Origin of the sequence: Paenibacillus sp. FSL H8-0079, from assembly GCF_037991315.1 — a bacterium.
Taxonomy (GTDB): domain Bacteria; phylum Bacillota; class Bacilli; order Paenibacillales; family Paenibacillaceae; genus Paenibacillus.
Map to the genome: position 1 here is coordinate 4,900,829 of NZ_CP150300.1, position 230,686 is coordinate 5,131,514.

At 46.0% G+C, this 230,686-nt stretch carries 204 protein-coding genes, 3 pseudogenes and 1 riboswitch (2 of these 208 cut by a window edge); of the genes and pseudogenes, 48 read left to right on the forward strand and 159 right to left on the reverse strand.

Annotated elements, in window-relative coordinates; translation table 11 throughout:
• Window positions 1-240: the 5' portion of an ABC transporter ATP-binding protein gene (locus MHI06_RS21920; protein ID WP_340399098.1), read on the reverse strand. Its footprint begins 1,512 nt before the window's first position; only the first 240 of its 1,752 coding nucleotides appear in the window; the start codon lies at window positions 238-240; its stop codon lies off the left edge, out of view.
• A gap of 129 nt (window positions 241-369) precedes the next feature.
• Between MHI06_RS21920 and MHI06_RS21925 the strand changes: the two genes are divergently transcribed.
• The 3 genes from MHI06_RS21925 (at window position 370) to MHI06_RS21935 (ending at window position 5,247) form a co-directional block, all read left to right on the forward strand.
• The gene (locus tag MHI06_RS21925) at window positions 370-1,833 is read left to right on the forward strand and encodes an ABC transporter permease (RefSeq protein ID WP_340399099.1); all 1,464 of its coding nucleotides are present in this window, start codon (window positions 370-372) and stop codon (window positions 1,831-1,833) included.
• Window positions 1,834-1,845: 12 nt separating this feature from the next.
• Window positions 1,846-3,357, forward strand: a complete 1,512-nt coding sequence (locus MHI06_RS21930) for an ABC transporter permease (protein WP_340399100.1) — start codon at window positions 1,846-1,848, stop codon at window positions 3,355-3,357.
• Window positions 3,358-3,426: 69 nt separating this feature from the next.
• Window positions 3,427-5,247, forward strand: a complete 1,821-nt coding sequence (locus MHI06_RS21935) for an ABC transporter substrate-binding protein (RefSeq protein ID WP_340399101.1) — start codon at window positions 3,427-3,429, stop codon at window positions 5,245-5,247.
• Window positions 5,248-5,307: 60 nt separating this feature from the next.
• On the opposite strand, the gene MHI06_RS21940 is transcribed toward MHI06_RS21935, so the two are convergent.
• From MHI06_RS21940 to MHI06_RS21950, 3 genes are all read right to left on the reverse strand, one after another.
• Complete coding sequence (locus MHI06_RS21940) at window positions 5,308-5,952, reverse strand: sugar O-acetyltransferase (RefSeq protein WP_340399102.1); 645 nt, start codon at window positions 5,950-5,952, stop codon at window positions 5,308-5,310.
• 24 nt (window positions 5,953-5,976) lie between these two features.
• Complete coding sequence (locus MHI06_RS21945) at window positions 5,977-6,984, reverse strand: ROK family protein (protein ID WP_340399103.1); 1,008 nt, start codon at window positions 6,982-6,984, stop codon at window positions 5,977-5,979.
• A 528-nt stretch (window positions 6,985-7,512) separates the two neighbouring features.
• The gene (locus MHI06_RS21950) at window positions 7,513-7,980 is read right to left on the reverse strand and encodes a hypothetical protein (protein WP_340399104.1); all 468 of its coding nucleotides are present in this window, start codon (window positions 7,978-7,980) and stop codon (window positions 7,513-7,515) included.
• 207 nt (window positions 7,981-8,187) lie between these two features.
• Between MHI06_RS21950 and MHI06_RS21955 the strand changes: the two genes are divergently transcribed.
• Entirely contained in the window at window positions 8,188-8,388 is a 201-nt protein-coding gene (locus tag MHI06_RS21955; RefSeq protein WP_264928397.1) for a hypothetical protein, read from the forward strand.
• 267 nt (window positions 8,389-8,655) lie between these two features.
• On the opposite strand, the gene MHI06_RS21960 is transcribed toward MHI06_RS21955, so the two are convergent.
• From MHI06_RS21960 to MHI06_RS21970, 3 genes and pseudogenes are all read right to left on the reverse strand, one after another.
• Window positions 8,656-9,114, reverse strand: a complete 459-nt coding sequence (locus MHI06_RS21960; protein ID WP_047843914.1) for a GNAT family N-acetyltransferase — start codon at window positions 9,112-9,114, stop codon at window positions 8,656-8,658.
• Between the two features lie 64 nt (window positions 9,115-9,178).
• Window positions 9,179-9,393 (reverse strand): annotated as a pseudogene (locus MHI06_RS21965) (hypothetical protein).
• A gap of 248 nt (window positions 9,394-9,641) precedes the next feature.
• Window positions 9,642-10,379, reverse strand: a complete 738-nt coding sequence (locus tag MHI06_RS21970; RefSeq protein WP_340399105.1) for a cyclase family protein — start codon at window positions 10,377-10,379, stop codon at window positions 9,642-9,644.
• 234 nt (window positions 10,380-10,613) lie between these two features.
• On the opposite strand from MHI06_RS21970, the gene MHI06_RS21975 reads away from it, so the two are divergent.
• On the forward strand, window positions 10,614-11,249 hold the full coding sequence (locus MHI06_RS21975; RefSeq protein ID WP_340402165.1) for a type 1 glutamine amidotransferase family protein: 636 nt from the start codon (window positions 10,614-10,616) through the stop codon (window positions 11,247-11,249).
• On the opposite strand, the gene MHI06_RS21980 is transcribed toward MHI06_RS21975, so the two are convergent.
• Window positions 11,233-12,159: an NADP-dependent oxidoreductase gene (locus tag MHI06_RS21980; protein WP_340399106.1), complete on the reverse strand. Its 927-nt coding sequence runs from the start codon at window positions 12,157-12,159 to the stop codon at window positions 11,233-11,235. The two genes, MHI06_RS21975 and MHI06_RS21980, sit on opposite strands and share 17 nt — an antisense overlap.
• A 195-nt stretch (window positions 12,160-12,354) precedes the next feature.
• On the opposite strand from MHI06_RS21980, the gene MHI06_RS21985 reads away from it, so the two are divergent.
• The gene (locus tag MHI06_RS21985) at window positions 12,355-13,233 is read left to right on the forward strand and encodes a PhzF family phenazine biosynthesis protein (protein ID WP_340399107.1); all 879 of its coding nucleotides are present in this window, start codon (window positions 12,355-12,357) and stop codon (window positions 13,231-13,233) included.
• Window positions 13,234-13,295: 62 nt separating this feature from the next.
• Here MHI06_RS21985 and MHI06_RS21990 read toward each other — a convergent pair whose 3' ends face one another.
• The 5 genes from MHI06_RS21990 to MHI06_RS22010 form a co-directional block, all read right to left on the reverse strand.
• Entirely contained in the window at window positions 13,296-14,246 is a 951-nt protein-coding gene (locus tag MHI06_RS21990; protein ID WP_340399108.1) for an alpha/beta hydrolase, read from the reverse strand.
• A gap of 108 nt (window positions 14,247-14,354) precedes the next feature.
• A complete protein-coding gene (locus tag MHI06_RS21995; protein ID WP_340399109.1) occupies window positions 14,355-15,071 on the reverse strand; it encodes an expansin EXLX1 family cellulose-binding protein in 717 nt (238 codons plus the stop codon).
• Window positions 15,072-15,406: 335 nt separating this feature from the next.
• Window positions 15,407-16,612: a cation:proton antiporter gene (locus tag MHI06_RS22000; RefSeq protein WP_145323658.1), complete on the reverse strand. Its 1,206-nt coding sequence runs from the start codon at window positions 16,610-16,612 to the stop codon at window positions 15,407-15,409.
• A 3-nt stretch (window positions 16,613-16,615) separates the two neighbouring features.
• Window positions 16,616-17,125: a cation:proton antiporter regulatory subunit gene (locus MHI06_RS22005; protein ID WP_340402166.1), complete on the reverse strand. Its 510-nt coding sequence runs from the start codon at window positions 17,123-17,125 to the stop codon at window positions 16,616-16,618.
• The gene (locus MHI06_RS22010; RefSeq protein WP_340399110.1) at window positions 17,112-17,585 is read right to left on the reverse strand and encodes a GreA/GreB family elongation factor; all 474 of its coding nucleotides are present in this window, start codon (window positions 17,583-17,585) and stop codon (window positions 17,112-17,114) included. The genes MHI06_RS22005 and MHI06_RS22010 overlap by 14 nt, the downstream gene beginning before the upstream one ends.
• 397 nt (window positions 17,586-17,982) lie before the next feature.
• Here MHI06_RS22010 and gdhA point away from each other — a divergent pair, with 397 nt between their 5' ends.
• Both gdhA and MHI06_RS22020 read left to right on the forward strand, forming a co-directional pair.
• Window positions 17,983-19,359: an NADP-specific glutamate dehydrogenase gene (gene gdhA / locus MHI06_RS22015; protein WP_340402167.1), complete on the forward strand. Its 1,377-nt coding sequence runs from the start codon at window positions 17,983-17,985 to the stop codon at window positions 19,357-19,359.
• 185 nt (window positions 19,360-19,544) lie between these two features.
• Window positions 19,545-20,399: a pentapeptide repeat-containing protein gene (locus MHI06_RS22020; protein WP_100529198.1), complete on the forward strand. Its 855-nt coding sequence runs from the start codon at window positions 19,545-19,547 to the stop codon at window positions 20,397-20,399.
• A 155-nt stretch (window positions 20,400-20,554) separates the two neighbouring features.
• On the opposite strand, the gene MHI06_RS22025 is transcribed toward MHI06_RS22020, so the two are convergent.
• The 6 genes from MHI06_RS22025 to MHI06_RS22050 all read right to left on the reverse strand — a co-directional run bounded on the left by MHI06_RS22025 (window position 20,555) and on the right by MHI06_RS22050 (window position 25,149).
• Complete coding sequence (locus MHI06_RS22025) at window positions 20,555-21,538, reverse strand: diaminopimelate dehydrogenase (RefSeq protein WP_076318750.1); 984 nt, start codon at window positions 21,536-21,538, stop codon at window positions 20,555-20,557.
• A 206-nt stretch (window positions 21,539-21,744) separates the two neighbouring features.
• Window positions 21,745-22,326 (reverse strand): hypothetical protein, encoded by a 582-nt coding sequence (locus MHI06_RS22030; protein WP_340399111.1) that lies wholly within the window; start codon window positions 22,324-22,326, stop codon window positions 21,745-21,747.
• A gap of 32 nt (window positions 22,327-22,358) precedes the next feature.
• Window positions 22,359-22,505 carry a hypothetical protein gene (locus MHI06_RS22035; protein ID WP_169481334.1) on the reverse strand — a complete coding sequence of 49 codons (147 nt, stop codon included), beginning with the start codon at window positions 22,503-22,505 and terminating at the stop codon, window positions 22,359-22,361.
• A gap of 50 nt (window positions 22,506-22,555) precedes the next feature.
• A complete protein-coding gene (locus tag MHI06_RS22040) occupies window positions 22,556-23,539 on the reverse strand; it encodes an alpha/beta hydrolase (protein WP_340399112.1) in 984 nt (327 codons plus the stop codon).
• 187 nt (window positions 23,540-23,726) lie between these two features.
• Window positions 23,727-24,482 (reverse strand): exodeoxyribonuclease III, encoded by a 756-nt coding sequence (locus MHI06_RS22045; RefSeq protein WP_340399113.1) that lies wholly within the window; start codon window positions 24,480-24,482, stop codon window positions 23,727-23,729.
• Window positions 24,483-24,591: 109 nt separating this feature from the next.
• Complete coding sequence (locus MHI06_RS22050) at window positions 24,592-25,149, reverse strand: GNAT family protein (protein ID WP_340399114.1); 558 nt, start codon at window positions 25,147-25,149, stop codon at window positions 24,592-24,594.
• 163 nt (window positions 25,150-25,312) lie between these two features.
• Here MHI06_RS22050 and solA point away from each other — a divergent pair, with 163 nt between their 5' ends.
• Window positions 25,313-26,449, forward strand: coding sequence for an N-methyl-L-tryptophan oxidase (gene solA, locus MHI06_RS22055; protein WP_340399115.1), 1,137 nt, complete (start codon window positions 25,313-25,315; stop codon window positions 26,447-26,449).
• Window positions 26,450-26,578: 129 nt separating this feature from the next.
• On the opposite strand, the gene MHI06_RS22060 is transcribed toward solA, so the two are convergent.
• The 8 genes from MHI06_RS22060 to MHI06_RS22095 all read right to left on the reverse strand — a co-directional run bounded on the left by MHI06_RS22060 (window position 26,579) and on the right by MHI06_RS22095 (window position 39,658).
• Window positions 26,579-28,423: an RICIN domain-containing protein gene (locus tag MHI06_RS22060; RefSeq protein ID WP_340399116.1), complete on the reverse strand. Its 1,845-nt coding sequence runs from the start codon at window positions 28,421-28,423 to the stop codon at window positions 26,579-26,581.
• A 206-nt stretch (window positions 28,424-28,629) separates the two neighbouring features.
• Window positions 28,630-29,964 carry a glycoside hydrolase family 43 protein gene (locus MHI06_RS22065; protein WP_340399117.1) on the reverse strand — a complete coding sequence of 445 codons (1,335 nt, stop codon included), beginning with the start codon at window positions 29,962-29,964 and terminating at the stop codon, window positions 28,630-28,632.
• A gap of 389 nt (window positions 29,965-30,353) precedes the next feature.
• Window positions 30,354-33,488, reverse strand: coding sequence for a beta-galactosidase (locus MHI06_RS22070; RefSeq protein ID WP_340399118.1), 3,135 nt, complete (start codon window positions 33,486-33,488; stop codon window positions 30,354-30,356).
• 273 nt (window positions 33,489-33,761) lie between these two features.
• On the reverse strand, window positions 33,762-35,258 hold the full coding sequence (locus MHI06_RS22075) for a glycoside hydrolase (RefSeq protein WP_340399119.1): 1,497 nt from the start codon (window positions 35,256-35,258) through the stop codon (window positions 33,762-33,764).
• A 90-nt stretch (window positions 35,259-35,348) separates the two neighbouring features.
• Window positions 35,349-36,194, reverse strand: a complete 846-nt coding sequence (locus MHI06_RS22080; RefSeq protein WP_169483178.1) for a carbohydrate ABC transporter permease — start codon at window positions 36,192-36,194, stop codon at window positions 35,349-35,351.
• Entirely contained in the window at window positions 36,187-37,074 is an 888-nt protein-coding gene (locus MHI06_RS22085) for a sugar ABC transporter permease (protein WP_091013489.1), read from the reverse strand. Before MHI06_RS22085 ends, MHI06_RS22080 begins: the two co-directional genes overlap by 8 nt.
• A gap of 102 nt (window positions 37,075-37,176) precedes the next feature.
• Entirely contained in the window at window positions 37,177-38,448 is a 1,272-nt protein-coding gene (locus MHI06_RS22090) for a sugar ABC transporter substrate-binding protein (protein ID WP_340399120.1), read from the reverse strand.
• Between the two features lie 181 nt (window positions 38,449-38,629).
• Entirely contained in the window at window positions 38,630-39,658 is a 1,029-nt protein-coding gene (locus MHI06_RS22095; protein WP_062835738.1) for a LacI family DNA-binding transcriptional regulator, read from the reverse strand.
• A 277-nt stretch (window positions 39,659-39,935) separates the two neighbouring features.
• Between MHI06_RS22095 and MHI06_RS22100 the strand changes: the two genes are divergently transcribed.
• Window positions 39,936-40,310: an iron-sulfur cluster biosynthesis family protein gene (locus MHI06_RS22100; protein WP_237177085.1), complete on the forward strand. Its 375-nt coding sequence runs from the start codon at window positions 39,936-39,938 to the stop codon at window positions 40,308-40,310.
• 150 nt (window positions 40,311-40,460) lie between these two features.
• Here MHI06_RS22100 and MHI06_RS22105 read toward each other — a convergent pair whose 3' ends face one another.
• The 4 genes from MHI06_RS22105 to MHI06_RS22120 form a co-directional block, all read right to left on the reverse strand.
• Window positions 40,461-40,892, reverse strand: a complete 432-nt coding sequence (locus tag MHI06_RS22105; RefSeq protein WP_340399121.1) for a hypothetical protein — start codon at window positions 40,890-40,892, stop codon at window positions 40,461-40,463.
• Window positions 40,893-41,025: 133 nt separating this feature from the next.
• Window positions 41,026-41,211: a hypothetical protein gene (locus tag MHI06_RS22110; RefSeq protein WP_169483173.1), complete on the reverse strand. Its 186-nt coding sequence runs from the start codon at window positions 41,209-41,211 to the stop codon at window positions 41,026-41,028.
• Between the two features lie 186 nt (window positions 41,212-41,397).
• Complete coding sequence (locus MHI06_RS22115; protein WP_340399122.1) at window positions 41,398-42,063, reverse strand: cyanophycinase; 666 nt, start codon at window positions 42,061-42,063, stop codon at window positions 41,398-41,400.
• Window positions 42,064-42,373: 310 nt separating this feature from the next.
• Window positions 42,374-42,532 (reverse strand): hypothetical protein, encoded by a 159-nt coding sequence (locus tag MHI06_RS22120; protein WP_340399123.1) that lies wholly within the window; start codon window positions 42,530-42,532, stop codon window positions 42,374-42,376.
• 137 nt (window positions 42,533-42,669) lie between these two features.
• Here MHI06_RS22120 and MHI06_RS22125 point away from each other — a divergent pair, with 137 nt between their 5' ends.
• The 6 genes from MHI06_RS22125 (at window position 42,670) to MHI06_RS22150 (ending at window position 49,259) form a co-directional block, all read left to right on the forward strand.
• On the forward strand, window positions 42,670-44,349 hold the full coding sequence (locus MHI06_RS22125; protein ID WP_340399124.1) for a PucR family transcriptional regulator ligand-binding domain-containing protein: 1,680 nt from the start codon (window positions 42,670-42,672) through the stop codon (window positions 44,347-44,349).
• A gap of 228 nt (window positions 44,350-44,577) precedes the next feature.
• Entirely contained in the window at window positions 44,578-45,354 is a 777-nt protein-coding gene (locus MHI06_RS22130) for an ABC transporter ATP-binding protein (RefSeq protein ID WP_036617567.1), read from the forward strand.
• Complete coding sequence (locus tag MHI06_RS22135) at window positions 45,354-46,220, forward strand: ABC transporter permease (RefSeq protein WP_264928459.1); 867 nt, start codon at window positions 45,354-45,356, stop codon at window positions 46,218-46,220. The genes MHI06_RS22130 and MHI06_RS22135 overlap by 1 nt, the downstream gene beginning before the upstream one ends.
• A gap of 34 nt (window positions 46,221-46,254) precedes the next feature.
• Window positions 46,255-47,283 carry an ABC transporter substrate-binding protein gene (locus MHI06_RS22140; protein WP_340399125.1) on the forward strand — a complete coding sequence of 343 codons (1,029 nt, stop codon included), beginning with the start codon at window positions 46,255-46,257 and terminating at the stop codon, window positions 47,281-47,283.
• Between the two features lie 193 nt (window positions 47,284-47,476).
• On the forward strand, window positions 47,477-48,853 hold the full coding sequence (locus MHI06_RS22145; RefSeq protein WP_340399126.1) for an amidase: 1,377 nt from the start codon (window positions 47,477-47,479) through the stop codon (window positions 48,851-48,853).
• Window positions 48,854-48,872: 19 nt separating this feature from the next.
• A complete protein-coding gene (locus MHI06_RS22150; protein WP_340399127.1) occupies window positions 48,873-49,259 on the forward strand; it encodes a Rid family hydrolase in 387 nt (128 codons plus the stop codon).
• Between the two features lie 99 nt (window positions 49,260-49,358).
• Here MHI06_RS22150 and MHI06_RS22155 read toward each other — a convergent pair whose 3' ends face one another.
• Window positions 49,359-51,419, reverse strand: a complete 2,061-nt coding sequence (locus tag MHI06_RS22155) for a methyl-accepting chemotaxis protein (RefSeq protein WP_340399128.1) — start codon at window positions 51,417-51,419, stop codon at window positions 49,359-49,361.
• A gap of 310 nt (window positions 51,420-51,729) precedes the next feature.
• Between MHI06_RS22155 and MHI06_RS22160 the strand changes: the two genes are divergently transcribed.
• Window positions 51,730-52,149 (forward strand): hypothetical protein, encoded by a 420-nt coding sequence (locus MHI06_RS22160; RefSeq protein ID WP_169483165.1) that lies wholly within the window; start codon window positions 51,730-51,732, stop codon window positions 52,147-52,149.
• A gap of 242 nt (window positions 52,150-52,391) precedes the next feature.
• On the opposite strand, the gene MHI06_RS22165 is transcribed toward MHI06_RS22160, so the two are convergent.
• On the reverse strand, window positions 52,392-53,270 hold the full coding sequence (locus tag MHI06_RS22165) for a TatD family hydrolase (RefSeq protein WP_340399129.1): 879 nt from the start codon (window positions 53,268-53,270) through the stop codon (window positions 52,392-52,394).
• On the reverse strand, window positions 53,257-56,424 hold the full coding sequence (locus MHI06_RS22170) for a GNAT family N-acetyltransferase (protein ID WP_340399130.1): 3,168 nt from the start codon (window positions 56,422-56,424) through the stop codon (window positions 53,257-53,259). The genes MHI06_RS22165 and MHI06_RS22170 overlap by 14 nt, the downstream gene beginning before the upstream one ends.
• Before the next feature lie 289 nt (window positions 56,425-56,713).
• On the opposite strand from MHI06_RS22170, the gene MHI06_RS22175 reads away from it, so the two are divergent.
• Window positions 56,714-57,319 carry a DedA family protein gene (locus MHI06_RS22175; RefSeq protein ID WP_100529177.1) on the forward strand — a complete coding sequence of 202 codons (606 nt, stop codon included), beginning with the start codon at window positions 56,714-56,716 and terminating at the stop codon, window positions 57,317-57,319.
• A 197-nt stretch (window positions 57,320-57,516) separates the two neighbouring features.
• Here the strand turns inward: MHI06_RS22175 and MHI06_RS22180 are convergent, their stop codons facing one another.
• The 3 genes from MHI06_RS22180 to MHI06_RS22190 all read right to left on the reverse strand — a co-directional run bounded on the left by MHI06_RS22180 (window position 57,517) and on the right by MHI06_RS22190 (window position 60,578).
• Entirely contained in the window at window positions 57,517-58,716 is a 1,200-nt protein-coding gene (locus MHI06_RS22180) for an MFS transporter (protein WP_340402168.1), read from the reverse strand.
• Window positions 58,717-59,072: 356 nt separating this feature from the next.
• Window positions 59,073-60,110: an ROK family protein gene (locus tag MHI06_RS22185; RefSeq protein WP_340399131.1), complete on the reverse strand. Its 1,038-nt coding sequence runs from the start codon at window positions 60,108-60,110 to the stop codon at window positions 59,073-59,075.
• Window positions 60,111-60,308: 198 nt separating this feature from the next.
• Window positions 60,309-60,578, reverse strand: coding sequence for a hypothetical protein (locus tag MHI06_RS22190; RefSeq protein WP_340399132.1), 270 nt, complete (start codon window positions 60,576-60,578; stop codon window positions 60,309-60,311).
• A gap of 109 nt (window positions 60,579-60,687) precedes the next feature.
• On the opposite strand from MHI06_RS22190, the gene MHI06_RS22195 reads away from it, so the two are divergent.
• On the forward strand, window positions 60,688-60,903 hold the full coding sequence (locus MHI06_RS22195; protein WP_340399133.1) for a helix-turn-helix transcriptional regulator: 216 nt from the start codon (window positions 60,688-60,690) through the stop codon (window positions 60,901-60,903).
• A 47-nt stretch (window positions 60,904-60,950) separates the two neighbouring features.
• On the opposite strand, the gene MHI06_RS22200 is transcribed toward MHI06_RS22195, so the two are convergent.
• The 3 genes from MHI06_RS22200 to MHI06_RS22210 form a co-directional block, all read right to left on the reverse strand.
• A complete protein-coding gene (locus MHI06_RS22200) occupies window positions 60,951-62,231 on the reverse strand; it encodes a DNA cytosine methyltransferase (protein ID WP_340399134.1) in 1,281 nt (426 codons plus the stop codon).
• A gap of 87 nt (window positions 62,232-62,318) precedes the next feature.
• The gene (locus tag MHI06_RS22205; protein ID WP_340399135.1) at window positions 62,319-63,842 is read right to left on the reverse strand and encodes a hypothetical protein; all 1,524 of its coding nucleotides are present in this window, start codon (window positions 63,840-63,842) and stop codon (window positions 62,319-62,321) included.
• 2 nt (window positions 63,843-63,844) lie between these two features.
• Window positions 63,845-65,929, reverse strand: a complete 2,085-nt coding sequence (locus tag MHI06_RS22210; RefSeq protein ID WP_340399136.1) for an ATP-binding protein — start codon at window positions 65,927-65,929, stop codon at window positions 63,845-63,847.
• 494 nt (window positions 65,930-66,423) lie between these two features.
• On the opposite strand from MHI06_RS22210, the pseudogene MHI06_RS22215 reads away from it, so the two are divergent.
• Window positions 66,424-67,363 (forward strand): annotated as a pseudogene (locus MHI06_RS22215) (IS3 family transposase); the annotation flags it as partial.
• Between the two features lie 230 nt (window positions 67,364-67,593).
• Here MHI06_RS22215 and MHI06_RS22220 read toward each other — a convergent pair.
• Window positions 67,594-68,394 carry a helix-turn-helix transcriptional regulator gene (locus tag MHI06_RS22220; protein ID WP_340399137.1) on the reverse strand — a complete coding sequence of 267 codons (801 nt, stop codon included), beginning with the start codon at window positions 68,392-68,394 and terminating at the stop codon, window positions 67,594-67,596.
• 439 nt (window positions 68,395-68,833) lie between these two features.
• Between MHI06_RS22220 and MHI06_RS22225 the strand changes: the two genes are divergently transcribed.
• Window positions 68,834-69,445, forward strand: a complete 612-nt coding sequence (locus tag MHI06_RS22225; RefSeq protein WP_090809647.1) for a TetR/AcrR family transcriptional regulator — start codon at window positions 68,834-68,836, stop codon at window positions 69,443-69,445.
• A 198-nt stretch (window positions 69,446-69,643) separates the two neighbouring features.
• On the forward strand, window positions 69,644-70,966 hold the full coding sequence (locus MHI06_RS22230; RefSeq protein WP_340399138.1) for an amidohydrolase family protein: 1,323 nt from the start codon (window positions 69,644-69,646) through the stop codon (window positions 70,964-70,966).
• Between the two features lie 26 nt (window positions 70,967-70,992).
• Here MHI06_RS22230 and MHI06_RS22235 read toward each other — a convergent pair whose 3' ends face one another.
• Window positions 70,993-71,250: a type II toxin-antitoxin system HicB family antitoxin gene (locus tag MHI06_RS22235; RefSeq protein WP_340399139.1), complete on the reverse strand. Its 258-nt coding sequence runs from the start codon at window positions 71,248-71,250 to the stop codon at window positions 70,993-70,995.
• 22 nt (window positions 71,251-71,272) lie between these two features.
• On the reverse strand, window positions 71,273-71,866 hold the full coding sequence (locus MHI06_RS22240) for a YdeI family protein (RefSeq protein WP_340399141.1): 594 nt from the start codon (window positions 71,864-71,866) through the stop codon (window positions 71,273-71,275).
• A gap of 261 nt (window positions 71,867-72,127) precedes the next feature.
• Between MHI06_RS22240 and MHI06_RS22245 the strand changes: the two genes are divergently transcribed.
• Together MHI06_RS22245 and yidD are read left to right on the forward strand one after the other, a co-directional pair.
• On the forward strand, window positions 72,128-72,349 hold the full coding sequence (locus MHI06_RS22245) for a hypothetical protein (RefSeq protein WP_100529170.1): 222 nt from the start codon (window positions 72,128-72,130) through the stop codon (window positions 72,347-72,349).
• 55 nt (window positions 72,350-72,404) lie between these two features.
• Window positions 72,405-72,872, forward strand: a complete 468-nt coding sequence (yidD, locus tag MHI06_RS22250; RefSeq protein ID WP_340399142.1) for a membrane protein insertion efficiency factor YidD — start codon at window positions 72,405-72,407, stop codon at window positions 72,870-72,872.
• Between the two features lie 42 nt (window positions 72,873-72,914).
• On the opposite strand, the gene MHI06_RS22255 is transcribed toward yidD, so the two are convergent.
• The 19 genes from MHI06_RS22255 to MHI06_RS22345 form a co-directional block, all read right to left on the reverse strand.
• Window positions 72,915-73,391 (reverse strand): EVE domain-containing protein, encoded by a 477-nt coding sequence (locus MHI06_RS22255; RefSeq protein WP_340399143.1) that lies wholly within the window; start codon window positions 73,389-73,391, stop codon window positions 72,915-72,917.
• 26 nt (window positions 73,392-73,417) lie between these two features.
• Window positions 73,418-73,954, reverse strand: coding sequence for a DinB family protein (locus tag MHI06_RS22260; protein WP_340399144.1), 537 nt, complete (start codon window positions 73,952-73,954; stop codon window positions 73,418-73,420).
• A 66-nt stretch (window positions 73,955-74,020) separates the two neighbouring features.
• Window positions 74,021-74,968 (reverse strand): YafY family protein, encoded by a 948-nt coding sequence (locus tag MHI06_RS22265; protein ID WP_340399145.1) that lies wholly within the window; start codon window positions 74,966-74,968, stop codon window positions 74,021-74,023.
• Window positions 74,969-75,154: 186 nt separating this feature from the next.
• Window positions 75,155-76,485 (reverse strand): IS3 family transposase gene (locus tag MHI06_RS22270; RefSeq protein ID WP_340402059.1). Its coding sequence is split into 2 segments (ribosomal slippage): window positions 75,155-76,104 and window positions 76,104-76,485, totalling 1,332 coding nucleotides; the frame shifts between segments, so codons are not numbered across the junction.
• Window positions 76,486-76,772: 287 nt separating this feature from the next.
• Window positions 76,773-77,201, reverse strand: a complete 429-nt coding sequence (locus MHI06_RS22275; RefSeq protein ID WP_169481931.1) for a hypothetical protein — start codon at window positions 77,199-77,201, stop codon at window positions 76,773-76,775.
• A gap of 212 nt (window positions 77,202-77,413) precedes the next feature.
• Window positions 77,414-78,169 (reverse strand): phosphate ABC transporter ATP-binding protein PstB, encoded by a 756-nt coding sequence (pstB, locus tag MHI06_RS22280; RefSeq protein ID WP_169481930.1) that lies wholly within the window; start codon window positions 78,167-78,169, stop codon window positions 77,414-77,416.
• A gap of 98 nt (window positions 78,170-78,267) precedes the next feature.
• The gene (gene pstA / locus MHI06_RS22285) at window positions 78,268-79,179 is read right to left on the reverse strand and encodes a phosphate ABC transporter permease PstA (protein WP_169481929.1); all 912 of its coding nucleotides are present in this window, start codon (window positions 79,177-79,179) and stop codon (window positions 78,268-78,270) included.
• The gene (gene pstC / locus MHI06_RS22290) at window positions 79,176-80,144 is read right to left on the reverse strand and encodes a phosphate ABC transporter permease subunit PstC (RefSeq protein WP_169481928.1); all 969 of its coding nucleotides are present in this window, start codon (window positions 80,142-80,144) and stop codon (window positions 79,176-79,178) included. The genes pstA and pstC overlap by 4 nt, the downstream gene beginning before the upstream one ends.
• A gap of 105 nt (window positions 80,145-80,249) precedes the next feature.
• Window positions 80,250-81,113 (reverse strand): phosphate ABC transporter substrate-binding protein, encoded by an 864-nt coding sequence (locus tag MHI06_RS22295; RefSeq protein ID WP_169481927.1) that lies wholly within the window; start codon window positions 81,111-81,113, stop codon window positions 80,250-80,252.
• Window positions 81,114-81,185: 72 nt separating this feature from the next.
• Window positions 81,186-82,586 carry a stalk domain-containing protein gene (locus MHI06_RS22300; RefSeq protein ID WP_248278219.1) on the reverse strand — a complete coding sequence of 467 codons (1,401 nt, stop codon included), beginning with the start codon at window positions 82,584-82,586 and terminating at the stop codon, window positions 81,186-81,188.
• Window positions 82,587-82,888: 302 nt separating this feature from the next.
• On the reverse strand, window positions 82,889-83,716 hold the full coding sequence (locus MHI06_RS22305; protein WP_169481926.1) for a sugar phosphate isomerase/epimerase: 828 nt from the start codon (window positions 83,714-83,716) through the stop codon (window positions 82,889-82,891).
• Window positions 83,717-83,862: 146 nt separating this feature from the next.
• Window positions 83,863-85,185, reverse strand: a complete 1,323-nt coding sequence (locus tag MHI06_RS22310) for an LLM class flavin-dependent oxidoreductase (RefSeq protein WP_340399146.1) — start codon at window positions 85,183-85,185, stop codon at window positions 83,863-83,865.
• Window positions 85,186-85,256: 71 nt separating this feature from the next.
• The gene (locus tag MHI06_RS22315; protein ID WP_169481924.1) at window positions 85,257-86,489 is read right to left on the reverse strand and encodes an MFS transporter; all 1,233 of its coding nucleotides are present in this window, start codon (window positions 86,487-86,489) and stop codon (window positions 85,257-85,259) included.
• 146 nt (window positions 86,490-86,635) lie between these two features.
• On the reverse strand, window positions 86,636-87,079 hold the full coding sequence (locus tag MHI06_RS22320) for a GNAT family N-acetyltransferase (protein ID WP_340399147.1): 444 nt from the start codon (window positions 87,077-87,079) through the stop codon (window positions 86,636-86,638).
• A gap of 248 nt (window positions 87,080-87,327) precedes the next feature.
• Complete coding sequence (locus MHI06_RS22325) at window positions 87,328-88,227, reverse strand: ROK family protein (protein WP_340399148.1); 900 nt, start codon at window positions 88,225-88,227, stop codon at window positions 87,328-87,330.
• Between the two features lie 22 nt (window positions 88,228-88,249).
• Window positions 88,250-89,728 (reverse strand): glycoside hydrolase family 32 protein, encoded by a 1,479-nt coding sequence (locus MHI06_RS22330; RefSeq protein WP_340399150.1) that lies wholly within the window; start codon window positions 89,726-89,728, stop codon window positions 88,250-88,252.
• A gap of 22 nt (window positions 89,729-89,750) precedes the next feature.
• Window positions 89,751-91,364 carry an ABC transporter substrate-binding protein gene (locus tag MHI06_RS22335; protein ID WP_340399151.1) on the reverse strand — a complete coding sequence of 538 codons (1,614 nt, stop codon included), beginning with the start codon at window positions 91,362-91,364 and terminating at the stop codon, window positions 89,751-89,753.
• Between the two features lie 50 nt (window positions 91,365-91,414).
• The gene (locus tag MHI06_RS22340; RefSeq protein WP_091027870.1) at window positions 91,415-92,296 is read right to left on the reverse strand and encodes a carbohydrate ABC transporter permease; all 882 of its coding nucleotides are present in this window, start codon (window positions 92,294-92,296) and stop codon (window positions 91,415-91,417) included.
• A 16-nt stretch (window positions 92,297-92,312) separates the two neighbouring features.
• Window positions 92,313-93,173, reverse strand: coding sequence for an ABC transporter permease subunit (locus MHI06_RS22345; protein WP_248278224.1), 861 nt, complete (start codon window positions 93,171-93,173; stop codon window positions 92,313-92,315).
• Between the two features lie 539 nt (window positions 93,174-93,712).
• On the opposite strand from MHI06_RS22345, the gene MHI06_RS22350 reads away from it, so the two are divergent.
• The gene (locus MHI06_RS22350; protein ID WP_340399152.1) at window positions 93,713-94,786 is read left to right on the forward strand and encodes a LacI family DNA-binding transcriptional regulator; all 1,074 of its coding nucleotides are present in this window, start codon (window positions 93,713-93,715) and stop codon (window positions 94,784-94,786) included.
• 82 nt (window positions 94,787-94,868) lie between these two features.
• Here the strand turns inward: MHI06_RS22350 and MHI06_RS22355 are convergent, their stop codons facing one another.
• The 12 genes from MHI06_RS22355 to MHI06_RS22410 all read right to left on the reverse strand — a co-directional run bounded on the left by MHI06_RS22355 (window position 94,869) and on the right by MHI06_RS22410 (window position 104,942).
• Window positions 94,869-95,792: a hypothetical protein gene (locus MHI06_RS22355; protein WP_340399153.1), complete on the reverse strand. Its 924-nt coding sequence runs from the start codon at window positions 95,790-95,792 to the stop codon at window positions 94,869-94,871.
• A 212-nt stretch (window positions 95,793-96,004) separates the two neighbouring features.
• A complete protein-coding gene (locus tag MHI06_RS22360) occupies window positions 96,005-96,823 on the reverse strand; it encodes a purine-nucleoside phosphorylase (RefSeq protein ID WP_169481916.1) in 819 nt (272 codons plus the stop codon).
• A gap of 439 nt (window positions 96,824-97,262) precedes the next feature.
• Entirely contained in the window at window positions 97,263-98,264 is a 1,002-nt protein-coding gene (locus MHI06_RS22365) for an endo-1,4-beta-xylanase (RefSeq protein WP_340399154.1), read from the reverse strand.
• 238 nt (window positions 98,265-98,502) lie between these two features.
• Window positions 98,503-98,850, reverse strand: coding sequence for a hypothetical protein (locus tag MHI06_RS22370; protein ID WP_081746078.1), 348 nt, complete (start codon window positions 98,848-98,850; stop codon window positions 98,503-98,505).
• 129 nt (window positions 98,851-98,979) lie between these two features.
• On the reverse strand, window positions 98,980-99,861 hold the full coding sequence (locus MHI06_RS22375) for an aminoglycoside phosphotransferase family protein (protein ID WP_340399155.1): 882 nt from the start codon (window positions 99,859-99,861) through the stop codon (window positions 98,980-98,982).
• A gap of 34 nt (window positions 99,862-99,895) precedes the next feature.
• The gene (locus MHI06_RS22380; protein ID WP_340399156.1) at window positions 99,896-100,147 is read right to left on the reverse strand and encodes a GNAT family N-acetyltransferase; all 252 of its coding nucleotides are present in this window, start codon (window positions 100,145-100,147) and stop codon (window positions 99,896-99,898) included.
• Window positions 100,122-100,325, reverse strand: a complete 204-nt coding sequence (locus tag MHI06_RS22385) for a hypothetical protein (protein WP_340399157.1) — start codon at window positions 100,323-100,325, stop codon at window positions 100,122-100,124. Before MHI06_RS22385 ends, MHI06_RS22380 begins: the two co-directional genes overlap by 26 nt.
• Before the next feature lie 42 nt (window positions 100,326-100,367).
• The gene (locus MHI06_RS22390) at window positions 100,368-100,847 is read right to left on the reverse strand and encodes a DinB family protein (protein ID WP_340399158.1); all 480 of its coding nucleotides are present in this window, start codon (window positions 100,845-100,847) and stop codon (window positions 100,368-100,370) included.
• 831 nt (window positions 100,848-101,678) lie between these two features.
• Window positions 101,679-102,200, reverse strand: a complete 522-nt coding sequence (locus MHI06_RS22395) for a cysteine hydrolase family protein (RefSeq protein ID WP_340399159.1) — start codon at window positions 102,198-102,200, stop codon at window positions 101,679-101,681.
• Window positions 102,201-102,230: 30 nt separating this feature from the next.
• Window positions 102,231-102,653 carry a hypothetical protein gene (locus tag MHI06_RS22400; protein WP_340399160.1) on the reverse strand — a complete coding sequence of 141 codons (423 nt, stop codon included), beginning with the start codon at window positions 102,651-102,653 and terminating at the stop codon, window positions 102,231-102,233.
• A 40-nt stretch (window positions 102,654-102,693) separates the two neighbouring features.
• Entirely contained in the window at window positions 102,694-103,239 is a 546-nt protein-coding gene (locus MHI06_RS22405) for a GrpB family protein (protein WP_340399161.1), read from the reverse strand.
• A 212-nt stretch (window positions 103,240-103,451) separates the two neighbouring features.
• A complete protein-coding gene (locus MHI06_RS22410) occupies window positions 103,452-104,942 on the reverse strand; it encodes a glycoside hydrolase family 43 protein (protein WP_340399162.1) in 1,491 nt (496 codons plus the stop codon).
• Window positions 104,943-105,119: 177 nt separating this feature from the next.
• On the opposite strand from MHI06_RS22410, the gene MHI06_RS22415 reads away from it, so the two are divergent.
• Window positions 105,120-106,022, forward strand: a complete 903-nt coding sequence (locus MHI06_RS22415; protein ID WP_340399163.1) for an ArsR family transcriptional regulator — start codon at window positions 105,120-105,122, stop codon at window positions 106,020-106,022.
• A 247-nt stretch (window positions 106,023-106,269) separates the two neighbouring features.
• Here MHI06_RS22415 and MHI06_RS22420 read toward each other — a convergent pair whose 3' ends face one another.
• The 10 genes from MHI06_RS22420 to MHI06_RS22465 all read right to left on the reverse strand — a co-directional run bounded on the left by MHI06_RS22420 (window position 106,270) and on the right by MHI06_RS22465 (window position 113,521).
• Window positions 106,270-106,857: a metallophosphoesterase family protein gene (locus tag MHI06_RS22420; RefSeq protein WP_169481907.1), complete on the reverse strand. Its 588-nt coding sequence runs from the start codon at window positions 106,855-106,857 to the stop codon at window positions 106,270-106,272.
• Between the two features lie 85 nt (window positions 106,858-106,942).
• Window positions 106,943-107,884, reverse strand: a complete 942-nt coding sequence (locus MHI06_RS22425) for a GNAT family N-acetyltransferase (RefSeq protein ID WP_169481906.1) — start codon at window positions 107,882-107,884, stop codon at window positions 106,943-106,945.
• 38 nt (window positions 107,885-107,922) lie between these two features.
• Window positions 107,923-108,384, reverse strand: a complete 462-nt coding sequence (locus MHI06_RS22430) for a hypothetical protein (RefSeq protein WP_169481905.1) — start codon at window positions 108,382-108,384, stop codon at window positions 107,923-107,925.
• Window positions 108,381-109,010: a hypothetical protein gene (locus MHI06_RS22435; RefSeq protein ID WP_169481904.1), complete on the reverse strand. Its 630-nt coding sequence runs from the start codon at window positions 109,008-109,010 to the stop codon at window positions 108,381-108,383. The genes MHI06_RS22430 and MHI06_RS22435 overlap by 4 nt, the downstream gene beginning before the upstream one ends.
• A 39-nt stretch (window positions 109,011-109,049) precedes the next feature.
• Window positions 109,050-109,751: a DUF1361 domain-containing protein gene (locus MHI06_RS22440; protein WP_169481903.1), complete on the reverse strand. Its 702-nt coding sequence runs from the start codon at window positions 109,749-109,751 to the stop codon at window positions 109,050-109,052.
• A 41-nt stretch (window positions 109,752-109,792) separates the two neighbouring features.
• Window positions 109,793-110,221, reverse strand: coding sequence for a GNAT family N-acetyltransferase (locus MHI06_RS22445; RefSeq protein ID WP_211175722.1), 429 nt, complete (start codon window positions 110,219-110,221; stop codon window positions 109,793-109,795).
• 26 nt (window positions 110,222-110,247) lie between these two features.
• A complete protein-coding gene (locus MHI06_RS22450) occupies window positions 110,248-110,652 on the reverse strand; it encodes a GNAT family N-acetyltransferase (protein WP_169481901.1) in 405 nt (134 codons plus the stop codon).
• A 128-nt stretch (window positions 110,653-110,780) separates the two neighbouring features.
• A complete protein-coding gene (locus tag MHI06_RS22455; RefSeq protein WP_169481952.1) occupies window positions 110,781-112,007 on the reverse strand; it encodes an amidohydrolase in 1,227 nt (408 codons plus the stop codon).
• 218 nt (window positions 112,008-112,225) lie between these two features.
• Window positions 112,226-112,780 (reverse strand): methylated-DNA--[protein]-cysteine S-methyltransferase, encoded by a 555-nt coding sequence (locus tag MHI06_RS22460; RefSeq protein WP_169481900.1) that lies wholly within the window; start codon window positions 112,778-112,780, stop codon window positions 112,226-112,228.
• Window positions 112,781-112,816: 36 nt separating this feature from the next.
• A complete protein-coding gene (locus MHI06_RS22465; protein WP_169481899.1) occupies window positions 112,817-113,521 on the reverse strand; it encodes a DNA alkylation repair protein in 705 nt (234 codons plus the stop codon).
• Between the two features lie 189 nt (window positions 113,522-113,710).
• Here MHI06_RS22465 and mgtE point away from each other — a divergent pair, with 189 nt between their 5' ends.
• From mgtE to MHI06_RS22480, 3 genes are all read left to right on the forward strand, one after another.
• A complete protein-coding gene (gene mgtE / locus MHI06_RS22470) occupies window positions 113,711-115,081 on the forward strand; it encodes a magnesium transporter (RefSeq protein WP_169481898.1) in 1,371 nt (456 codons plus the stop codon).
• A gap of 154 nt (window positions 115,082-115,235) precedes the next feature.
• The gene (locus tag MHI06_RS22475) at window positions 115,236-115,817 is read left to right on the forward strand and encodes a LysE family transporter (protein ID WP_169481897.1); all 582 of its coding nucleotides are present in this window, start codon (window positions 115,236-115,238) and stop codon (window positions 115,815-115,817) included.
• Between the two features lie 19 nt (window positions 115,818-115,836).
• The gene (locus MHI06_RS22480) at window positions 115,837-116,613 is read left to right on the forward strand and encodes an AraC family transcriptional regulator (protein ID WP_340399164.1); all 777 of its coding nucleotides are present in this window, start codon (window positions 115,837-115,839) and stop codon (window positions 116,611-116,613) included.
• Between the two features lie 174 nt (window positions 116,614-116,787).
• Here the strand turns inward: MHI06_RS22480 and MHI06_RS22485 are convergent, their stop codons facing one another.
• Entirely contained in the window at window positions 116,788-117,357 is a 570-nt protein-coding gene (locus MHI06_RS22485; protein WP_340399165.1) for a hypothetical protein, read from the reverse strand.
• Between the two features lie 172 nt (window positions 117,358-117,529).
• Here MHI06_RS22485 and MHI06_RS22490 point away from each other — a divergent pair, with 172 nt between their 5' ends.
• Window positions 117,530-118,195 carry a phosphatase PAP2 family protein gene (locus MHI06_RS22490; protein WP_340402169.1) on the forward strand — a complete coding sequence of 222 codons (666 nt, stop codon included), beginning with the start codon at window positions 117,530-117,532 and terminating at the stop codon, window positions 118,193-118,195.
• 166 nt (window positions 118,196-118,361) lie between these two features.
• Here the strand turns inward: MHI06_RS22490 and MHI06_RS22495 are convergent, their stop codons facing one another.
• Window positions 118,362-119,795, reverse strand: a complete 1,434-nt coding sequence (locus MHI06_RS22495) for a glycoside hydrolase family 1 protein (protein WP_145150089.1) — start codon at window positions 119,793-119,795, stop codon at window positions 118,362-118,364.
• Window positions 119,796-120,141: 346 nt separating this feature from the next.
• Here MHI06_RS22495 and MHI06_RS22500 point away from each other — a divergent pair, with 346 nt between their 5' ends.
• Together MHI06_RS22500 and MHI06_RS22505 are read left to right on the forward strand one after the other, a co-directional pair.
• Window positions 120,142-121,083 (forward strand): YafY family protein, encoded by a 942-nt coding sequence (locus MHI06_RS22500; protein ID WP_340399166.1) that lies wholly within the window; start codon window positions 120,142-120,144, stop codon window positions 121,081-121,083.
• A 73-nt stretch (window positions 121,084-121,156) separates the two neighbouring features.
• Window positions 121,157-121,972: a class I SAM-dependent methyltransferase gene (locus MHI06_RS22505; protein WP_340399167.1), complete on the forward strand. Its 816-nt coding sequence runs from the start codon at window positions 121,157-121,159 to the stop codon at window positions 121,970-121,972.
• 99 nt (window positions 121,973-122,071) lie between these two features.
• On the opposite strand, the gene MHI06_RS22510 is transcribed toward MHI06_RS22505, so the two are convergent.
• The 5 genes from MHI06_RS22510 to MHI06_RS22530 all read right to left on the reverse strand — a co-directional run bounded on the left by MHI06_RS22510 (window position 122,072) and on the right by MHI06_RS22530 (window position 126,291).
• Window positions 122,072-122,866, reverse strand: coding sequence for a hypothetical protein (locus MHI06_RS22510; protein ID WP_340402170.1), 795 nt, complete (start codon window positions 122,864-122,866; stop codon window positions 122,072-122,074).
• 99 nt (window positions 122,867-122,965) lie between these two features.
• The gene (locus MHI06_RS22515; protein WP_340399168.1) at window positions 122,966-123,382 is read right to left on the reverse strand and encodes a hypothetical protein; all 417 of its coding nucleotides are present in this window, start codon (window positions 123,380-123,382) and stop codon (window positions 122,966-122,968) included.
• 398 nt (window positions 123,383-123,780) lie between these two features.
• The gene (locus MHI06_RS22520) at window positions 123,781-124,146 is read right to left on the reverse strand and encodes a hypothetical protein (RefSeq protein ID WP_340399169.1); all 366 of its coding nucleotides are present in this window, start codon (window positions 124,144-124,146) and stop codon (window positions 123,781-123,783) included.
• A 232-nt stretch (window positions 124,147-124,378) separates the two neighbouring features.
• Window positions 124,379-124,783 (reverse strand): NUDIX domain-containing protein, encoded by a 405-nt coding sequence (locus MHI06_RS22525; protein ID WP_340399170.1) that lies wholly within the window; start codon window positions 124,781-124,783, stop codon window positions 124,379-124,381.
• Window positions 124,784-125,010: 227 nt separating this feature from the next.
• A complete protein-coding gene (locus MHI06_RS22530; protein WP_340399171.1) occupies window positions 125,011-126,291 on the reverse strand; it encodes an XRE family transcriptional regulator in 1,281 nt (426 codons plus the stop codon).
• A 203-nt stretch (window positions 126,292-126,494) separates the two neighbouring features.
• On the opposite strand from MHI06_RS22530, the gene fabV reads away from it, so the two are divergent.
• On the forward strand, window positions 126,495-127,688 hold the full coding sequence (gene fabV / locus MHI06_RS22535) for an enoyl-ACP reductase FabV (RefSeq protein ID WP_340399172.1): 1,194 nt from the start codon (window positions 126,495-126,497) through the stop codon (window positions 127,686-127,688).
• Window positions 127,689-127,799: 111 nt separating this feature from the next.
• Here the strand turns inward: fabV and MHI06_RS22540 are convergent, their stop codons facing one another.
• From MHI06_RS22540 to MHI06_RS22550, 3 genes are all read right to left on the reverse strand, one after another.
• Window positions 127,800-129,047: a crosslink repair DNA glycosylase YcaQ family protein gene (locus MHI06_RS22540; protein WP_340399173.1), complete on the reverse strand. Its 1,248-nt coding sequence runs from the start codon at window positions 129,045-129,047 to the stop codon at window positions 127,800-127,802.
• Between the two features lie 78 nt (window positions 129,048-129,125).
• Complete coding sequence (locus MHI06_RS22545; protein WP_340399174.1) at window positions 129,126-129,353, reverse strand: hypothetical protein; 228 nt, start codon at window positions 129,351-129,353, stop codon at window positions 129,126-129,128.
• Between the two features lie 119 nt (window positions 129,354-129,472).
• Window positions 129,473-130,069, reverse strand: a complete 597-nt coding sequence (locus MHI06_RS22550; protein ID WP_062835820.1) for a restriction endonuclease — start codon at window positions 130,067-130,069, stop codon at window positions 129,473-129,475.
• Window positions 130,070-130,329: 260 nt separating this feature from the next.
• On the opposite strand from MHI06_RS22550, the gene MHI06_RS22555 reads away from it, so the two are divergent.
• A complete protein-coding gene (locus MHI06_RS22555; protein ID WP_340399175.1) occupies window positions 130,330-131,601 on the forward strand; it encodes a hypothetical protein in 1,272 nt (423 codons plus the stop codon).
• Window positions 131,602-131,679: 78 nt separating this feature from the next.
• On the opposite strand, the gene msrA is transcribed toward MHI06_RS22555, so the two are convergent.
• The 6 genes from msrA to MHI06_RS22585 all read right to left on the reverse strand — a co-directional run bounded on the left by msrA (window position 131,680) and on the right by MHI06_RS22585 (window position 137,776).
• Entirely contained in the window at window positions 131,680-132,195 is a 516-nt protein-coding gene (gene msrA / locus MHI06_RS22560) for a peptide-methionine (S)-S-oxide reductase MsrA (protein ID WP_340399176.1), read from the reverse strand.
• A gap of 337 nt (window positions 132,196-132,532) precedes the next feature.
• Window positions 132,533-132,790, reverse strand: a complete 258-nt coding sequence (locus MHI06_RS22565) for a GlsB/YeaQ/YmgE family stress response membrane protein (RefSeq protein WP_062835823.1) — start codon at window positions 132,788-132,790, stop codon at window positions 132,533-132,535.
• Window positions 132,791-133,100: 310 nt separating this feature from the next.
• Window positions 133,101-134,405 carry an AAA family ATPase gene (locus tag MHI06_RS22570; protein ID WP_340399177.1) on the reverse strand — a complete coding sequence of 435 codons (1,305 nt, stop codon included), beginning with the start codon at window positions 134,403-134,405 and terminating at the stop codon, window positions 133,101-133,103.
• The gene (locus MHI06_RS22575; protein WP_340399178.1) at window positions 134,405-135,868 is read right to left on the reverse strand and encodes an RtcB family protein; all 1,464 of its coding nucleotides are present in this window, start codon (window positions 135,866-135,868) and stop codon (window positions 134,405-134,407) included. The genes MHI06_RS22570 and MHI06_RS22575 overlap by 1 nt, the downstream gene beginning before the upstream one ends.
• 499 nt (window positions 135,869-136,367) lie before the next feature.
• A complete protein-coding gene (locus MHI06_RS22580) occupies window positions 136,368-137,186 on the reverse strand; it encodes a TerC family protein (RefSeq protein ID WP_340402171.1) in 819 nt (272 codons plus the stop codon).
• 278 nt (window positions 137,187-137,464) lie between these two features.
• Window positions 137,465-137,776 carry a DUF3817 domain-containing protein gene (locus MHI06_RS22585; protein ID WP_340399179.1) on the reverse strand — a complete coding sequence of 104 codons (312 nt, stop codon included), beginning with the start codon at window positions 137,774-137,776 and terminating at the stop codon, window positions 137,465-137,467.
• Window positions 137,777-137,992: 216 nt separating this feature from the next.
• Between MHI06_RS22585 and MHI06_RS22590 the strand changes: the two genes are divergently transcribed.
• Window positions 137,993-139,096: a glycosyltransferase family 4 protein gene (locus MHI06_RS22590; protein ID WP_340399180.1), complete on the forward strand. Its 1,104-nt coding sequence runs from the start codon at window positions 137,993-137,995 to the stop codon at window positions 139,094-139,096.
• Window positions 139,097-139,153: 57 nt separating this feature from the next.
• Here the strand turns inward: MHI06_RS22590 and MHI06_RS22595 are convergent, their stop codons facing one another.
• The 14 genes from MHI06_RS22595 to MHI06_RS22660 form a co-directional block, all read right to left on the reverse strand.
• Complete coding sequence (locus MHI06_RS22595) at window positions 139,154-139,516, reverse strand: HIRAN domain-containing protein (RefSeq protein WP_169481880.1); 363 nt, start codon at window positions 139,514-139,516, stop codon at window positions 139,154-139,156.
• Between the two features lie 40 nt (window positions 139,517-139,556).
• Window positions 139,557-140,528 (reverse strand): WYL domain-containing protein, encoded by a 972-nt coding sequence (locus tag MHI06_RS22600; protein WP_169481879.1) that lies wholly within the window; start codon window positions 140,526-140,528, stop codon window positions 139,557-139,559.
• A 271-nt stretch (window positions 140,529-140,799) separates the two neighbouring features.
• Window positions 140,800-141,321: a hypothetical protein gene (locus MHI06_RS22605; protein ID WP_340399181.1), complete on the reverse strand. Its 522-nt coding sequence runs from the start codon at window positions 141,319-141,321 to the stop codon at window positions 140,800-140,802.
• A gap of 168 nt (window positions 141,322-141,489) precedes the next feature.
• Window positions 141,490-142,119: a 50S ribosomal protein L25 gene (locus MHI06_RS22610; protein ID WP_340399182.1), complete on the reverse strand. Its 630-nt coding sequence runs from the start codon at window positions 142,117-142,119 to the stop codon at window positions 141,490-141,492.
• Between the two features lie 282 nt (window positions 142,120-142,401).
• Window positions 142,402-145,278: a type I pullulanase gene (gene pulA / locus MHI06_RS22615; protein ID WP_340399183.1), complete on the reverse strand. Its 2,877-nt coding sequence runs from the start codon at window positions 145,276-145,278 to the stop codon at window positions 142,402-142,404.
• A 478-nt stretch (window positions 145,279-145,756) separates the two neighbouring features.
• Window positions 145,757-147,805, reverse strand: coding sequence for a type I pullulanase (gene pulA, locus MHI06_RS22620; protein WP_340399184.1), 2,049 nt, complete (start codon window positions 147,803-147,805; stop codon window positions 145,757-145,759).
• 168 nt (window positions 147,806-147,973) lie between these two features.
• Window positions 147,974-151,441 (reverse strand): DUF5704 domain-containing protein, encoded by a 3,468-nt coding sequence (locus MHI06_RS22625; RefSeq protein WP_340399185.1) that lies wholly within the window; start codon window positions 151,439-151,441, stop codon window positions 147,974-147,976.
• A 231-nt stretch (window positions 151,442-151,672) separates the two neighbouring features.
• The gene (locus MHI06_RS22630; RefSeq protein ID WP_340399186.1) at window positions 151,673-152,932 is read right to left on the reverse strand and encodes an S-layer homology domain-containing protein; all 1,260 of its coding nucleotides are present in this window, start codon (window positions 152,930-152,932) and stop codon (window positions 151,673-151,675) included.
• A gap of 346 nt (window positions 152,933-153,278) precedes the next feature.
• On the reverse strand, window positions 153,279-154,790 hold the full coding sequence (locus MHI06_RS22635) for an extracellular solute-binding protein (RefSeq protein WP_340399187.1): 1,512 nt from the start codon (window positions 154,788-154,790) through the stop codon (window positions 153,279-153,281).
• A gap of 179 nt (window positions 154,791-154,969) precedes the next feature.
• On the reverse strand, window positions 154,970-156,082 hold the full coding sequence (locus MHI06_RS22640; protein WP_340399188.1) for a glycoside hydrolase family 88 protein: 1,113 nt from the start codon (window positions 156,080-156,082) through the stop codon (window positions 154,970-154,972).
• Between the two features lie 24 nt (window positions 156,083-156,106).
• Window positions 156,107-157,606, reverse strand: coding sequence for an extracellular solute-binding protein (locus MHI06_RS22645; RefSeq protein WP_340399189.1), 1,500 nt, complete (start codon window positions 157,604-157,606; stop codon window positions 156,107-156,109).
• A 62-nt stretch (window positions 157,607-157,668) separates the two neighbouring features.
• Window positions 157,669-158,541 carry a carbohydrate ABC transporter permease gene (locus MHI06_RS22650; protein WP_169481870.1) on the reverse strand — a complete coding sequence of 291 codons (873 nt, stop codon included), beginning with the start codon at window positions 158,539-158,541 and terminating at the stop codon, window positions 157,669-157,671.
• Window positions 158,542-158,586: 45 nt separating this feature from the next.
• The gene (locus tag MHI06_RS22655) at window positions 158,587-159,540 is read right to left on the reverse strand and encodes a sugar ABC transporter permease (RefSeq protein ID WP_340399190.1); all 954 of its coding nucleotides are present in this window, start codon (window positions 159,538-159,540) and stop codon (window positions 158,587-158,589) included.
• Window positions 159,541-159,822: 282 nt separating this feature from the next.
• Window positions 159,823-162,159, reverse strand: a complete 2,337-nt coding sequence (locus tag MHI06_RS22660; RefSeq protein ID WP_169481869.1) for an AraC family transcriptional regulator — start codon at window positions 162,157-162,159, stop codon at window positions 159,823-159,825.
• A 512-nt stretch (window positions 162,160-162,671) separates the two neighbouring features.
• On the opposite strand from MHI06_RS22660, the gene MHI06_RS22665 reads away from it, so the two are divergent.
• Together MHI06_RS22665 and MHI06_RS22670 are read left to right on the forward strand one after the other, a co-directional pair.
• The gene (locus MHI06_RS22665) at window positions 162,672-164,675 is read left to right on the forward strand and encodes a DNA mismatch repair protein MutS (RefSeq protein WP_340399191.1); all 2,004 of its coding nucleotides are present in this window, start codon (window positions 162,672-162,674) and stop codon (window positions 164,673-164,675) included.
• Between the two features lie 139 nt (window positions 164,676-164,814).
• The gene (locus MHI06_RS22670) at window positions 164,815-165,066 is read left to right on the forward strand and encodes a cysteine-rich CWC family protein (protein ID WP_169481867.1); all 252 of its coding nucleotides are present in this window, start codon (window positions 164,815-164,817) and stop codon (window positions 165,064-165,066) included.
• Between the two features lie 57 nt (window positions 165,067-165,123).
• Here MHI06_RS22670 and MHI06_RS22675 read toward each other — a convergent pair whose 3' ends face one another.
• From MHI06_RS22675 to gcvH, 5 genes are all read right to left on the reverse strand, one after another.
• Window positions 165,124-166,269, reverse strand: a complete 1,146-nt coding sequence (locus MHI06_RS22675) for a mannitol-1-phosphate 5-dehydrogenase (RefSeq protein ID WP_340399192.1) — start codon at window positions 166,267-166,269, stop codon at window positions 165,124-165,126.
• On the reverse strand, window positions 166,266-166,700 hold the full coding sequence (locus MHI06_RS22680; RefSeq protein ID WP_017686856.1) for a PTS sugar transporter subunit IIA: 435 nt from the start codon (window positions 166,698-166,700) through the stop codon (window positions 166,266-166,268). The genes MHI06_RS22675 and MHI06_RS22680 overlap by 4 nt, the downstream gene beginning before the upstream one ends.
• Window positions 166,697-168,799 (reverse strand): BglG family transcription antiterminator, encoded by a 2,103-nt coding sequence (locus tag MHI06_RS22685; protein ID WP_340399193.1) that lies wholly within the window; start codon window positions 168,797-168,799, stop codon window positions 166,697-166,699. The genes MHI06_RS22680 and MHI06_RS22685 overlap by 4 nt, the downstream gene beginning before the upstream one ends.
• A 38-nt stretch (window positions 168,800-168,837) precedes the next feature.
• Window positions 168,838-170,292 (reverse strand): PTS mannitol transporter subunit IICB, encoded by a 1,455-nt coding sequence (locus tag MHI06_RS22690; RefSeq protein ID WP_340399194.1) that lies wholly within the window; start codon window positions 170,290-170,292, stop codon window positions 168,838-168,840.
• A gap of 420 nt (window positions 170,293-170,712) precedes the next feature.
• Complete coding sequence (gene gcvH, locus MHI06_RS22695) at window positions 170,713-171,105, reverse strand: glycine cleavage system protein GcvH (RefSeq protein WP_169481862.1); 393 nt, start codon at window positions 171,103-171,105, stop codon at window positions 170,713-170,715.
• 343 nt (window positions 171,106-171,448) lie between these two features.
• Window positions 171,449-171,571, forward strand: a riboswitch (glycine riboswitch).
• Between the two features lie 322 nt (window positions 171,572-171,893).
• On the opposite strand from gcvH, the gene gcvT reads away from it, so the two are divergent.
• From gcvT to gcvPB, 3 genes are all read left to right on the forward strand, one after another.
• Window positions 171,894-173,030 (forward strand): glycine cleavage system aminomethyltransferase GcvT, encoded by a 1,137-nt coding sequence (gene gcvT / locus MHI06_RS22700; RefSeq protein WP_340399195.1) that lies wholly within the window; start codon window positions 171,894-171,896, stop codon window positions 173,028-173,030.
• Entirely contained in the window at window positions 173,027-174,382 is a 1,356-nt protein-coding gene (gene gcvPA, locus MHI06_RS22705) for an aminomethyl-transferring glycine dehydrogenase subunit GcvPA (protein ID WP_340399196.1), read from the forward strand. Before gcvT ends, gcvPA begins: the two co-directional genes overlap by 4 nt.
• A 113-nt stretch (window positions 174,383-174,495) precedes the next feature.
• Window positions 174,496-175,959 carry an aminomethyl-transferring glycine dehydrogenase subunit GcvPB gene (gcvPB, locus tag MHI06_RS22710; protein ID WP_340402172.1) on the forward strand — a complete coding sequence of 488 codons (1,464 nt, stop codon included), beginning with the start codon at window positions 174,496-174,498 and terminating at the stop codon, window positions 175,957-175,959.
• Between the two features lie 236 nt (window positions 175,960-176,195).
• Here gcvPB and ptsP read toward each other — a convergent pair whose 3' ends face one another.
• The 8 genes from ptsP to MHI06_RS22750 all read right to left on the reverse strand — a co-directional run bounded on the left by ptsP (window position 176,196) and on the right by MHI06_RS22750 (window position 185,819).
• Window positions 176,196-177,908, reverse strand: a complete 1,713-nt coding sequence (gene ptsP / locus MHI06_RS22715; RefSeq protein ID WP_169481859.1) for a phosphoenolpyruvate--protein phosphotransferase — start codon at window positions 177,906-177,908, stop codon at window positions 176,196-176,198.
• Window positions 177,901-178,176, reverse strand: a complete 276-nt coding sequence (locus MHI06_RS22720; RefSeq protein ID WP_017686848.1) for an HPr family phosphocarrier protein — start codon at window positions 178,174-178,176, stop codon at window positions 177,901-177,903. The genes ptsP and MHI06_RS22720 overlap by 8 nt, the downstream gene beginning before the upstream one ends.
• 77 nt (window positions 178,177-178,253) lie before the next feature.
• Window positions 178,254-180,305 (reverse strand): glucose-specific PTS transporter subunit IIBC, encoded by a 2,052-nt coding sequence (gene ptsG / locus MHI06_RS22725; protein WP_169481858.1) that lies wholly within the window; start codon window positions 180,303-180,305, stop codon window positions 178,254-178,256.
• Window positions 180,306-180,592: 287 nt separating this feature from the next.
• Window positions 180,593-181,447, reverse strand: coding sequence for a PRD domain-containing protein (locus MHI06_RS22730; RefSeq protein WP_169481857.1), 855 nt, complete (start codon window positions 181,445-181,447; stop codon window positions 180,593-180,595).
• Between the two features lie 165 nt (window positions 181,448-181,612).
• Entirely contained in the window at window positions 181,613-183,160 is a 1,548-nt protein-coding gene (locus MHI06_RS22735) for a flotillin family protein (protein ID WP_340399197.1), read from the reverse strand.
• Window positions 183,161-183,220: 60 nt separating this feature from the next.
• The gene (locus tag MHI06_RS22740; protein ID WP_340399198.1) at window positions 183,221-183,757 is read right to left on the reverse strand and encodes a protease; all 537 of its coding nucleotides are present in this window, start codon (window positions 183,755-183,757) and stop codon (window positions 183,221-183,223) included.
• A gap of 218 nt (window positions 183,758-183,975) precedes the next feature.
• Window positions 183,976-185,139, reverse strand: coding sequence for an iron-containing alcohol dehydrogenase (locus MHI06_RS22745; protein WP_340399199.1), 1,164 nt, complete (start codon window positions 185,137-185,139; stop codon window positions 183,976-183,978).
• 92 nt (window positions 185,140-185,231) lie between these two features.
• Window positions 185,232-185,819: an MSMEG_1061 family FMN-dependent PPOX-type flavoprotein gene (locus MHI06_RS22750; RefSeq protein ID WP_248278215.1), complete on the reverse strand. Its 588-nt coding sequence runs from the start codon at window positions 185,817-185,819 to the stop codon at window positions 185,232-185,234.
• Window positions 185,820-186,054: 235 nt separating this feature from the next.
• Between MHI06_RS22750 and MHI06_RS22755 the strand changes: the two genes are divergently transcribed.
• A complete protein-coding gene (locus tag MHI06_RS22755; protein WP_340399200.1) occupies window positions 186,055-188,064 on the forward strand; it encodes a leucine-rich repeat protein in 2,010 nt (669 codons plus the stop codon).
• Window positions 188,065-188,145: 81 nt separating this feature from the next.
• Here the strand turns inward: MHI06_RS22755 and MHI06_RS22760 are convergent, their stop codons facing one another.
• The 3 genes from MHI06_RS22760 to MHI06_RS22770 are packed head-to-tail and all read right to left on the reverse strand — an operon-like array spanning window position 188,146 to window position 191,931.
• On the reverse strand, window positions 188,146-189,744 hold the full coding sequence (locus tag MHI06_RS22760) for a UDP-glucose--hexose-1-phosphate uridylyltransferase (RefSeq protein WP_340399201.1): 1,599 nt from the start codon (window positions 189,742-189,744) through the stop codon (window positions 188,146-188,148).
• Between the two features lie 14 nt (window positions 189,745-189,758).
• Window positions 189,759-190,748, reverse strand: a complete 990-nt coding sequence (galE, locus tag MHI06_RS22765) for a UDP-glucose 4-epimerase GalE (protein ID WP_017686840.1) — start codon at window positions 190,746-190,748, stop codon at window positions 189,759-189,761.
• A gap of 1 nt (window position 190,749) precedes the next feature.
• The gene (locus MHI06_RS22770; protein ID WP_340399202.1) at window positions 190,750-191,931 is read right to left on the reverse strand and encodes a galactokinase; all 1,182 of its coding nucleotides are present in this window, start codon (window positions 191,929-191,931) and stop codon (window positions 190,750-190,752) included.
• Between the two features lie 153 nt (window positions 191,932-192,084).
• Here MHI06_RS22770 and MHI06_RS22775 point away from each other — a divergent pair, with 153 nt between their 5' ends.
• The gene (locus MHI06_RS22775; protein WP_340399203.1) at window positions 192,085-193,059 is read left to right on the forward strand and encodes an AraC family transcriptional regulator; all 975 of its coding nucleotides are present in this window, start codon (window positions 192,085-192,087) and stop codon (window positions 193,057-193,059) included.
• A gap of 76 nt (window positions 193,060-193,135) precedes the next feature.
• On the opposite strand, the gene mgrA is transcribed toward MHI06_RS22775, so the two are convergent.
• The 6 genes from mgrA to MHI06_RS22805 all read right to left on the reverse strand — a co-directional run bounded on the left by mgrA (window position 193,136) and on the right by MHI06_RS22805 (window position 198,611).
• Complete coding sequence (gene mgrA / locus MHI06_RS22780) at window positions 193,136-194,143, reverse strand: L-glyceraldehyde 3-phosphate reductase (RefSeq protein WP_340399204.1); 1,008 nt, start codon at window positions 194,141-194,143, stop codon at window positions 193,136-193,138.
• Between the two features lie 78 nt (window positions 194,144-194,221).
• On the reverse strand, window positions 194,222-194,962 hold the full coding sequence (locus MHI06_RS22785) for an NAD-dependent protein deacylase (RefSeq protein ID WP_340399205.1): 741 nt from the start codon (window positions 194,960-194,962) through the stop codon (window positions 194,222-194,224).
• A 271-nt stretch (window positions 194,963-195,233) separates the two neighbouring features.
• On the reverse strand, window positions 195,234-196,001 hold the full coding sequence (locus MHI06_RS22790; RefSeq protein WP_340399206.1) for an HAD family hydrolase: 768 nt from the start codon (window positions 195,999-196,001) through the stop codon (window positions 195,234-195,236).
• Window positions 196,002-196,034: 33 nt separating this feature from the next.
• Entirely contained in the window at window positions 196,035-196,799 is a 765-nt protein-coding gene (locus MHI06_RS22795; protein ID WP_340402173.1) for an alpha/beta fold hydrolase, read from the reverse strand.
• A gap of 92 nt (window positions 196,800-196,891) precedes the next feature.
• Window positions 196,892-197,557, reverse strand: a complete 666-nt coding sequence (locus MHI06_RS22800) for a bifunctional 2-keto-4-hydroxyglutarate aldolase/2-keto-3-deoxy-6-phosphogluconate aldolase (protein WP_169481846.1) — start codon at window positions 197,555-197,557, stop codon at window positions 196,892-196,894.
• Window positions 197,558-197,645: 88 nt separating this feature from the next.
• Entirely contained in the window at window positions 197,646-198,611 is a 966-nt protein-coding gene (locus MHI06_RS22805) for a sugar kinase (protein WP_340399207.1), read from the reverse strand.
• Window positions 198,612-198,832: 221 nt separating this feature from the next.
• On the opposite strand from MHI06_RS22805, the gene MHI06_RS22810 reads away from it, so the two are divergent.
• From MHI06_RS22810 to ilvD, 3 genes and pseudogenes are all read left to right on the forward strand, one after another.
• On the forward strand, window positions 198,833-199,873 hold the full coding sequence (locus tag MHI06_RS22810) for a fucose 4-O-acetylase (protein WP_169481844.1): 1,041 nt from the start codon (window positions 198,833-198,835) through the stop codon (window positions 199,871-199,873).
• Between the two features lie 123 nt (window positions 199,874-199,996).
• A pseudogene (locus MHI06_RS22815) lies at window positions 199,997-200,239 on the forward strand (general stress protein); the annotation flags it as partial.
• A 318-nt stretch (window positions 200,240-200,557) separates the two neighbouring features.
• Window positions 200,558-202,243 carry a dihydroxy-acid dehydratase gene (gene ilvD / locus MHI06_RS22820; RefSeq protein WP_036616973.1) on the forward strand — a complete coding sequence of 562 codons (1,686 nt, stop codon included), beginning with the start codon at window positions 200,558-200,560 and terminating at the stop codon, window positions 202,241-202,243.
• A gap of 229 nt (window positions 202,244-202,472) precedes the next feature.
• Here ilvD and MHI06_RS22825 read toward each other — a convergent pair whose 3' ends face one another.
• On the reverse strand, window positions 202,473-203,876 hold the full coding sequence (locus MHI06_RS22825; protein WP_340399208.1) for a polysaccharide deacetylase family protein: 1,404 nt from the start codon (window positions 203,874-203,876) through the stop codon (window positions 202,473-202,475).
• 174 nt (window positions 203,877-204,050) lie between these two features.
• On the opposite strand from MHI06_RS22825, the gene MHI06_RS22830 reads away from it, so the two are divergent.
• Window positions 204,051-205,247, forward strand: a complete 1,197-nt coding sequence (locus tag MHI06_RS22830) for an AI-2E family transporter (protein ID WP_340399209.1) — start codon at window positions 204,051-204,053, stop codon at window positions 205,245-205,247.
• Here MHI06_RS22830 and MHI06_RS22835 read toward each other — a convergent pair.
• The 15 genes from MHI06_RS22835 to MHI06_RS22905 form a co-directional block, all read right to left on the reverse strand.
• Complete coding sequence (locus MHI06_RS22835) at window positions 205,226-206,923, reverse strand: penicillin-binding transpeptidase domain-containing protein (RefSeq protein ID WP_340399210.1); 1,698 nt, start codon at window positions 206,921-206,923, stop codon at window positions 205,226-205,228. The two genes, MHI06_RS22830 and MHI06_RS22835, sit on opposite strands and share 22 nt — an antisense overlap.
• Before the next feature lie 236 nt (window positions 206,924-207,159).
• Complete coding sequence (locus MHI06_RS22840) at window positions 207,160-209,442, reverse strand: methyl-accepting chemotaxis protein (protein ID WP_340399211.1); 2,283 nt, start codon at window positions 209,440-209,442, stop codon at window positions 207,160-207,162.
• A 241-nt stretch (window positions 209,443-209,683) separates the two neighbouring features.
• Window positions 209,684-211,012: a U32 family peptidase gene (locus tag MHI06_RS22845; protein ID WP_340399212.1), complete on the reverse strand. Its 1,329-nt coding sequence runs from the start codon at window positions 211,010-211,012 to the stop codon at window positions 209,684-209,686.
• Between the two features lie 17 nt (window positions 211,013-211,029).
• Entirely contained in the window at window positions 211,030-211,959 is a 930-nt protein-coding gene (locus MHI06_RS22850; RefSeq protein ID WP_340399213.1) for a peptidase U32 family protein, read from the reverse strand.
• Between the two features lie 14 nt (window positions 211,960-211,973).
• Window positions 211,974-213,014 carry an endolytic transglycosylase MltG gene (gene mltG / locus MHI06_RS22855; RefSeq protein WP_340399214.1) on the reverse strand — a complete coding sequence of 347 codons (1,041 nt, stop codon included), beginning with the start codon at window positions 213,012-213,014 and terminating at the stop codon, window positions 211,974-211,976.
• A 75-nt stretch (window positions 213,015-213,089) separates the two neighbouring features.
• A complete protein-coding gene (locus tag MHI06_RS22860; RefSeq protein WP_169481836.1) occupies window positions 213,090-213,404 on the reverse strand; it encodes a DUF1292 domain-containing protein in 315 nt (104 codons plus the stop codon).
• Window positions 213,405-213,704, reverse strand: a complete 300-nt coding sequence (locus MHI06_RS22865) for a DUF1292 domain-containing protein (protein ID WP_017686820.1) — start codon at window positions 213,702-213,704, stop codon at window positions 213,405-213,407.
• 12 nt (window positions 213,705-213,716) lie between these two features.
• Complete coding sequence (gene ruvX, locus MHI06_RS22870) at window positions 213,717-214,133, reverse strand: Holliday junction resolvase RuvX (RefSeq protein WP_340399215.1); 417 nt, start codon at window positions 214,131-214,133, stop codon at window positions 213,717-213,719.
• 128 nt (window positions 214,134-214,261) lie between these two features.
• On the reverse strand, window positions 214,262-214,522 hold the full coding sequence (locus tag MHI06_RS22875; protein ID WP_017686818.1) for an IreB family regulatory phosphoprotein: 261 nt from the start codon (window positions 214,520-214,522) through the stop codon (window positions 214,262-214,264).
• Between the two features lie 242 nt (window positions 214,523-214,764).
• Window positions 214,765-217,395, reverse strand: coding sequence for an alanine--tRNA ligase (gene alaS, locus MHI06_RS22880; protein ID WP_340399216.1), 2,631 nt, complete (start codon window positions 217,393-217,395; stop codon window positions 214,765-214,767).
• Between the two features lie 435 nt (window positions 217,396-217,830).
• Window positions 217,831-218,898 carry an AI-2E family transporter gene (locus MHI06_RS22885; RefSeq protein ID WP_340399217.1) on the reverse strand — a complete coding sequence of 356 codons (1,068 nt, stop codon included), beginning with the start codon at window positions 218,896-218,898 and terminating at the stop codon, window positions 217,831-217,833.
• 295 nt (window positions 218,899-219,193) lie between these two features.
• A complete protein-coding gene (locus tag MHI06_RS22890; RefSeq protein WP_017686815.1) occupies window positions 219,194-219,403 on the reverse strand; it encodes a hypothetical protein in 210 nt (69 codons plus the stop codon).
• A 10-nt stretch (window positions 219,404-219,413) separates the two neighbouring features.
• Entirely contained in the window at window positions 219,414-219,935 is a 522-nt protein-coding gene (locus MHI06_RS22895; protein ID WP_169481832.1) for a PRC-barrel domain-containing protein, read from the reverse strand.
• Window positions 219,936-220,099: 164 nt separating this feature from the next.
• A complete protein-coding gene (locus MHI06_RS22900) occupies window positions 220,100-221,251 on the reverse strand; it encodes a cysteine desulfurase family protein (RefSeq protein ID WP_340399218.1) in 1,152 nt (383 codons plus the stop codon).
• A gap of 112 nt (window positions 221,252-221,363) precedes the next feature.
• Window positions 221,364-221,783 carry an Rrf2 family transcriptional regulator gene (locus tag MHI06_RS22905; RefSeq protein WP_062835876.1) on the reverse strand — a complete coding sequence of 140 codons (420 nt, stop codon included), beginning with the start codon at window positions 221,781-221,783 and terminating at the stop codon, window positions 221,364-221,366.
• 321 nt (window positions 221,784-222,104) lie between these two features.
• On the opposite strand from MHI06_RS22905, the gene mnmA reads away from it, so the two are divergent.
• The gene (gene mnmA, locus MHI06_RS22910; RefSeq protein ID WP_340399219.1) at window positions 222,105-223,229 is read left to right on the forward strand and encodes a tRNA 2-thiouridine(34) synthase MnmA; all 1,125 of its coding nucleotides are present in this window, start codon (window positions 222,105-222,107) and stop codon (window positions 223,227-223,229) included.
• Between the two features lie 131 nt (window positions 223,230-223,360).
• On the opposite strand, the gene crcB (MHI06_RS22915) is transcribed toward mnmA, so the two are convergent.
• From crcB (MHI06_RS22915) to MHI06_RS22930, 4 genes are read right to left on the reverse strand one after another with little or no spacing between them, the layout of a single operon-like run.
• Window positions 223,361-223,720, reverse strand: a complete 360-nt coding sequence (gene crcB, locus MHI06_RS22915; protein WP_340399220.1) for a fluoride efflux transporter CrcB — start codon at window positions 223,718-223,720, stop codon at window positions 223,361-223,363.
• Window positions 223,717-224,118, reverse strand: a complete 402-nt coding sequence (gene crcB / locus MHI06_RS22920; protein ID WP_340399221.1) for a fluoride efflux transporter CrcB — start codon at window positions 224,116-224,118, stop codon at window positions 223,717-223,719. Before crcB (MHI06_RS22920) ends, crcB (MHI06_RS22915) begins: the two co-directional genes overlap by 4 nt.
• Before the next feature lie 33 nt (window positions 224,119-224,151).
• Window positions 224,152-225,459 carry a replication-associated recombination protein A gene (locus tag MHI06_RS22925; RefSeq protein WP_036616934.1) on the reverse strand — a complete coding sequence of 436 codons (1,308 nt, stop codon included), beginning with the start codon at window positions 225,457-225,459 and terminating at the stop codon, window positions 224,152-224,154.
• A 42-nt stretch (window positions 225,460-225,501) separates the two neighbouring features.
• The gene (locus MHI06_RS22930) at window positions 225,502-226,389 is read right to left on the reverse strand and encodes a LysR family transcriptional regulator (RefSeq protein WP_340399222.1); all 888 of its coding nucleotides are present in this window, start codon (window positions 226,387-226,389) and stop codon (window positions 225,502-225,504) included.
• Window positions 226,390-226,525: 136 nt separating this feature from the next.
• On the opposite strand from MHI06_RS22930, the gene MHI06_RS22935 reads away from it, so the two are divergent.
• Complete coding sequence (locus MHI06_RS22935; protein WP_340399223.1) at window positions 226,526-227,443, forward strand: EamA family transporter; 918 nt, start codon at window positions 226,526-226,528, stop codon at window positions 227,441-227,443.
• A 125-nt stretch (window positions 227,444-227,568) separates the two neighbouring features.
• Here MHI06_RS22935 and MHI06_RS22940 read toward each other — a convergent pair whose 3' ends face one another.
• The 3 genes from MHI06_RS22940 to MHI06_RS22950 form a co-directional block, all read right to left on the reverse strand.
• Window positions 227,569-229,749, reverse strand: a complete 2,181-nt coding sequence (locus MHI06_RS22940) for a UvrD-helicase domain-containing protein (protein ID WP_340399224.1) — start codon at window positions 229,747-229,749, stop codon at window positions 227,569-227,571.
• A 136-nt stretch (window positions 229,750-229,885) separates the two neighbouring features.
• The gene (locus MHI06_RS22945; RefSeq protein ID WP_167544426.1) at window positions 229,886-230,056 is read right to left on the reverse strand and encodes a hypothetical protein; all 171 of its coding nucleotides are present in this window, start codon (window positions 230,054-230,056) and stop codon (window positions 229,886-229,888) included.
• Window positions 230,057-230,097: 41 nt separating this feature from the next.
• Window positions 230,098-230,686, reverse strand: the 3' portion of a protein-coding gene (locus tag MHI06_RS22950) for a DUF4097 family beta strand repeat-containing protein (RefSeq protein ID WP_340399225.1). It continues 203 nt past the right edge of the window; 589 of the gene's 792 nt are visible here — the last part of the coding sequence; the start codon falls outside the window, past its right edge; it ends in the stop codon at window positions 230,098-230,100.

The following is a 230,686-nucleotide window of genomic DNA, read 5'->3' on the forward strand; positions in this document are numbered from 1 at the left end:
TTTATTGGCCAGGTCGACCCCTTTAAATAGAATCTCTCCATTTTTCATCTGCGAAGGCGGCGATGCAAGCAGCCTCATAATGGAGCGTGCTGTTACACTTTTTCCGCTGCCCGATTCTCCTACAATGCCCAGCGTCTCGCCTTTTCGTACTTCAAAACTCACTTCTCGCACTGCCTGAAACTCACTCTCTCCAGAGTGAAAAGAGACAGATAAATCATTAACTTTCAGTAAAGGTTCCATGCCATCACCAGCTCTCATCCATATTTCACATTTACTCATCTCATATGTATACCATTTAATTCCTTGACAATTGTTTAGACCCTAAATAATATATACTATATCAATCGGAATAATGCAATTTAAACCTGAATGAAAGGAGGCACGCTTGGTTTGAATCTTGCAAAAAGCAGCAGACTCTCGCGGTTGGTACACAATTCAAGTTTTATTTATGGCAAAATGCTGCTTCATCCTTCCTACCGATATGTTCTGTTCATTCTTGGATTACCGATCAATTTGGTCGTATTTCTAATTTGGCGTTCGAATCGAAAAAATGACGGCTGGGTAGCTGCCAGGCAGGCGGCTGAGCAAGAACTGCTCGCTTCTTCCTACAGGAACAAGCTTAAGTTGGAAGTGGAAGATCAGCTGCGTCGCAAACATCGTTTTTTCCAGCAGCAGGTCAGTGAGGTAGAATTCACACGTCAGACCGAGGAATGGTTGGAAGAAAGTGTTCAGACAGAGTTGAAGGAGCGGACGTCCCGCATACTTCTGGAACAAGGACATCAACGACTTACACTGGCCGATACGTTCCACACCCTTATCGACAAACCGTGGTTTTTCGCGATATCCATTATTCCAGGCTGTCTGATGTATAGCATTCTGTTTTTGTATGGCAATCCTTATCTAAAGTACATATTTGAAAGAATACTGATGACGGTATTCGTCATTCTGGGCGTAGCAACACTCGTATTTACGATTTTGTATCTGTCTCCGTTTAACCCGGCAGCTAACATTCTCGGAGAGACCGCAACGCAGGAACAGATTGCAGCATTCAATCAGGTGTATGGCTTGGATCAACCTTATCTTACACAGCTCTGGAACAATATTAAGGGAGTTGCTCTCTTCGATCTTGGCAAGTCTTTTGCGGGAAATGAAGATGTCACGGCTACGATCGCAAGGAAGTTTCCAATTACATTGACGCTGGCGGTCATCTCCCTGCTACTGGCACTTGTCATTGCATTGCCCATCGGTATCATCTCAGCGATTAAGCCTAATTCATGGTTCGATTATACGTTTATGTTTATCGCTCTGATTGGATTATCGATCCCGAATTTCTGGCAAGGACTTATTTTTATTCTGAACTTTTCGATCAAATTGCAGTGGCTTCCCGCCACCTTCAACCCGCAAAATTGGCTATCGATCATTATGCCAACCATTGTGCTGGGCACGGGACTCACGGCTGCGGTGGCTCGGATGACTCGATCTTCCACACTGGAAGTCATTCATGAAGATTATGTGATGACCGCCCGCGCCAAGGGGTTAAGCGAACGTCAGGTCATGCTGAAACACGCTGTACGCAATGCATTGATTCCAATCGTAACTGTGGTTGGACTTCAATTCGGTGCCATGCTGGGCGGGGCAGCAGTGACGGAGAAAGTGTTTAATATCAGCGGTCTCGGCAGCTATATTGTGGATAAGCAATTTATCCCCGATATTCCGAGTATCATGGGCGGAGTAATCTACACAGCAATTACGATCTCCATTATCAATGTAGCGGTTGATCTGCTGTACGCTTTTATTGATCCAAGAGTGCGTTCCAAGATGAAACAATATTAAAGCAGGTGTACTATGACGACAAAATCCTTAACACAAGAAATGCGTTTCCGGCTTAAGTCTTCTCGAGAATACAGTCAGGCAAGCTTTGCCTGGATCACGTCCCTTCTCTTGACTGCATTATTGCTGTTCAACAGTTATGACTGGAGCGGGCAGACGTTCAAACCATTTCTGCTAACGATACTTGGGATCTATGTATTCTTCACACTGGTCCAAAGTGTTATCACCTTTCGGATTCGAAAAGACTTGATCCGAACCGGTACGGTTTCTGCTTTGACTCTCAGGTTAGCCTGGGTTCAGCTACTTGCTATCATTTCAGGCAATATATTTATCGTAACGGCAGCCTTTCATCTGATTCGAAAATCCAGGAACGTGGAGTATACCTTTGCGGTGTACATGCTGTTAACCCAGCTGTTCGTGATCGGTGTATCCGCGTTAAATATCTTCAAACCTTATGTGGCTGACAACTTTCTGCCAGCCATGGCGGTGCTGATATTCATTCTGGTCATCGACCTGGTCGTACTGCTTATCGTATCCCGATACAATGCGACCTCTATCCTCCCTCGCTGGATGATCGGTGTCAGTGTAGTACTAATTCTTACCTCGATCACAGGTAATGTATTTGCGCTATTGCTCGGCATTTCCATTATCGGACGAATTCGCAGACAGGGGAAACAAAAATCAAACTTCTGGAACGATCTGTGGGAGCGCCTTGCTCCGAATATGACTGCCATGTCCGGTTTGTTTTTTATCATTTTTCTGTTCTCGATATCGATCTGCAGTTTCTTCACCTTTGACTACAGTATGGCTGTGGAAAATAACTACTCGGCTCTGCTTCAACCGCCTTCCCTTGCGTATCCATTGGGAACGGATGACTTCGGACGATGTTTATTTTCCCGGATTGTATTCGGTGCCCGGATCTCCTTGATCGTAGGTTGCATGTCGACCATCATTCCTGTGTTGATCGGCGGAGTCCTCGGAGCATTCTCCGGCTTCTACGGAAGGCATACGGATAACATCATCATGCGGCTGCTCGATATTCTCTATGCAATTCCGGGTATTCTGCTCGCCATTGCCATTATTGCGGCGTTCGGAGCCAATACGGTCAATCTCATTCTGGCGCTGAGTCTGGGTTCGATTCCAACGTATGCCCGTACCATGAGAGCCAGTGTACTCTATGTATCTACATTTGAATTTGTGGAAGCTGCACGTGCACTGGGGTACAACAATCGTACGATTATTTTCAAACACATTATTCCTAACTCGCTTGCGCCCATGATTATCAAATCCACACTCACGATCGGTGGAGCGGTTATCGCTACCAGCAGCTTGAGTTATCTGGGACTCGGTGTAGAGCCGCATATTCCGGAATGGGGTAACATTCTGAAGCTCGGCAGTACATACCTGGAGACCCACTCTTATCTGGCGATTTATCCAGGCTTGGCTATTATTCTACTGGTTCTTTCGTTTAACTTTCTCGGTGACGGCCTGCGTGATGCGCTTGATCCCAAGCTGGAGAAAGCATAAACGATTCGTTGAACGGATACAGAAAAAAGAATTCAAACATCACACATTCAAGATATGGAGGGTAATCCCATGAAAAAACGTACACTAATCTCATTGCTATTAATTCTCGTCATTGTGATTTCCGGCTGCAGTGTAAAAACGAAAACCGAATCCCAGGCGGAGACCGCACCAGCGGACACAACAGAAACTGCACAAAAACCGGCAGACATTGAACTGCTCGCCATGAGTTCTTCCGAAAATGATGTAAACATTGTCCGCGACCAGCTGACTAAAAATGGATTCAATGTAAAGCTGAACTTGCAGCCGGATTACGGTAGCTTCAAATCCCAGCAGGATGCAGGGAATTATGATATTGCCTTGTCCAGCTGGACAACGGTAACGGGAAATCCCGATTATGCGGTACGTTCCCTTTTCAAAACAGGTGGAGATTACAGTATCCTCGCCGATGGGGAACTTGATAAACTCATCGATCAGGCCGCTACTCAAACTCCAGATGAGTACAAAGACACGTACAAACAATTGGAAGATCGCTTGGTAACGGATCAGGCGTATATCGCACCTTTGTACATTTCCCTGAAAAGTCAGGCTGTGAACAAAGACATTCTGAATGTCGACACCGTTCGTCTCTCCAAATCCCGCGCCATGGCTTGGGAACCGATTGAGTTCAAGGACAGCTCCAAAAATGCCACAGACCCGTTGATTCTGACGCAAAGTGCATCCGTACTGACTTCCCTTGATCCCATCAAAGGAAACGACGGCTCCATCAACCAGTTGAACACCAATATGTATGTACGTCTCGTTAACTTGACAGATGACGATCAGCTGACAGCAGATGGATCACTGTCTCATAACTTCAGTATTGCTGAAGGAAATTCGGACTACTACTTCATCCTCAGAGACGATATCAACTTTGCTAAGATTGATAACAAAAAAGCTGTAGATACAGGAGAACGTGTCGGTGCAGATGATGTCATCTTCTCCCTGGATCGTGCTAAAAACAAAGATTCCGTTCCGGATCACCGGACGTACAGTTTGCATGAACACATCAAAGAAGCTGAGGTTGTAACGGATCTGAGTGCATTGCAATCTGTTAAACAATCCAGCGGTAATGGAACCATCCTGGAAGAATTGGAACAAGGCTTGGGCAGCAAAATTACAGAACTCGTGACTGACAAAACCAAAGCAGATAATAGTGCAGGGAAATATCAGGTCGTTAAACTAACAACAACTGAACCTTTCCCGCAAGTACTGAACTACCTGGCTCACCAATCTGCTGGGATCGTGTCCAAAAAACAGGTGGAGAGCATCAACACATATGATGTGGCTTCCTTTGACGTCAACAAAGATATTCCTTACGGTGACCAGAACACGGTGACTGAAGGCGCAGCATACAATAACACCCTTTACACGAGTGGCCCTTATATTTTGTCTTATAAAAATGATTATGAAGGTGTATTCTTGAAAAACCCGGCCTACCGTAAGGGTACGGAAGATGAGCCAAAAATCGCTCAGGTTAACGTCCGATTCATCTCGGATGCAGATAGCGCCCTCTCTGCTCTTCGCAGCAGCGAGATTCACTTATACTACGGTGTACCTGAAACCAAGTATGACATCATTGAAAATGACAGCAAGCTGAAACTGCAAAGTCTGCCAAGTAACGCTGTCTCCTATCTGTTGTTCAACACGGCCAATCGTGAAGTTGCCAAGAGCAGTGACTTGAGAAAAGCCGTGCTGTACTCCATCAATCAAGATGAGATTTTGAGTTTCTACAAGAACAACAAACTCAAAGCATACTCTACAGTAAGCCCGCTCGTTCAGACCGGGAATGAATTGAAAGCTGATCCTGCAAAAGTAAAAGAATTCTTGAGCAACTACAACGCTTCCAAGTAAACGTATAACAAAAAACGGCTGTCACCAGGATCATGTATTTGATCCTGATGGCAGCCGTTTTTATTCTTCCAGCACACGGCAATCGGCCAGAACATCGGGGTAATTTCGCATGCTGTCCGCTTCAGTAATTTTGCGAATAACTCTGCACGGTACGCCTGCCGCAAAAGAATGCGGTGGAATATCACGAGTCACCACACTACCTGCTCCGATCACACAGCCGTCTCCAATCGTTGCGCCTCCGCACACTGTGACGTTTGCCGAGATCCATACATCATTACCAATCGTGACAGGTTTGGCATAACATAGTGACTTCACATCACCGTTCTGGTCCACCATCTGTCTCCGCTCGCTGGCAATCATGGGATGAATGGGGGTAACAATCGTAACGTTGGGTCCAAAACTGGTATAGTCCCCGATCGTCACTTGAGCGTCATCTTGTATCGTCAGATTGTAATTACCGAAGAAGTGATGACCTATCCGGGTATGCACACCATAATGAAAGAAGATGGGGCCTTGCATGAATCCGCCTTCTCCAATCCCTCCCAGTAACTGTTGCAATATCTGATTCCTCTCCTCAGTCTGTTCTTCAAAGGTCTGGCTGTAACGCTGACTGAGATTATGTGCTCGCCTTTTGATGGCCTTTAATTCCGGATCACTTGGACTGAACAACACGCCCTTCATGATTCTCTCTTCTTCACGCATCATGAATCCTCCTCTACAAGGGTTAGCTTATAAGGCTTCTGATAGAATGCCTGACTTCAACGCCTGAAGCACCATTCCTCGTAACCCAGCATCGAAATCATGTTGGAACGAGTCCTGATGTACAATCTCGGGCAACGACGGCATGGGGTGATCCTTCCCGTACTGTTTCCACGCCAAATCCAGCTCTTCTCTCTCCACCCGTTCCTGATAAATGACAATCTGGTGCGGGGCAACGACGGCATTAATCGTTTGCAAGATGTGACATACGTTCACTACAAAATCATCTTTGCTCATGTCACGGTGCCAATCAGGTGAATAAGGAAGATACTTGATCTCACCAAACATCCCGTTTTTCCCACGGATCATCTGTCCATTCAACATCATGCCCATACCCGGCGGGTATCGGTTCGGAAAATAAATTCCTGCTACACTCTGTTGCTTCATATCCGCATGCTGTGCACAGTATCCGCTAATTGCTGCATTCACATCATTCTCCACGAGAACCTTCAGTTGGAACTCGCTCTCGATCTCCCGTATCAGATGTGAATGGATAAGCTCTTCATGACTGCTCACCGTGATGTCCCCATCCACGGCTTGCCCCGGAATACCGATACCGATCATATCAATGGAGGGATACTCCTTAATGAAACGTGCGATAAGTTGCAGCATATGCTGTTTATCAAAAGCAGGCAAGATGCTCTCTTCCTTCAACACAACCTTATTCTCCAGATTCATGACCGTTGCCGAAATCAACTCATGGCCTTTCATCTCTTTGATGTAAAGAACCAAAGCAAGCTTGAAGTTATAATTATATCGATATGCCTGAGCAGGACGACCGCCGTTAGAGGGAACCACTTTATCCTGGAACAACTCTCCGCCATCACATAATTCCTGAATCAGCGCATTAATGGTAACAACACTAAGATTGGTTAGTGAAGCTAATTGCGGTTTGGTCGCCGTTTCCATCTGCTGCATGACTTCACGCACATTATTCAAATTGATGTATTTCATCATTGTAGCGTTGGCTTTTTTCATAACCCTCTCGTTTCTACTCTGGTTCATTTGAGCCAAAGCAATGGTATGCATGTAATTTTACTCCATATCATAACATACTCCCTTACTCGAACACATGAGTTCCATCGTGCTGGCAAAGGATCGAAATCGGCAGAGCTGCCTTGTTCACTCAAACAAATCATCCATCGACTTCACAGGTTTCACTTCCATCGGTTGCTTTGACAAGGCCATACTTGCATAAGTACCTGCCCATATTATAACTGCCATAATAACGTAGACCATCCATGCTCACCTCCCTGTTTCATGCGGATTATGATTTTGCGATACTTATCACATGTGACTATTCTTATAGTTAATAAATATACTTTATAAAGTGTATTACGTAAGTATGCGAGCATGGTCCTTTTTTGTCAATATGATTTGTCAGAATCCTTTTCAGTTCAAGAAACTAGTGGGAAGTACGAAAACATGCATTATTTCGGTGCCAATAGTAAATAGCTGCTATCAGGATCATGTAGTTGATCCTGATAGCAGCCGTTTTGTATATCATTATAGAGCTGTTGTTTTCGAGTATTTCTGCTGTATGCCAGGCAATAAGGTCACAACCTGAATACCCACTCCCCATGCAAAATAGACCAAGTGAATGAGAGAGACATCCTGAATCCAGTACACCTGTGCCATAATCCAGATGATGAGAGCAAACCCCGTATACAAGGAAAAGGCCCAAGCCCAATAGCGGTCAGAATAGAGATTCAGTCTCTCACCCAGCCCCCAATGAATGTAGCGGAAGAGCGAGATAGCAATCATTATGGGCATCACGCCAAGTACCAGCAATAGGATGATCCCCGGGAACAAAAAACTGGCAAACGGGGAATTCCCCAACAAAGATGCGGGCAAATTCACCATACTTCCGGATGGGTCTATGATTAAAATGACGCCTCCAACAATCGCCCCAATCCCCAGCATTCCATGCATCAACATGAGTAACCACGATCTGCCTATACGCTGCTTCATCATGAATGGCTCCTTCCGTTCTCTCGTTTCTCAACCTCATATATGGAGGATTATGCTCAAACCCTCTAGTACCATTCTCACACATGCCGCGTATTGTTCCTGTGCTTCTTTTCACTAAATTGATCTCGAAAATCATTCGTAATGGAAAAACTTGATAAAAGAACGTACGTTCGGTATAATGAGATTATCCTGAATAAGCGAGAGGCAGATATGGACGACAAATTTATTAAGGAATTACGCGAGATTAGTCGGGATGACAGACGAAGATCGGAATTCATGATTCAAGGCTTGAAGGAAACACTGCAAGAACGCAAAGAAGAAGGCATGCTCAAGCGCTGGATACGGCGTAAGAAAACAGAGAAGAAAATCTCTCAAAGATTTAATCAAGATCCCTACTCGGATCAAAAGTAACAACATAAAAAGGAGGCGGAATACGCCTCCCTTGCTATTTACATATTTGAATTATTTAGACTTTGTTAGTTTTGTGACTTAACCAATAATTTTGCCAAAATACACATTAATGCTTCCCATAGGTCTAATCCTAGCTGGACTTGGTTCCTGATAAGCTAACTTACCTGTTGCCAGTTAGCTATATGATAAAAAGAGCAGCCTGCCAACCTGCAGTCTGCCCCGTGCTTTATGAACTAACGTTTCTCGTTAACTTATAAGTAAGGGTCTCTATAGCTCTTTTACCATCTTCACAACTTCAATTTCATAATTTAAATGCTTATAGAAATTTACGGCACGAAGGTTATTGTTAAAGACATTCAGTATAAGCTGTCGATAGCCTTTTTGCCTTGACCACTCTTCTGCTTTGGTCATGAGTCCCTTGCCGACCCCTTTTCCTTCTCCTTGTGGAGAAACCGCAATCGCCACAATATAGCCTTGTTCTATATCGTTCAATTTATCTTTATGCGGCTGTACTTCAAGGAAACCCAGTAGCTCTCCTGTTTCATCTTCCGCCACAAAAATCTCCGTACCAGGAGAAAGATTGTCTACTGATTCTTGGGCTAGGCTGAGCTGTGATTCTTCCATTTTGTCTGGATCACGCCAGCTCATCAGCTCAAAGTCCATAAATCGTAAAGCCAGACTTACAATGAAATCTTTATCGGACTCTTGAAAAGCTCTAATCTGCATACACTTACCCCTTATATATAATATAAATTATGGAATACCTGTTCTAATCTTAAAATTAATGCCGTTATTTCTCCCAAAGCTCGACCAGTCGACCTTCAGAAACTTCATTCAAAATAAACTTTCCAAATTCACTAATCTCTTTTTTCTTTGCAAGAAGTACACTAATCTGTTCAAGATGCTTCATAGTCTGGTTTAGATTATGTACTTGGAAATTTAACATCACTTGTTGTTCTGTTGGAAAATAACTGTCATTCTCGATAAAGACTGTACCTTTTTTATAACTTCAAGATTCTTAGTTCTCCAAAATACTCCTCCGAAACCTTATATCATCGTATCTAAGTCCTGTTTATCATCAAATTTTTAGCTATCCGATTACATTAAATATTCGAGGTTTAAATTAAAATACCTTTTTCAACTATTCTGCCCGTTAGTTGAAAGACAGCCGACTATTTAGCCGGCTGTCTGCTTGAGTATCATTCTGAGTTCTGTGCCGGATTTATCTATTTCAGCTTTTGATCTAGCTAGTTTTACGGCAAAATGGCAAAAGACCGGACTGGAAAACCAGAAGCTTTTTCCGCTTTGGGTACAATATTGAAAATAACAGCGCCCTTGGCCGGCACCTGATCCAGGTTTGTTAACAGCTCGACCTGGTATGTATCCTGAGCAAGTACATAATATTCTGCCAGAAGTGCTCCATTCTTCTGATAATCTACCGCTGAATCCGTGTCAAAGGTTTCGTGACCAATGGCTTGTACCTTTCTTTCCTCAAATAAAAACATGAGCGCACTAACCGACCATCCAGGTGCATGACTGTTGCCCTTATCATCCTTGTTATCAAATGCTTCATGGCTGGGCCAACGTTTGCTCCAGTCGGTATGTAAGGCTACGAAGCTTCCAGCCTCAATCACACCATGCTCTCTTTCAAATTCAAGAATGTGCTCCACATCCAGTGTGAAATCCGGATTGTTCTGCACTTCAGCGGACTGGTCAATGACCACAAGTGGCAATACAAGCTCCTTCAAACCTAATTCATCCAGATACCTGGTATTCCGAACGAAGTGAATCGGCGCATCGAGATGTGTCCCGTATTGACCCGGGAACTTGAAGCTCTGGGCAAAGAAACCTTGATTGTGATCAAACAATGTATCGAATTGTGCTGCTTCAAATGCTGAAAAATGTGGAGAGTCTGGTCCAAATGTATGGGTCAGATCCACCCACTTCTTTTCTTTTAACAACTGAATGGCTTGAATGAGTTCGTTGGACATCCTAATCACCTCATGCACAGAATGGAATAAATTTCTCCTATTATATCTTATTCCACTACAATTGGGGAGAAGTCCCTATATTGGTTGGCAGGGTTATGTCCCAATCTCACTTTTTCTATTGGCATATCTGTTAATTATCAAATTTATAAACTTCACTGACCGTAGTTGTCAGTGAAGTTAATTTATAATACAAGAGTAATCCATTCAATCATGAAAACAAAAGGAGCATGTATGATGCAAACGAAGAACGTATATCTATATGTATTTGATACGATGGCAGACTGGGAGGTAGGTTATTTAACTGCTGAACTTAACTCGGGAAGGTATTTCAGGAAAGGTATTGAGCCTTTACAGGTCATAACCGTAGGTGTAGATAAACATCCGGTAACTTCCATGGGGGGATTGAACATCCTTCCTCATATTTCTATTGATGAATGTACATTGAAAGGTGACGACGTCATCATTCTTCCAGGAGGAAACACCTGGATGGACACCATCCATGATCCCCTATTGAAAAAAGTTGCTACCTCTATAGAAGAGGGTACGGTTATTGCGGCGATTTGCGGTGCCACCGTTGGACTTGCAAAAATGGGGTTACTGGACTCCAGACAGCATACAAGCAATGATTTAGAATACCTGAAGATGATATGTCCTAACTATACTGGAGAAACATATTATGAAACGGAGCCTGCAGTAACCGATGGAAATCTAGTTACTGCATCTGGAATAGCTCCGTTAGAATTTACAATGCATGTGTTGAAGCTGTTGAATGTCTTTGCACCAGAAACATTACAGGCCTGGTACAATCTATATCAGACTCATCAGCCAACATACTTCTACGAGTTAATGAATTCTATTGCACCTGAATAACAAGTTTCCCTCGGGTATGATGGGTTTCACTCTTCTCATGTGCTTCCCTTACTCCCTGTTGAGTTAGCGGATACGTTCCATCAATAATCGATTTGAGCTTGCCTTCCGCAGCCAGTTCAGCCAACTGATCCAGTTGATCCCCTTTGGGCTCCATCATGAAGACGTTGGCCGTTACCCCGGCCTCTTTGGCAAGCTTCTCATCCGGTTGTTCCACCAAGGATACCAGATGGCCACCAGACTTCAACACCTTGAAGCTGTCGCGCTGAATATCGCCGCCCATCGTATCAAGGACAACATCATAACCGGAGAGAATCTCCGAGAAATCTTCTTTTTTATAATTGATAAAATGATCCACACCCAACGAACGAAGCAACGCTTCGTTTGATTCACTCGCCGTGGAAGCCACTTCAGCGCCGAGGGACTTGGCAATCTGAATGGCATACGTTCCCACACCACCTGCACCAGCATGAATGAGTACCTTCTGCCCTTTGCCTAAACGTCCGTGATCCACGAGGGCCTGCCATGCCGTCATCGCCGCCAGCGGGATCGCTGCTGCTTCCTCGAAACTCAGTTTCTCCGGTATACGGGCAATAATATCCGCATCGACAGCAACATATTCTGCATAGGTTCCGAATTGACGAGGACGCGCAAACACCCGATCACCTTCTCTGAACCTGATGACATTCGAGCCAACTTCAGCCACCGTGCCAGCAACATCGCCGCCCAAAATCAACGGAAAATTCTCCGCTGCCTCTTTCATATCGCCTTGTCTGATTTTGAAGTCCACCGGGTTTACCGACGTGGCATGCGTTCGAATTAGCACCTGATTCACTCCACACGCCGGCTTGGCTACTTCCTGTTCCTTCAATTGTTCCGCTCCACCAAATTCCTCAATCACAATTGCTTTCATTAGAGATCCCAGCCTTTCCATTGGATTATCGTTATGCTCTCTCCCTTCATTACCCTTTCCCGGCGATCACTTGACCTATTCATTCAAGAATTCAAAGAAGGTGGTGCTCACATTTCAGTTCAAGAACCATGATATAATGTCGATTATCGATTAGGTTTAACCTTTACCCAATAACTAAACAAGCGAGGTAACACGATGGAAGTAGAAGTCAGTACATTACATTCATTTTCGGACAAGGTTCTTGGCGGAAACCCCGCAGGCGTTGTTCTACAAGCAGCGCATTTATCTGATTCCCAGATGCAGGAGATTGCCAGACAAGTCGGTTTTTCAGAGACAGCATTTGTTATGCCGTCGGATCAGGCTGACTTCAAAGTACGTTACTTCACCCCAAGTGATGAAGTGGATCTATGTGGACATGCAACAATTGCTTTATTTTATCTAATGAAGACACAACAGCTCGTTGATGTTGGTACATACACATTGGAGACACTGGCGGGAATTCTTGAGGTTGTTATCGAAGTCAATGGAGAAGTCTATCTGTCTCAGACGCTGCCGGAGTTTGGGAAGATCGTGGATCGACAGCAGATTGCCGATTCGTTACGTATTTCTATGGCGGATCTGAATGCCGAACTACCTGTACAGATCGTATCTACCGGACTACCCGATATCCTGATAGCCGTTAAAGATACTGATGTTCTGACCAAAATCGACCCTGACTTCCAGCGTATCACTGAAATATGTAAGGCTCATCATGCCGTAGGTTATCATGTGTTTACACTCGAATCAGATGCTGAGGACGTTCTGGCAGAATGCCGTAATTTTGCACCGCTTTATGATATACCGGAAGAGAGCGCGACGGGCACATCCAATGGTGCAATGCTCTGTTATTTATCCCAGTACAACCAGCTTACAGATCCTCATCTTCACACGTACACGATCAGACAAGGGTATACCATGAACCGCCCCTCTGAGATCCGAGCCAGATTAACTTTGGACAATTCCAATGAAATCACACAGATTCAGGTTGGAGGTAGCGCAGTTCATATCAAAAATATCCTAATTCACCTCCCTTAGTGGGAGGTGTTTTCCATACTCACCATATAAAAACTATCTATACGAAGGAATTTCAAGGCTGGTCATCCTTGAATCTGTTGTAAAAATCGTAATACCGCCGCCTCCAATTGCTTCAGCCCTGGTTGCTCTATCGGGAAATGGCCTGAACCCTCCAAGATCACACATTCCTTGTCCACCACCAGACGATCAAAAAAAGATTGGCTGAACCGGATCGGTGTCATGGGGTCCAGTTCAGGGTGAACCAACAGGACCGGACACTGGCTGAACTGTTCCGGGCTTACCTCCGGTTTTTTATTAAGGAATGTCCTTAATAGTTCCAACGGAATACGTGTGGCTGCCGCTTGTGGATCATTCATAATAAGCCGGGTTAAGTCCTGGTTATTGGTAATCAGTTGCATCCGGGATACCTGCTTGACCGAAATACGTACATGATCTAGTAGAGCAGGAAACAGATCCATTATACGTTTTCCCACACGGCTCACCAGACGATTCGGCGCGAGCTGATCGCGCATTTCCGGATTACTGGTGTCTACAAATGTAGTTGCGATCAAACCCTTAACGCGCTTGCTGCGAGCACTCGTGTGATAGGCAAGCATGCCTCCGATGCTGCTTCCCAATACGACGATTGACTTGCCGTCTTTCTTATATTCCCTTTCAATGAGTGAAACAAGCAGCTCTATCCATAGTTCGTAGTTGATACGTGTACCAGACATTGCATAACTTAACCCATACGGCGGAAGATCTGGCGATACCACCTCGTATCCATGTCGCTGCAACATGCGGGCATACGGAGCGAGCAACCTGCCATTGCCTCCCGCACCGTGTATAAACAAAATTTTGATCGAAGACTCAGGCGCAGGTAATCGATCAATATGTAGATGAACCCCATTTGATTCCCACCATTCTTCTTCAGGAGCTGTATATTCATCCAGTCGGACTTCTTCCGGGAAAAAATCCTGATACTGCTTCCAATAGGGATGTGTTGTCCGATAGGAAGGCAAACTTTTCTTCATGCGGTATATTCTCCTCTTTTCGTATACCAAAAAAGCCGTACAATGTACGACTTTTCGTTATAAACCGTCTATGACCATACTTCTTTTTATAACACCTTCGTATATCTGTCAATCGGGAAACTGTACATTGCCCGGTACGATATACGCACTACCCGATCCATCATTAGGTAGAGCCGGGATCGTGTCATTTAATACCTGACCGCGAATATCGGTAATACGAACGTTCAGTTTTTCTTTGCCCAGTCCAGTTCCGAGGAAATGATTATAGTCTTGCTTTTCAAGATTGAGCCACGTACCATCCTTTTGTTTCACTTCAAACTTCAGCACCGGATACTTATGATTGCGGACCTGAATGGCTGCCCACCACTGACTGCTGCCTTCCTTGATCCGATAGGAGACGTTGCCTTGAATTGGAGCTTTGACCACTTTCCAGCTGATATTGATTTTGCCTGCCTTGGGGTCACCGATCAGGTTAAAAGCATTCGGCGAGAGATCCAGCGCTCCACTAGCACCCTCTGGATAGAGGTCTGTTACATAGACGGTTGTTTTGCCTTTAGGTCCCTGTACTTCAAGATAGGCCCCCGCCAATGCAGCTTTGACGCCATTATAATTGAGCTGGAACGGATTGAGTGCGGTAATCTTCATGTCCGCCGGGATGGGATCAAGCAACACCGCACCTCCCGAGTAGCCTGAGCCCGTATACGTCGCGTAACCCTGATATGTATCATTCCATGCAGCAGATGCAGGTAAAGCAAATAATACGAGACTGAGCAATAACCCTGTACCGGCCCATTTTAACCGTTGAAATCTACTTTTCTTGTTCATCAACTATTCCTCCTCGTCCATTCTCGTGTAAATAGTTAGTTCAACTACTAGATTTGAATATAGCATTATTTTACATAATAACTGTTTATTTTCAATCCATTTCTACCAAATCACATCCAAAGTCCTGCCTCAGGAATTGAACATTCACGACCACGCACAAGATATGGATACATACCATAAATTGGTGGAATGAGTATTATAACAAGGTTGTAATGGGTCGATTCCCAATAAAAAAACGCCACACCGTGGAGTGATTTCTCTCTCCAAAAGGTGTGACGCCCTATTAAACACTACGGTCAGAATTCCCGATCTGTCTAAGGACAGCCAGTGTTTGACTAACCCGTTTCCCTTCGTTTCATCCGCTTCCTTAGACGCTCATACTGAGCATAGATCCGCGGAGATTCTTTCGTCAGGATAGGTCCCAGCACAGCCAGAATTAACACATATAATACGGCAAACGATTGGATGGACGCCATCAGTCCTCCGGCCTTGCCGATGTTCGCCATGATAATGGAGAATTCGCCCCGGGAGACCAAGGTAAAGCCCACATTCAATGAGGCCTTTGGACTCATTCCAGCCAATCTGCCAGCAATCATGCCTGCACCATAGTTACTGGCGATCGTCAGAATAACAGCAATAATCGTCATGCCCACAGCTCCGCCAAGTGATGACGGCTCAATGGTCAGGCCAAAGCTGAAGAAGAAAATCGCACCAAAAAAATCTTTGAAAGGCATGATCTGATGCTCAATTCGACTGACGTGTCTTGATTCGCCCAGCACCAGTCCCATCATCAAAGCCCCGATTGCTTCGGCTACATGAAGTGTCTCCGAGAAACCTGCCACCAGGAAGAGCAGTGTCATGACAGTTAACAGAAACAACTCTGAAGACTTAATGTTCAGTGCCTTATCAATATATTTGATGCTTTTCCTGCCGATGATCAGGAAGAGCACGATGAACAGCAACGCAGACAGGGATACCAGCAGAACGCTCAAGAATGAAGTTGCCCCGCTGAGCACAAGTCCGGTCAGAATCGAGATATGAATCGCGATGAACAAATCATCAAACATGATCATACCCATGATAATCTCTGTCTCCGGGTTCGCTGTGCGTTTCAGATCTACGAGCACTTTAGCCACGATGGCTGTAGAAGAACTGGTCATAATCCCACAGACAACGAGTGTCTCCTGGAGCGGCAGATTCATGAACCAGCCCAGCAACAGTCCTGAGACAAAATTAAGGCCTACATAGAACATGCCCCCGGTCAGAATGGCTTTGCCAGACTTTAATAAACGGGAGACGGAGAATTCCAGACCCAGATAAAATAACAAAAACAAAATGCCAAGTCTGCCCATAAATTCAATAAAGGTCGAACTTTCGATAAAACGTAAATCCACAATCCCGATCTGTGGTGCATGTGGTCCTACAGCCATACCAATCAGTATATAGAAAGGAATGACCGAAAAACGTAATCGTGAAGATATCAGCCCCGTAAGTGTAATCAGCGCAACGGCAATTCCCACTTCGAATATGAGCATATCCATAGGCTAAGTCCGTCCATCAGTCAACAATTGTTTGAGCTGTTTGATCTGATTCCGTTCACCGGCGACCACAACTGTAGCTCCAGCGGTAAAAATGTAATCCGGACCGGGATTAAATTGCTTTTCCCTGTCCTTCGTCACAACAGCCAGAATAACGGCCCCCGTAGCCTGCCGAATATCCAGTTCCCCAATCGTCATGCCTATGCTTACCGCGTGAGGCTCAATTCGGAGCCATTCAATTAAAAGCCCTTCAAGCATCACTTCACGTTCATTCTGAAACTGAGGTTTGTAGGTCATACCACCAACGATAGCGGCAACCGCACGGGCTTCATCATCGTCCAAGGTAACCAGAGATACCATATCACCCAGCTCTTCAGGCGTATCCCCTGACTCCATATGGAACAGGTCACGTCGCTCGTCGTTATGAATCACAATGACCAGGTGCTCACCACTGCGGGTATGCAGCCAGTATTTACGTCCAATCCCGGGTAAATCCGTCTCTTTAAAGTGCATGATCTGCACCCCCTAAGGCCAACCCGTTCAGGGTTTCGCTCTTCAGCTCAATTCCCGTGATGCGTATCCTCATCGAGCCTGATGGCGTATGAACGGACCGTACTTCGCCCTTACTGCCAAGCAGTAATTGACTCCCTACCGGGGAGAGGAAGGAAATACGACCCTCATCCGGGTCCGTATCATCTGGCATGACAATCATGAACGAATCGGACGTATGAAAATCGATGTATTCAAAATCAATATGGCTACCGATCAATACAGCCGAGTCCAGATCTTCATCAGGACCGAGGAGCAGTTTTTCCACATAGTGCGTATACGCCAGCAGCTGTTTTTCCAACTGTATTCGCTCCGGATCACGCGCGTCGAAATAGGCGTCGAGAAATGTTCTTTTCTCTTCACCCAATGTAAATAGCTGGCTTACCAGCTTCTCTCTGCAATTTTGGCGGGAAGTCCTATGGTTCATAATAGATTTCACCCCCTATACAAGCCTTGTTCTCCATGTTGATTGGCATGTTTCTCTTCATCATCTTGTTTTCCTCCTTTGTATTGTTAAAAGCCCCCTGAATACGAGACCTTCTTACCATCTTACCAAAACTAATATATTAATCCAGTATATTCGGCTAACTTGCTGTTTTATTCTTATTAGTGGTCATATCTTCCATTTGATAACTTCATTCTTCACATCAGATGGTAGATCCATAGAACATTTTAATTACTGCATAAAAAACATTTTATGGATTTCCATCTCGTATTTTTATTTGCTTTCCTGTATATTTAACTACAAACTTTTATGCAATTTATGCAAATAAGCATCTACAGACTTTAACACAATAAAGGAGTGCATTGAAAAAGTGTCCACGATAACAAAAGAAACTACAGAGTCAGCTCAAGTTACTGCCGCAGAATATGTTCATTCCGTCTATGAGTCGGTTGTCGCGAGAAATCCGCACGAAGACGAGTTCCATCAGGCTGTCAAAGAAATCCTGGATTCCCTTATTCCTGTCATTGAAGCACATCCCAAATATAAGAACCATAGTCTGCTGGAACAGCTTGTCGAACCCGAACGTGTAATCACATTCCGTGTCCCATGGGTAGATGATCAGGGCAAAGTTCAGGTTAACCGTGGATTCCGGGTACAGTTCAACAGTGCCATTGGTCCGTACAAAGGCGGACTTCGCTTCCACCCTTCCGTATACTCGGGCATCATCAAGTTCCTCGGCTTCGAACAGATTTTCAAAAATGCGTTGACCGGACTGCCTATTGGTGGTGGTAAAGGTGGTTCTGACTTCGATCCCAAAGGAAAATCAGATCTGGAAGTGATGCGTTTCACGCAAAGCTTCATGACAGAGCTGTACAAATATATTGGTTCCGATACCGATGTACCCGCAGGTGACATTGGTGTAGGCGCAAGGGAAATCGGTTACATGTTCGGCCAATACAAACGTATCCATGGCGGGCATGAGGCAGGCGTTTTGACAGGTAAAGGTCTGCTGTACGGAGGAAGCTTGGCACGTAAAGAAGCGACTGGCTTCGGCTGTGTGTACTTCGTGAAGGAGATGCTGCAATCCAAAGGGCTCAGCTTCAAGGACAGCACAGTCGTTGTCTCTGGCTCAGGTAATGTATCCATCTATGCCATACAGAAGGCACAGGAGCTTGGAGCTACAGTCGTGGCGTGTAGTGACTCAGGTGGCTACATACACGATCCACAAGGCATCAACCTGGATACCGTGAAACGTCTGAAAGAGGTTGATCGTCTGCGCATCAGCGAATACGTTAAAGAACATCCGCATGCTACATTTACCGAAGGCTGTGAAGGCATCTGGTCTATTCCTTGTGATATTGCTCTTCCGTGTGCGACACAAAACGAGATCGATGAAGAAGCTGCGGCCCTTCTGGTCAAAGGTGGCGTAAAAGCCATTGGCGAAGGTGCGAATATGCCTTCCACCCTGGCTGCCATTGACGTCTTCCACGGTGCAGGCGTACTGTTCGGTCCAGCCAAAGCGGCGAATGCCGGCGGTGTAGCCGTGTCTGCTCTTGAAATGTCACAGAACAGCATGCGGTTGTCCTGGTCATTTGAAGAAGTAGACGCGAAGCTGCATGACATCATGAAGAACATCTACACCAGCTGTGTAGAAGCTGCTGAAGAATATGGCTGTGAAGGCAACCTCGTAGCCGGAGCGAACATCGCCGGTTTCCTTAAGGTAGCCGATTCCATGATTGCTCAAGGTGTAGTTTAATTTAAATACAGAATAGTATGGAGAAATTCCTGATAAAGAAAGGATTCTCCACGATAAAAGGGCGTTCCCATGTAATTTGGGAAACGTCCTTTTTCCTTATCATCAATTGATCTAATCCCAGGGCAATGGTAAAGTGGTACTGACGTAATTTCATCTATGTGTACTATTATAAGGAAGTGTTTACATTGTCTAACCAACCATTTGCCAGCACGGCGAGTCCGCATCTGAGCGCAGACTGCGAGCAATGTTTTGGCCTGTGCTGTGTTGCCTTGCCCTATGGCAAGTCATCGGACTTTGCTTTTGACAAGGCCAGCGGCACCCCCTGTCCCAATCTGCGCACGGACAATCGCTGCGGTATCCATACCCAGCTTCGGCAGAAAGGGTTCAAAGGTTGCACGGTATACGACTGTTTCGGAGCTGGACAGAAGCTGTCCCAAGTGACCTACGCGGGCAAAGATTGGCGTGATCATCCAGAGTCTGCAAACGAGATGTTCGATTGTCTGCCTGCCTTGCGACAACTTCACGAGTTGCTCAGTTATATGAAGGAAATGATGATGAGACCGGAAACGTCATCCCTTCACTCGGCATTTGGTGAGTTATATGAGGAGATTGAGCGCTTGAGCAATCTGGAGCCTGCGGCACTCCTCCGTCTGGACATCGCCAATTATCGGTCCAGTGTGAATCAACTCTTGGTCCAGGCAAGTGAGATGGTACGTGCGAATGTGCCACCCACCGCTCATGGACAAGGTAAGTCGAAGAAGAGTAAAAAACGTACCGGAAGTGACTTTTTTGGTGCCAATTTAAAAGGGGCTGACCTGCGGGGCGCAAGCTTCCGGGGGGCTTTAATGATCGCGGCCGACCTCCGAAATGCAGATACACGAAATGCGGATTGGATTGGCGCAGACTTGCGGGATACGGATCTGGGCGATGCAGACCTGAGAGGTGGCATCTTCCTGACGCAATCGCAGATTAATGCAGCCAAAGGTAATGTGAATACCAAGTTGCCGGATCATCTTAACATTCCCTCACACTGGGTGTAGGGTGCCATTTCCGCAAGAGCATGAGCAGGAATATAACCAGCAATGTACCTTGCTAATTCATACGAATGTATGAAACGTATACAGAAAAAAAACAGCTCGTCCTATATATCCAAGGACGAGCTGTTTGTTATACAAATCACAGGAATGAATCAGAATTATAACAAGTCGCGGCGAAGATCTTCAGCCGATTTCGGAGACAAGTGACCGAGCGGAATATCAAATACCGTTTTCGCTCCCTTATGTCCTTCCACGCTCAAGCGTTGCGCTGCTCTCGCATACGCCACAAGTACGCTTGCTGTAAATTCAGGATTGCTGTCGAGTTTCAGACCGAATTCAATAATTTGCTTTTGACCGGCACCTGTAACCCCACTGCGAATCACAAATCCACCATGCGGCATACCTTCATGCTCGGATTTCAATTCTTCTTCGCTAATGAACGTTACTGTTGTATCGTAATCTGCAAAATAGTTAGGCATCGACACAATCGTCTCACGGATCTCATCTTGATTAGCACCATCTTCTGCTACCACATAACATTGACGCAGATGCTTCTCACGTGTAGACAGCTCTGGTGTCTCCCCTGCACGAATGCGATTGATCACCTCTTCAACAGGTACAGTATACTGTACGCCCGCCTTAACGCCTGGAACACGACGAATAGCATCCGAGTGACCTTGGCTCACACCTTTGCCCCAGAACGTGTACTCTTTTCCTTCTGGCAGGATAGACTGTGCAAGCAGACGGTTCATGGAGAACAAACCTGGGTCCCAACCTGTGGAAATGACACTTACGTGACCGCCTTGCTCTGCCGCAGCATTAACTTCCTTGTAGAATTCAGGAATCTTAGCATGTGTATCGAAGCTATCTACCGTATTGAACAACTTGGCGATGGCTGGTGTCTGCTCTGGAAGGTCGGTTGCAGAACCACCACAGAGGATCATAACATCAACCTTGCCTATGTATTGCTCCGCTGCAGAGATATGCTCAAAACGTACTTCTGTGCTTTCAGCGACCATCTGCTCCGGATTACGACGTGTAAACACAGCAATCAGTTCCAGATCCTCGTTCTGGGAAATGGCTTTCTCTACACCTTTACCCAAGTTACCGTAACCAACAATACCCACTCTAATCATGTTCAATCCTCTCCTGTCTTCTTCTATAGTTGTCTATTACTTCTTGTATAATGATATAACATACCATGTAACTTGTCAGGTTTCCAGTTCGAATAAAAAATACCTTACAGCGGTGCAGCAATAATGCGGCTCCGTATGCAAGGTATTATGGCGTTCATTCGTTATTATTGGTAGATAGAAAGTGGGTAAGAACAATGCACCTATTCTTCTGCTTAAGATTCTGTCCAGGTCAACGTCAGTTCAATGACGCCTTCCTGCCCCGCCAATGTTCCACCAATTAGGGACCAGACATCCTGCGTCTCCGGGTCGGTTCCCTGAATAATAATATTTTTGTCATCGATCGTCTGACCTGCATCCGTTAACTTTTTGGCGTTAAAGTAATCTTTATACAGTTGGGATACGGTTTTCATATCTTGTTCAGTGGAGAAAATCACCATGGCTGATTGCTTGCCTTCATTCTCACCGGAGTTAGCTAAACGAATCGTTGCATCTTCCGGTAGGGGGAAGTCACTTGGCAAGTTCTCTGGTAACTCACTGTTTCCAGCAGCGGCTTGCTCACTGCTATCTGAATCTGAGTCGGCTGGCGCAGTCGTACCCTCCGTCTCGGTCACTCCACTTGTTGTTGCTTCGCTCGTTCCTTCATTCGTGGCTTGTTCACCAGTTCCGGAGGAAACTTCGGTATCCACCTTCTCAGTATCACCTGTCGGTTCGTCAGCCGCGCTACTGCAAGCACTTAAGGCCACTACCATCGCCAATGCCGCACAAGCCATTAAAACCTTCTTTTTCTTCATCATCAATAATCACTCCTTCTTCTTAGTTTAATATGCTACTCACGTTCGTACGTCTGGATAACGGGCACCGCATCGACGTTATTCTTGACCCATATGACAGATACAGATAATACACTCAATGACAATAGACAACTGGCTACGAGTATGGACAGGAATCGGGTGACAACTCTAATCTTTTTCATCCATCCCTCCTCCTCATCCTGTTCATCATGTGTTTGCGGAATCATGTTACTCATAGGTCACTGGACGGTGTCACTAATTTCATGATCTCGGCGACGACAATATCCGGCTGACTTTTGTGGATACTGTGTTTCGCGTGTGGAACCGTCAGCTGTGTTCCGTGTCTTGACCATGAAGCAAAATCCGTTTGATCGGTCTGCCATGCCTGACTGTCCTCATCCGACTCCTCCGAACCGGCTGTCAGGATTGTCAAGGGGAAGTCGAACTTCGTTTTGTTCTCAAGCACACACGCTGCATTCGTTCTGGAATTCCGAACCTCATCCATGACATTGTCATTGTACGCATGTCTCAGCGTGGATATCGTGATGGCCTTTTTCATCGTTTCCGTTACCAGTTTCGGGTCAATGACCAGAGATGCCATCATGCGATCCGAGTGCAGCAACGTTCGTGCGATGCCTGTTTTCACCAGAAAACGGGACCAATCCATCATCCATTCTGGTGTATCCAGGTCCGTACGACTGTAATACTCTGGGCTGCCACCATCGATCATGACCATGCCTGCCACCTCATCAGGATACCTTTGTGCAAACCGCAGTGTCTCCAGCGCACCCATGGAGTGACCGACCATGATGTAAGGTGGACGTTGACCGGATGTTCGCAGCAATTGGTGAATCTCTTCCGAGATGGTGTCGACATCACGAGGTTCATCCGTATAATCGCTGTATCCATACCCGAACCGATCATATACCGCAATTTTCACCTGTGATTTCAACTTGTCATATAGCGGACTGAAATCCACATACGGATTGGGCGTACCCCAGCCTGAGGCAAATACCACCGTTACCTCTCCTTTGCCAGCAGTGTAGAGATGCATGTTGCGACCACTCACTTCATAATACTTGCCTGGCGGGGGATAGGACTTCATATCCTGCGTGGATTGATAAGCCTCATACGCCGTTCCCGTCAGCAGCAAAAGCCCTGCGGCGAGCATTATGCCTCCCAGCACTTTCAACCCTTTCCGTAACCCCTTCTTCATCTTCTCTACCCCTTACCCCAAAGGTTCATCTATATATGTATGCTTCAATCGTACCCAAGAAATAGCCGAATTGAAACAATCCCGAGTCCAGTCCTTTCCCCAACCAAAGTCCAGTCTCCCTCCCCTACCTGTGACGTAAAAAAACTGCAAATCTCCGATTAAGGAAACTTGCAGTTCATCTATGCCTTTACAGTTCCAATGTGAGACCCACCGGGCAATGATCACTGCCCATCACATGGCAGTCGATATGCGCATCTGCCACCTTAGGTGCCAATTGATTGGATACGAGAAAATAATCAATGCGCCAGCCCACGTTCCGTTCTCGAACCTTCGGCATATAAGACCACCAGCTGTATACATCCGTACGATCCGGATATAGATGACGGAAGCTGTCCACATAACCAGAAGCAAGCAAATCGGTCATCTTGCCACGCTCTTCAAGCGTAAATCCGGAATTGCCCAGATTGGGCTTCGGATTCTTCAGATCAATCTCCTGATGAGCCACATTCAGGTCACCACAGACGATAACCGGCTTAGTCTGCTCCAATTGCAGGACATATCCCCGGAATCGGTCCTCCCATTCCAGACGATAAGGAAGCCGGGTCAGATCGCGCTTCGCGTTAGGTGTATAGACGTTCACCAGATAAAAATCATCATACTCCAGTGTAATCATCCGACCTTCCGGTTCACTGTCTTCCTCCATCCCGTAACGAACGGACAACGGCTTGATGCGGCTAAATATAGCCGTGCCGGAATAACCTTTTTTGATCGCATAATTCCAATATTGATAAACATCTTCCCCCAGGTCCATCTCAATCTGTCCGGCTTGCAATTTGGTCTCCTGAAGGCAGAAAATGTCCGCCTGACTCTCTTGATAATAATCCATGAATCCTTTGGTCACACATGCCCTTAAGCCATTCACATTCCAGGACACCAGCTTCATATCCTCATCTCCTCACATCTCTCCAATATAGCACGGGCTCATTCAGAGGGACAAGCCTTACGGCTCTGGAATGAGATGGAGTCATTGGAATCCTTGTGGGCTAGCTTGCCTATATTTCACTTCGTAACTTGGAGAACACCGCAAGGTCAATATATCTGCCTTTCTCAAACTCATGCTGCCTCAGTACACCCTCTTGTTGAAAACCAAGCTTGTGCAGCAGGCGGATTGACGACTCGTTCTCCGGTTCAACCTTCGCTTCGATCTTGTTGAGTTGCATGCTCGTGAATCCAAAATGCAGCACAGCATCGGCCACTTCCGTCATAACACCGCGGCCCCAGAAAGAGGAACACAAGTCGTATCCAATCTCTGCACGGTTATGTACATCTTCGTAGTTCAAGAACCCACAGGTTCCGATCACTTTACGAGTTTCACGGTCTTCAATCATCCAGCGTAAACCCGTATGTTCCTTGAAAATCTTCGCATACCAATTCATCTCACCCTGTGCATCCTCAAGGGATTCAAAGGGAGTGAATGGCATATATTGGACCACAGCTTCATCCGAATATAACGCCAACAGATCTTGGCTGTCCCTAGCCTCTGCCGACCGGAGGATGAATCGTTCGGTCTCGATTAGGGGAAACAGGTCAAACGTAAATTGCTCACTCATACGAGGTCTCCTTTGCAGCATTCATAGTAGAAATCATTTTACTATTAATATGTTCTATTAACATCTCTCTCTTCTCTATAAGCTGTTCTATTGACTATTAAAAGTGGGGAGACTACATTATGCTTTAGAGATTAACATTGGAAATAGACTAGGAGGCGGAACCATGACCACAAAATCATATGACGTTATTATCGTTGGAGCCGGCTCCATGGGCATGAGTGCGGGTTATTATCTAGCGCGCAGTGGATGTAAAACTTTACTAATAGATGCCTTTGATCCTCCGCACACGGAAGGAAGCCATCACGGAGATACAAGACTAATGCGCCATGTGTACAGTGGTGGGCCTGACTATATTGCCATGGCAATGCTTGCACAGGAGTTATGGCACGAACTAGAGGAAACAACTGGCGACCAACTGTTTGTTCCTTCTGGTGTATTGAATGTGGTTGATCCGGAGATTCATTCCTTCCACAACCGATTGAGCCATGCAGATGATGCAGGCATTCGGTATGAAACGTTACATGCAGCCGAGGTGATGAAACGCTGGCCAGGTATTACAGTACCTGAACATTACGAGGGTATGTATGAGCCTGATGCGGGTTATTTGTATAGTGAACGCTGCATACGTGCCTTTCGCAAGGCAGGTGAGGATCAAGGTGCCACCTTGTTAACTCACACTCGTGTGGAGCATATCGAATACGAACCACATTCCGTGACAGTTCAGACTTCAAGTGGCGAGACATACCACGCGAATCAAATCATCCTGAGCGCTGGCGCCTGGTTTCAGACATTGAAACCTTTCGTGGATCTCCCCATTCAGGCAGTGCGTAAAACGGTTGGATGGTTTAATGCACCAGAAGCCTTATACGGCGAGGCATACTTCCCCGGTTTTACACTGGCAGGAAAAGAAGGTACATATTATGGATTTCCAAGCATTGGCGGAACAGGACTGAAGATGGGTCGTCATGATACGGGCCAGGTGTGGACACCAGGAAGTACAATGGCTCCTTTTGGTACGGAAGAAACGGACGAGGGGGATCTGCGCAGGCTGCTCGAACTTCATATGCCCCAGGCAGCTGGAGCATTGAAACGTGGTAGTGTGTGCAAGTATGAATTCACTTCGGATGAAGACTTTATTATCGACCGGCACCCTGCCCATGAACGTGTGTGGCTCGCAGGTGGTTTCTCCGGTCACGGCTTCAAGTTCGCAAGTGCCATTGGGCAAATTCTAGCCGACTTGGTGCAAACAGGACATACGGATCAGGATATTGGAAGGTTTGCATTATCACGTTTTCGTTAAGTACCAGCCCTTTGAATGAACCTATGTACGTATAAAATAGCTACTTTCTTAGAGGGTGCAGTGTTGCTTAGAGCACTGCACCTCCAAGAAAGAAGGACACGTAAGAATGTTAATTAAGAATCACTCACACTAATTAACTTTGACAAGGCTCCATTGCTGATTGGCTCCGCCATTGTCGGCCCATTGAATGGTGGAGGCACCGGCGGTCAGAGACCCTTGATTGATATCAACCGTCAGGCCACTGTTTCGATTCGCAAGTACCACATATCCTCCCACATCAATCGGTAGCCATTGCTGATTGTTGCCCCCGTTATCCTGCCACTGGATCAAAGAGGCTCCGCCTTGTGTAGAACTCGAATTCACATCCAGCAAAAGGCCACTGCCCACATTGCGGATTTTGTAATATCCGTTGCCTGTAGATTCCAGCTTCCATTGCTGGTTGGCTGCTCCATTATCATTCCACTGAATGATCGTTGCTCCACCTGTAGTAGAAGCAGCGTTCACATCGAGTGCAAGTCCACTGTTACGGTTGATTAATTTGTAGATGGCCCCGGCTTCATATCCTGTGCTGCCATTATAAGATGCACCGGAAATGACATAGGTTGTGACCGAGTTGGCCTTGGCTGTAGCGGTAAAGGTTTTATTTTGTACCGAAATATTGGTCAGTTGCTGCAACTTCTCTGTTGAAGAGGTCCGATATACTTGAGCAGACGTGCCTGTGTTATTAAAACGACTGAGATCATACGTTACCGCTGTATCCGTCGACTCCGAATTGGTTGTGACCAGCACGACTTTGCCGGAAGCTGTATCATAGGCCGCAAGGGTATTGGCATCACTCATGCCGATAATCTTGTATCCGGGACGAATAAATTTGCTGTAATTGCCCATGACATAATATTTTTGGTTCACGGTGTAGCTGGTCGTTTGCGTATTGTTCAGCACATTCTTGAAGAAGCCCCATCCTTCTGCACTATCCACGGCTTGCCAATACACCCACGCACTCGCGCCCATATTACGAATATCCTTGAGGATGGTACGTGACATCGTAAGTCCACTTGCATCCCCGTCCCCATATTCAGAGGTCCACAGATGTTTGCCCGCAGACGTCGCGGTGTTGCGCAAAGCAGTTCGATTACTTCCGCCATACGTGTGTGTGTTGATCTGACTGATTGCTGATTTCACCGCGGTGCTGTAGCTGTTGAATGATACATTGGTATCATCGATACTATATTCTTCCGGTGCGCTCAACTTTGTGGACAGGCCCTTTGCATTCAACGAAGCTTGTAATTGACTCAGAATCGTGTTCTGCTCCGCCCGGTCAAAGTGCATGCCCTCCTGGTCATTTCCCTGCTTCCACCACGTCGAGATCGGTTCATTCAGTGGAGTTACGCTATCGAATGTGATCCCCCAGTTATCCCGAAAATGCTTCACAACCTCGGTTAGGTAATCCGCAAAATCATCATAATAATCGGGTTTAAGGTTGTTCCCTCCATTGGCCGCACCGGACACACCACCACTGATCGTCATCCAGTAAGGTGCGGAATTCGCAAAGGCTTCGATGACATTCACGCCTTGAGCTTTGGCAGCTTGCAGCATATAACGCTGGTTCGCATCTGCATTCCAGTCATACACGCTGGGAGAAGACTGATAGCCAGGAACGGCTTTGCGATATTCAAGGATATTGGATGATGGATTATCCCCGCCTCCAATGTTGTACCTCAGGATGTTCAGACCAAGTCCGGTATTTGCGTTGAACATTTTCTCCACATACTCATCACGATTGGAATATTCTCCAACCACCTTGCCCCACCATGCGAGAGATGTTCCCCAGCCTTCCATCGTCTGATATTGCTTCGATGGATCGGCAACAGCCGTGTAGGCTCCTGCGGCAGATACCTCTGTGCCCAAATTCAAACTCCCTGTTAGCAGACTTCCTGCCAGCAGCAACGAGCTCATTCGTTTTAACCACTTCATCCGCTTCACTCCTTATGAATTTACACTTGCACTCCGATGTCAGAATAACTTTCCGATCGCTGTTATCCCCAGATTTTTTTATTATTCTTTAAAAGGGAAAATCCGGGGATAAAGGCGCACGCTTCGCTTCTTCAAGTTATTTCTGACCTCTCCGTTATCGTGTAAATAGTTTAACTTATTTATATCTTCTTAAACACGAACACCAATTATTGTGCAACCTCTCGGAAGGTCGCGTCTGACTTATCGAGTGCAGTAACGACAGCTTCCAATTTCAGCACATTATTATAATGTCTCAGGTACAGGTTTGGATTACTAAACGAGGCATACGATGTCCAACTGGCGTTAGCAAGTCCATTTACACGCTTGAACGTGGCATCATTTCGAAACGTAGCGCTGCCGTCATTTTTCACCAGTGTAATGTTGCCATTATTATTGCGCAGGAAATAACCGGGATAATTCATAGACTCAAATGAAATGCCTGTTGCATTCGCCAGACCCGGAACGATGCGGAACTGTGCATCCTCCACAGGACTAACACTCGTATCAATTCTTGCCTGATAGTTGTAATGACGAATGAAGCTGCCCGGCACATTGAATGATTCCAACTTGCGGATATCACCCGGCTGTCCGGACTCTTTCAATACGGTCATATGCCGGACGAGTCCGGTAAGACCCGCAATCTCCTGCTTGGCACCCCAGGTCTGGAAACCGTCAGCAGAGTCGCTGTAATAATATTTTTGTGTCGCATAGCCATCAAAGTAGATTCGCCATGAACCATTATCCAACTGAACAAGCGCCGGACCTTCAACCCAAGAGCCCCAACCTGCCCAGTCCCCTGTGCCTTTAAAGGTATAAGGACCGCTCAGCGAGGTAGATGTCGCATATTCAATGTATTTAGTGGTCTCGTTCTTGGTAAAAGCATGGTAGGTTGATCCTGTCTTCACGATAAAGGTATCGATATAATTGGGAGCAATGCCTGCCAGTTCAGTAGGCGCGGACCATGAGGTAGACGTCAGATTGCTGCCTGAAGCGGTGATGACATAAGGTTTGAAATTCTCATAGTTGCCTGGGGAAAGGGACACGATAATGTTCAGACTGCCGTTGCTGTCTTTGAACCATTCTGGTGCCCAGGTGTGTGCGATTGTGGTAGGTGTGGATAATGTAATGTTACGGACAAACGTCCAGTTCACTTTATCCGGGCTAGAGGCGATACCGACCGTGTTACCTGACCAGTTCGTGGTGTAGACGACGTAATATAGACCATCTGTGTGCTTCATGATGCTGGGATCGCGGATCAGATCGGCCGGAGGTGTATAGGCTGGCCCTTTTAGCAAACCATAGTGTGTCGCATTATAGGATTCGTAGATATACATATTGGACTCACTTGTGTTCGTAAAGGCGGATATCGTATAGACACTTGTCGCTGCTCTGGCTGTATTCGGGAATACCATGGTCAATAGAAGCAATGTTCCGAGCAGAAAAGTCATTATGGCTTTGAAACCGCTGAATCCTCTTGCTCTGTCTTTCCTCTTCGTTAACATCAGGTCAGCTCCTTATGCATGAGTGATGAACATGCCAAAACCTTGTATCTTATTGTCAAAATAAAACAACTTGGGATTCCCCCTGTGAGCAACACCTCTCGGCTGCCTGTTCGAATTCCAATTACATGAAGCATCACTCCCTTCACAGATCATGGATGAACACTTTTATATATGTAAACGGTTACAAATTATTGGGCTATAAGTGTACCTTTGCCCATTGTTCCGACCTAATCACCACAGTTCCCCCATTCCCTTAGCCTAATTCACGAACCCGGGTTATTTCGACTAAGAAAATGAGGTAGTATGACTGTAGTAAAAGGTGAACTTTTCGTTATGTGATGCTATTTTCGAGCCCAATTCATTTCTAGTTGATTATCTCTGCCATGCTTCTACTCCACCGCAACCCACGGATAACGAGATAACGCATCCAATAGGAATCGTACCCGTTCTGGCGTTCTGCCTTCTTCATCGAACAAAAGTAGTTCATTCTCTTCCAGTAGCCAGGCTACTGGAATTTTGTAATCCTCTTGCGGACCAATCTGCCAGTATCGGCCCAGATGATGTCCGTTCAAGTGAATAGTTCCTTTGCTCATTCCCGTCAGGCGAAGCATCAGATTGATCTTATGTTGCTCCGAAACCGTAGGCTTCGCGAAACGCCAGCGGTACCAGACGGGCTGACCGTACGATCCTCTGACTTGAGTATGATTAGATACAGGGTGAGACTTCTCGTTCAATGTAGCACTATGAACCGATCCAGCCGAGGTATTGGCCACTAGATTGGCACTTGAATTGCCACCTTCGGCGATACCATGCTGTGCTACATGCTGGATTGACCCCTGTGCTCCAGGAAGGATCGATTCCTGTCCTACCTCGTATCTCTCCCATTGTTGCGGAAGCAATGCATCTGTCCCTGCCATACGCCAATCCTTCAGTTCTCCCTGACTCGAATATGTGATCAGTTCCAGTCGATTCAATGGTGAACGGCTATACGGCATTTCAAGTGTATTCGTCTCTCCTGGCTTGATGTAGAGGGATATGTCCAGCGTCTGAAAGGCAAACCAGTCCTGATATCCTTCCATCGGAACTTCGATGCCGTTGATACGAAGACCTTTGCTCAAGGCACCCACGAGAGTCGCCCGATCCATGCTATCCAGCGTAAAACTTCTGCTTAGAAGTGTAGCCCCTTGGAGAGAATTCACTTCATCAAGATGAACACTTCCACTCTCCGTACGCCAATCCCGACGAATATCCTGAACTTTACCTCCCAGATAAACAGCACCAGCCAGACCTTTGCTTTCACCCAAATATGGAGAGAAGTTCAATCTGCCCATATGCTGCACCAAAATCTGAAGTGTGTTCTGCCCTTGACATACATGTAACTGTACTCCTGCGGAACCTACCTGACGCACTAATGCCTGCTGAACACCATTAACGATGATTCTGGCAGTATCCTGAATATCCGGCAAAATGAGGTTAGTGATTCCTTCAGTTGGACTTTCGAAGTCGCATTCATACAACAGGTACCCAAAATCTTGTCCATACCGGGAAAAGTCCTCCGGTTGTGCACTCGCCGAGCGCTGCTTCGCAGTTAACGTAATACGTGACAGCTCCGGAGAAGCAGATAACGTTGGCGCAATCGGCGATAGCAATGGAAGCTGCCGCTGTTGTATTCTTGGAACGGACTCCTGACTAGGTTCACTCGGTACAGCTTGTGGAGTGGATGGCGTTGGTGTATTTCGTCCCTCTGGATTCAGCACATCGTACTGTACACCTTTTTCCTCGCCAGCGAGAAACTCATGACCTGTGAACCTCCGTTCTCCATCGGCCCAGTCACCAAGCAGCGTAATTGTGCGATCTGTGTCAGTGATCATGCCCTTGACATGACCAGATGGCAATACATCTACGTCATCGAAGCCGATCGCATAACGAAGTCCTTTCTGGTCTGTTGCTTCCAATCGCCATGTTCGATTCATCGTTTCTTGATCCAGAATGATGAATCGGATCGGTGTGCCGTTTGCTTCCAGTTGGATTATTCCCGGCTCTTGGAAATGGAACAGATCGAAGCGGTATACGTTCCTGGCTGAATCATGTTCGACCAGCACTTGCACTGTGCTACCCGTGACGTTCAATGCCCCTGCTTCCAGTTCAACAACAGAACGCTGCCCCGCAGCGGCCACGATGAACAGGTTCAATTCTCCATTTATCATTTCATTGCCCGTAATCATCGTACCCGCAGTCAGGTAAACATCTTCAGCAATCGGCACGCGATCCAGCAACGGAACAATCTGACCCGGATTCAGCGATACGGGAATAGTACGGCCTTCTTCGAGCGTAATGTGCATCGTCTCGCGTTCATCCTTGTGACTCTCCAGGAACCAAATCTTCTGGTTGTCAGCCTGTCTGCCTCGCACAGACACCCCTTCAGGATGACGTACAACGATCTGTTCTGTGGGAATTTCCTCAGTTTCCATGAGAAATGGCCCAAATGCATGGACGAAATAGGACAAATTCTTGGTTACTGCATATTTCGGTGTCACCCGTCCATATTCGTTCAGCGGTGCATCATAGTCATAGGACGTAATCATAAAGATATCACTGCTACCCATCGTTCTGCCGCCATACCCACCAAAATTCGTGCCTCCATAGAACATGTAGTGACTTATTCCGGTATATCCGGCACGCAGGATTTCCATGATTCGTCTCTCCAGCAAAGGCGCCGTCTTCTGAATGGCCGAAGGCCCTCCCCAGTTCTCGAACCATCCTGTCCAGAATTCCGTGACCATTTTTGGGGTGTCCGGCTGTTTAGCACGAAGTTTCTCATAATGCCCGTCAGCACCCGACCAGAAATTAGCCCCTTCAATCGTGCCTTCCGCCCCGCCAACGCAAGTGATCAGCGTAGCGTCAATGCCACGTTGCAACAATCCATCCCTCAGTGTATTCATATGGTCACTTGCAGCAGCGTCATCCATCAGATACCCGTATTCATTCTCCACCTGCACGAGAATAACCGTACCCCCAGCGGATAGCTGGCGGTCCCGAATAATCGGTACAATCCGGTCAAAATACAAATTCACATAATGCAGATACGTCTCATTATTTTCCCGGAATTTCACGTCGTCCTTCGTACCAAGCCAGTATGGAAAACCGCCAAAATCCCATTCTGCACAGATAAACGGACCCGGACGCGCGATGACCCACATGCCCAGTTCTGCGCACAAATCCAGAAACGCGCCGCAATCGTCGTCCCCTTCAAAGGACCACTGTCCTTCTTCCGGTTCATGCACATTCCACGCAAAGTAAGTATCGATGCAGTTCATGCCTGCCAGCTTCGCCTTCAGCAGAACCTCACGCCATTCCTCCTTCGGCATACGGAAATAATGGATCGTGGCACTATTCAGAAACACACGCTCTCCGTTCAGAAAAAAACTGCGTGCATCGTATGTTAATTCAGATTGAACACCGTTCTCAGCCCTGGCGATGTTCTTCTCCTGTTCCTGGAGCAAAAGGGATGCTTTCTCTGTCAAAGATATCCCCTCCTTCTCTTTATTGATATAAATTGAACTAAAGATTATTTACACTGCACACTTCGATGACAGAACAACCTTCCAATCGCTGTTATCCCCAGATTTTTTGATTCCCTTTTCTCAAAGGGGAAATCCGGGGATAAAGGCGAACGCTCCGCTTCTTCAAGTTATTTCTGTCCTCTTCGTTTCTCTGTGTAAATGATTAGTTCAAAATGATAATGTTCATATTCACGCCAGCACTCAGATGACCGAACAACCATTCAATCGCTGTTATCAGTTCGCCTGCAACGTCACGCCTTCCAGTACAACCGTTGTGATGGAGTTGTCTGCGGTAGGCACTTCAAGTCCGTTGGCATACACCGGAATGTCTTCAAGCTGTTCCATGTTCCGATCCGGTGAAGTCTGATACACCTGAGCGGTGGATGTTTTTCCGTACGCATACCCTTCCGGTTCAAACGCCGTTGTACCCGCTGACAATTCGTTACGAATCACCAGCACCAGTCTCTGACGTTCCGCGTCATAGGCAGCCAGCGTGCGTCCACCATCCGTTGGAATAATCGTCGCGCCTGGACGAATGAACTTTGTAAACTGGGCCATGCCATAGTACTGTTTGGTCATCTCATACTGCTCTTCTCCGTTAAAGTTGGCATGAATGAATCCCCAGTTATTATTGGCGCCTTCATCTTCAACGGCCTGCCAGTATACCCAGGCGGATGGCTGCATGATTTTCAGATCGAACATGACCCGCTCTGCCAGCTCCTGCACCGAGGTCATATCCTCATGACTGTGCGGCTCGCTACCGCCTGTTCCGTATTCGGACATCCACAGCTTCTTGCCCTGGCGTTCTGCCAGCGTGCGCAACTCTTCCATTTTGCTACCATTATAGGAATGGGTATTGATCTGCTGGATCACGTCCAGCGTATCCTGATCATAGAGGTTGAAATTGAACACCGTCTCATCAATGCTGTTATCGTCCGCGGCACTGATGACGGTTCCGTCCAGTCCTTTACTTTGAAGAGAAGCAGCGACTTTCTTGATAATCTCGGCTTGTTTTTCATTGGTAAAATGACTGCCTTCCTGCATATTGCCCTTCTTCCACCAGTCGGAGGAAGGTTCATTAAGCGGATTCAGTGTGCGGAAAGTGATCCCCCACTCGTCCCGATAATGCTTCACGACTTCGGTCAGATAATCGGCAAACGCATCATACTGATCGTCACGCAGATTATTGCTGCCATCCACTGCTCCGGTAACTGATCCACTGATCGTCATCCAGTAAGGTGGTGAATTGGAGAATGCTTCGGCAATGTTCACACCGCGCTCCATCGAACCCTGTAATACAGCACGCTGACCTGCATCAGCCTCCCAGTCCCACTCTCCAGGTTCAGGCTGGAAGCCAGGTACATCCCCACCGGGACGAAGAGCTTTCATCTCCGGATTTTCCTCGCCGCCAATATTGTAACGAACGATGTTCAGACCTAATCCTTTCTCCGGGTCAAAGACCAGATCCATCACTTCACTAACCTTCGCCTGATCCTTCCATCCACCAAGATCGTTGGCCCACCAGGCAAGTGACGTACCCCAGCCTTCAAAATGATTATAGGACTGATCCAGCTTCAGACGTACCGGTTCCCCTTGGAACTCAAGTGTTTTGGATGATTCATTGGCAAAATGATTGATAACAATTCCTCCTCCTGCCAGCAGGGCAATCAGGGCGACACCCATGAGGATATAACTCCGTTTGCCTCTGCTGCGTTGTTCTTTATGCGCCATGGGCTAAACAATCCTTTCTCCATGTACGTTGATTATTCCGTTGATCTTGAACATCAGGTTCAGCACATACAATCACCACAGACACTTCGGTTACTTGATTCCACTGCTTCCGCCGCTAATGTTGGCCTCATAGACATAACGCTGTCCAAACAGATAGACCAGCACCATCGGAATGGTGAGGAAGAGGGATGCGATCATCACAAGGTTCCATGGCGGCATCTGACCACCACCTACCGTAGTCAACAGCTGTACTCCGAGTGCCAGCGGCATTTTCTCCGGGTCATTGATATAGATGAGTGGCCCCATGAAGTTACCCCAGTTGTAGGAGAACGAGAAGATCGCAATGGCAGCCAGAATTGGATACGTCAGTGGCAGTATGATCCTCCAATAGATTCCCGGGTGGCCCATTCCGTCGATCATGGCGGCTTCATCCAGTGATTTCGGAATACTCATGACGAACTGTCGAATCAGGAATACGTTGAATGCCCCAGCGAAGAAGCTCGGCACGATCAGCGGGTAGAATGTATTAATCCAGTCCAGGTGACGGAAGATGATGAACTGCGGTACCATCGTCACCTCACCCGGAATCATCATCGTACTGAGCAAGACAATAAACAGGAAACGGCTTCCTTTCGCTTTAATCCGGGCGAAGCCGTAGGATACGACCGAAGCCGATAATACCGATCCGACAATCGTAAAGACGGTAATGATAACCGAGTTTTTGAGATACGTACCAAGATTGTTATTTGTGAAGATCGTATAGAAGTTCGACCATTGGAACTCCATCGGTACGAAGGTAAAGGCTGACTTGACGGTTGTTGCGTCACTGGCCAGTGCAATGGAGATCATGTACAGGAAAGGTGAAGCAAGCAGCACCCCGACCAGAATCAGAAAAATGTAGGATATCGTCTTCTCCACAGTCGATGGATTACTCATTGGCTTTTCCCTCCTCGTAATGCACCCATAGCGCCGATGAACGGAATACAACCAGTGTCAACGCCATGATGATAATGAATAATACCCACGCAATCGCCGATGCATATCCCATTTTGTAGAATTGGAACGCATTCTGGAACAAGTAGGGAACGACCATCTGGCTTGAATTGTCTGGTCCTCCTGCAGTGACGATGAATACCTGCGCGAAGGTCTGGAGCGCTCCGATCATGCCAGTCACGAGATTGAAGAAAATGACGGGAGTCAGCATGGGGAATGTAATATGGAAGAACGATTGGGTACTTTTCGCTCCATCGATGGCAGCGGCCTCGTAAAATTCCTGCGGTATTCCTTTCATACCTGCAAGCAGTAATACCACACCACCACCCACACCCCATAAGGACATGAGAATCAATGCAGGCTTAACCCAGTTCGGATCAAGAAGCCAGGCAGGACCCTGAATACCAAAGATCGCAAGTGCCTGATTGATCAATCCTTCTGTCGGAGCAAGCAAGTGGATGAAGAGCAATGAACTCGCAACCACCGGAACGACGGAAGGCAGGTAGAACAGAATCCGGAAGAAAGTAATACCTTTGATCTTCTTGTTCAGATAATATGCGATCCAGAGCGAGATGGACATGCCCAGCGGGATCGATATCAGGGCGTAGAAGAACGTATTTCCCACCGCTTTCCAGAAGATCGGGTCATCAGTCAACAGTGTTTTGTAGTTGTCTATACCGATAAATTCAGGGGACTGGAACAGATCCCAGTTCGTGAAGCTCATATAGATGGAAAATAGGATTGGTCCCAGGGTCAGCCCTAGGAATCCGAGCAGCCAAGGCGAGATGAAGATATAGAACCATTTCCCGTCCTTTTTTTTCACATTAAGCCCTCCCATGACGCAGAGAGCAGATGGAATCCGTATTCACGCCGAATTCCACCTGTCCTCCTGTCGATGCTATTTGTACATGTGCAAAAACTCTCTCTATTTGTAGAGTCTTTCCAGCCCACTCTGAATTTCAGTTACCGTATCATCAAGCGAGGCTTTGTTGTTGAAATATACACCCAGCTTATCGTTAATGAGCTTCATCATTTCGTTCCATTGCGGGTTGAACGGTTCTGCATAGATCGTTGATTCACTGAACGCAGCCATGTTGATTTTCTTGCCGCCATATTCGGCATTCAGGAACTCATCACTGGATAGTCCCGCTTTGGTTGCAGGAGCATCTTGACCGGCTTTGACCATTGGCATCTGTGCTTCAGGTGTGGTCAGTCCTTCAATCACTTTGAATGCTTCTTCCTTGTGTTTGGAAGCGTTGGTAATCGTTAACCCGTTAAAGAATGCGTTTGTTTCGCCCCATACCGGAGAGATATCCCAGTTGATGCCTTCCACCTTGGCAAGTGAACCGATGTTCCAGAACCCTGTCGTTTCCATGGCGATCTTGCCTTGTGCGAACAGCGGATCAGCTCCGATATTCCCCATGTCGGCAATTTCGGTTGGCGTTGGTCCCGCACCATGTGTGAAGGTAAGGTCGTTCATGAATTGCAGTGCTTTACGCACAGGCTCTGTATTAAATGTCGGTTTACCGCTCTCATCGAATATCGATCCACCGTTCTGGTAGATCAGTTGCATCCACTGCGGCCACCAGCTGCCTGGGTAGTAACCCCATTGAGTGGTCTTGCCATTCTCCTTGACTGTCAGCTTCTGAGCTGCCGCCATCAGGTCGTCTTGCGTCCAATCTTTGGTTGGGTATTCCACCCCAGCCTTGTCGAACAGATCTTTGTTATAAAAGAGGACCATCGCGCCTGCCCGATCTGGCAAACCGAATTGTTTGCCATCGTATTTCATCAGGTTTGCAATATCATCGGAATAACGCTCGGACATGTTCACATTGTTCGCCTGAATCATGTCATCCAGCGGTATAATCTGATTCTTGGAGGCGTAAGCCTGATAGTTCTCGGCAATCATCATGATGTCCGGCGCTGTTCCCCCGGCGATCATGGTCTGTACTTTCTGGTCATAATCCCCTGCAACCACGTTCAGCTTCACGTTAATATCGGGATACGTCTGTTTCACAATGTCGAGTCGTTCCTGATAAATCTTCTTCTCATCCTCCGAGCCCCAGATCGTCATGCTCAAATCAACCTTGCCACCGGACTCGCCGGAAGAACCGTTGTTACTCCCGCTGCTACAGGCTGTCAGACCCATTACCATGACCAGCATCAATAACGAAATGACCTTAAGACTTCTTCTCATACGTTACGCCCCCTTGATATAATGAATGGATGACTACACTGAAACCCGTTTCATGAAATGGGTTTCATTAAGCTGAAACATAAAACCCGTTCCACTTTATGAAAGGGGTTTCATTCACGCACTCATTATATTTCACCCTTCAAGGAAATGTCAACGCTTTCTTTTCCAATTACAGGGCCCCTTATCTTGCAGCAGGTCCTGTACTTTGACGCACAATTAGCTCCGGTTGCAGAATGATCTGCTTCTTCGGTTTGCCTTGGTTAATCAGCTCATGCAGCACGTCCACAGCCTGTTTGCCAAGCTGATACGTGTTCTGGGATACGGTTGTCAGTTCCGGTATAACGGCACTGGCGAGCGGCGTGTCATCGAAACCCACAATGGATATATCCTTCGGAATCGAGAGCCCATGCTCAATCGTCGACTTGATGGCACCAATCGCCGTGTTGTCATTCACACAGATGACTGCGGTTGGAGGATTGTCACGATCCAGCAGTTTGGACATCTCACGTTTGCCATCGTCGATGGAGAAACTGCCGAGCAGCTGCCGTTCTTTCGGGATTTCGAGCCCATGTTCGCGAAGTTTCTTTTGCACAGCTCTGACCTTGACCATGGTGGTGGATAGCTCTTTCAGACCGCCGACAAAGGCGATATCGCGATGCCCCAGTTCAAGCAAATGCTCAGCTACAAGGGCTGCCCCTGCCCCTTCATCCGTGTATACCCGGTGGAACCCACCTTTGGCAATATTGCCATTGACCAGCACGATCGGCATACGTTTGCCCATATCAATCAATTCCTGAGCCATGTCATCCGGACAGACCTGCATGTTGATTCGCCCGCCGAGAAAAATAATCCCGTCTACCCGCTTCTCTCGCAGGATGGACAAATATTCAGATTCCCTGTTGTAGTCGCCTGCGGTATTACACAGAAAGAAGGTATACCCCAATCCGCGAGCCTCATTCTCCGCACCCCAGAACACTTCCGGGAAAAACGGGTTTGTAATGTCCGGCAGGATGATGGCAATGGTGCCCGTCTCTTTCTTGATCAGACTGCGCGCCTGCGCATTGGGCTGAAACTGGTGTTTTTCAATGATGGACATAATCTTCTCTCGGGTGCTTGCACGCACAGGTGCCGTATCATTCAGTACCCGGGAGACCGTCGCTACAGATACATTTGCTTCTTTGGCGATGTCGTATATGGTGATCGGTGTCATAACGGAACCTTCCTTTTTCTCTAATTTTCCCTATTTTCCCTGCTTATCATACCAGATAAGGAATGCCGATGAAATGGGTTTCATTGAAGGGCGAATGATTCCACACTGAACCCATAGAAATTCCGGGTATAACATTCATACGTGAATTGTTCGTTGCATTACGCATTAGCGTCAATATTTTTACAGGACATGTTTGCTTTTCTTTATTTCACCTTCTAATCTGCGTTTATGGTCCATATATTAAATTGTAAGCGAATTCATTGGAGATTAGAGGAGTGTGAACAACGTCATGATCATTCAAGTCAGTCCGCTGGCAGAAGCAAGACTTACTGAAAAGCTGGGAGATCGACCAGGCTATTTCAAATTGTTTTATGATACCGATGGATGCGGTTGTGACGGAATTGCGGTACTTCTGATCTTGAACGAACCGGATAGCGATGATGTTACCGTAGAAGCGGGGTCGCTTCCCTTTGTAATCAACAAACAGCAGCAGATTTACTTTGAACCCTCTCTACGTCTGCAATCCGAGCACAGTTTCCCTTCATTCCGACTGAGTAGCGATTCCATGATCTATGGCAGTAATGTCAAAGTCCATGATTTACGAGATACCGCAGACGTAGCCCCACAGCCTACCGGATGGTTTGTACGATAAACGTTGAATTTGTACTATAATCAAAACCTCCCAAGCCCAGATGTCATGCGGGACGGGAGGTTTTTTAAGATTTTAATGAGTTCATTAAGTATTATTTTCGTAAATATTTCATGTGAGCTAACGTTTGCTGTCCGTTCAATATTACTAAGATTACTTCACAAGAATTTCAATTGGGTTCATGGTCATAGAGATATCCGCGGTCATATCCACAATGAGATTTTGTTTCCCTTTTTTGGTTACTATAAACTCATCTTCAACCTCAACCACTTGACCTGACTTAAGCTCAGTTACATATCCCACATCCGCATAATTACGCTCCTCGTCACTACCGGAGAAGGAAAAACGAATGATTGGTTCTCCATGAGATACTTCAACGGGTTTAATACCTGTATATTTTAAATTTCCTTTTACTTTCAGTGCCTCACCAGTACCTAAAACAGTTGGTGTTGTTACTTCGAGAACAAAATCAGATGCTACTACACGTTCAATAACATTATCCTCATTTTTTTCTTTTTCTTTTGATGAGCACCCAGCTACTATCATGGATACCACTAGTACCAACATTAAGATGTTATTACTCATTTTATGAATTTCATATCACCTCTCTCATACTGAAGATGTTAATGGAATTATCCGTACGCTAAGAAAAGCGAGTCACACCATTTGAGAGCAGCAGCCATAATTTCAAGTTTCCGCTTGCACTGAAACTACCTTACTAATCTCCCCACCAGATGATTTTAGCCTTCGAGTTTCCTCCCTCATGAAGCTTTAATTCATTCTCTATGGGGATATTTGAATGCTCAATAACTATGGGTACAGGAAAGCCTATGATCCGAACCCCTAATAATAAAACAAAGCTGATGACAAGAATTCCAAAAAGGACAATAATATTACGTTTCAATTACTCTTCTCCTTCAAAAAAAAGGTAGAAAACTGTTCCTCGATTCCCCCGAACATCGTTTCCCGTTAGTTCAATCAAAATGAGCGGTTAGCATCCGCTAAGCATAGAGAGGAGACCTGAAATGATTCGCTGTAAGCCTTGATTTTAAAGGAATTAATTCTGTTAGGTCACAGCCACTCACTCTAATTAGAGCGTCTCAACCAATTTCTGAATCTTTGAGTGGGAAATTAAATATATAGGACCCATTATTTCTATTTTGCCATCCTTTACACGTATAGCGCTCTCCTGTTCTGACGCATAAACATCAATCTCTTCTGACAAGGGGAATAGGTAGCCTTGAACAAACGTGGCGTAGTCGCGTTGAGAATGGGATTCGTAGGCAAAATGATCAAAACCTATACCATCATAAATAGTACTTGTTTCAACTTCATCAGTGTTATTCAAGCTTAACCATTTTGCAGACATGTTTAATGCACCTGCGCTAGCACCCATGATAACGGCATTGCTGTTCTTAATCGCATCCGATAATTCATAATCCGCCATAAAATCGTTCTGCAGAGCAGGATATCCACCACATAAAAAAATTACAGAAGCGTTCTGAATGGATCGCTGGGCATCTTCCTTCTGCGTGCGGTAATCAATGAAATGATATTCATCAAAAATAATGTTAGCCTGATTCAACCATGTCCATTCAGAAATATCATCAAAGTTAATTTGCTCATCTGTATAACCAGACGGGTCAGCGCTAATCATAACAAGCGATTTTCTGTCTTGTATATCCTCATGCAACAATTTGACCAGCTTCTCAGGAAAAAAATTATTAAACCAACTGAAGTAGTAGTGAGTACTCAAACTTAATTACCTCCATATGTATTATTTACAGGCATCCATTCTTAACGTTAAAACATAATCACATGGATCAGCTGCTTCTTTGGTTTTCCGTGAATTAAATAAAACAAAGATCTATCAATAATCTAAAGCAGCCTTTAAAGATGTTACCATAATATAATAGAGTGCCTGGGTTTCATCATCGACAATAAAGGTGTTTCGGTTACGACTCTTTCCGCATTAGATCTATTTAGTATAACGCATTGAATTATTAGAAAGTTTTTATATTTATGAGAAATTTGTTTGATTTGAATCTTGATAACTTTTCTGCAAGCTACTTGTTCTCCCGTAATATTCTCCATGTTTGCGTAGATCTCTTCGCCTGAAGCAGACGGTCTTCCATCGACAGCAGTCGCTGATCACCTAAACCAGGTAGCTGTTGATCATTCCATAACATGTGTAACTTTACTTTACTCAAATTAATAAAAAACATCTTCTCACCTCAACATTTTTGTACAATACGCTTAAAAATCCCATTACTTTTAGCCTCTTTATCCAAACTCTTCTTTACGCCCACCTCACTTAATGTTAGATTTTATAACATATCATTATGAAAGCGGTGGGTTGAAGATGGATCTGCAACAGTTATTGACTATCCCCATTCTATCCAAAGCAAAAGTTATTGCCGGACATCGTGGACTAGATCGTTTGGTGCAATCGATCAACATTATGGATGCACCAGATATTGTACAATTCCTGAAGCCGGGAGATATGCTGCTGACGAACGGCTATATCCTGAAAGACCGCCCCGATGCTCATCTTGGATTTATTACAGACATGCATGCAATTGGTTGCGCAGCGCTTGCTGTGAAGACTCAGCGTTTCTCTCTTGAATTAGCTCCGCAACTGCTTGAGACAGCCAACAGACTGGGCTTCCCGATCATCGAACTGTCCGAGATAGACAATACACTCGGTGAAATATTTCAACATTCGATCAGTGCCATCCTACAGAACAAAACCCATGAACTGCACTACGCCTTATCTATTCACAAGCAATTTTCCACGATGGTTATGCAGGGAAAAGGCATACCATCCATCGTAGATACACTGTCTCAGCTGCTATCCTCACCTGTACTTCTGCTTGGCTCGAAGAAACAGATTACGGCAAGCTCCCATTATGCACAACAGATGGATGACCAGTCTCTCGCCGCGCCCTTACTGACATTTATAGATGAGCACCCTTCCTTCCATACTGCAATCTCGATCTGCCTACTTACTGCTGATAAATATCGACATGCTGAGCTTCATCCCATCTTCACCGATCGGCACGAGGGCTATTTGATCGCACTATACGACAGTTCCACAACCTCTAAGCTCTCCACTCTGGCACTGGAGCAAGCGGTCAATGTGATCGGTCTGGAGTTAACCAAGAAACAAGCGGTCAAGGAGCGCTCCCGCCGTTACAAAAATGAATATTTCTCCGATCTCATTCAAGGATTCATTCGTTCTGAACAAGAAGCGCTACATCGCGGCAAGAAATATGGGCTGCAAGCAAAAGGGAGCTCGGTTCTCATCATCGCCAAGATGGATGAGCCCTTAACGAACAAACCTAAACACATCCTCACTCCCCCTGGGGAAGAGCGATTCATCTCAGAACGAGACGCTTATTACGAGCTGATTAAGCAGGAGTTCGCCAGACTCGATCTCTCCTTCGTCATGTTCACGAAGAACGATCAGTTCGGCATACTCGTCTTTTTGGCCGAATCGTCTTGGGACGAACACACCGTTGTCCAGCAGCTTGAGCGGATCGCCAGCAATCTGTATACAGAGTCGCAGCTCAGCCTGTCCTTCGGAATAGGTAATCCCTACACCAATGTATTGGATATCGGACTCTCCTATAAGGAAGCAGTCAAGGCGCTCCAATCCGGCTATCAGATGCGAAAGACCCGCTTCGCTCATTCCTATCAAACCATGGATATAAGCCGTCTGCTACGCATGATTCCCCACGATGAGATGCTGCAGTTCCATCAAGAAACCTTTAAGCCCTTTAACGACCGAGATCCAAATGAGCGTAGCGAACTGATGAAAACCTTGTCCTCTTTCTATGAGAATCATTGCCAGATCGTCGATACAGCCAAAGAGCTGTTCGTACATCGCAATACAGTGATCTATAGGCTGGAGAAATGTGAGAAACTGACCGGCAGGAACATCAAAGACCCGATGGAGAGCCTGCGCTTCCGACTCGCCTTCGCACTTGAGTCCCTTCTGAATGTTAATCCAGCCCCTAGCGAAGCTAATCATACGTCTTAAACCAAGAACGTGTCATGTATAATGACACGTTCTTTTATTTTCTTTTCCCAACCCAACCTCATTTGTACACTTTAACTGATTTAATTCTATTTTTATGTTCATAGTAACTAATGACAATTGTGCAAACAGTCTATATGATTAGGGATATATTCATTAATGTCATATTAATTAACATCAATTCACATCAAGAAATAAACACATCAGGCTGTAGGAAAGGGGCTACCTATCATGGCTATACAAATACAAGGCGTATCCAAATCATTTGTCAGTGCAACCGGAGAAGATATTCAGGTTCTCGCTGAGGTTTCGATGCAAATCAAGAAGCAGGAGTTCTTCAGTATTGTGGGACCGAGCGGCTGTGGCAAGAGTACGATCTTCAATATTATCGCGGGTCTGCTCAAGCCAACGAATGGCAAGGTTATCGTCTGTGGCGAAGAGATCGATCAGACAACCGGGCATGTCGGCTATATGATGCAGAAGGATCTGCTGCTTCCTTGGAGAAGCATCCTGGACAATGTCACGCTAGGCTTGGAAGTGAAGGGCATGTCCAAAAAGGATCGTGGCGATATTGCCATGGATTATCTGGATCGTTATGGCCTGGCCTCATTCGCAGAAGCCTATCCCTCCACCCTATCAGGCGGTATGCGCCAACGTGTAGCCCTCATACGTACCCTCGTTACCCAGCCCGATATTATATTACTGGACGAACCCTTCTCAGCACTTGATTATCAGACCAGACTCATTCTGGAAGATGAAATCTTGTCTATCCTGAAATCCGAGGGCAAGACAGGTGTGCTTATCACGCATGACATCGAGGAAGCCATCGCCATCTCCGACCGCATTGCCGTTATGAGCAAAAGGCCAACGACCGTGAAACAGGTATACGATATTGGTCTCGCTTCGCAGTATGGCTCAGCACTGAAAGCCCGCTCCGACCAGAAGTTTAAGCAGTATTTTGAATCGATCTGGTCAGAGCTTGATATCCAAATGGGGAGGATCAGCTAATGAAGAGCACATCACCTGAAATTACCCTTGCCGGAAAGCCTGCTGGAGTTGCGAAGAGCAAACGCAGACAATCTACCTTCTCCAAAGAATGGCTGATGACGATGCTGTGGCGGTTCATTATTGTAGCGGTCATTCTGGTGATCTGGGAATCCGCCGTTCGCTTGAAACTGGTTAACGGATTCCTAATGGGATCGCCAAGCGCCATTCTCGATGCCGCCATCACCATGGCCAGCTCAGGACAACTGCTTACAGACGCGTTCGCAACGGTAAATGCCACCGTTATCGGCTTCGTAGCCGGAAGCTTAATTGGCTCATTGGCAGGACTGCTTATGTGGTATTCCAAGTCCGTTGCCCGTGTGCTCGATCCATTCATTGTAGCGATGAACGGCATCCCGAAGATTGCCCTCGCTCCTATGATTATCATCTGGTTCGGTTCAGGCATCTTCTCCAAGATTGCTCTCGCCTCTGTAGCAACGTTTATCGTAGCGCTGTTATCCGCCTACCAAGCGACGCATCAAATCGATGAATCCCAGATTAATCTGATGAAATCCTTCGGTGCGAAGAAATCACAAATTTTCCGCAAAATTATCGTTCCTTCCTCCCTGCCATGGATCATCTCCGCCTTCCGGATCAATATCGGTTTGGCATTGGTCTCTGTCGTAGGTGGAGAATTCATCTCTTCTGACAAAGGACTCGGACACATGGTATTCGTCGAAGGAAACCTGTTCAACCTTCCGGCCGTATGGGTCGGCGTGTTCATGCTTATGCTGGTCGCCATGCTCCTCTACACTTGTGTCGGTTATATCGAATCCCGTCTCCTTCCATGGAATGACAACAAGACCAGCAGCAAATCCACATCTGTATAGCTGACCTACAACGATTAAAGGGGACTGATGACTAATGCGTACATTCAAAAAGATAGCTTTTCTAGCAACGATGACGGTTATTTTGACCACACTGCTCAGTGCATGCGGAAGCAACACCACAACACCTGCGAGTGGCGCAGGTGCATCTGATAGCGGGGGGACAGCAAATACGCAGGTGGATAAAATTATGGTGTCCGAGGTGTATCACAACCTGCTCTACCTTCCGCTGTATGTAGCGAATAACCAAGGATTCCTAGAGGAGAATCGCATTGAGCTAACCTCCATCCGCGCTGCCGGAAGCGGTCCAACAGCATTGTCTTCGGTGATCTCAGGCGAGTCTGCGTTCTCCTTCCACGGTCCTGAGCATGTCGCATTTGCTAATGCAAAGGGCGGAGATGCTCGCTCACTGGTCCTTCTATCCGGCAGTGCCCCAGTCTGGGCAGTTGCGCGAGAAGGAGTAACCGTGAACTCGACAGCGGATTTCAAAGGTAAAACCATCGTGGTGGGTTTGGCACCTACAAGTTCGAACAGCTTACTGCGGAAGCTGTTCGCTGACAATAACATCGATATCGACAAGGATGTGACGATCACCGAGGTTCAGAATGGCTCCGAGCTTGGTGCTGTATTAGCTGGCAAAGCCGATATTGCTATCGTTTACGAACCGCAGCTGGATCAAGGCATTGCAGAAGGACTGCATATTGTCCATGATTTCACAAAGGATTACCCTGACTTTGCCTTTGCAACGATGAATACAACCGCAAGTTTCATTGAAAAGAATCCTGATCTCACCCAGCGCTTCGTCACCTCTATTGAGCAAGCCCTGGACTACATTCAATCCAATCCTGAAGGCGCCAAAGCAGTCGCAGTTAAGGAATTCCCGAATCTGGACAAGAAAGTTGTGGAGCAAGCTGTACAACGCATGATCGACAGCAAGGTATATCCTGCTGATGGGCTCATCAATGAATCGGCCTTCGAGACCGCAATTGATATGCAACGCTTCATCGGCAATCTGAAGGAAGACCTCGCTTACGAGGACATTATCAATTCAAGCTTCACCAAATAGAGAGAGAAAGGGTGATTACTCTGAACCAGGACGACTATCTCACACACCGCCGTACAGAAAGCGCCAAATATGCGGACGGAGTTATTACGAGCGAGGAGCTTGCCCTATTTACAGCAGACTTGGAGCTGATTCGAGGCTTCAAGTTGCCAGAAGAAGTAGGACCCAATTCTCCGCATAGGAGAGTGCCTCTACGATGATTACCAAACCACTTAACGAGCTGACGATTGCTGAGGCCGCAAAACTGATTAAAAATAAGTTGATATCTCCTGTCGAGCTTACGAAATCCTATTTGAATCGCATTGAGAAAGTAGAGCCTGCTGTGCAAGCGTTCGTTACAGTTACCACTGAGCAAGCCTTGCAGGCCGCAAGGGAGTCTGAGCGCAAGCTGATGAATGGCGAATATCTCGGTCCTCTGCATGGCATTCCATATGGAGCCAAAGACATTATCCATACCGCTGGCATACGCACCTCGGCAGGGTCAAGCACCTATCCTGACTTCGTACCCGGAACAAATGCTACTGTGATTGATAAGCTTCAGTCTGCAGGTGCTATCCTGCTCGGCAAGACAACAACGACGGAATATGCCTTCCAGGGAGGAGAACCACCAACCCGCAACCCGTGGAATCTAGAGCATACACCGGGCGGTTCTAGCTCCGGCTCCGCTGCTGCAGTAGCAGCTGGCATGGCTTCCTTCACACTTGGAACACAGACTTTCGGATCTCTGCTTAGACCCGCAGCCTACAACGGATTAACCTGTATGAAACCCACTTACGGCAGGGTTAGCCGTAATGGTGTCATCACAGCCAGCTGGAGCCTGGATCACCTTGGTGCCTTCACTCGATCGGCCCAAGATAACGCAATCGTTCTTGAAGCGATGGCCGGGCAAGATGAGCTGGACCCCTTCACACTTCCTCACGGCAAGCCAGACTTAACGAGCGCTCTTGAACATCCTATATCAGGAATGGTGATCGGCCTACCGAGCAGCTTCTTCCAAACTGATGAACCGGCGATCTTGTTAGCAGTAGAGTCGGCAATCGCTGTACTTGAGAAGCTGGGTATGCAATGGAAGAAAGTTGACCTGCCTTCTTATATGGAAGAGACCGTTGCTGCTCATCGTACGGTTATGCGGGCGGAAGCTGCCGCCTTCCATCAGGAACGCTTCGCGGAAGCCTCTGATCGTTACGGCCACACGATGCGGGAGCAGCTTGAACTCGGTTACCAGACGAGTGCCGTTGATTATTTGCAGGCACAACGCATTCGAACGATATTCCGGAGCGAGATGATGATGCTTTTCGATGAAGTGGATGTGTTATTAACTCCATCAACACCGTATGTGGCCCCATACGGCTACAAGACGGGAAACCCGATTTTCAATGGACCGTTCACCAATACGGGTCTACCATCCATCACCGTACCCATCGGGTTCGATACCACCTCAGGGAAGCAATTACCTATCGGTATGCAGCTTGCCGGTCCACTCATGAGAGAAGACCGCCTGTTGTCCATCGCTCATCATTATCAGCAGGCTACGAACTGGCATCAGTTAACAGCTAATATACACACTCATTAGGAAAGGAATGACAGCTACGATGTCTACCATCATACAGGCAAGTGCAGCACCCAAGTTCCCGCTTCCTTTCTCCCATGCTGTCCGCGCAGGAGATTTGGTCTACGTCGCAGGTCAAGTAGGTGTCGATCCACAGACGCTTGAGCCCATCGGCGGCATTAAGGAGCAGACTGAGCAGTGCATTCGTAATATTGAGGTGATCCTGCAAGAAGCCGGACTTACACTCGATCATATCGTGAAGGCAACCACCCATCTGGCCCGTGTGGAGGATCAGTCCGAATACAACGAAGTGTATGCGCGAATGATTAAACAGCCATATCCCGCCCGTATTACTGTATTCAGCGGGTTAGGCCCTTATTTAATTGAAATGGAAGTGTTGGCATATGCACCATCCGTTCGGGGAGAGTAGCACATCACAAAAGAGCACCTGTAACCCTTAGATGGGTACAGGTGCTCACTTTGTCGAGGAACCCGGTTCTCTTTTGAGAGACGGGTTTCTTTGGTGTTACTATTTAGTTTTGAAGCGGGATGATTCTTCTGCAAGTTGTTTGGTCAGTCCATTAATGGTCTGCACCAACTCTGCCAGATGTCCAGTCATACCCGATTGTTCCTGCATTGTTGCCGTCACTTCCTCAATGGATGCCGAGACCTCTTCTCCTGAAGCCGACAGATTCTGTGCAGCTCCAAGCACATCATCCTTATCGCGCTCAATGGACTCAATCTCGGATGCGATCGCCTGTACCTGATTCATCATGTCCTGCATATTTTGGGTGACAAAATTAAAGGTTTCCTTGGTCTGGCTCACACTGTTCTTATGCTGCTCCGCAATTGCCTCAATGGCATGTACGCTACGGTTATTCTGCTCCACATGTGCTATGGTCTGCATCACAATACGATTGATGTCCTCTGATTGCGCCGTTGTCTGCTCAGCCAGTTTGCGAATCTCGGAAGCAACGACTGCGAAGCCACGCCCCTGATCGCCAGCTCTCGCCGCCTCGATGGAAGCATTCAGTGCCAGCAACTTGGTCTGATTCGCAATCTCGGCAATCGTGCCCGTAATCTGATGAATACCGGAGGAACTCTCGGCGAGTTGAACCGTAATCTGTGAAATGTTGTTCACTTCCGCCTCATTCTGCCCGTTCACCGCAATAAGGGCGTCAATGACCTCATGATTATTTTTAAATGCGTCTGTGATCTCATCCGCCTTAAGCATAACGGACTGTGACATCTCATTCACGTTCTCAATCTTGTTCCCCACATTCATGAATTTATCCACGATGGATTCGGTGTCGTTCGCCTGTGATTCCATCGCCCGTGAAATCTCAAGGGCTGTCGCTGTTGTATCGGTTATAGAAGCTGACGTCTGCTGTGCAGATTGATCCAGTTCCGTAGTGCTTGTATTCAGGACCCCGATGGAACGGTTCATGCTGGAGATCAGTTGTTTGTTCCCCTCGGCCATCGTGTTGAAGCTGTCTGCCAGTTCTTTGAATTCCCCGGTATACTTGCCTTCTGCCTGCACAGTCAGATCTCCTCCGGCCAACTGTTTGAACAACAGCGTTATTCGGCTAATCGGTCTGGTTACCAGCTGCGAGATCAGGATACCTGCGATGATAGACACGGCAATGGCACTCAACAAAACGATATACATTTGCTTCGCCATACCTACCAGCGGCTTCCGTACATCCGTATATGTATCCTCGACAATAACCGTCCAATCGGAACGTGGAATCTTCGAGTAGAATACCACTTTCTCGTCCGTACTTGCTTCGCCCTGTTGCAATGTATCACTTGGAGCCAGATCGATTAGAGACTGGTACTCCCCTGATTCCAGCGGTTTTCCTGCCAGACCCTCATCTGCCGAATGATACATGACCGTTCCGATTCGGTCCAAAATAATGACTTTACCCTCTTCGTTAATCTTGACGTTCTGCAACTGGTTCACGAAGAATGATGTAGAGGCGGTTGAGACAAGTACCCCTTCCACTTGCTTGTTCTCATTGTAGATCGGGGATGCAAATACCGTACCCAATGTACCCAGCGTCTTGGAAATGATGCCTTCGCTAATGACGTTACGTCCCTTAATGGCTTCCTGGAAATAGGCACGGTCTGCCCGTTCACCTCCAAGTGACTCCGGGTCGTTCGCCGCAACCACGGTTCCATTGCGATCCACCAGAATCAGAACACTGTTGCCCTCCATACCCGCTAAGCTATCTGCCAATATCCCATTGGCTTTATTAACAAGTTCACTGTTTTCCTCGAAAAATGCTTCGTTATCTTCGCCTTCTGCTGCATTCCGAATCTCCAGTAAATCTTGGAATGTCCGATGTGTTGTGATTAGAAACGTAGACTGCTCTTCCAGACTTAGTGAGGTAAATAATCCTGCACCAATCCGATCAGAAGTCGACTGAATCTCATCTCTGCTTTTGTCCAATGTAATGTCCTCTGCCACTTTGTAACATAGCACTGCGGTCACAGCTAGTACGACGCACACCAGTTGACCGATCATCAGTGGCAATTTGAAGCGAAAAGACATGTTCGTCAAGCGTTGCCTCGCCTTTGTAAATAACATAAATACATTCACCATCCATCCTCATTCTTGTTGGGTCCAATATAATATGGGTTAACTTTATATCGGTCGTTATTAAATAATCATCCAGTACTAAAACGCTTACAAAAATATTTTTCTTATCCTTTGGAAGTTGACAATTGTAGGTCCAAGGCCGCTGTTGACGATTGGAAAATGTAGACTTTGGGTTAATACAAAATATGATATCAACGTCGTATAATATATGAAATACATATCGTGCAGGAAGACTCTCAGGAAGAATTCAACCAGAAGAATCTGCGGTTATAAGTTCGAAGAGAATAGGAGAATTGATATGGTAAAAACAGCATTACCCACGCTATTAAATGTTGTGCGCATTTTGTTGAGTGTAAAACTGATCTACGTGATTGTGTCCTTTATTGCGTTCCTCATTGACTTCAACCAGAACATGGAGGCCTATCTCGCCTTCTCATACAAAGGAAATGATCTGGCTTACGCCTCTGGCGTAATTATAGCCAGGATGTTGTTTATCATCGGTCCCAGCCTGCTCGCTGTTATCTTCATCACCAAGAGAAAGTTCAAGCTCACCGTAACGTTTCTGAGTCTGGCACTATTCGTTGCCATTCCGAATGAAAGTAACCCGTTCATCCTGATTCATCTCTTTACCCTGCTCGTCGTGCTCTTGCACCGTCCAAGCAAGTTGTATCTGAAACGAAAGGATACGCATGTCAATGAAGTAGAAATGAAGGATTAATCAAAAAGGGCCTGACAATGTTGTCAGGCTCTTTCTGATATTGAGTATATACCGTATAAGCTGAATCGCATTATTATACGTTCACATACTGTACTTCATTTCGTTATACTCGTTGTAAGATACCTCGAACATGCATGCAAAAAACACCCTACAGAGAGACTAATAAGTGTCTCCTCCATAGGGTACATTTGTGATAAAAGATTATATAACCGCGAATTCCGTGTTGAAATCAAATTCCCCGCTTAACCCAGATCGGCAATCCGCTGTTCAATACGCGGAAACAGCCCGAAGGCATTCTCGTAGAACACTTTATCATGATGCTGCTCCGGTACAAGTCGGCGGACAAATTCGGCATACAGATCGATAGGAGCAAGCGGCCAGTCGGTACCGAACAGCATTTTCTCGTAATGATCCGAATAGACCAAGGCCCGGCGGAAATGATCCATGAATAAAGGTTCATTCATGAACCGTTCAAAATGAGGCCGATCCCCCACCACAAGACCAGACAAATCCGCATACACGTTAGGATTCTTCGCCACCACTTCAGCTGCATCCATCACCCAGGGATCACCCAGATGACAGATCATGAAGTTCACACCGCGCTGCTGCAAGGCTAATTCATCCACCGTCAACGGATGCGAATATTTGAGCAATCCATTCATGGAGTACGTGTCACCCGTATGAATCACGACAGGCAGGTTGTACTTGGCTGCGAGTTCATAGACCGGAGTATAGATTTTGTCATACACATAGTGATGATAGTATCCGGCATAGAGTTTGATTCCGGCTACGTCAGGGGATTGCAGTCTTGCTTCAATCCGGTCAAGCTCGTCCTGAGCGTGTTTACCATCTAGCGCATTGGGATTGATCCCCACGCATTCCATGAGGAATGATGGGACCTTCTCTTCCAGATCAAGCCCCATCGGGTTAGGGGAACTGGAATCCGGGAACGCTCCCTTCGTCTGCTCCGTAACCCCCATTCCGATGCCCAGAATGACGTCGTTCTTATCAAACTCCGCTTTAAGACCAGCGGCAGAGTAATCCACTTTCGATAGATCGATCGCTGTTCGGTGAAAGCTATCGATGTCCGACAGATGAATGTGAATATCAATGATCGGCATGTGAAGCCTCCTTTTCATCGGTAGAAGTTGCAAAATTCAGTTTGAGAAGGTCATGCACATCCGGTGAACTCAGTGGAATCTGTCCCAGAACCAAATATGTCGGCTCCGTCCAGACTGTTTCCCCGTGCTGGATTGTCAGATGATGATTCACGTTCAGACCCGCCACCTGATTATTGGCAAAACCCCATGCACTCTGATTCGGGTAACGATGGACCGCATGCAGCATGTTCTCACGCGAAACCGATCCTACTCGCAAAAGGTCTTCAAGTGGCAAGCCCACATCCACCTTGCCTAGCGGGAATCGATCTTGACCCGGTTGCTCTATCCAACCTTCCGCAAATACAGATGAAGGCTGGAGGAAACGTTCCTCCGCAAGCGAGTAATCCGTCAGCGTCAGGCCGCTTTCGTTCGTCACGGCAAGTAGCGTGCATAGCACAGGAACACCCGGCAGCATCAGATAATGCTGGTTAATCGTGATTCCCCGATTCGCTTCATGCTTCTCAATTTGGGTGGTCAGCTTTATGCCTTTCCAAACGTTACCGTATTGGTCCTTGCGCTCTGTCCAGGAAGCCGCTCTCTGTTCCAACTGGCGGCTGAAACCATTCATGCCCGGAACCCCTACACCCAACCCGCCGTACCACGGATTCCACCACGAGCGTGGGGCCGGTTCAGGGTACGAGCTATCCAGCCATTCTTCTCCTGAATATTTCAGGGAGTGTACTACACTCCCGAATTCAGGAGCAACGGCGATCGACAATACTCCATTATCTACGGTGTACACAGGTCCAGATGGACTTTCTTCAATCATCTGCTCCACCTCTGTTCGGCTCTGCGGGAACCAAAGGGCAGTTCGCTCCTGAATCCGATCTTCGCCCCGATATAGCCCACGAACTTTCCAACCACTCACGTGTTGGTCTCGGTCCGTTTCGTCTGGTGAAAATGTCAGCTTGGCGGAGTTTAGATTCTGCTCCGGATTGAATTGCTTCGCATTTGCCATAACCTCCGGTTTGCCACCCTGCTGCACATACAGCTCCAGCTTGCCCGCAAGCGGAACCAGTTTGTGTTCAGTCAACGTTGCTTGCAGCACGTCCGGGGCAAATGGATTCCCCTCACTCAGTGTCAGATCCAGATGACTGTCCAGCAACGGAATGACCGGGTTACGCTGCTTCCGCGCAAACGCACGGAAATCCTGCCACTTGGCAAACGTGTTCAAAGCATATACAGTTTCTTTCGTCCGTACTACGGCTCCTGCGGGAATACGACCAAGCTCATGCTGAAATCCTAGCGTGTATTCCGGGCGAAGCAGCTTCAGAGAAGGGTCCCAATAGATACCGCTGGCACCATGCGCCTCCTTACAGAACAACCAATTCTCCGTGATTTGAGAGCTGTTCCAATGGCTCGGATCGCCAGCGTAAGAATCCCCCATATCCACAAAACGATCTTGGTAAGGGAGGATTAACCGGTTTCCGTAGAAACCGAAGTTGTTCATTAGAAACAGGTCTTCTTCCCAAGCGGTATCTCGTGTATTTTCGACTTCGTGGTGGAATTCGGCGACTCCATTCGCAGACAACTTAACCACAGACTTGATCTGTAATCCAGGGAAATCCTCCGAGTCATACCGTGCTTCAAGTACCTGACGTTCCCCTTCGGGATAGATATTCACTTCTTTTGCTTGTTTCTTGGATAACTCTTCGGCAAACGGCTTACCCAGCTTCGGATAAGTCCACCAGAAGGAATGAATGGAGCCAGGGTATTCAATCCACATCATATTATCTTGCTTGCTCATATGAATGGAGAATGCGCCATTGACAGCCACCCATTGATCCTCAATCTGCCCACCATATTTCCCTTCGATTCCCTTCATCAGTACAGAAAGTTTACTTGTGAAAGAGATCGCCGGGTTCCCCGCTGGGACTGCCGTCACTTCTACTTCTTGGGAATAGAGACCATACGAACGCAAGGTGAAAGGTACTGGCACAGACACTTTGCCTTTGGCAGGCACTGTAAAGCGCACCGCACGCTCCGCCCATTCAAGGAATTCATCCTCAGGCAGGTTCAAGCTGAACTCCGTTTCTGCATCCACATTATTTTCCACGTTCAGAACCAACTCCGCCGGGATACCTGGATAGAGCTCCTTCACAGGCAAAACGGTCTTGATCTTGGCCGGGAATTTCGGGGCGATACCCAACCTGAACTCCGCTTTCTTACCGCCGATCAACCATGTGCTGGCAACAACGGGATGCGTCTTATTGTTATTCTGTTCCTCTGTAATTGGATCAAGGTGAAACTCACCTTCCACGATGATGGTTTCTCCCGGAGCCACTGCTCGTGCAACGTCCAGCGCAAATCGAATGTTTTTGTTATCCTCACCCTTGATCTCGACCGCCAATTCGGATGCAGAATTGTTCTTAATGCGATAGCGAACCTTATAGCTGGAACCGAATACTAGATCATGATCATCGACTTCTGTAAAGATTTCGTAATCCGGTGTTTCGAGGGCAGTCAGCCCGCGACCCGACTTTTCAAATTCAGCCCGGAGGGAGACATCTCCCTTTTTCCACGTATAGTCAAAGAAATCAAAACCACGCTCCCGTCGGCCATCCGGCTCGACCACGAGTTCACGCGTGCTGTCTGCATACCAATCCAACTCCTCGAAATAAGGAGCAAGTGCTTCGGTCTGCAAGATGGTGGGGATGAAATTCATCAGATGCACATTATCATCTTTTTTCTCCCAGAAGAATCCGCATTTCTTGTACATCGGTACAGCCTTCGTATTCCCTGCCCACGTGAATAGATCCAGGCGGGGCCATCCGGCCTCAACGGTCTTGCGCACAGCATTCAGGATCAGGTTCCGTCCGACCTTATACCCGTGATAATCGGGGCGTACGTTAAGCAGCGGTACATATAGTGCTCTCTCGTCATAGCGGTAATGAGCAAAACTGCAGAAGCCAACAACCTCTTTCTCATGAACAGCTAGAAACGCATAAAGATTGGACGAACTCTCCATCTCCCGGCGAACCGTTTCCTCTGTTCTAAGGTTGGTGCCACCTCCCCAGCTTTCATTACTACGGTTCCACATATCCGCGAGTGCGGCAGCGTAAGAGGGATTGTATTCAATAATATGGATTTGGTCGATAATCGAAGTTACGGTCATGTTCTGATCTCCTTCTCTTTATGTACAGGATGGTGAAGAAGCTAGTGATAGTCTTATCATACTATAATTGGAAGCATTTTCAGAGAATAATATATCATTGCTTCAGTACGAAGTTCTGTACTAGTTGTTCACGAATCCATGTCAACCTTATGTACGGGTAAACATATTGCTGAAGTACGTACTGAAAAGGCCTTTCATGTGAACTTTGACAAGCTCTATTCGCTATTGTTACTCTTTGTATAGGAGTGTTTCTTTTATATAAAAAAAGATAGATTCATGGAGGGAAAGCATGACAGAATGGATCACGCAATTTATACTCTTCTTTAAAGATTTGTCATACGCAGGTCTCGTTATTGCCTTGTCGTTTGAATTCGTACCCGCTGAACTTGTACTGCCCATGGCAGGATATTGGGTGTATCTTGGGGATATGAAGCTTTGGCTGGCTATACTCGCTGGTACCGTAGGCGGAACGTTTGGCCCTCTGACGTTATATGCCCTGGGACGATACGGCGGCAGACCGATGGTCGAAAAATTCGGCAAGTATTTCTTGATTCGCCCCCACCATCTGGACGCTTCCGATAAGTTCTTCGAGAAATATGGCAGCGGGGTAGCATTCTATGGACGTTTTGTACCCGGCATTCGGACAGTGATCTCCATCCCTTGCGGTATGGCGAAGATGAATGTGTTTAAATTCAGTATCTTTACATTCTTGGCCATGCTTCCGATCACCTCATTGTACATTTACTTAGGCTTCAAATTAGGCTCTCAATGGGAGCATGTGGACGAGATTGTTAAACCTTATATCGTTCCCGCAGCGGTGGTTTTCTTAGGTGCTTTTGGATTTTACGTGCTTTTGAAACGTTGGAAAAGAAGAACGGCTTTGAACAAGTCATAGGCTTGCCTGAGGAAATGCGGGCTGTATAGTAGAGTGTCTGGTATGTGTTGAAAAAAATCCTTACTCTACATGGCCTGTGGTTATGATTTGTTAAGATACTAGTGATATATGATATACCGTACTAATCTACTCGTATATTCATATGCAAAGCCCCACCGATCATGGCGATCAGTGGGGCTTTATCAGTTTAATTGATACTAAATCAATTCCTGCCTTCTTTTCAAATACACATACAACACTACGCCAGATGCCGCACAGATCACAGCACATAAACCGATGAATCCATATCCCGCCTGAAGTCCGCGCAGCAGCCCTAACTGAGTCGTTGGACCGTACATATTCTTCACGCCTTCAATGACCCAGCCAATCACATAGTTACCGATGACACTACCAACACCCATTAGAGTAACCGTGAACGTAATCGCAGTGTCACTGCCGTTCGGATATCTGCGTGCGATAAACGCCATCACCGTAGGATAGATCATCGCAATACCTGCCCCTGATACAGCAAAGAAGAACGCGAGTTCCTCCCCGCCCCCAATCGCCAGGAATGTACATACCGCCGAGAATGCGGAGAACAGAATAAGCGATAACACGAATCCGATTCGGTCCGTCAATGGACCAAGCAGCAGACGTCCCAGCGAGAAGCTGAGGAAGAACGCAGACAGCAGCCCAGATGCTTTGACCGTGTCCCACGTATAGGCTTTCTCCAGAAAGTTAACGAGCCAACCTCCAACTGCCAGTTCCGATACCACGCCAAAAGAAAGAATGAGCACCATCAGCCAGATGGCTGGATCACGTGTTAACATCTTCAGTGAAGTCCGATCTTCATGAGGAAGATCATCCCCCGGAAATTTGCTGCGCAGCGCCGCTATGATCGGCAGCAGACAGAGTGACAACATCACCAGATACATCCCGCGCCAGTCCAGTTCGTGTCCAAACACGCGCAAAGACATAACACCTGTCGCCAATAAAGGCGCCACTGTAGAACTTAACCCATAGAAGAAATGAGAAAGGTTCATCATCGTACCTGTGTTTTTCACAAAGATCCGCGCACCCAGAATCGCCAAAGCAATCTCCAGCATGCCGTTACCGATGTACATGAAGAAGTACGATGAAGCAAAGAGTGGATAGGTATGAGACACATAAATGAACACACCCGAAAGGATCATCGATGCAAACGATATGATGCTAACCGCCTTGATACCCCATTTGCGGACTAGAATAGCGGTGAAGGAGCAGGCGATCAGATACCCGAGTGCATTCAGGGACAATAACGTCCCGAGCTGTTTCTCATCCAGATTGAAGTCGAATTGAATGCGCGGAATGGCTGGCCCCTTAATATTTTCCGATATGCCAAATACGATAAATCCCAGAAAGATCGTTGCCAGTTGCATGGCGTACAGCTTGTTGAACTTTCGTTTGTTGCCTTGTGTACCTGCTTGCTGATTCAAAATAAGTTCCTCCATTGTGTCTAGAAAAATGAATTTAATTCATGACTATAAGTTCAACCTGAGATGATATACAGAGACACTACGCTGACAGAATAACCTTCCGATCGCTGTTATCCCCAGATTTTTTTTATCCCTTTTCTTAAGGGGAAAATCCGGTGATAAAGGCGAACGCTTCGCTTCTTCAAGTTCTTTCTGTCCTCTCCGTTACGGTATATAAGTAATTAGTTGAATCAATATAGAAAGAATTGAAATGGATTATTGCTCAAATAAACAAATCTCTCTTTAAGTTCACTGTTCTTTTACCACTGCTTCTCAACTACCTGGATCCGGTAGGTCAGGCTCTCCAGTGTCACGGCTACAAGTCCAGTAACATACTCGCGCCGAGTATCTCGACGGATTATCAGCTCAGGCATATGCTCCTGCGGAATGTGATGATTCAGACAGCCTTGTACCAGGCCATCCCGCATAGCCGAGTCCATCGTATCACCTGTAACCACAATCGTGGCCGGGTTAATGATCGCGATGATGGATACAAGCGTTTGTACGACGAGTTCCTGCAAACCCTCTGTCGTTTTCAACATTCGCAACTGCTCTTCCCGCGACACCCCAAAAGGTAAGAAGGACACCTCGCCCCCAAATTGCGTATTCCCGGTCAGCGGACGACCATCAATGATAAATCCTGCACCCGGAAAATGGTTCTCTGGGAAAGTCACCACCGCAAAGTTCTTCTCTTCCTCAAACTGTTGCTGGTTATACAATCCGTAGACCGTCAGGTTCATGTCGTTACCAATGACCACTTCCACTTCTTCATATTGTTCCTTGAGCCTTGGCCCTAGTGGCTGATACATCAGCTCCGGTACGTCGCAAATGCCAATCACACCGTTGTGTGCCACCCCAGGTATGCCGATACCAATCGCCTGCACATTGTGGTGTTGCTCAATCAGGTTCGCAATTAGATCCTCTACCACCGTTACATTAATCTCATCCAAAAAGAGTGTCTGTTCCTCCGCCATCTCTCCGTTCAGATTGGCATATGTATGTGTGATCGAGTGAACGCCGCCCTCTGTTCGAATAATCAGGCACAGTACGCTGGCGTAGTCCGCATTGAATTGATACCGACTGGCAGGTCTTCCCCCACTCGACTCATCTGGACCCAGATCGATAATCTCACCTGTTTGGAGTAATTCGTTAAGGATAGTGCCGCATGTCGCTACGCTGAGTTTGGTCAGGTTCGCAATGGAAGCTTTTGTGCCTACGCCCATGGATCGGAGCGTGTTCTTCACCAATTCAACGTTAATGCGCTTCACCTGTTGGGTGTTGTGTGATGTGGGTAACATGGTTAGTTGTATGCCTCCTTTCGTTCATTTCGAACCATTCAATGAATGTTTTTAAAAGTATTTTAATAATTGAAGTTTAGGGGGATTTGTAGGGAAAGTCAATGCTTAATTGGAAGCGAAAAACGTTTGGATGGAACGACAACAAGACAGTGCAAGATCATCTTATATGACCCTGCACTGTCCTTAGTTAAGGTAACTTTATGTAGACTGGCTCATTTGATTTGCCAAGATGCTCTTCTCCAGCCGTACTTCAAATAACTTTCGGTTTAGATCCTGTTCCATGGCATGTAGATGATATGCAGCTTGTTTCACCGTGTCCATATGCAGCACCCCTGCCCGCTTGGCGATGATTTCCATGGCGTCAAGGATGAGTTTATTGCATGTGACGAGTTGATCAACGTAATCGTCTTCTTGTTGGACGAGTTGTGCGTACTGCGAAGCGAGGTCTTCGCTGTTGGTACTTGTCATGTCACCACCCCTAAAATTGGTACGCATAAGAGTACCAGATATACAAAAAGTATATGGTACGCTCATGCGTAACGTCAAGACCATATGGAAATTTTAGGAGTGATTTAACATGGCAAAGAAAGTCGTCGTCAATATTCATAAGCTCACGGAAAAACATAATATCTCGCTACGCGAACTGGCAAGATTGTCTGATATCCGACACGCTGCGTTGAGTGAGTTGCAGTCTGGGAAGCGAGAGAATATTAACTTTGCTCACATTGAACGGATCGCAGAAGCTTTGGATATTGATGATATAAAGGAAATTATTGAAATTAAAGATATTTAGTTGAAAAATACTGTGACTATTTTTAATGTAATCTCAAAAAACTCTGTTTATTTCACCTTATCGGCAGTATTATATTCCAATCTAATTTTAAACCAATCTGCTAGTCTCTCAGCCATCAAAGGAGGAACTGCATTGCCGATTTGCACAAAATTAGAAGTCCTCGGCCCTTCAAAAAAATAATCATCTGGAAATGATTGGATTCTAGCTACTTCTCTAACAGTAAGAGAACGATTTTGCGTTATATCTGGGTGAATATAATGATGACCATCTTTTGATATATGAGCGACTACGGTATGAGAGTACTGTTCATCCCCAGCAACCACCTTAAATCTATCAAGAAATGAAGTAAGATTCTTGTGTGTAATCAAATGCTCTGGTAGATCAGGGTATTTTAAACGACTCTTTTCTTTGTTCCACTTCTCTACTACAATATTATAAATATCTAAATCTCTTTGTACATTTGATCTAGCCTCATGATGTGTAAGAATATCTCTTGGACCTCTAATTTTCATTTCTTCCAACAAGTTATTAGGAGGAGATTTATAACAACTGTCTACAGTTGATTGTCCAGAAAAAAGTCTAGGAAGATCATTTATTAAGTCATTGACAATATGATTTTGAATTTGATTCTCGATTATTGGAAATTGATATTCAATATCCTTTCTCCAACCAACAATAATAATTCTCTTTCTATCTTGAAGTACTCCAAAGTATTTCGCATTTAATTTCCGCGCTTCAATATTATAACCCACTCTTTTCATATAGGATTGTAAGTTCTTAAACAACGTTCCTTTAAACGCAGTCAAAATACCTGGGACATTTTCAAAGACAAACGCTTTAGGTTGATATCTTGTTAAGAATCTTACATATAACTTATACAAGTAATTCCTAGGATCATCTTCCATGCTTTTCTCGTCTCTTGCTCTACCAACTAGTGAATAAGCTTGACAAGGAGGCCCACCAATAATTAGGTCTACACTATTCTGTTTCATATGAGCTAGTCTGTTATCAATCTTTTGAAATATTAATGGTAAAGTAGCTTCAGAAATTTCAAGATTCATTACAGGCTCCAACTCATCCTCAGGAACTAGAGATAAAAGTTTGCGCCTTTTTTCTTCCCTCTCACCACTAGTACTATAATAACTTTCTTGGTATTCTCTGTATAATTTCAAATTATTAGTTTTCTTCATATAATAGTATACTGACCTAGTCTCTAATGTTTTACACGCATAAGCATCTCGCTCAATATGTGCAATTGGTTCAAAACCTGTTCTTAAAAAACCTTCAGAAAGTCCTCCAGCACCTGAAAATATATCTAAAAAATTCATTACAACGCCCCTTAGCTAACTCAATCTAAATATAAAAATCATACTAGGTTAGCAATGTATTGTAAACTATAAGACGAATGAATAAATTCAATCCAACCTTATAATACCTACCCTAGAGATAAAGGTTGATAAGTAGTGTTTGATATCACTTAGAAATAATTCTCTAAATTCCAATAGAGGTTGAAGCGTAAACTCTCTATTTTGATCATTACTTATATGATGAAAACTAAAAACGATAATACAAAGTTCATCATTTATTAATAACTCTGGTGTCGAATACAACGATTCCGGTAAACTTTTGGTACGTTTATTAAACTGATCTACTGGTACTTTGATCCCAAATAAAATGCGCTTCCTTTTCAATTTATTTTGGGCGTAGTCGCACGAGGATGAGATATCCAATTTCACCAATCTAATTTGATCATCATTTATATCAACTTTATCAAAAGTATGTAATACTATTTCTTCCTTAATCTCTTTATCATCCACTAAAAATAACTTACCTGGTTTCTTATTGTCATTTAGCAGTATTTTTTGGCAAAGTAGTTTAGAGTTAGAGAATCCTTGTGTACGCAAATATTTATTATGCATCTCCTCTATAATCTCTTTATCTTCATGTATCACAACGTTCTTATCAATGATTTTTGAGTATGAAATAAAATCACGACCATTTTTTTTCAATACAAATTTACCTATCTTAGAAATTGAATATTCATTTTGATTGATTAGACAGGTAATACTAGAGCTAGTCATATGTTGGAATTCTTCATCATCAAAATGTATTAAGTGCATTTGATTCCATAACTCATCTGGAAGCATTTGATTTAAAGAAGCAAACGCATTTGATATGTATTCAGCATTAGTAGTACTGGTCCCCAATATTTTTCCTGCATTAGCAATTGCCAATCGCTGAATTATATTCTGTACATTTTTATTCCAATTATCTCCTTTGTCCGATAACATCGCTACACTATTGAGCAACATATTAGCGGCTTTCGAAACTGTATTTTCCCATACTAACAAAGAAGATAAAGCATTCATTTCTTTTAGTTTTCCGTTCAGTTCAGTTAACAAATTATCGATAGGTACTTCTTCATGTTCACTAAAAGAAGGAACCATATTGAATATATCCATTATTTTTTCTTCAATAGTAGTATCATTTATACTTGATATAGTTGCTGCTAATTGATCACGAGCCTCATTATGACTATCTCTAATTAAACTTATAAAATCTTTTTTTTCTAAACTTGTTATTAAATACGGTTGTGGCACTTGCGGATATTCTTTTAGTTCCTCTTTAAATGATGCTAGATATTCATTATTATGTTTACTCCACATACACAATATATATGGGCCATTTTCTAAGCTTATTGCACGTTTAAGTAAACTAAATAATGAACGGTTTATTATATGAGAATCAGTTACAGTGGAGAATCTCATGTCCAAAATAACAAGTCGCACACCATTCAGGGGTTCCTCTGGTTTATTTTTCAATTGTCCATCCCAAAATAAAGAATAAATTCCTTTAGTAGACAAAGCCTTCATTATAGGGAGTGCTTCTTCTATTTGATCGTCAATGATAATGACTTTATTAATAGCATTTAATTCCAATTTTATTCTTCCTCCTTGAATGCTAATGCAATAATTGCACCATGCTTATACTCTAATGGTAATTCTAAATCATAATAATCTGGAAATATAATTTGACCACTATGTTGCTTCATAATTTCGCTAGCTAAGTGAAGTCCTAAACCCATTCCACCTGTTTTGTCAGTAATAAAAGGTTTGGTAATCATTTCTGTTGGTATGGTAAACCCTTTACCATTATCCGCTATAATAATACTTAGATAACCTGATATTTCTCTTGTTATATCAAAATAGATCTTTTTATTAGGGACTTCAACATAACTCAGCCACCAAATTGCGTTATCAATGATATTTATTATATTACTTGTAATTAAATTTTCATTACCTTTTACGATAAAATCATCAGTTTTATTAAGATAATTCTCAACAACTTGAATTTCATGTGCTGCCAATCTGAAATCCACCAAAAATAATGCTTGACTAATTACATCTTTAAAATTGAATTTTTTCAAACGACCAGATTTAACAACTGAAGCATATCCATCTGTAAGACTCCCAAGTCTTTCCACTAATTTCCTGACATGCTGAGAAGTTTGATTTTCATCAATTACGCGCTCTAGTTCAGAAATAACTTTATCTATTTCATGTAAAACAACGCTCATGCTTAAGCCTATGCTTGAACTTTTTTGGTAAACACCTGTAATATGTTGATAATCACGTTCAATGTTATCAAGGCATCCGAATATTTCATTTTTTAATGAATTGTCTGACACTTTCATTTCGATCTTTTCCCTTAACGAAGCAACCTCTGCAATTAATGGTTCAGATTTAGAGGTGGCACCATAATATTTTCTTATAAGATACTTATCTAATGCGCGGTCATGTTCAAATTTTTCAACAGCGAAAAGTACAGCATCTCTAAATTTTTCATATGCCAAATCCTCTATAAATCCTTCACGGTTAGTCTTCTCTTGTAAACCTAAACTTTGGCTACGCTCAATCTTTACACTTCCAAGTACTAGATTGGTACTAATTTTATCAGCTGGACTATTAACTCTTTTGGCGTTTAATCCCAACCAATCACTCTCTTCTGAAGAGTAAATTCTAATTTTATCTCGATATACAAAAATACCACCGTTTGTTTTCAAATATTTCTTTAACCCTGAAGTGTCAGAAACTTCTCCAAATTTAAGTAAACTGGAGTCCAAATCAAACCCCAATAATTCAATCTCAATTGAACCAATATCATATTCAGATAAATCAATAGGAACAAACATTTTTTTAGTTTTTTTTCTATCATCTTTTAAGTTATCTAATTTTTTCATTTCAATCTCATCAATATGATTGTTTCTATAATCCAATTTATCTAAGTTGTTCCAAGGTTTGAACTCATATTCATAGTTAAGAATTTTGTTTTTATCCAACGTCATCTTTACCTTAAATAATGCATAATCCTTAATATCATCATAACTTATTAAACCCTTTAACCATTCAGGATTGCTCACTTTCAAGTTCACTTTAAACGCATCTAATGCTTCAAATGGGGAGTTTAGTGAGGTTATTGCACGTTGTAAATCTCTCACTTTTCCTCTCGTCCACGGAGTTTTTAAATTTTCTATAATTATACGAGTGCCTTTGGGACTACCATTAGTAAACAACTGAGTTGGGGGACGCTCAATGATATCAATAGACACATCTGATAAGTATTTATTAGAATCGAATATCGACCAATCAATACTTAAAAAAACCTCTTGTTCATTTTCGGAACGAGTTATCAATGTAACCTTATGTCCTAATTTATGAACCCCAAAACGTCCAATTCCCTTTTCACCCATAGGCAATCTGTTAAGTGAACTTTTTATGTTTTCTTGTATCATTTTCTTTAATTTTTTCTCTTTATTATCTGTACCGGGTTCCATCCAGTAGTTTTTAACAATGTCGAGCGTCATTCCATCTCCATCATCTTCGATAATTATCGTAGCAGATTGTAGATCGTCTGTATCTCTCATTATTACTTCAACATTTCTTGCATCAGCATCATAAGCGTTTTTAATAAGTTCTAAGACTGCAATTGTCTCATCTTTAATTAACTGTTCACCTAATTGAGACATTAATCTTGCTCTAGGCCTAAATACAGCTTGATTAGTCAGGTTAATGCACCCCTCTCATTTTTATTAAGTATCAAAGATCTCAAATTTAAATATATTAATCGCCGATGTTCATCCAATCCTCTTTCCTCTCATAAACCGTTTTGTTATATCTTATGGCGCTAGGTATATTCTACCATACAAAATAAATTCGCTGCATTTTTTCTAAGTGAAAATAGATATTTATGTTTGCCTGATTTACGAGCAAATAGTATCACTAAAAAAATAGTAAATTGGATACTGAGAAGGGCCACAATTTATCTAGAAAGCATGTATCAATTATTAGAAATATATTTCTAGGGTTTTATTAAAAAGAACAGCTACTTGGTATTATCCTCTTTTAATAGACAAGAAAAAAAAAGACATCTGTTAAGATGGACTTAATCTTGCCTACTGGAGGGGATTTTTTTATGGCTAAAAAAGGACAAGCTTTCTGACGGTACTCCTCAGAATTAAAATTGGAGGCGGCCGGCTGGTCAACGAAGAGCATATGAGCATACGTGAAGTCGCGAAACGTTTGGGTATTCAAAATAAATCTCAGGTAAAGTATGGGCTGCGAAAATGAAACACGGAGTGAGTTTTGAACCTGCCACATCTAAACGAGGACGTTCTAAAACGAAGTTTTCCAGTATGGAAGAAGAAATGGCTTACTTGCGAGCGGAGATTGAATATTTAAAAAAGCATTATCCAAATCTACACAAGGAGTGACGAGTAAAGCTGCCAGATTTCAGATTGTAGAGGACTTGCGAGTACGTCATGATTGGCTTGGCTCGAAGTTTGCTGCGGTTTCCCGTTCGGGCTATTATAAGTGGAGAAAAAGTAGACAGGCGAAAAGTGAACGTAGACAAAAAGAACATGAATTGGAATCGCATCTGCTTGCCATTCATCGAGTTTATCCCTACTTTGGTTATCTTCAAATGACAGTGGCTTTACATAGAGAAGAGTTAGGAGTTAATCACACAAAGGTGTATCGAGTAATGAAACAATTAAGGTTTTGTTCTGTTATTCGAAGAAAGCGTCGATTCTTTGGGAAACAAGCTTCTGTAGTGAATCCAAATCGACTGGAACGCCAGTTTCAAGCAAGTTCACCACGAACTAAACTGGTTACAGACATCACCTATATCCGCGCTGGAGAACAGTTTGTGTACCTATCTGTCATTCAGGATTTATATAATAATGAAATTTTGGATGGCCATCTTTCCGAACGAAATGATCTTGCTTTAGTTCATGAAACGCTGGATAGATTCTGTCAGCACACGGATCTGAGTGGCGTACTCCTGCACTCCAGTCAAGGATTTCAATAAACCTCTAAACCAGTCAACCGTAAACTGAAACAACTCAGTATGCTAGGAAGTCACTCCAGGCGGGAATTGCCTAGACAATGCCTGTATCAAATCTTTCTTCTCTCAATTAAAGACCGAAAAAATATACTTGAATGAGGCAGCAAACAAAGAGGAGGTTGAGCAGAAAGTGAGCGAATATATTCTATTCGATACCCACAACCGATACCAAAAAAGACTAAACGACCGTTCCCCGGTGGAATACCGGGAAAAGACCGCGGCTTAAAATCGTCTTTTTTTACTGTCTACTTGACAGGGTTATGACCAACTAGAGCTGTTTTTTTAATATTAGTTCGATTTTACATCTTTAACATTATAATTAAGGTAAAACCGCCACGTTTCACTATCCATATATATCCAAGTTTTCATTCTGCCATTTAGTTCATCACCACAATCAGAAAACTTTATATCCTTAATTTTCTGAAAAGTTATAGGCCACTCTTCCCCGTTCCTTTCCAAATTTAATGAGAAATATTTGTATGCATTTGAAATATCGTAATCAACTAAGCGGTATATATCTCTACCAGTTTCCTTTCCTACACGTCCATTTGTGATACCTATTTGAATGCTTCCTTTTTTTGTCGCATCCAGAAGTCGATCTAGAAAATTATAGTAATCTTCAAGAGCCTCCTCCTGTTCCAATTTTCTCAATTCCCTCTGGTGCTCTTCTTCTAATTTATGATAGTGATTAGATACCAGCCGATTCAATATAAACCTAACTCTACTAGAATCATATCCCGCTTCCTCAAAAAGTTTCTCATACAAAGGTAGTTTTATTTTCACAGAACGATCTCGCTCATTCCAATTCTTTTTAAAATCGTTAATAACTTCGGCAAGTGGTCCTGACTTTATTGCTTCATCATTCTCTATATCAAATTCGGAATCTCTTCCATATAGGTAATCCAATGAGACACGATAAAATGTCGCTAGCTTACTAAGCATTTCAGCAGATGGTTCCCTATTTCCTGCTTCCCAATTGGAGTAAGTGCTATAATTAATATTAAGTTTTTCTACTACCTCTGCTTTTTCAATTTTTTTATTTTCTCTAATTTCCTTAAGACGCATTCCAATAATAGATTTTTGATCCATTTAAGAACCCCCATTCATTCATAATGAATAAAAATTAAACAAATTATATTTTTTTCCCCAAAATGAATTATAAATGATTCATATTGAGTTTTCAATCATAAAACCCAAAAAAGCATTTTTCTCTTTATTTCTGCTAAACAACTGAAGTTATTGCATTTATTTCAGGTCAAAAAACCTTGCTATATATTGTTGAATCATCTAACTCATAAGAAACAGTAGAACTAGCTTAATACATATTTTCTCTATCTAGCTTCTTCAGTTCATCCTTTTAGTACCACAAAAAGAATATGTGAATAAAGATAATTCACTATCTTTTCAAAAAAATTCCAACATCATAATGAGCTCAGTGATATTCCCCTATCCCCTTTACATTGACAAACTCAAAAAAAACTCTAACCTAATAACGAATCATCCATTCACTAATAAGGAGTCGTTCACGATGGTGCAAGCCAAGAAAGACGAAGTCAGAAAAGAGATTGAATATGCGGCGCTCAAGGTCTTTTTTGAAAAAGGCTATGTGGATGCCAAGATGAGCGATATCGCGGATGAGATCAATATTTCTGTGGGCAATATCTATACTTATTTTAAGAACAAGAAAGAACTATTCTACGCCGTCGTGCCGCCGGATCTGGTGGATTATCTGAAAAATGTGCTAGTGGAGACGATTCACTTTGATAACCAGACCTTGTTCGAGGAAACGGATAGCGAGCGAAAGTCGGCGCTGTTGCAGGAACAGGTAGACGTATTACGGAAATATCGGAATCAGATTGTAATTATCTTCGAAAAGAATAAAGGCACCATCTACACCAACGCCAAGAATGAACTTGTTGAGCTGATGATCGAAACCAAGAAGGCCTATCTGAAGAACCAATATAAACGGTATGAGATTGGTACCGAGGAGAACTTGATTTTGCTGAACATCCTCGCACACAATGTGATCGACATGAATCTGGATCTATTGAAGCGAGATATGAGTGAGGACAGCCGGAAGCAAATATTCGAAGCGTTGTATGTATACAGACTGTACGGTATGAAGAGTCTCAACGAATAACGCTCCATCTCATCACTTATGCCGGGCAGACAAAGCGTGCAGATCAGATCAACTTCACTTGGTTTGCACGCGAAAAAAACTTCATCATAGATCTGCCTATTTTTTTAACCTAAAAATGAATTTTATATTCATTATTGAAACAGTTATCTTCTTTACCTTAACTACTCGCTTCACCTATATCCAAAGGAGGAACACAACATGAACACCGATTACGCATTGAAAAACGTCAATCTGATCCACAGCGACTCAAGCCGCAATCTGCAAAAAAACCTGACGCTTCTCGTCAATGAACAAGGACTTATTCAGAATATTGGACGAGATCATGATCTGAATATTCCAAGTCACTACACAACCATCGACCTCTCAGGAAAATACATTATGCCTGGACTGATCAATGCCCACGTACACCTCTTTGCAGATGGAAAACCGTTCAGTCTCTCGGTCAGTGAAGGCATGTTGCAGTTTGCCTATGATCGGATATTGAACACCAAGTTTGGCAGAAACGTTTTGAAAAAACGTATGAAACGCAATGCGCTGACCGCACTCCATGCGGGTGTGACAACGATGCGCAGTGTGGGGGAATTCTTTTACACGGACGTCCAGCTGCGGGATGAGATTAATAACGGCGACTTTGTCGGCCCTAATCTGCTTGTCTCCGGGTTTTTCCTAAGTGTCACGGGCGGACATGGTGCTCCATTCCTCGCTCTGGTTGGTGACTCTCCGTGGGAAGGCAGAAAGAATGTGCGTATCAATGTGAAACACGGTGTCGATCTGATCAAAATCTGTGTTACGGGTGGCGTGACGGATGCGAAAATGGTGGGCGAAGCTGGCCGTTTACAGATGACGGTGGACGAAGTTGCGGCGATCTGCGATGAAGCGCATAAGATTGGCCTGCGGGTGGCAGCTCATGTGGAGAGCACGGAAGGCGTACGAGTGGCGTTACAAGGTGGCGTTGATACCATTGAGCACGGTTCGGAGATGGACGACGACATCATTCATTTGTACAAAAATAATCCCAATGCCCTGAATGGCTACACCGCACTCATCCCCACCCTGCAAGCTGCCTATCCATCCGCTTCACTGAATACCAGCGTAACGAAGGTAAGTGCAACGGTAAAAGAGAATTCCAGACTCGTCTACGATTCCATGCTCAAAGGCGTCAAGCAAGCGATCGAAAACGACATCACCATCGGTATAGGTACTGATGCCGCTATGCCTTACGTAACTCACTATGATATGTGGAGAGAGATGGACCACTACATGAGACAGGCCAACCTGAACAACAAACAGGTCATCGACATGGTGACCCGAACCAATGCGAAGATCCTCGGTGTTGACGATGTTACAGGAACGGTGGATATCGGAAAACATGCCGATCTGATTATCATGGAGCAAAATCCACTGGAACATATCGAGGCCTTGTCAGACATCTCTATGGTCATGGTCAAGGGAAATCTAATTCAAACACCATCTGTCACAAGAATCAAAGAAGTTGACGATGTTCTAAACTCAGTTTGGTGAATTCAGATATGTAAACATAGAATTCATCAATAATACGTAATACTTGCTTCAATTAAATACGCTTTATCTTTAGGGTTCAATAATTGAGGCATTATTCTTTGAGAAGGCGGAATATCTTCAACAGGTTCTCCATCCAAAAATAATTCTAGTGCTTCTTTCGTCATCAATAATGCTTCTTCAACTGAATCCCCACAGGTGATACATCCAGGCAGATCAGGAAATGTAACATTAATTCCATCCTCAGCAAAATTAAAAATTGCGTAGTATTGGTAAGTTCGAATCATATGGGACACTCTCCTGTTAAGACTAATCATTCAATCCTTTGCCCTCCAGGATCGGCTGCATGTACTTCTCGATTCGTGACACTTTTGTTTTGGATTGCTTTGGTTGTGAAAAATAATAGAGATATGCCCGCTGCCGTCCGGGTGAGAGTGCTTCAAATGCATCTCGGAAAGCAGGATTCTCATCGAACTGCTGTTGAAGTTCCTCGGGAACGCTATATTCGGCAGTCTTTTTCATCTCCACTTGCAATCCGGCTTGTTCCACTTCAATCGCTTGCTGGATATAGGCTTTGATCATAGCCTCCTGCTCCACAATCTGCTCCAGACTGGTGAAGCGAAGCTGGCGTTCTGCCTGTACATTCTCCGTTTGCTGGATTAAGAGGCCGTGTGTATCCTTAAGCAGAGCACCTTTGAAAAATAGAATGGCTACGTACTCTTTGAATCCATGGATTAAAACGATGTTTTTCCCATCCAGCATGTAACAAGGATGCATCCACTTCATATCCTCTGTCAGTTCAAAATCCCGAATAATCTCTCTCAGCTTCGTGGACTCTTCCTTCCACGTTTTGAGTTTCTTCAAATAACCGTCAACTTTGCGATTCCCACTTGTATCCGTCATGGAGAACTACCTCTCTTTATCTCATGGTTTTATAGGTTCAATTGTACTGGTTTTCAGTGGATTGTACAGCGTTGCTTACAGAGCTTTTATTGACTTTTCCAAGTGAATTTAAACCTTAATAACAACAAAGACCATCCTGTTAGATGGCCTATAATTTAGTCCCATCTCATCTAATAAGTTTCAATCGACAGTTCACCATACCCATAGTAAAATAATGGAATGTCTATTGCTATAATTCCAACATACGAAAGGAAGATTTAAATGAGAGAGTACACAGTCGTTCCAGGTCCGAAAAATGTTCAAGTAAACCGAGGTGATACTCAGGCTGCTGTTAATTTATTTGCTGATATCATCAATCACAAAGCACAATCTGGATGGATCTATCAATCCATGGAGTCGCTAGCCGTCACCGAGAAGCCCGGTTGTCTCCAGCAACCTGTTACAACGCATCATTATATGCTGATTTTCTACAGAGAGATTTAATAATAGTACAACAATCATGAGAAACTCAGAATCTGAGGAACTGATATATAATAACATGCCATCCGAAGAAGAACTTATTAGACTCTTACATACACATCATGAAGAAAACGACCCTCGAAGCAGTTTCTATATAAGAACTCATGTTATTCCAGAAATCGATTGGTTGAAGTCTTTGCTTAACGTTACACTTGCATTATTCGCAGGGCTAATCATCTCTATGATCTGTTTTTATCTCTTGAATCCATTCATTCCAGTATATGCTTTGCTGAGCGCCCAGATTGTTTTCATAGCAAGTATGTTTTTCATCGTTCTACGACGTGTTAGAGCAATCCTGATATGGAGTATTAGAATTTATCAACGTTTTGCCCCCATTGAAGTGAGGAACAAATGTCGTTTTGAACCAAGCTGTTCTGTGTATATGATTCAAGCTATTGAGAAATACGGGGCGATTAAAGGTATTTCCTTGGGCATCCAGCGTCTTCGCAAATGTAATATCAACGGTGGAGGATATGATTATCCATAAATCCAAAAGGTCCATAGTCTGTCTATGGGCCTTTTGGTTTGGTTAACATTTCTGGCTTAAGCTAATATCCAGTAGTGACTGTGTCTCATCTTCCAACATCGCGGAAGCGATCATCATAAAGTCTTCAGCCCCAATTTCAAAGTGGCCTTTACGAAATGGAAACCCCCAATTACGATTCCCGCGTGTAAAAGTGAGCTGGTCTAACAACGTAGCGATCTTTACTTCTCGACACGGAAGATAACGGAGATCTCGGCGAAAGGGTACAAAGGATTCCGACATCTGATATTGGTATATCCTGTCGTCGTTAATTTGACCAATAGCGGTAAAAGCCTGAAGTGGCTTCCCTGTTGATATGTCTGTACGTGGGGAATAGTATATCAGCCAGTCACCCGCGGACATCTGTCGCAACAGTGCTGACTTGCCATGGCACAACTGCGCAAACCCTCCCTCTACGGCTACATTTACATGAGAAGCAGATACAACACCAATCCAATATCTGCTGTCCTGATTTGGTTTCATGGATACATCTCATTCCCTTCTCTCGTTTACATTTCCAGATTCGATATCAATCGATCCAATTGTAAAAAATGATGTCTGTAGTGCATCTCTATCAACAAAAACCACTCCTGAGCGTTTAGAGCGCCAAGCCTTGGATGACGTATTTTGTTGTTTACCGATGCTTGGTATAAAAGGGGTTCTGTACTTCTCATCCGTTCCACGACCATGTAAAGCCCGTCGATCAAGGACTCCATGCTCTCAGGTGGTTGCGGGGTGTACTGCGGGGAAGCGGGTACTTTAACGGGAACGGGAGGGAATTGTCCTAATTCAAACACTTGCCTACCCAGTTCAGTTTTTTCCTCACCCGAGTTTAACGTCGAATCCTCGCTGCTCAAACACTGCTCAATATTATGCAGATGCAAGAAAAGCGCTGATTGAATCAAATGTACATACATCTGTCCAATGGACCATTCCTCTTCACTTTGTTTTTTAAGTAAGCTACCCATATCCAATTTGTTCAGTTCTGCCAAATATCGTTCTACTGCCGTTTCCAATGATTTCAATACTTCCGTTGTACTTCTCATCCTTCAATCAACTCCATTTATCTGTGATATATCAAAGTATAAAAAAACACTACTGACAGGTGTATGTCAGTAGTGTTTTAAGATGTTTTTGGCTACTTCCTTCATTCGGAAGCGTAAAGACTCCGGCTCCAAGACCTCGATATCTCCACCCCAGCCAAGTAAATAATGCAAGATTTCCTCCGGATAGCGCACACGAAAATGAAAAATCACAAATTCCTCTTGCTCCTCAAATGCATCCATATAAAAATGAAGGGCCTCCATAATTTTGTCAGCAATTTCAGGTTTAGCCCTGATTAATACTTGTTCGTTACGGTCGTCAGGAGGTCGATAACTGTTTAGATCAAAATCCGGTGGCATAAGGTACTGATCCTCCAGCACGGAAAGTTCAGTCATGCGTGACAAACGAAAATGACGAATGTCTTGTCGCATATCACAACGTGCAATTAACACCCAATTCTCCTGAACCAGTGAGAGTCCATAGGGTGAAACTTCACGCATGTTATACCGATTGCCATCCGTTCCTGGCATTTTTTTCAGGTACATAAAGCTGATTTTACGTTGATCCAAAATGGCGTTACGAATCTGGTTAAGGTATGTTTTCACCCGCGCTCGGGTTAAAGGTTCAACCGTATGAAGCAGTCGCATCGTTTCCCGAACACGTATGGATTCGTTACGAACAGAATCAGGTAAAATCGCTTCAATTTTGCGTTGAGCCGACTTAGCCTCCATCGCGTATTCTGTATCCAATCTCTGTTCGATAAAATCAGCTCCCATGAGCAGGGATACGGCTTCTTCTGCGGTGAAGCTTACCGGGGGCAGAAAATATCCTTCCATGAGGGAATACCCATGACCCGGAGCTCCCATGATTGGAACGCCAGCTTCGCTTAATGCCTGAATATCTCGATATATCGTACGTACACTTGTCTCCAATTGAGCAGCTAAATCTTCTGCTCGTAGCATCTTTCTTCGCTGCAATTCAAGCGTAATCGCAAGCTGCCGCTCCGTTTTGTTCATTTTCTAATCCCCCACTGTTTCATCACTCAAACCTAACTCATTCTATCACAGTAACTTGCCCTTTCGTTTCGTGAATAGAGCAAGGGAACGTCTTACATATCACCCAAGATGAGATAGTCTTAATTCCAAAAAAACTGATACCCCAAAATAAAGTGTACCCTTTGTAAAGGACATTTTGAAAAAAAACTAGGCAACTTGTTGAAGCTGCTGTCTGTATTTTACAGGCGGCAGCTTTTTCAAATTCCATTGCCCTCGATAATGATTATAGTACGTCATATAACTCTTAATTTCTCGTTTTACTTCTTCTAATGTTTCGCATTCTTTGATATTCGTTTCATCCTTAAAATGCCCAAAGAATGATTCTTGGGGAGCGTTATCCCAACAGTTTCCTCGTCGTGACATGGATTGAGTTAACCCCATTTTTTTCACTACGGATTGGAATTGTGGGTTCGTATAATGAAAGCCTTGATCGGAATGGATTAACGCATCTTTTGTGATATGTCGGTGTTTCTTCAATTGATGAAGCGTGTTCAGCGCAATGTCTATGCGTAACGAAGAAGACACTTCATACGCTAAAATCTCATTCGTCTGTGCGTCTTTCATGGTTGATAAATAAGCTCGCTGGTTGCCTTTGTACGTTAAATAGGTGATGTCGGTTAATAACACCTTTCCCGCCTCGCCTGGCTTAAAATTGCGCTGTAATTCGTTTGGACATGTGCGATGTTCTTTCGTTGCTTTTGCCATTCTACGGGCTGGATTAGCCTTTCGAATGGGACAGATGATTTCAAATTTCTTCATGATCCGACGAATCCGCTTCAAGTTGTACGTCATCTTGTACTGATTTTCTAATGTCATTTTAATTTGGCGTGCTCCTTTTTTACGTCCACGGAATCGATAGGCCTTTAAAATCATTTCCTTTACCATCTCATCTGCTTCGGCTTCAGCTATACGCTTTTGCGCTGATTTTTCAGTGAAGTAATTGTAATAACCCGAACGTGATACTTCCATAATATCGCATAGATAGCTGACCAACCGCTTCAATTTATACGTTCTGATCGTCCGATAAATGAGTTCAAACTTCAGCTCTACAGCCACTTTTATTTCTTTTTCAACATCTGCCTTTCGAGTAGATCGAGCTTTTTTAGCAGTTCATTTTCCGCTCGTAACAATTGATTTTTTGCTTCTAATCGTTCAATCTTTTGTTCTAATGTTAATTCACGTTCCGAAGGGCGACCTGAATTCGTTTTACGTGTATCCTGTAAGCCTTCTACACCCGCTTCACGATACGAAGCACGCCAACGTTTTCCAGAAGAACGGACACGCTCTAAACCAATACATTCAACATCTAAGCCCGCTTCTTCAAAAATGTCTCGTGGCAGTTTACCCTGTTCATTTTGTGCAATGAAATGGCGCTTAAATTCATCGGTATACGTAATCGCCTTTTCACTAACAGCGATCACATTTGGATTCCGTTTTAGTTGTTCTTGTTCTTTCTTCGTCAGTAATCTTTTCGTCATAACATTTCCGCTCCAACATCGTTTTTTTTCATTATAAACAAAGTACCCTATAAGATGGGCTTTTTTCAAAGTGTCCATCTTATAGGGTACATTTTAAAAGGATATCAGTTTTTTATTTGCATAATAGTAGATTGCAGGTTGGGGCCTGTTAATCAAATAAACGTATGTACAATAAACACATACATAGATTACTGAAATTTATAATTTATAAAATATTATCCTGACTTCAATTCTATATCAATATTATTTCCAGAATATGGATGAGACATAACTTAGTTAATTTTTTCTTAACTACGACTAATGAGCCCTCGTACACATACATCCTTAAGAACATACCACAAAAACGTAACAAGAAGTTCATTTTCTTCTGACGCATACTCATGGTAATGATCGAAACTCACAATCCACTTAGCTCCAGCAGTCCGGAGATTAAACTCATTATCAAGTGATAACATACTAATTAAAGAACCAACTGAAAATAAAGGAAATATATCCTTTATTGCTACTCTTCTTCCTCCATTATAAATTATAGTCCAACTATCATATTGTTCTTCGATTGCCTCTACGACATACGTTTCATCATTATAAGGGGTAATGATGAAAAAATTATCTCCTACTCTGATTGAATATTCAACAGCATTTAGTACACTCCGAACCTCATCACTCTCATATTCAAACACTTCTTCTATTGTTAGTATATCGGAATCATATTGCATGTGTTAATCACTCCTTTGATGTAGTACTACTTCATTCGACATCTGGTGTAATTTACCTTCTTAATATCATAACAACTAAGCTTTAATACATTACATGATAAAGTCTCTTTCGCTACAAGCGCTCGTAGCTTCCCTGGAAACTGTAACATCATAAAAGCCTTTCAGATCATCTCTGAAAGGCTCGCATGGTTCCAGGATCAACTCACTTTTTCTTAACCAAATCTACCACTAATATAATCCTGCGTACGCACATCAACAGGCTCGGCGAACATGCTCTGGGTAGCGGAATATTCCACGACTTCGCCGTTCAGGAAAAACACCGTCTGCTGAGATACGCGAGCGGCTTGCTGCATGTTATGCGTGACCATCACAATGGTATAACGTTCCTTCAATTCGTGCGTCAGCTCCTCAATCTTGAAGGTGGAGACGGGATCAAGCGAGGCAGTCGCCTCATCCATCAACAGAATATCCGGCTCCACTGCCAGCGCACGTGCGATACAGAGGCGTTGTTGCTGACCTCCAGACAGGCTTAACGCGGAGCGCTTCAGATTGTCTTTTACCTCATCCCACAAGACTGCAGAACGCAGACTCTGCTCCACAATCTCATCCAACTTCTTCTTACCATGGATACCGTGCTGTTTGGGGCCGAAGGCTACATTGTCATAGATGGATTTTGGAAAAGGATTCGGTTGCTGAAAGACCATGCCGATCTTCTTGCGAAGGGTTTCCACATGAACTTCACCACTGTAAATGTCGGTTCCCCCTACGGCCACTTTACCTTCAATCCGTGTGCCGGGAATCCGGTCATTCATCCGGTTCAGCGTACGCAGCAGGGTCGATTTACCACAACCCGATGGTCCGATAAACGCAGTGATTGCCCGCTCCGGAATTTCAATGGAAACATCCTTCAGCGCTTGAAACGGACCATAATACAAATTCAATTTGTTGATCTCAATAATAGGTTGCACAAGGTGCCCTCCCGGGTTGAAATGGAATGATTTGCGGATTCAGCTTAAACAGTTAGCGTTATTCCTAGACGATACAGAGTTAAGGTATCCTCTCTTCATCACGCTTGATTTTTACGTGCATTCAGCCACAGGGGTACACGGAACAAAACATTAATGAGCAACGCCACAAAGATCAGCACAGCTGTGGTTTTCTGCGCAATTTCCTCGGCATCCGGCACAATCGCTTCCGATTGAATGTACCAGAGATGTACAGCAAGGGTTCCTCCCGGCGATAGCAAATTAAAGTCCCACATCTCCCCGGATGTAGACACCCCAGCGGTTAGAATAATGACAGCACTCTCACCGAATGCCCGGCCTGCCGTCAGGCAAATGCCTGTCATGATCCCGTTGATAGCCACCGGCAACAACACTTGGCGGATCGTCTGGAGATGCGTTGAGCCCAGCGCGAATGATCCATTGCGAAGCTCCACCGGAACCGCCCTGACGGATTCCTCTGTTACTCTGGTAAGCACAGGCAGGTTCAGGAAAGCAAGACTGACGGCTGCTCCCAGAATGGTAAGACCTATTTCGAAAAACTCCACAAACAGGGCAATTCCGAACAATCCGAAGATGATGGATGGCACAGAGGACAATCCCTCCACGCAAATACGAACGGTCTCGATCAGCTTATTGTTTGGTGCAAACTCTGCGAGATATATGCCTGCCGCCATACCAATAGGGATGGAGATGAGCAGGGACAGAATCAACACATAGAACGAGTTGAACAGCGCCGGGCCGATCCCTCCCCCTTCTTCAATCTCACTAGGAACACCATAGAGAAAATCCCAGCTTAGCAGAGGCAATCCTTTGTTCAGTAGCAAAAATAACAGTCCAACGATAAATAAAATGACGACAATACCGACACCCCATACCATGCCTGTAAAGAGTCGATCCATCACCATCGAGGAACTTCTCCGTTTGCCAAAAGAATAAGACGGGACGGCAGCGTTCGCCTGCTTCTTCACACTCATACGTTTCGGTCCCCTCTCTTCTGAAGCAGTCTTACAATAACGATCATCAGGATCGAAATCGCGAGCAGGATAAAGCCCATCATGTACAGAGCATGATTCCAGGTGGAGTCGAATTCGACGCTAGAGATCTGCATAACGATATTACTGGTCAGCACGGCTGTTGGGGTGAACAGACTATTCGCGAGCTGCGCGGTATTACCGATGACCATCACCACCGCCATCGTCTCACCGATCGCACGAGTCATTCCAAGAATGACCGCGTACATGATTCCGCCTTTTGCAGCAGGTAAGACGACACGAGTCACGGTCTGGAATCGGTTCGTACCGAGCGCATAGGCAGCATCACGGTATTTGTTCGGCACAGCAGATATGGCATCATCACTGATCCGGCTAATCGTGGGAAGTACCATAATGGTCAATACAATCGACGCAGCGAGTAACCCATCAGCCAGATCACGTCCGCTAATATCCCTTAGCCAGGGGATGAGGATCGTCAGTCCCAGGAAACCGTACACTACAGAGGGAATACCCACCAGCAGATCCAATACGGGCCGCAGAATATGGCGAAGCCACTTGGGCGTCATTTCAGCCAGAAATACAGCAATGATGACAGAGAGTGGAATGGCAAACAACATGGTGAGACCTGTAAGAGCCAGTGTTCCGAGGATAAAGGTCAGTGCACCATAGTGTTCATTTTCCGGGTCCCAGTTGGTGGAGAAAAAGAATTCACGCAGCGACACATCTGCAAAAGTAAGAACGCCCGTACGAAGCATGAGAATTAAGATACATAAGAGAACCAAACATACAAAGATCGTACTGCCGATGCACACCATACGAAACAGGTTATTGGACCACCTTAGACGCGCCTTACGGTTAAACCGCGTGCCCGAATCAGCGGCCTTACCAAGGCTCGTGCCAAGTTCACTGGGGGTGGGGCTGTTCGGGGATGGATTCAAATCGATCATGAAGTGCTCTTCCTTTCACATAGAGAAGCCAGCTTGCGACCATGCGCAGAAGCTGGCTATCCCTTTTCTTATGAAATGTGAGAATGACGAACGTTTGATGCTCCGTTATTTTACAGCCGCAAGCGGAATGAATTTCAGCTTTTTCAGGGAACCGTTCTGGAACTTGCTGCTTTGGATGTACTCAATGAACGCTTTGGTTGCACCGGTAGGTTGACCTTTAGTCATGTAATATCCGATACCCCAGACTTTGTACGTTTTGTTCAGAACGTTTTTCTCTGTAGGTGCCACGCCATTGATGGATACTGCCTTCATTTTGTTAGTTACATAAGGAAGGTCAATATAACCGATCGCATTCGGTGTCGTTTCGATGGTAGTTTTCATATCACCGCTGGAGCCAACTTCTTTGTAGTTATCACCTTTGCTCATGAAATCCTTACCGTCGAGCGCTTTTTGCTGGAAGTTGACCCGTGTACCGGAACCGAACTTACGGTTAACAACAACGATGTTGGCATTAGCACCGCCGACGTCTTTCCAGTTGGTCACTTTACCAGAGAAGATGTCCTGCAATTGTTTCGTGGTCAGACTGCTTACACCCACATTTGTGTTAACAACAGCCGTGAATACTGTCACTGCTACTGGATTAGCAACCATTCCATCGAATTTCTTGAAGCCAGGTACATCCTTGGATGCGTCCCAGTCCACAGCACCGATGTCGGCAATGCCTTTACGTACGGATTGAGGACCTGTGATTGAACCTGCGGCGGAAGCCGAGATTTTGACTTTTGGATTATCTTTCTTGAATTCACTTGCAGCCTGAAGAGTCAGTGGAAGCAATGCCGAGGAACCGTTGATGACAATCTTACCTTTCTCTGTGCTCTTGGCAGCGGATACCGTCGTTGCTCCTCCAAGTCCACCAATTAGGGATACAGCCATAAGCATTGCCGTGAAGGGTTTGATCCATTTTTTCATTTTTATAAACTCCTCTCGAATTATAAAATAGTTAATTATGATTACGTGCTTATCACTCTTGGATCAAAAAAATCACTTCGTAACGGCTCTCCAGCTGCCACCCGCTTGTACCAGAACTTGGCCATTCTCAATTACAGCCAATTGTGATCCGGCAACGGTAATGGAGGATACATCGGAAGATACGGTATACAGTTTGGTTTGTTTTCCTGTCACCGTGTCAACGGAAATAATGACGCTATTGCTGTCATCTTGCGCAGCCAGTACGTACAAGACGCCACCCGACAGAATCGCTTGCTCTACATCGTGAACGCCATACACCGTTGTTGCCTCCTGGGATGAATCCACAGATTGCAGCGAAGCATTGCCGTCCTCGGACGGTACACTTACGTAGTAGGCTTTCTGCCCGTCAACGGACCATACAAACACTTTGTCATCAGTTGAAGTCGTTAACTGCGTCGCTTCAGGTTTTGATATTCCGTTGTTATACGAAAATAATTGCTGTTGATTGGCTGAAAAGTCGATAGACACGTTGTCTTCATCTACATTGGTTGCATCAGAGGTAACCTTACCCAGTGTCGTTACCGTGTAGATGAATCTTTTGCCGTCCGCAGACACATTCAGGTTTTCTTTGTAATCCACCTTATCTTCAACCAGTTTCTTAATTGTTCCATCTGCCAGATTCAGACTCGCAATGACCGACCCTTTATCTCCTTGCAGGAAATAAATCGCGCTTCCGTCCGCAGACCATACCAGTTCCGGTTTGATGCTTGTGTCACTGGTAATCAATTTCGAAGCCTTTGTCTTCAGATCAATAACGTAGACGGCTCCATCCGCATTCGTATACGCCGCTTGATTGCCACTCGGGGAAACGATAAGATCCGATCCGCCATCTGTCGTTAACAACAGATCGTATTTACCACTCGTGGTATTCACGAGATAATCGGTTCGGCCACTGTCATCACTTTTGGAAACGATCAGCTTGTCTGTTCCGGCAAAACGGGGATTTTCCGCACCTTCGAACAATGCTACCGTGCTAACCTCCAGCGCTCCGCTTCTCTTGACGATTGTGCCGCCAACACTGGATACCAATGGTCGGAGCGCAACGTAGCTTGTACCTCCAATGATCGTAACCGGTTGATTCAAATTCACTTTGTTGCCATCCACCAGAAGTTGTTTCGCATTGTTCTGGAGTGTCACCGTGTGACCATTTAACTTAATCACCGTCGTTCCACGTTGTACTTCCGCTTGCGCGCCAATAGCCTTGATCACATCACGGAGCGACACAAGGGTCTCACCATTCTTCACGATGGAACGAACGACGACGCTGTTTCCGTTTATTGTAAGCGTGGAGTTTTGCACCTGAGCTGTACTAGCTGCAGGTTTCACTGCAGGAGCAGCTGATACTGCACTGACCACAGAAGTTGTTAACACTGTGGCTACCATGGACACTACTAACACCTTTTTCATTGACATTGGCTTTGGTCACCCTTCTTTTCTCCATATAATTTGCCTTGTATGCCGTGCCCTGTTGTCTGGTATTTTGCATGTATCATCAATATGAGAGCTTGTCCGCCTCATCCCCCTTAGCTTCCACGTTCATAGTAAAAATGACCTATCACGTTTGTAATTATAGGAGCGAATTGTAAACGGGAAATCTTGGATTTGTTAACGAATTGTCAATGTTTTCATATCAACACATTCATATGATTAAACACAACAAAATGACCCATACACAATGTATGGGCCTTTGCGGTCATTATATGTTTTCTCACACATTATACTGTGGCAAACACCTGATCAAACCCAGCCTTCGACTTGGAAAATAGTTCATTCGTACCAAGATTAGATGCCGGGGCCAGTACTTCCTGAGCCACCACACCATTGTAGCCAATCGCCTGCAGATTTCTCAGAAATCCACCCAGATCAATAACCCCTTCGCCGGGATACAAACGCTCATAATCCAATAATTCTTCCACCGGCAGGTCATAGGCATCATTGATATGAACATGAACAATCTGCTCTTTCTTCAGCTTCAACAGATCCTCCATCGGTAGACCATTCGTATGCCAGTGATAGGAATCTACGAGCAGGCCAACATTGGGCGCATGGATCGTTTCTATCCAGTCCAGGGTATCCTCCACACGCCAGATAAACGGATTCTTCCATTGCGTCCGCAAGTGATGGCAGCCAACAAACTCCAGCCCTAGCTTAATTCCGTAAGCGTCCAAGATATCTGCGCAGAGTCTCAAGCGTTTCGTAGCCGCTGCCATAAATTGCGCTGCCTGTTGATCCGTTGAGGGTAAAATATACGTGCAGCAGCTGTAACAGTCCAGCGAAGCAGAAGCTTCTGCCATAGCGACCAACGATTGCAATCCCTCACGAAATTGTTCATCTGTCGTCCGCCACTCCACCGTCAGACCCGATGAACCGATGATCACCTGATTACTCTCTAGCAGATGTTGTGCCTGTTCCTTGCCATACGTTTGAATCAATGAGAGCGGATTCAAATCTACAGATCCGAATCCGTGCTTGGCCGCATCTGTGATATATTGTGCATCTGACTCGATGTTTCCCAATCCCGCATTTGTTAACCCTCTAATCATCCCAATCTCCTCCTGTGACTCGTCTGGAATTGCAGATTGTTTATCGTATTCTTTATCATTTTATAATAACAGTACTCTCCGAAAAAGAAACCATAAAAAAAGAGTGGCAACAACGTTAATTTAACGTCATTACCACTCTAACTTCTCTATCTCACACGCTCTAACGTATATTGATTACGCGGAATCTCAAGACCCAGATTCTCCCTTAGCGTCTCATGTTCATACTCCGTACGGAACAGCCCTCGTTCTTGCAGAACTGGAACAACTAGCTCCACGAAATCTTCCAAGCCATTGGGCACCACGGTACGAACATTGAATCCGTCTGCCGCTTCGCCTTCAAACCATTCCTGAATCTGATCTGCGATCTGATCCGGTGTACCAATGAACGATGTGCGTGGGGTAGATGCCAGCAATGCCACTTGGCGCAGGGTCAGCCCCTGTTCTCGTGCCTGCTGCTTGATCTTGTCTGTTGTACTACGGAAGCTGTTGCTGCCGATCTCCCCAATCTCGGGGAAAGGTTCGTCCAGCGGGAACTGGGAGAAGTCGTAATGGTCGAAGTAACGTCCCAGATAATTCAGTGCGTGATCAATACTCACCAGTTCGGCAATTTCCTGATATTTCTGCTCAGCCTCTTCCGCTGTTCTACCCACAATGGGACCGATGCCAGGGAAGATCAGGATATCCGCTGCCTGACGTCCATACGCCACCGCTCTTGTCTTCACATCCCGGTAGAACTCCCTTGCTTCCTCCAGCGTCTCATGTCCTGTGTATACGGCATCCGCCGATCGGGCAGCCAGATCTTTCCCAGATTCGGATGAGCCCGCCTGGAAAATCACCGGATGACCCTGCTTCGAACGCCCCACATTAAGTGGACCCTGTACCGAGAAGTGCGTTCCCTTGTGATTCAGCGTATGTAGCTTGGCAGGATCGAAGAATACGCCCTGCTCCTTGTCTCCGACAAAGGCATCGTCCTCCCAGGAATCCCACAGGCCTTTGACCACATTCAGATGTTCTTCCGCAATTTCGTAGCGCAGCGCATGGTTGGGATGTTCGCCTTTGCCAAAGTTCAGTGCCGATCCTTCCAGAGGTGAAGTGACCACATTCCATCCGGCTCTCCCATCGCTTAATTGATCCAGTGAGGCAAACTGCCGCGCAACCGTGAAGGGTTCACTATAGGAAGTAGACAATGTAGCAACCAACCCAATGTGGGAAGTTGCCCCAGCGAGTGCGGATAGAAGCGTCAGAGGTTCGAAACGATTGAGAAAATGAGGATTGGACTTCTCGTTGATAAAGAGACCATCTGCAATAAAGAGCAGATCGAATTTCCCTTTTTCCGCGATACGTACCTGCTTCTTGTAGAATTCCAGACTAACGCTCGCGTTAATGGGAATATCCGGGTGACGCCAAAAGGAAATGCTGTTCCCCACTCCGTTCAGATTAGCTCCCAATTTCAATTGTCGTTGCGACATATATATTCCTCCCTATGTTGTGATAATGACCATTCAATTCGAGTATCCTTTTATCTCTGAGAGTCGTTCCATCATTTCTTTATGCTGTTTCCGCCAGCTTCTGCTGCTGCCATGCCTAATCCAGGTTTACCCGCCTGTTTCACATCACTAACCCTGACTGCCCAAGCCGCTCCAAGCAATACAATCCCTGTAAATAGAAAAATAAAGGGAATGCCGATCCATCCACCGAGAAAACCACCGATTAACGGCCCAAGCACGATACCGAACTGACTCGCCGTCTGACTCAGACTGACAGCCCTCCCCCGAAAGTCGTGATCAGCATATTTGATGATGAGCGCATTAAGCGCCGGATAGACCGCGGCAAAGAACAGACCATAGACAAATCGCAGGCTACCAAAATAAATCAGATTATTTGCTGTCATTTGCAGCAGACTACCAATTCCGCCGCCGAGAAGACCGATAAACAATGTTTTCTCGTACCCGATCCTCCCACCAATCTTGCCCCAGCGCGGCCCCATAATGACGGTTGCCACACCAATCGCCGAGAAGACAATACCTGCACTAAGTGTTGCACTGCCGATATCTCCGCCAATCTGGACCACATAGAGCGTCAGCACCGGCTCGATGATAAGTACGGAGGTCGAGACTAGCAGAATCAAACCGTAGATTCGCAACAAGCCGGGCGTGGAAGCCGCTCTTTTCAAATCCCCTATGATCTTCGTTGGAACGATCGTACGAGCTTGTCGTGACTCCTTAACACCGAGGACCATCAGAGCCGCGAGTAATGTAATCACAGCCGATGCAATGAAACATCCCCGCAGTCCGATCCAGTGACTCAGCACACCACCGGCAAGAGGGCCAAGAATCCCACCCGCAGCGCTGGCCGTGGAGATCACGCCAAGTGCATAACCCACATGTTTCTCCGGTGTATTGGTGCCAATCAGTGTAATTGAGGCGGGATGAAAACCAGCCATGAGTCCCTGAAAGACCCTCACCGCGATAAACGTATACGGATCGTAAACAAAGAAGTTAGCCAGATGTGCAATGCCTAGCCCAACTCCTGAACGGACCAACATCAGTTTACTGCCATATTTATCAGCCAGTGATCCCCAGAAGGGTGCACATAATCCACTGATCAGAAAGCTAATCGAGATCGAAATCCCGGACCAAGCTTCCAGGCCACTCTGGATACCGAGATCATTTTGCAGGAATATAGGAAAGAACGGAACGGACAGCGAGTACGCCATATGATTGAAAAACAGACCGAACCACAGAATATACAGATTTCGTTTCCATTGTGGCATCTTGGCATTCTCCATACTATATAATTCCTATATAAAAAGTAGGTTATTATCCATATTAGGGTACGACCAACGGAAAGTATAATAGAAAAGTTCAATAGACCCATTCAAGAATTAAATGAATGGGTCTACTACGTATGGTAATCATACTATTCCGGCACTTGGACCGACATAAACACATCGACCTCGTCTTCACTATCCAACACAAATCCAAATCGTTCATACAATCGCCGAGCGGGACTTCCCTGCAAAACATTTAAAATAACCTGTTTCCCCTGAACTTCATCCTGTTCCAGCAGCATGTTCAGTACCTGAGTTCCTATTCTCTGGCCCTGATAATCGGGATGTATGTAGAAATGTTCCAATAGATATGCCTCAGACTTGGGCTTCAACGCTACACAACCTACCATTGAACCCTCCACTTCAATAATACGTGTGTGAGCAGGATCGAATGTATTGCGGAAACGTTCACGCACTTTCACATCATCGTACCTTCCCAGCCTGGTTAAATCATCGTATAGTACCAACGCTCGCAAATCAGCCAGTTGCTCTTGGTCTGCCTGTACAGCTTGACGCATTGTTATTGGGTTCATTCGTTGAATTCCTTTCCATTGGAGACACGTTAAATTTTGAATTCCTTATCGCACGGTAGGGATAGACACTAAAAATCATACCTTTGGCAGCTCACTTGAGCAACATCGGATTTTAGAACGCACTATATTTTTCAAACATAATTAACTCCTCAAAGAAATAAAAAATCCCAAAAAGGACAGTACAGTCAAGCTTAACTAAATAAGCGAACCGCAACCGTCCCTTCTGGGATTTAGATTATTTCAGACAACTACGAAGCATGTGAAGCTTGTGCAGCATGCTGCAATGCTTCCAGACCCAATGCTAGCGCACCACACAAGCCTGCATGCTGGCCCAATCCGGGCTTCACAATGTACTGGTCGATATGTTGCGTGATCGGAGCTGCATTCACATAACCATTGAGATTCCGCACTACCTGCTTCCGGATCATAGGAAACAGATGATCTTGCTGCATCACACCACCGCCCAAGATGATCTTCTGTGGCGAATGAAGCAAGATAGTAGTTGTAATTGACTCCGCAATGTAAAAGGATTCGATCTCCCACGCAGGATGATCTGCCGGCAGTTCACTGCCAGGGATTTGCCAACGTGCTTCAACAGCTGGTCCTGCAGCCATCCCCTCCAGGCAATCGCCATGATACGGACATAACCCGGCAAAGTGGTCGTCTGGATGGCGTCTTGTGCGAATATGTCCACCCTCGGGATGTAACAAGCCGTGTACTCTTTGGCCCCCTGCCACGAGTCCAACACCAACGCCTGTGCCAATCGTGTAATATACACAGTTCTCCAGTCCTTGCGCCGCTCCCCACGTCACTTCACCGAGCGCGGCAGCATTCACATCCGTATCCCATCCAATAGGAACCGGAAATTCATGCTTCAAAGTTCCAACCACATCACAGTTTCCCCACCCAGGCTTAGGTGTGGTTGTAATATAGCCATAGGTGGGACTATCCGGTTGCAGATCAATCGGACCAAAGGAGCCGATACCCATCGCTTCCACATCTTTATCCCTGAAATAGTCGATCACCTTGGCAAGCGTTGTCTCCGGATGTTCTGTTGAAAAGCTGATCCGATCTTCAATCTGTCCATGCTCATTCCCTACACCACATACAAACTTCGTTCCGCCTGCTTCTATGGCTCCAATACGCATCGTTCTGCACTCCTTCCCTTCATTACAATTGACCTGTAGCTTTGGTCGGCGATATCTCATAGATATGAAGTGAAGAGAATGAAAGATCGCTATTTTCAGCATGAACAGAGATGCCTATGGAATCCACATCCGGATAGATCAGATCCGTAATAACGGCCTGACCATCATTTGCAAATACCTCCACAGATGAATGATCTACAAAGATACGCAAACTTTGATTTCCATTCACCTCTTTTAACTCAGCTGTATGGCGGCCCAGGAAATGTTCATGAAAATCGATGATGCCCGATCTACTACGATCGATATACACTTCTCCTCGGTTGGCGTCTACGCCAACGACCGTTTCCTGATCTGCACCGCTTCTTAGTGCAAAATGGAACGACTGATTCGGAGTCCACTCTGCATGGATCTCATAGTTCACTAGTTGCAAAGCGTTCAACTGCTCGCTCACTTGCTGAATCGATGCATCCTGTAGGGACAATATCGGCGTACGGCCTTGCTCAAGTTCACGCGCAGGACGTTGAATCAGTACAACTTCTCCGGCTCTTGTCTCCAGTGTTAACTCTCGTGCAATGGTCATTGCTCCACGGTAATTATTGGTTGGCGTCTGGTTGGCATACATCCAGTTGCTCATCCAGCCGATAATGAGGCGTCTTCCATCTTCCTCAGGAACGTCAGACCAACTAACGCCCGCATAGTTATCCCGACCATAATCAATCCAGCGAACCGTATGGGATGCCTCGTCTGGGACAAATGTAGTTCCATCAAAATCTCCGGTAAAATATTGTGTTCTGGAGCCTTCAATAAAAGCAGGATCTGCACCGATGCTAACGAGCATCACCCATTTCTCCTGCCCTGAATCTCCATCCACTGCAAGTGGGAACAGGTCGGGGCATTCCCACACGCCATCGTGTGAACCAATCCCGGCGCCGAATTCACTACCTAGCGTCCAATCCTTCAGATTGGGAGAATGATACAGACATACCGTTTGACCACAAGCGATAACCATAACCCATTCCTTGGTCTGCTCATGCCAGAACACTTTCGGATCACGGAAATCGACAAAGGAATCATGCTTTAATACCGGATTACCCTCGTATTTAGTCCAAGTTCTGCCGTTGTCTTTGCTATACGCGAGACTCTGGGTTTGTATGGCATCCTGGTCTTTAACTTCAAGATGGTGGGTGAAAATAGCAACCAATCCTGGCTCATCCTCAAAGAATCCGGTCGTATTATTCCAATCCACTATGGCGCTTCCGGAGAATATAGTGCCATTCTCATCGGGGAGTAAAGCTATCGGAAGCTCCTCCCAGGAGATCAGGTCCCTGCTCACTGCATGGCCCCAATGCATAGGCCCCCATGTGGTTCCATGTGGGTGATGCTGATAGAACAAGTGATACTCACCTTTGAAAAATACCATGCCATTTGGATCGTTGATCCAATTTTCTTTTGGTGTAAAATGATAGACGCCTCTGTGATCCTGATTAAGTATGGTTGACATGATGTTCTCTCCCTCATTTATCTTATTTAGTATTACGGTCATATCCCGCTTGTTTAATCTGAAGCCATTCTTGCAACCCAAGACGATCCAGCTCTTTCAGATAAGCATCCCATTCCTGATCGACTTTCCCGTTCTGATACCATTCCGTACGCAGACGCAGCACGTAGGCGAATAGATCCGTCTCAATCGTGGACAATCGATCCAGTTCATCAATAGAGAAGAACACACTTGGATACACGTTCTTCGCTTTCATATGCGGAACCATAACCTTATCAAGAAGTTCCATGCGCCAAGCTGCATCTTCCGGTTTGGTTGTGTATTTATCATAGTAACTGTCGAGAATGGCCAGCGGTCCCGCGATACTGGTCTTTTGTCTAAGTTCCACAGGTGCAGAGCCTTCCAGTGGAAGATGCTTCAGCATCCCTTTGGCTTCATCGAATTCAAAAATATTTTGCTGACTCTCATCTCCATAGGTACCCCAGTTGTTCTGTACAGATTGGAGTGGATCGTACAATTGGTCAACCCACTTCGCTGTGGATTCCAGGTTTTTATTGCTGCTGGTAATGACCATGCGACCACGATCAAGACCGATGCCATTCGTTCTTGTGACATTGACCTCTCCGCTAGGTCCAGCAACCGGAGGAAGAACATCATACGTATCATTCATGCCTGTAATGTTGGCCTTATCCCAAGTGAAGTACATGCCGTACTTGTTATCCTTGCCTTTCGCAAGATACGTGTTCCAATCCTGTTGATACGATTCCACATCCACGAGACCTTCCTGAACCAGTTCATGAATGTATTTAACCGCTTCCTTGTAACCCGTATCGGCTGCTGTAAAGACCACTTTTCCTTCATCCGTTACCACGGTATGATCCCAGTTCTCCCCGAGTCCAAATGCCGCAAAGAGAAATGTCAGATCTTCTCCGCCCGGTTTGTTAATGAAAGAAAGCGGAATTTCGTCGGCCTTGCCATTACCGTTCGGGTCTTGGGTTTTGAACGCGATCAGCACTTCTTTTAATTCCTCGGTTGTCTTCGGCATCTCCAGTCCGAGCTTGTTCAGCCATTCCACATTAATCCAGGGCAAGTTATCCACCGACTGAATGCGTTGTTTGCCACTGCCGAGTTCTTCAATCCACGGGAAGGAATAGATATGTCCGTCTGGAGCCGTGATCATACTCTTGTATTCGGGAGCCTCCTCCAGCACCTTTTGCAGATTGGGCATGTACTGTTCAATCATGTCTTCGAGTGGAATGATCGCCCCATCCTTCGCCAGTTTCAGGAGATCATAATCCCCATAACCTGAATCAAAAATGGCATCCGGCAAATCACCGCTGGCTACCGCCAGATTTCTTTTTTCCGCAAACACATCACTCGTATAGTTCTTCCAGTTGATATGCACATTGGTTTTCTCTTCGAGTCGCTTGTTAATGAGCTTGTCGTTCGGATCAGCGGGAGCCAGCGGAGAGCTCTGTGTTATAAAATTCAATGTCACTTTGCCATCTGGTGATTGCGCCTCACTTGCTGCGCCGCCTCCACCCCCGCCGCAGGCGGTTAGAAAGAGCATCGCAGATAACATGGAAATGGACGCCGTTGTAACGGCTTTTCTGGACTTCTTCACTTTTTTCATAATCATGACCTCCATGAGTTGGATTGGAACGAACTTACTGTATTGCAGGCTGTTCACTATTTGAGGGAACCAACCATGACACCTTTTTCGAAATACTTCTGGAAGAACGGGTACATAATGATGAGTGGCAGACTCGAAATGACAATCGCTGAGTATTTAATCATCTCGGAGAGCCGTTTCAGTTCTGCCATGGCAAGCTGATCACTGATCATGCCCGGAGCAGCCTGATTCTGAATCAAAATCGAACGCAGAACGAGCTGTAACGGATGTAGTTTCGGATTATCCAGATAGATCATTGCATCAAAATAGGAATTCCATTGCCCAACGAACGCATACAGGGCGAGTACAAAAATAATGGGCTTCGACAACGGAATGACAATCTGGAAGAAAATCTTCATCTCGGAGGCGCCATCCACATTCGCGGCTTCTTTCAGTTCCCGAGGGACTCCTTTGAAAAAGGTTCTGGAAAGAATAATGTTCCAGACGTTGACGGCTCCAGGAATGATGATCGCCCACACCGTATCGAGCATGCCGAGATTACGTATGAGTAGATACGTAGGGATTAATCCCCCGCCGAAGAACATCGTAATGATAAAGATAATCATGAAAAATCCGCGCCCCGCAAGCCTATCATCTGACAATGCATAGCCTGCAAATATGGAAACGGTCACAGTAATCAGTGCAAAGGAAACCGAGTACAATACCGCATTCGCAAACCCTCGGATCATGGCTGGATTGGATAATATCATCTGATAACCATCTAGACTCCAGTCGGATACATTGAAGGATAGTCCACGGTTCAATAGCACTGTGGGGTCCATGAATGAAGCGATAACAATGTAAATCAAGGGAACAACGACAACCAGTACAGCACAGGTGAGAAAGATGGCATTGAGTGTGAGAATCAATCGATCCATTCCCGTATGTTTAACAACCATGGATACTACTCCTTTCCTAGTAGAGGCCTTCGCCTTCATTCAATTTCTTCACGATCAGATTCACCGTCACCAGCAGAATCACATTGATAACCGAGTTGAACAATCCCACAGCCGCTGAATAAGCGTAATCTCCCGATTGCAGTCCCACCTTGTAGACATACGTGGCAATGATCTCAGAGGAAGGCAGGTTCATGGACGTCTGCATCAGATAGGCCTTCTCAAATCCAATGGACATAATGCCACCAGCTGCCAAGATAAAGACGATAGCCATAATCGGTCGAATGGTTGGAAGGTCGATGTGCCGAATACGTTGAAGGAGGTTGGCTCCATCCAGATTGGCCGCATTGTGAAGCTCTGGATCAACATTGGCCAACGCCGCGACGTATATGATGGAAGCCCAGCCCGCTCCGGTCCAGATATCAGACAAAATGTAGATCCAGCGGAAATATTCAGGTTCAGACATGAACATAATTGGCTGACCTGTAATCCAAGTGGCTAATTGATTAATTGGCCCTGTCGGTGAGAGAAAGATAAACAGCATTCCCACAACGACAACAACGGATATGAAATTGGGTGCGTACAGGAACAATTGAATATTTTTCTTCACGCCAGCTTTGCGTACCTGATTCAGCATGAGTGCCAGCAAAATGGGCACCGGGAAACTGAATATCAATCCCCAAAAGCTGAGTTTAAGCGTATTCATTAAAATGATATCGAAATTGGGTGAAGCTATAAATTTCTCGAAATGCTTCAGTCCTACCCAATCACTGCCCATGATGCCTTTGATCGGACTGAAATCCTTAAACGCAATGATGGCTCCGTACATTGGGATGTACTTGAAGATCAGAGTCAAGATTAAGGCTGGTGCAAGCAACATATATAAAAAGTAATTTTTTTTGAGTTGCTGCAACTTATGACCGCTGGTCGTCCTCACTTTTAGTACCCTTCCTCTGCCCTTTTTGCTGTCTGCTATGTTATCCAACATGCTACCCCCGTTTCATTCTTGAAGTTGACAATTGTTTTCAGTAAGGGCTTTCAATATTTACAATTGCCTATTTAATAATTTACAATTTATCAGGTTTCAACAGATTTAGTCAATACATTTTGTAAAAAAAATTTTGTGCATTTGATCATTTTATCTTTGCATTAACGTAACTAAAGAGGATTAAATTTGCATATATACAGCACTGAATCGTTAATACTCGTATAGATATTCTATATCATTACTGTAATAGATATCATTGTTACACTAATTAACAAAACTTCTGGAACAATTATGAAAATAGAATTCGACTATCTAAATGTAAATGTAATTGTTCATTTGTAAAACAGAGATTGCTATTTGTCCCGTTCTATTATACATTTGACTTAGAGAAGAATATGGATAACTATTGATGATTAGAGGTGAAGCATTAGATGGCAAAGGAAAAAGTCACGATACAAGACATCGCTGATGCTTTGGGGATCTCCAGGAATACGGCTTCCAAAGCATTGAACGATAGTGGAAATATCCCGGATGAGACCCGAAATCGTGTAATTAAAAAAGCAATTGAACTTAAATATAAACAGTTTGCCTATATGGAAAATGAGCATGTTCTAACCAAAACCCCAGGCAATATCGCCCTGTTAACTGAAAACCTGCCTAATACATCTCACTTTGGTTCGTTGTTAATCAGCGGATTGGAGAAAAGAATTAGTGCGGAGGGATACAATCTCTCGATTCACATCGTGCGTGAAGACGATCAAGATGCGCTTACACTTCCCAACAATTTTGATATTGCCAAGGTAGACGGAATCATTTGCATTGAATTATTTGATCTGGAATACACACAGCTGATTACCGATCTGGGCATCCCCACGATCTTTATCGATTGCGCTTCCAACATATGTTATCCCGAATTCCAAGCAGATTTGCTCCTTATGGAGAATGAACATAGCATCTATCAGATAACCAAAAAATTAATTGGGAGCGGCTACACAAGTATCGGATTCGTCGGAGATTACAATCACTGCAAGAGTTTTAATGAACGATGGACTGGATATCACCGTGCTATGCTGGAAGCGGGCTTGCAGATCGACCTCTCCCATTGCATCCTAGATAATGATCGCCTGTGTTTTTCCAAGCCAGGATGGTTGAACCAACGAGTGGCAGAGCTGGCATCTATACCTTCCGCTTACGTATGTGCCAATGATTTTATTGCGGTCGATCTGATGCGGGCTTTAAAAGCCAGAAATGTCGCTGTTCCACAGGATGTAGCCATATGCGGATTCGATAACGCACCCCAATCCCGAATTATTGAACCTCCGCTAACGACGGTTCATATTTACAGCAACGAAATGGGCATTAAGGCTGCAGAGATGCTATTATCTCGAATTAAAAACCCGACACAACCGTATCAGGTCTCGCATATTGTGACCAAACCCATCATCAGGGAGTCCACGCCAGCAATCATGGATGATCATTCTCAGATGGTTCATTTAGTTCCGTAAAATAAAACAACCGTATGTCTCACGAGTAACAGCTCGTGAAGCATACGGTTATTTCAGGTTTCGACTCGATTGCATGGAAATTCTATACTTCTCGTTTCTCCTCAGGAGCATATAGGATTCGTTGATAATCCGCATCTTTGGTGTCCATGTCACCCAGATACATACGTTGGTGTTCAGGCACGCTTTCGTAAGTTTCCTTCAGTCTCGCTCGATTGAACTCACTCGGGTCCTCCAGATACATATGATAGGCATGTCGGCATTCCTCTGAAGTAGATCGTTCTCCCTTAAGTTTCCTGTGCAGATCCAGTAGCTCCAAATACTTATCTTCGGCCTTTTCCGCGTAGATTTCTTCCGAGAACGTAACTTCCCCCAAATCAAGTATCGAGATCACGGTTGGCTGCTCTATGGTTGTGAACAAGATTCCTTCCCTGAACCAAATTACAAGTTCATCCATTGAGGCCTCTACGAGACTCGGCAAATTATAGATGGCTACCCTGCCATCCTCATATACAACCATGTTAACCAGATAATTCCGCCCTTCGTATTTCATGAAAATGGAGAATCCGTCTCCTGTAATCGTTTGATAAAACAATTCTTGTACGACTGCAAAATCAGTCGCTTTGGGCGAGTGTGACACTCTTCTTGCATCCATCAGTTGCTGCTGACGTGGTGTGATTTCATATATATTATGAAATTCCGGATTGAGCACCCTGATCTTATGCTGAATATTTCCATAATAGCTGTTATTGTTATATGTCCAGTTCGCCTGCTCCACTCGGTAGGCACCCAGTCCATGAATGGAAAGATTCTCGCCGTTTGGTACATCAGGGCCTAGCCACTGATCCTCAATCTTCTGCTTCAATCCCTTCAGATCCACCAGCTCCCAGCAATTGACCATCCCGTCTTCATAGATCTGTACCGAAATGAGAAAATGCTGTCCGCCGTTATGTATAATGCCAGGGGTAGTCGTGCCCTCAATTTCTCTCGTTCTTCTAATCTTTTGCATCCATAACACCTCACTTTTTTCCCATCATTCATACGTTTATACATTTATGCACTCATACGATCATGTCTCTCAACTGTACGATATCAGAGATAGGAAATACAAGGGAGCGCATAACTATCTTATCTTGTTAAGTCCATCATTTTGCCAAAACAAAAAGCACTGCCGAACGGATGAACTCCGCATAGACAGTGCCCCTTGCAATAATCTCGTGATTAGATCTCTTTCAAGATACCTTTCACAAGTCCGATAAAGGTTGTTTTCACTTGCGCAGCCACTTCAATGACTTCGTCATGACTTAACGGCTGATCGAGAATACCACAGGCCATGTTGGTCAAACAGGAGATGCCCAGTACCTTCATACCGCCATGGATGGCAACAATGGCTTCAGGTACCGTGGACATACCCACTGCATCCGCACCCATCGTACGAATCATGCGAATCTCGGCTGGTGTCTCATATGCCGGACCACTCCACCATGCATAGACACCTTGCTGCAGGCCAACATTCTGCTCTTCTGCAACCTTCAGGGCAATGCTGCGCAGTTCGCGATTGTATACCTGTGATACGTCTGGAAAACGCACACCCAGTTCGGCGTTATTCGGTCCCATTAACGGGTTATTACCAACCAGGTTAATATGATCTGTAATGAGCATCAGTTGGCCCGGCTCAAAGCTTGTGTTGATCGCTCCGCAGGCATTGGTGATTAGTAATTGTTCAACACCCAGTGCCTTCATCATACGAACCGGGAAAGTCACTTCATCCAGTGTGAAACCTTCATAATAGTGAAGGCGTCCCTTCATGGCTACAACCGTCTTGCCCATCAGTTCACCAATAACCAGTTCATTAGCATGGCCAATGGCCTCCGATTGGGCGAAATGTGGAATATCTGTATACGGAATAACGGTCGCATTTTCAATCTCATCCGCGAGCGCTCCCAGTCCCGAACCCAGAATCATGCCTACAGCAGGCTTGGTCTTGATTCGGTTTAATATGTAATCTCTTGCTTCCTGAATATGTGCGGATTGATGCATAATGATATCCTCCTGAAAATCTGAATTGAGTTAACGAGTTACTACTAATCCAGTGTAATGAACAATGGTCATGATGTAAATGGAAGCTGTTCTATATACAATAAAAAAACGACCCTGTGCTCCAGAATCGCTATAAACCATGGACATACCCTATTCCAATGTATATTTGTTTCTACTTTTCATGTAATCAATTGTCATGATCAGTAACAGCATGAATGTAGCAAACATCAGCGGTTTGGCAAAAGTACCCTCTTCAAAGATATAATAGGCAGCGACCAAGTTTCCTGCAAATATCAACAGGTAATTGCGGGTGCGATCCATCTTACCTACAATGTGTTTCAACCAGGCACAAGATAGCCGTACTGTAGAAATTAATATGAGTACAATAACAGCAAAAAATCGGCCACATTGTGACCGATGCTCTTTCCTTACCTAATGTTCAGGACATAGGGTTAAATATGCGCCAAAATGATTCCTTTGGCTGCAACTGCTGATCAAAAACAAAGGGCCAATTTTTGCGCCCACGAACCGGGAAATGGTCCAGCCAAGTATAATTGTCAGCTACTCCCCAGAATGTCACAGAGGTAAGGGATGCTTTGTATTCACGGAACAAATTGAAGATTTCTTCATATCGACGCTCCTGTAGCTCAGCCATCTCCGAAGTGGGCGCGGTGAGATCCGTTCGACGATCCTCATAACGAAACACGGACATATCCAGTTCCGTAACATGCAACTGCACATCCAGTGAAGCATAACGCTCAATAGCCATTCGGATATCCTCAATCGAAGGACCATGAATATTCCAATGCCCCTGCAACCCAATCCCGTGTACAGGCGCTCCTTTGTCCAGCAAAGACCGAACCAGATTGTAGATCTTCTCCCGTTTGACCGGATCCGTCTCATTGTAGTCATTATAGAAAAGAAGTGCATTTGGATCAGCTTCATGAGCCATACTGAACGCTTGCAGCAAATAATCTTCCCCCACCAGCTCTAACCACTTCGTGTCCCTCATGAACAGGTCAGTCTTATCTTCAATAGCTTCATTGACGACATCCCACGCATATATTTGCCCCTTATACCGACCTACTACCGTATCAATATGTTGCTTCAATCGAGATAATAACAGCTCTCTGGAAGCGGGAGCACCTGAGGTATCCTCAAAGACCCATTTCGATGTTTGATTATGCCAGACCAAAGTATGTCCGCGAACCCCAATCCCTTGGGCAACAGCAAAATCAACAATTTGATCCGCTGCCTCAAATGTATACCGATCCTCTTCCGGGTGAATCTCTTCGAATTTCATCTGATTTTCAGCCGTGATACTATTGAAGTGTTTGGCGATGAAATCCCCTTCGGACTGAAACATTCTGGTATGTACAGCAGCACCTATTTTGAACGTGTTGGCGTAAGCAGCATGTAGTGATGGAATTTCCGTTGACATATACAATTCCTCCCTGCCGGTTTTTATCCATCATATCGCTTGTTGAATGCGCTTACCATGAACAAATTATACTTCTTTCCCCTCATATTTAACTATTTTTGATCCTTAACCTGTTTACAAACCAAAAACACCTCCACGTTCGTTCCAATGCTTATGGCAACAGAACATTTCTCGCAAGGTGTTTTGTGATCGTGATGTTCATTTAAATACAACTCATGTAAAAAGAGGGTATGAATCGTTACAGCTTGTCTACCTGTAACAAGGTCACCTGTTTCACTGTGCATGCCGGGTTAATCTGCTCCTCGGACAGAATGTTCAGCTTGATGAGGCTTTTCAGCTTATGGCTGTCTACCTTGGACAACAATCGCCAGATGTCCGGGTCTGGAAGAGAAGCATACAGCTTCTGATCATCGTATTCCTTCCGGTTCTGAAGCACTGTTTTTACGGTGTAACCACCAACCTGCGTCTCATAGACCCCTTGTTCTGCACAATACGCCACAATTTCATCTCGTAGTACAGACAACTGCTGCTCAATATCTTTTTGCTGCTGCTTCAGTTCAAAGTAAGTTTGCACTTTCTGCTCCATATCGATCACGCTCCTCTATTATCATAGGTATGCGAGGATCGCTAGTTTAGGACTGGCTGTTTATTTTATTTGAAACATGTGGTCTTTCTATTACTTAATCGTATACTGTCGTCATTGTGTATCCCCGTATTACGATTTCAGCAGATTTTCATTCAAATATGGATTGTGGACAGCCATGCTGTGAACCCTTTCCATTACATCTGGCCCCATGGGTACATCCCCAACACGCCTTAACAGAATCCAGCGCAGACAAGCTATTGCTCCAAAAATCTGTTCCTCTTCCAGCGTGTACGCATAACTTGCAGAACGTGCAAATTGAGCGTAATAAATCTCACCGTAACTTTCCCCATTATAGATGGTGATCAGAAACACAGACCATGCCATATCGTACCTTGGATCACCATACTGCCCATTAGTCCAATCGATGATGGTGTAATGGTCATGCATCTCAAGAATGTTTCCCAGATTATAATCGCCATGAATCAAACAGTCCTGTCTGATCTGGACCTGCTGGATCAAGTTTGCCAGAAGATCATTTATATCGTCATGTAACTCAATTTGAGGAAAAAAGTATTGAACAAAATCGTACCTGAATATGTATTCTTCATCTTCTTCTCTAGTACCCACTTCATTCACCGGATAACGATGGACCTCCATTAACCGTTCAGCCAAATATGTCAGTTTGGTTTGTGTCAATTGGGTAACCGGTTCACCATCATATCTTGTTAACAGCACTTGATTCTGTTGGTCGTCTAATCCCCAACCGTAGGGCTTAGAAACACGAATTCCACTTTGATGAAGCTTAGACAATAATCGATATTGTTTGGCGATATCCGGTTTTGAATCCTTGTCCCAGACCTTCAATACGTACCGCTGATCACCCATTTCGATTCTCATCACAGTCGCTTCCAGTCCAGGTGACAAGGGAATGATCTGATGCTCCTGTTCAATCACCTGTTGGACACGTTCATCCAGTTGTATCCAATCTATCTGGCTAAGTTGAATCGTCATCGTTCTCCTCCTTCCATGATACACAAGATTAGATTTATAGTCGTTTATCAAATACCTTCTGCCATTTCTTCTCTTCATATCCGATAGCAATATAAAACCGATGTGCAGATTCCCTTTTTCCGTTACAACGTACCCGAATGTTATCAAATCCGTTAACCCGAGCCCATTCCTCGCATTCGCTCATGATTGTCTTACCAATCCCCATCCCTTGATGATTCCCATCCACAACTAGTCCACCAATCTCGGCAAAAGATGGACTCTCAATGGAATGTCTTCCCCTGTACATGGCCCCAGCCTACGACCCTCGAATCAATCTCAGCCACACATACATAATGGTCTGGTAAGGAAGAAAGACGAGTTAGTCTCTCCTTGATTTCTTCAGTTGTGCTGACATAACCCAGTTGATGGGATAATTGGTTCATCACTTCGCCATCCTGAATCGTAGCTCTCCTGCAATGAATCATTAGTTCTCCTCCGTTCATTCATGTCACGCCGCTCTCTCCCTGTTAGTCAGATATAATCAGGCCTTTGCCAATGACATTGGCGGATACTGGCTGTTTGCCCAATTCTCTGGCCCATACCGAGAGCTGTCCCATATGGTGAATCTCATGGGCGATCACATGTCGCATAACTTCTCCCCATGAATCTGTACTGGCCTTGCCAGCTGAGCGATGATCGATATAAGCTCTTTTTTCCATACGCGAATCCCATGCTGTAACAAATGCCTCCACATCAGGACGTAACTTGCGATCGAATCGCCTTACCGCCTCAAGGTTCGAGTAGTTTGCAAAATCTTCCGCATCATCCGGTTTGCCCTGAAGCAACTGAAGCCAGCTCCACTCTACATCAATGATATGAAACAACGTTTGTAATATGTTGCCTACTCCGCCCGTACGAGGCCGAAGCAACTCTTCAAGCGGCACATCTTCACACCACGCATACCATTGCTCACGTACCATCCAGTTATAACGAAAGAAGGTTTCCATTGGTATATTCCCCTTTATCGACTATGTTTTCCAGAGAGATTTGATCAATTCTGTATTGGCAAAAGTATCATCCGAATGTTTACACTGGCCACTACGATGACAGAACAACCTTCCGATCGCTGTTATCCCCAGATTTTTTTGATTCATTTTATAATGGGAAACTCCGGGGATAAGCCTATGCTTCCGATGCAGCTTTCTTTCAGAAAGCTTTTAGGCGAACACTTCGCTTCTTCAGTTTTTTTCTGTCCTCTCCGTTTCGTGTAAATTTTCAGTTCAATTTATTTAGTTAATCTCTTTTTTATATATAAGATTACATGAATACCTGCATAAATAAACAGGACATTGAACAAATATAGAAGTACGTTTAAATGGATGCCAGATATAAACCAGATTGTTCCCTCAGAATTAGCATAATGATAATCCGTAAAGAATCGGAGCGGGAAACCATACTCTGTTCGGAGCGGTCCATCTTCAGTATGTAAAGTTCCAGGAATACAGATGATGGCTAATACCACAAGCCAGGCTGATAGATTCATTATTCTTTTGTTAATCGTCAATACATCTCCCCCTTATTCAACACTAACGGTATCTTCACCAAAATACGTCCCTTCCAACTTTTGATCCATAAAGTCTCTTAAGTCCTTTTGATCAACTATATATCTCGAACTTCTATTAAATCTGCTTTTTCTAGTTACAATAATCTGTTTCCGATTGTATTGAATCGTAACTTTAGCGCTATGCTTTAATTTCAAAGCAATTCCTGCACTAATGCTTCCTGTGATATGATTGCCGCACCTACGAAAAGCAAGAATCGCCTACGTTTTCCTAGCATTACAGCGCATTCTCCGTATCCACCACATTGGCGAATAGCCTCAGTACCGTATTGTGATGTTCTATAATCTGATCCGCTTGAAGCGTCTTTGAGTTCCATGTGCTGTGCGCATCTTGAACCAGATTGACTGTGTATCCCAGGCTGTACGCTCTGCGGCAAGTCGTGTCTACACATAACTCGGTCTGCATACCTGTAAGAATCAACTCCGTCACGCCATCTTCTTGCAATTTCAGATGCAGATTGGTTTCGTGAAACGAATCCGGTGTCTCTTTTTCAATAACGAGGTCACCAGCAATCGGTGTGATGGACGGATGAATGGCCCACCCCGGAGTTCCTCGTTCCAGTGGACTGCCTGCCCCTTCGCTGTGCTGGATATATATGATGGAATGCCCTGCTTCACGGGCCTTGTCCATTAGCATCTGGATCTTCTGAAGCAACTGTTCCCCCTGATATACAGGATCTGCTTCATCAAACATTGCTACCTGTACGTCAATAATTAGAAGTGCACAATGATTTTTCATCTTGCTTTCCTCCTGACAAATCAATTTAATTCAACTCTTTTTTCTTTGCTTTTTTAACAAAACTTCCAATCCCATATCAATCAATACAAATAGAATAGCAGCAAGAACGCCAAATAAGGTCAGAACTAACGTCTCTTTGAAATCCAAGATTGCTTCTCCTGCGCCCATGACCACATAATAAATATACATACCTAAAATTCCAGCACATGCATAGCTCAGTATCCTCGTACTTAGATAAAACACATGAGTGACGAATTGAATTCGGCTGAGCAGATAGTCCAGCAATATCGATAAAGGCAGCCCGATCAATAGGATCAGGGGAGTGGCGTACACCAGATAAATAACAATGTAAAAATCAAAACTGTAGGATTCATTCATCGATATGAGACTTGCAGCCAAAGTAAAACAAATGATGGTTAGAACGGTTGTCATCAGCTTTCTTCCCATGTTCATCTCATCACTCCAATACAGTTATCTCTATCATTGGATGTGCTCATGCGTCCGATTTTGCCGGTTGCCATCCGATTTCTTGAGACCAACTATGTGCTCTCTGTAATATGCTCCACACCATTGGCCCTTTTCCTTCAACATATTTGGAACGCTGATCCTTATACAATGACATGAGTCTGTGCTTTTCTTCTGCATATCTCATACAGTCTTCTGGATGTCCTCTCAAATAGTCTCTGAACAGCAAGGTCATCTGCTCGGAGAAACTGCCTACCTGTCTAACGTGTATATGTATCCTTCTGCTTCCGGGTTCTTCACGAAAGTAACGTTTAGTCTTATCTGGATTTTCTGCTCTGAATACAAATCCGACTGTTTCGATCTCACGTTTGTAGTCCAACAAATTTTCATACTGGGAAACAGATATTTGTATATCTATGATGGGTTTGGCATCTATTCCAACAATTGAAGTGGACCCAACATGGTCAATCCGCACGGCCTTTTTTCCTAACGCTTCTCTTAATTTCGAACCCGTTTCGAGAAACAAATCACGCCATGCCGGATCATACTTTGCAATTCTCCATTGATCCTCCATACAACTCCTCCTTGGTTATTCAATGAAGCTATATACTTAATAACAAGTTCATTTAACCTTTTGTTACATTTAGATTATTTAATGACCCAATAAAAATAACAGGAGCTTCTTCCAAGTTTAAATGCCTCTCTTCTATTAGCATGTATTAATATATCTATATTTTTAACAAATTCAAAAAAAGAGAAGGACCCTTAGGCCCTCCACTTCACTTCTTAATGATATTCACATTTGAAATTTGTATACTCAGCTACAGCATCTTCACCCGTCGCGTATAGACCAATGAGTACGCCTGTAAAACCTCCAGCCACTTCCGATGACAGGTATCTCGTCTGTGCAGAGCCTAGCAAAATCTCTTCACCATCTGCTTGAAGCAAGAAGCTGTAACGTTCCTGACTTGAGCGGATGACCAGCGTTGCATGCTGTTGATTTCCCAGATCCACTTCTTGTTCAATCGATTTGATATCACCGATATTCAGGCGCTCGATCACCTTATAGCCGTCCTGCTCCCGACGAATTGCCACTTCATAATGATGATTCTCATCCATATAGATCGTGACACCAGCTTCTCCGTTCGTTAGACTGACATCGACAGAGATCGTAGCATTAAAGTCTTTTTGACGTAACCCAATGAACGTCGGGGATGCTGGAACGTCCAGCGTTACATCGGTGCCTGTTAGCGTAAGCTTGTCTAATTCAAGCTGATAATGCTCTGTATTGGGATGACGAAGATAACACCAGTCGAGGTTCCAGTCTGTATTTTCAAACGTATAATGCTTCTTGTCCTTCTGGATCACCGTGTCCGGGATACGATTAGTCTCAAAACTCGTCAGCGTTGTGCCTTCATGCCCGGCTGTAAACCATCCGTCTTCACCAAACGTAATCGGAGTCAGGAACACTTCCCGGCCCAGATGATGGAACGTAGCCCATCTACCAATCTGTCGGAATCCCAGGTGAAAGAGCCACCAGTTTCCCAGATCATCCTCAACCAGGTCACCGTGACCCACACCCTGCAACTCATAACCTCCCAGATTACGATTGGTCAGAACTGGATTGTGCGCATAGGCTTCGAACGGTCCTGAAGAAGAAGTTCCCCGAGCATACGTAACCATGTGACCATACTCCGTGCCGCCCTCAGCTGCAAGCAGGTAGTAGTATCCGTTTATTTTATACAGATGCGGGCTTTCCAGATATCTTCCGCCAGTACCATTCCATATCGAACGACTCGGGGTAAGTTTGCGACCAGTTTCAATATCAATCTCACACTGGACAATTCCGCCAACGCCTTCATCATCTACCCCATTACTCATAAACAAGGTCTTGCCATCTTCAAAATACAAATCCGGATCAATCCCGCCTTGATCCACGTAGATAGGCTCAGACCATTCTCCGTAGATATCGTCCGTCCATACATAGAAATTCTGATGTGTCGTATCATTCGTTGTCACCATGTAGAAACGCCCGTTATTGTGTCTGATCGTCGGGGCAAATACGCCCCCGGAACTGCTCACGGTCTCCAGCTGAATCTGACTTTTACGAGTGAGGCAGTGACCAATCTGCTTCCAATTCACCAGATCCTTGCTTTCAAAGAGCGGTACGCCCGGAAAGTATTGAAAAGAACTGCACACCATATAGTACGTATCGTTGACTTTGATCACACTTGGGTCTGGATAGAAACCTTTAACGACAGGATTATTGTATTTCACTATACTCCACCTCTTATGCTAAAATTCATAGATATAAGAATCCAACTTCGTAGCAACTAAAAAAATTAAACACCATTGGCTATCAACTTGCAATGAATCTGGATTGTATCTTGGAACAAATTTTATTGAATTAATATATATGTGATTTTAGAAGATTGAGGGTAAGGAGTTGTGCAGATGATCAAAGCAAATGGGGAGTCCCAGTTCCTTCCTTTATATGAGGCGCTGGCAAGCGAGGTCAGATGGAGAATCATGGACATGATTGCAGATCGCGAAAAAAATGTGAAGGATATTGCGGCAGCATTAGAGCTCAGCCCCTCCATTGTCACGATGCATATTCGCAAACTAGAGGATGCGGGTTTAATCGGGAGTAAAAGAGTTCGGATTAACGGAGGAACACACAAATTATGTTACCTCAAGCAAAATCAGATTGAGATCGAGCTGCCGTCCGCAAGCCGAACTTTACGAACCAAAGAGCAGAGGATATCCGTCGGGCACTACACTGCTTTTGATATCCACCCTACCTGTGGGCTAGGAACACTTGAGAAAGAAATCGGCGTATGGGACGATCCGCGTTACTTCCTTGATCCTGAGCGAGTACACGCTGCTATCCTGTGGTTTGGGAAAGGCTATGTTGAATATAAAACACCTAACTTTGTACTTCCCGATCAGACAACTGATGCTATTGAGATTTCGATGGAACTGGCTTCTGAAGCTCCGGGATTGCGGGATCATTGGCCTTCGGATATTCGCTTCACTTTCAATGGTGTTTCTCTCGGAACATGGACAAGCCCTGCCGACTTTGGCAGAGCAGCGCGTGGCAAATATACACCAGAATGGTGGCATCGCAATGTGAATCAGTATGGTTTATTGAAGACCATCCGCATTGATGCCTCTGGTACCTATATGGATGGTGAGTGGATGTCGGACATCACACTCGCGGATATCAAGCTTAGCGAACCCTTCTGGACGCTTCGCTTCACGGTTGACGAGGAAAGCCCCAATGTTGGCGGTTTAACGATCTATGGTGCCGGTTTCGGTAACCATGATCAGGATATTGTTATTCGTGTACTAGGGTAATTTGGCTCGCTGTACAGGAATCCTCCCTTTCCTGACATAAAGGAGAGGGATTCATCGGAAAATGCTGCTCCTCAGCTACTTTTTTGAAGCACATACCTAATCAATCTTCATCTTTGCTCTTTCAATAGCTCCTTAATTTCCCTTAACTCTGATAATATTTCATTGGTGTGAGGAACAGATACACCACCAACATAATGATCATTCCCGTGTACATCTCTCCTTTACCAAGAAACGTTGCTACGAACGTTTACTCCTCCCCGTACTCTCTCTCCAACTGATTCCCATGGAATGCCTTCAAAATAAAAGTCCGATCCGGAACGTTCAACCGTTCATACGATTGCAGATACTCCCTGTTGTCATATGGAACGCCAATGAATTTCACATCAATGTTCCCCTCTTGGAGATCCACGATCCCATATCTGGCAATGGCAAGATCGTTACAGCCTAGAGCGCCCGGATTCATATATACTCTTTGATCTGTCTTATAATAATAAAGAATGTGATGATGACCAAAACAAACCAAATCATGGGCCGTCCCCTGATACTTCGCGTCCAATTTGGTCCCGGATGATTCTTTATCGATAACATCCAGCTTGTCGTTGTTCATATGATAGTGAGTCAAAAGGAACCGACGTCCTTCTACCTCTTTTTCAACGAATTTCGGTAGAGCTTGTATTCTCTTGATCGACTCTGCACTCAAATGTTGACCAATCCATTCATGATGCTCGGCCATGCCTTTATGCCCTTCTAATGGTCTCTTATTTTGGAGCAAACTCAATACGGCCTCTTCGTGATTGCCTGAAGTCGCTATCATATTTTTACGACTGTACAACATCTCAATCACTTCATTGGAGTACAGGCCAATACCGCTTGAAGAGCAGGGAAATTCCCATGAATATCGGTTAAGATGGCAACTTTCATTATGATTCCTCCTCAGGAATATACATCGTCTGAATCTCCTGCACACCCGGAATAAAGCCCAGATTCAGATACACGGACTCCGCATCATTTCCTTGCATCACATACAATCGTAGAACGGGATACTTACCCTTAAGTTCATTTAATGCTCTCTGTAACATCAGTGTAGCCAGACCTCTGCCTCTATAGGCGGGGAGCACTCCGATACTGTATACAGCCGCCTGATTATCTTGCAAGCATAAGCGACAATTGGCAACAAGCTGTCCCGTTTCCTTGTCATATACAAGCGTGGACGCTTGGGTCAGAATTTCATTGGTATAATTAGGGTCATCACTTGGTATAAAATCTGCAAGAGTGGTATGTTTTCTTCGTGTAGCTTCAAGACTTCCCGCAAAGCTCTCCAGGTCACATTGAGCAATTTCATCTTCATTCACATATTTTTTGGTGCCGGTTTCACTTTCAATAATCTCTGGACTCTTCACGGTTACCCTGCTGTCCCACTCGATCTCAAAATGATCTGTAGGCCGCTGCATCCAGCGACATCTGAACTCCACTGGCCAGAATCCAGCTCTTGCGTATAGATCGACTTGGTCTGGAAGAATCTCAAAGGTCAGAATACGTTTGGTGCGATCCGACCACTGTAATAATTTATACTTCAGAAGCTTCAATACCTCAAAGTACTGCTGGAATGGCGGGATAAAAAACAAATGATACATCTGGTTAGGCTCCATTCTCACGCCACCTATTTTGCTTTCCCCCTTGTAAATCCAGTAGGCACTGATCTTGGAAGAACTAAACTCTTCTTCTCTGAAAAATCCGACATAACGCATATCATAATAAACCGTGCAATATAATCCCCATTCGGCAAAATCAGCTTTGCGAATCGAATATTCATCCGACAGATCATATTGAAGAATATCTGTAGACCATTCCGTTAAACTCATACGTCATTCCTCCTCAATTCCAATTAAATGTACAGCAATTAAAGAAGCTTTCTATATTCCACCCCGTGAACATGAATTAACACATGCTGTGCCTCCATACGTTCGAAGAAATCCAACATGTCCTTAAACGGATTCTCGAAATACGAAGTCAGATATGCAAGCTCTGGCGTTGTTTTTATAAAATTGTAAAAAAAGTAGGGGTCCATGTTGCCCACATCCTTTGGACTACCGAGGGAAACCTCTAATGTCTGCCCTGTTTCTGTATTCTGAAACAAACAGTGCTCGCCATGAACATCAAAAAACCAGTTTTCCGTTAATTCTTCTTCTCCATTGATTACATCCGCATTGGACAGCAAATGGTACGCACCTTCGAGAATTTCCGCCCGATCAGGCTGATCCGTTTCCATTATCAATTTCTCGATCAATTGTTGTGCAATTCTTTGGTACATATCCATTACAGCCAACAATTCTTCCGTAATTCCCTGCGTTATCGCCTTCATACATTCAGATCCTTATCCGGGTATCCAATTTCTGCAATTTCACCTTCGATATCACTTAATTTCAGTTCATCATTTAATTGCTGTAGTAAGTCCTCATTGATCGGCTTCATATCAAATACCTGTTCAACCAGTTTGATATCCAACGCTATCTCGTAGTAATCCTGTGCCCAAGCATGATAATATTTCGCGCCGCCTACCAAAATCTCTAACAGTTCGTATTCATGATCCCCAAGCACCGTGCCCGCAGACCACCCTTCCTGATCCGCCACACTCCAGATACAGAACGTCGTCTGATCCATTACAAATGCCGGTTCTGCCAAAAATGTATTAAATGCTTCTGGAACACGCTTTACCACATCACTCCGGTCAACCTTATGCTGAAGTTCATACTCTTTATCAAAGCCTTTAATAATCAGCCCATTCGGACTGAATATTGCAAAATAATGATCTCCTTGCCCATCTCTCATGGATGCCATTTGCTCATTCGTGTCCCACTGGGAATTATACGAGTAATACCTGTACTCCCATTCCGGCATCAAAATGGCATCCAGCATAGCTGCTGCCTTTAGAATCTGTTTGCATTCACTAATGTGAGGAAGTTTATCGATAAAATTAAGATTACCCATCGTGTGATATTGCCTCCTTTACCCTTTCAAATGGAATAATTAGTTGCCCGACTTTGCGGTTAGCAAAGATAAAATAACATAGCCAAAAAGTTGAACCGTAAATACAATGGCGACAAACTCAACCATCATGCTGTTCGCTGCATTGAAATCGTTCACAAGATCCACGAAGATCTTCCCAGGCCTCGACAACACATCCCACGAATTCCACCGATTAAATCTACCAATGTAGACCCCTATACTGCTCAATAGCAAAATAACACCGACAACCATCATACTAATGTACTTATTGACTAATTTGTTTAACATGCCATGGATTTGAATGATCGAACAAGTCGAGAGCAGCAATCCGATAATCGCTACGGCAAACGTCAGGGTGAGACTATACCAAAAATCAATATTAACCCAAAATCTAACTTCCCCTTGAGCATCAAAATATCTGAATGAGTGCAGGATCTCTGTAAAAAGATAGGCCGAATTCGGCAAAAAAAAGAGCCAAATAGCACACATTAGCCCCATACATATCATGCTCGTTGTGGTTAATTTCTTATTGAATATGTATCCAATGCCGGATGAGATGATGAAGGGTACCCATGCCAAGAACATATCCCAGCTCAAAAAGCGATACATGTTCGTATCTGTTTGAGCACGTAAATACATCACAACACCTAGACAACAAAGAGTAGCCACGAGCAATGTACCAATAAGTCGGAGATCTTGAACCGGATGTTTGTTATCTTTCATATCTTTGCTTCTACTTCCTTTTCCTTGATGAATGTTATAAGTTATAAATACTTTTTAAATGCCTTGCTGGATTCTCCGTTGTACCCCAATTTCCTATAAAAGTGATGTGCTTCGTTTCTGGATGATCCGCTCGTAAGAAACACCTTCACACAATTTTTCTGCTCACATACATGCTCTATATGTTTCATCAATTCAGATCCATATCCCTTGCTCTGCACATGTTCCGTAATGATAACCCGCTCAACTACGCCAAAGGGTCTATTCTCTACCAAAGCATCCAGACAAATATGTAAATGAGCAGTTCCGATCACCTGATCACCCATTTCATACACAAACAAGAAACTGTTTGGATTATTCCGAACTTCTTCAATACGCTCTGCAAGCACCTTCGTGTTTAAGTTGTTCGGCAATAATTCTGTATACAGCCTTTCAATCCCTGCTGCATCTCTAGATTCCGCCTCTCTTATCATCAAGCTCCCCCCTTGCAGCTTATTCACTAGATTTTCTTGATCAAAATAATCTCCAAAGGCTGCACATCCAGCAACAGAGCCCCTGCATCAACATAACCCAGCTTTCGATAGAAATGTTGGGCATGTTCGTCTGATTGCGTTGAAGTCATCACCGTATCGAAGCCTTGTTGCTTCATTAGACTTTCCCAGTGATGCACGACTTTTTTGCCAAATCCGCCGTTTCGATAGGGTTCATCAATCCAGATCATATTCATAAAGGGAATGTTGTCCCAAAAGTACCCGTATCTCATCCATCCAATTCTTGATCCCTCGTCCCATAGGATGAATACTTCTTTCTCACTAATCTTTGTTTTCACAAGTGGCTGATGGATATGCCGATCTCTCTCCATGATATATTCGTAGTCGTCTTCCGTTGCATATTCAATCCTCATTCGTCTGGCTCCCTCCATTAACTACGTCCATCATAACCCAAAATGTGGTAGTTGCGAACAGTTCCTTCCTCTTTTTCTCCCATGCTAAAAAGCCATGGTTTCCCATGGCTCTAGACGCTCTATTTTCCTCAATCCGATGTCGATCCGCTCACCAATTTCCCATTGTACCATACCGACTGCCGCGCAGATCGCCGAGCAACGGCTTCCGCCGAACAACTCGCATGGACTAGTACAAAACTCGCTGCATCTCCCACCTTCGGCCATACCTGTTCCCCTTGTGAATCCAGCGGTGTGATACCTCCTGTTACGAATGCCAAAGATTGAGACAAGGATAACTCATCGCTATATCCGTACAGTTCTGCGAAGCGTCCCGCTTTCGCAAGCAGATCCCCATTGCCAAAAGGAGACCAATGATCCGTCAGGCTATCTGTTGCCAGCTTCACGTTCACGCCCATACGGTGGAGCATGGGAAGAGGCATCATCGTTCTGCCAATGGGCACCGTGGAAGCAATGCTCATCCCAAGCGAAGCCATTCGCTGCGCCATATCTTCTGCTTCCTGTTGTTCTGCGTGGGCGAACCAGAACGCATGACTCACGGTAACTTTGCCCTGAAGCCCTGCTGCTTCGGTCAGATTCGCGAGTTCCAGCAGCGTTTGTTTGCCAGCCTGCCCGCTATCATGCAGATGTATGTCTATGCCCACATGGTGCTGAACAGCCAGTTCAACCATGGCGTTCAGTGATCTCTCGATCTGTTCATCCACCGTATGAGGATCAAGACCGCCCACATGCGTTGCACCTTCCTTCATCGCTTGGCCCATAAGCTCCACTGAATTGGAGCGAAGTAGCCCATGCTGTGGAAAAGCTACGATCTCTGAAGAGATTTTGCCCGAAAATGATTCCAGAGCCTGCCGCGTCGCTTCCAGTCTTTTCAAGCCACTGACGGGTTCAATATTGCAATGACTACGCACATGAGTGGAGCCATACCCCTGGATCAAGGTCAGAATACTCTCCGCTTGACGCTTCGCATCTGGTAACAGCTTGGGCAAAAGAACCTTCTCTTCTTCAATACGATCAAAAATGCTGGAGATACGCTTAACCGCTTTCCATGGCCCGTCGTAGTACGTTTTGTCCAGATGAATATGTGCCTCCTCGAACGAAGGCAGCAGTAAAAGTCCCTTGCCATCTACTTGAGGTAGATCGCTAGACAGCGGGCCGTTTCCTTCCACAATCTCCGCGATCACTCCATCTTCAATCCGCAGATGAGCGGGGCTTGTCCGTGTCCCCGTCACCTGTTCTTCTTCTCGAACATAACTCTGCTCCAAAGTCACATTGGTTAACCAGTAGGCCTGCTTCATCATGTCATCCCTCTTTTCTCACCCGGCATTACGTCCCCAGATACCGATTGTTCTATGATCCATGGTACCATACGGTTTCACCGGGCAAAAATATGTAAAACGTTGGTTTTCCATACGCGGAACGTTTGCATGCCTTCCTTAATACATGCAAAAAAACAGGCACAATAACGTGCCTGCCCTGTCCATATCACCTTAATCTGCTTGATTCCGCTCTTCCATTAAAAATGAAACCGCGCATGTCCTCCATCGGTCACGCCTTCAATCTGTTCGATATCCAGCAGTCTGCGCTTCATCTCCAGGCCTCCACGGAATCCGGTCAGCTTGCGATTGGCCCCGATAATACGGTGGCAGGGTAACAGAACCGGAATTGGGTTAGCTCCATTCGCAGCCCCAACCGCTCTCACAGCCGAAGGTCTTCCAATCGCAGTGGCGATGTCACCATAGGTCCGAATTTCACCATAAGGCACACGCCCTAGCTCTCTCCATACCTCCTGTTGAAAGTTAGTTCCGATCAAGTCTAGTGGGATTGCATCCGTATAAGCCATGGGCTCCCCTGCAAAATAGGACTGCAGCCAGTCCATCATACCTGTTTGTTTCAGCGCATGCTCGTTCTCTTCCAGTTTTACGCCTGGTGCAACTTTCTGTATCCAGCCCTTCCAGTCCTCCAGTGTTTCATTAGGCATGACCACTCGGCACAACCCTTGTTCCGTAGCGAGCAGCACCCATGGACGACCGTCCAACTGCATCGTGGCGTACATCAACTTTTTTCTCATCCGTTTATCACCCTCTCCCCGGTGGAATGCTTAATGCTAGGACGTAGCCTGCTTCTTCACCTTACGTTTCATACTGCGGATCATCTGCTTGGTCTCCGGATCAACGCGATAAGATTCCGTGATTTTCTGAAGTGCCTTATTATACGTAAAATCGTCCAGGGTATTATGCTTCAGATAACGCATAGTCACTTCAGGTTGTTTCACATAGGCCATCGAGATGGCCCAGGCGACTGCCATTTTCACATAATACGCCTCGTGCCTGATCTGATCCAATGCGTTTAGAACCTGATCAATATATCTCTCATCCAGATAAAAATTCAACAGCATCACCACGCCAAACCGAATTTCATATTCCTGCTCTGATCTCAGATAGGGCTGCAAGAATGTCCACATTGGCTCCGAATGCACTTTCGTATATTTCAGTCCCGCACAGAAGCTGTCGCACACTGACCAGTTGTCGATCTTTGGTACAAATGCTTCAATGGCCTTCAGCAGCTCGTCCAGATCAGCCTGTACATGTCCAATCACCATCGCTTGCAGCATCACTTCTTCAAAGTATTCATCGTCTGCCGTCTGCAGATACGTGCGCCAGTCCCCGACAGCAATCTGTTTGGCAATCTTTCGTAAGACTGGCAATCTCACACCTAGTACATTGGTGATGTTAGGAATGAGCGCAGCTGAGAATTTCTGATACTCCGGCTCAGCCAGGCTGAGCAATTGTGTTCTGATATCTGCTTCCACTCGCACATGTCCTCCTCGTTTGTTGCTGTACAACAAGTATATCCTTGCAGCGACTTTTTGTAAGCCCATATCGAATGTTTGAGCAAGATTACAATATCGTTTTGGGTACTCTCTTTTTCTCCATTTGTTTAACCTCCAACCCATTTCGTTTAAAAATATGAAGCTGATCGTTTAGAAAGGAGTGTCGATATGAAAGAATCTAATTCCAAGAAAGATTTCTCTGTTGAAGAAATCACCGAACAACTCGTGCAACATGTGCAATCGCGGAACCTGTCCGATTTCTATAAATTGGTGAAAGAACTGCATCCCTACGACCTCTCACTCGTATACAAAAAGTTCCCTGAAGAAGAAACCAATCGGTTTCTGCTCCTCTTCAAACCCGATGCCCTAGCCGATCTCGCCGAGACCCTGAAGCTGCACGAACAGATTCAGCTGTTTGAACGACTCGGCCCGGAACGAACGCTTGAAGTCATGCAGCAGATGGACAAAAGTGATCTGATCCGGTTCATGCACGATTTGCCTGCCAAACGCAGAGAAGAATTGCTGTCCAACATGAACCTGGACCACTCGGCCATTATCCGGTCCGTGCTTAATTATCCGCCGGAGACGGCAGGACGCATCATGACGGATCAATATCGGACTCTGCTCGCCCATGAGACAGCCAAGGAAGCCTTACGACAATCGCAAGGTACCATGCATATCTCCGCCTCCAGTTATCTCTATGTGACCGATAATGAAGGCAAACTGGTCGGTGTCGTGAGTTATCGATCCCTCGCCTTGTCTGACGACAAGACCCCAGTCGAAGAACTGATGACCCGGCGAGTAATTCATGCAACGGTGGATATGGACCAGGAAGAAGCCGCACAGCTTTTGCAGCGTTATGAGTTTATGGCGCTTCCGGTGGTAGATGAGAATCACAGGCTATGCGGTGTCATCCAGATGGATGATGTCATTGATATTATTATGGATGAAGCAAGTGAAGATTTGGCCAAGATGGGTGGTGGCAGCAAGGATATCGATTTTGATACCAAACCGCTGGTCGCCGTCAGACGCAGGCTTCCCTGGCTCATATTGCTTCTGTTGATTGGATTGATCTCGGGAAGTATCGTGGATTTCTTCGAGGATACACTGAATCAGGTTGTCGCACTGGCGTTCTTCATGCCAATGATCGCGGGTATGACAGGTAATACAGGAACGCAATCTCTGGCTGTTGTGGTACGCGGATTGATCGGACGCAAACTCGACAAAGCCACCGTACTGGCACTGATTGGTCGGGAGATCAAAGTTGGCACGATGATAGGCTTGGTATGTGGCTTACTGATCACCGTCATTGCTTATTTCTGGCAAGGGGATTGGCTGTTAGGCGCCATTATTGGGGTGTCTTTGTTCCTCACTCTCGTCATTGGCACACTGACCGGTACCTGTATCCCGCTTCTACTTAGTCGTTTTAAAGTCGACCCTGCTGTCGCTTCTGGCCCATTAATCACCACATTGAATGATATCTTGTCCCTGTTTATCTATTTTGGAATCGCTACACGTTTTCTCGATGCCTTGATGTAGCAGCGTGATCAGGCCGCCTTCTATGAAGCGGTTGGGTTACGCTGTTTTCCTTTTCTACATATGCAGAGTCGCATGCTGCAATAATGTACTATATAGTTTTCCCCTCTGGACGTATGATCATGGAACTAGACTACAACCAGAGGAGAGCATCATCATGAATCTTGCATCTTTTTTAATCTACTGCATCGTCGTTACGTTCACCCCAGGTCCCAGTAATATCGTGATTCTTTCTTCCGTGCAACAGGTTGGGGCGCGTCAAACGATGCGATATGTGTGGGGAGCTACGCTGGCATTTGGTCTGTTGCTTACCGCTTCAGCTTTTCTGAATCATCTTCTTGCGGGAGTCTTACCCGGAATTCTGAAGGTGATGCAGATTGTCGGCGGCCTGTATATGGTGTATCTGGCTTACCAGATCTACAAGATGGGTACCACCGAGGATGCACCGAAACAAGTTACCGGATTCTGGAACGGTTTCATCATGCAATTTGTGAATCCAAAGGTGGTCTTGTTTACCTTCACTGTCATTCCAAGTTATGTATTGCCCTTCTATCAAAGTTCTTTCTCATCGTTTTTGTTCGTGATGCTTATTACCTTTATAGGTTTTCTCGCCTATTCCAGTTGGGTTGTGTTCGGTAAGGTTTTCAAGACGTTACTGAATCGCCACCAAAAATTACTTAGTATTCTCATGGCCCTTTTTTTGTTATACTCAGCCATTATAGTATCCGGATTGATTTAAAGTTTGGGAGGTGTGCTGCATGGAACGCTTTAACTATAAAAAGTCGCAAGACGTGCTGGCACTATCCGCCAGCTTTACTGATTTCACCTATAAAAAGCATTGCCACGAAGAGTACGCGGTTGGCGTAACGCTGCGTGGCATTCAACAATACAACCTGGACGGACAATATCAAGCTTCTCACCAAAATGGTGTCATGCTGTTCAACCGTGAACAGTCCCATGATGGAAGCTCCTATGATAAAGCTGGCATTGACTATGTGATGCTGTATTTAAAGCCGGATTTGGTAGAGGAGATTATAGGTAAAAAGGAATTGCGTTTCGCAACTCCCATCGTCTATGAACCCGAACTTGCACGTAGCATTCTGATGCTGAACGATGCCGTTCAACTCAGACAGGACGAAGCCGAGTGCAGCGAACGGGTCTTCGATCTGGTTCATCTTCTGGCACAGAAGGAAATGGACACCAAGCTCTGGTTACCTCAGGACAACCTGGTCCGCAAAGCCAAGGAAATCATGTTTTGCAGTACCGAAGATGTGCTCAAGCTGGACAACCTAAGCTCCGAATTTGGCATGTCCAAGTTTCAGTTTATCCGTGAATTCAAATCACATGCTGGCATCTCACCCTACCAGTTTTTCTTGAATTGCAAGGTTGAGCGTGCCCGTCAGTCCATCGAAACACACAAGGACATCTATGCTGCTGTTGCCGATTGTGGATTCGTCGATCTGACCCATCTGAACCGACATTTCAAACGGGTATTTGGTGTCACCGCTTATGAATACATGTTGCAGTTAAACTAGTTCCATCGGATCGGTAATCTCGACTCCAAATGGATAGTATTTTGACGCCACTCCTGAAAATCCCCATATAGAACGTCAATGTTTCTTAACGCTCTGTACGGGGATCAGTTTCTTTTTCCGTCATACAAACCTTATGTTATACAATCCAGCTTTCAATTTTCATCAGACCTGCAATCAAATTCTTTTCTTTCGTTTCCATATCCACACGATTGCCAACGCTGCCAATAAAATGACTCCACCGTATAAGATAAGTAGGTAATATTCACTTCGTCCATTATTGGTTTCTCCAAAATCTTCTTTATTTACAATCTTGCCCGCGCCCAGCAATTTCAGATCATCTCCGGCTTGTTCAATAGGAACATTGCCACTGCAAAGATTCGTATGCAGCTTATGATCCAATACATTTTGATAAGCAAAGATCAGATAGGACTGATTCTTCTCAAATTGAATGCCACAGGAAGCAGACCCTCCGTCACTCCCCATGATCTTTATTTTTTTGGCACTGACTCCCTTCCATGCAGAATCTACATCAAAGGTATACTCTCTCACTCCATTATACCGGTATATCTGCGATCCGCCCTTCCTCACCACTTCTCCCGTAAATACCGTTGTATAGGTCTTCAATCTCTCTTGGGCATCACTACCGGCACAACTGCAAGCATACACTTTCTCTCCGGGAAATAGAGCTAACCCAGACGTAACCAACAGTAAGACCAACATGCACATCACCAACCGTCGTTTCATTCCGCCCCTCCCCCTCCTAGATTCTCTGCTTGAATAACCGTTGTTAAGGTTACATATTTTTATTGCTGCTATATTTATTGTAAAATTATAGCACAATACGAATATCGTTATGTCCGACATACGCAAGGACACAACATACGAAATCAAACATCACGGAGGAACTCAACATTTGATGCACAACTGGAAAAGGAACATCTCATTCCCGCTGCTCGTTGCAGCGTTATGCATGATCGCTTTTGTAAGCATCGCCCTGTCCATCAGCGACAACCAGATTCATCGATTTGATGATACGCTAATTGGCTGGATTCAGGGATTGGAATCCCCCGGCATGACGCAATTCATGCAGCTGTTCACCTGGATTGGTGGCGAAATGCCTGTGGTCATCATTACAATCATTTCAATGATTGTGTTATACGTTTGCCTGCGCCACAAACGCGAACTACTCTTCCTGGCTTGTGTGCTTGCAGGTTCAACCCTGTTAAATGCTCTACTTAAGCTGGTATTCCAGCGTGCCAGGCCTACCATTAATCGAATTATTGAAGTAAGTGGTTACAGCTTCCCTAGCGGCCATTCCATGGCTGCATTTAGTCTGTATGGCGGACTGGCCTTTCTGATCTGGAAACATGTGCCTACCACCACCGGACGTGTTTTCATGATTATTGCCAGCGCTGTCTTTATACTGACTATTGGCATAAGTCGTATCTACTTAGGTGTACATTATCCAAGTGATATCGTTGGCGGATACTTTTTAAGTGGATGTTGGCTCTCCACCTGCATATGGTTTTACCGGCGTCATTTGGAGCGCATGTCTCAACTGCAGTCCAGAAGACTGGCATAGCCACCAGCGCGTGTACATAGAAATACCCGGCTTTCCTTAACTGAAGGATCGCCGGGTATTTTTTATATTCATATATAGTAGTCCTGAACTCTTCATCTTCAGGACCATATGAACCCGCCTGTCCCATTTAAGGGAACAGGCGGATCTGGTTTTTTTTCACGCCAAATTATAGCTCTTCACCATTGGATTCAATAACTTTTTTGTACCAGTGGAAACTCTTCTTCGGTGTTCTGCTCAAGTCTCCGTTACCATCATTGTCCTTGTTAACATGAATGAAGCCATAACGCTTCTTCATCTCTCCAGTGGATGCGCTAACCAGGTCGATACATCCCCACATCGTGTAGGCAATGAGATCTACGCCGTCAGCTACCGCTTCTTTCATTTGTTCAATGTGACCTTTCAGATAATCAATGCGATAGTCATCCTGAATGGAGCCGTCTTCCTCGACCACATCGACAGCGCCCAGGCCGTTCTCAACCACCATCAATGGAATCTGATAACGATCATACAGATGATTCAAAGTGTAACGCAATCCTTTCGGATCGATCTGCCAGCCCCAGTCGGAAGCTTCGAGATATGGATTTTTGATACCGCCAAGCAGATTGCCTTCTGCTCTTTCCAGCGTCTGATCCGCACTTTCAACCAGAGACATGTAATAACTGAAGGAATAAAAGTCTACGCAGCCTTCACGCAGGGTCTGCTCGTCTCCCGGTTGCATCTCGATCTGGATACCTTCTTCAGCGAAGAAACGTTTGGCGAATCCAGGATACGCTCCACGAACCTGTACGTCACCACAGATCATGTTCGACAGCTGGTCTTTCTTCTGTGCAAGCAGCATGTCGTCCGGGTTACATGTATTTGGATACGTTGTCATAAACGCAACCATACAGCCAATTTTGAACTCAGGATTGATCTCATGTCCCAGTTTTACCGCTTTAGCACTTGCGACAAATTGGTGATGCAGTGCCTGGAAACGAGTCTGTGGATTATCGATTCCATCCGTCAATGCCTCTTTGCCTTCCAACAAGATACCGGCACCCATATAAGCACCCATTGGCATTGTCAAAATGTTGATTTCGTTGAACGTCAGCCAGTATTTCACTTGATCCTTGTAACGGTTAAAGAGGGTTGTACAATAACGGATATAACAATCGATAACTTCACGGGAAGCCCAACCGTTATACTTCTGTGTCAGACCGAATGGCGTTTCATAATGGGAGATCGTTACGAGCGGCTCAATATTGTATTTTTTCAACTCGGCAAAGACATTATCGTAGAACTGCAATCCCTCTTCGTTTGGCTCCAGATCGTAACCGTTCGGATAGATCCGGGACCAGTTGATGGACATGCGGAACATTTTGAAGCCCATCTCTGCCATCATCGCAATATCTTCTTTGTAATGTCCGTAAAAATCAACCGCTTCATGGCTCGGATAATACGTACCCTCTTCCAATACAGGCGTAATCCGGCGTGGAATCGTGTGGGTTCCCCCTGTCATCATGTCAGACGTGCTTGGTCCCTTACCACCTTGGTTCCATCCACCTTCGAATTGATTGGCAGCCGTTGCGCCACCCCAGTAGAATCCTTCTTTCATTGTCATGATCAGTTCCTCCTTCATAATTAACTCATTTCAATATAAAGTGCTTGATATTATGCGAGTAGCCGTTCCGGTCACGAATCGTTCTTCTGATCGCTGTTATCCTCGGATTTCTTTTATTCCCATTTTTAAATGGAAAAATCCGATGATAGCGTTTGCTTCCGAAGTAGCTTTCTTACAGAAAGCTTTTAGCGAACACTTCGTTTCTTCAGAATCGATATCGTCCCCTTCACTACCCCGCAATAAATGAAGAACAAATTATAAGACTGAGTCAAAATGTCTTTGGTAAGACTTTTACACAAGTGTACCACCCATACCCTGACACCTATTGTCATGGTATAATTAAGGCATGGAAAATAACCGACTATTTCGAATGTTGCTTTTGTTATTGGAGAAAAAGAAAGCCACTGCACCCGAACTCGCCCGTTTGTTCGAGATTTCTGTACGCACGGTGTACCGTGATATCGATCGGCTGAGCGCTGCCGGCATTCCCGTCTATACGACGACCGGCAAGCATGGCGGCATTCATCTCATGGACAACTATGTCATGGACAAGTCGCTGCTGTCAGAAGAAGACCAGAACGAAATTTTGATGGGACTCTATAGTGTCAGTGCGATCCCCCATCTTAACAGTGCCCATATGCTGCAACGGTTAACCGCCCTGTTTGATCACAAACTGGATTGGATTGAATTCAATTTCTCACCATGGGGCAGCATCCCTCTGCAGGAGAGAGAACTGTTCAATCAGGTGAAGCAGGCTATATTAACGAATCAACTAATTACGTTTCACTACATTAATTCGGATGGTGAGAAGAGTATTCCGACCGTGGAGCCACAGAAACTTATATTCAAAAACAGTACGTGGTACTTCAAAGGATATATCCATAATGACCCTGATCGGAGAGAATTCGAGACATTCAAGATGAAACGGATCACCCAGTTGACTTTTCTGACTAGAAAACACGATCACTCTGTTACTGCCGGATCAAACGACCCTGAATTAGAGTCAGCCATCACCTTGACCTCTCTGACACTTTTGTTCTCCAGCACCATTGCATACCGTGTACATGATTTTTTCGAACCGTCCCTCATTAAAAAAGAGTCTGATGGCAGACTCCGTGTGTCTCTGGAACTGAATGTAGGGGAATGGCTCTACTCCTTCCTGCTGTCGTTTGGTTCCGAGCTGACCGTCATCGAGCCTGCTCATGTTGGACAGGAATTGCTCAGGCGTCATATCAAAGCTGTTGAACATTTGCAGAACGTCATGAACAAACAACCCGACAATGAATGATATAATATAGGCCTATACAACTTTTGAGTACAGCTGACTCTCTGTCATCCATCTGACCGAAGGAGGTTTATCCATGCAAGACATTAGACGCAACAATGTGGAACGTTTCAAAGGTTTCGGTACGTTATACGATGAGAATCGACCAGCTGCTCCCACTGAAGTGGTGGATATTCTAACGACATATCTTGGCAGCACACCGCGTATGGTCGCAGATGTTGGCTGTGGCACCGGTTTATCCTCGTGGATCTGGCTTAATGAGGCAGAACGCATCATTGGCTTTGAACCCAGCGATGACATGAGGTCTGTCGCGGAATCCAAGTGGGAATCTGCCGGGAAACCGGATAACCTCCGGTTCGTGTCCGGCTTGTCTCATGACCTCGGGCTCCCGGATGGTAGTGTGGATGTGTTGACCTGTTCACAATCATTTCACTGGATGGAGCCGCAACCCACGCTGCGCGAGTTTGCACGTGTACTTCGTACAGGAGGCATATTTGCTGCCTACGACTGCGACTGGCCGCCAATGCTGGACTGGCAGTTGGAACAGGCCTATCTGCAGCTGAATACGGAGGCAGATCATCGAGCAGACAGTCTGGCTCCCCAGGATAGTCAGGCACACAAATGGAGCAAGGATGGGCATTTGCAGCAGATTCAGCAGTCCGGGCTATTCCGATACGTTCGGGAAATTGTGTTTCATCACCACGAGACCTTTGATGCAGACCGATACGTGAACCTGGCCCTGAGTCAAGGCGGCTTGCAAACGGCGTTGAAGCTTGGAGCGGATGATCTATTAACAGCTGCTGACGAGTTCAGAGCGCTGGCTAATCGTGTATTTGACGGAGAATCAAGAAAAGTACTATTCTCGTATCGCATGCGCCTTGGTATTGTCTGAAAGTAGTACGTTACTTGCACCTTTTGTACATACCAAATGAAATAAGGAGGTCCTACACGTCATAAACTTGACCTTTAGGATCTCCTTTTGTCTACATCATCAGGAGGAGAACAAGTCACTTAATTGTCCTTCCTGTACATTCAATGCAAGTACCAACTTTGTTGGGTCGTGCCTTGAATAAATAACGTTAATGATATGACCTTGCTGCACCTGCGGCAGCGCAGACGATAAAATCTCTTTTTGCGTCGTCACATTAAAGGTTTCGCCATTCGTCTTCGTTATGCTGAGTTTAAGCTGAAGCTTGATCTTGTTGCTACCTTCACTCCCCAGTGGAGTGACATCAAGAATTTTGGCCATCGCTTTTTCACCTATTCTCGCAATATCCATCATTTCAGGTGATACCCCTTGCTGTACCATCTTTTCATCCAACAATTGCTGCATATCCTCCTGTGATAATTGCCCCTTCAGATCAAGCCCTACCTTGCGCTCATCCTTTACAGAAACGACTAACGGAATGAAACTGCCCGGTTGGAACTGTGCCAGGGAGATCAATGGAATGACTGTTTTCATCTCCGTATCGTATTTCTCTCGCCCCTTACGCGACACCGTCAGACCCAATCGAACCTCCGGCTGTTCATTAATATACGTCCCCGTCTGTTGTATAGTCTTAATGACCCCAACTGCTGGTAAACCTGTCTTCACTCGACCTACGCCAAATATATTGCTCAAAATCGCAGGAACAAAAATCAGTGCGAACCCGGCAAAGATCGCCGGAGTGTACCACCATGCCTGCATAATCATAAACGGATCATTCCACAACTGCTGTGCCAGAAATGGGGAGAACCCCACTCCAAACACCGTTAATACGCCAATGAATCTCAGGAAACCAACCATATGATCCACCCTCTCTTCATCCTTCTTTTAACATCTCTTTTTATCGTTGTTATACGCATTATATAAATAAAATATCACTGTCTTATAACCAAATACCTTCTAGATAGACAATAGCCCCATGTAAATCAACTCAGACGGATTTGCTGGATTCTGGCCCAATCCCACCCGATCATCAACTCGCGGAATCTTCATCTTCAATACCAGTGTCTCCAATGTACGCTGATACTGGTTACCATTCGTTTCTGTCACATCCAATACAAGCACAACAATCGGATCAAAGTTGATCAGTTTGCCTGTATCGGTGATCGTCACCACCGTAGCTGTTGCAGTTAATGGAAGCGAACCACTCGCCGCTAATTGTGCCTGCTTCGCCGAATCCAGACTCTGATTGATGGCCTCTCGATGTTCCTTGGATACAAAGCCTTTCATCATCATGCCAGTGAGTCCTTTATTCATCAATTTATCCGCTTTAGCAATCGAATCTTCCTGCTTGTTCTTTTTACCGAACCATCCCATATTAAGCACCTCATTTGTTTTATTTTATTTTTGATTATAGTTAAATTATAAACACCGTGACTTGTCCTTGAATACCCTTCTGGTGGCATACAAAAAAAACGAAAAATCCGGCAATTGAATTACGGGATAATCGTTTCTTTGGTAAAGAATGATGCTAATTTGGCAAAAAAAGATCTGTTAATTCGATCTTCATTTCACAATTGGCAGACATATTTTGTGGCAAGTAGGTTGGTAATGCACAAAATCATGCCAACAACAGTGTTATTTAACCCATTTTATATTCTAATTTTTTTACTAATTCATATTCTCCTTCAAAATATTGAGTTTTACTTATGTAAGCTAACGTTCCCCGTTAGCGAAATCCCGAAATAACCATTGACTTCTTCTATGCCTTAGATTTACTTGAGGAAAGGATTGTCTTGTGACGGAGTTATTCCGACAAACTCCTCATTATCTACAGGTTTTAAACTAATTAGCTCTTCTCCAAATTGCTTGTTAAGCTCTTCGACTTCACTGTTCGTTAGTTCTGACTGAACAACAATTTTTCCAATGTCAGATTCGTAATAAATTCTTTGTTTTTTCCCTGACACATTGTAAGTAACATGATCTGCCATTGATTTCACTAATGCCTGCAGCTCACTTGAAGTATATTCTGTTATTTTGGGTTCTTTTACTGAGGTATTTCCGCTTAGAAAACTACACCACGTAACCAAAGAAGCACACATAAAACCTAAACACAAAACGAAAAAATATTTACGCATCATAGCCCCCAATCACTAATCATAATATCATCTAACAATTATAAAAATTTTAAAAAAGCGGCGATAAAGTTCTCTCTGTCGCTCTTCGCGCAGTTACGCATAAATTTGTATAGTTGGCTGTTTCATACCCAGTATGCCTTGGAAATTAAATCTAGAGGTTTTAGACTAGGTCTATTCAACTAGAGTTTCCCGTTAGATCAATGATGAAACAAATTCAGAAAATTTACATTTCTTATTATGATTCTCGAAATTCTACGAGAAAGGGATGAGTTTGATTATTAAGTGCCATATCTATTCTTTCTATGAAATTGCCCCAAATTATCATTTTCCTTGCCTCTTCCAAAGAAAAGTAACCTACCTCATCACTCTCTATACTTGTTTTTAATGTACCACCCACTGGCTTGCCTGTAAAAATGTTGTTACATACACCACGAGTTATATTCTGATACAACCCACAGAAACTAATTAGTTCTACTTCAATTCCTGTTTCCTCTTTCACTTCTCGGATAGCGGCCTCCCGAATAGTTTCCCCTTCTTCTAAACATCCTTGAGGCATCTCCCAACCACGACGATCTCGCATTAACAGAATTTCATTTTTTTCATTGAGCACAATCACACTAGCTGAAACGATGAATTTCATTAGTTTCCACCTCTCTAATGATATTTGTCGCTTTAACGCTTAGATGCTTTTATGCATTGAAGTATATCAATATAGATTATGTTTGTAAACACAGAAAGAAAGCCGACTTATTAGCCGGCTGTATACTTGAATTATCGTTCTGGGATCTATAGGTGACTCACAACACACTTATGGGTAAAATAATTGAACCCTCTATCGGTTAAGGCTCTTCCAAGCCGATTCTCGCTCTATTTTTTGCGTAACAGATAGACCAGCTTCCGATAATACATCGCAGCTTCCTTGTATTTCCGCTGATCCTCAGACACCACAGCCATTCCTTCATATAACGGTTCAAGCCGCATGACATGCTGCGCGGATTCAAAATAAGGCAGACACGCAAGTGCCCGCTCCATGAAAACCTCGCGATCTCCATGTGCAAGAGCCAGATGGCTCTGGTAAAAGGTTGCGCTCATCTGCTGATCCTGTGTTGTTGCACATTTCAAAAGTTGATCTACACTCTGCGCAAGCACGCCCCAGTTCTTGCGTGCCAGAGCTACTTCGCATCGATACACACCGATGAGCGGCTGCATGGCCTGCTGTGTTTCTTCCGGTTCCTGCTGCAACATCGACTCGAATCGTTCAATCTCAGCCTGTGCCTGATCCAGTTCACCTGTCATCGTCAGCATGACAATCCGATTGTTGGCAATCGCCGTCACCAGATCACCCTGGTTACCAGCATACACGAGGTTCGCTTCCGCCATTGTTAATGCCGAGAGTGCCTCCTGAACCAACCCCATCGCGAAGCAATAGCCACTATATGCCACATATAACCCGGACAACCGATGGAACATCCGCTGATCATAGACATGACGCATTGTAAGCTCAAATACCTGTTTTGCCTCTTCATACTGTTTGACCTGGATATAAGCCTCCATCTTGATGTTTTGCACAGACAGCCAAAATTCACTGCCAGGAAGCGCCAGCTCACTGAGCCTGGTTGCATGAGTTAACACATCCACAAATGCCATTTTGGAGCGATAATATTGTATTTTATAGAACAAGAGTGCCTTGACTAACGGACGCGGCAGATCAATATCGTCTGGACGACCGTATTTCTCCAGGTAAAAATTGAGGTAAGACGTATGTATATACTCATGAGCCGTTGCTTCGTTTAATTGCTGATAATAGACCGCCTTCATCAAGGCCGTTGTCAGCTCTACGGTCAGCGTGTCATCCCGATCTGCCAGCGCATGCACCGTATCTTCTGATATCGCCGACGCTGGAACTGACATTTGTTCGAAAATAACCTCTGCCCGTTCGAGTGTTTCCTCGTCCTTAGCCGCTGCCGCTGTAATATAGGAAGGAGTTACCCCAAGACGCCCAGCGATGGCTTCTGCCAAGTCCTCAGGGAGCGGATAACGATCCGCCAGGATATTTGCAAAATGAGCCTGCGTGACCAGACCTTCCACAAGGTCTTTACGGGAGATCTGTTTTCTTTTGCTAAGCAGTTCAATGCGTTCTTTCAGCATGCTATCCCTGTCCTTTCTATCCTAACGAGCGAGTACATTCTATGCACATCATCGCAAAATTAGAGATATAACGCTACCCTTCCGATGAAATCAAACGAAACGGTTTCCGTTTCCGAGGTAATTGTTTTACAATAAGGAGGTATGTATACGAGCATTTTATCGAAATGCTGAAACATGAGCTGAATATGAAAGGATGCAAATAAATGATTATTAAACCAAGAACACGTGGTTTTATTTGTACCACTTCCCATCCTGTAGGTTGCGCTGCGCAAGTGCAGGAACAGATTGATTATGTGAAATCCCAGCCGGAGCTGAAAGGCCCTCGTAATGTGCTCGTCATCGGTGCTTCCACCGGATACGGACTGGCGTCACGCGTTGTCTCTGCTTTTGGAGCGGGAGCGAATACGGTCGGCATTTATCGTCCAAGTAGTTCTACAGAGAAACGTACAGCTTCTGCAGGATGGTACAACTCCGCTGCATTCGAAAAAGCCGCTGAGGAAGCATGCCTGAAATCGTACAGCGTTACAGGTGATGCATTTGCAAACGAAACACGAGAAAAAGCCGTTGAACTGATTCGCAGTGAACTCGGTCAAGTGGATTTGGTTGTATACAGCGTAGCCTCAGCACGTCGTACCGAGCCGAACACCGGTGAAGTATTCAACTCTGTGTTGAAGCCTATCGGACAATCCTACACGAACAAAACGGTAAACTTCCACACAGGCGAAATCAGCTCCGTTACCCTTGAACCGGCAAACGAAGAGGAAATTCGTCAGACGGTAACCGTTATGGGTGGAGACGATTGGGAACTGTGGATGGATGCCCTGCAACAAGGCGGCGTGCTTGCCGATGATGCAACAACGATCGCTTTCTCCTACATCGGTCCTGAACTTACGCATGCCATTTATCGTGATGGTTCCATCGGTCAGGCCAAGAATCACCTGGAAGCGACTGCACACAAGCTGAATGATCGTCTAAGTGCAAAAGGTGGACGTGCGTACTTAACTGTAGCCAAGGCGCTGGTGACTCAATCCAGTTCTGCGATTCCAGTCGTGCCGCTGTACATCTCAGCATTGTACAAAGTCATGAAAGAAAAAGGCTTGCATGAAGGATGTATCGAGCAATTGCAACGTCTGTTCGCTGATCGCTTGTATACGGGAGGAGAAGTTCCAACCGATGCCGAAGGCCGTATTCGCATTGACGATTGGGAGATGAGAGCTGACGTTCAGGAAGAAGTGGCGAAGCTCTGGAATGAGTTGACCACAGAGAACATCTACGATCTGTCCGATCTGGAAGGTTACCGTCGCGAATTCTTCCAGCTGTTTGGTTTTGAAACCGATGGTGTGGATTATGAAGCAGATGTTGATCCGAACGTTGAAATGCCTCATCTGGTGATATGATTTTAAAATCAATGAAGGGGGAGCCGTCTGGCTCCCCCTGTTTTTTCCTTTTTAGATTTGTTCATGAAATCCAATTTCCCGTGTCCATACATTCTTTCGTGTATCCCCTAATCAAATCGACTTAAGCAGCTTTTTCAGCTTTTTCGGTACCGTCTTCTCAATAGAGATAGAACGCGCTCCATGCATGGACGCAAAGAATTGAAGCCCCTCCCGAAAATCTGTGATCCATTCCTCCACAGGTAGAGCTGTCTCTTCCATCGATAACAAACGAACGTTGAGTACTCCTTTTTTACGATCAAGTCGTGGGTCCATACGTCCAATCAACCGATCACCGTGAAGAATAGGCATGGCATAATAACCGTAGGTTCTTTTCACCTCTGGCGTGTAAATCTCCCATTTATAATAAAAATCAAATAAATCGACAATACGTTCTCTTCTCCATAACAGGTTATCCAGCGGCGGCAAGAAACGCACAGGACCTGACGCATCATAGTGCGGCTCTTCCTTTTCCATATGCAGTAGCAAATCCTCATCTTCAGCACGAATATAATAAGGCGTTGCCACATCCTCCACCTTAAGTGGGATCATTCGCCCATCTGACACACGTGCAGCAATATCGGCGCGACGTTCTGCCGCTGTAGATTTCAGCCAACCCAGACGGGGATCACGGGCATCTACAACCCGATATGCATGAATGTATTTATCCAGCAGAGCCTGTCTCTGGGCAAATACATCCATGTCTTCTTTCATCGGAAGCCCCTGTAGCTGCAATTCGGATTCGGTAATATGAAAATAACGTTCATTTCCCTGCCTCGCCACCACACGAATCACAGCGGAGTCCAACAGTAAATTCAGAGCAAGTGTTGTATCCTTGGTCTTCGGTACATCCGCACTGTCCCAATAACCACTTACCCGTTCAACAGCACGGAAAGCTCTTGAAGGTAAGGGTCCTTCCTCCTTCAGTCGCTGTAACACATGCTGCACTGTTTTCTCCAGACCTTGCAAAGACGGAGCCAGACGCTCCCTTAACCGAGCACGCACAGGTTCAAAGAGAGTATAATCTTCGATTGGAATCACACATGCCGCATTGGCAAAATACTCAAATACCTTGTGATCGCTCAGCAGCGTATTTAAGCTATCAGCAGTATATCCCGGATCACGGGCACCCAGCACCAAATGCTGATTTCCGGCTACCGCAGATACCGGATCGATCTGCACACAGCCAAGCGAGCGGATCAGCTCCATGACCTGATCCGGCCCGGAGTGTCTCGCTTCCGCTGGCCAACGTGCCAGTAAACCTTGCGTGTGCAGCAAAAGACGTCGAACAGCTGCTTTATTTATACGTAGAAGTGTTGTCATCGAAATGGCTCGTCCCTTCTAACTTATATTCATGATCAACCAGAAGCTTCCCCAACCAAAGGAAGGTTTATAGGAACATTATGCACTTTTTCGCACACATTGGACAAAATAAAAAGAAGCACCACCATCCTGGATGATTTGCTTCTTGTGTTTGACCTTTTGCAATTTTTCCTGCTTCGTAGGCATGAGCCGTACATGCTGGGATAACGCGCTATAATCCCCGTTAACTCTTCGGCTCTGTTCCGAGCACCATTGACCTGACCGCTCTGCTTTGCGTAATGCTTTTTGTGTTTGTGTACGTGCCATAATGGATCACACACTCCTTTGGTTGATATGCACTCAATATATCATGTGCAGCTACGCAAGTGAAGGTGCTTCCTACTGGAATGAGATGTACATCATTAAAAAGGCTTCCACCTAAGTACTTAGCGGGATTGCCGCTTTCGCCGGGACTGCCACGTCTCGATTGGTTCGTGGTCATCTTCTTCGATCAGTTCCAATGCTTCTTCCACTCTTCTCGCTTTGAATAACAGGATTAACTCCATCAGATCTTCCCGGTCCAGCAGCTTCACTCCATTAACCGCTGCAAGCGTCCGACAGGCTTCGGTGTAACGAGCGGACGTTAATACAATGGACCGGTCGGCTTCATAATAACGCATCGATGTATATATCTCCTGCACTGCACTCAACCCTACGGGATGGTTCGCACCATATCGCTTCGCTTGTATCACACTTCGTCTGCCGAGTCTATCAACAAACACCAGATCTGCCCCAAAGTCCCGGCTGCTTGTTGTCTTATGCACCTCATCGTACCCGAGCTCTTCGAATAGATGATAGAGATACAATTCAAACTCCGAACCATCCTCCATCTTGTCGATATCCTTTATCGTAATCTTCCGAGGATTGGCCTCACTTCGGATCCGTTGCCCGCGCCCGATAACACGCCGAATAATCCAGGCCAGCAGCAACAATACGATGATACATCCAATGACCCATAGGGTCATATTTTCACTCCAATTCATAGCTCTTCTCCTTGTTCATTCCTATGTTGTATCTAACGTCTTATACAGATATGGCTTATCACCGCACTAAATATATCAGACTTCCACCTTCATCGAAAGAAGATGAAATCCCTGTAACCGTTATAATTCATCAAACAAAGATAATTTGATATATGAATGATAAAAGGTTACAGTGCGTTCGGTTGAATTCAATATGACATCAATGGTAAAATTCAACAATCGGTTCTATTTTGAACCGAAGAAGAAAGGTGGTTTATCACTTGCATACATCGACCAAACACAAGTCCAAAACATGGGCTGCCCTCATTCTTAGCGGCATGCTCCTCTTCACCATGAATACAACGAGTTACGCTGCTGCCTCACCCGAATCCATGCCCAAACCCGCGTGGACGTCATCTTCCCTGATGCTGTCTGAAGCCAATACAGAGAAAGATGTCCTGATCAAGGAAATCCATGTTGTGCCTTCGAAAAATCTCGTATATGTGCATGCTGCCCAGTCTGTGACCAAAACAAGCAGCAAAACGACACTGGACTGGCAACTGGACTCTCTTCAGGCATTCGATGCGACAACTGGACAATTGAAGTGGAATACGATATTCCATGAGAAAAGTGGTCCTTACACCACCTACTCCGATTCGGTATATGCCAGCAACGGTACTGCCTATGTATATATGGAATACTCAGACAAAACCAAGAAAGTGTACTCATTTAATACATCCGGTAAAACCAACTGGGTCAAAACGGTGAATTCACCTGCAAGCATATCCCTATTGGATAACGATACGTTGTTGATCGCTTCAAGTCAGGGTGTGCAGTCGAATGGTTCCGTTCGCTCCGCCATCTCGTTATATGACAAGAAGGGAAAGCTGATTACCGAAAAAACCATCAACGGTAACGTGCTTAAGGCTGATCATGGTCGAATTGTAGTGGATGCCAGTAAACAAACCAAGGTAGGCAACTTCTGGCAGCAAGCTGCGAATCCCAAAGTGGAGATCTATGATCGTACGCTGAATCGTCTGTCCTTCTATCAATTCCCGGCTAATGCGAATACCCAAGGAGATGGCGGCGGTGAATCCCTGGCTATTCTTGATGATGGTTCCATCATTATGCGCGCCAATTTCGAGAGCACGGGTAACCGACTGATGGGCTTTGGCACCGATGGCAAGCTCGCTTGGGGACGTGCCATTGCTGGTGATGCCTACATCCAGACGGCTGGCAACGGCTATACGGTCCTTACAGGGCAGAAGCTTGAACTGTATACGATGAAAGGCAAAGTGACTGAGCGTACGTTCAAGGACGCACAACCTGCATTGATACATGTCGACCAGACGCAGGAAGGTCAGTACCAGATTGATTTTGCCAAAACGGGATATATTCTTGATCCACTCACGCTGGAAGACGTGCATGTCTACACGACCAGTGCCTCCGTTCCTTCATTAGAAGGTGTCTCTACTTATGTGGATGATGTCATCTATTCCATGAACGATGAGACATTGTCCAAATATGTACTGAAGTCCAATCCTGCAAAATAAATACTTGATTTAATAATAAGCCGGGAGAGTTCCATAAGGAGCTCTCCCGGCTTATTGCATGGGCAGGATAGAATTATCCTATTTCCAATTCTCGTCTATAAATTCGTCCCGTCCGGATAACGCACGGTCTTCCTTATAATGTTTCTCGTTTTTCTTGTGGTAATCCTGATGATAGTCTTCAGCCGGATAGAATACGACGGCATCCCGAATTTCCGTAACAATCGGCTGATTGAATCGTCCGCTAGCTGCCAGTTCCTGCTTGGACTGTTCGGCAAGCTCACGCTGACGTTCATTATGCACAAAGATCACTGTACGATACTGTGTCCCCCGATCCTGGAACTGTCCTCCGTCATCCGTCGGATCAATCTGTGGCCAGTACAGCTCCAGCAATCGTTCATAAGGGAATATATCTGGATCAAATGTAATCTCAACCACTTCGACATGACCGCTCTCCCCGGTTTTGACCTGCTCATATGTTGGATTCTCGACGTGACCACCAGCATAACCCGATACAATACCATGAATGCCCAGTTGTTCTTCAAACGGTGTAACCATACACCAGAAACATCCGCCGGCGAATGTAGCTTTTTCCATTCCGTTCATCCCCTCTTATCGAAACTACCTTTTACACTTACCACTCCGATGACAGAACAACCTTCTGATCGCTGTTATTCCCATATTTTTTATATTTGGCTTTACAAGGAGAAAATCTGGTGATAAAGGCGAACGCTCCGCTTCTTCAGGTTATTTCTGTCCTCTACGTTCTCGTGTAAATGTTTAGTCCAATTTATATAGATAGCTATTACGCATATCTTTATATATTTTAAAACAACAAGAGGTTGATTGAAAGCCATGGTTATGGCTCTCAATCAACCTCTTCATTAGTAATGCATTTGGCTGACAACTTATTTAAGAAATTATCTTAAGTAAGTTACCCGCGACTACGACCCATTGAACGGAAGATCAAGCTTACGATCGCTACAAGAACAATCGCACCAATCAATGCAGGTACAATGTGGAATCCGCCCATCTCAGGACCCATATCGCCCAAGATTACTCCACCTAACCATCCACCGATGAAACCAGCAATGATGTTACCAATAACACCACCTGGAATGTCACGACCAACGATCAAACCTGCCAACCAACCAATGATACCACCGATAATTAATGACCATAACCAACCCATATCATTCACCTCTAATTAAAGTTTTTGTTGTTGTCTGTCTACTATTAACCGCTACAGAAGCATTTAAACAATTGGCATGAAAATTATTGCATATTACCGTTTGTTTACGATGCACCCTGCTCTGCAAAACAGGCCTTAGCCCAGTATGGAAACAGATCGCGTTACTTTCCGGCATCTCACCAGCTCAGGGCTGCGTTATGTACCTCCCGAAAGTCATTGTATGTTACAGCAGACAAGGTTAGTATCACCAATTGAGGTAGGATTATTTATAAAATTGCGTCTTATTATCGATTGGATTGGTTAGGTCTGATCAATAAAATCCTGCACGTCCCTTACCCGGCTGCGCCAGCCAAGTATGTTTGTGACTCTTGTCCAGCTCGCCACGCATCGACTGAATGACTTTCACAATGTCTGTCTGTCCATTCTGATGCCATTCCAGCGCAGCGCTGACATACAACTCACCCAGCTGCGCTAGAGAGAACGTGTCGGTCAGGCGAGCTGCCTCTACCGTGCCTTCTTCACCAGCAAATACGGTGAAGCCCCGTTGCCGCAAATATTGCAGGCGCAGCGCTTCATCTGGCAGCGGAATTTCGTAAGCCCGGTCGAACCGTCCAGCACGGTTCATGAGGCCCGGATCTATTTTCTCCGGATAATTCGTTGTCCCGATCAGGAAAATGCCTTCTTTCGACGTAGCTCCATCCAGTGTATTCAGGAAAAAGGAACGGACTTCATCCGGCATCGAATCGATGTCCTCAATGATCAACACCATCGGTGCCAGCCGTTTGGCAGCTTCGAACACTTCACGCACCGATTCACTGTTGGTATACTCCGTAATCTGCCAATACGCAGCCGGTCCCGGGATACTTCCAGCAATGGATTTCACCAATGTGGTCTTGCCGTTTCCGGGGTGTCCATACAATAGAATTCCCCGTTTGTACGGGATATCATAATCTCTGTAGAATGAACGATCCGCTTCGAAGAACTGATCCAGCGAACGGAAGATATCCTGCTTGATCTCCGCCGAGAGAACAACATCCTCTCTTCCCACGGAACGAGTAATGGATTCGACATGACGATCGCTTCCATTCCGGGCATCGGTGTATACCGTCACCTTTTTCATATTTTGCTGACGTTCCCGTTCGCGGACACTTCCCAGAAACTGCTTCATCTCCTCATCACCGATGGCAAAGACAAAGTCTTCACTGTAGATCCCATTCTCCCGGAAAAATGGAACCCGTACGAGCGAAACGCCCCATTTCGGATAGGCAAATACGTTGTTGCGAATGGAGTAATGCACACCATAAGTCGGCACATCTCCATCATCGTTGTAATGCAAGGTCTGAAGCTCCAGATCTTCGAATATGCGGGCTACCAATTCCACTTCGTCACTGCCATTTTGCAAGTCTTCCCGGAGTAACTCCCAATATTCATTGTTCGGATCCGAACTGGCATAGAGCTTGTATTCAACCCCATAGCGCTGATGAAGCGCCTCACTGATTCCACGGATCAGCCTTGAATAGATGGCGTATCCTTCCACTCGAATTCGGGTATCATGTTGTTCGTCATAAGTATAGATTGCCTGGGTTGGATCTGTTTGTTTTTCGTTTATTGTCATTATTTCGCTCCCTTTACCGCTACAAGCGGTTTGCATTTGGCTACAACCTGAGCCAGGCCTGCGCCGGTAACACTGTCTATAATTTCATCTACATTTTTATAAGCCTGAGGTGATTCATCAATAATGGATTCAAGTGAACGCTGGTTTACCACAATCTCATCTTCTGTCCCCACGCCCAGTGCCGATGCAAAATCTTCCACCGAAACCAGTCGTTTCGTTGCTGTCCGTGAACGGATCCGACCCGCACCGTGACATATTGAATAATAATTATCAGCACCCTGTGGCTGACCCACCATGATATACGAAGCAGTTCCCATGGAACCGGGAATAAGGGCAGGATGTCCTGTTGCCAGATAAGGCTTTGGATTGTCCGGGTGCCCTGCCGGCAACGCACGTGTCGCTCCTTTGCGATGCACAAAAACGGAACCTTGGTCTGCATGAGATTCCTCCCAGGCATAGTTGTGCATCAAGTCGTATAACGTACGGAATTCACATTTGGAACCAAACACATCCCGGAATGCTTCGCGAATAGCATACGCAATCAAGTGACGATTGACAACAGCGTAATTCAACGCAGAATACATCATGTTCACATAATGACGACCTTCCGCATGCTCAAGTGGAGCAAATACCAGTCTGGGATCGGATGTACCCAGGTTAAGCCGCTGCATGACTTTGGCGATCGCTGACGAACTCGTCTGACTGACATAACCACCCCATGCACGAGAGCCGGAATGAATCATGACCACAACCTGTCCATCGTACAATCCCCAAGCTTCGGCGATTTCGCGATTCTCTTCAGCAATCTCAATCGCCTGGATCTCAGCAAAATGATTCCCTCCACCCAGTGTACCGAGCTGACGATGCGAACGATGCCACGTCATATCAGGAACGTGGTTTAACACATCCTCATCGTAACTGAACTTGCTGCTTTCCACATGCGTCATCGAGGTTGATTTTTTCGGGGTATAGCTGTCGGGAATATACTTTTTAGGTAACCCATGCAACCCTTTACGAACAATATGTTCCAGTCTGATATCTGAATAATGACCTCGCTGGTTTGCCTCCATCGGCAATACTTTCTCAATGGTCTTGACGAGTTTGCGGCGGAGCTTGATGTCTTTCAACTCGTCCTTGTGCAAGTTCGTCATATGCACTCTCATGCCACAGCCAATGTCACTGCCCACGATAGAGGGAGATACATATCCACTCTGCGCATCCCACACGGCTGTTGTTCCGATGCAGGTACCTACACCGACATGCACGTCTGGCGTGTAACTCATATAAGAAATTCCCGGAATCTGCAGATTATTGTTCGCCATCTCGAACACCTTGTAATCGAGCGAGGAGAAGAGCTGTTGCGCCGCATATACGGTTAGATCGCCTGCAGGCAATTTTACTTCATGCCGGTAGGCACCTGTTAATTCGTTTGGATTGGTAAATAAATTAAATTCTGTATTCATAAAAGTGTGTTATTCCTTTCTCTACGTTCAGCAAATTCGGTTTGCTGATTCATCTGTAAAATAAAACTAAAAAAAGCCATAGGCTAGTCGCCCATGACTTCTACTAATGACAATAACGGAGAACAGAACAGCATGAACATGCTGTGTGTCTGTCATCCATCGCTATAATATAAGCGAAGAACGCATATCGATTATAAGCTGCTAAACGATATGCCTATCCCCTATGTCGACCGTATGAGGCCAATGAGACGATGAGCCGGATATGCAGTTGTGTCTACGTTGCGCCCTGTTTGATTCAAATCATAACCAAGCATCATGTCTTTCGGCCTCCTTTCGTTAATGTTAGTCTTATATTAAGGGGACTCGATTTCATGTGTCAACCCTTTTCTTGGAAATTGGACCATGGTGCAGATTACATATGTAAACAAAAACAGGAGACTGTCCTAGGACAGCCTCCTGTTTTTCTAATAATAATGATGTTGTTAGCGTAACATGATTATTACAGTCCTGCTTGTTTTTCCAACTCTTCAACCGGATTTTCGTCTTCTTTTTCAGGAACTTTGGAAGACAGGAACCAACCACATACCGCAATGGTGATCAGTACAATATAGAATCCGAATTTCCAAATTTTATTTTCCGGGAAATGCTCATCCAGAACACCCAATGAAGGGTGTGCCAGTGTAATAACTGCCAGCTTAACCCCTACCCAACCTACGATCACAAAAGCAGCAACTTCAAGCCCTGGACGGGAATGAAGCAATTTCACAAAGTATGTGGCTGCAAAACGCATGATCACAAGTCCGATGAATCCACCGAGGAAGATAACGATAAACTGTCCACCGTCAAGTCCGCCAATTGGAGGCAATCCACTTGGTGGCAACGCCACGGCCAAAGCAACAGCAGCCAGAATGGAATCGACTGCAAATGCGATATCCGCTATTTCAACCTTGAAAACAGTCATCCAGAAACCGGATTGTTTTTTAGGTTTCTTCGGCGTTGAATCAGCTGCTTCATCTGTTTTATTTCGACTACCCAGTATCTTTTTAACGATGTGGTTAATCGAAATGTACAGGAGATACAGGGCACCGATCGCTTGTACTTGCCATACATCGACGAGGAAAGAGATCAGGAACAACGAACCTAAACGGAAAACAAATGCACCCATCAGACCATAGAACAACGCTTTTTTGCGCTTATCTTCAGGTAAGTGTTTAACCATAATTGCGAGTACCAATGCATTATCTGCTGCAAGTAGTCCTTCAAGAACTACTAAGACGGCCAGCACCCACCCATATTCCAATAATAATGAAACTTCCAACATTGACTCCTCCTTAATATCCTTATGATGTACAAAAAAAAGGACCTTTACCATCACTGGTAAGGTCCTTTTATATCCACAAAAAGAGACCTTTACCGAGCATGAAAACTTGGTAAAGGTCTCGCTAACAACAAAATTGCTGCCAATAAAGCCGGGGATATGAATCCCGAATTGACGACTTTACTGTAAAAGCTACTCCCCTTTAACAGGAATATGTAGTTTTAGTTGGAACGGGTTGTTTAACCTGTACTCATCATATTTCATAACGTTAAATAAAGTCAAGCTTTATTTAATTGACGGTACAGCTTACGGAATACGACAACATCATAGATCATGTTCCCCAGCGGAATAAAGGAAACAAAGAATAGAGCAATTGGACGGCGCAGACGCCACTTCTGTGAAGTGTACAAACTCACCATAAATAATAAGTACATTAAAAACAAAAATCCGTATAAATTTCCAAACCATGTGACAGCCTGCGGTATAATCCCCGCATCTCTTAATGGAAAAGCAACAAACAGCAGCAATACGTACGAAATGCCCTGCAACCACAACAGCAGCCGGAAACGCCCCAGCGTAGAATGTAACATCATTTTCCTCCTGCTTCTATACATGTAACGAATTCAATAGTTCCCGTACAGTATATCACAAAAGACGAATATTTCTGCTTCAACCCAAATAGCAGATTATTCCTGCACGCTCATATGGGTGGTTCACCGGCCTGTTCGCAGGAGCCAAATGCTTCCGCTTCTCATAGGATATATGACGAAGATTGTTATCGATGTCGGACAAGGAGGAGCCTGTTAATGAAAATAGCTATGGTTGCACCCGAAAAATTGCCTTTGCCCGGAAACGGTTCAGTGGAAATCTGCATTCTGGGAATCGCTCGCGAACTTGCACACCGTCATCAGGTGACCATCATAAGTCGTCAAATGGCAGGTCTCGCCAACATGGAGCTAATGGACGGTATCACCATTCAACGTGTCTCTGCATCTAGTCCTGTTGGGTACACCAAAGCAGTATTACGTTTGTTATCCAAACAACTTTATGATGTGATTCAAGTGGATAACAGGCCCCGCAGCATGGCTGCCATCAAACGCGCTTTCCCCCGCACACCGGTTGTACTCTACCTTCACTCGTTAACGTTCGCTCAGCCTGGACCTGCAAGACTCGCATTGATGAAAAAAGCCGATTGGATTGCCGTCAACAGTCAATCCCTGAGACAAAGGCTAGGTCGCCGATTTCCGCTCGTAAAACGCCGGATGAGTGTTGTTCCACTAGGTGCAGATTTAAGCCGCTTCAGACCTGCTGAGTCCAGTGAAGAACAGCTTCGCCTGCGTACACAATTTGCAATAACTAAACCATTCTCTATTCTGTATGTCGGTCGGCTCATCCCTGGCAAAGGTGTAGACGTATTAATACGTGCCACTGCCCTTCTTCAGCAAGAGACGCCTGTTCAACTGGTTATTGCAGGCAAAGGGCCGCCATATTATGTGCGGAGACTTCGCGAGCTTGCTCGAAAACAAAAAGTCCATATATCCTTCCGCGGTCAGATAAACCATGAATATATCGACCAGTTGTATCGGGCAGTCGACTGTCTGGTCTGCCCGTCTCAAGAACATGAAGCCTTTGGCCTGGTTAATGTTGAGGCGATGGCTTCGGGATTACCCGTCATTGCTTCAGATAACGGAGGTATTCGTGAAATTATTGAATCAGGTATCAATGGATACCTTGTCACCTCTTTTGAACGACCCCAACGTTTTGCTTCTTGCCTGAACAAACTTGCAAGCAATCCAGCTTCTGCCGAAATGTTAGGCAAGGCTGGCCGAGACAGCGCGATGGCACATTTCAGTTGGGCGAGAACAGCCATGCATCTGGAAGCGACCTATACCAGGCTCATCCGTGAATGAGCCTCCTTCTGTTTTGATAATCATCCTGCCCCATAAGAAAGACGCTCTTTAGGATGATCAAGCTTTTTCACGAGATTGCCATCCGGTGATAAAAGAATCCATTTGCGGAATGGGAATTTGGCTCATCTCAATTAACTCCATAATGACCAGATCTCTCATCATGAAGCGTACTTTGGCACACGTTAGTTGATGAAAAACATCATAGAATGCCGTCCCGGTCCAACATCCATGCGGTACGACAAGCGGATCATTAACGATATAACCTACGGCTCCAATCGGGGGAATAACAACCTTAATCGCTTGATGGTCCAAACGATTATCTGGATCTTTGACGAGATACACGGTGTCCCCCACATGTAAAGCTTGCACTCCATGGAAATGCTCCATCCCATACATAGCTGCGAATAATTTGGTGCTCATATCACCTGCTCCTTTTCCTGTATTCTCCATTTTGAAAATTTCACAAATATACTTCGTTATCATAATGCTCCAACCACTCCACGAGTTGCCTGCGTATCTCTTTACGAAACTCACGAGGTTCAAGTACCTCTGCCTCGGGTCCGAATTGATACAACCATTTCAAAAACTCTCGGCTGCTATTCAGTGTCACTTCAAATAACAATCCCCCATCCGACATATCCGTCATTCGCGGGCGAACAAACATCTCTTCTTCTTTTATGTAGGGGGCCACTCTCTCAGAGAATCTTACCTTGAAATGGATATGTTCGTCGCCACGGTCAATGGACCATGTGTTCTTCATGTACTGCGTTATGTTGAAATCACCCTTGTCGAATTCGACATGTGTTCTCTCCACATCCAGAAAGCGGCTAATTCGAAACAATCGGACTTTTTGTAGCAAATGACAGTATCCAATCAGATAAAAACGTTGATCCCGCGGAATAAGATAATAAGGATCGATATCCCGGACCGTGATCTCATTTCTAGTCAGCGTATGATATTGAGTGCGAATCGTTTGCCGACTTAGAATCGCTTCGATGATGGGAATCAGCAAATTAGGGTCTTTTCCTTCCTCACGATAAGCTGGCGTGCCCATCCGAATAATTCCCGCAATATTCTCTACAATGTCACTGTTTCTTGATTTTAATTTGGTATGAGCTGACATGACCTTGTCAAAAGCTGAATCAAATTCAGCAGGTAACTTGGAGGTATCAACTACGGACGGAAGCATGGAGAAAACCATCGCTTCCTGTTCAGTAAAGTCTAACGGATACATCGCAAACTCACCAATAAATCGGTAACCCTTGCCGTATCCTTCATTCATAATCGGGGCGACCCTGTCCAAAATCCGGAGATCACGATATATCGTGCGTACAGTTGTACCGCATTTCAGCGCCAACTCCTTGGCGGAAATTCCGGGATTTGCTTGTATAGCCTGAAGTATACGCAGCAGACGAATTAATTTCTCTGTCATGTAGTTTCTCCCCTTCGATATTTTATCGGCAAGGAAAACTAGTTCCTTTAGTACAGAACTAAATCTTTAGTCCCAATATTATTTTCGCAATTTCACCGTTTGTATATAGTTCAATTGCACTCTTACCCCCTTTTAATATACATTCTCTTACTTGCTTGCGTAAAATATTAACCCAAAAGGCCTTATACCTAAGCCTGAAAGCCTATACAATTTTCTAAAAATAATACAAAAAAGCCCTGATCTCTACAAAGAGACAAGGCTTTATTCAGAATTACTGGTTATACAACGGTAAAAATTGATTCATCACATTCGCCATATGCTCACAGAGTTCAGGAATATCTCCCATCTGGTCTTCATTCACACTGCGGTCAAAATATACGTGAGCCGTGACATTATACGTGCTTGGCTGTTCATCAAAGATATATCGGATATTCTGGCATATCCTCTGCTCAGGCCAGCTCATCTGCAATATCGAACGAATAGCTGGGCACAACGTCTCTGGCTCCTTCACAACCATGCCAAACCGAAGTTCCAGACGGCATCCCGGATGTGTATCAGGCGTCTCCAAAATCTCGGCTGCAAGCTCCTCAAGGGAACTGCTAAGCACGACTTCGCCTGTTACTTCAGGACGATTCCTGAGACAGAATTGTAACATGAACTCTCTGGACATTACCGCCATCTCCAGCCGATCTTTACGCCCCTTAATCTGAATACGCTCATCCAGGTTATCCATATCATAGAGATGATTCTCAAACCCGACTTTCAGATTGTCATACACCGTTGGATCAAACATTGAAATAAACCCACTTTCTTATCCTTTAACCTGTATTGTAGTACATTCTCATTTTTCATGCGAACGATGTGCCTATTGAACTCTCTTGCTCGGCAAACAAAAAAAAGCCCAGTCACTAGGACTGGGCTTTGGTTATGCATGAGATCTGGCAAGATCCCGTAGCTTGGCTTATTCTTCTTCAGCTTTTTCTTCAGCTGCCGGTTCAGCTTCCTCAGCAGATGCTGTTGGCTCTTCCTCAACCGCTTGTGGCGGCATAACGGAAGCGATAATGGATTCAGGTGATGTTACGAGTGTCAAACCTTTATTCAGTTTGATATCCGCAGCAGTCAAGCGATCACCAATGTCCAATCCGCTCACATCAACCTCAATAGAAGTTGGCAGATCTGCTGGCAAACCTTCTACTTCCAATTGTGTTTCCTGTGTCTGGAATACACCGCCAGCTTTCGAACCGGCTGCTGTACCCTGGAAGTCGATCGATACACTTACGCTGATCGGCTTGTTCTTGGAAATTTGCAGGAAGTCTACATGGAGCAAACGTCCGTTACGCTCTTGCTGATCCTTGATCAGCACTGGAATCGTTTTACCGCCCTCAACATTCAGGTTGAACATCTCGGAGCGGCCTGTGCGTGCCACTTTCAGCACTTCTTTTTCATCTACATGTATGGAGGAACCTTCTTGTCCCGGGCCGTATACGACAGCGGGAACTCGTCCACCTTGTCTTAACAGGCGCAATGCTGCACCTTTCTTTTCCGTTCTTGGCGTTGCTGTAAGTTGAGCCATTTTTCCGTTGGATTTCATGATTGAACATCCTCCTTCAAGGGATCACTACATTATATTTGTTGGAAAGCGCTAAGGCTTCTCTCGTAGACCATAATGGTCTTTTTTTCTTTGGCCGAATCGTGGGCCATATCTATATTTACCCCAATGATAGAGGATCTCAAACACGGAACAGGATAATTCTTTATTTTTTGACATGCCAGACTTCTTATAATCAGACCAAAAAAGCAGTCGGAATCTCTTCCAACTGCTGGTTTATCAAGGGTTTTGACGAACTACCTTATGATGTTATTAAAAAGAACATTATGCACTATTACGCCCCTCTGAATTATCCCTTTCGCGAATGACCTGCATCTCGTCTGAACCACTGCGGACCGTAATGTGTACATCTCCATCTTCAGGTACGATATCCACATAACGATCTCCGCATGTATCTTTGGCCTCCCACTCGTTCAGTCGAATGATGAGTCCCAAGTGGTGCAAACCTGGAGCTACGCGGAAACGGGCTTCAGCGTAATTTCCAACTTGTTCCAGTCGTACCGCTCCGTCTTCCATACCTGTGCCCCATACCCAGACATCCCAACCTTCATAATGCTGGTCTTCCCGTTCGTATCGGAGCGTGACCGTTCGCGAAATCTGTTTATGAATGCTTACGCCAAGCGTTGCCCGGATCCCTCCAGATTCAGCAATAATATGGGTTGCTCCAGGTGTCATCGCACGTACGATCCCCGCTGCACTCACTGCTGCCAGTTCCGGATGAGAGGAGCTCCAACGTATGTTTGAATCCTGAAGCGGCTGACCGAATTGATCAAGCACTAATGCACGAAAGCGACTGATTCGAGTCATGTACATGACAGGTTCGCCCACAATTTCGATTCGCTCCGCATGACGATGATCCACCTGTAACATACAGGTTGCCGTTATCTCCCCACAGTGGACTGTAATCGAAGCTTCCCCACATTCCAGCGCTTGGATTGTTCCATCAGGTTGTATCCGAATAATATCTGGCTCAGAAGAAGTCCAGGTAACCGGGGCATTCTCTACCACATTGCCGATGCTGTCCCTTACAATGGCTCGCAGTTTAGTGGTCTCCTTCGGACTGTATACCTGACGTGGAAAACTAATCTCCAGGGTAGCCGGTTCAGCGCCTCCAGGATGCTCTGTGTCATACAAAACCATCAATGACCACCGTTCTACCTGAACAGTGCCACGAACGGTCTCGATCAGATCTGTACCTGCCTGATGATCGTTGACCACGATATGCCAGTCACCTTCCCCCAGGTCCACATGCTGCTGATGTTCCGTTCCGTTATAAATGACCATAATCTGATTCCAGGTATCCTGATTCGCTCCATCCTGAAGTATAAAAGCAACCACATTGCCGTCGCCACGGATCACACGAAGGTGATTACGTACCTGTTCGGCATCAATCATACGAAAGGCGGGATGAGTACGTCGCAGATGAATAAGACCACGGTAGTAGTCAAACACCGGTCTGAACCGCGATTTATTGGCCCATGTGATGGTGTTCACCGCATCCCCGCTCCGATAACTGTTATGATCACCGGCTTTGGATCGGAGCATCTCATCCCCTGCATGCAGAAACGGAATGCCCTGAGAGGTAAGTAGAATACCGGAAGACAGCAACGAACGACGAACCATCTCATGATCCATTACATCATCTGCATCGACATACCGATAAGGATCGGCTGCTTTTACAGCCGACTCCGCACTTCCGCCTCCAACGGGCTGTCCGTCCTTCCATACGGGAAAACCTAATTCATGTCTGAGGTTCATCGTGGTCGCAACTTTATCCCACAGATTGAGATTGTCATGGGCAGTCACATAATTGACGGTTTCCACAGGTGAAGATGTAAAATCATCCAATGCTCCTGCTAATCCCCTAATAATCTCATATTCCTGTCCTCCGGCACCCGTGACAAACCCTCTGCCACTGCCATCACTATCACCCTTGATTGCACTGCGAAAATGATCATTAAATACAGCAAATCCCTGACCTCGCTGGGTTCCTTTTAACGTTTTGCGGTCCAAAGGTGAATCTCCGCCCGTCCAGGGTTCCCCATAGATCAGAAACGCCGGATCGATCTGTTCCCGCAATTCGCGCGTTAATTCATTCATCGTTTCCGTATCAATCAGGGCCATGAGGTCAAATCGAAATCCGTCCACATGATATTCTTCTGCCCAATATCGGAGAGAATCCAAAATATATTTTCGCACCATTGGACGTTCGGTCGCCAATTCATTGCCTACACCAGAACCATTACTGAGGGTGCCATCCTCCCGATAACGGTAATAATAGCCTGGTACAATCCGTTCAAAAGGTCCCTCTTCCACGCTATACGTATGGTTATAGACAACATCAAGTACAACGCGAATGCCTTGTCTGTGCAGTGATTGAACGAGGGATTTGAACTCTCGGATGCGAACTGCCGGATCACGTGGATCTGTCGCATACGAACCTTCGGGAACGTTATAATGCTGGGGATCATATCCCCAGTTGTATGGTGCTCTGACATTAGAACCCACATCCGCCGCAGCGAGTTCATTCACCGTCTGATAATCCGCTACAGGCATAAGATGCACATGAGTGACGCCCAGTTCGGCAAGATGGTCTATCCCAATGCTATTGCCCGCTCTGTCGGTGAGTCCGGATGCCGTGAATGCCAAATATTTTCCCTTATACGGAATATCTGCATGGGGGTCCGAGGAGAAATCACGGACATGCAGCTCATATAGAACGGCATCCACCGGACGCAGAAAAGCAGGTTTGACATCCAGGTCCCAATCGACCGGATTGGTGGTCTCAGGATCGATAATGGCTGTTCGTTGCCCATTAGCTGTTACCGCTCTGGCATACGGATCTGCAACTACTTCAATCCGCTGATCATCATGGGTGATTCGGTACATATAAAAATGTCCTGCCCAATCGCCGTTAAGCTCCCGACTCCATATTCCATCCGCATCGCGCGTCAGAGCATGTTCCTGCCCACCTTCATGATCTTGTACTTTGCCACTATCGTTGTAATGACCTTCATCTACAAAAACCAATATATAAACCTGTTGTGCCGTAGGTGCCCACAATTTAAAAGTACTTGCAGCACGAGTATATGTTAAGCCAAGATCGTTGCCTTCGTAACGAAAAGAAGTCCATTCCGGCATCGTTCCCACCGCCTTTATATCCATTGATTTCGTGTTGTCCCGATGTTACGGAGTGGGACGTGATTTGTCAACCCGGGGTTGTCTGTACTCATCATATCGGTTCCATTCAAGTATTCAATTAGCAATCGCTTTCAAATTATAGATATGTAAACAAGCGCCATAGATTGACAGCATTTGTACCTGTCCCGACAAAAAAAGTTTGAAATATATAAGAATATTTGCAGAACGAACGTGGTATGAAGGAAAACTATACTAAACTACGCACTAAAATGGCGGACGTTTAATAAAGATCGAGCAGGACAAAGTCCTCCTACGACTGAGGCACTTCTCTTTAACTCGACACAAAATCCCCTTTCCAATTGGAAGGGGATTCGTTTTTTTTATTTTGCACCCAATTTATGGGGACATCTTGGACGTGTCCTTGTGAGCACTCTTCCTATTGCGGGCACACCTCATTTCTTGGCAACCATTGTGGCGATCAGGAATTCGAATACATCACCGTTATAGATAAAGCATTCACAGTCACCTGTCCGTCCTGCACGATACGTATCGCATCGACATCGGCTTTCCCTTCCTCTACGACCACATTCCATGTCCCTGTGGGAACAGAGACGGTACGGGTTTCTTTTGCAGCATTATAGATGACGACAATGCGTTCCCATGAATCGCTGACGGCCGCACCTTCCAATTCATAGGCTAGTACACCATTACCTTTTTCAAGAAGACGAACATGCTTCTCGATCTCTTCCCGTGTACGAAGTCGAAAAGCTGGATGCTCTCGCCGAAGACGGATCAGCCCACGATAATAGTCAAACACCGGCTTGAACTGTCGCTTTTGCTCCCAATGAATGGCATTGACTACGTCCCCACTCTGATGGCTGTTGGCATCCCCATATTTGCTGCGAAGCAGCTCATCTCCAGCCGCGATCAGAGGGACACCCTGGGAGGTTAGCACGATACCATTGGCAAGCAGACAACGCCTAACCGTCTCATTCTCCAGAATGTGTTCTGGATCGATCTGCAGGTAAGGCTTCGCCTTCTCTACAGCCTCTTCCACACTTTTGCATCCGCGGATACTTCCATCCTCGTTATAGGTGAGGAAATTCAGCGTATCGTGTAGTCCTTGTGTATGTGCGACTTTGTCCCACAGGTTGAGATTATCATGCACCGTTACATAATTAATGGTTTCGGATGGGCCATCCGCAAAATCATCGATGGCTCCCCGTACGCCTGTCCACAATTCGCCTTCTTTCCCGTCCGCGCCCGTCGCAAATCCCGTCCCGGTTCCATCGCTGTCTCCCTTGATCACTCCGCGGAAATTGTCGTTAAACACGGCGAAACCAGCACCGCGCTGCACTCCTTTAAGAGTCATATCATCTCCAAGCGGTGAATCCAGTGCCCCCCATGGTTCACCATACAGCAATACGGATGGGGATACTTCGGCGTGTAACTCCGCTGCAAGCTGTTTCATCGTAGTGGTGTCCATCAGGCCCATCAGGTCAAATCGAAAACCATCCACATGATACTCCTCTGCCCAGTAACGCACCGAATCGATAATGAACTTGCGAACCATGGCACGTTCAGTAGCCACCTCGTTGCCCGTACCTGAACCATTGCTATATGTCCCATCGGCATTTTGGCGATAGTAGTAACCTGGTACCAGTTTTTCAAACGAGCTGCCTGCCGTATCAAACGTATGATTATATACGACATCCATAATGACACCTATTCCCTTGTTATGAAGGGCTTGTACCATTGACTTGAACTCACGAATTCGTATCTCCGGATCATCCGCGCGTGAGGCATAGGAACCTTCCGGGACATTGTAATGAAGTGGATCATATCCCCAGTTATAGTTGGAGGCATCAGACGTATCACCATCCACCCTTGATTCATCCACCGTCGCAAAATCAAATACAGGCAGCAGATGCACATGAGTAATCCCCAGTTCAACCAAATGATCAATCCCCAACGTATTGCCATCTGAATCGTGCAGACCCGTCTCGGTAAAAGCCATGTATTTGCCTTTATTCGTTATGCCAGATGATGAGTGAATGGAAAAATCACGCACATGCAACTCGTATAAGACTGCATCTACAGGACTAATCAATTCAGGGCGAACATCCTCACTCCATCCAAGCGGATCTGTCTGCTCCAGTCTTACAATTACACCCATTTCTCCGTTCATGGTCACCGCTCGTGCGTATGGATCTACAGCAGTAGTTGAATGTCCATCTTCAAAAGTAGGCTTGTACATGTAACGGTAGCTACTTAAATCGCCCTCCAGTTTGAGAACCCAGACGCCTTGTTCTTTTTTTCGCATGGGTAACGTCTGCTGTTTCAGTCGATTGGGCTCTTCCTCCGGGCTTCCGCCTGTCAAAGGTGGGTACAAAAGAAGTTCCATCTGAACAGCTAACGGTGACCAGACTTTGAAAAGACAGCCATGTGCTTCTAATGTGACACCCAGATCTCTTCCTTCGTATGTATCTTCTGAAAACAATAGTTCCTGCTTATCCTCTTCAATCATGTGTGTTGTTCCCCTCTCGTTGAAAAAATTAATGAATGGATGGAACGAGTGCCTCTTACCTTTATACCCGTTCTGCTGACCAACCATAATCCAAATCACGCAAAAGAAGACAAACGTCATGTGGATTCACATCACGTCTGCCTTCATTAGGGGTAAGACGATGTCTCTCTAATGCGGTACCTGGGATTGGAAATCATTGCGGCTGGATTGATGGGCGTGGTACAAAACCACATCCCCATCTTGCATCGGCCAGCTTCTACCCTGACCATCTACGGGGCTGTTATCGAAACCCTCCATCTGCCATTGATTCATCAACGGGGCATGAATATATTGCAGGTGCGGTGCATTCGTATTGCCGCTGCGCAATGTTTCGATATTGAAGTTAACCACGATGTAACCGTCCCTCAGAAATACCTTTTCCTTCTCATCCAACTGATTTTGTCTGGCGAGCAGTTCTAGATTGGTTCCTTTGGGGACAGCATATACATCCGCTGGCAAGCTATATTCGCCATACCAGCGCTGAATCGCTGCATTCGCCCGATCTACATTAACCCCAAATGGAATATCTGTTTTTGGACCAATGAGTGTACGGATCTGTGAAGGAAGAATCATCCAGTCATAACGGCCTACCCACGTTTTATGATGAGAGGTCTGATCCACGAAACGCACCATATGTTCCGCCATTGTACCCTGATTGCGTTCCTCCTCCGACAGTTCATAGGTATACTGATAACGTGCTGTATCACCTAACTCCATACCGGGTACATTCCGCAACCGTGAGTTCAGGACAACAAAGCGTTTTTCTAAATCTTGTGCCGATCCGATACGAATGAGTCGTTCCTGTCCTCGATGGTAGTATAAATCCACTCCTTGCCGGGTGGTGCCATCTTTGCTCACAAAAGAGAACGTCGGCGTGATTCGGATACCATCCTGTTTCCCAAACATATTACCCTTGGTCTTCAGGTCAAACTTGAAATGGTAACCGGTCTTCAACGCTGCATTTCGAAAACCCTGTACCGGATGACTGCCAGGACGAATGGGAAGTACATAGGGAGCCAAGTTACCTCGGGGATCTCCGTCAATACTATTACCTCCGGTCCAGTAGCTCACACCTGTTGGTTCCGGGCTGCCCATCCGCTTGCGGAACACATTCTCCCAGTTGTAGTCTGAAATATCGGTGATATGAAAATCATACAATCGTCCGATGACTTCCACAGCAACGGTATCTGCTGCGACATGATGGGTCAGATTCGTGTTCGCATCCTGTTGTTCCGTAAAGTTTGCAGGTGCATTTTCGGCGATATTACGGAACTCGATCTGGTAATTCCCCTCATCTATCCATACCGGGAGATAAAAAGGGGTGTCCAACTGATTTACCGGAATATCCACCCATGTCATGGCCGGAATAAACTGACTTCTGGCACCGTTATAGACATCGAATGGGAAACGAACCTGTTTGATCCGAAAATATTTTGCATAATCACGGTTTCCATAACCAGGGTAACTCGCTGCATCCAAATGTTGACCTGAGGTAGGTATCCGCACTAGGAATGGGCGCTCTAGAATAAGTGCAGCCCTGGTCGGATCAGGCGTGGTCTTCTGGTTATGCGGCTGATCATCTGACACCCAGGCATAGTTCACAACCGGAGTATGTACCGTCACCGAGTTGATACCCAGAATGGGAAACTTCTGATCCTGCCCTCCGTTAATATTGCCAGGCTGCAGTCCATATGTAATCTCACCCGTGGTCGGCTGGTTAGCTTTGTTTATCAATGTGTTCTTGATCGTCAGCCGGTTCTGGTACAGAACATCGTCTTCAATCATGCCAGGCAGCGGGATCGTGCCAGGTCTTGGAGCTGTTTTCTCCACTGGAGCAGGGTCCATAATCGTCGCTCCATTGAAGGTTACCTTATCGTTATTAACGGTGTTCTCTCTAACTTCCGCTTCAGCTTCAGATTGAAACAATGACGTTTCATCTGGCGTAGGCGGTTCAGTCGAACCACCCGGAACCCCTTGGATGCCAAGATCAATTTCTCGACATGGAGCAGGTTTCACATGATTGGTAACCGCAGGATCCATAGCCGATTGCAAAGCCGGTGGAGTATATGCATTGGGCGTCAGGGTCACGGTATCACCATATCCACCTAGCGCATAGTTAGATACCTTGGCTTCATTTAACTTGTATACCTCCAGGTTATCGATCTGCCAATAGCTATATGTCCGTGTTACTCGCATAGCCTTGTCACCAGGAACATCAAGTTCTCTGGGCTCAGGAGGTGTTCCTGGATCACCCTCACCACGGGAAGGTCTTCCGGGGATCGTCCAGGTTTTATGATAAACCTTCTTCACATTCACGGTATAAGTCACCGTTCCTGTCATGTTAACCCAACGATGCTGGAACAGATATCCCTTAGCCAACACATTGGCATAGAGATCTTCGGAAGTTGGAATACCACGAGTGACATCAAACTTCTCAGCTCCCCGATCGTCTGCCTTCAGCACGCCTTGAACAGATGGGTCCATGACTGATGCTTCAATCACCGTACCTCTACTAGGTGGACTGATGGTCACAGGGCATGCGTTCGCAGGGTCTCCACCCGGATCACCACCATTACCGCCTCCTCCATTATCCGTGCAGTCCTTTACTTCAAGCACTTGAGTACCCTCTTCATCCAGTTGCTGGGCAGGATCAAGAAAATGAGCCTTGATAGTTGTGCTACCCACGATCCCTTTCGTCGTGATTTTACCATCTGCGCCGATCGTTGCCACAGCCGTATTCGAGCTCTGCCACGTCAATTTGGGATGAGCCGTCAGTTTATGAACAGAGCGATCCGGTTTGGTTAAAACCGCTTCCGCCTGTAGGGGTGTGGTATTGGCTTTGCAAGCGTTCGGCAAATTCACCACGAGTCCTGGCTCAGACGTAACGGTTATGGTGGCTGTATCCGAGATAAGGTATGTACCATTGTTCCAGATGGCACGCACAGTGACCGTGCCCGGACTTTCGGCTTTTAACATGCCTGTTTTGAGCTCTATACTCGCAATCGTCTCGTCAGAGGAAAACCATTTGATCTCCGTTTCCCTGCGGGATACGTCGATGCCCTCATTAAAGTCTGTTTCGCCATAGTTTTTGGTTTTCACCAGGGCTTCCATCTGCTGAGTTTGACCTGTGGTAAGAGTAGTATCTGGCGTTACATCGATTTCTTTTTCTTCAACCAGATCGCCTTCCCAAATGATATCCGTAGGCGTGAAATAAGAAACATTGTATTTAGGACAGCCCGCTGTTGTTTGTCCACCATTTGCGAATGGACTCTTGTCAGTTGGTATGTGGTACCCTCCAGTAATCGTTCTTATTGCAACAATTGTTGAAGGAAAAGGTGGGGTAGGGTCTCCCACACCAGTATATGAATCTTGATCTGCTCTTCCCTGATAATTAACATCATGGATTCGGACATTAAGTATGCTTGAGACTTCGACTCGTCTGGAATTATAATCAGGCCAGTTTTCTGCAGGCCATCTACTGAAATCTACACTATCCGGAACTTCTGCAGCAGCAGGAAATGGACTGGAGCAACTCCCTGCATTATTCGCATAAGTTGGTCCTCCCGCATGGTCAGCTCTAAATTGTCCGCTATCCACTTGATACCAATAAACCCCTGGCCTCCCTACAGTAGGAGTGGCCAGTATTGTGACCTTCCGAGGGTTTTTCATAGATTTAGGTCCATACTCATCTGTAGCAGCCTGAACAACGTTCAGAGGTAGGTACAATACTAACATTAATAAAATTTGTAAAATAAATATACTCACTAAAGTAATAGCAGAAAAATAATTAAGCTTTTTCATTACAACTTGCTCACCATCCTGATAAGGCTACCTTTGAATTTTAAATTCGCCTTCTGTATCTGATTTCAAAAAATAAGACCAAGATTTATTTCTTAAAGTTGATGTAGTCCAAAATCTTTTCTGTAATCCTTTTTTTATAAGCTCACCTGAGTCCATAGGTATTGTCACATTACTTTGTTTCTTAGCCAAGTCTAAATCAAGACGATTGAATTGTATTAACGAATCCGAAAGCCCCTGGTTAAATGTAATTAAATTCGAGTTTTCTAAGTTAGATGTAAATGACACATCTGCAAAAGTTCTATAGGAACCACTTGCGTATTTTTCCGGAAGAAAGAGCTTCGCGTAAATACCCTTCGGCTTATTTTGAGTAGCGTCTACAACGATAAAACGATGAATTTTTAATAACCCCGATTTATTGCTTAAATTGATATTCCCTTTCGATAAATCAGATATCATGACTGAACCTGAACTATATTTATAATTACTAATCGTCGTTAAATTCGTCCCCGTCGTGCCAACCTCTCTCATCTCATTCAGGTCACTGTACTTCCCGGCATCCGTGCCCTCCACGTCCATATAACGCAGTAAAATGGCCGATACTTCTGCACGAGTAGTGGAATCCGCTGGTTTTAATGTCCCATCCTGAAATCCACCCACAATGCCTGTCCCACGAACAAGGGCAAGATACGGAATCTGCTCCGCACGAATGGTGCCGTGGTTCACTTCCGGTGTAGGAAGCAGCGTATTTTTTGTATCGTTAAAAGCATCCTGGAAGCTGCTCCCGGACTTGATCAGTCCATTGGCAATCCACTTCATCATCTCGTAACGTGTCAGCTCCGCATTCGGATTGAACCCTTTGGCGTAATCACCCGCGTTAATGAATCCTTGTCCGACAAGCTGGCTAACCGCCGCTTCAGACCAATGTCCCTTGAGATCGGAGAATGGATTTTGCCCCTCTACCGTTTCCAATCCAGTCGCACGGGCAAGTATGGTCGCATATTCCCCACGCGTGATTTTGCCATTGGGACGAAATGTTCCGTCTTGATAGCCAGAGATCAGATTTTTTTCATAAGCTTTGGTAATCGTCGCTTGAGCCCAGTGGCCTTTAATATCCTTGAACTTGCTAAGGGCAGTGTCACTCGTCCCCGATGCAGCTGTTACTGTTGATGTCAAATATCCAGGTCCAACAGGAAATATTGTGCCTGCCAATACAGCTGTCGTTAACAACCCGACGATCCAACCGTTCCGTTTTTTCTTCTTCTCGTATCCTTCAATCTGCTTCTTCAATCTACTCACGCTCCTATGTACCTTAGTATGGGGGTGCTTTGCTTAGTCAGCCTAGTTACTTCTCTCCACAACAAAAACCTAAATTTGCCATAATAATCAATATTCTACCATGTCGAACTAGGCTATTGGTATCATTTTTCGTCCGTCCCCATCACTTCAAGGCGTGCATCGCTCCTTCCATAGGCCCACTTCATTCGCTTAAAACACAAAAAAAGGCCATGAATCCGCAGATTCATAGCCTTATGCTTTAAGGGTGTGGTCTTTCTTATGATATTGGAAAATGAACTCACTCATAGAATAAACTATATCATTCCATTTGATCAACCCTTTTTTATTCCAATCAGTTTTATTTTCCGTTTAATTCCTTGTAGGATGCTTCCAATTCCGTGATCAATTGATCACCACCGGCTTTTCTCCAGCCTGCGATTTCCTGCTCCCAACCTGCATCATCGATTTTGCCCATAATGTACTTGGTCTGCGCATCCCAGATCATCTGATCCAGCTCCTGGCCACGCTCAGTATAGATCGCCGAAGACAATGTGAGTGCAGGATTGGCAATGGCGTACTGCTCATTCTCACGTGCCATCTTCGTCCCCTTCATGCCAATCGGGACATCGACCAGTTCAGGTACGTTGTACCCTTCAATGCTTAACAGATTATCCCGGTATGGCTTCACTTCACGCTGATAAGCGTCAAAATCCTTAAGTTCGGTTTTCCCATCCGCAGTCTTGGTGTAGTGCACATCGAGCAATCCACGGAGCTGCAACGCGCTCAATTCCTCATCCATCAACTGATCCAGGAACGTGAGAACCTGCTTCAATTGCTCCTCATCCGTAACGGACGCCTTCGGGATGACCAGCATTCCATAGTTTCCTGGCTCCCCGGCGATTCGGATACCATCGGTTCCCTGGAATGGAGCCACATCAATCTCTCCATCCGGAGCATTAGGCGTAAGCCGTTGCTGAGAGGACTTTCCGTTCTGGGCCACACCATTCAGCTTCATGCCAATCAGGCCCGAATCCATTTTTTTGTCCGCATCAGAAGGATCCAGGGCAGGGAAGTCACTATTAATTAATCCCTCGCTGAACAGTTGCTTGAAGAGTTTCATTGTGTCCACATATTCGGTGGTCAAGAACTCCGGGGTCAGTTTTCCAGCATCATCCACACCCCATTTGTTAACGCCGCCAATACTTACAGCGATCCGCGTCAGTGGGGAAGAGACACCCTCATTATACTTTTTGAATAGCAGTGCACCATACGTATCCTCTTTACCATTCCCGTCCGGGTCATCCTTACGAATGGAGCGCATCACTTCATACCAGTCATCCAGCGTTTTGGGTATATCCAGCTTCAACGTATCAAACCAGTCCTTGCGATATACGATAGCAGTCCGTCCAATATCCCGGAAGTTCGGAATACCGTAGACCTTGCCTTCAATTTTGATATTGTTAAAATAAGCCTCGGATTGGGCAGACAGATTCTTATAATCCTTCAGGTAAGGCCCCAGTTCCCAGAACAGTCCCGTTTTGGCGGCATTAAATGTTGTCGGCACATAATTCACTCGCATAATGGTCGGCATCTCGCCTGAAGCAACCATAACGTTCACTTTATCATCAAAAGCAGACTGCGGAATCCACTGTACATTGACATCCGTATTCGTATATTCCTCAATCTTCTGTTCAATTCCGTTCTCCTTGGCCGGTATATCACCAACCTGCATTAAAGAGATGGAAATGGGAAGTTTACCTTCCCCTGCAGCAGGCCCTTTTTCTCCCCCGCAACCTGCAAGCAGCCCAGCGGACATTGCACCAATTACAACGATTCCGCCTAAACGGGACATTGGACCTTTTGGACTCATGAACCATCTCTCCTTTTGGATAAGGTTATGTACATAGACCACTCCGATGACAGAACAACCTTCAGATCGCTGTTATCTCCAGATTTTTTGATTCCCTTTTAAAAGGGGAAAATCCGGGGATAAAGGCGAACGCTTCGCTTCCTCAGATTATTTCTGCCCTCTCCGTTCTCATGTACATGTTAGTTGGACTTGTAAAGTTCAATCTCCACCCCTGCCAAAATGAACGGAGCGACCGACTTCGGATCATTGATTCGAATGGACTCGGTCACATAATACTCGTATGACCCATCACGATAGGGGCTCCCTCCGAGACCTGCTCCGCCGTTACACTGCGTCAGGGACAGCACACCTTCACGGTCCGTTTGTAACAAATGCTGCAGCAGACCCTGATACCCTTTTTCAGCAACTGCTTTGAACTTGCCACTTAGATATCCTTTACGTACACCCTTTGCCAAGGCATAGACAAACATCGAGGTACCGGAAGCCTCCAGATAATTCCGCTCACGTCCCGGCTGATCCAGCAGATGTGGCCATAGTCCAGTCTGTTGATCCTGCACATGTACAAGCGCATTCGCCACCCGTTCGAAGATGCCTACAATCTGTCCGCGCTGCGGATGATCTACCGGCAGGTGATCCAATGTGTCCACAACCGCCATCACATACCACCCCATCGCCCGACTCCAGACATGTGGAGACCATCCCGTCTCCCCCGAACTCCAGCGCTGCTCTTTGCTCTCATCCCAGGCATGGTACAAGAGACCGCTACGCGGATCACGTGTACGTTGCTCCACCAACAAGAGCTGCAGAGCCGCCTTGTCAAACCACTTCTCTTCACCCGTCACTGCACCATACTGGGTCAGATAAGGAGTAGCCATGTACAATCCATCCAGCCACATCTGGAAAGGGTAAATCTTTTTGTGCCAGAACCCGCCCTCACTCGTATGTGGCTGTCCCTTGAGCTGCATCATAAGCAACTCCGCAGCTTTGCGGTACTTCTCTTCTCCCGTTTTCTCGTGCAAAAGGAACAGCGATTTCCCCTGATTGATCTGATCCAGATTATACTCCTCAACCGTATAGGAGCGAATCGAGCCATCTTCCTGCACGAAATGATCCATCAGCTCACGGATGTAGTCAAAATACTTTTGCTCCCCCGTGTACGTATACAGCTCCTCCAGCGCTTTCAGCAGACAGCCGTTCTCATAATGCCATTTGGGATACAGCTCATGATTGCGATAACTTTCCATGAACTGCTGTGCCATACGCACGGATGTGAATTGCAACGTTTCCTTCATGATCAAGCCTCCGCTTCCGGCTCTTTATTGAGCCTGTTTTTTATAATCTTCGGCATATTCCTCACGAATCTTGTTTCCACCCGCATTGCCCCAATTCTCGATTTCCTTTTCCCAGCCACTTTGATCGATCTTGCCCATAATATATTTGGTCTGTGCATCGGCGATCACCTGATCCAGGTCTGCCCCACGGTCACCATACGTTGGAGAATATAACGTCAGCGCAGGGTTTGGCACAGCGTGCTCTGCTAGTTCCTTGGCAAGTGCGGTACCTTTTTCACCCAGTTCGGTGTCCTTCAATTTCGGTACGTTATATCCTTCGACATAAGGAAGATTATCACGGTAAGGCTTCACTTCACGCTGGAATGCATCAAAGTCACTCATCTCCACCTGATCTTCGCTCACTTTGGTATAATGTTTGTCTTCCATACCGCGCATCAACAGGGTTGCCATCTCAGGGTCCATCAGTTTATCCAAGAAGGAGAGCAGGTTTTTGAGTTCTTCTTCCGATTTCACCGTTGATTTAGGGAATGCCAGAATCCCGGAGTTACCCGTCTGTCCTGCAACACGATCTCCGTTCGCTCCAAGCAAACCAGCGATGTCTACCACACCATCCGGATTGTTTTTGGACAAACGCTCTTGCTGACTTTTACCGTTCTGCGCAACACCAACACGAATACCAACAACACCGGAATCATACTTTTTCTCCGCTTCCGTAGAGTCGAATACGGCAAAGTCCTGGTTCAGCAGTTTCTCATCGTACAAACGTTTCAGCAGATCCAGCACCTGCATATATTCCGGTGTCATGAATTCCGGCGTGAAGCTGCCATCATCTTCGACCTTCCACTTGTTAGGTGCACCAAAACTTACGCCAAGGCGCGTTGTGAAGGAATATTGGTCCTCATTGTATTTTTTGAAAAGCATCAGTCCAAACGTATTATCCTGACCATCTCCATCCGGATCAGAGGTTGCCAGCGTCTTGATCGTTTCATACCATTCATCCGGTGTGGCTGGCACCTTGAGATTCAGCTTCTCGAACCAGTCCTTGCGATAGATCACTGTAGCCCGCGCAATATCCGAGAATACAGGAACCCCGTAGATTTTGCCTTCTACCTTGATGTTGTCAAAAAAACGCTCATTCTGTGCCGACAGATTTTTGTAGTCTTTCAGCAAAGGGCCCACTTCCCAGAACACGTCATTACGCATCGCGCTGGTCACCGTTGGGTTATATTGCACCTTCACAATTTTCGGCATATCACTTGAAGCGATCATCACGTTGATTTTGTCATTGTAGGCCGAAGCCGGAATCCACTGGATATCCAGTTTGGTATTGGTATACGCTTCAATCTTTTGCTGAACTTCATTGCCTTTGCTTGGCACATCACCCACCTGTGCAATGGCTATGGACACATTTTGTACGCCGCCCTCGGCAGCCTGACCCTCGTCTGATCCGCATCCTGCCAGCAAACCTGTCACCAGTGCCAGTGTGCTCAAGACAGCTACGGCTTTCTTTTTTGTTGCTTTCATCACATGAAAACCTCCCTTTTTTTATGCAGTCATAGTGAACTGACTTTGAACCATGTGCCGACTCAACCTTTCACCGAACCCAGCATCACTCCTTTTGCAAAGTGCTTTTGCAGGAATGGATATACCAGCATAATCGGGATCGTGGAGAATACGATAACGGCCATACGAATCGTAAGCGGCTGAATCTCGGTCTCTTCGATACTCGTGTCTCCGATTCGGCTCTGTGCCAGAATGACTATCTCACGCAGCCAGACTTGGACAGGCCACTTCTCACTATCGTTGATATAGATAACAGCGCTGAAGAAGCTGTTCCAGTGGGCCACCGCGTAAAAGAGTGAAAATGTCGCCATCGCTGGCATGGACAACGGCAGTACAATCCGGAACAATACGCTGACATCGTTACATCCATCAATTTTGGCTGCATCCTCCAGTTCGTCGGGAATGGCCTGGAAAAAGTTTTTCAGTACGATCAAGTTAAATGCACTAATAGCGGTAGGCAACATCAGCGACCACAACGTGTCCGTCAGGTGTAAGGATTTCACGACAAAGTATGTTGGAATCATTCCGCCACTGAAGAGCATCGTGAACAATACACCCAGCAAAATGGGCTGGCGTCCACGCAAATATCTTCTGGATAGCGGATACGCCATAAGTGACGTAAACAGCAGGTTAATGAAAGTACCGATCACCGTAATATAGACCGATACACCCAGACTGCGAATCAAGGTATCTGTAGAGAAAATGTAACGGTACGCGGCCAGAGAGAACTCTTTTGGAAAAAGAATGAATCCTCCCTTAGCCACTTCATGCGGACTGGTAAACGAGACGGCCAAAATATACATGAACGGGATAACCGTCACGATTCCAATCAACAGCAGCAAGCCGTGATTCACAAAATCAAAGATCCGGTTGCCCCACGTTTTATCCTGTTGCATCTTAATGTTCACTCCTGTCTGGTGAAGAACGTCTGCACCCGAGGGTTAGTAGACGCCTTCCTCCCCGAATTTTTTGGCCAGCGTATTGGCACCAAGGACAAGCGCCAGCCCGACAACCGATTTGAACAACCCGACAGCAGCACTATAACTGTACTGTGCCTGGGTAAGACCCTTCGTGTACACGTAGGTATCGAATACCTCGCCCACATCCCGGTTCGTCGGAGTCAGCATCAGGAAGATCTGTTCAAAGCCTGTATCCAGGAAATTGCCCAGACGCAAAATGAGCAAAATGACGATCGTACTGCGGATGGCCGGCAACGTAATGTGCCAGGTTTGGCGCCAGCGATTGGCACCATCAATCCGTGCAGCTTCATAGAGCTGTGTATCCACACCGGAGAGCGCCGCCAGGAAGATAATTGTGCCCCAACCGACTTCTTTCCAGATGGATTGTCCGACAATCATCGTTCGGAACCATCCGGGTTCAAGCAGGAACGCCACTTTTTGTCCAGTCAGGTTATAGAGCAGTTCATTAATGGCACCGCCCTCGGTTGTGAACAGCATGTAGAACACACCGACAACAACAACCCAGGAAACAAAGTGTGGAACATAGACGAGCGTTTGTACAAATCGTTTGAACCGTTCACGACGAACTTCATTCATCATGAGTGCCAGTACAATCGGCAGTGGGAAAAAGAACACAATGTTATAAATGGCAAGCAAAAACGTATTCCGAAATAATGTCCAGAACTGCGGTTCTCCGAAGAAGCGTTGGAAATGTTTGAACCCTACCCACTCACTTCCCAAGATGCCCTTGTAAGGCGTGTAATCCTGAAAAGCCATCGTGATGCCATACATGGGTATGTATTTGAAAATAACAAAGTAAAGCACACCCGGTATTAACATGATATACAGCCACCGGTTTTTGATAATGTCTCTCCACAGCAGGTTTTTGTCACTGCGGGTAGCGGGCCGTGTTCGAGCCGCCGTTTCGGCTTTCATATTGTCTTCCTCCCCACATTGGAAACGATTACAAAATATCACTTCCTGAATTCATGTCTTCATTGTGGAGGATAAACGAATTACTGGCTATCGTCTCGTTTTAGCCTTTTGTTTCCCCTTATGCAGCAAGGGTTCAGCGCATTTTCATCACAGAATTTAAAGGAGCAATGAACTGCTTTCAACCTCCATGTTCCTGTCTTAACTTTATGGAGAAAAGCAGTCTTCTTCCTTCATCCAGACATGAAAAAGCCTGCCTGCCATGGCGGGCAGAGCAGGCTTGTTTTATCGCTGCTGCTCCCGGTACTTGCCGGGGGTCGTTCCTGTGATTTTGCGAAATGTACGGATAAATGCGGTTGGATTAGTATAGTTTAATTTCTCAGCGATCTCCGATATTTTCAGATTTGTCGTCTGCAGCCAGGTCTTGGCTTTTTCCATACGATACTCTGCCAGATATTCCGTAAAATTAACTCCTGCTTCTTTTTTGAATACCCGACTTAGATAGACAGGGTGAAAATTAAGCTCAGCGGCGCAGGCTTCCAGCGACAATTCACGATCATAACGTTCCTCGATCAAGCGAATCATGCGCCTTGCAATGTTCATGTATTGGGATTCTTCCTGTTCTCGCCAGAAACGGATAACGGGCAGGAACAACCGCTTGCGGAACCAATTGGTCATTTCGTCCAATGTGGACAACTTCAGCAAATGTGACATGGATGCTTTTTCTCCCAGTACTTCGGCTACATCTCCGCCTTGCTCCTGCACAAGCTGATATACACGAGACAATAACTGAACCATAATGACGGGGTATTCACTGAAATGAAGCTTCTTGTCTGCAAGCAGCCCCAAATATTGCTTAAAGTAGGCATCCGTCTTCTCTTCATCTCCTTGCTTGAGCGCAGAAGCAAGCTGATCCTCAATCATGCGTAACTGGGTATACAACGCGGCCTCCATCTGACCACGTGGCTGAATATCCTCGTAATGCAAAATAATACGGCTGCCCAGACTCACCCGGCCTTGCAGAGCCTCGCGGCTCTCCTGAACCGCTCTTGGCGTATCACCAATACAAGTGTAAGAACGACTGATGCCGATACTTACGGGCAGATTCAGATAGGTCACGACACGTTCGCGAATCCAGTCTGCCTGGGTATGCATCCATTCCTTCAGCTTCACCTCATCCGTCAGTTCGGAGGCAAGTACGGTGACCTGAGCATCATCTAGCATGACGGGAGTGAACCGAACTGCCGAAGGAAGAAGCTCACCTACCATATTGTTGACAGCAAACAGCAGCAGATCCCGATCCTGTTCCTCATATCGAGTCCCTTCCAACGTATCCATCTGGAGCATGAGCACACCAAGATTCGCCCACCCTGTCGGAAAATCGTACAATTCTCCCTGATATCTGAAATCCTCTTCGGAGATTTTGCCTGTCAACAGTTTGGTCATAAAAAACTCCTGGAGGTGCACATGCTGCCCCTTCATCTGCTCACGCATCGTTTTCTCCGAACTGAACAACGTTGACAGCTGCTCCTCGATATAGATAAATTCATCCTGACGCCGCCCAGACGGAGCAACTGGAGCATCCAGCCCTTTCGTAAACTGCAGCAATCTGGAGATCGGTGAGTACATCCGCCGACTGCCGTATATGGCGACCAGTCCCGTTACACATAACATGACCAGCGTAGCGACACCGGTTACCAATGCAATTTTCTGCGACTGAGCCGTGATCTGTCCTAGAGATACGACGGACACATACAACCAGCCATTGAGCGGAGACTGTCTGTAGCTGACTGCTACTTGGTTACCTTCCACCTCCGCACTAAAGAAACCCTCTGGCTCCCCCGTCGTCTGGACGATCTCGTGGATTTCTTTATTTAAAGTGTCATATTTCGCCCCTTGCTGGGTATCATTCAAAAAATATTTCTGTTCCCGGTCCAGAACGTACAAGTCCCCGGAATTCGAATTGCGACTCAGAAATGTACTAAGCTCCGCGTCAGCAATATCGATGACCAGAAAGCCTTTGGGTTTCACATTCGTGGGTACCATCGGAATCTTGAATACCATACTGACCACATTATCGGATGAAATAAGGGTCGGCGCCTGTTCGGGTGTTAGTTCACCCATTCCAGCTGATACGGGTACACTTTCTTTGGCTGAACTGGCGTTCTGTGTGACCCAGAACAGGCTGTTGGTATAGGTCAGATAGGAGCCAATCCGGTCTCGAATGCTGAAATCATCCAATTTTCCAAAAGAACGCATCGACACGACCCAATCTTCATCCAGATTAACCAGATAGGCTTGGTCAATGTTCGTAACCGCTTGCAAGTTGTTAAAGCCGGAAGTCAGATCACGAATCTCCTGAAACTCGCTGCTGTCCAGTGGTTTCTTCATCGCTTGTAGTACCAAGGGCGAATTGACATACTGGATGGATGATAATTGCAGGCTGCGCAGAACTTGTTCTACCCGCATTTGGGTCTGATGCAATATCTGAAGATTGCTCTCGCGCACCTTCTGCTCAATGTCACGTGATGCAATCGTATACGAGACGGAACCAATAACAATGACCGGAAGGGCTCCGAGGATCAGGGTAAAGCAGAGCAAACGCAGTAAATACTTCGGCAAGAAGAGCATCCTCCTTCTTATAAAATCGCTTTCATTGGATTATTTTACTATTGTTATTTTAAAACCCATTCTTATTCAAGTCCACTTATTTATTCTAAAGGTTGACTTCAAACCAATTTCCAGTTTATATTGGTTGCATATTCCTCAATCAAAGGAGAGATTTTTAATGTCGGTGAATGTTCTTAACTAACCAAGTTTCATATTCAGGAGTTTGGCCTTTCATTGCGCTTGTGCCCTTATGGCATACGTGTATTTCATGATGCGCCAGATCCCTGTACTTAGTTAAGAACAGCGGATATCATAAATCGCCTCCGGGATTGTCATTGTCCGGGTCTATTTCCGCGCTGAGTTCAGCGCGGATTTTTTAATATAGACCTGTAGTGGACTCTGCTTTCCCATACGTTTAGGGCGGAGAATGACGTTTGTTCATTCTCCGCCCTTTTTGCGTTTTCCAGGAATATGTTTTAGCACATCAACTGAAATGCCAATTCGAATCCAAGGAGAGATTACGCATGAATGAAAACACTTTAAACAGTTTGGGCTATCCACAAATTCAAAAAAACGTTGCAGACTGCGCCCTGTCATATCTGGGCAAACGTTATGCCAGAGAACTAAAACCGATGGTAGATGCTCACCTGATCCAGATTCGCCTGGAAGAAACAGCGGAAGCCGCTGCGTTGATTCGTTTTGGCGCCAGCATCCCCCTCCCTTCACTGGATGGAATGGAGACCATTATGGATCTGCTCGGCACCGGTTATCTATTCAGTGAACGCGACTTCAGTCATCTCGCTCAATTCCTGCGGAGCTGCGCACAACTCATGAATTACATGGAGGGCAAATCCGGGGCCGCTCCCACCGTCAGTCGCTATGCAGCATCCATGATTCTGATCGAACCTTTGCTGAGTGAAATTGAGCGCTGCATCCATAGTGGACGCATTCAGGATCAGGCCAGCAAGGAACTGATTCGAATTCGTAAAAAAATGACCGTGAATGAGGAGCGTATGAAACGAAAGCTTGATTCTCTGGTGAGCAAACATCGCTCCATTATGCAGGAACATGTCATCAGTCAACGCGGAGGAAGAACGGTTCTGCCCATTAAGAAAGAGTTCCGTAAACAGGTGAAAGGCAGTGTGCTGGATGAATCGGGAAGCGGGCAAACCGTATATATTGAACCCGTTGAATTAGTAAGTCTGCAGATGGAATTGGCTGCTCTACAAGCCGAGGAGTCCCGAGAGGAGATGAGAATTCTCGGTGATTTAACCTCCCTGACCGAATCGTATAGCCGTGAAATCGCCCTGAATACCGAAACGGTAGGTGTGCTGGACTTCCTGTTTGCCAAAGCCAAATATGCGGCCACCATGGACGGACGTAATGTTCGAGTCAATACACAGGGCCACATCAGCCTTCAACGTGCACGTCATCCATTCATGGGTTCTTCCATGGTTCCCCTTGATTTTGCAATCGGCAGAACCTATTCGTCGCTCATTATTACTGGCCCGAATACCGGTGGTAAAACGGTCGCACTCAAAACGCTAGGTTTGCTAACCCTGATGATGCAATCCGGACTGCTTATTCCGGTGGAGGAAGGTGGCGAGATGGCTGTTTATAACGAGGTAGCGGTTGATATTGGTGACGGACAGAGTATGGAACAAGCGCTCAGTACATTCTCCGCACACATTCGCAATATGATCGGCATACTGGAACAGGCCAATCCATCGACGCTGGTGCTCATTGATGAGATGGCTTCCGGCACAGATCCCGGTGAAGGTGTCGGACTGTCCATCGCCATGCTGGAGGAACTTCATAGCCGAGGAGCAACTGTTGTGGCAACAACGCATTTTGGTGAAATCAAACATTTTGCAGCTGCCACGCCAGGATTCGAAAATGCCCGTATGGAATTTGACACCGTTTCTCTCCAGCCGCTGTATCGATTGCGTATCGGAGAAGCCGGCGAAAGTTACGCCTATTCCATCGCATTAAAGCTGGGCATGCCACAGCGAATTATCGCGCGCTCCAAGTCCCTGTCCGATCAAAGTATTTCGAGAGATCGTACTTTAGGGTTCACGTCACCTCCTTTGGAAACTCCGGTCCTGGCGCCTGATCGTTCCGTTGCAGAATCAGACCGCCCAGCAGAGTTGTCCAAGTGGGAGAAGTGGAAGCAACCAAAAGATTCAATCGGTCTCCACAAAAAGACAACACCCAGAAAGTCAGCTTCCCCTGCTCCTCCCAAAAATTTTCGTAAAGGAGATCGCGTGTATGCGGCCTATCTCAATCAGTCGGGCATCGTTTGTGATGTCCAGGATAGCCGTGGAAATATCGGGGTCATGCTGCGAGGACGCAAAGTCAAAATCCATAAGAAACGCCTGACCCTGCATATCTCTGCCAATGAGCTTTATCCGGGTGACGATTATGACTTGGACATTGTGCTAGAAACAAAGGAAAATCGAAAGAAACGTAAGTTGATGGGACACAAACACGTGGAAGGCCTACAGATCGAATTACCGCCTGAAGAATAGCCGATGGGCGAAACAGATGTAGTGGAATGAAACTCATATATACACAGTGAATTCCATAACCACCACCACATTTCTGTTATACTGGGACCAGTATGTTTAACTTCAGCTCGTAGCTATTCCACAGGGAGGGAAGAACTGAATGTCTGCAGAACAAGACGATCAAGAGCACATCCATATCGATGTTCTTGTCTGCCCGTTATGCGGGGAAGCTAATCGCTGTTCCTATGCCGCAGGACATCCTCATTCGGAATGCTGGTGTAACCGGGCTACTTTCCCCGAAGGTGTATTTGACCGTATTCCGGCAGAGCAGCGCCGAAAATCGTGCATATGTCAACGCTGTTTGGACGACTATGCCGATAAAAGCCAACCAAAAGAAGAGCCACACAGTTAACGACTGTATGGCTCTTCTTCTATGCATTATCTATACTGTTAGCTGGCTACACTGCTCTTACATTTGGTTATATTGGGCGACAGCCTGTTCAAGCACCGGATGATGCTCAGCCATGGACGTATAATGATGCAGTGCAGCTGTAATCCCCTTCTGGCGGATCATGTCCTGCAGTTCGACTGCTTCCGGATCATCGGAGACATCGAACTTGCAGGCTGCTGCCATACCCATAGCCAGATAAGTCGTTTCGGTTCCATCCGCATAGGCCTGAAGGGCCGGGCGAACCAGACGATCATTCGGAGACAGCTTGCGCAGCGGGGAACGACCAACACGAGTAACCTCATCGGTGAGATACGGGTTGACGAACCGTCCCAATATTTTGACAATATACTGCTCATGCTCTTCTGGGTTGAATCCAAACCGCTTCACCAGAACTTCTCCGGTTTCCTGCAAGGTACCATATACAATGGATTTCACCTTTTCATCGGCAATAGCCTTCTGAATCGTGTCATACCCATGCACATTACCGATGTACGCAGCAACGCAGTGTCCTGTATTAACCGTGAACAGTTTACGTTCGATATACGGCTCCAGATCATCGACATATACGATGCCCTCAACCGGTTTGAATGCAGGAGCCATCTGGGAACGATCCACGACCCACTCGTAAAAAGGCTCAACCTGTACATGCAACGGATCTTCATGATGCTGAATAGGCACAATCCGGTCTACGGCCGAGTCGGGAAAATAAATGTACTGATCTGCAAGGGGACGTACCTTTTCATCGAGCAGAGCATATATATGCTCTTTCAATTGCGTACTGGCTCCAATTGCGTTCTCGCAAGCGATAATGTGAAGAGGGTTTTGAGCAGGACCGGAATTTAGCCTTTTCTCAAGTCCCTTCGCAATGCCTGGTGCAATATGCTTCAGTACGCCCACGCCCACTGCGGTTGTAATCAGATCAGCTTCCACCACGGTTTGGGCAACCGTCTCCAGCTGGGTTCCATCGATTGCATTTACACCTGTGACGGTCTCCTGATCCTTGCTCTCGTTGGCCAGTTCCACCGTATACTGCCCCCGTTGCTGGAGAGCTGTTACCAAGGTCTGATTCACGTCGGAGAAAATCACCTCATACCCTGCACGGGAGAGAATCAACCCGATAAACCCGCGTCCAATGTTACCTGCGCCAAAGTGTAGGGCCTTCATAGCTCCATTTCACTTTCCAGAATAGCAATAACTTCTTCAGCAGTTTTAGCCAGACGCAGGGCCTCCATATTCTCATCTTCAGCACAGATCACCGCGATGCTCGTCAGGATCTCCATATGTTCCCCGCCTTGAGCCGCGATACCAATCACCATATAGGCTTTTTCTTCGCCAAAATCAACACCCTGTGGATACTGAATAACAGAGATACCTGTGGATAAAATGAAAGCTTTGGATTCCTTCGTACCGTGCGGGATCGCAAGTCCGTTCCCTACATAAGTCGAGACAATCTCTTCACGTTCAATCATCTTCTCAATGTAGTCAGCGGTAATATGTCCCGCATCTTTCAGAATCTGTCCTGCCATACGAATCGCTTCGTATTTGTCCTGAGCCGTCGCATTCATGATGACTTTATCTGTTGTTAACATACTCATAATGGTTGACCTCCAATTTCGGTTTTACTGCGATAAAATCCAACAAGTTCCTGGGACAGGTAATGAATGAGTTCATCCCTGATTCCCTTTTCCAGCAATGTAATCATCTCTTCCTGCAATAACAGGGCGCTGATCTCACTGAGAACCTCCAGACTTTCCTTGGATAATTCTCGGGGACCGAGCATCAAAAGAATATGGGTAACTCCTGCCGAATCATCCGGCGTACGAAGGAGTGGCTCGGTGAGCTGAAATAGACTGATAGACGGCCTGTAGATCCCCTCACTGCGTGTATGAAACAATGCAAGTCTTGTGCCGGGAATCTTCTGACTGCCCACTGCTTCACGTGCTTCCAACCGTTTTGCGATCTCCCCCGGTTCCTTCAGCACACCTGATCCATGGAGTACGTTGCACATCGCATATACGGTCTTATAGAATCCGATATCCTGATTATCCAGCGGGTACACCTGAAACTTGCCAATAATTCGGACAATTTCAACTAGAATAGCTTCCATTCCGTCAGGGTCCGAGTAACGACTTGTCGTCTGAACCTCTGTTTCACGGGGCTTGTGATGTTGCTGTTGTAGCGTTGTGGTTTTAATAAAATGACGCAGGCGCTCGCTCTCTTCCGCCGTAAGCAGTGGACTCACTTTGTAATACTGATGCTCATCCATCGGCAGATCGACAGTGGATAACACCAGATCATATTGATCGGTAGGTATCCGGGCAGCTTCATACCAGGACACGCTATCCATGATCCGAATCTCGGGAATCTCCTTGGACAATCGGCTGGAGAGCATACGTGATGAGCCAATTCCGCTTGTACACACGATGATGGCCCTGATCTCCCGTTTCAATGCACGTAACCTCTCAATGGAAGCTCCAAAATGCATGACCAAAAAACCAATTTCCTCATCCGGAACGTCTGTGCCTGGCCAAGCTTGCTCCACAGATTTTTTGACATCTTCGAAGAGTGAATCATAATCCTTGCGAATCTGCTGCAGTAGCGGATTACGAATCATCTGTTGTCCTTCAATTCGCTCCATTACAGGTTGCATATGACCAAGTAGACCTTCACGAAGCAAACGATCCTCATGAAAGGCATAATGCGTTCTGGCCTGCATCTGATCAATGAGAGAATGTACCCTGTCCAGTAAAATCAAGTCGTCTATTGGCAACAGCCGCGAAGAGTGAATTCGTTGCTCTGTCTCAATTAATAGTCTGTGAAAATAAGCTTGCTCATCTTGGGAGAATGTCAGCCCCAGCTGGGTGGATAACACACCACACAAGCGGGAAGCCATATAAAGTGGAACCTTTATCTCATCCAGCTCTGCAACGTCATCTCCCATTTTCTCTCCTGGAGAAATACGCCCAATGCCAAAGCCTTTACGAATACGTACAGCCGCTACGGATAATTGAATCAGCAACTTCATGTATTGGCGTTCCGGAATGTTCTCCAGCCATTCGATATCTGGTTGCCATAATGCATTTTCAACCGTAAGCACATCACCGTGTCCAATCATATCCAACAGTTTTTGGTTTACGATGGAGCCTCCCTGTTCTGGCTGTCTTCCGAATAGGTCCGACTCATCCAAAAATTCAAGAGCAAGTGCAGCTATGGCTGTGCGATGAATCGTCTCACTTCCGTTAATCTTGACGCCATATCCACGTCTGCGAACCAGCTTCAGTCCCGCCTGACGAATTCGTGACTCCAGGTCGTCCAGATCAGTGGTTACGGTGGATACGGTCACTTTCAGATCCGAAGCCAAGGCGAGTAACTTTACAGGCTCCGGTTCATCCAACAGGATGCAAAGCATGAAGAGCTTACGCTCTTCTGGCGTAAACTCTACATATTCTTTACCCTCTAGTTGCTGGCGCAATACAGCCAGATCATCGGAACCGGCATCAATTCGGATACCGGTTCCTGATTTTTTTTCCAGCCTCATGCCCAACGGTTCAAGCCATTGTTCAATCATTTGAAGCTCCCGGTGAACCGTTCGGGTACTGACCTTTACTTCAACGGCGATTTCGCCGGCTGTTACTTCATGTGGATGCTCTAGCAGAAACTCCACGATTTCACGTTGTCTTTTGGTAATACTCATATCTCAGCCTCCGGCTCAGGGAAAACGAATGCGTGCAATTACTTCAGACGTTCAACGAGCGCATCGTATTCCGGGCTTTTTAGGAAGTTGTCGATGGATATATGTTCTGCATTCGGTGCAACAGAGCGGGCACGATCGGTTAATACTTGTTGTGTGATCACCACGTCTGCATCCGGCGGGATATCACTGATGGCCGTGTTGGTCACCGTAACATCAATCCCCTCTGCCTTCATCTTCTTGCGTAGAATGGAAGCGCCCATGGCACTCGATCCCATACCTGCATCACAGGAGAAGACAATTTTCTTCACGTCTGTTTTCACTGTAGAAGAAGCCATATCCGCGGCTCTGTCTGCTTCACGTTGGTTAGCCGTAATGCCAGCGTTTGGCACGTTTCCTTGGCTCTTCATGTCTTTCATCCGACTGGATGCAGACTCCAGATCTTCGTCTTTTTGTTTACCTGTTTTCAGCAACACTGCTGCCACCAGGAAGGAAACGACTGCTGCCACAAGCACTCCTGCGAGCATCGGCAGGTATCCACCTTTTGGTGTTAAGAGGGAATACGCGATAATACTACCCGGCGATGGTGCTGAAACAAGTCCTGCTCCGGTAAGCATGAATGTTAATGTACCTGCGACGCCACCCGCAATTGCGGCAAGAATCAGAATCGGTCTCATCAGAATGTAAGGGAAGTAGATCTCATGAATTCCCCCGAAGAAATGAATGATAACGGCTCCTGGTGCAGATGATTTGGCCATTCCGCGTCCGAAGAAGCAATAAGCAAGCAAGATACCAAGTCCCGGACCTGGGTTCGATTCAAGCATGTATAATACGGATTGCCCTAATTCTCTCGCTTGATCTGTTGCAATCGGTGTGAGGATCCCGTGGTTGATCGCATTGTTCAGGAACAATACTTTACCCGGTTCAATAATCAGGTTGACCAGCGGTAACAAGCCCAAATTCATTAAGCCTTGTACCCCAGCAGACAATACTTTGCTAATCGCTTCTACAGCAGGCCCGATGCCCAGTAGCGCAAAAATCCCCAAGATTCCGCCAATAATACCGGCTGAGAAGTTGTTAACCAGCATTTCAAATCCGGCTCTAATTTTACCTTCGATCGATTTATCGAATTTTTTGATGATCCATGCTGCCAGTGGTCCGGCGATCATGGCCCCGAGGAACATCGGAATATCACTACCCACGATGACCCCAATGGTCATAATGGCACCCACAACACCACCACGCTGGCCATGCACCATCGTACCTCCGGTGTAACCGATTAACAGTGGTAGCAAATATTTGATCATCGGATCGACTAGCTGTGCAAGCGTCTCGTTAGGGAACCAGCCTGTTGGAATGAACAGAGCCGTAATTAATCCCCAGGCGATGAATGCACCCATATTCGGCATGACCATACCACTCAGGAATCGGCCAAAACGCTGCACACCTACCCGTAGTCCACCTTTGGAATTGGACGATTGGTCCAAATTACTCATTGTATTATCCTCCTTGGATCGAGTCATTATGATTATGAGAACGGTATCAGTTCTCCCCTGCTGTAATCCTAAGCGAGAATGCTTTCCTGTTCAATCAAATGAAAGCGTACTTTCGTCATGAACAATGATGACAACATTAGGTTATGTAATCGTTTTAATCTATGCATATTAGCTGAACCCATTGGTACACAAGGCTTTTATCGCCTATGACTTTTATCATTTCCAAAATCAATTTCGCTCCTATAGCTTGATCCAATCAGGCGATTCACATCCATAATCTGCTTCAATCTGCATTCAAAACCATCCTCGGAAAGCACAAAAAAACCTGTGCAAGCCCTCAGGCTCACACAGGTTGAAACAAGATGAAGCACATCTCATTTTGTTATAAAATATATGTTAATGAGTACAAGTTCGTTGATACTATTCTTCCGTATGTTTACGATACGCGTCTGCATTCATCAATGTAGACAAAGCTGCTGTCAGATCTCCCTCAACGCGGATCTCAATCATCCAGCCTTCCTCGTAAGGAGAGCTGTTCACAAGCTCAGGTGAGTCCTGTAACGAATCATTCACTGCAATGATTGAACCAGTGACAGGAGAAAACAAGTCCGAAACCGTTTTGACCGATTCGATCGTTCCAATGCTGTCTTCTGCTTTTACACTGGATTCAAGGTCAGGCAATTCCACAAACACAATGTCACCCAGCTGATGCTGCGCGAACTCGGTAATGCCAATACGTACAGTATCCTCCCCTAAGGTTTGCACCCATTCGTGCTCTTCACTGTACAGGAAATCACTTTTCAATTCGCTCATCGATATCCGCCTCGCTTTTCATTAATGAGTGCATGCGTTCTTTGACCTTAACCTTTTTCCCAGAACATAGCGTATGATATTTCCGAATCAAATGTCAAGATACCTCACAATTTATTTAATAATTGCCTCCTCAAACCGTAGCCTGAATACACTCTTTCTACATATACTGGTGAATATTAGAATAGTAAGCGCAGTCTTTATAAATACACGAACAATAATATTAAAAGTATATTAAATATTCGGTTTTAAATCCTTTTCTATGATATCGTTCTTGACATCAGCAGTGGATTCACGTTTTAATGAGAGGAGTAAATGTGTTTGTTGGACTATGTTATACCCGCGGATGAATGTAAAGGGAGAGATTACCCGTGACACCCGATTCGGGATGTTCATGAGGTAACGCCGAAGGAGTAAACCACCGATAAGCGGGGGTGAATCTCTCAGGCAAAAGGACTTTTACGGGACGCAACTCTGGAGAGCATCTATTCGCCCTGTGCGGGCGTTATGATCACCCAAGGGGAAACCTGCTGCACAAGGCGGCGGGGTAACTCTCAGGTACAAGGGACAGAGCCTTAGAATACAGCGTGCTACATGGCATGCCGGTTCTTTGGCCTGTCCTTTTCCTTTTTCCCAAAAAAACGAAAAACAGGATTCAAATCGGCGCTGTCATAGCTGCCTTACCATACTTACCTTACGAAAAATCTCTAGATGAAAATTTAAAAATACCCTGGTTCATTGATCCACGATTGTATATTCGGCCGGTTAACGGTCCATGACGAGGTGATTTGATGTCCGATTTGCTTAGAACACCACTCTTCCCACTATATCAGCAATATGAAGGCGTACGGTGCATTGATTTTGGAGGCTGGGAGCTTCCGGTGCAATTCAGCGGAATCCAGAAAGAACATGAAGCGGTGCGTGAGCGTGCTGGACTGTTCGATGTATCCCATATGGGCGAATTCACAGTACAGGGTGAGCAGGCTGAAGCGTTTTTGCAACAAATGATGACCAATGATGTTACCACGCTGATACCCGGTCAAGCCCAGTACACCCTGATGTGTTACCCAGATGGCGGTGTGGTGGATGATCTGCTCGTGTATAAGCTGGAAGATCAGCATTATATGCTCGTCGTTAACGCCTCCAACATCGACAAGGATTGGGCGTGGCTGCAAGAGCACCTGATCCCTGGCGTAAGCATGACCAATGATTCGGAGCAGACGGCGCTGCTCGCCCTGCAAGGTCCACTGGCTGTAGATATTATCGGGAAAGTTACGGATACAGATGTATCCTCGATTGAGCCTTTCCGTTTTGTACAGTATGCAGAGGTATGTGGCGTTAAATTACTGTTGTCCCGTACCGGTTATACCGGTGAAGATGGCTTTGAGCTATATGTACCTGCGGACCAGGCCGCTGTGGTCTGGAATGGATTAATGCAAGCCGGAGAAAGTCACGGACTGGTGCCAACCGGACTCGGTGCCCGGGATACGCTGCGCTTTGAAGCGAAGCTCCCCCTGTATGGACAGGAATTGTCGGCAACCATCTCTCCGCTCGAAGCTGGCGTAGGCATGTTTGTGAAACTGACTGCCGGACCTTTTATCGGACACGAAGCCTTGGTACAGCAAAAAAATGACGGTCCCGCCCGCAAACTGGTCGGCATCGAAGTGCTGGAGCGCGGCATTCCCCGCCCCCACTATCCGATTTACGCCGAAGGCGCACAGATTGGTGAAGTTACTACAGGCACACAATCACCTACATTGAAGCGTAATCTGGGGCTTGCCCTCATCGACAGCAAATACGCTGCGCTGGGAACCCCGCTTGAGATTGAGATCCGCGGCAAGAAATTGAAAGCCGAGGTCGTGAAGACCCCTTTTCATAAACGGACACGTACGTCAAAGACACCTACTCAAGGAGCTGATCAAGCATGAGCAAGCACCGTTACATTCCCATGACTGAGCAAGATCAGAGCGCCATGCTCGCAACCATCGGTGTGGATACGCTGGAGGATCTGTTCCAGGACATTCCAAAAGAAATTCGTTATCAGGGCGAGCTGCCCGTATCCTCCAAACTTGATGAATATGCGCTGACACGTCACATGTCCAAACAAGCTGGCGCCAACGCCAATTTCGAAACACACGCCAGCTTCCTCGGCGCAGGTATATACGATCATCATGTTCCTTCCGTCATCAATCATGTCATTTCCCGTTCCGAGTTCTACACTGCCTACACACCTTATCAGCCTGAGATCAGTCAAGGTGAACTACAGGCCATTTTCGAATTTCAATCCTATATCTGTGAATTAACCGGTATGGCTGTAGCCAATGCCAGCATGTATGACGGCGCAACTGCCTTTGCGGAAGCAGGAAACTTAGCCGCAGCGGCAACGCGTCGCAAACAGCTCATCGTATCCCGTACGGTTCACCCGGAAGCCCGTCAGGTATTGCAGGCGTATGCGCACGGACTCCGTCTGGAGATTGTCGAGATTGGCTATAAGGATGGCGTCACTGACTGGGATGCCCTGCAAGCCGCCATCTCGGACGATACCGCAGCAGTCATGATCCAGAGCCCGAACTTCTTCGGTGCCGTGGAAAATGTAAAGCAAGCCGCTGACCTCGTGCATGCGCACAAGGGTCTGCTCGTCGTAAGTGCTAACCCGCTATCGCTGGGTCTGCTGGAAGCCCCAGGCAAGCTGGGTGCTGACATCGTTGTTGGCGATGCACAGCCCCTCGGCATCGCCGCTTCACTCGGCGGCCCCACATGCGGATATTTCGCCGTATCCCAGCCTCATATGCGCCGAATTCCTGGCCGAATTGTAGGACAGACCACGGATCGCAACGGCAAACGCGGTTTTGTACTCACACTGCAAGCACGTGAACAACATATCCGCCGCGAAAAGGCGACATCCAATATCTGTTCCAATCAGGCTTTGCTTGCACTCAGCGCATCTGTATATATGTCCATCATGGGTAAACAGGGCATGATCGATGTTGCGGATCTGAATTTGCAAAAGAGTCATTATACCCTGAATACATTAACTGCGATTCCTGGAGTTAGCCTTACTTTTAACGCACCAACATTTAATGAGTTTGTTATTAAACTTCCTGAAGGAACCGACGTGGATGCACTTCAGTTGAAATTGCTGGATGCGGGCTTCATTGGTGGCTATGAACTTGGACGTGATTATCCTGAGCTTACTGGACATATGCTGATTGCTGTTACCGAAAGACGCAGTAAGGAAGAGATTGACGAATTCGCACGAGCATTGGAGGGATCGCTGTGACTCAGGAAACGACGACGACAACGACAACATCGGTACAAGGACAACCTGAAACAGGTAGCTCTTTCTCCACTTCGGCTCAACCTGAGACGAATACAACATTCAGTGCACAGACCCTGTCTCCTGCTCCAGAACAATCATTGATTTTTGAACTCAGCAGCCCTGGACGTGTCGCTTATTCCTTGCCAGAATGTGACGTTCCTCGCCAGTCTGCCGATACGATGATTCCCCGGGAAATGCTCCGTTCGGAAGCAGCGGCACTGCCGGAAGTATTCGAGGTAGATGTTATTCGACATTATACAGCCCTGTCCCGTCGTAACTTCGGGGTAGATAACGGATTTTATCCACTGGGCTCTTGTACGATGAAATACAATCCGAAGATTAATGAGGATGTTGCCCGTTATAATGGATTCGCCAAAATCCATCCGTACCAGCATGAATCCAGCATTCAAGGTGCTCTTGAACTGTTATATACATTGCAAACCGACCTTGCAGGTCTGACAGGTATGGATGCTGTGACCCTGCAACCGGCCGCTGGTGCCCATGGAGAATGGACTGGACTTATGATGATTCGTGCCTACCACGAAGGTCGTGGTGAACAACGTACCAAAGTCATCGTGCCCGATTCTTCTCATGGTACCAACCCGGCAAGTGCAACCGTTGCAGGATTTGAGACTGTGACAATTCCGTCCCGTGCAGACGGACTGGTCGATCTGGACGCACTCCGTGCAGCCGTCGGTTCGGATACAGCAGCATTGATGCTGACGAACCCGAATACACTTGGTTTGTTCGAGAAAGACATTCAGGAGATTGCATCCATCGTGCATCAGGCTGGTGGCTTGTTGTATTACGATGGAGCCAACTCCAATGCCATTATGGGCATTACCCGTCCGGGTGATATGGGCTTTGACGTGGTGCATCTGAACTTGCACAAAACGATGAGCACGCCTCATGGCGGTGGTGGACCTGGTGCCGGACCAGTCGGCGTGAAGAGTCGTTTAGTTCCGTTCCTGCCTAAGCCAATGGTAATCAAAAATGATGACGGTATGTATGCATTCGATCGTGAAGGAGATCAATCCATTGGCCGGGTGAAAGCCTACTATGGTAACTTCGGTATTTTGGTACGTGCCTATGCCTACATTCGCACCTATGGACCGGAAGGTTTGCGCCGTGTCTCTGAATGTGCGGTACTGAATGCCAACTATATGATGGCCCGTCTCGCCCCTTACTACGAGATTCCATATCCAGGTGTATGCAAACATGAATTTGTCATGTCTGGTCGGGATTTGAAGCAATATGGTGTGCGTACACTTGATGTCGCCAAGCGATTGCTTGATTTTGGATATCACCCGCCTACAGTGTACTTCCCGCTCAATGTGGAGGAATGCATCATGATCGAGCCGACAGAAACCGAAAGCAAAGAAACGCTGGATGGGTTCATTGATACGATGATACGGATTGCCAAAGAAGCGGAAGAGACACCTGAATTGGTCCTGAACGCACCTTACGGTACACCGGTTACTCGTCTTGATGAGACTACAGCGGCCCGCAAACCTGTACTGAACTGCGCGTGTAGCTAAGCACTAAGTGAATTACTAATCTATGCTCTTGCTGATGTTACTACACCAGTAAGAGCATTTTTTGGCTAGACATTACAGAACCTTCCTCCTTGAACTCCCCTTCTAATTCCTATACGTTCGAGCAACAAAAAAAGCCAGTACCCGCTGTAACAGCGAATACCGGCAAAATCGCTGCATCAATGCAGCTCATTATCGGAAAAAGAAAAACCTCAAATCCGGAGGAAACCCCGGCAAAATTACGCTTGAATGCTTTGAACCAATTCAACGACTTGTTCAGCCGTTTGCATATCCAGAGCTTTAGCAGCCAGTTCCTGCATATCCGCACGGGACAGCTTGGTGATCTGACTACGAGCTGGCAGAATGGATGTTGCGCTCATGCTGAACTCATCCAATCCAAGACCGAGCAGCAATGGAATTGCTGTTTCGTCTCCTGCCATCTCACCACACATGCCAACCCATTTGCCTTCACGATGCGCTGCATCGATAACCATTTTAACCAAACGCAAAATGGCCGGGTTGTAAGGTTGGTACAGATAAGCCACTCGTTCGTTCATACGGTCAGCAGCCATTGTGTATTGAATCAGATCGTTCGTTCCGATACTGAAGAAATCCACTTCTTTGGCAAACTGATCCGCCAGAACTGCAGTCGAAGGAATTTCGACCATGATTCCGAGTTGAATGCTGTCAGAAACAGCAATACCTTCAGCAACCAGCTTCTCTTTCTCTTCGAGCAAGACAGCTTTTGCTTCACGGAATTCTCCGAGTGTTGCGATCATTGGGAACATGACACGCAGGTTTCCATGTACGCTTGCACGCAGCAATGCACGCAATTGTGTACGGAAGATATCCAGACGGTCCAGACACAGACGAACTGCGCGGAAGCCGAGGAATGGATTCATTTCTTTTGGCAGATCCAGGTATGGAAGCTCTTTGTCTCCACCGATGTCGAGTGTACGAACAACGACAGGTTTACCTTCCATTTTTTCCAGTACCGCTTTGTAAGCATTATACTGAATGTCTTCGGAAGGAAGTTTGTCTCTGCCCATGTACAAGAACTCCGTACGGTACAGGCCTACAGCCTCGCCACCGTTCTCCAGAACACCCGTTACATCATTCGGTGTACCGATGTTGGCTGCAAGTTCAACATGAACGTTGTCCACGGTTACCGTTGGCTCATCACGTAGTTTTCTCCACTCTGCACGTTGTGCATCATACTGTTCCTGTTTGGCACGGTATTCAGCAATAACTTCATCCGTAGGATTAACCAGTACGTGACCATCCAGACCGTCAACAATGATCATATCGCCTTGTTTCGCTTGAGCCAAGATGTCCTTGGTTCCAACAACAGCCGGAATTTCAAGAGAGCGAGCCATGATTGCCGAGTGAGAAGTACGTCCACCAATGTTGGTTGCAAAACCTTTAACAAATTGGCGGTTCAGTTGAGCCGTGTCGGAAGGCGTCAGATCCTCCGCAAGCACGATTACTTCTTCATTGATCTCAGCCGGACTCATGAAGTCGATACCAAGCAAGTGATTTAGCACACGTTTGGTAACGTCACGCATATCTGCTGCACGTTCCTGCAGGTATTCACTCTTCATGTTCTCGAACATGGAGATAAATTGCGATGCCGTTTCGTTCAAAGCAAATTCTGCATTGATCATGTCATCTGCAATTCTAGCTTTAACCGGATCAATCAGTTCCGGGTCATTCAGAATGAGCAAATGCGAAGCAAAAATCTCAGCTTTTTTCTCGCCAAGCTCTTGTAAAGTACGCTCTTTGATCGCCTCAAGCTCAGCCTGGGATTTACCCAGAGCTGAGTCGAGTTTCGCGATCTCTGCGTCAACGTCGTTGATTTGGCGTTTTTCTACAGAGTAATCAGGATGCTCCAAGATAAACGCCTTGGCGATAGCAATACCCGCCGAAGCCGCGATCCCGGAGACATTAAGCATTAATTTCGCCCAACCCTTCGTTAACCATAACGTCAGTCAAAGCTTGAAGAGCTTCAGCTTCGCCTTCGCCATCAACGATGATGCTGATAGTGTCGCCTTGTTCCAATCCGAGGGAAAGAACACCCAAGATGGATTTCAACGTTACTTTTTTACCGTTAGCTTCTGCAAAGGATTCTGCACCTTTGAATTTGTTAGCTGTATTAACCAGGGCTGTCGCCGGACGTGCGTGGATACCATCTTCGTCTGTAATTCTGAATGTTTGTTGCATTACAATCATCTCACTTTCAGTAATTTGGTTTAGGCATTGCATATATTTACACTTGCTTGCCATCGTCGTAACACTTCTTATTTTATCTCAATGATTGGCTGATCGCCAACTTTGAGCACTCCACTCTTCTTCAAGGTCACTGTGGAGCCCTCTGGCAGGTTGGTGAAAATAACTGGTGAAATGATCGATGGAGCGTTTGCTTTGACATACTCCAGATCCACTTCCATAATCGGCTGACCAGCCGATACCAGATCACCTTCCTGCACCAGTACGTTAAAGCCTTGACCTTTCAGCTTCACTGTATTCACACCTATATGAACAAGCACTTCCTTGCCACCGTCAGACATGATGCCCACGGCATGTTTGCTTGGAAATACATTAAACACTTTACCATACACAGGAGAAGTTATTGTGCCATCATGTGGCAAAATTGCGAACCCATCACCTGTCATTTTCTCAGCAAAGACCGGATCAGGTACGTTCGAAATGTCCAGCAATTCACCATTGACTGGCATCACGATATCCTCAGCAACGATACGCTCGCCTTGCTCACCCTGTGCCTTCTCCTCTTCAGGAGTTGGTTTAGCAGCTGCTGGCGTTGGTGCTGGTGTTCGTCCTGCAATAATATCCTGCATTTGAGATTTAATCGTATCGGAACGTGTTCCGAAGATGGCTTGAACATTATTACCCACTTCAAGCACACCAGATGCACCCAATTGTTTCAAACGATCTTTTTTCACATTGGATTTCTCATTAACTTCAATACGCAAACGAGTAATACAAGCGTCCAGATGTTTGATATTCTCCTTGCCACCAAAAGCTTCGAGAATGTTATGAGGCAGATCATCCGTTGAACCGGAACCTCCGCCAGATGCTGTTTCAGGCGTTGCATCTTCGCGTCCTGGTGTTTTGAGATTGAATTTGCGAATGATCAATCGGAAACCGAAATAGTAGATCACTGCAAGAATCAGGCCGACGATAATCACGTCCCACCATGGTGTACGGTTCGGAATAATACCGAAGATCAGGAAGTCAATGAACCCACCGGAGAAGGTCATACCGATCTTGACACCCAGAATTTGCATGGTCATGAAAGACAAACCTGCAAAGATACAGTGTACTGCAAACAGGATTGGAGCTACAAACAGGAACGAAAATTCAAGTGGTTCTGTGATCCCTGTCAGGAACGAAGTCAACGCTGCCGAACCCATGATCCCTGCAACATACTTCTTGTGTTCTGGTCTTGCTTCATGGTACATCGCAAGTGCAGCTGCTGGCAAACCGAACATCATGAACGGGAATTTACCAACCTGGAACGTTCCCGCTGTGAGGTCTGCACCATCACGCAATTGATTGAAGAAGATCTGCTGGTCTCCACGAATCACATCTCCAGCTTTGTTTACGTACTCACCGAACTCAAACCAGAATGGGGAGTAGAAAATGTGGTGAAGACCGAACGGAATTAATGACCGTTCCACGACTCCGAAGATAAATGCCGACAATGTCGGGCTTGTATCTACCATGAAGTGAGACACAGCATTCAATCCATTTTGAATCGGTGGCCAGATTATCACGAGAAGCAAACCAATTAAGAGTGAAACAACCGAAGTGATAATCGGAACAAAGCGTTTACCTGCAAAGAAACCCAGGTAAGACGGCAGTTCGATTTTGAAGAATCGATTGTAACACAGCGCGGCGGCAATACCTATAATAATACCTCCGAACACGCCTGTACTTAATGTTGGGATACCCAGGATGCTGGCATAACCCGGTACTTCGCCGATCATTGCCGGGGTAACTCCTACCGCGGTACCCAGTGTGACGTTCATGACCAGATAACCGATGATGGCTGCAAGACCCGCAACCCCTTCGCCACCGGCCAATCCGACGGCTACACCGACGGCGAACAGCAATGCCAGATTATCGAATACGATCTGACCTGCGTTCATCATAATTGTTGCGATCGAGTTCACCCATGGGGTGTCGAGCGCTGTTACATATTGCAAAAAGTCTGGATTAACCAGCATGTTACCGATTCCGAGCAGCAAACCTGCCGCAGGCAGAATGGCTACAGGCAACATGAGAGCTTTACCGACTCTTTGCAAGACACCGAAAAGCTTTTTAAACATCGCGTCGTATTCTCCCTTTCGTCTAAGTTGTGTGTCGTGATGCAAGCAAGGGGACACAAAAAAGGCATGAATTAATAAAGTGAACTGTACCAACCTTGGGGTATAGCATACCCTGTACAAGGAAAGAACAATCACACTCTAATTAACTCATGCCTGATCGAGTCAGTAACACGTCGCTTTTGTTTATTCAGTTGCTTGATTACGGAGACCATTGTAGCACCAGTTCTAATCCATTGCAAGCCTTTACAGCAAAAAAATCAATCCCGCATTCCATCAATGGAATGATTTCACTTATTCTCTTCTTCTTTCCGCTGATACAGCCGTTGAAGATGTATGGTCAGATAGCCTACTTCCGCAGGATAGACTGGCAGACTCAGCCTTTTCTCCATTACCTTGGTCAGCTTCCATGCAAGCGAGTACATTTCGGGGTACTCCAACTTAAGCAGCGAATCCAATTTATGAAGTTCTTCGACTTTGTCTCCACGACGAACACGCTCAAGAGCGAATCGAAGATGAGTCAGCAAACGGGAGTAGTCAAGCGATTCCGTTTCAAACGAATAATCGAGTTGGTCGGACACCAGGTTCACCAAATCGGTGATCAGCTGTGAGTGTTCACGTACCTGGGATATATTCTGGTTAGTCATTGCGCTATAGATATGAAGGGCAACAAAACCAATCTCGTCCATCCCCAGATCTACACCCATTTTCTCCTTGATCAGACGAACAGCGTATTCTCCCATCCGATATTCTTCAGGATATATCTCACGGGTTTCATATAGAAACGGGTTCTGTATGACAATTCCCTGCTCCTTGCGTTTTAACGCGAAAGAAATATGATCGGTTAATGCAATATGGATATGTTCATTCAGAGGAACGTCCGTACGCTCTGCAATATACGTAATGACTTCGTTAATAATCTCGATCAGCGCTTCATCCACCTGTGGAAGTAGCTGCTTGTACTGCTCTTGCTCTTGCTGGTTTCTCAAAATGAACATCTTCTCCACAGCCATTAGTGGAATAATGTCATTGGTTTTCCTGTTGAAGCCGATGCCTTTACCAATCACGACGACTTCCCCATGTTCAGGATGCTGTGCGATGATTACATTATTATTTAGCGCTTTGGCTACATGCAGGCTACTCAAAGTTTGCACCTCTTTTTCACACCATCTTAGATGTGATAAGTCACACCCTAGTTAAGAACGAAAAGACATCCGGAGCAGGCAAATCGCGCCGGACGTCTCGCTTAAAAAGTAACAAAATTTCGCCTTTAGGTCAATAGAGCAACCATGCAACATTCGAAGTGCTTCTTACTCGTCAACCCCAGCTCTTTCCACAATCTTGTCGATTATAGAAGGGGTTGTTACAGTCTCGCTCTGTTGGATGGCAACCGGCGCAGGTGTTTTGGACTTGGTAAGGCCTTTAATCAGCTGCTCTACATCGATGCCGGATACACTCTTGAGCATCTCTGGAGCTGTGGCCATTAACTCGGTAACATAGTTACTAACCCGCGTGGCACCTTCACCTTTACCTGTATCTACCACAGTCAGTTTATCAATGGATGCAATTGGCTCTGCAATTTTGCCGGCCAGTTCAGGCAACATTTTGACAATGATATCGAGTACAGCCGCTTCGCCAAACTTCTGGAACGCCTCAGCCAGTTTTTCTTTCGCTTCTGCTTCAGCAAGACCACGTAGACGAATAACCTCTGCATCCGCTGTACCTTTGGCGAGTTCCGCATCCGCCATAGCCTGACCTTCAAGTCGTTTCTGTTCAGCAGTTGCTTTAGCATGCGTTTCGATCGAGTACTGTACCGCATCGGCTTCACGCATTCTCTTGGCTTTATCCGCTTCGGCCGCCTGCTCCACCGCATAACGATCCGCTTCGGCCTTTTTCTTCACTTCGGCATCATATTGCTTCTCACGTACGACGATTTCTTTTTCCTGCAGATCGATCTCACGTTCTTTACGAACGAGTTCAACCTTCATTTCTTCTTCCACCACGGTCTGTCTCGCACGTGCTTCATGGATATGGTACGCCTGATCGGCTTCCGCTTTCGCTGTATCCTGATCCCGCTTAAATGTGGCTACTTTCAGTTCTTTCTCTTTGGCTGCCTCGGCGATATTGGTATCACGCAGCAACTCCGCTTTTTGACCCTGCTCTTCCGCATTGGCCTTTTGAATACGTGCATCACGCATCGCTTCCGCTTCGGCAATCTCGGCATCACGCTTCACGGCCGCAATTCTCGGTTTACCGAGAGCATCCAGGTATCCCTGTTTGTCTCGAACATCCTTGATGGTAAATGAGACAATCTGCAGTCCCATTTTCTTCAGATCTCTAGCTGCGACTCCTTGAACCTCTTGCGCAAACCGATCCCGGTTGCGATATACTTCTTCCACCGTCATCGTACCGAGGATGGCCCGCAAATGCCCCTCAAGTACCTCCTGTGCTTCGCTTCTCAGCGCTTCTACAGGTTTACCGATGAATTGCTCCGCTGCCGTAGCAACGTCCTCTACAGCGCCACCAACCTTGATAATAGCGACACCATCAGCAATAACTGGAACACCCTGTTCCGTGTACACTTCAGGTGTGGAGACATCCAGCTTGTGTGATAACAAGGAGATAAACTCAGATTGCTGGAATATCGGCAGGATAAATGCACCGCCACCACGAACAATTTTAATTTTCCGCCCAGAGTCATCATCGGAAATATTTTTGCTACCCAGGAATGATCCAGTAACGATCATCGCTTCATCCGGTCCAACCGTTTTGTATCTCGCCCAAAAAGCCAAACCCAAAATCAGAATCACACCAACAACAACTGCAGGAATCAACAACACATCCCAATTTAAATCCATTCCACATCTCTCCCCTTATTCATTTATGATTGCTTAAACTACTTAGGTGATTAGACTACTTTATAAATCTTTAAGTACATCCTCATCCCATTCCGACACACGCAGTACGCCATCTACAACATCCACCACAACAACACGCGCTCCCGCCGCAATGGGGAGGTGTTCGAAACTGGATGCTGTCTGAATCGTACTACCGGAAGCAAAACGGATCATCACTTCGCCAAAACCTTTTTCTGGCACCGGAATGGTGATTTCCCCAATTTTCCCTGCTAACTCTTTCATTGAAAATGTAATGGAGACATCGCTGTTACGCATCGGTTTGATATATGCGAAGAATACCAGCATGGCTGCAGCAATACCTATAAGCAGGGATAGTATTAGAGCAGACATCGTACTTAAGGAACTATAACGTGTCAGCATAATGCCTGCTCCACCAAAGGTTGTAATAGAACCAGCTAAAACAACGGGTTTGAAAAAATCAAGACCTGGCATTTCGAAGGCTCCGTCAATCAAGCCATCAATCAAGTCACCCAGCACAAGGCTGACAACCGCAAATATCGCCCCTCCGATTAGACACCCCCAATAAATTGTTTCCATCCCCTGTTCCTCCTCTCTCTGCCGCAAATTTATCCTATCTGAGCATTCCACATGTAAATAAATACGTAACTAACATCAAAATGTTTCAAAATCTTTCCTCAAATGTATTCTGGATCCGATAATGGGTATTGAATAAAAAAAACCGCAAGCCTCCATGAAGGAGACTTGCGGTCATTAGACATCAGGATGTGTCCGTTCGCTTGTCAGTGATTTTAGAATTACAGAGAAGCTTTGTAGATGGATACAACATCTTCCCGTTGCAGTTTCTTGAAATTACCGAATGGGCCGAACAACATCGCTTTATCAGCCATAACGTCGATTTGGCTATCATCGATATCATAATCAGCCAAACGGTTAGGGGCACCAATGGAAGTCCAGAATTTGCTGAGAGCATCAATACCTTCTTCGGCAATCTGTCTGTCCGACTTGCCTTCAGGACTCACTTCGAATACATTGATCGCCAGGCGTTTGAATCGGTCCACATTTACATCCAAGTTATGTTTCATCCAGTGTGGGAACAAGATCGCCAGTCCACCACCATGTGGGATGTCATACACTGCGGATACCGCGTGTTCGATATTATGTGTTGCCCAGTCTCCTGCGAGACCCATATTCAGTACACCATTCAATGCCATCGTTCCGCAATACAGAATTGTTTCACGCAGTTCATAGTTCTCCAGATCTTCTACCAGACGCGGTGCTGCTTCCATTACGGTACGCAGAATCGTCTCACAGAAGCCGAGTTGAACCGGTGTGTTGGCATCCAGATGGAAGTAATGCTCCAATACGTGGGACATCATATCCACCATACCGTATACCGTTTGGTCCAGCGGAACAGTGTATGTATTCACCGGATCCAGGATGGAGAATGCAGGGAATGAATAGGCGCTGCCCCAGCCCAGTTTTTCTTGTGTATCCTGATTGGTAATAACCGAACCGGAGTTCATCTCCGAACCCGTTGCTGCCATCGTCAATACGGTACCGAGTGGAAGAGCATCCTGTGCAACGGCTTTGCGCTGAGCAAAGTCCCACATATCGCCATCATATTTAGCACCTACAGCAATAGCTTTGGAGCAATCTAATACACTACCGCCACCTACAGCGAGGATCAGGTCGATATTATTTGTTTTGCAGAGGTCTACCCCTTTATGCACCGTAGAAAGACGCGGGTTAGGTTCCACGCCAGCCAGTTCTGTCACTTCTGCTCCAGCTTCCTTAAGCAAACCGATGACTTGATCGTACAAACCACTGCGTTTGATACTGCCGCCACCATATACAAGCAGAACCCGTTTACCGTATTTCGGCACTTCTGTTTTCAATGCTTCCAGTTGTCCTTTACCGAAAATCAGTCGGGTTGGATTATAGAATTGGAAAGATTTCATATCTATTGTCGCCTCCAATGGAGTTTAGAATTTTAGTGCAACTCCAATTATAGTACCCCGTTTATAGAAAAACAAATCGATAGCCACTCACTTTATAACAACCCGTTAATCTCCAAATGGGCTCGAAACATATCGCTCGTGGAAGGCAAATCCTCAGCGTCCACCCATGTTTCAGCAGACCATAATCCAGCTTGTTTGAATGCCCGCGGACAATGGATAAAGCATTCTTCCACATCCACAATGACAGCCGCACCAATCGTTTTACCGCTCCAGCCCATACTCGCGATAAATTCTTCATCCTTGGTAATGGTCGCTGCACCATTAATGCGCAGCACTTCATTCAGACCCGGAATCAAAAAGAGCATACCAATACCAGGGTTAGACAAGATGTTCAACAAGGAGTCTATCCGCCGATTGCCTGGGCGTTCGGGATAGACAAGCCGATATGTATCATATACTTTTACGAATCCCGCTCCATCGCCCCGTGGGGATACATCACTTTTCCCATCACGATCGGACGTGGAGAGGAAAAATAATGGTGACATGGATAGAAAATTCTGAACATGTGAATCCACAAATGAAATTGCCTTGTTACGCACATGTTCATGAGGTTCACCCACCATGCTTTGCAGTTCCTCTGCATCTGTAATCAACGGAATATTCAATGCCTGCTTTTCCAATTATTCGTCCCCGTTTCCTCATTGATTATGTTTTTCAATGGCTTTCCACCATTATACATGTGGGAACTGGCATCTTCCATTTCAGACAACAAATATGAGTGTTATTCAAAATACTGGAACCCCACATGCCCTCAGCTTGACCTATTGGAGATTCAGTATTGTTAATCTCATCTAACAGTTGTACTGTAACCACAAGGACTTCAAAATCCTTAACATAAATAAGGAGGTTATTGGATTGAAAAAAGCAAGCATTTTCGTCTTTGCTTTGCTAATGTTCCTCGTACCCTCGGGACAGATGGTTATGTATGCTGAGCCGAATAAAGAAAAAGACTTCATAACGAGCGCTAATGCTCATGGAATCACAATAAACGACTATGTGGGCACTTCGAAAGATGTCATTATTCCCGAAACCATTGGCGGTCAACTAGTTACTTCTATTGGTGAAAAAGCATTTTACAGCGATCATTTGACTTCTGTAGTTATTCCGCATACCGTCTCCACGATTGGAGAAAGGGCATTTGAAATCAATCAACTGACTTCTGTCGTCATTCCAGAGACTGTCACGACTATTGGAGACTTGGCCTTTGCATACAACCAGCTGACTTCTGTCGTCATTCCGGATAGTGTATCCACGATTGGGAACTCCACATTCACTAACAACCAACTGGTCTCTGTCGTTATTCCTGAGACTGTTATGTCGATCGGAAATAGTGCATTTACAAACAATAAACTGACTACTGTCGTTATCCCAGAGAATGTCTCAACTATTGGGAACTGGGCATTTGCATCTAACCAGCTGACTTCCATTGTTATTCCAAATCGTGTCTCTTCCATAGGACATGCTACATTTATGGACAATCAACTGACTTCTGTCGTCATTTCGGATAGTGTCTCCTCTATCGGGGCGATGGCATTTGCGGACAATCGCTTGGCAACTGTCTTCATTCCAGCTAGTGTCTTGTCAATTGGTTTCTTAGCGTTTGATGGTAACTCATCCCTTATTATTACGGGTTTTGATCCTTCCGAGGCTCAAAACTTCGCTAACTTTTATAGCATTCCCTTTCAAAAATTGAATATGGTCGTCTCCTTCGACTCCAATGGAGGGACCCCGGTTGCGGTCACTCAAGCCACTTATGGGCAAACCATTGTGCCTCCCACGCAACCTACCAAGGATGACTTCTCATTTGAAGGCTGGTATATAGATTCGGTTTACTCCCTTCCCTGGAGTTTTGATACCGATGTCGTGACTGGGGACATCACGCTGTACGCCAAGTGGACGAGTTCAATTACAACTGCGTCCAAAGTCACTAATAAGGAAGATCCCATTTCAGCTTTGACAGTCTCTTTTGACTCTCGCGGCGGAAGCCCTGTATTAGATACTATTGCTAGGCTCAATCAAGCGATTGCGCCGCCCACTCAGCCCAGCAAGAGTGGTTTTTCATTTGATGGTTGGTACATAGATTCGGCATTATCACTTCCCTGGAATTTTTCTAGTGATACCGTAAGTCGGGACATAACGCTATATGCCAAATGGGTAATAACGAATAGCTCTGAAAACAGTGGTGGTAGTTCTTCTTTCTGGCCAAGTAGCTCTCATACTGTCACATCATCTCAGGAACTTGAAACGGGAACGAAGCCTACAGCCGAACCTAAACCTAATGTTGAATCTAAACCTAAAGTTCCAACAACACCTTTGACTCCCATCGTGTTCAAAGATATTTCAACCCACTGGGCACGCTTGATGATTGAAAGTATCGCTGCACGTGGTCTTATAACGGGCTACCCTGATGCCACATTCAGGCCTAATCAGCCCATCTTACGTAAACACATGGCCGGTATAATCAGCGGGACGTTTGAGCTACCAATACTTCGAAAAGCCACTCCCTTTGCAGATGTAGAGCCCGGACATCCCTACTTTGAATCTATATCTCGACTACAGCAGATTGGCCTTATTGACGGCTTCCACCGCTCGAACGACTCAAACGACTTGAATGATTTCTTCCATCCGGACGCCGCACTTACACGGGCTGAGGCAGCGAAAATTCTGGTGCTCGCTCTGGACCTGCCGCTAATTCAAACAAGTTCTTTCGAGGATGTGCCATCCTCCCACTGGGCTCATGATTATATTGCCACACTGGCCGAGACTCGAATGGTTCTGGGATATCACGGACAGTTCAGGCCGGAGGAGTTCCTAACCCGAGCCGAGCTGGCTGCCCTGCTCTATCGTTCAATTCCAACAGAATAAACGACTGACTCGCGACTCCGTTGCAAATTTATATTAAAAAACACCAGCCCTTGTATGGGCTGGTGTTCGTCGTTATACCTGTTATTCAGTGTATCCCATGCTGCTTACAAAACGACGGAAAGCTTGGCGTCCTGCTTCATCATATTTGTAGACACCTGCATGCTCTAGAATCTCGGCAAATTTCAAGCCGACTTCCTGCTGTACAATGGCAATAGCTTGTTCTTTGTCCAGCTTAGGACCAAACCGTTTAATCAATTCTTCTGCCCAGCCCAGATGCTTGTTCAACACATGATCAGAAGCTTTAGCTGCTTCAGCAAGCTTGGCATCGCCAGCGAGGATATCCGCGATACTGTCCAGTTCTTCTTTCAAACGACCTGGCAGGATGGCAAGTCCCATCACTTCGATCAGACCAATGTTTTCTTTCTTCAGATGGTGCATCTCACGGTGCGGATGGAAAATCCCTTCTGGATGCACATCATTCGTACGATTGTTACGCAATACAAGATCCATCTCATAGCCACCGTCTGCACTGCGACGAACGATTGGTGTTACCGTATTGTGTGGTACTTGTTCCCCGTCCACTTCACTGAACGCTTCGATATCCACAGCTGAATCACTGTAGACCTTCCACGCTTCATATACAGCGTTACCCGCTTCAAGCAGCTCTGCAGAATCGTGTGAAGCCAGACGCATCACGGACATTGGCCATTTAACGAGACTCAATGTAAGTCCAGGTGCATCCGCATGGTGGAAGACCGCCTCTGGCTGTGCATTTTGAATCGCGAATGTATGACGACCACCTTGGAAGTGGTCATGTGTCAGAATCGATCCACCTACGATCGGCAAATCCGCGTTAGATCCGATAAAGTAATGCGGATACTCCCCGACAAAGGCAAGTAGTCTGCGCAGTGTATCCTTCGTCAGCTTCATCGGCACATGATCATGATGGAAAATGATGCAGTGCTCGTTGTAGTACACATACGGCGAGTATTGGAACAACCAAGGCTCGCTGTTAAGCTCCAGCGGAATGACTCTCAGATTCTGGCGGGCCGGGTGATTCACCCGACCAGCGTAGCCTACATTTTCACGACACAGCTGGCATTTTGGATATACCGGTGGCGGAAGCAATTTCGCCATAGCAATTTCCTTGGGACTTTTCTCCGGTTTCGACAGGTTAATAGTAATCTCCATGTCTCCATAGGCCGTGTCCTGTGTCCAGTAGACGTTCTTCGAGATCCGATCCATACGAATGTAGTTGGAGTTAATCGACAAGTCATAGAATTGAGATGTGGCCGCCTCAATGCCTTCCGTCTGCTCCGTGTGGCGGAATGCACGTACCACTTCGGAAGGGCGTGCCATCAAATGACCCATGATTTTCGCATCCAGCAAATCACGGAATGTATCGCTATTTTCAGGAATGAGTCCAATGGTGAATCCATAATCAATCAACGTATCCAGCATCGCCTGTGGACCATCGGGCACTGTCGTGTCCAACTCTCCAGCATAAGGCTCTGAGAATCCGAATTGTTCCAGCAGAAGGTTGCGGCTATAATCCCAATCCGCTTCCTCGATTAATTGTTTCTGCAAGGCAAATGCAACCAGACGTTCAATGGCATGCAGTGCTTCCTGCTGCTCCGGTGTCCGCTCTGTGGCACCTGCTGCAATATGAGTCTGTGACATAAGGTGTTCGCCTCCTAGTTTTTTCCGTAGCCGTCAGGACGTGATTGGTGCCAGCTCCAAGCGCTTTGAATAACATCTTCCAGATTGGTCCATTTCGGATTCCAACCCAGCACAGATCTCGCTTTTGCAGATGAAGCTACCAGCACAGCCGGATCACCTGCACGACGTGGCTCCTGTACAACCGGGATATCGAGGCCAGTTACTTTTTTAGCTGTTTCGATCACTTGTTTCACCGAGAATCCTGTACCATTACCCAAGTTAAACACGTTACTGTTCTCACCTTTGCGAAGATAATCTACTGCACGCAGATGCGCATCAGCCAAGTCGCTCACGTGGATATAGTCGCGGATACATGTTCCGTCTTCTGTAGCATAGTCGTCACCAAACACAGCGATGTGCGGACGTTGTTTCAAAGCCGTTTGCAGCACCAGTGGAATCAGGTGACTCTCTGGTTGGTGATCTTCACCAATTTTACCGCTGTCATGAGCACCGGCTGCATTGAAGTAACGCAGGGAAACGTATTTGATATCCTGAACTTTATCGAACCATGACATCATGCGTTCCATCATTAGCTTTGTTTCGCCATATACGTTGGTTGGCTCTGTACGATCGCTTTCTTCGATTGGCACTTTTTCAGGCTCACCGTAAGTAGCTGCTGTAGAAGAGAAGACGATGCGGCGTACGTTCGCTGCATTCATCGCTTCCAACAGACAGAGTGTACCAAACACATTGTTGTCATAATATTTAACCGGGTCTTTCATACTTTCGCCTACGAGTGAGTTAGCCGCAAAGTGAATGACTGCATCAATTGAATTTTCAGCGAACAGCTTCGCCAGAATTTCTTTGTCACGCAGATCCCCTTCATACAACTTACCACCGAGCAACGCCTCACGATGCCCTGTCTGCAAGTTATCCAGTACGACAACCTCTTCCCCACGTTCCAACAATGCTGCTACCGTATGAGATCCAATATACCCTGCTCCACCTGTCACCAAAATTGCCATTTTACTTCGCCTCCTTCAATTCTTTAACACCGTCGCCTACGCCGCACACATAAAAATCACCTTTGAGACGGGTACGCGCTTCATATGCAGCGCCCACTTCACTTACAAAACGCTCGACATCATCTTCATGCACAAGCGATACGGTACAACCACCAAATCCTGCGCCAGTCATCCGAGCACCGAGCGTGCCTGGAATCCGCTGAGCTTCTTCGACCATAACATCCAGCTCATCACAGCTTACTTCGTACAAGTCGCGAAGCGATTCATGAGAAGCGTTCATCAGCTTGCCGAAGGTTTCCAGATCATTACCCTGCAATGCTTCGACCGATGCAAGCACACGAGCGTTCTCTTCTACAACATGTTGTGCACGCTGTCTTACTTTCACATCCTTGATCTGATCCTGTAGCGTTACGAACTGCTCTGGTGTCAATTGAGCCAGGTAATTCAGTGCAGGCAGCTGTTCCTTCAAGATGGCAAGTGCCTGCTCGCATTGAGAACGACGTTCATTGTAAGCCGAATCCACCAGACCACGACGTTTGTTTGTGTTACCGATGACCAATTTGTAGGCACCTGTACGGAAAGGAACTTTTTCATACTCCAGTGTGTCACACATCAGCAGGATCGCATGATCCTGAGCACCGTTTGCGACAGCGAACTGATCCATGATCCCACAGTTGACACCGACGAACTCATTCTCTGCCTTTTGGGAAAGAAGCGCCAGTTGAACTGTATCAATATCCGATACGCCCTCCAGAGACTGAATCGCGAATCCCGTGAGTACCTCCAGAGATGCAGACGATGAAAGTCCTGCCCCGTTCGGAATCTCCCCGTGGTACAGGAAGTCGTACCCTTTCGTTACATTGACGCCTTTACCTTGCAGTTCAACCATGACACCAACAGGATAGTCGATCCATTCTCCGGTTTTCTCTTTACCGATGGTGGAAGTATCCAATGCTCCTTCATAAGACATGTTCGTGGAAGCCAGTTGCAACTTGTTATCCTGACGCTCACGGATAATTAATGTTGTTCCGAATTCAAGTGCTGCCGGAAGCACGTATCCACCGTTATAGTCAATGTGCTCACCGATCAGATTCACACGCCCAGGGGCATGAAATACACGGATGTCCGCTCCACTCTCTCCGTACTTCTCAATAAACTTTTGTTTCAATTCAGTTACGTTCACTGCTGGTGCACCTCGCCTCGTTGTTGTGGTTTTCTTAATGTTATTATATAAGAAAGCGATGCCTCTTGTAATGCAACCATGTGTGTTTCATATGGATAAATGTGACCTTAAGGCGTATAATGATCGAAGCATCCCGGAAAGAAGGAAACGACCATGGCAGACCAATCCAACATCAAGAAAGAACCTCTTGCATCTTCTATAGAAAAAATACAGGAATCACCTTCCGGTAAAAGCGGAGCACTCAGTTATTCGGTTGCCTCCAATCCGGTCTATTATGAACAAGGGGCATTGCATGTCCTGTTTGCCGGAGCAAGCCAGACACTTCCGGGGCACGCCCTCGGACCCAAACTGTTTGATTATTATCTGCTGCACTATGTAGAAAAAGGGGCGGGTACGTTCCGTACCGAACTGCACACCTACGAGTTATCCGCAGGTGATTGTTTCCTCATTCATCCCGGGCAACTGGTGAGCTACCAGTCCCATGCCCGTAACCCATGGCAATACCGCTGGATCGCCTTCACGGGCAGCCAGGCTGCCCAGCATGCCGATGAGGCGGGATTCCGCCCGGAGAAGTCCGTTTTTCACGCCGGACCCTCTTGTGGAATGTCCGATTGGCTATCCGTGATGCAAAATGCTTTTGCTGAGCGCAAAGAAAGCTCCCATTTCACATCACTGGGTACGTTATATATGATTCTAGCCGAAGCACAAAATCACCTTTCGCAGGGTCAAACCTTAATTCCTGGTGAATCCTCCATCCGACGTACGGTGAAACAGATGATACAATATATGTCCACCCAATATGCCTATCCTGTCTCCATTGAACAAATGTCTGCGAGTCTCGGTTACAACCGTGCGTATCTATCCCGTATTTTCAAACAGGAAACCGGACTTTCACCAGTCACTTATCTGCTAAAACTGCGGATCGACAAGTCGCGCCAACTCCTCAGGGAACGCCCGGATCTGTCCATCGAACAGGTATCTGCATCGGTCGGACTGCCAGACGCGCTGTATTTCTCCAAACAGTTCAAACGATTTCACGGTGAAGCGCCCAGCTTGTATCGAGAGAAAATCCTGTCCCGCTCGCCACATCAGGGGTTACAGAAGAACACTCAACAAAATAGACGTTGAACAACGTTACGGAACCATATACGACAAAAAAGGTGCATTCCGCCATTATGGCTAAGATGCACCTTTTGCACTTTATTTATTTGTCATCAGGCTCCGGAGACAGAATGGATTCAATCCGTTCCAATTCCTCTGTAGAGAAATCCAATTGGCTGAGTGCAGCCACATTCTCTTCAATCTGAGAAGGACGACTTGCGCCAATCAGCGCAGAAGTTACTCTGCCATTCCGCAGCACCCAGGAGAGTGCAAATTGGGCCAAACTCTGACCACGGGCTGCTGCAATCTGATTCAGCGCACGTACTTTGCGGAGCGTCTCTGGAGAGATGTTGTTCTCATTCAGGAATACCGACGGACCTTTGGCACGTGAGTCTTCCGGGATACCATTCAAGTATTTGTTCGTCAGCACGCCTTGTGCCAATGGACAGAATGCAATACTGCCTGTTCCATACTCATCCAGCACGTCCTGCAAACCATCTTCAATCCAGCGCTCCAGCAGGGAGTATTTCGGTTGATGGATTAACAATGGCGTACCCAGACCTTTCAGAATTTCGGCGGCCTGTCTTGTCTGCTCTGCAGGATAGTTGGAGATTCCTACATAGAGGGCTTTGCCCGAGCGAACAATATGATCCAGTGCCATCATCGTTTCTTCCAAAGGCGTTTCGGGATCATACCGATGTGAATAGAAAATGTCTACATAATCCAGGCCCATACGATTCAAGCTTTGATTCAGACTGGATACCAGATTTTTGCGTGAACCCCACTCGCCATACGGCCCGGGCCACATATAATATCCCGCTTTGGTAGAGATCACAAGTTCATCACGATAAGGTTTCAGATCCGAAGCCAGTATCTGTCCAAATAGTTGCTCTGCCGAACCTGCCGGTGGGCCATAATTGTTGGCAAGGTCAAAATGGGTAATACCCAGATCAAATGAACGGGTAATCATATTACGGCCATTCTCGGCATTGTTAATACCGCCAAAATTATGCCACAGCCCCAGTGAAATCGCTGGCAATTTCAAACCTGAACGCCCAACGCGGTTATATTTCATCGTTTCATAGCGAGTATCGCTTGCTACGTAGACCATTATGAATCCCTTCTTTCCCCAGGTTCCGCCTCTTGTGTCCGGTCTATGCCGGAGAATGCGGTTATTCAGTCCATACGTTTAACCAAGAAGCTGGTCCACATTATTCATTACCTCACCGATCGGCTCTGTAATCAGCAAATCAGCTCTACGGTCATAGGCGGTAGGTGTAGCATTCAACAGAACGGTATGTTTTCCCTGAAAATACGTAATTAACTGGGCCGCTGGATATACCGTCAGTGACGTGCCTCCCACGAGTAACAGATCTGCAGAAGACAGTGCATCAATGGAGCGATACAATGTCGTCTGATCCAGTTCCTCTTCGTACAGCACCACATCCGGCTTGATCACACCACCACATGCGGTACAGCGAGGTACGGTATCTTGGGATTGCATAATATCATTCAGCGTATAAAACTGCCTGCAATCCATGCAGGCATTACGATGAACTGAGCCGTGAAGCTCAAAGACATTGCTGTTGCCTGCCTTCTGATGCAGTCCGTCAATATTTTGCGTGATGACTGCCTGAAGTTTCCCCTCCTGCTCCAGACGGGCCAACAGTCGATGACACCCATTCGGTTCGGCATTCGGATGAAGCATTTTGCCACGATAAAAATCATAGAAAATATCAGCATGTTGATCAAAAAAATGCCGGCTTAACAATTCTTCCGGTGGATAAGGCGAATGCTGCTCCGTCTGATAAAGACCCGCAGCCGAGCGGAAGTCGGGAATCCCGCTTTCTGTTGAAGTCCCGGCTCCTCCAAAAAAAACAATTTGGGAGCTTTCCTGAATCCAAGCAGCCAGTTGTTCTGTTGCGTTCATCCTCTCTCCTCCTTTTATTTACTATATAAATTGAACTAAAGAATATTTACACTGGCCACTACGATGACAGAACAACCTTCCGATCGCTGTTATTCCCAGATTTTTTTGATTCCCTTTATAAAGGATAAATCCGAGGATAGCATATGCTTCCGATGTAGCTTTCTGTTAGAAAGCTTTTAGGCGAACGCTCCGCTTCTTCAGGTTATTTCTGTCCTCTCCATTTCGTGTAAATGTTAGTTCAATTTATATAGTCCAACCAAGCCAGGGTGACTTATATAATCACGCTTATCTCATTATAATGACGAATGATGGCATGGGCATCAACCAGGTGCGATCCTTGATCTGACTGTTGACAGTAACCGAGCGTATAAGATACTCCCGCGTGTCGCCCCATCTGCATATCCCCATTACTGTCCCCAATTACAACGGCCTCTCTAGGATCGATATGTAATTCACGGCAAGCCAAGAGTGCTGCTTCTCCATCTGGTTTACCCTGGGTCACCCGATCACAGCCCACAATGGATGTGAAAAAGGAACGGATCCCCATCCAATCCAGATGTGTTTCTGCTGCCGCTGTACTGTCTGATGTGACGACTGCCAGCGGTATGTCTGCTGCCTTGCAATTCTGCAAGAAATCCAGCAATCCGGGCATTGGTTCAGCCAGTTTCCTTTGCCTAACCTCTCGCATGGCCACACTTGAAAATTGGCGTATCGTTGTGATCGCTTCATTCCATGGCATGCCTGCCGCATATAGCTGCCCCGCAAGCAATCCCGTGCACTCATCAACAGTCGCAATGGCGAGCGGACCTTGCGGATCATATCCAACAATATGACCTTGTGCATTATGGATGGTGCCGAGAACATGCTCCAGTTCAACCGTAAATGAAGCTCCAAGCTCATTCATACGTGTTTTTAACTGATTGAGCAACGTCTCTGCCCACGGTCCCCATAACTGGAGGAATTCCAACAGTGTTCCATCTTTATCGAACAGGATACCTTTACATGGAATCTGCGCTCCATGGACTTGAAGCATGGTCATCCGTATCACCTCCGGTGATGAGTCTGGCAATCATTACTTGATGGTACTTAACCAAGCCAGAACTGTCTTTACGGTCTGATTCAGCTGTTCTTCTCCACTCACTTCCGGCTCGCCATCCCCTTTTTGATGACCATAATCACCGAACTGGGCGTGGTTTCCACCTTCAATGGTGTAATATACCGTGTCCTCTGGAAGATACATGCGTCCATTCTGATACTTCTCGGCATTCACGACCTCATCTTTAGTACCCAGAATAGATAAAGCAGGTATTCCAAGTGACTTTACGCTTCCTTTTTCATCCGGGTAAGATGCCAAGAAGAAGATCCCGTGAAGTGCATCTGGATGTGCGGCTACATAACGTGCAGCCATGGATCCGCCGAGAGAGTGTCCACCCATAACAAATTGTTCCTCTGGATATGCAGCCAGAATCTCATCTGCCAAGTTTGGCTTAAGCACTGCCAGGTTAACTGGCATCTTGGCAATAATCGTGTGATGACCCGCAGCAGCCAGCTCATGCGCAAGTGGTGCATAACTTTCCGGTTTTACCAGTCCACCAGGATAGAAAAGCACGCTTTTCCCAGCCGGTTTGTCTGGCACAAAATCAATCCAGTTCTCTTGTTCGCTCACCGTCACCTGATTGGCTGTAGCCATGGCCGTTTGAGCTGTTTCCTGTGGACCGTACGGTGTGAATAATTTCCACGCAACAAATCCACATCCAATGACAATGAGCGCCAGAAGTACGAGCAGGAATTTCCCGATGCCCCTCTTCTTGCGCCCTGTATTATACCGATTTCTCAACTTAATCACCTTTCTTCACTTCCGCAGGTGCCGCGGCTCACAGAATTGGGAGCCTTCGTTCATCAGGCTCCCCTTCTACGAATTGAAAAATATTATTCAGCCTTGGCCTTGCGGTAAGCATCCATATATTGTTCCGCTCTGCGACGGACATGACTCAGGTCACCCGTCTTCACAGCTTCCGATGTCAAGTCGGAGCCGATCCCTACAGCCACTGCTCCACCCTTGATCCAATCCCCCAGATTAGACAAGGATACCCCGCCAGTTGGCATAAAATTCGCCTGCGGCATAGGACCCTTCATCGTTTTGATAATCGTAGGATCATACAGGTTACCCGGGAACAACTTCACAATGTCCACGCCGAGTTCCAATGCGCGCTGCACGTCAGCAATCGTCATCACACCAGGCAGAATTGGAATTCGGTACAGGTTGCAAATCTGCACGGTATCCGGGTTCAGGGAAGGTCCGACTACAAACTCGGCACCTGACATAATAGCTGCTCTCGCCGTCTGCGGTTCAAGCACCGTCCCCGCACCAATAATCGCGAATTTCTCTGGGTCTTGTGTGTTCCAGTGGTATACACGGCTTAATTTTTCAATGGCTTTGAGGGCACTGGGTACTGTCATCGTAATCTCGATAACTTTAATGCCACCCGCAATCGCTTGCTCGGCCATGGCAATGACTTGATCCGCAGAATCTGCACGCAGAACCGCCACAACACCATTATCCGTAATTTTTTGCAACAGCTGAAGCTTCTTCATTTCATTCTCTCCCTTATCAATGTGGTGGTTGTGTATACAAGCCTTACATTTAAGAACGAAGATGAGACATATATGATTTCAGCAGCGACTAGCGCTCAACATGGGCAACATTGTTCAGCTTGGCCTCGACCTGCCCCCACGTCGGGAGCGCCTCCCAATCGCCAACAGCCTGTATAACCATGGAACCGGTCAAATTGCCGAGACGGGTTGCTTCCTGCGGGGAGTATCCTTTTAATAAGCCTGATAAAAATCCCGCGCAGAATCCATCTCCTGCTCCTACCGTATCCAGAACATGCTCCGCTTTAAAGTACGGAACTTCCGTTAGGGTACCATTCGCTAATACGTAGGTCAAATCAGGGCCACCCTTCACGATGCACACGGCCTTCATGGCAGATAGACGCTCAAGTACTTTTTGATCATTTTCTTCGTGATAGAGAAGTTTCATCTCGTCCAGACCCGGTAAAAAATAATCCGCGAGTTCAGCCAGACGCAGTAAAACTGGACGGGCCTCATCCGCTGACCATAGTTTGAGACGCAGATTCGGATCAAAGCTTACTTTCACACCTGCCTGTTTGGCAATATGTATGGCGGCTTCTACCGTAGCAAGACCGGAAGGGCTTATCGCTGCGGTAATACCTGTAAGGTGAAGTATCTTCGCCCCCGCAATATAATCGGGATCCAGATCATCAGGTGTGATCGCACTTGCAGCGGATAGCTTCCTATAATAATGTACCGAGGCTTTCCCGGAAGCGTTCTCACGAATCATCAAACCGGTGGGCTCGTGATCACTTAACCGTACTCGGGAGACATCTACGCCTTCACCGCGAATGGCTTTCAGAATCATGTTACCGATCGGATCATTGCCCAAACGTCCAAACCAACCACTGGTATGCCCCAGCCGGGATACGCCAATAGCCAGGTTGCTCTCGGCACCCCCGAACGACTTTTCCAGTGTGGCCGCATATTCCAGCCCTCTTGTATCCTTGGCAGTCAGCAAACCCATACTTTCCCCAAATGTAATAATTTCCGGGCTTGGATAGGGACTCGTTGACATGATTTCTTCCCTCCTTATATTTACATTTCCTCATCTTCTGTTACTATTGTCATCCTCTATGCAACCGTTGTCAATCCCGGAGCGTTCATTTTTTGTCACAGCTTTGAGAAAAGATAACGCTTACTAATGTGAATTAAATCACAATAGACAATGTACATCCATATTACCCTTATTACAGATGCAAACGACCTTACAAAAAGGGTCTATAAGGGGGCTGCACCATGAAAAATCAGACACTGATCCAGGATGATCAGGAATCTTTCTTTTACAATCTGCGCTTTATGCTTATCGTCTGTGTCCTTGCAGGTAATGCACTTGAACCACTCATCACACGCTTTGCAGGAGCGGAAGCTCTGTTCCTGTGGATATATACGTTTCACATGCCACTCTTTGTATGGGTAACCGGGTACTTTGCGACACACTCACTCCAAGGCGCGCCTGGGCGAAACGTTTTGAAGCAGATTGCCTTACAATATGTACTGTTTCAGTCCTTGTATGCATTAATGGACTTTACCGTGTTCCACACACCCCATATGCGGCTATCCTTCTTTGCACCTTACTTGCTGTTATGGTTTCTCGCGAGTCATTTCTGTTGGAGACTTTTACTCCGTCTTACGATTTCATGGAAACCGATATATCGATTGATTGGATCGATTGCGCTCGGTGTAATTGCCGGGTATTTGCCCATCGATGGGTTCTGGCTCAGCTTCAGCCGTACGTTTGTATTCTTGCCGTTCTTTGTCATCGGTTATGACTATGGAGCATCCATTCGTTCTCGAATATTATCCGGTTGGGGGCGAAAAACGGCAGCTATCCTCTCTGCTGCCCTGTTGGTATGGATCGGGTATGGAGGTTTGAATATTTCATCGGGATGGTTACTGGGCAGCATGACGTACGCCGAGCTGGGTCATCATGAATGGTATGCCGGCATCTTCCGACTGGGTGTATACTTGCTGGAAATTGCATCGGCAGCACTGTTCTTGGCCTGGGTACCTTCCTTGACTTCCAGACTGACGGACCTTGGACGACGCACACTCTATGTGTTCCTGCTGCACGGGTTTCTCGTTCGTCTTGCGATCTGGTCTGGAGTCTACAGTTATATGGGAAGTTCGGCGTATATCCCAGTCATACTTCTCATTGCCGTACTGTTCGCAGTCACGCTGGCTCTGCCAGCTGTACGTCACACGTTCAAACCCTTAATTGAACCAGATATATCCCGCTTTTCTTTCGATCGGCATGAGATATTTAAACGGTCGGCCTAAAGCTCTGACGGATCTCTTCGCTATCGATTCTATCCTGGTGTGTTGTTTCAGGCTGGAAATAAGGTGGTAAATTAGGGATACGCGCTACAAAAAACAACTTATCGTTGTAAGGAGTGATTTGTAATGGCACGTCAACCGACGTCAGAACGCAAGATGAGCCGTGAAGAAGCCGGCAGATTAGGTGGGAAAGCCACTTCCAAGAGCCATGATCGAAGCTTCTACCAGATGATTGGAAAAAAAGGTGGAGAAGCGACTTCAGATGCCCATGACACTGACTTTTACAAGCAGATTGGCCGCAAGGGCGGCGAAGCAACATCCGAAACCCATAACAAGGAATTCTATCGTGAGATTGGACGCAAAGGCGGAAGCAACTGATGAATCCCGCACGCCACATCGAAACATGATCATAGCTTTCCCGCAAATCAAGAAGTCTAATTCCATGAAAATGGTTTGAGGCTTCTTTCTATTGATTGTAGAAATATGACGACGGTTGTGATAGACTCAATAGAAAAACCGGGTGTTCACGGGTTTAAAGCAGCAAAGAATTTCACAAACTACGGGGAGCTCGACACCGGCTTGCCGGTCCTTTTTTTTAGAGTACGGATGAAATTAAACGACAGATGCACTGCCATTTACTTTTCCATTCATGTTGCTCAATATTATATATTTGGGGGGAAATACACCATGTCAGCCAAGAAGATGCGTTCCGATATGATCAAAAAAGGTTTTGACCGTGCACCACATCGGAGTTTGCTCCGCGCAGCGGGCGTTAAAGAAGAGGATTTCGGCAAGCCGTTTATTGCCGTATGTAACTCATACATCGATATCGTGCCCGGCCACGTCCACCTTCAGGAATTCGGTAAAATTGTAAAGGATGCTATTCGTGAAGCCGGTGGCGTTCCATTCGAATTCAACACCATCGGAGTAGATGATGGTATTGCCATGGGACACATTGGTATGCGTTACTCGCTGCCAAGCCGTGACATTATCGCGGATTCCGTGGAAACCGTTGTATCTGCACACTGGTTCGACGGCATGGTATGTATCCCGAACTGTGACAAAATCACACCAGGCATGATGATGGGTGCGCTTCGCGTAAACATCCCTACCCTGTTCGTAAGTGGTGGACCGATGAAAGCCGGTCGTGACAGTAATGGTAAAGCACTTTCTCTGACTTCCGTATTTGAAGGCGTGGGTGCTTACCAAGCAGGTAAGATCGATGATAAGAGCTTGCTTGAACTTGAACAGTTCGGCTGTCCAACATGTGGATCATGTTCCGGTATGTTTACTGCAAACTCCATGAACTGTCTGGCTGAAGCGATGGGACTGGCTATGCCAGGTAATGGAACGATCCTTGCCGTTGCTCCTGAGCGTCGTGAGTTTGTTAAACAATCTGCTACCCAATTGATGGAACTCATCAAAATGGACTTGAAACCACGTGATATCGTTACTGTAGAAGCGATCGATAACGCGTTTGCACTGGATATGGCGATGGGCGGATCTACCAATACGGTACTGCACACGCTGGCACTGGCTCATGAAGCAGGCATCGAGTATCCAATCGAGCGTATCAATGAAGTAGCTAACCGCGTTCCGCATCTGGCGAAGCTTGCTCCTGCTTCCGATCTTCACATCGAAGATGTTCACAATGCAGGCGGCGTAAGCGCAGTGCTGAACGAATTGCTCAAAAAACCAGGCGCAATTCATGGTGACTGTATTACAGTAACAGGTAAAACTATCCGTGAAAACGTAGAAGGAAAAGAAATTCAGGATACCAACGTTATCCACCACCTGGATAACCCGCATTCCGAAAAAGGCGGCTTGGCTGTATTGTTTGGTAACCTTGCACCACAAGGAGCGATCATCAAAGTTGGTGCAGTTGATGCTTCAGTTGGCGGATACCACAAAGGTCCTGCCATCTGCTTTGACTCCCAGGAGCAAGCGCTCGAAGGTATTGCTAACGGCAAAGTAAAAGAAGGACATGTTGTTGTTATCCGTTATGAAGGACCAAAAGGCGGACCAGGTATGCCTGAGATGCTGGCTCCTACTTCCCAGATCGTAGGTATGGGGTTGGGTGCCAAAGTTGGTCTGATCACCGATGGACGCTTCTCTGGCGCATCCCGCGGAATCAGTATCGGTCATATCTCTCCGGAAGCAGCTGAAGGTGGTCCAATCGCCTTTGTTGAAGAAGGAGACATCATTGAACTGGATCTGAACAACCGTATCATCGAATTGCACATCAGTGACGAAGAGTTTGAACGTCGTCGCGCAGGTTGGAAAGGCTTTGAACCAAAAGTAAAAACTGGTTACCTGGCTCGTTATTCCAAACTGGTTACGAATGCAAGCAATGGCGGAGTACTCAGTATCTAATTCATGTTAAATAAAGGGTTGCTCTTCTGCCAAATCTGGCGAAGAGCAACCCTTTTCTTTTACGCTAATTAGGACGTGTCTGAAAACTCGCTGAAGTGCATCTTTTACCGCCTTTTCGCCCCCTGCTGCGTCACTTTCCCTTGACGTGCCCCGGCACGCCTGCGGAAAACTTCCTGGCTTGGAACGAAAATTCGGCAAAATCTGCCTCTTAGGAGTTTTCAGACACGCCCTAGTTCCGCTCTGGAAGTATCTCTTGTTCGATCACAAGCGATCCAACTCTATCCTCTTCTACTGTTGCTGCCACCTGCGTTGTGTGCTGACCATATCGTTCCAACAGCAGGTCCAGTGGCATGGCTATCATCTTGGGTACCAATTGTTCTGTACGCTGTTTCAGACGTTTGGTTCCTGCCGGATGAATCACACTTAACAGCAGCTTCAGGTATATTTTAGATGCAGCACTGAACGGTCCAGGGGGCAAGTCTTGTATGGTAAAGCCGAACTTTTCCGGACCTCTGTTAATCATGCTCACACCGTATACGGCCTTCGCAGAACGTAAATCAGGTTCAAGTGCTATCATGCGCGCCAGATCCGGCAATTGTTGTTCCATCGTGCGGATCATGCGAATAGCCAAGTGCATACTGGAACGCGAAGTCACCCCAAGTTCGAACAACTTCTGATTGTCAAAATGTAATTCAATCACCGGATCTCCGTTTTGAATGACATGGCCGTCATTCATCTCCACCCGCGCACCATGATATACACGGGATCTGAAATGCAGCATCGGGTCCTCTGGCGAAGCCGTCCGCAGATGATATACCCAGTGGAACAACCTCTCCCAACCCAGCCATAAGGCAACAACGATTCGTTTCCATAGCTTCAACGGTGTCTGTAATTGAGTCTTGTTCTTAGATTCGCTCACTGTAATACCTCCCATCAACGTATCAACGCGTACACTTTGCAGCCCAAGCCGTTCAGCTTCCTGCAAGACGACTTCCAGCGCCTGAAGCATCTGCTCCGGCGCGTGTGCATCAGCACCGAGGGTGGTTCCTCGATCATGCAGCAGCATAACCTCCCCACCTCTTAGTTCCTTCAGCATCCGTTCGGTCAATCTCTGGGCACCTACTCGGCTTCTCCAGTCTTCAAACATGGAAGACCACAGTACGATTTTACGTTCTTTCTTGCTGAAAAAATCAAACAGATTCATAATCCCCCAAGGTGGACGATAATAACAAGTCTTCTCTCCAGTTACTTCATGAATAATCTGACCCGTTCGCAGAATCTGATTTCGAACGGTACGTGGCCGCATGAGCCAATTCGTTTTGTGAATATAGTTATGAATACCAATAAGATGGCCTTCCTCATGTATGCGCTGAATGAGTTCCGGATGTCTCGCAGCATGTTCTCCAACGACAAAAAATGTTGCTTTTGCTTGATGCTGATGCAGCAGATCGAGCAGCCTCGGCGTATAGTGTGGATCTGGCCCATCGTCAAACGTTAAGGCAAATTGTGTGTCACTTCTTCCCCGTCTGAATACACGAAAACCGAAAAGCCTGCTAATCAAACTTGGAATAAAGGCGTAAAAAGATGAAAGATACAATAACCACAGTAGAATACTCTGAAGTATCGATGTCATGTTGCTAGCTCCCCACTTCTCCTGCTGAATTACGGTGCGCTATGGCACTATCTAAAATAAACCGCCTTTAATTTTATCATAGTTCAGACTTTTCTTGAATCCTGTTTTCCCAAAAAGATAGCTATCGTGTACAATAAATACAATATAATTATTGCCATCAAAGGAGCCATGTCCATGCTACCGCTTTACAAAAAATACGGGCGAACCGTCTTTGACATCGCATTGCTCGTATTAACCGTGTATGTGATCATGTACGGTTTTAGTCAATTATACCAAGTGGCTGCACCCGTCTTTCTATCATTCATCGTGTATTGGATGATTGAGCCACTGGCCAAATTTTTACATCGCAAAGGATTACCCAAGACGCTTGGAGCCGCCATCTCCGTCTTGTTGTTTCTTGCATTAATTGTCGCTGCCTTTTTTGGTGTGGGTTTGATTATCATTTCACAAATTTCCAATCTTCAAGATAATTTTCCCGTATATATTGAAATGATACAGCGTGAATTCACCAATCTGGTTCTATTTATGCAGGACAAGTCCGATGCTCTACCTGATGGGATTATGGAAAAAGCGAACGAATATTTTGCAACACTGACCGGTTTCCTGTCCAAATGGGTAACTAGCGGAGCACAGTTCGTCGTCGGCTTCCTCAGTTCATTCTCTTCGTTTATTACGAACTTCGGAATAGCGATTATTCTGGCATTCTTTCTCAGTATCGAGATCGAATCCTGGCGCAAGTTCGCCCGTGCGAAAACGCCTAAAACCTTGAAATTAGCTATTGAATTCATGCGTAATCATGTGTTCAAAACGATCCGCTCGTATTTGAAGGCACAGATGATCATGATGCTAATTACGTTCGTATTGATTTATGCAGGTTTGTTGATTTTGGGAACCTCTAACGCCTTTACCATTGCAGCCATCTGTGCAGTCTTCGATCTGGTGCCACTGCTTGGTGTTCCTGTTGTATTCATTCCATGGATCGTCTACTTGTTCATTATAGGCAATAGTAGCCTGGCGATCGGCCTGATTGTCATTCTGGCAGTAACGATGCTGACACGACAATTGCTGGAACCGAAAATCTCAGGTAACTCGATCGGTGTATCTTCGGCGTACTTGATGCTTTCGTTTATGCTGATCTCCCTTTCAATCTTCGGCCTTGCTGGTGTAGTGTTATCTCCAGTGCTCCTGATCCTTCTAAAAGAACTGTTACAACAAGGGTACCTGCAAAAGTGGATTCACCTGCCAAAAGATGAATTTGAATCCTCTCCATTGGTCATGGACCCACCCGTTAACAAGGCCTCAGCGAATTCTGCCGAATCTACTGTACAACGTCCCGTTCCTGCGAAGGATCATGAGGACTCCGCCAAATAGTCCATCACCTTCCTGAAGAGAGCTGTCGCCTGATGATGGCTGTCTGGAGAGACATTCTGGACAAGAACAGCTACGGCGTATTTGGGTTGTTCTATCGGTCCATAACCAATGAACCATTGATGATTGAGCTCCTCCCCATTTTTTTGTACTTGAGCTGTACCTGATTTCCCTGCAACATGCCATCGTGCATGCTGCAGGGATTTTCCTGTTCCCTCACGGACGACCTTATTCATCCAGGATAGTAGTTTATGCGCTGTTGCGGGAGCAATCTGTCCTGCTGCTGAAGGTGAATCATGCAAGGGCATCTCCAGCATGGTGCCACCATCCGCATATCGGATGCGCTTAACGAGACGTGGGGCACTAACCTTTCCATCATGTAACAGTGTAACGATTAGATTGGCAGCTTGCAGCGGTGTGACCAAGACATCGCGTTGGCCGATTGCTGTCTGTATTTTCGCACCTTCATCAGCAGAAGAAACAGCCTCTGTTCTCACACGCCCGTGATCTTCATGATCAAAGTGCCGTAAGACGGGCATGCCAGCCATCTGTTTCCCCTCCCAACCAACAGGACGTGCCAGTCCCAGACGATCTGCCGTCTGCTCCAGTTGCTCCATACCAAACCTGCGCGCCGTTTCCGCGAATACGATGTTACAAGACTCGGCAAACCCTTGCTCCAGATTCAGGTTTCCATGCCCATGCTCCTTCCAGCAGGACAGCCCATATTTTCCGTATTCACCACCACAATAGAATTCTTCTCCGTTAGAAACCGCATGATATTCCAACGCAGCCGCTGCAGTGACGATTTTGAAAATGGAACCCGGTACGGCTCCCTGTACTGCACGATTTCCCCAGGCCGATTGCTTGGGGTCCACGTGTTGTGGCTGATAGAAAGGGCGGGAGATCATGGCGCGAACATCTGCGTTAGCGACATCAAGCACAACAACAGCTCCCTCTTCTAATCCAGATTCTTCTGTCAGCTGCTCCAGCCCACGCTGCAACTCGGCATCCACAGTGGTTTCCACACGTAAAGGATAATGGCTATTGGCTGGTGCAATGACATGCGGCTGAACATCGGGGATAATCTCTCCACCACCCGAGACCATACGTGATACTAGTGTAGGGCCAATGCCCATCAACAGGGGTTCAAGCGTTCTCTCCAGTCCAGCTGCCCCTGATTTCATGGCAAAAGGCTGTTTCACTTCATCCTGATGTCCAGGTTTTCCTTTGGAAGATCCCGGCTGTTCAGCCAGATAACCCATCCACTGCATTCCCGTATACCCCTGAAGATACCTTGTCATCATCGGATATATGCCGGCTTCTTGCAGATGCAGAGTACGTAGGCGCTCAACCTGAGATTCGGTCAAATGAACAGGCTGCTGTGCACCTGCTGTCCAAAAATGAGGTGTGCTCTCCTGATTCCATTCCTTTTTTAATTGATCCAGATCCGTATGTAAAATAGCTGCCAACTGTGTCATCTCGGAGCCTTCCAACACTCCATACTTTCGTACTTTCTCTGATGGACCTGTCTGTGGAAAAAGAACCAAGCCCCATTGCAGCTTCCCCGTCAACGCCTCGCCTTTGAAATCCGTAAATTGTCCCCGCCCTGGATCAAGCATTACCCCACGTTCACGTTGCAATACAGACATTTCACGTACCGTTCGGTGAAATCCAGGCATGGTCTGATTCACCTGAACGATCTGAACCCATCCCAATCGCAATATAAGTAGCCCAAAGACAAGAGTTAGAAGAATACAAGCTATATAAATCCGCCGTTTCGCAAGAAGATGCATCCCAATCTCACCTTTTGTCGTTTTGACATATTATTGCTGATAAGGCTTGGAATTATCCGGTAAACATAAAGAAAACCTGTCCCATGTGCGGGACAGGTTCTCCTCATTTCAACCTTGGCTTGTTACACCGTAAAGCGTGACAATGTTTCTTTCAGTTCAGTGGACACGTTCTCCAGTTTGCCAGACAGATTAACCAGCTGGTTACTGATATTTTGCTGTTCACTGCTCAAGGAAGCTACTTCTTGAGACGTTGCAGAAGATTCTTCAGCTACGGCGCTGACATTGCTCATCGCTTCAGACAACGTACTTTGAGATTTGTTCAAATCTCCAATTGAACCTGTCACCATGCCTAGACGTTCTACAAATGCACCCATCTGTTCCTGTACGGAAGCGAAGATGACGTTGGTGTCTTTAACCGCATCCATCTGTTCTTTGAATAACGGATAGGCTGCAGACAAAGCATCCACTGTCTCATTCATTTCGGTCATGATTTTGTCAGTGATCTCTCCAACCATCTCAATGGATTGTCTGGATTGAGCCGCAAGCTGACGAACCTCATCAGCTACCACCATGAATCCTCGCCCGGCTGCACCGGCACGTGCTGCTTCAATGGTTGCATTCAGGGAAAGGATATTGGTCTGTTTCGTTATGTTTTGCAGAACTTCAAGCACTTTCAGGACAGAAGACGTGCTCTCTTTCAGCGAATCAACCTTATTCACCAGTGCACCAATCATTTCTTCTGTCTTCTGGGTTTTGGTCATTAACTGATTCAGATGTTGTGAGCCTGTGTGACTGGACTTCTCTACATGACGAGCAGAATCGCCCATCTGTTCATTGGCAGCAATCACACTCTCCATCTGACGAGAGATATTATCCGTCAATTCATTGCCACGTTCCGCTTCGGTTGCCAGGCTGCCTGCACCACCTGCAATCTCTTCTGTAGCTACAGCGATTTCAGAAGCAGACACAGCCGTTTTCTTGGATGCACTGCTCAGCTCAGATGCGGTATCCAGTACTTCCTGCGCAGAACGATTGGTTTGTTCAACCAGCTTCGTGATCTGCTCCATCATCAGATTAAATGCGGATGAGAGCTGGCCAATTTCATCTTTGGAGCTATATGGGGTACGAACTTTAAGATTACCTTTCGCACCTTCCTGCATCAGATCTTTCAATTTGCCAAGTGGACGAGCAATCATGCGAACCATCCAGATCCCGATCAACACTGCAATACCGGCATCAATCAGTGCCATCCACAGTGTAAGAGTCAGAATACCTTTAGCATCCTGAACCAGAACAGAGGTAGGTATCATACCGACCAGTTTCCAATTGGACGTTTCCATCGTGCTGTATACAGCCAGCATTTCTGTAGGTTTGTCATCCACCGTATACTCCGTATTCGTACTACCTGCTGGTTCGGTTAGTTCTTTGACAAATGTAAGCTCTGTATCTTGTCCGGTACGATCCGGGATGGAGGATGCAACCACTTTATTATCCGGAGCGATCAGTTGCAGAACAGCTCCTGGTCCCAGGTCAAGCGATTTCAATTGTTCCTCCAGAACTTCCAGTTTCAGTTCAATTACCAGAACATACGACTGGGTAGTTCCCTGCAGGTTCTTCATTGAACGTGCAATTTTGAACGTTGGGATCGAACCATCTTCCTTCACTTCTGTTGGAAGCCAGCGATAACCGCCTGCCTCGATTAACTCACTATACCAAGGTTCCTGGCGAATACTGCCCATGGAGGAACTGTTGCTACCCGTACCCATAATGGACTTCGTATCGTCCGTAGGTACCAGATAAATCGCTTCCATAGATTTATTTGTAAATGCAATATTGGACAGTTGCTTGTTGATTGAACTTGAATTCACGAATGTATCATACGCAGTCAGATTCTTATCTGACATTTTTTGTAGCAAGGACTGCATTTCCGGATCAAAGAAAATCTGTGTGGATGTGTCCACAAATCTCTCCAAAATGATGTCCATTTTTTGTTTGGTCTGATCAATCGTCTCCTGATTAGCTCGTGAGGCATTGGTCTCAATCGTACCCTTGGCTTTCGAATAGGATAATAGACCCAAACTCACTACAAAAATCATAATACCCGCAAAGAAGATCAAGAACAGTTTAACCCCTACGGATTTAACCGGATTCGCCTTCTTAATCTGTTCGAAAGAAGACCCCCCAAAGTTTTTCCAATCCCGGTTTTTCAGTTGTTTCTTCACCCAATCAGTCTTGATCCAGTCCAGCTTGAGTTTACTGCGATCAATCTTGAACAATCTTTTGCCACTACCTGTCGTTTTGCTTTTGACTACTTTTTCTTTCTTCACTTTCTGAACATTCTCAGGCTTAACCTGCTCGTCTTTTGTCACTTGCTCCCCACTGTCTTTCTGCTTCTTTTGAACCAATCCCATTCACCTGCCAGTAATTTACTTGTTGGATTTTTCTTTCTCTCCCCTATAAATATGTAGTATTCGACAGCTTTCTTCGTTCCCCTTTCACTTCCCAGAAATATTTTACAACTTTATTCCTATTTTTCTATAAAAAAAAGACCCCCATATGCCGATAAACGGAGGTCCCAAATGTAAATTCCATAGCACTATTTTGTTAAATCATAATACAATATTGACACATTGTAGGTATTTGAACCTACTTCTTTTTTCTCATCATATCGAAGTACGAAACCGGTTGATCCACCTTCATTTTAATCAGTTGCAACGGGTGACGAGCAGCATCGAGAACATTGCCTTCTTCATCCTGTATTTCATCGACGACCTGTTTGAAAAAGTGACCTCCCGGACCGAAAAATTCAATTTCTTGTCCTGGTTTGAAGTGATTGCGCTGTTGAATGGTTGCCATTCCTGTTTCAGCATCATACCCCGTAACCAAGCCAGCGAAGTCAAAAGGTACGGCCTTTTCTTCCGGCTCATAGATATGATCTTCATGGTCTGGTGTATCATAGAAAAACCCGGTATTCAGCGGACGATTTGCCGCTTTGTTCATTTCTTCAACCCACTCAGGCTTCAGAACATAATTTTCCGGGTCTGCCATATAAGCGTCAATAGCTTGACGGTATACGTTAACCACGGTAGCCACATAGTGAATTGATTTCATGCGGCCTTCAATCTTGAAGCTGTCCACACCCACATCAATCAACTCGGGGATATGACCAATCATGCACAGATCCTTTGATCCCATGGAGAATGAATTGTCCTGTTCCTGGAACAGGGGAAGCTGGTTCTCACCCAGTTTGAATGGTGCAGGTGCCTGCATCTGCATGTCCTCTTCGCTGACCCACACCGTATCTTCTCTCGCATCCTCGAACAGATCATACTTCCAACGGCAAGACTGGCAACAGCCACCCCGGTTAGAGTCCCGATCCGTAAAGTGATTGGAGAGCACACAACGGCCAGAATACGATGAACACATCGCTCCATGAATAAAGGCTTCAATTTCAATATCCACATTTGCCTTGATTTCCTCAATCTCTTCGAAGCTGGTCTCACGTCCAAGAACAACACGGGGAAGTCCTTCATCTTTCCAGAACTTCACGGCTTGCCAGTTGAGTGTGGATTGTTGAGTACTCAAATGTACCTCAAGGCCCGGCACAGCACGAAGGGCTACTTCAATAATAGCCGGATCGGCTACGATGATCGCAGAGATTCCCGCATTATAGAGGTTTTGCAGGTACGTTTCGATACCCTCAACATCCTCATTATGTGCATAGATATTCGTCGCTACGAACACTTTGGCTCCATACTTTTTGGCAAACTCCACACCTTCACGCATCTCTTCAAAGCTAAAGTTATCCGCGTTGGAACGGAGTCCATAGGCCTGTCCACCGATATATACGGCATCTGCACCGTAATGGATCGCAAATTTCAGTTTTTCCAGATTACCCGCCGGAGCTAGCAGCTCCGGTTTGTCCAGACGGTTACGTTTACCCGAAAACTTCCGCTGTACCGCCACTGTTTCCATTCTGTTCACCTCGTCTATTAATACACTTGTTCTTTATAGAAAAATCCAAACGACAATTCACGTTCAGGGTCCTGTAACTCCCGCACCTCAGCGAGCCAATCTTCAGAGAACGCATATGCATCAGCATCGGCTACATAACTGTCAATCGCTGCCCGATATGCACGTACAACAGCTTCATTGTAAGTAAGCGATTTTAACATACCTTCAACTTTGAAACTGTGCACACCCGCCTCCATCAACAGATGAAGATCTTCGAGGATGCATATATCCTCAGAGCTCATAATGTGCGTACCGTTCATGTCCTCATAGATCGGGAATTTCTCATCCCGGCGTTCAGCCTCGATCAGGAACAATCCCCGTTCTTTACCCAGATGTCCCTCAACCGGCCGTCCTTGATGAGCCATATAACTTTGCACCAGACTGCGCTTGGAATGATAAATATTCGTCATACCATGCACCTGAACCTGAGCTTCCACCTTCAAAAAAGGAACCATTTCCGTCAACTCGTCCATATTCAACTCACGGGCAAGCACAACACGACTAGCGCCCTTGGTTCCCCAATAGTTGGCCGTCGCATAGTTCGTTGAAGTCATCTCCGCGTTCCAGTGCAGCTTCACATGTGGAGCGTATTCCTTCATGGTAGCCAGCACGGATGGATCATTAAACTCCACACCATCCACACCGATTCTGCCCAAAGCCTGAACATATTCTGGCAATTCTTTCAGCAGCTCGTTGGACATCAGATTAGTCATGGATACATACACACGCGCCTGATGTTTGGCTGCAATGGCAACCACCTCTGCTGTCTCTTCCACGCTGAAGCTCCCTGGAAGACGCATGCCGAATCGATCATCTCCAATGACCAGAGCATCTGCTCCAGCCTGGAGAAGCACTTCTGCCTCTTTCACATTCGCTGCTGTAACGAGCAGTTCATGTTTCTTACTCATATAATCCCCTCCGCTTATTGCGCAGCCTTACTTTTGGCTATATTTTGCTGGTGTTCCTTATACGTTTTGGCAAATAGATGTCCAGACGAGCCATCCTTTTTTGTCACATAGAACAGATACTCCGAAGCTTCCGGATTTAGCGCTGCCTCAATGGACGGAAGACTTGGACTAGCAATTGGACCTGGTGGCAAGCCTTTGTTCAGATACGTATTATAGGGACTTTTCACCTTTAGATCCTTGAAAAACAATCGTTCCTTCGGTCTGTCGAGCAGATATTGCACGGTAGCATCAATCTCCAGCTTCATATCCTGATTGATCCGATTGTAGATTACACCTGCAACCAGAGCACGTTCCTCGTCCACTACAACTTCTTTCTCCACGAGTGACGCGATCGTCAGCAGTTCATGCAGGGAAAGGTTCTTTTCCTGGAGCTTGGCTTCCAAATCAGGAATGGAATTAATCTTGGTCTGGAATTCTTCCAGCATCCGTTGCATCACATCATGCGTGGAACTTCCCTTTTTCAGCTCATACGTCTCCGGGAATAGATACCCTTCCAATACGTAGCGAAGTTCTTCATCCACTGGAATATCTTTGATGATATCTACATCAAAGGCCGAAGGATCATTGGCCAGCTTGATGAATTCATCCCGATCTACTACATGCTCATAAGAAAGCTTACCCGCCATTTGCAGAACGTTATAACCCTCCGGAATTGTAAATTTCACCATTTCCTCCGGTACTACTTCACCACTACTCAGCTTGCTAACAATCTCGTCATATGTCACGCCAGGACTCATAGAATATGTACCCGCCATGAAATTAGAACCTAGTTTTTTCCACTTTAAATACCCTTTGAAGGTCAACCCGCTTCGAATGAGGCCTTCTTCTTGAAGCTGATCTGCGATTTTCGAAGTTCCCGATCCGCTCTTAATCTCGAATACGACTGGTTCTGTAGAAGCTTCCACAGGACGCATCATACTCCACACGTATCCACCTGCGCCTCCGGCAAGAACTACAATGATAAGCAGTATGACTACTATTGCTTTCCCTTTCAAAAAAGAAACAACTCCTTTACACAACCAAAAAGAGCGGACTTCTCCGCCCTCCCGGTTTCTTCAATTTGAAGCTGATTAATCTTCGTCAATGGGGAGAGTACATTCATCATAAAGCTCCGAGATGTTCTCCCACTCATCATCATCGTCGATCGTAACTAACTCCGGCATGATCTGGTCTTCACTTCCAGGTGATACCCGCAGAAGTTCAACCTCGTCATAAGGTCGCAACGAACTGCGGAGCACCGCGTATTGCTGACCGCCGACTTCGAACTCAGCCAACAAGTCATACGGTTGTGATTTACCGTTATCTTCTTCGAGCTCAACATGAGCACCGAATGCCAGACGCAGTGAATCTGTCCATTTCAGGTCTTTGCGGCTATATTCCGTCATTTAGTTCGCTTCCTCTTCATCTTCAGCAAGAAATGTATTAAACGTCTCCTCGACGATATCCCACTCGGCATCATCTTGGATGACGAAAAGTTTAATATCGTCGCCCTCTTCTTCATAACGGAATGCATATACATCCGTTTCGCCATCTTCAGGTTCAACCGGAGCAACCATCATGTACTTGGCCTCCGAACCATCTACTTCAAACTTCATGATGACTTCGAATTCCTCTTCATTACCCTCGTCATCCGCAATGTAAATAATTTCCGCTTCTTCTTCCATACCCAGTTGATCTTCAGCCATTGTTGATCCCCCTCACCTTCTACTATTGGCATCCAAATAATTTTGCAAAATCAAGCTTGCGGCCATTTTGTCCACAACCTGCTTGCGTTTTTTCCGACTGACATCCGCTTCAATCAGCGTACGTTCTGCTGCCATGGTTGTCAGCCGTTCATCCCAAAGGTGAACAGGTAAATTCAGTTCATCCCGCAGGCGATCGGCAAAAGCAATGCATATCTCACCGCGCGGTCCTACGGTGCCGTTCATGTTTTTGGGAAGTCCGACTACGATCTCACTAATCTCATGCTCACGCACAAGATCGGCAATTCGAGTGAACTCACCTTCATCACGGCGGCGTTCAAGCACTTCCAATCCCTGGGCAGTCCAACCGAAGGCGTCACTCGCGGCAACCCCGATTCTTCGGTCCCCATAATCCAAACCTAATATTTTCATCCATGCTCTCCCATCCTGGGGCCTGCTCAGGTCGATTACAAATAATCGCCTTCTCAAGCTTCAGGCTGTCTTCTGTCGGTTCATTTGCCGCTGTCTGCATAGCTGCAACACAGCGGAAGCGGCGTACATTACCGGTGATTGGCCAGATAGGAACGTACAAGCTCTTCAATCAGCTCATCGCGCTCCTTTTTACGGACCAGACTACGTGCATTGTTGTGACGAGGAATGTATGCCGGGTCTCCGGAAATCAGATACCCAACAATCTGGTTGATCGGATTATAATCCTTATCGACCAATGCATCATATACCGTGAGAAGAATCTCTTTGGATGATGCTTCCTGTTCGTCACCTTTCACATTAAATTTAACCGTCTTATCCATGGAGTCCATTGATGACACCTCGCTCCTGCATGAACATGGGGACCATGTCCTGCCGAATTGATTTCTGTTTATATAATAACATATTCTGACTGCCACAAGTAAACAAAGGATAAGGCAATTGTGTTTTTTGCTTGTCCTTTACTGGCTTCAGCATATTGCATCATTCGATTCCACACGCTCTCGGGTACAAAAAATAAACGAACAGAACCATTTCGATTTATTTTTTGACGATTGAAAGCCACTCAATGGATTTATGCATTATGCCCGCTAACCAGCGAAACCGCCAGTTTCAGCGCTTCATCCAGCTTGGTCGCATCCTTGCCTCCGGCTTGCGCCATATCTGGACGTCCACCACCGCCACCGCCGCATACTGCTGCGACTTCTTTGACGATTTTGCCTGCGTGTAATCCTTGTTTTACTTGTTCAGCAGGTACAGCTACTACAAAATTCACTTTGCCATCGGCTGCGGCACCCAATACGAGTACGGCGTTAGGCAATTTGATTTTCAACTCATCAGCCACTGTGCGAAGCGCATCCATGTTCGGAGCATCTACACGTGCTGCCAGCAATTGTGTATTTCCTGCTTGTACCACTTGATCCGTCAGTTGACCCGCTTCCATGGCGCTCAGCTTGCTTTGCAGGGATTCAGTCTCTCTAGCTGCTTCTTTCAGTTGCAGGTTCAGACCTTCGATCCGTTTAGGCACATCAGCCACATTTGCTTTGAGCAGCGCTGCTGATTGCTTGAGCAATTCCAATTGGCTTTCCACATACAGATATGCACCACGGCCAGTTACAGCTTCGATCCGACGCACGCCGGAGCCAATCCCGCTCTCGCTCACCAGTTTGAAGATTCCAATCTCTGAAGTATTATTTACGTGACAGCCGCCACAAAGTTCCAAACTGTAGTCTCCAACTTGAACGACACGTACAATATCTCCATATTTTTCGCCAAACAGAGCCATCGCACCCATTTCTTTGGCTTCATCAATAGCTTTCAGCTCGATGTTCACGTTCAGACGATTCCAGATCTGTTCGTTCACCTGACGCTCAATCTCTGTCAACTCTTCCGGCGTGATGCTGCCGAAGTGAGAGAAGTCAAAACGCAGACGCTGTGGCTCTACGAGCGATCCCGCCTGATTTACGTGCGTGCCGAGCACATCTTTAAGTGCTTTGTGCAGCAAGTGAGTTGCCGTATGGTTTTTGATAATGTCGCCGCGTTTCGCAGAATCTACTTGAGCATTGATCACATCGCCTACACGCAGTTCACCGGACTCCACAGTTACCAGATGTACATGTTGTCCGAGTGGAGCTTTGAACAAGCCTTGTACTTTGGCTGTTACACTAGCACCGCGCAGCAAGCCCTGATCACTCACTTGACCGCCACTTTCTGCGTAGAAAGGAGTCTTGTCCAGAACAACCTGGCACGTCTGTCCTTCGCCTACAGTGTCAACAAGGGCGTCACCGGCAACGATGGCTACCACTTTCGCTTCCGTCAACAGGTCAGTATAACCAACAAACTCGCTTTTAACCTCCAGATCAGCAAGTGGCCCGCCTTGGACTTTCATGCTCTCGTTCTCTTGGCGCCCAGCACGTCCAAGTTCACGTTGTTTCTGCATGGAAGCATCAAAACCTTCACGATCCACAGTCAGACCATGCTCTGCAGCATAATCTTCTGTCAGGTCAAACGGGAAACCGTATGTGTCATACAGTTTGAAAGCTTCAGGTCCGCTAATAACCGTGCGTCCTTCGGATTTGGCAGTGCGACTCATATCAGCCAGAATAGCCAGACCATCCGTGAGTGTTTCGTGGAAACGCTCTTCCTCAGTTTTGATCACTTTGGCGATGAACTCTTGTTTGTCCACTACCTCAGGGTAGTACATTCCCATCACTTCACCAACGGTTGAGGTCAGTTCATACAGGAATGGACGGTCGAGTCCAAGCACTTTACCGTAACGAACTGCACGGCGAAGCAAACGACGAATGACATATCCACGTCCTTCATTACTTGGCAGAACGCCATCACCTACTGCAAAGGCAACGGTACGAATATGATCGGCAATGACTTTCAGTGCAACATCAATCTCTACGCTGTCGTTATATTTCACACCCGCAAGAGCGGCTGTTCTTTGAATCATCGGTTGGAACAGGTCTGTGTCGAAGTTGGAATCCACATTTTGCAGAATGGAAGCAAACCGTTCCAAACCAGCACCTGTATCAATATTTTTGTTAGGAAGCGGTGTGTAGCTGCCGTCTTTGTTATGGTTGAACTGGGAGAATACCAGGTTCCACACTTCCAGATAACGTTCGTTTTCCCCACCTGGATACATCTCAGGATCACTCATGTCGTTTCCATAAGCTTCGCCGCGGTCATAGAAGATCTCGGTACAAGGTCCACATGGGCCTTCGCCAATATCCCAGAAGTTCTCATCCAATTTGATGATACGCTCTGCAGGCAGTCCCACTTTTTCGTTCCACAGTTTGAATGCTTCTTCATCTTCCGGATATACCGTTACTGACAGACGCTCCGGATCAAAACCGATCCACTCTTTGCTAGTCAGGAACTCCCATGCCCAGGTAACCGTCTCTTCCTTGAAGTAATCTCCAATGGAGAAGTTGCCTAGCATTTCGAAGAACGTATGGTGACGACGCGTTTTACCAACATTCTCGATATCATTGGTACGGATACACTTTTGGGAGTTCGCAAGGCGTGGGTTCTCCGGCTTCTCACGTCCGTCAAAATATGGTTTGAGCGGTGCCATACCCGCATTGATCCACAGTAGAGAAGGATCGTTGTGAGGTACGAGCGATGCGCTCGGCTCGATTTTGTGACCTTTACTTGCAAAAAACTCTATCCATTTGGACCGGATTTCACTGGCTTTCATACTGGATGCCCCCATTAAATTATAATAGTCCGTTGCGTATTCGCTCCGGTTGGTCAACATTGTTTTTCTAAAAATAAACACAAAAAACGCCCCTGAATAATCAGGGACGATGTTATCGCGGTACCACCCTGGTTATTGCTGTTCATCCCTTGCTGCCCGGACAAACAAACAATCTCCTCGTTCATGCGAAATAACGGTCGCGCCCGGCAGGGTTGTCCTGCACTCCGAAATTAGCTTTCCGCCGCTTCATCTTTCAAGACTCTTCCAGCCATCAGTTCAGGGTCACCCTGATCCGAAGAAGTCTATTCTCTGAGGAAAGGAACCCTCGGCGTACTTTATTTCATCATCGATTTCATGTTCTAAACATACACACTCATTATATCGGTAGCACAAGCGGGTGTCAACGCGGCTTCCTTGATGTTTTAACCCTACTATTTAGTCAGTCCTTCGTTTGATGTAATAGGCGAAAAAGTGCTGCACAATCACCTTCAGGACGGCAAAAACGGGCACCGCCAGAATAAGGCCTACAATGCCTGCCAGTTCACCTCCGACGAGCAGTGCAAATATAATCGACAATGGATGCAGATGCAGCGTACGTCCCACCACCTGAGGAGAAATAACGTTGCTCTCCAGCACCTGGCACAGTGTGTTCACAATGACAACAAGCAGCACCATTTTAAACGATACCGTCGATGCCATGACCACAGCAGGGGCAGCGCCAAGGAACGGCCCCAAGTAGGGCACAATGTTAAACACCGCCACAATACTCGCAAGCAGTAGGGCATACGGCATATCAATCACGATATAACCAATGTAGGCAAAGATACCGACAATGACACAGACAATAAACTGTCCTCGTATGTAGTTTCCCAGCGCAGTGTCGATCTCTTTCATCACCGAGACAATCGCTTTACGACGTGAACGCGGAAGATACGCCACAATGGTGCGCTCGAACACTTCAAAATCTTTTAACATATAAAAGATCAGAAAAGGCACGATAAACACATTGAATAACACATTGATGGTCGCCCCGATATTGTCCATGAGCACAGCAATTCCCTGAGTTAGTCGATCCTCCATCTGAAAGAACCAGCTGTTCATGCCTGTTCGAACACTTGGCGGCATTAATTTGTGATCCATATTGTTCATCAAGCTTTGGGCACGCATAGACAGCTCGGGCATATGTTCGTTGAGTTCTTCCAGCTGTTCAATCAATACCGGAATGACATTCATCAGAATGACACCGATACAGGTCAGGAAAAAGGCATATATGAGCAGGACCGCAATCGTACGCGGCACCTTGCGCCCTCCCAGCATGCTGACAATCGGATTGAGTACATAAGATATGATAAGGGCTACGATAAAAGGGGCCAGCACTGTTTTCAGGAAAGCATATATGTGAAGCAGTAAAGGCCGCAGCAGCCAGATAAAATACAGAATGATCAACCCGAGCAGCAGCCAGATCGCGTAACGGAACAGCTTGTTTTTGGTTAATTGCTCCACTTTGCATCTCTCCTTTTGGACTGGCTCTGAGAGTCAGTATATGTAGGAAAGGTAATATTTATTAACACAGCGTAGAAGTGGAAAGCAGCAATCCTCACATTTTTTCCTGAACCAAAAAAACGCCTCCTTCATCAGAGAAGGAAGCGCATCTTGCGGTCCGGGGTAACATATAATCAACCATGTCCCACCCGAACCATTATGTAACCGCATCTATATACACCTGCCAACAAGTAACGACAGCATCCCATGACATACATTGTCATGAAACCGCATATAGAGGAAGTTATCCTGCTTTTTAAGAAGAAGCGTGAAGATGAGGGAAGTCTTGCGGCAGCTCGTCCCCGAAGAACAAATCATCCAGGGAGCTCAGCGTGCCGTCTTCTTCCACCTGATATACAGACATTTTCTCACCGTTCACCGTTAACTCAATAAAGCATCCCCAGCAATAAAACTGGTGGGAACCAATTTTCCCGATATCTTTGGAACTACAGTTTGGACATTTCATATTCATTCACCTATCCATTAACAGAATGAATGGCATTTTCCAAGCGTTGTTCACTCAGCGGCGGCACCATAATGGCACTTTCCCCGATGGACATATCGCTTGTACATGGCAGCCATTTACGGCCCTCGATCAGATCGGACACAAAACCGTCCGTAATTTCAATCCCTACTATTGTATTTCCCAACTCCTGGTCAAAATAAACATCAGAGACACGTCCAAGCAGCAAACCTTCTTCGGTGAGCACGGACATCTCCTTCAATTTAGAACGACCGAGGAGGTACGTGTATTTTATGTCGTCGGCTCCCGTCTTGCGGACAGCCTGTTGATTACGGATCATGACGGCATCCTCGCCATAGGCAACGATATCTTGCCACTGTACGATTTTGACATGATTGGTAAACAGGCCTTTGTTCTCAAGTTCAATGCCTTCGATCTCCCAATCATCATTCACAATGAAATCCTGGATTTTACCGACCTGCTTCCCGTCCTCAACATCAAAAACGGCAAGTCCGATCATTTCCTGAAGCTTCATCGCTGGGTCCCCCTCATCTTCTTATCATTAAATAGGCGCGGCGCTATTGCTAGGTATGCCCAAAGTTGATGAGTGGCAATCAGACGCCGATCATCAAAACCGCTTCTATCCAACCGATGAAATGGAACTTCTTCCCTCCTTCTGTTCCATGTGTAAAGTTCCCCTTAGGGTCTATTACGCAGTCTCCCAAGAATGGTTCCAATTTTTTCGGCGGTTATCATGATTTCTTCCGTAGTATTACCCAATCCCCAGCTAAATCGAATCGCAGAGTGTAAAAAAGTCTCTGGCAGATCCATCGCTTTGAGCACGTGAGATACTTCAAGCGAACCGGAAGTGCAGGCAGAACCACTTGCCACAGCGATTCCTTCCATATCCAGATTCATTAACATCGTCTCAGTGGACACTTCCGGAAAGCTGATATTCAGGATGTTTGGCAACGTATGCTCGGGGTGCCCATTCACATGAAAGTGCTCCGTCCCCACATGACTCTCGAGCTGTTCCAACAAAAGCTTCCGCAATTCCAAATCATGCTGACGATGCGCCTCCGCATGCTCTGATGCAATCTTGAGGGCCTCTGCAAATCCGGCAATACCCGCAATATTTTCCGTTCCTGCGCGTCGTTGACGCTCTTGCAGCCCACCGTGAGCTCTTGCTTCCAGCACAATTCCTCGCCGTACATAGAGTGCACCCACACCCTGAGGCCCGTTGATTTTATGCGCAGAGAAGCTGATTAGATCCACAGGCAGTTCCTTACAGGAAATATTCTGGCTGCCCAGAGCCTGAACTGCATCGGTATGGAAAAGGATATTATGCTGACGTGCAAGCTCACCCACCTCGCGGATCGGCTGAATCGTGCCTACTTCATTGTTGGCATACATCATGGTGATTAACACCGTATCCGGTCGAATGGCCTCTCGCAACTCATCCAGATTTATTCGTCCATATTGATCAACAGATAGATAGGTTACTTCATAACCTTGCCGCTCCAATTCCTGACACGTATGCAAGACAGCATGGTGCTCAATGGCGGTCGTAATGACGTGTTTCCCCTTATCCTGTCTTGTTGAAACTGCTCCAAAAATGGCCAAATTGTCGCTCTCCGTGCCGCCTCCGGTAAATACCAATTCGTCCGGGAAACAGCCCAAAGACGCCGCAATGACATCCCTTGCTCCGCTGACGGTCCGTTTGGCTTCACGCCCAAAGGCATGGATACTTGATGCGTTGCCATATTGTCCAGTCATGACTTTCATCATCGCTTCTGCGACTTGTGGATGCATAGGTGTCGATGCGGCGTGATCCAAATAAATTCGTTTCATTTATCTTCACCCCGTTATATGTTAAAATATCTTATTTTTCTGTTAAGGCATGGATAAAGCCCCCAAATGGGGGCTCAAGTATGTTACCATGTCAAGTTATTAGAATTCTTTTTTAAATGTAAAACATGTAACTATCTTTTTTCTCTTGATCCTGGAATGTAATCAGATCTTTCAGTGTTGTGGAATCCAACACTTCCGCAATGCCGTCACGAATACGCAACCATAGATCACGCTTCGCCGGATCATCTTCTTCCGTGAAGTCTACTGGGGAGATTGGCCCTTCCAGTACACGGATCACGTCGCCTGCAGTCACGGTTGCGGGATCACCTGCAAGGATATAACCGCCGTAAGCACCTCTAATGCTCTTCACCAGTCCTGCATTGCGCAGTGGAGCGATCAATTGCTCCAGGTAATGTTCCGAGAGCTGGTTGCGCTCGGCAATGCTTTTAAGTGATGTAGGGCCTTCGCCTGTTCTAGCAGCCAGCTCCATCATGATTGTGAGGCCGTAACGGCCTTTTGTCGATATTTTCAAAGGAGTCACCTCTTTCAATTTTCAGAAACGCTTGGAAACTTTATATTATATCCTGTGGTCCATGACCGTCTGTTTCACGATCTGTCCACAGCGGAGATGCATTGAGATTAGCATAAACCTTCTAATCCTCCGTATTCCGATCATAACCCTCAGCTAATGTTAACATATCTGCATGCTTTATGGAAAAGAAAGATTGACGATATTCCAAAATGTGCGTCTGTGGTGGACACTATCCAAAGTTGGCCGGGTGTATCGTATCTTGAGTCCGGTTATGCTAGAATAAGAAACGAAACACATTTATATATAGAAATGGTGATAACGATGTCCAAAACAATTGAAAATACACGGGTCGTCGTTGGCATGTCCGGAGGTGTCGATTCTTCCGTTACCGCACTGCTGCTGAAAGAGCAGGGTTACGATGTCATCGGCATTTTCATGAAAAACTGGGATGACACCGACGAGTTCGGCCACTGTACCGCTGAAGAAGATTCAGAGGATGTACGCCGCGTATGTGAACAGATCGGCATTCCTTACTACACTGTCAACTTCGAGAAAGAATATTTTGATAAAGTATTTACCTATTTCCTTGATGAATATAAGTCGGGCCGCACGCCAAATCCGGATGTCATGTGTAATCGTGAGATCAAATTTGGTGAATTCCTGAACAAAGCTCTGGATCTCGGCGCAGATTATGTAGCTACAGGACACTATGCTCGCCTGATTGAAGAAGATGGCACGTTACAGCTGCTACGTGGTGTGGATAACAATAAGGATCAAACGTATTTCCTTAATGCACTCAATCAGAACCAGCTGTCCAAAGCCATGTTCCCGATTGGTCATCTGCCCAAACCGGAAGTACGCAAAATCGCAGAAGCGGCTGGTTTGTATACTGCCAAGAAAAAAGACAGCACAGGTGTCTGCTTCATCGGTGAGCGTAATTTCAAAGAGTTCCTGAGTAACTATCTGCCTGCCAAAGGCGGAGACATGGTTGATATCGCAACCGGTGAAGTCAAAGGTCGTCATGACGGTCTGATGTACTACACACTTGGACAGCGCCAAGGTCTTGGCATTGGCGGTTCCGGCAATGGTGAACCCTGGTTCGTTGCAGACAAGAATCTGGAGGAGAATCAACTGCTTGTTGTTCAGGGCGATGCCCATGCAAGCCTGTACTCCACTGGTCTTACCGCAACGGGTGTGAACTGGATTGCCGGTACAGAGCACATGCCTAATGTGCCATACCGTTGTACTGCCAAGTTCCGCTATCGTCAGCCGGATCAAGGTGTAACATTGACCTGGCAGGAAGATGGAAGTGTGGATGTACAATTTGACCAGCAACAAAAAGCCATTACGCCAGGACAAGCCGTTGTTTTCTACGACGGAGAGGTCTGCCTGGGTGGGGGTACGATCGATCAGGTGCAAAAAGTACCTGTACCCGCAATGCAATAATAGAGCTTGTCCATTAAAATGCGGATTATACACAATACCGTGTATCCCTATTAAAAAAGCCGTCTTTCATGTATACAATGAAGGATGGCTTTTTTCCTGCTTATTTTTGCAAAAAAATTAAAAATAGTTCGTTATGCAGTCAACCAGACTCCTGCCCAGGCGGCCAACACTCCCACTACAACTGAACTGACGACGTAGAGCGCCGCTCTGGCGTATCGTTGTCGACCCATAAGTCCTAACGTTTCATAGCCAAAGGTGGAGAATGTGGTGTACGCACCGCAAAAGCCGGTTCCCCACATCACCCAGGTTCCATCTGAGATCATCTCAGATTGATGCCAGCCATATAACGACCCAAGCAGCAGTGAGCCGCTGATGTTGATGATCCATGTTCCCCACGGAAAAACCGTTCCTAACAAGCCAGAGACCCATTTTCCCAGACTGTAACGCAGTACCGCACCCAGCACACCTGCAAAACCAATCCACAGGATCATGAGGCATCACCCTCTTGTCTTCGTGTTCCCAACATACGCTGTCCAAGGCTCATTCCCAGCGCACAGAGCAACAACCCTGCCAATAGACTTACGATCATATAAATTGCAGCTTTGACCCATTCTCCACCCTCGGATAAACGAACAATATCCAGTGTAAACGTGGAGAATGTCGTAAATGCGCCAGTAAAACCTGTACCAATCGCAAGTCGAAGTTGTGGTGTTATTTTGCCTGGAACAGCTATAGTAAAGAACCAACCCAAAAAAAGGCTGCCAATCGCATTGATTAGCAGCACTGCCCAAGGAAAGCCTACATGAGCAGCTGGTATCCCTAACTGTATGGCATATCGGGTCAATGTACCGAGAAATCCACCTACTCCTATATACAAAAGCTCTTTCATGTTATGTGCATCTCCCGAGTGATCTGACTGATCTTATAAATCTCTGCGCCGCTGTTGGTTCAGCCTGATCTTCGATTCGTTACCCTGCTCCGTTGCCTCATAAAATACTCTCCGTGAGAGCTGCTTTGGCAAATATTCTTGTTTCACGTAATGCCCCGGATAGTTGTGTGGATATTGATAGCCCTCATGTCCAAGTTTTACAGCACCCGAGTAATGCGTATCTCGCAAGTGAAGTGGAACTTCTGCCGATTTCACCTCATCAATAGCGTTCATGGCTTTGGAAATGGCGGTGTAGACCGCATTGGATTTTGGACTTTCGACCGCGAACAGAATCGCTTGTGCAATGTTCAGCTTGGCTTCGGGCCAACCGTTATTCCGGTACGCATCAAGTGCCCCAATCGCCTGAGTCATAGCTTGCGGGTTCGCTAGTCCAATATCTTCACTGCTCGCTGCAATCAGGCGCCGAATGAAGGTCATCGGATCCATGCCGAGCTTCTCCACCGCGTATAGAAACCAGAACAGCGCCGCATCACTGGAACCCCGAATACTCTTGTGAAATGCAGACAACACATCATACTGGGTGGATTCATCTGCCTTCACAATGGGGCGTCGAATAGACTCTTCAGCTACACCAAGCGTAATATGAATGGACCCATCCTTCTCCGGTGGCGTGGTCAACGCAGCCAGTTCAAGCGCGTTAAGCGCACGCCGAATATCCCCGTTGGCCATCGTAGCAATGTGCTCAAGCGCCTCATCGTCCGCCTGTAGTTCCATGAACCCCAGACCTTTGTCCGCATCGCTCAATGCTCTGCGCATTGCAATTAGGGAATGATCCTTGTTTAGCGATTCTAGCTGGAACAGAGTGGAACGGCTCATCAAGGCCCCATTGACATAATGAAAGGGATTCTCTGTTGTAGCGCCGATAAAAATAATCGTACCCTTCTCCACCGCAGGCAATAGCGCGTCCTGACGTGAACTGTTAAACCGATGTACCTCATCGAGGAACAGAATGGTTTTTGTTCCATACAGCTGTTTGTTCGTTTGCGCCTGCTCAATGACCTCACGCACATCTTTGACGGAAGCTTCCACTGCATTCAGGCGAACGAACTGTCCTTGTGTTTGCTGGGAAATAATATGTGCCAGGGTTGTCTTCCCGCATCCCGGAGGGCCGTATAACAAGATAGATGAAATTTGATCAGCCTCAATGGCACGCCGGAGCAATTTTCCTGGTCCAATAATATGTTCCTGTCCAATATATTCATCCAGATGCTCTGGCCGCAGGCGGTCTGCGAGCAATCTAGCTTGTGGTTTTGAGTCCTGTTGAAACGAAAATAAATCCATTGCTCATCACTTCCTTAACGAATTGCCTTGGCTTGTGTACAATTACACTTCTGTTGTATCTCCACTCTCTATCATATCATACTCCCGCGGTAACATAGCGATAAATGCGCCAAGCGCACTACTGATAAACGCATCCTTGCGTGTAATAAAACGAGTCATCATGCGGCTTATACCGGAGGGGAGCGAATGTTTGCGAAGGTTGCCACTTTCGATTTGCTGCCGAATCACAATCTCCGGTAACAGAGAAATTCCCATTCCGGACGTTACTCCACTAATAATCGCTTCCAGAGTTCCAAACTCCATAATTACCGGACGATTTACCCCACTTGAGAGCAACCACTCCTCTAACGTTTGTCGGTAGGAGCATCCCATACTGTAGACAAGGATCGGCTTACGGGTAAGTTCATCTTCTGGTCCCACACCTGACGAAACTACAAATAGTTCTTCATCAAATACATCGATAGACTCGATATCAGGATGATCACAGGCACAGCCAATAAATGCTCCTTCCAATTCATACCCAATCACTTGATCAATAAGCATCTGCGAATTGCCCGTAGCCAGTGACAAGGACACATCGGGATACTTTTTATAGTATTTTGCAAAAAGCTCAGGTAAACGAACTGCTGCGGCAGTCTGGGTAGAGCCTATTCTTAGCGGCCCCGATGGTGTACTCGTCGCCCGAAGCGCCTTGGAAGCATCATTCAGCAAACCAATTATTTTATCTGCATAGGTCAGCAGCATCTCTCCGGCTGGAGATAACGTCATGCCTCGATTATGACGAATGAACAACGTTGTACCCACTTCTGCTTCCAGATGCCTGATTCGTGCCGTTACGTTGGATTGGACATACCCTAGTTTAGAAGCAGCTTTGGTCAGATTCCCCTCCTGTGCAACACACTGAAATATTCTAAGATCCCCGCTCTCCATGGCCCCTCCACTCTGACATCATTCAAAATGATATCCACTTCATTACCAATCATTATACTTCATGTGCAAACCGGACTACAATTCATGTAGATCCCAAACCAGTCATCTGACTGGATGATGATAAGGAGTGTTCAGCATGACACACTGGAAAAATAGAGTTGCTCTGATCACAGGTACCCGAAGCATAAAACCTTTGAAATATACAATCTTGATCATTTTGACAACGTTAATCATGGGAACTTCTTTTCCAGTTGGCAAGATCGGCATGTTATATGCCCCACCTTTCCTGCTCATGGGCATACGTTATATACTGGCAGGTGGCTTGATGGCCTTGTTCCTTCGTAAACGTCCTTTGCCTACTGGATGGCAGTCATGGTTGAAAATAATCCTCATTGGCCTGTTCCAATCGGCAGGAGTGATGGGCTGCGCCTACTACAGCATGAACTGGATTACATCCGGTGAATCAGCCATCATTACGTTTACCAATCCGTTGCTAGTCATTATCCTCAGTGCTCTTTTATATAGACTGACCTACCGTTTCAGTCAGTGGATCGGTGTTATGCTCGGCTTCGTAGGGATTATGTTAACCTTTGGATGGCAGATGAGCTTTAGCCCTGGAACCTGGATTGGATTTGGCGGTGCGATCTCCTTTGCCGTGTCTACATTGCTCATCAAACGCTGGGGCGATGGCTACGATACTTTTGTCTTAACAGCCTATCAGATGCTCGCTGGAGGTGCTGCCTTGCTTCTGCTGAGCATGTGGACTGAACAGCCTCACTTTATAATGAATGCCACCTCGGTTATGGTGTTGCTCTGGTTGACGCTTGTTTGCTCCATCATCCAGTTCTCACTCTGGTTTTATTTGCTACAACATAGTGATCCGGCCCAAACCAGTTCTTATCTGTTTCTAGCACCGTTCTTTGGTGTATTGTCGAGTTGGATTTTGCTAGGAGAGCATGTCCAGTGGTTTGCATTGGCAGGCGGGTTATTCATTGGTGTCGGCATATTCCTGGTGAACCGTCGCTCGTCCAGAATGGGAAATAGCGTAACATAAACTTGAACTCCCCCGTCGTTCTTCGTTAGAAGATTAAGCAATTCTCGCGCGAAAGCAAAAAAAGGCATGCGCTTATGGGACTTTCCCATGAACGCCATGCCTTTTCTTGTATAAGCAAACTTTATTTACTCAAGCTCAGGCCAACCCTGAATGGTTACAGGCTCGCCGTCAGGATTATGTGTTGCAGCCGCGTATTCTGGCAAATCACCCTCGTGGAACAACCACAATTCATGCAAGGCCCGTGTACAACCAACGTACAACAGTTTCGCATCACCCGCATTTGGCAAATAATGCTTCTGATCTACGTCTGCCACAATAACGGCATCAAACTCCAACCCTTTGGACAGATAGACAGGTAAAACAGAGTGTCCACCCGTGTACTGCTTTTTGCCACCATCGATCAGGTTCAGATCCCAGCCTGCGGCCTGAAGGTCACGGTGAAGCACCTCTGCTTCATGCAGTGTACGCGTCAGGATGGAGACAGTTCGGTAGTCTTTGACTGTTAACACCTTCAAAGCCTGCTCCAGACTAGCCGTCCGCCCTTCGCCTCCATAAGCCAACGTCCGAACCGGATCACCACTACGGAAAACAGGGATCGCCGTAATCCCGCTTTTGACGCCCCTTTCCAGAATCGTATTCGCATAGTCGATAATTTCCATCGTCGAACGATAGCTTCGGGTCAATGCAAAGTATGCATTCTGTTCCTCAGGAAATAGAGAACTCATCTCTTCCCACGCATGAACACCACGGTACTCATGAATGCCTTGAGACAAGTCACCCAGTATGGTGAAGGAATGCCCTTTGACGAACTGATCCAATAACGCCACATGGAAAGGTGAAAAGTCCTGCGCTTCATCGATCACAATATGGTCAAATCGCTCCGAACCCTCAATATCATGGACCAGTGTATGAATGTATACCAATGCAGGCAGGTCCTCTTCACGGACGATATCCTGTTTCAGATCTGCTGCGGTTTGTTTCATGACCAGTTTTGGAATAAGCCCGCTGAGTGAGGCTGGCACAGAGCCACCCTTTGCAGCTTTGAACAACTGTTTGTATAGCGTAAGCGGCTCGTATTGAGGCCATTTTTTGGCATAAGCTTTCTCACGAGTAGACGCTTTTTTCTTGCGTTCTTTGCGCACAGCTTCTGGCATCGGTTTCTTAAGTTCCATCTCAATCCAGCGGTGAACCCGCGCCATGACCCGTTCTTTGCGTTTGGCTAGTGGATAATGCTTATATTCCTCACCGAACCAGTTCTCGATCTCCGTCTTGCTGAGCACCTTACCATCCCATGGACTGAAGTCCATATCCGGTACGGAATCCGCTTCCATGCCCGAGAGCCACTCTCGAATAAGCTCCATGAAACGGATGGATCCTTTGTAACGTCCAGGTACATCATCATTTAATTCAGGCCGCGCATCTGGAGTTTCGAACCAGGTGTTCAATGTATCCGACGTATTCGCCAAAGGCATTTCCAGCCCCAGCAGGTTCATCGCCCAATCCGGGAATGTCCGCTGCTGAATGTCCCCTACTCCGAGTTCCGGGAGCACATCTGAGATGTAATCCAGGAACATGTGGTTGGGTGCAAAAATAACCATTTTCTCCGCAGATACCTGCTCCTTGTACTGATACAGCAAAAAGGCAAGACGATGCAGGGCAACCGTTGTTTTCCCGGATCCGGCTACACCCTGAATGATCAATGCGGTGTTTCTCGCCGCACGAATGATCTGATCCTGCTCCGCCTGAATCGTAGATACGATGTCACGGAGTTTGTTATCCTTGTTCTCTCCCAGACGATAAACGAGAAATTCATCAGATACCGCTGGCTGGTCGCTGTCACGGTTATATGTATCCGCCACACGTTCCAATATCCGCTGCCGAATGACAACGTTTCGTTTCAGGTATACCAGACCTTCGATAAGCCCTTCCGGGGCTTCATACGTAGCGGAGGCTTCGCCTCCCGTAAATGAGTAAAACAGGCTTGCGACAGGAGCACGCCAGTCGATGACGAGCGGATGCTCTCCCACCTCTTCGCGGTCTACGCCGATTTTGCCAATATACAGCGGTTTCCGTGCACCACTGCCCTGTTCTTCGAAATCCAAGCGTCCGAAATAGGGTTGCTGCGCGCTCTTGGACAAGGCGGTGCGGCGCTCTTCGCGTCCAGCTTCCAACACTTGTTCTGTGAAGTCGTGACCGGTGTATACCGGAATATTCTGCAGTCGTTCCAGCTGACTGTCCACTTCCTCCATCGTTCGCTCTAACCTGTACTCTTCTTCTTGATAGGCACTTTGAAAGCTGTCTGACATGTTTCAGTTACCTCCTAAGAATATGTTTTGCTCTGTATCGCCTAGATCTGGAAATACAAAAGGATACTTACTATATCACATAGGGCAATTGAAAGCCATATCCGTTTTGTAGGCTTACTTTTGTAATATATGAGGCTCATCTGAATTGATAATTAATGATGGCACTGACAAGCGCACAACAACCAAACAGAATAAACCACCAGGCCCACTTGTTTCTGGACTGCCTGCGCCTGCTGTTCAATGCGCCGTAAATCCCGATTAGCAGTACGATGGTGGAAAAACTAATCCCTACGATCCAACCAGCCATGATATCTGCCCCCTTTGTTTTCACTACACACGAACAGTCTCTCATTTCCTGGATTTCAGATGAAAAGCTCCTCCTCGAATATCCACTTGGAATTCACTTTTTCTACTTTTGTGTATTAGATCGTTGCTGTTCCCATGAAGGGGAGTCAAATCAAATTCACTTTTTAACGCTCCTGATCTTCTTTTAAGTATGATTCGGAAACCTTCGTTATCTGGAATGGAAACCACTGCCTTTGCCCCTGTGGATACGGAATGCAATCTCTCTGGCATCTTGAGACAGTCCATATTTAATTCTCTGCCTGTTGTGGTAATTTGCAAGTGACGAAACTCCCCCGAAATGTCGATCTTGGCTGAACTGGATTGAAGATTAAGCTTATCTGCAATAAGGTGTTGTACTTTCACTACGGATACCACTGCGCACAGTTCAAGCTCCTCCATCCTCCCTGATAGATCTACATGACCTGAGGTGATCTTGCATTGACAGCGAGTGGCCAGAAGCCGATTCAACCGGAGTTTTCCTCCTGTGGAGTTTAGCAAAATACTGTTAAAAACCCGAGTTGGTAGCTGAATCTTCAATACTGTTCGACCTACGTTTAACCCGATGAGTCCTCCCCTTTTTCTCCCGTCCACA

What these genes read in the sequence shown, in the direction of transcription:
- MHI06_RS22930 (WP_340399222.1), bottom strand. Translation starts at nt 226,389, where the DNA reads ATGGAGAGCGGGGATCTTAGAATATTTCAGTGTGTTGCACAGGAGGGG.
- MHI06_RS22370 (WP_081746078.1), bottom strand. Translation starts at nt 98,850, where the DNA reads ATGGAGCAGAAAGTGCAAACTTACTTTGAACTGAAGCAGCAGCAAAAA.
- MHI06_RS22405 (WP_340399161.1), bottom strand. Translation starts at nt 103,239, where the DNA reads ATGGAGGATCAATGGAGAATTGCAAAGTATGATCCGGCATGGCGTGAT.
- galE (WP_017686840.1), bottom strand. Translation starts at nt 190,748, where the DNA reads ATGGCAATTTTGGTGACAGGTGGAGCAGGGTATATTGGATCTCATACG.
- MHI06_RS22385 (WP_340399157.1), bottom strand. Translation starts at nt 100,325, where the DNA reads ATGATTCATTGCAGGAGAGCTACGATTCAGGATGGCGAAGTGATGAAC.
- MHI06_RS22365 (WP_340399154.1), bottom strand. Translation starts at nt 98,264, where the DNA reads ATGTCAACGGAAATTCCATCACTACATGCTGCTTACGCCAACACGTTC.
- MHI06_RS22445 (WP_211175722.1), bottom strand. Translation starts at nt 110,221, where the DNA reads ATGATAAGAGAGGCGGAATCTAGAGATGCAGCAGGGATTGAAAGGCTG.
- MHI06_RS22400 (WP_340399160.1), bottom strand. Translation starts at nt 102,653, where the DNA reads ATGAACATGGGAAGAAAGCTGATGACAACCGTTCTAACCATCATTTGT.
- MHI06_RS22475 (WP_169481897.1), top strand. Translation starts at nt 115,236, where the DNA reads ATGAATCTTGCATCTTTTTTAATCTACTGCATCGTCGTTACGTTCACC.
- MHI06_RS22415 (WP_340399163.1), top strand. Translation starts at nt 105,120, where the DNA reads ATGATCAAAGCAAATGGGGAGTCCCAGTTCCTTCCTTTATATGAGGCG.
- MHI06_RS22150 (WP_340399127.1), top strand. Translation starts at nt 48,873, where the DNA reads ATGTCTACCATCATACAGGCAAGTGCAGCACCCAAGTTCCCGCTTCCT.
- MHI06_RS21935 (WP_340399101.1), top strand. Translation starts at nt 3,427, where the DNA reads ATGAAAAAACGTACACTAATCTCATTGCTATTAATTCTCGTCATTGTG.
- MHI06_RS22120 (WP_340399123.1), bottom strand. Translation starts at nt 42,532, where the DNA reads ATGTTTTTTATTAATTTGAGTAAAGTAAAGTTACACATGTTATGGAAT.
- MHI06_RS22275 (WP_169481931.1), bottom strand. Translation starts at nt 77,201, where the DNA reads ATGCAATATGATTCCGATATACTAACAATAGAAGAAGTGTTTGAATAT.
- MHI06_RS22325 (WP_340399148.1), bottom strand. Translation starts at nt 88,227, where the DNA reads ATGCGTATTGGAGCCATAGAAGCAGGCGGAACGAAGTTTGTATGTGGT.
- MHI06_RS22255 (WP_340399143.1), bottom strand. Translation starts at nt 73,391, where the DNA reads ATGAAACCAAATCAGGACAGCAGATATTGGATTGGTGTTGTATCTGCT.
- MHI06_RS22935 (WP_340399223.1), top strand. Translation starts at nt 226,526, where the DNA reads ATGACACACTGGAAAAATAGAGTTGCTCTGATCACAGGTACCCGAAGC.
- MHI06_RS22395 (WP_340399159.1), bottom strand. Translation starts at nt 102,200, where the DNA reads ATGAAAAATCATTGTGCACTTCTAATTATTGACGTACAGGTAGCAATG.
- MHI06_RS22095 (WP_062835738.1), bottom strand. Translation starts at nt 39,658, where the DNA reads ATGACACCGATCACCATATACGACATCGCCAAAGAAGCAAATGTATCT.
- ilvD (WP_036616973.1), top strand. Translation starts at nt 200,558, where the DNA reads ATGTCAGCCAAGAAGATGCGTTCCGATATGATCAAAAAAGGTTTTGAC.
- MHI06_RS22600 (WP_169481879.1), bottom strand. Translation starts at nt 140,528, where the DNA reads ATGACAGAGAAATTAATTCGTCTGCTGCGTATACTTCAGGCTATACAA.
- MHI06_RS22335 (WP_340399151.1), bottom strand. Translation starts at nt 91,364, where the DNA reads ATGATTATGAAAAAAGTGAAGAAGTCCAGAAAAGCCGTTACAACGGCG.
- MHI06_RS21945 (WP_340399103.1), bottom strand. Translation starts at nt 6,984, where the DNA reads ATGAAAAAAGCCAACGCTACAATGATGAAATACATCAATTTGAATAAT.
- MHI06_RS22135 (WP_264928459.1), top strand. Translation starts at nt 45,354, where the DNA reads ATGAAGAGCACATCACCTGAAATTACCCTTGCCGGAAAGCCTGCTGGA.
- MHI06_RS22430 (WP_169481905.1), bottom strand. Translation starts at nt 108,384, where the DNA reads ATGAAGGCGATAACGCAGGGAATTACGGAAGAATTGTTGGCTGTAATG.
- MHI06_RS22080 (WP_169483178.1), bottom strand. Translation starts at nt 36,194, where the DNA reads ATGAGTAATCCATCGACTGTGGAGAAGACGATATCCTACATTTTTCTG.
- MHI06_RS22350 (WP_340399152.1), top strand. Translation starts at nt 93,713, where the DNA reads ATGGCAAAGGAAAAAGTCACGATACAAGACATCGCTGATGCTTTGGGG.
- MHI06_RS22570 (WP_340399177.1), bottom strand. Translation starts at nt 134,405, where the DNA reads ATGACAATAAACGAAAAACAAACAGATCCAACCCAGGCAATCTATACT.
- MHI06_RS22065 (WP_340399117.1), bottom strand. Translation starts at nt 29,964, where the DNA reads ATGTTAACGAAGAGGAAAGACAGAGCAAGAGGATTCAGCGGTTTCAAA.
- solA (WP_340399115.1), top strand. Translation starts at nt 25,313, where the DNA reads ATGACCACAAAATCATATGACGTTATTATCGTTGGAGCCGGCTCCATG.
- MHI06_RS22300 (WP_248278219.1), bottom strand. Translation starts at nt 82,586, where the DNA reads ATGTCAATGAAAAAGGTGTTAGTAGTGTCCATGGTAGCCACAGTGTTA.
- mnmA (WP_340399219.1), top strand. Translation starts at nt 222,105, where the DNA reads ATGTCCAAAACAATTGAAAATACACGGGTCGTCGTTGGCATGTCCGGA.
- MHI06_RS22825 (WP_340399208.1), bottom strand. Translation starts at nt 203,876, where the DNA reads ATGACATCGATACTTCAGAGTATTCTACTGTGGTTATTGTATCTTTCA.
- gcvT (WP_340399195.1), top strand. Translation starts at nt 171,894, where the DNA reads ATGTCCGATTTGCTTAGAACACCACTCTTCCCACTATATCAGCAATAT.
- ruvX (WP_340399215.1), bottom strand. Translation starts at nt 214,133, where the DNA reads ATGAAAATATTAGGTTTGGATTATGGGGACCGAAGAATCGGGGTTGCC.
- MHI06_RS21990 (WP_340399108.1), bottom strand. Translation starts at nt 14,246, where the DNA reads ATGAAGAAAAGTTTGCCTTCCTATCGGACAACACATCCCTATTGGAAG.
- MHI06_RS21955 (WP_264928397.1), top strand. Translation starts at nt 8,188, where the DNA reads ATGGACGACAAATTTATTAAGGAATTACGCGAGATTAGTCGGGATGAC.
- MHI06_RS22595 (WP_169481880.1), bottom strand. Translation starts at nt 139,516, where the DNA reads ATGAGCACCAAATTATTCGCAGCTATGTATGGGATGGAGCATTTCCAT.
- yidD (WP_340399142.1), top strand. Translation starts at nt 72,405, where the DNA reads ATGCCATCCGAAGAAGAACTTATTAGACTCTTACATACACATCATGAA.
- MHI06_RS22185 (WP_340399131.1), bottom strand. Translation starts at nt 60,110, where the DNA reads ATGTTACCCACATCACACAACACCCAACAGGTGAAGCGCATTAACGTT.
- pulA (WP_340399184.1), bottom strand. Translation starts at nt 147,805, where the DNA reads ATGATTGAAGAGGATAAGCAGGAACTATTGTTTTCAGAAGATACATAC.
- MHI06_RS22635 (WP_340399187.1), bottom strand. Translation starts at nt 154,790, where the DNA reads ATGAGTCCAAAAGGTCCAATGTCCCGTTTAGGCGGAATCGTTGTAATT.
- msrA (WP_340399176.1), bottom strand. Translation starts at nt 132,195, where the DNA reads ATGGAAAAAGCTACATTCGCCGGCGGATGTTTCTGGTGTATGGTTACA.
- MHI06_RS22310 (WP_340399146.1), bottom strand. Translation starts at nt 85,185, where the DNA reads ATGTCGCAACGACAATTGAAATTGGGAGCTAATCTGAACGGAGTGGGG.
- MHI06_RS22900 (WP_340399218.1), bottom strand. Translation starts at nt 221,251, where the DNA reads ATGAAACGAATTTATTTGGATCACGCCGCATCGACACCTATGCATCCA.
- MHI06_RS22040 (WP_340399112.1), bottom strand. Translation starts at nt 23,539, where the DNA reads ATGAAGAAGGGGTTACGGAAAGGGTTGAAAGTGCTGGGAGGCATAATG.
- MHI06_RS22125 (WP_340399124.1), top strand. Translation starts at nt 42,670, where the DNA reads ATGGATCTGCAACAGTTATTGACTATCCCCATTCTATCCAAAGCAAAA.
- crcB (WP_340399221.1), bottom strand. Translation starts at nt 224,118, where the DNA reads ATGAAAGAGCTTTTGTATATAGGAGTAGGTGGATTTCTCGGTACATTG.
- MHI06_RS22650 (WP_169481870.1), bottom strand. Translation starts at nt 158,541, where the DNA reads ATGCAACAGGATAAAACGTGGGGCAACCGGATCTTTGATTTTGTGAAT.
- MHI06_RS22155 (WP_340399128.1), bottom strand. Translation starts at nt 51,419, where the DNA reads ATGTTATTTACAAAGGCGAGGCAACGCTTGACGAACATGTCTTTTCGC.
- MHI06_RS22525 (WP_340399170.1), bottom strand. Translation starts at nt 124,783, where the DNA reads ATGAAATTCATCGTTTCAGCTAGTGTGATTGTGCTCAATGAAAAAAAT.
- MHI06_RS22345 (WP_248278224.1), bottom strand. Translation starts at nt 93,173, where the DNA reads ATGTTGCTTGCACCAGCCTTAATCTTGACTCTGATCTTCAAGTACATC.
- ptsG (WP_169481858.1), bottom strand. Translation starts at nt 180,305, where the DNA reads ATGTTTAAAAAGCTTTTCGGTGTCTTGCAAAGAGTCGGTAAAGCTCTC.
- mgrA (WP_340399204.1), bottom strand. Translation starts at nt 194,143, where the DNA reads ATGGTCTACGTAGCAAGCGATACTCGCTATGAAACGATGAAATATAAC.
- MHI06_RS22875 (WP_017686818.1), bottom strand. Translation starts at nt 214,522, where the DNA reads ATGGACTCCATGGATAAGACGGTTAAATTTAATGTGAAAGGTGACGAA.
- MHI06_RS22685 (WP_340399193.1), bottom strand. Translation starts at nt 168,799, where the DNA reads ATGAGTATTACCAAAAGACAACGTGAAATCGTGGAGTTTCTGCTAGAG.
- MHI06_RS22180 (WP_340402168.1), bottom strand. Translation starts at nt 58,716, where the DNA reads ATGCAACTGGCAACGATCTTTCTGGGATTTATCGTATTTGGCATATCG.
- MHI06_RS22860 (WP_169481836.1), bottom strand. Translation starts at nt 213,404, where the DNA reads ATGACGGAATATAGCCGCAAAGACCTGAAATGGACAGATTCACTGCGT.
- MHI06_RS22220 (WP_340399137.1), bottom strand. Translation starts at nt 68,394, where the DNA reads ATGGATCAAAAATCTATTATTGGAATGCGTCTTAAGGAAATTAGAGAA.
- MHI06_RS22675 (WP_340399192.1), bottom strand. Translation starts at nt 166,269, where the DNA reads ATGAAGGCCCTACACTTTGGCGCAGGTAACATTGGACGCGGGTTTATC.
- MHI06_RS22945 (WP_167544426.1), bottom strand. Translation starts at nt 230,056, where the DNA reads ATGGCTGGTTGGATCGTAGGGATTAGTTTTTCCACCATCGTACTGCTA.
- MHI06_RS22690 (WP_340399194.1), bottom strand. Translation starts at nt 170,292, where the DNA reads ATGAGTAATTTGGACCAATCGTCCAATTCCAAAGGTGGACTACGGGTA.
- MHI06_RS21970 (WP_340399105.1), bottom strand. Translation starts at nt 10,379, where the DNA reads ATGTCCAACGAACTCATTCAAGCCATTCAGTTGTTAAAAGAAAAGAAG.
- mgtE (WP_169481898.1), top strand. Translation starts at nt 113,711, where the DNA reads ATGAAAGAATCTAATTCCAAGAAAGATTTCTCTGTTGAAGAAATCACC.
- MHI06_RS22500 (WP_340399166.1), top strand. Translation starts at nt 120,142, where the DNA reads ATGGAAAATAACCGACTATTTCGAATGTTGCTTTTGTTATTGGAGAAA.
- MHI06_RS22485 (WP_340399165.1), bottom strand. Translation starts at nt 117,357, where the DNA reads ATGAAACGACGGTTGGTGATGTGCATGTTGGTCTTACTGTTGGTTACG.
- MHI06_RS22360 (WP_169481916.1), bottom strand. Translation starts at nt 96,823, where the DNA reads ATGCATCAATCCGCACATATTCAGGAAGCAAGAGATTACATATTAAAC.
- MHI06_RS22515 (WP_340399168.1), bottom strand. Translation starts at nt 123,382, where the DNA reads ATGGGATGGTTCGGTAAAAAGAACAAGCAGGAAGATTCGATTGCTAAA.
- gcvH (WP_169481862.1), bottom strand. Translation starts at nt 171,105, where the DNA reads ATGAGCGAATTGAAAAGTGATTTCCTGTACAGTGAAGAGCACGAATGG.
- MHI06_RS22790 (WP_340399206.1), bottom strand. Translation starts at nt 196,001, where the DNA reads ATGACCATGCTTCAAGTCCATGGAGCGCAGATTCCATGTAAAGGTATC.
- MHI06_RS22505 (WP_340399167.1), top strand. Translation starts at nt 121,157, where the DNA reads ATGCAAGACATTAGACGCAACAATGTGGAACGTTTCAAAGGTTTCGGT.
- MHI06_RS22230 (WP_340399138.1), top strand. Translation starts at nt 69,644, where the DNA reads ATGAACACCGATTACGCATTGAAAAACGTCAATCTGATCCACAGCGAC.
- MHI06_RS22260 (WP_340399144.1), bottom strand. Translation starts at nt 73,954, where the DNA reads ATGAGAAGTACAACGGAAGTATTGAAATCATTGGAAACGGCAGTAGAA.
- MHI06_RS22030 (WP_340399111.1), bottom strand. Translation starts at nt 22,326, where the DNA reads ATGATGAAGAAAAAGAAGGTTTTAATGGCTTGTGCGGCATTGGCGATG.
- MHI06_RS22895 (WP_169481832.1), bottom strand. Translation starts at nt 219,935, where the DNA reads ATGAAGCTTCAGGAAATGATCGGACTTGCCGTTTTTGATGTTGAGGAC.
- MHI06_RS22235 (WP_340399139.1), bottom strand. Translation starts at nt 71,250, where the DNA reads ATGATTCGAACTTACCAATACTACGCAATTTTTAATTTTGCTGAGGAT.
- MHI06_RS22640 (WP_340399188.1), bottom strand. Translation starts at nt 156,082, where the DNA reads ATGAAGGAAACGTTGCAATTCACATCCGTGCGTATGGCACAGCAGTTC.
- MHI06_RS22805 (WP_340399207.1), bottom strand. Translation starts at nt 198,611, where the DNA reads ATGTCAACGAGTCCCTATCCAAGCCCGGAAATTATTACATTTGGGGAA.
- gcvPA (WP_340399196.1), top strand. Translation starts at nt 173,027, where the DNA reads ATGAGCAAGCACCGTTACATTCCCATGACTGAGCAAGATCAGAGCGCC.
- MHI06_RS22495 (WP_145150089.1), bottom strand. Translation starts at nt 119,795, where the DNA reads ATGACAATGAAAGAAGGATTCTACTGGGGTGGCGCAACGGCTGCCAAT.
- MHI06_RS22490 (WP_340402169.1), top strand. Translation starts at nt 117,530, where the DNA reads ATGCACAACTGGAAAAGGAACATCTCATTCCCGCTGCTCGTTGCAGCG.
- MHI06_RS22940 (WP_340399224.1), bottom strand. Translation starts at nt 229,749, where the DNA reads ATGTCAGACAGCTTTCAAAGTGCCTATCAAGAAGAAGAGTACAGGTTA.
- MHI06_RS22850 (WP_340399213.1), bottom strand. Translation starts at nt 211,959, where the DNA reads ATGAGTAAGAAACATGAACTGCTCGTTACAGCAGCGAATGTGAAAGAG.
- MHI06_RS22165 (WP_340399129.1), bottom strand. Translation starts at nt 53,270, where the DNA reads ATGCCGATCATTGATATTCACATTCATCTGTCGGACATCGATAGCTTT.
- MHI06_RS22130 (WP_036617567.1), top strand. Translation starts at nt 44,578, where the DNA reads ATGGCTATACAAATACAAGGCGTATCCAAATCATTTGTCAGTGCAACC.
- pstA (WP_169481929.1), bottom strand. Translation starts at nt 79,179, where the DNA reads ATGAGTGTGAAGAAGCAGGCGAACGCTGCCGTCCCGTCTTATTCTTTT.
- MHI06_RS22140 (WP_340399125.1), top strand. Translation starts at nt 46,255, where the DNA reads ATGCGTACATTCAAAAAGATAGCTTTTCTAGCAACGATGACGGTTATT.
- MHI06_RS22610 (WP_340399182.1), bottom strand. Translation starts at nt 142,119, where the DNA reads ATGAAATCCAACGGAAAAATGGCTCAACTTACAGCAACGCCAAGAACG.
- MHI06_RS22645 (WP_340399189.1), bottom strand. Translation starts at nt 157,606, where the DNA reads ATGAAAGCAACAAAAAAGAAAGCCGTAGCTGTCTTGAGCACACTGGCA.
- MHI06_RS22160 (WP_169483165.1), top strand. Translation starts at nt 51,730, where the DNA reads ATGGTAAAAACAGCATTACCCACGCTATTAAATGTTGTGCGCATTTTG.
- MHI06_RS22740 (WP_340399198.1), bottom strand. Translation starts at nt 183,757, where the DNA reads ATGGAAACAATTTATTGGGGGTGTCTAATCGGAGGGGCGATATTTGCG.
- MHI06_RS22745 (WP_340399199.1), bottom strand. Translation starts at nt 185,139, where the DNA reads ATGAAATCTTTCCAATTCTATAATCCAACCCGACTGATTTTCGGTAAA.
- MHI06_RS22320 (WP_340399147.1), bottom strand. Translation starts at nt 87,079, where the DNA reads ATGAACCCAATAACAATGCGTCAAGCTGTACAGGCAGACCAAGAGCAA.
- MHI06_RS22240 (WP_340399141.1), bottom strand. Translation starts at nt 71,866, where the DNA reads ATGACGGATACAAGTGGGAATCGCAAAGTTGACGGTTATTTGAAGAAA.
- ptsP (WP_169481859.1), bottom strand. Translation starts at nt 177,908, where the DNA reads ATGCTTAATGTCTCCGGGATCGCGGCTTCGGCGGGTATTGCTATCGCC.
- MHI06_RS21960 (WP_047843914.1), bottom strand. Translation starts at nt 9,114, where the DNA reads ATGCAGATTAGAGCTTTTCAAGAGTCCGATAAAGATTTCATTGTAAGT.
- MHI06_RS22460 (WP_169481900.1), bottom strand. Translation starts at nt 112,780, where the DNA reads ATGAGAAAAAAGTTGATGTACGCCACGATGCAGTTGGACGGTCGTCCA.
- MHI06_RS22050 (WP_340399114.1), bottom strand. Translation starts at nt 25,149, where the DNA reads ATGAGTGAGCAATTTACGTTTGACCTGTTTCCCCTAATCGAGACCGAA.
- MHI06_RS22480 (WP_340399164.1), top strand. Translation starts at nt 115,837, where the DNA reads ATGGAACGCTTTAACTATAAAAAGTCGCAAGACGTGCTGGCACTATCC.
- MHI06_RS22380 (WP_340399156.1), bottom strand. Translation starts at nt 100,147, where the DNA reads ATGTACAGGGGAAGACATTCCATTGAGAGTCCATCTTTTGCCGAGATT.
- MHI06_RS22605 (WP_340399181.1), bottom strand. Translation starts at nt 141,321, where the DNA reads ATGTTTGATCCAACGGTGTATGACAATCTGAAAGTCGGGTTTGAGAAT.
- MHI06_RS22315 (WP_169481924.1), bottom strand. Translation starts at nt 86,489, where the DNA reads ATGCCACAATGGAAACGAAATCTGTATATTCTGTGGTTCGGTCTGTTT.
- MHI06_RS21995 (WP_340399109.1), bottom strand. Translation starts at nt 15,071, where the DNA reads ATGAACAAGAAAAGTAGATTTCAACGGTTAAAATGGGCCGGTACAGGG.
- MHI06_RS22835 (WP_340399210.1), bottom strand. Translation starts at nt 206,923, where the DNA reads ATGCCTGGATTTCACCGAACGGTACGTGAAATGTCTGTATTGCAACGT.
- MHI06_RS22540 (WP_340399173.1), bottom strand. Translation starts at nt 129,047, where the DNA reads ATGACAACACTTCTACGTATAAATAAAGCAGCTGTTCGACGTCTTTTG.
- MHI06_RS22010 (WP_340399110.1), bottom strand. Translation starts at nt 17,585, where the DNA reads ATGAACCATAGGACTTCCCGCCAAAATTGCAGAGAGAAGCTGGTAAGC.
- MHI06_RS21980 (WP_340399106.1), bottom strand. Translation starts at nt 12,159, where the DNA reads ATGAAAGCAATTGTGATTGAGGAATTTGGTGGAGCGGAACAATTGAAG.
- MHI06_RS22680 (WP_017686856.1), bottom strand. Translation starts at nt 166,700, where the DNA reads ATGAGTATGTTAACAACAGATAAAGTCATCATGAATGCGACGGCTCAG.
- MHI06_RS22210 (WP_340399136.1), bottom strand. Translation starts at nt 65,929, where the DNA reads ATGTCTCAATTAGGTGAACAGTTAATTAAAGATGAGACAATTGCAGTC.
- MHI06_RS22175 (WP_100529177.1), top strand. Translation starts at nt 56,714, where the DNA reads ATGACAGAATGGATCACGCAATTTATACTCTTCTTTAAAGATTTGTCA.
- MHI06_RS22520 (WP_340399169.1), bottom strand. Translation starts at nt 124,146, where the DNA reads ATGATGCGTAAATATTTTTTCGTTTTGTGTTTAGGTTTTATGTGTGCT.
- MHI06_RS22200 (WP_340399134.1), bottom strand. Translation starts at nt 62,231, where the DNA reads ATGAATTTTTTAGATATATTTTCAGGTGCTGGAGGACTTTCTGAAGGT.
- MHI06_RS22865 (WP_017686820.1), bottom strand. Translation starts at nt 213,704, where the DNA reads ATGGCTGAAGATCAACTGGGTATGGAAGAAGAAGCGGAAATTATTTAC.
- MHI06_RS22670 (WP_169481867.1), top strand. Translation starts at nt 164,815, where the DNA reads ATGTCTGCAGAACAAGACGATCAAGAGCACATCCATATCGATGTTCTT.
- MHI06_RS21925 (WP_340399099.1), top strand. Translation starts at nt 370, where the DNA reads ATGAAAGGAGGCACGCTTGGTTTGAATCTTGCAAAAAGCAGCAGACTC.
- MHI06_RS22590 (WP_340399180.1), top strand. Translation starts at nt 137,993, where the DNA reads ATGAAAATAGCTATGGTTGCACCCGAAAAATTGCCTTTGCCCGGAAAC.
- MHI06_RS22510 (WP_340402170.1), bottom strand. Translation starts at nt 122,866, where the DNA reads ATGGTTGGTTTCCTGAGATTCATTGGCGTATTAACGGTGTTTGGAGTG.
- MHI06_RS22245 (WP_100529170.1), top strand. Translation starts at nt 72,128, where the DNA reads ATGAGAGAGTACACAGTCGTTCCAGGTCCGAAAAATGTTCAAGTAAAC.
- MHI06_RS22305 (WP_169481926.1), bottom strand. Translation starts at nt 83,716, where the DNA reads ATGATTAGAGGGTTAACAAATGCGGGATTGGGAAACATCGAGTCAGAT.
- MHI06_RS22265 (WP_340399145.1), bottom strand. Translation starts at nt 74,968, where the DNA reads ATGAACAAAACGGAGCGGCAGCTTGCGATTACGCTTGAATTGCAGCGA.
- MHI06_RS22340 (WP_091027870.1), bottom strand. Translation starts at nt 92,296, where the DNA reads ATGGTTGTTAAACATACGGGAATGGATCGATTGATTCTCACACTCAAT.
- MHI06_RS21940 (WP_340399102.1), bottom strand. Translation starts at nt 5,952, where the DNA reads ATGATGCGTGAAGAAGAGAGAATCATGAAGGGCGTGTTGTTCAGTCCA.
- MHI06_RS22075 (WP_340399119.1), bottom strand. Translation starts at nt 35,258, where the DNA reads ATGGCGCATAAAGAACAACGCAGCAGAGGCAAACGGAGTTATATCCTC.
- MHI06_RS22810 (WP_169481844.1), top strand. Translation starts at nt 198,833, where the DNA reads ATGAAAAATCAGACACTGATCCAGGATGATCAGGAATCTTTCTTTTAC.
- MHI06_RS22550 (WP_062835820.1), bottom strand. Translation starts at nt 130,069, where the DNA reads ATGAATTGGAGTGAAAATATGACCCTATGGGTCATTGGATGTATCATC.
- MHI06_RS21950 (WP_340399104.1), bottom strand. Translation starts at nt 7,980, where the DNA reads ATGATGAAGCAGCGTATAGGCAGATCGTGGTTACTCATGTTGATGCAT.
- MHI06_RS22720 (WP_017686848.1), bottom strand. Translation starts at nt 178,176, where the DNA reads ATGCAACAAACATTCAGAATTACAGACGAAGATGGTATCCACGCACGT.
- MHI06_RS22545 (WP_340399174.1), bottom strand. Translation starts at nt 129,353, where the DNA reads ATGGCACGTACACAAACACAAAAAGCATTACGCAAAGCAGAGCGGTCA.
- MHI06_RS22295 (WP_169481927.1), bottom strand. Translation starts at nt 81,113, where the DNA reads ATGAAAAAATGGATCAAACCCTTCACGGCAATGCTTATGGCTGTATCC.
- MHI06_RS22775 (WP_340399203.1), top strand. Translation starts at nt 192,085, where the DNA reads ATGGCAGACCAATCCAACATCAAGAAAGAACCTCTTGCATCTTCTATA.
- MHI06_RS22830 (WP_340399209.1), top strand. Translation starts at nt 204,051, where the DNA reads ATGCTACCGCTTTACAAAAAATACGGGCGAACCGTCTTTGACATCGCA.
- MHI06_RS22060 (WP_340399116.1), bottom strand. Translation starts at nt 28,423, where the DNA reads ATGAAGTGGTTAAAACGAATGAGCTCGTTGCTGCTGGCAGGAAGTCTG.
- MHI06_RS22045 (WP_340399113.1), bottom strand. Translation starts at nt 24,482, where the DNA reads ATGAAGCTGGTGTCCTGGAATGTGAATGGCTTAAGGGCATGTGTGACC.
- MHI06_RS22565 (WP_062835823.1), bottom strand. Translation starts at nt 132,790, where the DNA reads ATGGGTTGGTTATGGTCATTAATTATCGGTGGTATCATTGGTTGGTTG.
- MHI06_RS22105 (WP_340399121.1), bottom strand. Translation starts at nt 40,892, where the DNA reads ATGAGTAATAACATCTTAATGTTGGTACTAGTGGTATCCATGATAGTA.
- MHI06_RS22800 (WP_169481846.1), bottom strand. Translation starts at nt 197,557, where the DNA reads ATGAAGAAGCTTCAGCTGTTGCAAAAAATTACGGATAATGGTGTTGTG.
- MHI06_RS22450 (WP_169481901.1), bottom strand. Translation starts at nt 110,652, where the DNA reads ATGAGGATTGAATATGCAACGGAAGACGACTACGAATATATCATGGAG.
- MHI06_RS22455 (WP_169481952.1), bottom strand. Translation starts at nt 112,007, where the DNA reads ATGAAGCAGGCCTACTGGTTAACCAATGTGACTTTGGAGCAGAGTTAT.
- MHI06_RS22000 (WP_145323658.1), bottom strand. Translation starts at nt 16,612, where the DNA reads ATGGATATGCTCATATTCGAAGTGGGAATTGCCGTTGCGCTGATTACA.
- MHI06_RS22225 (WP_090809647.1), top strand. Translation starts at nt 68,834, where the DNA reads ATGGTGCAAGCCAAGAAAGACGAAGTCAGAAAAGAGATTGAATATGCG.
- MHI06_RS22035 (WP_169481334.1), bottom strand. Translation starts at nt 22,505, where the DNA reads ATGAAAAAGATTAGAGTTGTCACCCGATTCCTGTCCATACTCGTAGCC.
- MHI06_RS22575 (WP_340399178.1), bottom strand. Translation starts at nt 135,868, where the DNA reads ATGAATACAGAATTTAATTTATTTACCAATCCAAACGAATTAACAGGT.
- MHI06_RS21975 (WP_340402165.1), top strand. Translation starts at nt 10,614, where the DNA reads ATGCAAACGAAGAACGTATATCTATATGTATTTGATACGATGGCAGAC.
- MHI06_RS22190 (WP_340399132.1), bottom strand. Translation starts at nt 60,578, where the DNA reads ATGACAAGTACCAACAGCGAAGACCTCGCTTCGCAGTACGCACAACTC.
- MHI06_RS22090 (WP_340399120.1), bottom strand. Translation starts at nt 38,448, where the DNA reads ATGAGAAGAAGTCTTAAGGTCATTTCGTTATTGATGCTGGTCATGGTA.
- MHI06_RS22375 (WP_340399155.1), bottom strand. Translation starts at nt 99,861, where the DNA reads ATGACGATTCAACTTAGCCAGATAGATTGGATACAACTGGATGAACGT.
- MHI06_RS22530 (WP_340399171.1), bottom strand. Translation starts at nt 126,291, where the DNA reads ATGCTGAAAGAACGCATTGAACTGCTTAGCAAAAGAAAACAGATCTCC.
- MHI06_RS22420 (WP_169481907.1), bottom strand. Translation starts at nt 106,857, where the DNA reads ATGTTGTACAGTCGTAAAAATATGATAGCGACTTCAGGCAATCACGAA.
- fabV (WP_340399172.1), top strand. Translation starts at nt 126,495, where the DNA reads ATGATTATTAAACCAAGAACACGTGGTTTTATTTGTACCACTTCCCAT.
- crcB (WP_340399220.1), bottom strand. Translation starts at nt 223,720, where the DNA reads ATGATCCTGTGGATTGGTTTTGCAGGTGTGCTGGGTGCGGTACTGCGT.
- pulA (WP_340399183.1), bottom strand. Translation starts at nt 145,278, where the DNA reads ATGCCGGAATGGACTTCTTTTCGTTACGAAGGCAACGATCTTGGCTTA.
- alaS (WP_340399216.1), bottom strand. Translation starts at nt 217,395, where the DNA reads ATGAAAGCCAGTGAAATCCGGTCCAAATGGATAGAGTTTTTTGCAAGT.
- MHI06_RS22785 (WP_340399205.1), bottom strand. Translation starts at nt 194,962, where the DNA reads ATGAACGCAACAGAACAACTGGCTGCTTGGATTCAGGAAAGCTCCCAA.
- MHI06_RS22665 (WP_340399191.1), top strand. Translation starts at nt 162,672, where the DNA reads ATGAATGAAAACACTTTAAACAGTTTGGGCTATCCACAAATTCAAAAA.
- MHI06_RS22440 (WP_169481903.1), bottom strand. Translation starts at nt 109,751, where the DNA reads ATGAAAGATAACAAACATCCGGTTCAAGATCTCCGACTTATTGGTACA.
- MHI06_RS22655 (WP_340399190.1), bottom strand. Translation starts at nt 159,540, where the DNA reads ATGAAAGCCGAAACGGCGGCTCGAACACGGCCCGCTACCCGCAGTGAC.
- MHI06_RS21930 (WP_340399100.1), top strand. Translation starts at nt 1,846, where the DNA reads ATGACGACAAAATCCTTAACACAAGAAATGCGTTTCCGGCTTAAGTCT.
- MHI06_RS22435 (WP_169481904.1), bottom strand. Translation starts at nt 109,010, where the DNA reads ATGGGTAATCTTAATTTTATCGATAAACTTCCTCACATTAGTGAATGC.
- MHI06_RS22145 (WP_340399126.1), top strand. Translation starts at nt 47,477, where the DNA reads ATGATTACCAAACCACTTAACGAGCTGACGATTGCTGAGGCCGCAAAA.
- MHI06_RS22195 (WP_340399133.1), top strand. Translation starts at nt 60,688, where the DNA reads ATGGCAAAGAAAGTCGTCGTCAATATTCATAAGCTCACGGAAAAACAT.
- MHI06_RS21985 (WP_340399107.1), top strand. Translation starts at nt 12,355, where the DNA reads ATGGAAGTAGAAGTCAGTACATTACATTCATTTTCGGACAAGGTTCTT.
- pstC (WP_169481928.1), bottom strand. Translation starts at nt 80,144, where the DNA reads ATGATCGATTTGAATCCATCCCCGAACAGCCCCACCCCCAGTGAACTT.
- MHI06_RS22330 (WP_340399150.1), bottom strand. Translation starts at nt 89,728, where the DNA reads ATGTCAACCATACTTAATCAGGATCACAGAGGCGTCTATCATTTTACA.
- MHI06_RS22925 (WP_036616934.1), bottom strand. Translation starts at nt 225,459, where the DNA reads ATGGATTTATTTTCGTTTCAACAGGACTCAAAACCACAAGCTAGATTG.
- MHI06_RS22425 (WP_169481906.1), bottom strand. Translation starts at nt 107,884, where the DNA reads ATGAGTTTAACGGAATGGTCTACAGATATTCTTCAATATGATCTGTCG.
- MHI06_RS22890 (WP_017686815.1), bottom strand. Translation starts at nt 219,403, where the DNA reads ATGAAATGTCCAAACTGTAGTTCCAAAGATATCGGGAAAATTGGTTCC.
- MHI06_RS22845 (WP_340399212.1), bottom strand. Translation starts at nt 211,012, where the DNA reads ATGGAAACAGTGGCGGTACAGCGGAAGTTTTCGGGTAAACGTAACCGT.
- MHI06_RS22390 (WP_340399158.1), bottom strand. Translation starts at nt 100,847, where the DNA reads ATGGAAACCTTCTTTCGTTATAACTGGATGGTACGTGAGCAATGGTAT.
- MHI06_RS22170 (WP_340399130.1), bottom strand. Translation starts at nt 56,424, where the DNA reads ATGACCGTAACTTCGATTATCGACCAAATCCATATTATTGAATACAAT.
- MHI06_RS22585 (WP_340399179.1), bottom strand. Translation starts at nt 137,776, where the DNA reads ATGTTACATTCTACGCTGGGGCGTTTCCGGCTGCTGTTGTGGTTGCAG.
- MHI06_RS22735 (WP_340399197.1), bottom strand. Translation starts at nt 183,160, where the DNA reads ATGGATTTAAATTGGGATGTGTTGTTGATTCCTGCAGTTGTTGTTGGT.
- MHI06_RS22760 (WP_340399201.1), bottom strand. Translation starts at nt 189,744, where the DNA reads ATGTCACAGACTCATATTGCAGCAGGTGCCACAGAGCGGACACCGGAG.
- MHI06_RS22355 (WP_340399153.1), bottom strand. Translation starts at nt 95,792, where the DNA reads ATGCAAAAGATTAGAAGAACGAGAGAAATTGAGGGCACGACTACCCCT.